This window comes from Levilactobacillus parabrevis (assembly GCF_044051715.1).
Taxonomy (GTDB): domain Bacteria; phylum Bacillota; class Bacilli; order Lactobacillales; family Lactobacillaceae; genus Levilactobacillus; species Levilactobacillus parabrevis.
The window spans coordinates 1670823-1901508 of sequence record NZ_CP168688.1 but is presented as its reverse complement, the minus strand read 5'-3'; the positions used below and the strand labels follow the sequence as shown (position 1 = coordinate 1901508).

Here is a 230686-nt window from a genome sequence, read left to right as displayed (position 1 = left end):
TGATTATTGGCATCCATTTTTGAGACATATCCTTCTACGATACTGGCATTGTTTGCAGCATCGTAACTTACTTTGAAATGTTTTTCTAAAGTATGAATAGATTGCTTTTTGTTAGACTCATCGACCCTTTGAATGCGTTCGTGGAATTTTTCTAAGCGTTTTAGCTGGGCCTTTGTAGGTGTGCCCTTTATACTTTTCTTGAAGTTTTTCAGCTGTGTAGTGAGCTCGGATTTACGAGTGAATTTTCCCACTGTTACAACTATTGATTCGTATTTATTATCTACAATTTGCTGTAGTCCCTGGGTACTGGTCCCGGTATGAATTCTTCCGACAAATAAGACATCAATTAAGCTGGTAATGATGCCCACTACACTACTAAAAATATAGTCTGATTTTTGTAGATGTGAAAGATTAAATGAATTTTCTAATGTCGTAATTTGTTGTGAAAATTCATACTGGGACATCATTGTAAAATAAGGATTGGAAAGGTCAAGGTGGTGTCGATTTCCATAGTTTTCTGTTTGTTGAACGAGTGAATGCCAGTCGGTTAGTGCGTGTAGATTATCTAGTTTATTAAATTGCTGCGTCGAAGAAGATTTTACGGATGTCGTCAAAATATCCCCTAAGTCATCAACCAATTTATCCACCTTATTTAGCTGATTGGAATCAGCAAGAGATAAGTCGAGTTCGTTTAAAAGGTTCTGAAGATCCCTTTGTGTTTGTGATTGTGCTGATAGACTAGCATCAATAGTCGGTATAGTATATTTTAAATCATCAACTCTTTGATTAGACTTTATTGTCTCGTCTTGATGAACAGAGAGTATTTTCGCCACGTCATTTAGTAAATCATCGTCCATGAAGTATCATCCTTTATGTTTTATCCCAAGTTATTTAAGAAATTGAGGCCCTTTTTCCCAATATTTTTAGCATTAGCAACAGAAGAAACCTTATAATAACCAATTTCTTCGAGTACTTCATTTGTGGCACTCAAATATTGTGTTGTTACAGATTCGTCAAGCTGATTGTTACCATCGTTTTTAAAATGATAGCAATGTTCTAGGAGAGCACTAAATTTTGATACAGATAGGGACTGATTAAGTAGGTCTTCAACTTTTTCAACCTCGAGAAATTTAGGAAGGGCGGAAAGTGCTAACTCATGCTGATTTCTTTCCTGAGTATCTCTAGCAACGGTATTGGCGCTATTGGCCAATCGTAATTGTTCAATAAGGGATTTTAATTCAGCTAATTTAGATATACTTTGTGCTACTTGCATGTCTGCAGTATTCTTAGCATTAACCAATTCAGAAATACGCTCAGAGATATAATTAATATCACTCATTAAAAGTGCCATTGCAGAATTTTGTTGAACAATTTTAGCTTGTAGAAGTGAATTACGAGTTGCCTCTTTTACTGTTTGATTTCCACTAAGGCGCTTCATACCTTCATAGCCTGCAATGCTGGCGACTCCAATACCAGTCACTGCTAGGGCGAGCCCTCCGGTTGAAATAGTCGCGAATGCTAATGTTCCTAATCCTAGTTCTCCAAACGCTCCAAACGCAAATCCAGTTACACCAAATGCAGCAACTGATGCACCGACGCCACTTCCTAAGGACATTAGATTGTTTGTTAGTTTAGAGGCATCGTCATCATTGAGTTTTTCTTTAATAATTTTTTGATCCAATTGTTGTTTACGTAGATAGAAATTGACCTGGTCATTTGAAACGGATAATGATTGTTGAATGGAAGTGAACTCAGGAATGTTTTGCCAATCATTTTTACTCTCCTCTGACATCATAGAAAGCATGTTATTGACTAATGATTGAAAGATTGTGATCTGACTGCCAGTGGGAACTTCATTCCGCAGAAAATTAACAAGCTCATCATTCGTTCGAAAACTATTCTTTTCCAATCGATATTTCATCAGTTTTGTTTTTGTATCAGTTTGAATATCAATAGTTCCAATTAAACCAGCAAGATTTGCATATTCATCCTGATCCAGCATACCATCCCGTTTCAAGAAGTTAACGATTAGTTCTAAGTATCCAAGAATTACTTCGGGAGACAAATCTGATAATTTTAAGTGTTGGTTTGTGGCGCTGATATCATCAACCTGATCATTCATTGCGTTTAGCAAGTTTGAAATTGGTTTTAACGGGAATACATTAGACTCATACTCAATAGGTGTGTCTTCGTCTTTCAGGTTAATTGTCAGATTTTTTGAAGGATGTATTTTGCCTTTATCGTCCATATTCTTTCTTTTTTCAAATTTAGCAGAAATGACTTGATCGTACGCAATCTTCTGGGTGACATTTAGACCCAAGGCACCTTCATGAATGTAGAGACTGTCACCTGTAAAAACAATACCTTCTTTGGCGTTTTTAAAGACACCAGTGTCGAAAATACCTAGTATGTATTCAGGATCGATGTCGTTTGCAATTTTGTGTGACGCGGTAATTAATTTCTTTTCAGGTATATCTGGGCTGATTAAAAGGCCGTCCATAAAGTAGTCATCAAGGTGTTCTTTTAAAAAAGTTTCTGATTTCATAGCTGTTACATCTCCTAATGTAAGCGTTAACTTTAATTATATGTCTTGCTTGTTGCATTTACTACTGAGGTGCTTCACAATTTAATTCCTTTTTTGAAGCAGATGCTTACATTAATACCAATGTAAAAAACAGTAGATTTGTCGCATGCGTTCACAGGACTTAATAAAAAGTTAAAACGATAGCGTGGACGGACACACGACGCTTTACAATGTAAGTCGATTGTTCATTATTTGAAAACGGTTGCTCCGCTGGTAAGTAAAGGATGTTATGATTTAGGAAACGGTTGACTACGAATAGGAGGAATCAATGATGGGACAATCAATTGTGCTTTACTTCTCCGGTACGGGGCATACGAAAGCGGTTGCCCAAAAAGTTGCGACTGCAACGGGGGCCCAACTCGTCGCGATTACGCCTCAGCAAGCCTACACGACGGCTGATTTAGACTGGAATGACCACACGAGTCGCAGTTATCGTGAAATGCACGCTGGGCGGGTGCGACCGGCAATTCAGCCAGTCGATGCAGCCGTGGTTGCGCAGGCAACGACGATTTATCTGGGATTCCCACTGTGGTGGGCTACGGCACCGCGGCCGGTTGATACGTTGCTGGATAGTCTGGACTTCACGGGCAAGGCCGTTTGGCCATTCTGTACGTCGGGGTCGTCGCCAATTGATGAGGCCACGGCACAACTGCGTCGGGATTATCCGGCGGTTGCGTGGCATGCTGGCCGGCGGTTTACGACCCAGATGACGGGTGACGATGTGCGGGCTTGGTCGCAGCGTTAAGTAGTTTTAAAGTTAATTGAAATCTAAAAGAGTTCCGTCAAAGCTATCAATAAAATAGCTTTGATGGAACTCTTTTTGTGGCTGATTTGGATTTGCTTAGGGCTTCCTCTAATTATCTCTAGCCGAAACGTGCGCCAGGAGGCAGCTGGTTGCGCTTAACCCCATAAGAAGAATAATCCAAGCCCGGGATTTTTCTCCTTATGACGTTAATGCTCGCCAGCTAACCGCCTCCTTCTGCACTCTGCACTCTTTTACTCTACCCCGTTCTTAATCTCATTAATCCGGTTGAACAGGATACCGTCCCGTAATCCGGCGTTGGAGAACGTGATCTGCTGGGAATCCAGTAACCGCATGAGTAGGGTTACTGGAATGAGACCGCCGATGATGATGTCCGCCCGGTCCTTGGATAAGCCGGGGACCTTCTTACGGCCTGCTAGGTCCAGACCCAACAGTTGAATTAGGGTGGCGTAGACGTCTTCGGCCGATAGTTTGTAGCCGTGGACGTCTTCGAAATTCAGGAAGTTCTTCTTGCGTCGGTTGATCTTGGCCAGTGTCCGGTTGGCACCGCCTAATCCAATGATGGGCAGGTTCGTTGCTTCACGGAGCCACCAGACGTCGTTGAAGACGCTGTTGACGAAGGTCATCGCTGCGAAGAGGGAGTCGGCTTTAATCACGTCACTCTCCAGATAGCTCTGTGACAGGGTCACGGAACCCAGGGGAATCGAGACGACCTGCTTCATCTGTTGGTTCTGAACCAGAATCAATTCGGAAGAGGCCCCTCCGGTATCGACCAGTAAGCCATTGACCACGGGGAGGGTATTGACGACTCCCAGGTAATCGTAGCGGGCTTCCGTGGCGCCAGAGATGACGTTGAAGGATAAACCAATCTTATCTTTGACTAACTTGAGAAATTGTTTCTGATTGCTGGCTTGACGGACAGCCGCGGTTGCCACGGCTTGAATGTCCGGCTTGTCGAGTTGACTGTAAATCTTTTTAAATTCGCCCAGTGCGGTGAGGGTCCGCGCGATTGATTCGGGCTGTAGGACCCGTTCCTCGCCCATGTTTTCCGATAGACGGACGTAGCGCTTGACCTGTTCGATGGTCTTATGGTTACCAGCACCATCAATTTCGCTGATGGTCATACGAACTGAGTTTGAACCTAAGTCGATAACGACTAAGTTTTCCATTACTGAGGACTCCGATCAATGGGGGATTTTGGTTGATTTTTGGGACTAAGCATTGGTTTGAATTGCCGAGGAGCGTTGACAGCCTCCGGGGAATGGTCGTCACTGATTTTACGCTTATTCGTGGCTTCTTGCATGAAAGTCGCTTGCGCATCCAGGGGATCGAGGCCGCGTCGGTCGACTCGGGTGAAGGTCCGGTCGGCGAGGAGTACCCGTGTCTGAACGTTATCGTGCCAGAGAGTGGCAAAGATATCGAAGACCCGTTGCCGCAGATCGGATTGCAAAATAGGGAAGAGTAGCTCTACCCGGCGGTTCAGGTTCCGCGTCATCAGGTCGGCACTGGACAGGTAAATCAAGGGGTCACCGTTGTTAGCGAAACCATAGATTCGACTGTGTTCCAAGAAGCGGCCGACAATCGAATGAACCTCGATATTCTCACTGATTCCGGGGATGCCAACGTTTAAGCAGCAGATTCCCCGAACAATTAGCTTGATGTGGACGCCGGCGTGAGAAGCTTCGTAAAGCTTGGCAATCATGTCGGAATCGGACAGTGAATTCATCTTCATTTCAATCCAAGCGGGTTGCCCAGCCTTGGCATTACTGATTTCCTGGTCAATTTTGGAGACGATGAATTCCCGAATGCCATCGGGGGACATATGGAGTTGGTGGAAGTAAGGTGGTTCGGAGTAGCCAGACAACATGTTAAAGATGTTGGAGGCGTCGATCCCCATGTCGGTGTTGGTCGTCATCAGTCCGAGGTCGGTGTAGAAGTGGGCGGTGACATCGTTGTAGTTCCCGGTACCCATGTGCATGTAGCGGCGAATCCCATCGGGTTCTCGCCGGACGACGAGAGCCAACTTACAGTGGGTCTTCAGGCCAATCAAGCCATAGATCACGTGACAGCCCATCTTTTCCAGTTGTTGGGCCCAGTGGACGTTGTTTTCTTCATCGAAACGGGCCTTAACTTCGACCAGCACGGTGACCTGCTTGCCATTCTGTGCGGCGGAGCCCAGGTACTTGATGATTGGTGAGTTGGCGGATACCCGGTACAGGGTCATCTTGATAGCCAGCACCTCGTCGTCGTAGGCCGCCTGGCGAATGAACTCGGTGACGGCAGAGAAGGAGTCAAAGGGGTGGTGCACCAGGACGTCACGGTGGCGAATCGTCTTGAAGATGTCATCGTCGGCGGTGACCCCCGGCGTCTGAGCGGCGGTAAAGGCCGGATAGAGCTGGTCGTCGTGATTGCTGATCTGCTTGGTCCATTTGCTCAGGAAGGTTAGATCAATCGGCCCACCAATGCTGTAGACGGCGTAATCGGCAACTTTAATGGCGGTTGCCAAGCGTTTCTCCAGAGAGTCAGAAATGCCGGCTTCCACTTCCATCCGCACGGCACTCCCGTGTTCCCGGCGCTTCAGCTGTTGTTCGACCTCCTTCAGTAAATCGGAGGTGTCTTCTTCAGCCACATCCAAGTCCATGTCCCGAATGACCCGGTAGTTCGCGGCTTCTTTGACCTCGTAACCGATGAATAGGTTGCCAATGAAGGCCTTGATGATGTCTTCTAGCAGAATGAAATCATTGTCGGCACCCGGCAGGCGCACGGTTCGAGGGAAGATGTCGGGGACTTGAACGGTGGCAAAACGTTTATCCTTCTTGTTACCGTCCTTAAAGAGTCGCAGGGCGATATTCAGCGTGTTGTTCCCAATGAATGGGAAGGGCCGCGAGCTGTCGACAGCCATGGGCGTTAGGGCCGGAGAAATCTCGTCGTTGAAGTATTTCTGAATGAAACGAAACTGTTGCGAGGAGAGTTCCTTAACGATCTTAAGGTGAATATTTAAGTTAGCCAGAAGGGGCAACAGCATCCGATTCAGCGTGGAGTACTGCTTGACCACTTGGTCGTGGGCCTTGGCGTTGACTGCCAGCAGTTGAGCTTCGGCCGTCATCCCTGATGCGTCGGGCTTGGCATAGTTGACCGCTGCCAGTTTCGAGAGCGAAGCCACCCGGACCATGAAGAACTCGTCCACGTTACTCTGGGTGATGCCGAGAAACCGCACACGTTCCAACAAAGGATTGGCCTTGTCGCGGGCTTCTTCCAGGACGCGGTCGTTGAAGTCTAGCCAGCTGAGTTCCCGGTTGGTATAGTACTTGACGTCTTTATAATCCATTGTCATTTGTGTAATCTCCTTTGTTTAAACACGGGTTGCAGGCCGAATACGTCGGTGAAGAACTGGGCCTTGTAGTTGAACGCCCAGCGGATCAGGGAGAGGTCGTCGTCGCTGAATGCGGTGATGATGACCTTGTTGGTCCGAACGGAGACTGAGATGCGTTGAATGGTCTGTTGGTGCGCATCATCGAGGGCATCAGCCAAGCGGAGAATCGCCGCCAGCTTGGCCACAGTTAAGCGTTTGTTGGGCGTGAGTTGGCGGAAATGGGTGATGTCTTCCGCGGGGGTTCGGGTGCTGTGATAGCGCGAGACGGCCGCAATAATCTGAATTTCTTCCGCGGACAGTCCCAGCATCTCGGATTGTTTGAGTACGTAATCCGAGTGCAGATAGTGTTCGTGGGTGTCGATGAAGCCGCCAATATCGTGAACGATGGCGGCAACCTGCAGGAGTAAACGGTCGCGGGCAGTCAGGTGGTGAAGTGTCTTGAGCTGATCGAAGAGGTGGAGGGCAAAGTGCCGGACCAACTCCATGTGATGTGGTTCTACACGATACCGTTGCGCGAGATCGTTGGCAGCCGCTAGAATCTGATTCTCGAAGTGATACTTCTGATTACCGGCTAGGATCTCTTGGTTAGTGGTTAACCCGTCCAAAACGTTGAGGTTGACCAAATGAAGCTTGTCAGCGTGAACCACGGCGAGCAACTTCTGAATCAGGAGAACCTCGGGTAAGACGAGCTCGACATTTTCTTCCGTGAGGTGTAGGCGTTCCATCAGGTATTGATCGGACGCACCGATGACCTCGCGGCTAAACTCGTTGAATTGCTTGAGGGGCAGGGTGAAACTGACTTCATCTTTGGGGATGAAGTAGTTGTTCAGTGGTGCTGCCCCGATTAAAATAACCTGATTGTTCGCCGTCTGAAGGCGCTCTGGCAAGAAACGGTAAAAATCATCGACCTTGCTGTTGATGTAGTCGTCAAGGACGTCGACCGGGTTGGGGGCGGTGGCCCGCAAACTTTGCAGCACTTCCTTGATACGGACGGGGCCGAGCTTCATGTTGTGCGAAGCCACCAGATTGTCGTGAGCGAAGAAGGACAGGGTCGCACTCCCGGAGTTCAGGCCGATGATGGCCGCGTGCTTCTTGACTAGGTGGTGATAGCCATCGAACTTCAAAGCGATGGCTTCGTTACGGACGAACGACTCTTCCCCCAAGGAGAGCCACTTGATACTGAGACCGGTCCGCACGAAGATCTGATCGCGAATGAACTCGGCGTTGGGCGCGGTGGAGAGGGCTTGTGAGCCCCAGAGTTGGTAGTTGGTGACACCATAGTCCTTAATGACTTGGAGAAATCCCCGCAACGCCTCAGCTGCCTCAGCAACCGTTTCAAAATCAATTTCTTCATGGTTGTAAATATTTTCCCCAATGGCGACGGTCGACTTGACCCGCTCGGTCTGGGCACCGGTTTTCAGGTTCACGATTGACAGTTCCATACTGGAAACATTTACGAGCATTGCGCCAAAATAATTATCAGCCATAAACTTCATCTACTTTCTATTTCTATTCAACATATGGGTGGAACAGGATGCACTGACTTTTCTTAGTCTTAAGATCTGCGAATAATGGGTAAAGTGTTGTAATTCATAACTTTAGAAATAATGTTGGCGTGTGAACAATCTTAGCCGGAGGCGAATGGGATGCTCACGAGAACGGTTATTCCGTGAAGACCTGGTTATCCATGATGACTTTCTCCAGATGCTTCTCAGTTCGCTGACTTTCCGGTGGCAGTGCCATGTAATCGCCATACATCCTCGTTAAAATGCTAGCATACATTTTAGGCACCTGGACCGTGAGATGCTCGAATGGCATCGCCGTTAGGTCGGTTACTTCCGCAACGGTGAAAACTTCCTTGTTGTAGCTATATTGTGACGCGAGATTCTTGACTTGTAAGAGTGTTTCGTCGCCCTGGTACTGCGTCATGAGAGCCTGACGTTCGGCCTTCAACGCCCTGACATCTGCTAGTTGTTCCGCTGACAGGGGACTCTGTAGTTTGCGCAGGGGATTGTCCACCAAGTGGTAGCGTAACTGGAAGAGAATCCGGGTGTTCAACACCTGAAACTTCGTGAGTTGTTCACGCTGTAGCCCGGTATCCAGAGGAATCCGGTCCAAGGGGAAAATGTCGATGAAGATGCCCTTACGTGCGGCATTGACATTGTTCTTCTCCTCAATGTAGGTGTTTCGATCGAGTAGTTTGGCATAGCTCAGACCGTAATTTTCATCACTAGCAGGGGTCTGCAAGAAGTAGTGGGTGTCAGCCAGCAGTGCAGGTGCCGCGGCTAGTAGCCGGTCGTAATCCGCTCTGAGGAGACCAACGTCCATGTCATCGTCCCAGGGGATGAAGCCCTGGTGGCGAATCGTACCTAGTAGCGAGCCGCCCATCATAAAGTAGGGCAGTTGGAGCTGGTCACACAAGCTGATCAGTTGCGCCAGATTGCCGAGCTCAACTTGGTGAATTCGGTCGATTAATCGCGTCATAAAAGGTCCTTTCCAATTACACAAATTTTAAAAATATTTAGGAATCTAATCGTTTAGTTTCCACTAGTTTAAGTTATACTGACTCGTATGAACGACTTGACCGTGGGTGTCGCTGAAGGTGACACTAACGGGGTCCGTGTTCTTGGGTTCAAACATTGCCAGCCCCTTCGCCGTTTTTCCGGGTTTAACCGGCATGACGGTGTTGTTTAACAGGTCGTTGTCCTTGGTCTGGCTGGTGGTGAATGCCAGGTTACCAGTTCCTAACTTCTTACCATCCTGTTTGGCAGTGACCGAACTTTCCCACAGGTCGCTAGGCACGATGGCCTTACTTTGTTGGTTAGTTACGGTATAATAGATAACGAATAAATTCCGGTTTGCCGTGGCACTGGCTGTGACGTCGGTTCCCGTCAGATCATAGGTCACGTGGTCAATGGTGAACTGTGAGTTGGCGAACGTGGCGGTCTTGGCTTGCGACGACTGACTGGTACTGCTGGAACTGTGCGTGCGTTGACTGTGACTGGACTGAGCCGTTTGACTAGTCCGATGACTGCTACTTGACTGGGCGTTTTTGGTCCCAGTAGCCCCGCAACCAGCAAGTAACAGCAACAGGCTTAAAGCGGTTCCAATTTTTAATGATCGATACATGTTTTCCCCTCCAAATGCTACCCCTTTATTTTAGCATAGGTTGGTCCAGACCACCTGCTAATTTGGGTGAAAAAAGCTGGTATTTGCTGGGCGTAAATGCTAATATAAAAATCGTATTTTGAGAAATGTAGGTGGGTAATCATGGCTGAGCAAGAGCAGTCGCTATTGGACGCGTTTATTGACGTCTACATGAGTTCACTCAAGTATTTGGATGAATTTGTTTCAGAACCGGCAAAGGAGTTTCATCTCTCCTTCGAACAATACTTGATCCTACGAGAGATCACGCGAAATCATGACGTGACGCTAATGGATATTGCCAGCAAACGGCAGGTCACGCGGAGCGCTATTTCTCGGCAGATCAAGGTGTTGCTAAAGCAGGGGTACTTACGCCAACAGCCGGATGAAAACGATCGCCGACGGTTGTATTTGATTGCGACCGATGCGGGCAAGCGCGCTGAACGCGTGATACGTCAGCGGATCAACCAGCGTTTTCAAGGCTGGGTCGATGTTTACGGCAACGAGCGGGCCCACGATATTCTGACATTCATCCAGGACTTTAGTCAGGTTACCCGCATGAAAAAGTAGTCAACGGCTACGGAGAGTTCCCATAACTCAAGGATGGGAATAAAAGGAGATTGAAGTCAATGAGCAAAAAGCGCATGAGTGACGAAGAGGCCAAGCGCTGGCGCAAGATTGTCTTCATGGATGATGACCACGATGACAAGCGGTCGCCCCGATCTACCAGATCTTACGTGTACAGTGAACCATCTACGCATAAGTCATGGTGGCACCGGTTAAAAGGGCGGTTGACCCGTCGCTAAAATTGAAAGTGGACCACACGACCCTAACGCAGTGTCAGGGAGTGTGGCCCATTTTTTGGTTTAACTCTCGACTGGTGTCGCGGCAGAAAATTCGGTGACGAGCTTGACGACAACGTTATCGCTATTTCCGATTAGCTTGGCAACGGGACACCGCCGTTCAGCCAGATCAACCATGGCAACGGCGGTCTCGTGATCAACGCCGGGAAGCTTAACTTCGGCGGTCAGATAGAATTGGAAACCACGTGTATCGCGAGCCATTTCGACGATGGTGTGAACCTGTGAGCTGTGTGGCAGGTCACGTCGTTCTTCAATGGCTTCCAGTGTGGCGTTCAAACAAGTGCTGAGCGCCAAACCAATGAATTGTTCTGGATTAGCGCCAGGCGCATCGTTGAGCGGGTGGCTAGTCAAGACATCCAGACCACCCGGGACGTATGAGTGACTTTCGAGACCGGCATCGTTAGCGGCAACGGTTCGGTAGAGTGGTGGAAATTTTTCGCGGTCAATGGCCACGATGGCACCTTCTTTCTAAGGATTAATTACCTTAAGATTACGCTGTTTTTAGCTAAAAAACAAACGAAATGCAATGGTTTGGAAGGGCTTTCTTAAGAGGTAAACCACTGACCGTTGATATAATGAATTGTTGCAAAGAGATAAGAACTGGCTTGATGACAATCGGTTGCACACAACACCTATACCAATTTGAAGATTAACAATCAATACGTCACCGTTCAGGACCTTAGAGTCAGGTTGAAGCCTTAGTTTGCAAGGAAAACTAACCGATTTTTCTCTGTAAAGTTTTTGTAATAATTGCGATTACCCCCTAGACCGCTTAGCCAAAAATGCTATAATGGAGTCAACAGGAATCAGAACACTGGCGCAATGTTTGGGGGGAGCCATATGTTAACAGAAGAACTGTTGAATGAACGGAAGAAGTTTCAAATGGTGACGTGGCGAGCGCAGAAACATGGGGCTCAAGTCATCGAGCGCGATATGATGCAACAATTTACGGCGACAATTGCACAGCAAGAGGCAATTGTGGCAGCCGCTAATCGGCGGGAGCCTGCTCCGGTTGGTTAGTCTACCGCGGATATTTAAGCCGTGATGTGGTAAACGTTTTCGATACGTTTTGTTTTATGGTAAGCTGTGCGCAATAGATGGGGGGCACCATCATGAAGCATCCTGGCATGTATTACGTTTATTACACATTGGGCTGGTTATTCGTTGGAACAATGGCCTTTGTGATCTATCACATGGCGTTGCTGTGGATTATTACCAGTCATTTTTAAGTAAAAAAGGCGACGTGTCTTCTGAATAGAAGGCGCGTCGCTTTTGTTTTCAGTACGGACTCAAATATGTAAATAATAAAAAAGCTAGTTACGATTTACGCAACCAGCAGAATAGAAGTATGTGTACGGCTTCAACGGTGTTAATAATGGCTAAATGTCTAATTAACTCCTCCAACGATTGAAGACCCGCAGCAGGCTCTCACCTGAATATGTGAACTCATTATAACCTGCCAGCCGACTTCTGTAAACCACATATTTAAAGATTCGCTTAAACTATTAAGATTAGTAAAACGAGTAACGTCACGAGGGCCGGCATTCCTTGCAGCCAAAAAATTTCTTTCTTAGCGGTAAAACTACCGTATAGGGCGACAAGGACGATGAAGATCAAGAGGACGGCGGTGGCCAGTAGACTGGCGCGATCGGTGATGACCCATTGAAGGGCGATAAGGCTGAGGCCCAACATGCCGTTATAGATCCCTTGATTGCCAAGGGCGACCTGGGCTTCCGGACGTTTGACGAATTCTAATGGCATACCGAATGACTTCGCCTGAGTCTCGGGTTTACCAAACATTTCCAGGCCCATAATCCCCAGGTGTTCGATGGCGACGATGTAGATAAGTATATTTAGAATGATTTGCATTAGTTATTCCTTCTTTCAAAGTCGATTAGGTGTTAAAATTAAAGGTGTTCAGTGGTCACCGATTAATAAAAAAATTGTTGCGGCTTTAAGCTAATCTTTAGTTTGGCGTGTAGAATAATAATTAGGTAATATGTGCCAGGGGAGTTCAAGCGCTTTGGAGAAACATGAATCGCGTCACACCAACCTTTATGGCAAATTTGAATGGAGGAATTATTTATGAGACTCCTAGACTTGAGTGGACAACAATTCGGCAGACTGACGGTTATCCGGCGGGACGGAACCGCAAAGAACGGGAACGCAACGTGGCTGTGTAAATGTAGCTGTGGCAATCTGGTTACAGTTGACAGTTACCGCCTGCGTCACGGAATTACCGTCAGCTGCGGTTGTTACCGGCGAGACATCAGTAAGGCCCGGCTCACGAAGGATCCCCGGACACGTAAACAAATTGGAAATGCCACTAATTTACCATTGGTTAATGGCTCCAACGTTGCCGCACTCACAAAGATCAGTTCCCGGAATATTTCTGGGGTGATCGGCGTGAGCTTCGACAAACGTTCCGGCAAGTGGGCAGCACGTCTATTTTACCACGGTCGCTACGTTTTGAATCAAACTTTTAGCGACTTTAACGATGCGGTTGCTGCAAGACGGCAAGCCGAGAAACAATTGAATCAAAAAGAAGATTTAAAAACGGTTGAGGAATCCGCCGAAGGCTAAACGGCGAATCCACCAGTCAGTATAGAAGCCAAGCAGTCGGTCTGAGAAGGCCGGCTTTTTTGGTGAGCAGGACCGGATTGATTGACGGTGAGCTACCTAATTAGGTATGCTGGAACCGACTGAAAACGCGAGAGGAAGGTTAACATGGAATATCGTGAAGAAGCAGATACGTTGGGGACGGTGCGGGTACCAGCAACGGCTTTGTGGGGGGCACAGACTGAACGGAGCCGGCATAACTTTACCACGGGTCCCTTGATGCCACTGCCGGTGATTCGGGCACTGCTACAGATCAAGCTGGCTGCTGCGACAGCGAACCGAGACCTTGGTGAGATTCAAGAGGAAAAGGCCCAACTGATTATTCGTGCGGCAACCGATCTGCTGGCGCTACCCGATGACGAGCTACGGCGTGATTTTCCCCTCCACGTCTACCAGACGGGGTCCGGGACACAGACCAATATGAATGTTAACGAAGTAATTGCCCACCAGACGATTAAATACGACCCAACCAGTGGGGTGTTGCCTAACGATGACGTCAATCATGGACAGAGCTCCAATGATACCTTTCCCACGGCAATGGCGATTACAGCACGGGTGGCCGTGCGTGAACTGGAGGGGGCCGTCCAACACCTGATCGATGAGTTAGCGGTTAAGGAAGCGGCTTATGAAAATATCGTTAAGATTGGCCGTACCCACCTGCAGGACGCTACGCCGCTGACCTTTGGCCAAGAGGTCAGTGGGTGGGTCAGTATGCTGGAACACGACTGGGACTTTCTCAAGTCACTGGATGATTCGTTGCTTGAATTGCCGATTGGGGGTACGGCCGTGGGAACGGGACTGAACGCGGCACCGGGGTTTGCCACGGCGGTCGCTGCACAGCTAAGCAAGGCTTACGACCAACCCTTCACTGCGAAATCCAATAAGTTCTTTGGGTTAGCGGCCCATTCCGGCATCAACGTGGTCCACGGTGGCCTAAAGACGTTGGCGAGTGATCTCCTAAAGATTGCCAACGACGTGCGTTTTCTGGCAAGTGGCCCTCGGGCGGGGTATAACGAATTGAATATTCCCGCCAACGAACCCGGTTCCTCCATTATGCCGGGGAAGGTCAATCCCACCCAGGCGGAGGCTTTGACTATGGCGACTACTCGGGTCATGGGCAACGACGTTACAATCACGGTGGCGGCTTCCCAGGGAAACTTTGAGATGAACGTTTATAAACCCGTGATTATTGAAACCTTCCTAGAATCGGCGGACCTGCTGACGGGAACGGTCTTGGGTTTCGCGGATAAATTGATTCACGGCATGACGGTCAATGCCGACCGCATGGCGGAATTGGTGGCTAACTCACTGATGACCGTTACGGCGTTGTCGCCCTATATTGGTTATCATGCCAGTGCAGAAATTGCTCAGGCAGCCGAACGCGAGGGGACGACGTTACGTGAGGCGGCGGTGAAGTCGGGCCAGGTGACGGCGGCGCAGTTCGATCAGTGGGTCAACCCATTAGCCATGACCAACCGTGACCGGTCAATGGACTAAATTTTATTGGCTTGGTTGAGGTGTATCGCCTGCGGCTGTCAGAGATTCTGCCGCTGTGGGGATCGCCTGCAGCCAAAGAGCGGGCTTCCGGCTCGGTTTGAAACCTCGCCAAAATCCGGCGAGTTTCCAAATGCGTCCCACGGTGTAAGGCCGGGAAGAATCAAGTGCCCGGTCTAACACCGCTGTCACGGCAGGCACCGTCTCTGCCATCCTCCGGCTGAGCACAGGTGGTCATCGTAAAATCTAGACGATTGACCTGGCAAGTGGCAGTCCTAAAATGTAAAATAGTGATTTTGAAATAAACAGTGACCGCAGTTATCACAATTCAACGTGATGACTGCGGTTTTTGCGTTTGCTAGGCAATCAGCTCGTCTTCAGTAAGCGTGTTCCGTATACTTCAGCTATCTGACGGCTTTTTTGAAAATAGATGTTACCTTTTGGGGGAGTTATTCGTTGTTTAAGTGTAGGGGGAGGCGAACAGCATGCAGTTACGGCAATACGAGGACCTATTGGCTCAGTTAGCCGTTGAGTTACAGCGTTATTTGATTGGGCGTGGGGCCCAACGGGAGGTGGCCGAAGATATTTGCCAGGACGTGTTCGTCAAGGTCTTGGAGATGGAACTGGTCCTGCCGCCCGGTGAGCTGCGACCCTACCTTTACCGGGTAGCGTGGTCGATCTACCTGGATGATTATCGGCGGAAGCGGCGGTATCGGGAGCTGGTGACGCAATACTTACGACCCGGGCGAAAACAAGCAGATTTTGAAGTTGATGAAGATCTGCTGAGCGCCTTGGATAAGTTGTCGGCGCGCGAACGTGAGCTGTTACTATTACGATACGATCAAGACTTACCGATTCGGGAGGTTGCTGTGCGCCTGAAAGTTACGCCGGCCGCAATCAAAATGCGATTGCATCGTGTACATCAAAAGTTAAAAAAGATTTTACGGAGGGATGGTCATGAACGAAAGTAAAAAATTTCGTCGCTTAGCACTTTGGGTGAAGATTCGACGGTGGGGGATTACCGTGGTGATTGCTATTCTAGTGGTCTTGGCGGCAATACCGGTAACGTACAAGTTGACGCAGATGCGGGCGGCGAAGGTATCAAACGAGATTGTGCTAAACATGGAAATGGATAACGACCTGATGGCGCCTAATATCGAAGTTAGCGATCAGTATCTAGGAAATACTTCTGTGATGGGGGGGCAGGTCATCAGTCACCGCTACAAAGACATTGAGGGATATCGTATTCCTTGGTCACCGGTCATTCAGAATTACTCTTGGTTAACCAGTGGTGGTGGGGATGCTCTGAGTAATGCGACGGACCAGAGCGCGACCGCCCTATACGATCGCGTAACGGAACAGAAGATTCCCATGTTTTTCAATGCGCGAGCATCCAGACCCAACTTGAAGGCGACGCATGATCTGCGGAAGGTGGCTGCGACTAAGGGGGCAGTAGCCGAGATGGCCTTAACGTTCAAACAACCGCTGACGTATCAGCAGGTCCGAGCCAAGTTACCAGCAAAAGTTCATCCACAGTGGTACTGGATTGGGGTGAGCGGTACCGCCGATCCGACCTCGATGGATAATAATTTACTCGGCTATAACACTAAAAACTTAGCGCATCCGGAACGGCTGAGTCAGGACAACTATCGCGGATTTTATCTGGGGTTAGTGAAGGCTGGCAAGACGACTTCGGGGATGTCATATGATGGTTTCAATATTTACAAGTATGCCGGCCAATATGCCAAACGATACCCTAAAGGGAGTCAGGCCAAGTTTGCCGGTGTCATCGTGACCGGCAACAGTGAAGACTTTCAGTCGCTGACTAAGGCGAACTGGATCTATGCCAGTTCTGCTGGGTTCTTTAGACAACGCTCAGTCATTAAATGATAATTAAATGAGAATAATCTTGACATTTTTCTCATCAAAGTTTAATGTTAAAAGCAATCGAGCAACGATGTTCAGCACTGGTTCCCGCCAAGTGAGTTGCTCGTGAAAATTTAAGGAGCGAATGTCTATGTCAGAGAAAACTACCGACGCATTGCAAACCGCCATCGATCAGGCTTTAAAAGCCGATCGTCCCCGGTTAGCCAAGTATTTAAGTATTGAAACGGTCGCTGCCAAGCACCTCGGAATTGAGGAAACGGTCAGTGTAATTGAACAATCCCTTCAAGAATTAGGTGCCGAGGTAGAGGTCTGGCGGGACATTTCGGGCAGTAATCCTTTCGTATTTGGGACGTTACCAGCGGGGCCGAACGGCAATTCCGATAAAACGCTGTTGTTCTACAACCACTACGATGTCCAACCAGCTGAACCGCTGGATGAATGGGACAGTGAACCTTTCCAGTTAACGGAAAAGAACGGTCAGTACGTGGCCCGTGGTGTTTCCGATGACAAAGGGGAGTTCATGCTCCGCTTGTCCGCGGTCAAAGCGTTACAAGCGACTGGTGGGCTGCCTTGCAACTTAAAATTCATTCTCGAAGGGGAAGAAGAAGTGGGGAGCCCTCACATCGAACCCATGACGAAGAAACATGGAGCCGCTTTGGCTGCCGACGCGATTATTTGGGAAACGGGTGGCAAGGATGCCGATGAAAACTTCCAAGTCACCTGTGGGGTCAAAGGTACGGCCAGCTTCAACGTGACTGCAAAGTCAGCGGAGAGTGATCTGCATTCTTCACTGGCGGCCTTCGTGGACAATGCGGTATGGCGATTAGTTCAAGGTCTGTCAACATTGCGCGGGCCCAAGGGTGAAGTCTTGGTAGATGGTTTTACCGATGGTGTGAAACCCTTGACGCCGACCGAACAGGCGGCTGTCGATCAATTACCCTTTAACGAAGAAGCGACGCGCAAAAACTTTGGCTTGAAGTTGCCACTGCTGTCGGATAAGCCAGCTGAAGCCTTAATTAACCGACCAACCATTACGATCAATGGAATTTCTGGTGGATACGAGGGTAACGGCTTGAAGACGGTCTTGCCGAAGGAAGCACGAGCCCAGTTGGATTGTCGATTGGTGCCTGGCCAAGATCCACGGCACATTTCGGAACTCGTCCAACAGCAATTGGATAAGAATGGGTTTAGTGATCTACACGTTTCCTATAATCAAGGGGAGCCGGCTTTCCGGTCGGATCTGACGGATAGTTTCGTGCAGACGGCGGTCGCCACCGCCCATGAAGTTTATGGGGATGCGGTCAAATTGGTGCCCAATGCCGGTGGGAGTGGCCCACAAGCACCGTTCTTTGAAGCGGTGGGTGTGCCGATCATTGACGTCGGCTCAACTTGGGCCGGTTCAGGGGCCCATGCGCCTAACGAAAATGTTCGGGTGAGCGATTATGTACAGGCTGCCCGGTACACGGCACGGGTCTTACAGAATTTTGGTGAAAAGTAACTTTCAATAAATCGGTTGCAGAGAGAATCGGTTGATTTCAAAAAAACTAGCCTTATCGGGGCCATCGCTGAATGAAGCGGTGACTGCTGATAAGGCTAGTTTTAGTTCTGATTGAAGAATGTAGCTAATTAATTGTGAAAATGTTTGGGGAAATCTGGAATGAAGATGGCGTACGTGATATTTTCTCAATGAGGCTAAATGAATTGATCGATTGTCGAGAGAACCCGAGCCCAGGTAACGGGATCACACTGCTCGACAAATTCTAGTTTGCGTTTCTCAAAGTCCATTGAACGAATTTGGTGGGTAACAATCTCACCTTTAACTTTTCCTGGATGGTCGATTGTTACATATGTTCCAAATGAACGTTGTGTGCTTGTAATCGGGCAAATTAGACAAAAGCCAGTTAGTTTATAATAAATTGCGGGGCGATATCAGTCAAATGACAGATTAAGACGATTTGGTGACGGTAGATGTCAAGCAGGTTGAATAGTTTTGTTGGCAATTGAGTGAGCGGGACACTCTATTAATATAGAAGAAATTCAGGCGGTTATGGTTAAAAAAATGATGCGATTAGCCTGTAAGCTAGTGGTGAATTATCTATGTGAAGTCCACTAAATAGGCTAATCGTGCTATACTCAAGATATCCTATAAAAGTTTCAGGGGAGAAAACAAGTTAACTTTAGTAACTATTATAACTGGCTACTAGCAGGTAATTGTAAGCGTTTGCCACGAGGTGCTCTTGTTTGTTGCAAGCGTTGGTTAATAATCTGTAGATAGTCACAGTTGGAGGAAAGCAGTTATGGGAAAGCAGGACAGTATTGTAAAGGCTTTGTTGGTAACGAGTTTGGTTTTAAGCGGTGCCTGGGGACTCAACGTGACAGCGAATGCCGCGACAATCCCAGCTACGGTGACATCGGGAGTTATTCCTGATACTAATACAACAACGCTGGATGAGGCACTTCCTGATAGTGATGCTAATGCAAAAATTGTCAAGGCAGCAATTATTTCTAGCGATAGCTCGCTCAACGGTAGTAGTACATTGAAACAGGTAGCTGACGCTAATTCAATCGTCAAAATTCAGAAAAATTTAACTGATTATTCGCCATTATTGAAAGTTGCTAATTATTTTGATGGATTAATTGTGAATAACCAGACGAATTTAAATCAGCAAGATATGGTGGAGATTACAACAGCCCTGTTAACAAATCGAAGCAGTGCAGGGGAACTACTGCAAGCCCTCGGGTTTTCAAATGATAATGTGAACACAGACGGGCTATCGACTGTTTTAGATACAATTAGTAGTTTTGATTCGGCACCAAAGATTCAGTACTTAATCCTTAATCGTAATCCATTGCCTGACCTAACGGCATGGACGAATTTTAAGAAATCGACTAATAAGCAGAAAATCGGAAACTTAAATGCGAGTGTTTTGAAGAATAAAGATGGCAGTAGGATTACTGAAGGAAAGACGACTGCGCCACAAACTTTGAAGGGAACGACACTTAAAGTACCATACTCATTGTTTTCCGAGTATACTCAAGCGAATGACCCTCAGTCATAAAATTCGTATGCAGCAATTCGGGCTTATAAGAATGATCCGGATTGGAATGATGATGAGATTTTACTTAAATACTATCCGGATGATGGTCCGCTAAGTGGGGAGATAGTTCCTGATGCTTCGTCAGACTCTGTCACAACGACTATCAATTCTATGGGTGAGGACGACAATACGTGGGACGTAAGTCAAGTAAATGCAGTGGATGCCAATTATAGCCAGACGGATGACTACCCTAGGTATCTAATGCAGGTCAGTCCAGCTGATATTAAAGACATTATCAGTTCTGATACGTATAAAAAATACACATATTTAATGCCAAATGGGAAAATATCCACTAGCGTTCCTGAAAATGTGACTGACGCCGATATGTTGAATATTGTTAATGTACCAACAAATGCCAAAGAAGTTAAAATTCGCGTTGTAGTAGTATGCCATTCTCCGTCCTCGTCAACTTACACCCAAATCTACACGATTCCAATCAAGCAAAAGGCAGTTACACCAACTACATCTACCGCGGATTCCAGTAGCAATAGTTCTAGCAGTGAGTCTAGTACGGCAGATACTGGTCAGCCAAAAGCTAAAAAGCAATCCGTCATTTATGCCACTAAGAAGATTGGGTTGTACAATACGCCTAATTTTTCTGCGAAGACTCGTCAGGCCTGGTATCCTAAGCAACCTAGAATTTATCGGCCAATGTTTAAAGTTACAGGGTATGCCAAATCAACCAATGGGACCCCTAGATATCTGGTCAAGGATGTCAATCGAGAGTCTAAAACCTTTGGTCGGACGGGGTATGTAACCACCAGGTCGGCATATGTATCACCTGCATACTATCAACAGAAATCTGGCAAAGTCACCGTGATTGCGCCACATGGTATCAACGCCTACCAGAAGCAGAATTTTACACAGAAGGTAAATCACTACCGGCAGGGGCAAGTTTTGACGGTCAAAAAGATTGTTCGTCATAATTTAACGACCCGCTATGTTTTGGAAGACGGAAGCTATATCACTGCGAATAAGAAGAATGCCCAAAGTGGACGAGTAGCCATGGCAACGAAGGTTAGGACGAAGACAACGGTTAACCTTTACCGGGATGTTAACTCGAAGCACCACTTAAAGAGTTATCGTAAGAATACCGTGATTGTAATTAAGGGCTGGGATTACAGTATGAATGGGGCTAAGCGCTATCGGGTAGCCAGTGGGTACATTACAGCCAACACAAAATTGGTTAAAGTTATCAAGTAGCTTGTAAAGACAGATCAGCTTAAAAGCGGGTCTGCCTTTTTGTCCAGATTTTTAAGCAAAATAAAAACCCGTTAGTCGCGCAACTAACGGGTTAATCGATGGAGGCGGCGGGGATCGAACCCGCGTCCTAGCATATTGCCAACTTAACGTCTACACGCATAGGCAGACTACTTAAAGTTTCGCTGAACAACTTGCCGCCTGTCAGGGCCAACATGAACAGCTAACCTGATTTTTCTCTTCTAACGTACTTCAGGTGGGAGTCGTTAACGTAAGTCCGTTAAATTTAGGACCCAGATCTAGACCACGGACAAGCCTAGGAGGATCTACGTTAAGCGCCTATTAAGCAGCTAAAGCGTAAGAATTGTTATTATTTTTTGCAGTTATAATAAACTGGACCTTTTAACGTAGATGCCGCTACGGCGCGCAGTCAAGCTTCAACCTATACCAGTCGAATCCAGAACGCCCCCATAAACAATACTCATCTAGTTTAACATACCCCTAGCCGTGTGCAAACAATTTTGCCCAGTGGGACCGAATTAAAGGAAAAAAACTTGTATTCAGTATAGTATAATAGGCAGGTAAGGAACCAGGCGGCTCAGGCTCGCTGGCAAAAGTTACAGAAACTTCATGATTCCATCATGGAAGCTTCTGGTTAACCGAGTAGTTTTAGGGCACTATGACTCACAACCTTTTTGCCGGCTCCGAATATAGTAGCCCGACCTTTGGAGGTAGCAATGAAGTTATTAATGATTGAAGACAACCATTCAGTATCACAAATGATGTCCATGTTCTTTAAGAAGGAACAGTGGGATGCTGAGTTTGCTTATGATGGTAATGAAGCTGTTGAAATGTTTAAGGCCACACCTAACGATTGGGACATGGTCACGCTTGACCTGAACCTGCCCGGACTGGATGGGATGCAGGTGAGTGCGGAGATTCGAAAATTATCGCCGACCGTGCCCATCATTATGTTGACGGCCCGGGATTCCGAGAGTGATCAGGTCTTGGGACTGGAAATGGGAGCGGACGATTACGTCACCAAGCCATTTAGTCCCATCACCTTAATTGCGCGGATCAAGGCGCTTCATCGACGAGCCGGATTGGGTCCCATTAGCAAGGGCGCTGAGACGGCACCGTTGGACGACACGGAATCCTTTGATGTGGTTACGGAGAATTTTAAACTCAACACTAAGACGCGGGAAGCTTACCTAAATGGTCAGCAGATTCATGATTTAACGCCGAAGGAATTTGACTTGTTAAAGACCTTAGCACAGAAGCCCCGTCAAGTCTTCTCCCGTGAGCAGCTCTTGCAGCTGGTCTGGGACTATGAATACTACGGTGATGAACGGACCGTGGACGCGCACATCAAGAAATTACGACAAAAGATTGAGAAGGTTGGCCCCCAGATTATTCAAACCGTTTGGGGGGTGGGTTATAAATTTGATGATAGTGGAGCAGATCAGCAATGAAGTTAATGTATCAACAAATGCTGGGGTTCTTTGCAGCAATCATGATTATCCTGATCATCATGGGTGTGTCCTACTCACAAATGACCCGGCACATGGTCTACAGTAACACCTGGAATTCACTCGAAAAGTATTCAAACAGTTTGATTGAACAGTCTTTACGGATTAGTTCACAAGACGGCAACGCGGTTAACTTTGATACCACGGCTCTAGAGAACAGCGAACAGTTGCTGCAAAACCAGGCGGTCAGTACGACGATCTACAGTGCTAGCAACAGAGTGGTTTTTCCAGCCAGCGTGTATCAGCAGTCAATCAAGCAGACTGATTGGAAAAAACTGAAGAATAACCAGATCATTCACAAAGTGGTTGACCGGCGCGTGCGGAACAAGGACGGTCGCGTGAGTCCGGCTATGACTGAGGTGATGAAACCTTACTTCTACAATCACAAGCTTGTGGCGGTCGTGGTGATGGGGGCGTTTGTCTCCGACATCAATACTAGTGTCAATCAGATCAACCGTAATCTGATTCGTGCGTTACTGGTTTCCATTGTGGTCGCTATTGTTGCCAGCTACATCCTGGCGCGGTACTATACGTCACGGATCAACCGGCTACGAAAGGCTACCAATCAGGTTGCACGAGGAAATTACGATGTTGAGATGACCAGTAAGAACCGCGATGAAATTGATGATCTGATCAACGATTTCAATGGTATGGCCCACTCGCTAAAGGATTCACAAGAAGAGATTCAACGCCAGGAACAACGACGCCGCAAATTTATGGCCAATGCATCGCACGAAATGCGAACGCCACTGACGACCATCAACGGATTGTTGGAGGGACTGGCTTACGACGCCATTCCGGAGGAAAGTAAGGAAGAAAGTATCGACCTGATGCGGAGTGAAACGAGCCGGTTGATTCGATTGGTCAATGAGAATTTAGACTACGAAAAGATTCGTTCCAACCAGATCTCGCTCAACCTTCACGAGTTCAATGCGGTAGATGCGCTCCATAATATAGTAGAACAATTAAAACAAAAGGCCGATGACAGTGGGGATGTGCTTGAGTTACAGTCACCCAAGGAAATTCCCGTGTACGCTGATTATGACCGTTTTGTTCAAATTATGTTTAACATTACACAAAATGCCATCCAGTTTACCCGCGATGGGACGGTTACCATTTCCGCTCAGCGGGGTTACGAGGAGACCATCGTCAAGGTTGCCGATACTGGGATGGGGATGAGTGACGAGCAGTTGCAGAATATCTGGGAACGGTACTACAAGGCTGACCCTTCACGGAAGAACACCAAGTACGGTGAATCCGGCCTAGGCCTGTCAATCGTCCACCAATTGGTACAGCTCCACCATGGTAAGATCAGCGTCACCAGTAAGGAAAATGTCGGTACAACCTTCACCGTTATTTTCCCAGATCAGCACCAGACAAATTCAGAACGCGTCAAGACGGATTAGTGCGGTGTGTTAATTGGTGCACAACCACCCAAATTTCAAGGGATTAATTCTAGGTGTCGATGCCGTTAAATGCAAGAGACACGATAACAGACAGTGTTTATTATCAGGTTGTGCGATGAACGTTGATTAACTCGGAAGTCTATCGTTGGTGTGAGTCTGTGTCAGCCGTGAGGGGGTGTAAATCAACTCGGCCGTGGGAATTGTCTTAGTGGCGTTTCTTGCCGCTTAGACAATTGGTGTCTTTGAGACTCGGTCCTCAGAGGCTCAAAGCAAGCTCAGAGACCGCTTCCTGGCTCTGGGCGTCCGCCCACCGCGTCCCGGTTGATTTGCATCCCCGGCAAGGCGAAAATTTGCTCAATGTAATTCATACCAAACCGTTGCTGTGTTTATCGCGTTCTCGTGATACAATGAGGGGAACCATTAAGGAGGAAACTTTTGAAACGAGTACAAATTACCGGGAAGTCCGTCCGTAAGTTCGAGGACGGCTATCCCATCGTATCTTTAACTGATTTAGAAAATGCCAAGGACTTCGACAACGGTGCTTGGGTCCAATTAGAAAATCACGGCCATTTTGTGGCCACAGCCTACTTTGCCAAGCAACATCGCGGCATCGGCTTTGTCATGAGTTTGCGCGAAAACGAAGATATTGATGAACGCTTCTTTACCAGCAAGTTCCGGGCCGCAGTTGCTAAACGGTCGGCTTTTGCAGAAACGCCAGCTTACCGGTTATTCAACGGGACTGGTGACGGGTTAGGTGGCTTGATTGTGGATGTGTTCAACGGCAAGTATGTTTTCCGTTGGTTAAACACGGCCATCAAGCAACAGTCCAAGCTGATCTATGCAGCCTTTGAACGGATTATGGGTAAGGGCCAAACAATTTTGGCTGACCTGCCTGGCCAAGAACACTTACAACTGGTGAGTGGCGACTTTGGCGACCAACCTGCCGAAATCTTGGAAAACGGGGTAACTTATCCCGTTGACTTAACCGTCGGCCGGCAACAATTAGCTTTAGAATTCCGAGACATTCGGGCCTGGGCCAAGGCAACTAGCCAACAACGTCGGATCTTGAACCTGTACAGTGCCGAAACTGGCTTGGTAACGGCTGCGATGATCGGTGGCGCTATCGAAGCCATCACGGTTGACCCAACGAACCGGGCAACCACGGCGATTCAAGCCCAATTGGCAGCCAACAACTTTGACCAAGCGGCTGTTGAAATGCGGACGATGGATGTTGCCAACTATTTGGACTACGCCATCAAGCATGACTTGAAGTTTGACACCATTTTCATTAATCCACCTGCTTTCATCCGGGGAAAGAAGAAATCCTTCACCTTGGAACAAGACTTGCAAGAATTGATCGAACAAGCCTTGAAGCTGACACAACCGGGGTCACAAGTGGTCGTTACCACGACGACACTGATGTATTCCATGAAGCGTCTGCGGGATACGATCAGTGACGCAATGCAAAATTATACCGGTCATGTAACTGTTTCCAATACGTATCTTTCACCAAATGATTTCTTGACTAACCATGCCGACCGTCATAGCGAGGCTTTAAAGGGTGTTCAGCTCACCGTTGAATAATTGAAAACAGATTGAAAATAATTGCAATTAATCCCAACCGGTAAGATAGACCACTTACCGATTGGGGTTTTTCTTAAGTATTTATAGTTTACATTTAGAATCGAAAACAGTAGACTTACTAATGCTAAATAAAAAACGCTTACAAGAAAAAGAACTAGAATTGAAACGAGAGTTGAGGTTTACAAATGGGTATTTTACTAGCTTTGATCCCCACGGTCTGTTGGGGAAGTATTGGATTAATCAGTGGGAAACTTGGCGGGACATCGTATCAACAAGCATTGGGAATGACCGCCGGGGCCGTTTTATTCGGTTTGTTTTCAGTCTTTTATTTTCACACGGCAATCTCAGGCATGGCGATGATCGTTGGGGTCGCTTCCGGTCTCTGCTGGTCCGTTGGTCAGTTTGAACAATTCCAATCCATGAAGTTCATCGGTATTTCACGGACGGTGCCAATCTCAACTGGTCTGCAGTTAGTCGGGACGGCGCTCGCAGGGGTACTGCTGTTCCACGAATGGAAGACCACCCGGATGGTGACGATGGGGACTATCGCCGTTATCGTCTTGATTGCTGGGGCTGCACTGACATCTCTGCGTGATTCCAAGGCTAAGGCCTCGGCTGCAGGGCAACCCATGCAAGCTGGTAAAGGTGCTACTGCTATTATTATTTCAACGATTGGTTACGTGTTATACACGGTTATCGTTAACGCATCTGGGTTACCTTCCCAGACGGTCATCTTCCCTCAATCACTGGGAATGATCTTGGGCGCTACGATTTTCGTCCTGTTCTCCCATCAAAAGGTGATGCACAAGGCAACCGCCAAGAACATTATGACCGGGATTGTCTGGGGTGTCGGGAACTTCTTCATGTTCATGGCTATTCCATCGATTGGACTGGCAATTAGCTACTCCTTAGCACAGTGTGGGATCGTTATTTCCACCTTCGGGAGCATCTGGTTATTGGGCGAAAAGAAGACTGGCCGCGAAATGGTCTACATCACGATTGGTTCACTCCTCGTTGTTGCTGGTGGGGTAACCCTTGGTTTAATGAAATAGTTTACATGAGGTTAGTAACGATGGTTGCTGACCTTTTTATTTTTGAAAAAATGTGGACTAGACCATTTACTTTCCGGGTGGTTGCGTTATAATGGACTAGTCAATAACAATAAAAGTGAGGTTTTCTTAATATGGCACATATCGCCTTTGATCTTTCGAAACTTGAACCATTTGTTCATGACAACGAATTAGGAGAAATGCAAGCAATGGTGACGGCGGCTGACGCCGAATTACGCCAAGGTACCGGTGCTGGTAGCGATTTCCGCGACTGGTTAACGTTACCTAAGGACTACGACAAGGAAGAATTTAGCCGCATCAAGGCTGCAGCAAAGAAGATTCAATCAGACTCTGCTGTATTGGTCGTTATCGGTATCGGGGGTTCTTACCTGGGTGCTAAGATGGCCGTTGATTTCTTGAACGACACGTTCTTCAACTACTTGCCAGCCGACAAGCGGAACGCCCCACAAGTCTTCTTTGCAGGGAACTCCGTCAGTGCTGACTACGTTCACGATCTGATCAACTTGATCGGCGACCGTGACTTCTCCGTTAACGTGATTTCCAAGTCCGGGACCACGACGGAACCTTCTATCGCCTTCCGGATCTTCAAGGACATGTTGGTCAAGAAGTACGGTGAAGACGGTGCGAAGAGCCGGATTTACGCTACGACTGACAAAGCGCGTGGTGCCCTCAAGACTGAAGCCGACGCTGCTGGTTACGAAACCTTCATCATCCCTGATGGTGTCGGTGGTCGTTACTCCGTGTTAAGTGCTGTTGGGTTATTACCTATCGCTGCTTCTGGTGCCAACATCGATGAACTGATGCAAGGTGCTGCTGACGCTCAAGACGCCTACACGAACCCTGATTTAACTAAGAACGAAGCTTACCAATATGCCGCATTGCGGAACATCTTGTACCGTAAGGGCTACACGACAGAATTACTGGAAAACTACGAACCACGTCTGCAGTACCTGGCAGAATGGTGGAAGCAGTTAACCGGTGAATCCGAAGGTAAGGATCAAAAGGGGATTTACCCATCTTCTGCTAACTTCAGTACTGACTTGCACTCCTTGGGTCAATACATCCAAGAAGGTCAACGGACGTTGATGGAAACGGTCGTTATGATCGACAAGCCACGGACCGACGTTGACGTGCCAACGGCTGAAGATGACCTCGATGGCTTAGGTTACCTCCAAGGTAAGAACATGGGCTTTGTGAACCAAAAGGCCTTTGAAGGGGTTGTATTGGCCCATACCGATGGTGGTGTACCTAACATGAGTGTTCATATTCCAGATACGACGCCATACACGTTGGGCTACCTGATCTACTTCTTTGAAGTTGCTATCGGTGTTTCTGGTTACTTGAACGGGATCAACCCATTCAACCAACCTGGTGTTGAAGCTTACAAGACCAACATGTTTGCCCTGTTGGGTAAGCCTGGTTTTGAAAAGTTAGGCAAAGAATTAAACGCTCGACTTTAATTTAACTTAAACTTAATGGAGACTCTTAGCTCGCTTGGGCTGGGAGTCTTTTTGTTTTCAGCGACGGTCCGAGCCGGTTAGTTCGGTGAATGAACGGTTGGGTCAATGGCGTGCTTATGCTAGAATTAGTTCTATTGCGCGTGACGCGGGGAACACATCTCACGACTACCGTCTTTAGCGGTGGTCAAGTGGATACTGAGTTAGTGGTTAAAATATTACGAGACGTGAAGTTTTGATTACAGATTCGTGGTATCCCTTGAGATGTTGGCAACGTCCCAGTAATATTAGTAAGGGGAATATTAACAGTTTAATTATTGTGTCAAACGGAGAACTAGGGATTATTAATTTAAGGGAGAGAATATGTTGAAGGTTTCAAAGAAAAACTATTGGATTTATACGCTGATCTTTATTGTGCTAGTCGTCTGTCTCTACGGTATCTTCATTCTGACAGGCAAGTCGTTCATCTGGGAAGGGGACGGCCTGGCACAACATTATCCTGTATTGGAAAAGTTCTACACCTGGCTTCATGAGGGAAGTCTATCAGGGTGGTCTTGGAATCTGGGCTTAGGCGCAGACAAAATGACGACCTTCTCTTATTATGTCCTTGGAGATCCATTCAGTTATCTAATTTGGTTCTTCCCCAAGCATAGCATTGAGCTGGGCTATAACCTGCTGATTCTCTTGCGGCTATATGTGAGTGGCTTGGCGTTCATGTTGTTTGCGCGGCAACGAGGCTTCAAACCGGGGAGTCAATTACTGGGGACATTGACTTACACGTTTACGGGGTACTCTCTGTACGTTAGCATCCGGCACCCATTCTTCTTACTGCCGATGATTCTATTTCCATTGTTAGCTTATGGTATTGACCACGTCTATCAGGGGAAGACGTGGGTGCCATTGGCGATCTTTACGGGATTGGCACTTGTCAGCAACTTTTATTTTGCCTACATATTGGCGATTGGGAGCTTGGTTTACGCGGTGCTGCGCTATCTGACGGTCCGCGAAACGATTGCGCAGAAGGGCTGGCCGCTGATCTTCAAATTAGTCGGCGCTGGCTTGCTCGGTTTCTTATTGGCCGGCATCATCTTTATTCCGTCACTGATTGGGGTCTTCACTTCAACCCGGGCGACGGGGAACTTTGCCAATGGTTACTTCGTTTATCCGTTGAATTACTATCTGCGGTTGCCTAATGCGCTGGTGACAACTGGAAATGCGATGCGTTTCTGGGCTAACTTAGGTTTAGCTGGGCTGACCTTCCTGAGCTTGATGTACGTTGTGCGGCATGCGCGGCGCTATCTGTGGTTCGACGTGGGTCTACTGATCTTAGTGATTGGGTCACTACTGCCAGAAGTCGCAGCCGTAATGAACGGGGGAACGACGCCATCACAGCGGTGGTTGTTACTGGGGTGTTTAGCCTTCAGTCTGTCAGTGATGTACTTCATTGACGCTTTGCCGCGGATCGACCGCAGTGATCTCTCAGCCATGATTGTGGGGACACTGTTCCTCCTAGGATTAGTCTGGGCTGCTAACGGCTTTATTTTCAGCAATCAGCCCCATGACTTTGTGATCTACGGGTTGCTTCTACTAACGTTGGGGGCTATCGTGGTCGGCCACTTCTATCAGTGGTCGCGTCATCAGGTCATCTGGACGTTGCTAGCCTTGCTCAGTCTGAATATCATCGCTAACGGCTACGGTTACTTTAGTCCCAATTCTGGCGGTGCCAGCAACCAATTGCTGCATCGAGGCGTGGCGACGAAATTCCAGAAGAACTTCTATGATGGGGCTGAGAGTTACGTGAAGGCCCAACCTGGCTTTAAGCGGAGTTCTATTAGCAAGTACTATTACTTTAGTAATGAGGCCAAGACCAACATGGGGATGAATCTGGGCGCTCACGATATCATGTCTTACTTCTCCATTCAAGATGGGTCCGTGGGGAACTTTAGTGAAGAACTGGCGAACTCACAATTTAAGATGAACAAACCGATTAACCAAGCGGATAGTCGGACCACCATGAATAATCTGTTGGGGGTCAACTACATTTTTGCGCGGAGTAATCAACTGAAAACACAAGGATTCCCTTACGGCTACCAGCCGGTCAAAAAGAACGGGACGATTCTCAAGTATCAGGATGAACCCGTCCATGATTTGGGGAACAACTATGATACGGTTATTTTGAAGTCTAAGAATGCCTTGCCGTTGGCTTACCTGCAGACCAAGCAGTTAAGTGCTAAGCAGTTCAAGCAGCTTAATGGGAGCGATAAGGAGCAGGCGTTGACGTATGGTGCCCTCGTTGATAAAAAGGCGAAGGGGGTGCCAACAACGACATACCATAGCCAGAATCGTGAGCTGGGCTACGCGACTAAGGCGGATAACAGTACCGTAATTGATAGTCTGCAACAGGTCATGAAGTTCCGGCAACAAGGGAACCAAATGGATCCTGATCTGATCACAACGACCAAGTCTTCGTTGATGCAGACCAATCAGGACCGGTCGGTGAACATTACTGATGATAAGGGCCGTTTGGAACAATTGACGGGACAGAACCGCACAGCACTGAAACAAAACGCGTTGGCTAACCAGAAGTCGCTGCATAAGATGGTTAGTGATAATCAGAATTTACCAGTCAATTACAAGCTACATCTCAAGCATCCTAAGCAGAATAAGGGGACTGAGTTGTACTTGGAGCTTGACGGGATTCAGGCTGAACGACTGAGTGTAAAGGATAAGTACCAAGCAAAGAAGAACACGAAGGTCTTCAGTAACCAGGCGTTTTCTGGGATTGAACGAATCAATCAGTTGCGGTCCGGTCTGTGGAATATGAGCGATGGTGCCTATTCAGTCACGGCAACAACGGCCAACAACGTCTCAAGCTTCAGTCAGTTTGGGCAGTCGAACTTGTCGGACTATCAAGAAAAGCACCACGTTCTGTTGAACTTGGGCTATTCTGCTAAAGCACGGAAGAATATCAAGTTGACGTTCCAAGGCGTTAAGAGCTTGTCTTTCAAGTCGGCTAAGCTCATTGCGGTGCCATTTGGTAGCCGATACGACCAGCGGATGTCACAGCTCAAGCACCAAGGCTTACAGGGCTTAAACGTGAAGAATGACCGGGTTACGGGGACCTCACGTGCACAGCAGGCTAGTGTGCTGACAACTTCGATTCCGTACAATACGGGTTGGCAGTTGACGGTGGATGGTAAGAAGCAAGCTATCACCAAGGTCAATGTGGGTTTTGTAGGCGCACGTGTGGCCGCTGGTGAGCATAAGATCGAGTTGACTTATCACACACCAGGACAACGTATCGGGATCGTCATGACGGTCGTTGGGGCGCTGACTCTTGCGGTGACTGGCGGCTATAGCTACTGGTGCTGGCGGAAACGACGTTAAATTAGGGTAAATTAAAAGCACCTCTCGTTTGAGACGGGGGATGCTGACATGAGGTCACGTTGCGTAAATGGCAACGTGACTTTTTTAGTTGGGGAGATTGTAAAATATAACCGAACACTTGTAGACAAAAAAGCCCATAGAGGCCTTTAATAGAATTACCACAACACTATCAAAGGAGAACCTCTATGAGTAAGTCTACTTTATCATTTCAAGAACGAGCTGTCATCCAAGATTGGCATGATTCCGCAAAATCACTGCGATCAATTGCGCGACACCTTAATCGGAGCGTCTCGACCATCTCTTATGAACTACATCGTTTACGGGACCAGCCATACTCTGCTACGGCGGCTCAGAATCAAACAACTTCGCGTCGCACTCAGCGGGGAAGAAAAACCAACTTGACCGCAAATCTCAATGATTTTATTACTGAGGGGATTCGTGTACGGCATCTCTCTTTTGCACAAATTGCACAATTAACCGGTGAGGCTAAGCGAAACTTCTATAATTGGTTAGCTCAGGGCCGCTTAGAAATCACCTCTGAGGAGTTGCCTGATAGAGCTATTCGTTACCAGCGTAGCCATGAAACTCGCGGTAAGGCTGCTTGTGGTCGATCAATTGAAGAGCGAACTAACAACGGTCGCAAGACGATTGGTCAGTTCGAGGCGGACACTGTTCTATCCGGGAAAAAGAAAGGTCAAGCTTTGGCCACAGTGGTTGACCGCGCCTCACGTTTAACCATCACTCGCCGTTTATCTGGACGCGATAGTGGTGCGATGAAAGCTGTATTAGTGGATATTGCTAGCTTGTTGGGAGATAACTTTAAAACCGTTACGGTCGATCATGGTAAGGAATTCGCCAAATATCAAGAATTCGAAGACGAAACGGGCAAGCTTATGTACTTTGCGCATGCCTATTCTCCTCATGAACGTGGAACTAATGAGCAACGAAACAAAATATTACGGCGTTTTGTTCCTAAAGGGCGGCCCATCGAAGATATTACTGATGAAGAACTGGTCGATATCAATTGGAAAATGAACACCATGCCATTAGAATGCTTGAATTGGCGTACACCATTAGAGGTCTTCTGGGAACAGATGAGGTTCTAATAAGTGTTCGGATAATTCTTGCAATCTCCCGTTGTAATTGAAAAAATCCCAGGCCAATACGGTAAACAGAATAATTAGAAATACGAGTTCTGCGAATAGGTAGTGGTGGGGTGGTGTCTGGCGACGGCCCATCATGACTGTAACCTTGGACGAGCTGACAAAGTGGAATGGCGATGAGAAATTCGTAAAGATACTGGGCGAGCATGCGGTAACTTTTTCAAATTAATTTCCCTCCAGACTAGGTTGATAACTTGACCCAAGTTTACCGAAGTCAGGGGAGATTGGCAAGAAGTTTATCTATTTAATTGTTAATAATATATAATTAAATTTATACTCACAAGATTGTTGATTTTTGGCAAAAATAAAAGCCTCAAAACGCTGATAAATCAACGTTTTAAGGCTATCGTGTGAACTACTGATCACCCGCACGGGGCTCGAACCCGTAACTCCGCCTTGAGAGGGCGACGTCTTAAACCAGTTTGACCAGCGGGCAATGTCATTAACTAGGCAATTACTAATGTACGCTATTCCTGGAAAATTGTCAATAATTCTCTGCATAAAATTACATTGAAATGGGAATTCATACAGTTTGCCGAACTTTTTCAGGAAAACTGGTTGACACTAATATCCAAACAAGTTAATATTAAATAGTTGTTTCGACAACGAGCCTTATTGGGTATTCGCCAAATTGGTAAGGCAGCGGACTCTGAATCCGTAAGTTACTGGTTCGAGCCCAGTATACCCAATCGATAACATTCGTAGTCGTCAGTCAATGTGAAAACGTTGATATGACGGCTTTTTTGTTTTTCTCAAAAGCACAATTTACCGTAAACCGGAGCCAAATCCGGAGCCAGTATAGCCAAAAGGACAGCCAAAGACATTCAAAAGGACATTCACTTCTGCAGATTAACTAAATAGTCTACTGGCAGGCAAAAACTAAGCCTGAGGTATAAGCAATGACGCCTATACCTCAGGCTTAGTTTTTAAATTAGTGGCGTTTCTGATGGAACCAGAGACCACTAGCCGTGATTAACAGAGCGATTCCAGCAATGGTTAGAATCCAACTGCTAGTCTTGCGTTCCCCAGTTTGTGGCAACTTGCCACCCACGTAGGTCTTGCCCGCGGCTACACTTGGCTTAACGTTTCCAGCAGCTTGAGTCCCAGTCCCTGAACCATAGCTATTGGTTGCGGCGCCATTGCTTGATCCGGAGATGTTACTACCAGCACCGCCAATCGTGACGTTGCCACTGCCTTGGTTAGAACCAGGGTGGTGGGTGATTGGCTTAGTCGGAATCATTGGCTTGTTTGGCTTTACAGGTTTTACGGGCTTCACAGGCTTTACTGGTTTCGTTGGCTTTGGCGGCTTGACGGAAGGGGTTGGCTCTGGCGTTGGTTCCGTTGTCCCAGGATTTTCTGGGTTGGTTGGCGTCGTGATTGGTGGCGTTGTCGTCCCAGGATTCCCAGGATTCCCAGGATTCTCAGGGTTCTCAGGATTTTCTGGATTCGTCGGTGGTGTGGTTGTCCCGGGTTCTTCGGGGCCTGCAATGCCGGGTGATTTGATATCCACAGCGGCAACACTGACTTCAGCAGCAGAACCTGCTTTGATCTCAAACGGAATTGGCGTCTGATCCAGCTCATAGCCCTCGGGTGCTTTAATCTCAATGAATTGATAGTTACCAGCGGCTAGTCCACCGTAAGTGATGGTGCCCTCGGCGTCTGTCGTCTTAGTCGCAATGACGTTGCCAGTAGCGGCATCCCGGATTTCGTAGACGGCGCCAGCCAAGGCATTACCGGTGGCTTTGTCGGTCTTCGTTAGCTTGACGACACCAGAGTCGCCTTCTTCGGAGCCACCATCGCTGCCATTATCACCGTTACCGGTACCACTACCGCCCCAAACGATTTGCGAGCCAACGGTTTGACCGTTTAAAGTGGCGTTGTTCTTCCAAGCACCACCGGTTCCCGAGATATCTGGCTTGGTGTGGTAAGTCATGTTAACCGCAGTCGTTACGTCATCAAAGGTGAAGATGACGGTGCTGTTGCTGGCTTCGACACTAGGCGTGATGGAGCCGCCGTCACCGGCGAAGCTACCCGTATTGTCGAACTTCCCAGTTTGCGCGTGGACGCTCCCGGGAACGTAGGTCTGACCAGGACCCAGGTTATCGGTGATCACGGTTTGCCCTAAATGGGTACTGTTAGGGTTGAACGCAATATTCCAGGTGAGCAATGCTGGCGATCCATCCGAATTACGTTCAGCAACCCAACCGATCTTGTTGATTCCCCAATCGAGGCCGACGTTGGCATTTTCTTCCGTCCCTTTGACGTAGAAATGCAGTTCACCATTGCGGTTAGTCGCGGTACTGGACAGCGTATCGTTGAAGGTGATGGTCCCAGTGTTTTCACCTTCCTTGATTGAAAATGTCCCGATCTTACGGCCACTATCATCGTAGAGTGGGAAGGTGACATCCCGCCGACCCACAGCAGTATGAGGGAAAGTAACGGTTGCCGTATCGCCATCTTGGATGGTTACGCCATCAGGAATGCCCCACTTGTAGTCAAGCGAGTAGGTATCCCACTTACTGAGGTCACTACCGTTGGGAATGACCTTACCATTGACGTCCGTAATAACCGCATCGTTTTCACCTAAACCGGAGACGTCGATATTCTTGGCGTGAGCAGTGACTGAGCTAACACCGATACCCCCGATAAAGAAAATGAAAATGGCTATCAGGATGCCAATGATTATATTGGCTTTCTTTCTTTGCATCGTAATCCTCCTCCAATCCACTAGTGTTTGCAGTCCACTGGTTGATCAAATATCAATCAGAATAACTGCTAGTGTTGGAAATACTTTATTTAAGACATTTCATCCACTGCTCTGTATTTACTATAGTGACAATCTGAGAGAGTAGGGCATCTGTGAGAAAAAAAGAGTGGGGTTGAAGTAAGATTGCAGCGTAACCGCCATTTAATGTTGTTATTCAGTTGAATTTATCAAAATAATCGTGCCACTAACGTTGATGCTAAGCGATTTGATGGACATTTTAATTAACGGATTAAAGGTTGCAAACGGAAAAGGTTCTGGTAGAATTTAGGCAATAAAAAACGCCATTCCGTGGAATGACGTGGTGAGGCTGAATTAAAATGTGTCACCGTCTAGCTTGAACAGGTGGGGCTTGCCGTAGAACCAACCCTGACGCAGATCGAGTTCCAGATCGTCGGCCATGTCGCCTTCTGCCTGGTTCTCGACACCTTCAAGAATCAACCGTAACTTGTATTGCTTGGCAATCTTCTTCCAGAACTTTAAGTTTTCTGGAATTTCATCTTCGCGGCCTTCTTGCCGGAAGTTTTGCATGGCAAATTTAATTTCGCTCGCGTAGGACAAGATGGGTTCCAAATGGTCGTACGTATTGACACCGGTACCAATATCGTCCAAGCTTAATTGAATGCCGTGCTCGTCAAAGTAGCGGACTTGGTCAATGATTTGCTTGTTCGTGACCTTCTTATCCGTCACTTCTTCAGTAACCTCGAGTACCAAATTAACGGGATAAATTTGAACCTGTGCCTTGATGATGGCTTGAGCAATGGTTGGATCGATGAATTGCCGTTGATTAACGTTAAATGATACGGAGCCAATCTTTAACATTAGTTTTTGGGCGGTCCGTGCGATCAGGTCGGCCTGGATGTCGATCGGAATCGATTCGAAGTTGTGCGGGAGGACCCATTTGCCGTCAACTTGCTGCCGAATCAGCAATTCATAGCCGATGAGCGAGTTGTTTAAAACGTCTAATTGGGGCTGTAAAAAATAGCGATACATAATCTCGTGATCCTCCTTTTTTAGTCTGTCTGCTTCCATCATACTTTATTTGAAGGAAATAGAATAGGGGTTTTACAAAAAGAAGGGAAACGGTGCCTGAAATTTTGGTGTTACAGGTTAACTTATTGGAGTGACAAAGAGCTATGGCATTATCAAGCAGTTTGGATTATAGTAAGACTAGTATATTATTTCATATTATTGGCAATGTTATTTAGTGATTACTGACGTGACATGAATAACGCTTCCCATCGTGGGAAATTACCGAATAGCAAGGAGATTGATCAGATGACTTGGTCAGTTTGGTTAGTACCACCAATGATCACTAGTATCTTTTTCGTTTTAGGTGTGATCACCCTGTACTGGTCAATTTTAAATTGGGTGACGGCTAAGGCGGAGTCACAGAACAAACCAGTTAACATTAAAAATATTCGGGTCGCCGTGGGGACAACATGTGCGGTCGTTTCAGTCTTTGCGCTTCAACTCATCGTGCGCGATAGTCAGTTGTCGTGGACGTTTACCAACTTTCAATTAATTTTATTGATTTTTGTCGCATACTTCTTGCAGGTGCGCATTCCCTATTGGTTAATTGTATTAGCTGGGATTGCGTTCATGCTCCTCAATGGTAATATTAGCCAACCCCTGTCATGGGTCTATACGGGCTTATTTGTAGTCTTCTACGTTTTTTCTTACGTACAGAGTACCCACTTGTGGCGTTGGCCGTTTACGCGTTACGCGACCGTCGCTTTAGGTTTTGCATTACCGCTGTGGTATTTGGTCAAAGTGCGGTTTAACCTCTCTTGGAGCACGTATGCCGAAGAGATGATTAACTATATGATCCTGGTGTCGCTGATGTACGGCTACTTTAAGATTCAGGATAAGGATCGCCGGATCAAGGATCGGCTGTTCCAATCGGCCAACTGGGATGCATTGACTAAAGTCCAGAACTTCGCCGCCTATGATCGGGCAATCGGCTATGAATTTCGGCGGAGTGCGGGTCACGATACGGATCTGTCGATGGTGATGTTTGATATCGACCACTTCAAGTGCGTTAACGATACGTATGGTCATCTTGCGGGGGATGAAGTGCTCAAGCGGGTTGCCAGTACCGTGGCTAGCACATTGAAAGCCATTGACCCTAAAGTTGTCCTGTATCGAACCGGTGGGGAAGAGTTCAACATTATTTTTCGGGAGATTGTAAAATATAACCGAACACTTGTAGACAAAAAAGCCCATAGAGGCCTTTAATAGAATTACCACAACACTATCAAAGGAGAACCTCTATGAGTAAGTCTACTTTATCATTTCAAGAACGAGCTGTCATCCAAGATTGGCATGATTCCGCAAAATCACTGCGATCAATTGCGCGACACCTTAATCGGAGCGTCTCGACCATCTCTTATGAACTACATCGTTTACGGGACCAGCCATACTCTGCTACGGCGGCTCAGAATCAAACAACTTCGCGTCGCACTCAGCGGGGAAGAAAAACCAACTTGACCGCAAATCTCAATGATTTTATTACTGAGGGGATTCGTGTACGGCATCTCTCTTTTGCACAAATTGCACAATTAACCGGTGAGGCTAAGCGAAACTTCTATAATTGGTTAGCTCAGGGCCGCTTAGAAATCACCTCTGAGGAGTTGCCTGATAGAGCTATTCGTTACCAGCGTAGCCATGAAACTCGCGGTAAGGCTGCTTGTGGTCGATCAATTGAAGAGCGAACTAACAACGGTCGCAAGACGATTGGTCAGTTCGAGGCGGACACTGTTCTATCCGGGAAAAAGAAAGGTCAAGCTTTGGCCACAGTGGTTGACCGCGCCTCACGTTTAACCATCACTCGCCGTTTATCTGGACGCGATAGTGGTGCGATGAAAGCTGTATTAGTGGATATTGCTAGCTTGTTGGGAGATAACTTTAAAACCGTTACGGTCGATCATGGTAAGGAATTCGCCAAATATCAAGAATTCGAAGACGAAACGGGCAAGCTTATGTACTTTGCGCATGCCTATTCTCCTCATGAACGTGGAACTAATGAGCAACGAAACAAAATATTACGGCGTTTTGTTCCTAAAGGGCGGCCCATCGAAGATATTACTGATGAAGAACTGGTCGATATCAATTGGAAAATGAACACCATGCCATTAGAATGCTTGAATTGGCGTACACCATTAGAGGTCTTCTGGGAACAGATGAGGTTCTAATAAGTGTTCGGATAATTCTTGCAATCTCCCTTTCCCAATTATGATGTAGACCAGACCAGGGAAGTTGCCCAGCAAGTCTTCGATGCCGTGAAGAATCTGACCATTTCCTACAATGATGTGGATATCAACGTGACCATCTCCGTAGGGGTCTCCGCGTTGAGCGTGAAGGACAGCAACCCCTTGGACTTTTACAAGCGTGTCGATGCTAACTTATACCATTCGAAACAAAACGGCCGGCAGCAGATTACGGTTGGCTAATTTTTGGTTAAACTGAGCGCGAATTCGTGAAAACTAGGCGGCTATCGTGTAAAATGGTCTTCTAGTCATGGCAGGTTCATGACGGATTGGAGCGATCACCGTGATTTTATTATTACTTTTGTTATTACTGCTATTCCCGCTGTTGCGACTGATGTTCGGCTTGGCAGGCTGGCTATTAGGTATCGTGGGAACGCTCATTATCGGGGCCATCGTCTTCGTTGCGTTTGCGGCATTCTTCCGCTTCTTCATCGTTGCTGCGTTGGTCATCGGTGGTGGCGTCTGGGCCTCACACGCCTTGTTCAGTTAGGCTAAGCCCCCAGCATCATCTAAATTTTATAAATTGAAAAGCGCTCAGAACACAATCGTTCTGGGCGTTTTGTCTATCTAAATGGGGTGCTGAGGGTATTAAAAAAAGCCGCGACGCTGGTCGGGGCTTTCTAGACGGTTCGCTATTCAAATGACATTTCTACGAGGTAGGTGTGTTCACTCGTGACGTAACCGGTGGTAATCCAGACTTGTTGGTAGTCGAGCTTTGAACTGTTTGTCCGTTCAAAGAAATCGTCCAGCAGGTCGCCGTTCTTGGCTAGGAAATCTGCACCCATGCGGTTGACCAGGAGGTTGTTCTCCGGGAAATAAATATCGGCGTTAGCCACTGGGACCGTATCGGGAACCCCGACGCTGACAACATTGCTGTTGGGTTGGGGGATAAAGTTAACCTTGTCTTGGTGTCGGTGAATGTATGATAAAACGTTATAGATCGAATCTGAGTTGCTCGCCACAGTTCTTTTCTCCCTTCGATGTCTATATTGTAACAAATATTTTCAGGTTTACCAGTGCTTCGCCAAGAGATAATCAGTTATTGCAAACGAATTTCAGGCGAGTATAATTATCGCATATGTAGTTTATACAGTTTCCAGAGAGCAAATAGAGAAAGAAGGCCAAAATTCAATGATGCGACTTGCCCGTAAACACTTGGACTGGTGGGCAGTGGTCCTTGCTGTGGGCTTTATGATCATTCAAGTTATCTGTGATCTTTCGTTGCCGACGTTAACCTCCGATATTATTGATAAAGGGATTGCGCAAAACGACATTGGTTACATCTGGCAGACCGGTGGTAAAATGCTCTTGCTGAGCTTTATCGGGGTGCTCGGGTCCGCAGGTAACGTTTACTATGCAGCGACCCAATCACAGAAGATGGGCCAACGAATTCGATCATCACTGTTTAAGAAAGTAACGTTTTCCTCGACCGAAGAGTTTGAAACGGTGGGGAATGCCTCACTGATTACGCGGACGACCAACGATGTGGTTCAGATTCAAAACGTCATGGTCCAAATGCTGCGGATGATGTTGATGGCACCAATCATGTTGATCGGAGCCGGGGTACTGGCCTACGTCAAGAGTCCTAAATTAACGCTGGTCTTCTTGGTGGCGTTACCGGTATTGGCTATCTTTACCGGTGCCATCATGTACTTTGCCGTGCCGTTATTTAAGAGCTTACAGAAGAAGATTGATCGGATTAACCTGACGTTCCGTGAAGGTCTGACTGGGGTCCGGGTCATCCGGGCCTTCAATCAAGATCAGTTTGAACAAGACCGGTTTGAAGGGGCTAACCAAGATTACACGCAGACCGGGATTAAAGTTTTCATGATTGTTTCCTTAATGTTCCCAATTATCACACTGATTATCAGTGGCACCAACATTGGTATCGTATGGTATGGGGGGCAATTGATTGCGAGTCAATCGATGGCCGTCGGGAACATGGTGGCGTTCATGACTTATGCCACGCAGATTCTGATTAGTTTTATGATGGTTTCCATGATCTTCGTCTTCGTTCCGCGGGCCCAGGCGTCCGCTGCACGGATCAACGAAGTCATGGACCTAAAGTCAAAGATCACCGATGCCGACCAACCCGCTAATTTAACGGATGAAGCCGCTAGTTTGACCTTTGATCACGTGAACTTCCGTTATACCGGTGCCGAGGAATTGGCATTGACTGACGTGAACTTTAGCGCAACGGCTGGCCAGACGGTGGCGATTATTGGGGGGACTGGTTCTGGGAAATCCACGCTGGTTAACCTGATTCCACGGTTGTTCGATCCCGAAAGCGGGCAAATTCGTCTGAACGGGACCGCACTGACCGCCGTGAGCCAACACGACATCCACGGGGCCATTTCGATTACCCAACAGAAGGCTGTGCTGTTCTCCGGAACAATTCGGAGCAACATGGTCTATGGGATGCCGGACGCGACTGACGAGCAAATTTGGCACGCCTTAGACGTGGCTCAGGCCAGCGACTTCGTTAAAGAAGAGGGTGGCCTGGACGCGACCGTTGAACAGGACGGGGATAACTTCTCCGGTGGGCAACGACAACGACTGGTCATTGCGCGGACCATTTTGAAGCCTGCCAGCGTCTACATCTTTGATGACTCGTTCTCAGCCTTGGACTTCAAGACTGATTCCTTACTGCGACAGGATCTGCGGAAGGATGAACAGGTTCAAAACGGGGTCACCGTCATTGTCGCGCAACGGGTTTCCACCGTTGCCGATGCTGACCTGATCTTAGTCATCGATGGTGGGAAGATCGTGGGTCAAGGCACGCACGATGAACTTAAGGCTACCAACAAAACGTACCAAGAAATTCTGGACTCACAACTCCGAAAGGGGGAAGTCGTCGATGCGTAATGGACGCGGATCCGCAACTAAACAGCGGCCACAAAGTTTCTGGGGCACGACGATTCGGCTCTTCCGTTATATGGGCCGCTGGATTCCAGGAATTGTGATTGTGTTGATTTTTGCCGCAATTGCCGTTATTTTACAAATTAAGACGCCTAAGATTTTAGGGAAAGCCACCACGGAACTCTTTAAAGGCGTGATGAAGGGCCAAGCTGAGTTGAAGGCGGGGTTGCCGATTCACAGCTTACCCGTGAACTTTGACAAAATTGGTCAAATTTTGCTGGTCGTGGGAATCATGTACGCCGCTGCCGCAGTCTTCAACGTGATCCAACAGGTTATCATGAACTGGATCGCGCAGAAGGTTGTGTACCAACTTCGGCGTGACTTGAAGCAGAAGATGCAACACCTGCCAATCGGTTACTACGATACTCATAGTAACGGGGACTTAATGTCCCGGATGGCTAACGATATGGATAACATCGGGGGCACACTGCAACAGACACTGTCGCAAATGGTGACGAGTGTTCTGACGTTCTTCGGGGTCCTTTACATGATGCTGACCATTAGTGGTTGGTTGACGTTAGTGGCCTTGATTTCAGTGCCACTGAGTCTGGTCGTTGTGATGATCGTCGCTCCCAAGTCCCAACGGTTCTTCGCCAGTCAACAGAAGAACTTGGGATTACTGAACGATACGGTTGAAGAGACTTACGCGGGTCATACCGTTGTGAAGACGTTCAATCGGGAACACGCCACACAGGAACAATTCGAAGAGCACAACCGGAAGTATTATCAATCTGCCTGGAAGGCGCAATTTGTTTCCAGTCTGATCTTCCCACTGATGAACTTCGTGAAGAACTTGGACTACCTGGCCGTTGCCGTTATTGGTGGGATTCAGGTTGCTAATGGGCAAGTTAGCTTGGGGAACGTGCAGGCTTTCCTGCAATATACCAACCAATTCTCCCAACCGATCACCCAGATGGCCAACCTGACCAACACGATTCAGGCGACGATTGCGTCTGCCGAACGGGTCTTTGCGGTCTTGGATGAAACCGATATGGATGAATCTGCCGATGCTGCCTTACCAGAGCACACGGCTGATGCGGGCAACGTCATTGAATTTGATAACGTGGCCTTCCAATACGATCCTAAGAACCCGCTGATTGAAGACTTCAATCTGAAGGTCAAACCGGGCGAAATGGTCGCGATTGTTGGGCCAACCGGTGCCGGGAAGACGACCATCATTAATTTGCTGGAACGTTTCTACGACGTGGGTTCTGGGCAGATCAAGTACCGTGGTGAAAATACCAATAGTGTTGCGCGGGCCGAATTGCGGAAACATTTCGCGATGGTGCTACAAGATACCTGGCTCTTCACCGGATCGATCTTCGATAACATTCGGTACGGTCGTGAGAACGCCACCGAGGAAGAAGTTTACGCGGCTGCTAAGGCAGCACACGCGGACACCTTCATCCGCCAGTTACCAGAGGGTTACGACACGGTGCTGAATGAAGCCGCAACGAACATTTCTCAAGGGCAACGGCAATTATTGACGATTGCGCGGGCCTTCGTAGCTGACCCAGATGTCTTAATTCTGGATGAAGCCACGAGTTCGGTTGATACCCGGACAGAAATGCTGATTCAACACGCGATGGAACGCTTATTGGCGGGCCGGACTAGTTTCGTGGTTGCGCACCGTTTGTCCACGATTCAAAACGCGGAGAACATTGTGGTCATGAATCACGGGCACATTGTTGAAACGGGGAACCACGACAGCTTGCTGGCGGCCGATGGTTTCTACGCCGACCTCTACAACAGCCAATTCGCCGGCAACAACTTGGCTTAACACCTAAGTTGTACGCCTGCGGCTGTCAGAGATTCTGCCTGCTGTGGGGACCGGTCCAAGCCAAGGCGCGGTCTTGGACCTCGACTTGAAACCGCAAAGTTCATGCGTTTTCAAGCTCGTCCCAGGGCCTAACCTGACTGAGAAACGTCAGCTAAGGCCCTCGTCACGGCTGGCGACATCTCTGACCTCCTCCGGCTAACATAGGTGTTTAGCGAGTGTTAGCCAGTTCAGGTGATGCCGAATATTTCGACCGGTGAATTAAATTTAAATTGAGAGGCCGTGGACAGCGATGTCTGCGGCCTCTTTTTTCGCTTGTTGTCAGACGAGTAGGGAAGCCAACCGTTAAGTTTTTATAATCCAGTGGCCGTGGTGGTCGGTTCCGGGGTAGAATGAATGCAGAGAGAAAGTTGAGGCGGTAGGAATGACGTATCCACAAACAAAAGCGGCGTTGCAGCGGTTGCTCACTGACGGGATCGTTCCCGGAGTTAGCTATGCCTTTATCGATGGCGATCGGGTCGAGACCGGTGAAATGGGGCAGGCGGCATTGGTGCCGCATCGTGAGGCTTTGCGGCCCGGAATGGTTTACGACGTGGCGTCGTTGACCAAGGTCGTGGGGACGCTGAGTGTGACGCTCCAACTCCTGGCGCAAGGGCGCTTGCGACTCACCGACCGGGTCAGTGACTGGTTACCGGCGTGGCAGGATCGGCGGGTGACAATTCGTCATCTGTTGACGCACACCTCCGGAATCATCGGCTATATCCCCAATCGTAATCAGTTGTCAGCGCCCGATTTGACGGCAGCACTCCTGCAACTGCACGTGGGGCCGACCTTCGACCGCAAGATGGTTTACGCCGACGTGAATTATATTTTCATGGGCTGGATCGTCGAACGGATACTTGGCGAGCCAATCCAGGTTGCCGCCCAACACCGTGTGTTGACGCCGTTGGGCATGGTGCACAGCACATTTACCCCGCAAGACGTTAGCCAATGCGTACCAACAGCAGTGACGCGTGAGCGCGGATTGATTCGCGGCACCGTTCACGATCCTAAAGGGTACGTGTTGCAGCGGCGTTGTGGGTCAGCCGGCTTATTTAGTACAGCCCAGGATTTGGCTACGTTCTGTCAGGCTTACCTGTATCCGGAAAAAGTGGCGGGGGTGTTGCCACCAACGTGGATTCATCGGTTGACGGCTGACTGGACGCCAAACGGTCAGGCCAACCGTTCACTAGGCTGGGCGTTGACCGCCTCACAGTGGCCGACTGCGCACCGAATCATTTGGCACTCAGGGTTTACGGGAACGTATCTGGTTATCGACCAGCAAGCCAAGCAGGCGATGGTCTTCCTGACCAATCGGGTCCATCCGGTGGCCCCAAATCTACCATACCTGGATCAGCGGAATGCCGTGATTGGTACTTATTTGGCTGAGAAGTAGGCAAAAGATTTGTCGCCTGCGGCTTCACTAGTTTTTAATTTACACAAAAGCTAAAGCAGAAGTTCCAATCAGACTAAGGTTAATCTCGAACTCTACAGGAGTTTCGTGGAAATAGATAGCTATTTGCTCATAGGAATCAAAAATTGCGTTGAACCAACGATGAACGTTGATGCAACGCAATTTTTATGTGTTATAGAATGAGTTGAAATACGATGACTCAATGCTACAAGTTAGTTGATGCGGCGGCTAAAACTAGTCTAGCCGGAGGAGGTCAGGGATGGCGCCAGCCGTGAAAACGGTGTTAGATCGGGTGCTTGATTCTTCCCGGTCTTACAGCGTGGGACGCGTTTGGAAACTCGCATGAACTTCGCGAGGTTCCAAACCGAGCTGGAAGCCCGTTTTTTGGCTGCAGGCGGTCCCCACAGCGGCAGAATCCCTGACAGCCGCAGGCGACATTTAACCGCGCTAGAAACTAGAAGGTTGCTGGAATTGGTAAAGCTTCCTGTTGGCTGAAATCAGCTTTGGGGAACTTGCGCTTGAGCGCAGCAATCAGCAAATGCTTAGCGATATCGCCGTTCCGCGTCAGAATTGGGCCGTGGAAGTAAGAACAGTAGACGTTCTTGTAAATCGCACCTTCCGTGCCATCTTCACCGTTATTGCCCTTACCACTGACGACGTTACCCAGTGGCCGTTCACCGGCCCCCAAGTAAGTCAGGCCTTGGTGATTCTCAAAACCGTGGTAGGTCTCACCAGTTTCCTGGTTCTTGATAACGATATCGCCGATAAAGCGATTGTGGTCCTGGGCTAACGTGTAGTGATCAAGGGCACCGATTCCCGGTAACTTTTCACCGTTGGCGCCGATGTAGTAGTGACCGAGCAGTTGAAAGCCACCACAGATGGCCAGAACGGGACCACCAGATTCGATGAACTTAGTGAGTTCGGCTTTCTTCGTTTGAATGTCTTGCGAGACGATGGTCTGCTCAAAGTCTTGGCCACCGCCGAAGAAGGCGAGGTCGTAGTCGGTGGATTGAAAATCCTCTTCCAGGCTGACGACCCTAACGTTTAAGTGAACGTCCATTTGTTTAGCGTAGTAGTTCAAAGCTAAAATATTTCCCACGTCACCATAGGTGTTCATGAGATTGCCGTACAGATGGGCCACGTTTAATTCGTAAGTCATACGCCCAATCCCTCCTTGATGTAGCCTTTTGTGGCTAGGATTTTTCGCATTTGTAGCATAGCCGTGTAGGTGGCGAGCACGTAGACTCGCTCCGTTGGGACCTGCTTGATCTCGTCGACGACCTTTTCCAAATTGGGTTCCACGATGTGTTTGTCATCGGGAATCCCAGCAACTTTCAGTCGGAAGGTGATGTCCTTGTAGCGTTCACCACCAGTGATCACAGCGGGAATGTCACGCTGTGTCAGCTGCTCGAAGTCGCCGTCCCAGATCCAACTGGTGTCGATTCCGTCGGCGTAGTTCGCGTTGAGCAGGCCAACTAGGGAGAACTTCTCCTTGTCGGTGCCAATCATGTGGAGCACTTGATCCAGTCCCACGGGGTTCTTGACCAGGATGATTGTAACCTGTTTACCATCGACATCGATGACTTCCTGGCGACCGAAGACTTGTTGGTTACCATTGAATGCTCGTGCAATCTGTGCTGGTGCAACCCCCATGAAACGGCCGACCGCGTATGCAGCCAGCGCGTTGTAGATGTTGTAGGTGCCCCCAACACCAATCTTGAAGGCGTGACCGTCGACTTCAAATTCGGAAGACGTTGGCGTTTGCTCGCCGAGCTTGGTCAAACGGTAGGTGAGTTCTGGTCGTTCAAAGCCACAGTTGGGGCAGAAGTACTTCCCTTGGTTACTGTAGGTCAATGAATGGTAGTGTAAGATGTGCTCACAGACCGGGCACAGTACGCCATCCGTGTTGGGCTTGGCTTTCATATCCTGGTCGGGTTGATCATCGAAGCCGTAGTATTCAATTGGGTTCGGTAATTCCTTAGAGTGGAAGATGGGGGAGTCACCGTTCGCGATGATCGTGGCATTGGGTGCCAGGGCAACCCCATCCAGAATCTTCTGATAGGTCGTGTAGATTTCCCCGTAACGATCCATTTGGTCCCGGAAGATATTGGTGAAGACGAACGCCTTGGGTTCGATGTACTGCGTGACCTTGATGACGTTGGCTTCATCGACTTCCAGTACAGCTAGGGGCCGACCAGTCTTGGGATGTTTAGCGTTCAAGAATGTCGTAACGATCCCTTGTTCCATGTTGGAACCGGTTGGGTTGGTCAGAATAGCTGGGTATTTTTGGTTGAGGACGGAGACCGTCAGCGCCGTCGTCAAGGTCTTTCCGTTGGTACCGGTGATGACGATGACGTCGTACTTAGCGCCCAGTGTCCGTAAAATGTTGGGGTCCAGCTTCAGCGTAATCTTACCGGGCAGAGAACTGCCCCCGTGAAGAAACGTGTGGAGAAACCAGTAAGAGGATTTCCCTGCGAAGGTGGCAAAGCCGCTTCTTAATGACATGGATATTTCGCTCCTTAATCGCGACAAGAATTTTTTAATGTCGGGTTCCTTAATATTCAAGCCTTAATTTTAGCATTCTTTTAGTGTTTAGGGGAGGACTATGCCTGAACTTTGACAAAATCCCAAGAACTTTGGCCGGCTCACGGTCGAATTTTCCAGCCTAATCAGCTATAATAGATGGAAACTGTCAAAAAGGTGGGAATAACGTGGCGCAGCTATTTTTTCGGTACGGTGCAATGAATAGTGGGAAGACCATTGAAATCTTGAAGGTCGCCCATAACTATGAGGAACAACATAAGCGGGTCATTATTATGACGAGTGGCTTGGACACCCGCGATGAGGTCGGCTACATCGCCAGTCGCATTGGACTCAAGCGAGAAGCTCATCCAATCTTCGAGACGACCAACCTGTACGACGAAATCAAGCGAATTGACGCTCACGCCAACTGTGTCCTGATTGACGAGGCCCAGTTTTTAAAGAAGGCCCATGTACTGCAACTGGCCAAGGTCGTGGACGAGTTAAAGATTCCGGTCATGACGTTTGGTCTGAAGAATGATTTTAGAAACGAACTGTTCGAGGGTTCTAAGTACCTCATGCTTTACGCGGACAAGATCGAAGAAATGAAGACCATTTGCTGGTTCTGCACCAAGAAGGCCATCATGAATCTCCGCTTCCATGACGGTAAACCAGTCTACGAGGGCGAACAGGTCCAAATCGGCGGTAACGAAGCCTACTATCCCGTTTGCCGGCGACACTACTTCAATCCGCCATTGAATCAGATTGGTAAGTAGTGAGGCACCAGTCGTGACTTATTCTGGGCGGGTAATCGTGAAAAAACATTGCGTGTCCCGTCAGATGTGGTAAGCTGGCTTAGCTAGAACCACGGGGTGTCGGTCGTGAGAGCGGTGGCACTTCTAATGAGTCTATAAATAAGCATCATCAAAATCGAAACGAGGTTAATCGAATGGACGAAATGTTTGACAAGCTCCAAGCCGTGGCCGATCGCTACGACGAGCTGAATGAATTGATCAGCGACCCCGAAGTCATTGCGGATACGCAACGCTTCATGGCCCTCTCTAAGGAAGAAGGGGAGCTGCGGGAAACTGTCGACAAGTATCACCAGTATCAGGAAGTCACCCAACAGATCAAGGATGACGATGAGATGCTTCGCGAAAAGCTGGACGATGACATGGATGCCATGGTCAAAGAAGAGTTGAAGGATCTCAACGAACAGAAAGAAAAGCTCGAAGAAGACATCAAGGTCTTGCTGTTGCCTAAGGACCCCAACGATGACAAGAACATCATCATGGAAATCCATGGGGCCGCCGGTGGGGATGAAGCCAGCTTATTTGCTGCTGACCTCTTTAGCATGTACTCCAAGTACGCTGAACGCCAAGGCTGGAAGATTGAAATTGTTGACGAGAACGCTACCGAAGTCGGTGGGTTCAAGGAAATCGTCATGATGATTTCCGGCGACAAGGTTTACTCTAAGCTGAAGTATGAAAACGGGGCACACCGGGTACAACGGGTTCCTGTTACGGAATCCGCTGGTCGGGTGCATACCAGTACGGCCACGGTCGGTGTCATGCCCGAAGAAGAGGATGTCGACATCGATATCGATCCTAAGGATATTCGAACCGACGTTTACCGTTCCTCCGGTGCCGGTGGTCAGCATATTAACAAGACGTCTTCAGCCGTACGAATGACCCACTTGCCAACCGGTATCGTGGTGGCTATGCAAGACGAACGGTCACAACAACAAAACCGGGCTAAAGCCATGACAATTCTGCGGGCGCGGGTCTACGACTACTACAAGCAACAAGAAGAAAGTGCCTACAACGCTGAGCGGAAGTCTGCCGTTGGGACGGGTGACCGTTCCGAACGGATTCGGACCTACAACTACCCTCAAAATCGGGTGACCGATCACCGGATTGGGCTGACTCTGAACAAGTTGGACCGGGTCATGAACGGGGAACTCGATGACATTATCGATGCCCTGATTCTTTCCGATCAAGCCGCTAAGCTTGAAGATTTAAAGAATAATGGCTAATCAACTAACTTATCTACAAGCACTTCGTCAGGGTCAAGCACAGTTGACTGCGGCGGGACAAGATTCGAGTGCCGCGCAGTATCTACTGACGGAGGCTCACGAGTGGACGTTCACCCAGCTGGTGCAAAATTACCGAACGGTGATGCCAGTGGCGGAGAGCCAATCGTTTCAGCAACAACTGAACCGGGTCGCAAACGGTGAGCCGGCACAGTACGTTTTAGGTCGCGCAAATTTCTACGGCCGGGATTTTCGGGTAACCGCTGCGACTTTGATCCCGCGTCAGGAGACGGAGGAGTTGGTGGCCTGGATTTTGGCTATCACCACGCCAGCGCCAATTCGGGTACTGGATGTGGGCACCGGGAGCGGTGCGATTGCTGTGTCACTCAAGGCGGAACGGCCTGCTTGGACGGTGACGGCTAGCGACATCTCTGCGGCAGCCGTTGCGGTTGCCCAGACTAATTCCCAGACACTGGCGGCTCCCGTTGACTTCGTGACGGGTGATCTATTCGCACCGGTTGCAGACCAGCGTTTCAACGTGATCGTGTCGAATCCGCCGTACATCGACCGCACCGAAGTCAACGTGATGGATGAGTCGGTCAAACGCTACGAGCCAGAGGGGGCGCTGTTTGCGGCGAACCATGGCTTGGCATTTTACCAACGCTTCGCAGCGGAACTGGCAACCTATTTGTTACCGGGTGGTCAGTTTTTTGCTGAAATTGGCTATCATCAGGGAGCTGCGGTCAAGACCATCTTCGAGACGGCCTTGCCAGCAGCCACGGTGACCGTGCGAACGGATATCAACGGCCATGATCGCATGGTTCGCGTGCAACTTTAGTTTTTGCGATGGGAGAGAAGAGAGAGTTTATGGAAACCAAGATTTTTCAACCAAATCAAATCGATGAAGCGGCCGCTGCCATTCAGGCCGGTGAATTGGTTGCGTTCCCCACGGAGACCGTCTACGGTCTGGGAGCGGACGCGACTAATGAAGCCGCGGTCAAACAGGTCTACCTGGCGAAGGGGCGACCAAGCGATAATCCACTGATCGTCCACGTGACCGGTGAAGACACGGTTAAGCAGTATGCCCAACCGTTGTCGGCCAAGGCCGAGGCATTGATCAAGACGTTCTGGCCCGGACCACTGACGCTGATTTTTGAGTTGCAGCCAGGGAAGTTGTCAAAGGCCGTCACAGGTGGTCTGACGACGGCTGCCTTTCGTAATCCTGACAATCAGGTTACGTTGGATCTGATTAAGGCGGCTGGAGTGCCGTTGGTGGGACCATCAGCTAATACGTCTGGTAAGCCGAGCCCAACGTTGGCTAAGCACGTCTACCATGATTTGAATGGCAAGATTGCCGGCATCTTGGATGATGGGCCAACCAAGGTTGGGGTGGAGTCAACGGTGCTCGACATGTCGACGGAAATCCCAACAATCTTGCGTCCGGGTGGTGTGACCGAAGAACAGCTCGAAGCCGTTATCGGTACGGTACGATCCAACCACCACAAGGTCGGCAAGGGTGAGATTCCGAAGGCGCCGGGGATGAAGTACAAGCACTATGCACCGAACGCCCAGGTCACTATCGTAGACGATGAAGCCGACTGGCCTGCCGCATTGGCTTGGGCAGCCCAACAGGACGGCACGATTGGCGTGATGGCCTTAGACCGGACACTGGCTAGTGAAGATCTGCCTGCCAATACAGAACCCTTCTCTTTGGGGGCTGATATGGATAGTGCGAGTCACCTGCTGTTTGCTGGGCTCCGGCACTATGACCTGGAGTCGCCAGTGACGGGCATCTTGGCACAAGGGTTTGCGGCTGAGGGCTTAGGAGCGGCGTACATGAACCGCTTGAACAAGTCCGCTGGTCAACAGCACTTTACGAAGTAGAGGACTTGGCTGTTCGATTACGTCGTTGCCTGTTTAATCTAAAATATAAGCATGATGGCGTCCAATCAATTCAGGTTGGACGCCATTTTTGAGTCATTGCGGGAAATCAACGTGACTGGTAATTTGACCGGGTCAGCTTATAAATAAAAGGTCAAGACATTGACGTCTTGACCTTACGATTTGACACCGAAAATTATTAGTAGAGACTAAAATTATTTGAGCTTTTTGACAAGATTGGCATTTGCGGTGATGTAGCCACCGGCGACTTTGTATCGCAGGGTGTCACCTTTGCGGAAATTTTTGGTGTTGGAGTAGGCCCAACCCTTAACGGTGAAGGTGGTCTTCTTAGCGAAATGTTTGTTCTTCTTCGTCAGGTTAACCGTATTGTATCGGTTAACCGCCGTCTTGGCTTGGATGCGTTTAGGCATCGAATGCTTGCCAGCGATGACCAGCTTCTTGTTGGCGGAAATGTATTTCCCGTTAGCGAGGGCGAAGCGGGTCGTCAGGTTGTGACTGACAATCTTCTTCACTTTGAGAACTTGGCCTTGCTTGTAGTGGGTCTTTTTACCAGTCAGGGGATTTTTAGTATAGGCGTTGAGGCCACTTGGGTTAATCACCGTAACTTCGGTTTGATTCTTGGCATAGTAGAGTGGCGCAACAAAATTGGTATTCGCAGTGATGTATCCGGTCATTCCTTTACCATTGAGGTCTTTAACCTTGTAGCGCTTGACGCCGTTCTTGGATGTTGCGGTGCCAATGACCTTGAACATTGGTCGGTTCATCCGCGATTTCTTGGCATAAGCCTGCTTGGGAGCTTGCTTACTGAAAGTTGGGGACCCATAGAGGCTGATTTTCTTGGTGGCGTAGACCACGCTGTCCTTCACGACAACGTCGGCCGCAGCCTTGCGATAGATGTAGGTGACGGATTGATCGGAACTGGTAAATTTACCGGATTCATCGCCGGTCGTCTTCACGAGCTTGTAGCCACTGATGCTGAGTGGTTCCGTCTTGTAATCATCGCCAAGCGAACCCGTTAAGGTTTTATTTGGTTTTAAGGTGTTGCCTTGGTCATCAACGTAGTGGACAGTGACGGGCTTGCTGGTCGCACTGGGCGCTGTTGTTGGCGCCGCCTTAAAGACGAAACAGTTCGGTGACGTTACTACGCTTAATTGGCCATCGGCGATGTCAATAGTCTTATTGGGAGCGCTACTATCTTTTTGTTGAATAATAAAGTTTTTGACGGGTTGCTTGAGTAAATCACTTTCCTTGTCCGCAGAGGCTTGAGGATCTAAGTGAGCCAGTCGTTCGGTTGGATCGGTTAGGTGGACGAAGGATATGTTGTTAAGAAACATTTGGGCATCAAAGTCGGCAGCAGTTTTACCAAAGTATTTGGTCACAGTATCAGCCATTTTAATATTTGGATAGATACTATCCATTTCCCTTAAATAGAACATGACGTTGTCATTTAAGTCTCTCTTGATGTCGCTATAGCTGCGTGTACTAAGTTTTGTTTGTGCCGCGACCTTATAGATCCAGGCATAGGCATAAGCATAATCGGTATAGTAGGTCGCCAAATCTTTCGGAGTAAAGGAGCTATTATCAAAATTGCGTGGTGCCAGGTAGTCCGCCAAGGTTTCATCCGGATCAACACTTACCCCAACCTTGGCGAGTTGAGTCATTTGACTTGCGGTAAAGTAGTTTGGACTGCCTTCAATAACATCAGTCGTGACGAACGGAAATGACTTGACGGTATTTATTTCCGCGGAAGAATAGCTCTGGGGAAGAGGATCCGCTGATGTTCCTGGATACCAGGGAACCTTGGTCGTCTGACCTTGTTCATCGGTGATCCAATTGTAAGGCGATTGAACCGATTCAAATTGATAGTTGACAGAGCCTTGAAGATCCGTTGCTTCGCTGGAGTCCGGATCAGTTGTTGCCGCTTGAGCCAGTGTCGGAGTGACGACACCACCCAGTAAACTTAATGTGAGGCCAGCTAGGACTAGCTGGCGAACTAATTTTAACATCTTATCACCTCATAATTTTCAACTGAATATACGATCAGTCTAGCACAATTTGAGGCTAAAGAAGCAGGCATGTTAATAAGTCAATTGCCCTGAATGAATTTAGAGACTTGTCGCTCACGTGTCTGGCAACACAGTCGTCCAACATGCCTGTTAGGCACGTTTATTCATAGTGGCAACATCATCGGGGTAATTGGGGGTTCACTTCAAAACGGAATCGCTTGGGGCCTTATTTAAGTAGGTGACGGTAATTATAAAAAGATAAATAGGCCAAACTTACCCCAGAGACTCAGAAAGTTTGGTAGAATTAACTTAATTACAGTTCAGGAGGGATCGCCATTGAATTTTAAAGAACAAGATCCAGCGTTATGGCAGGCCATTGCTAATGAAGAACACCGGCAAGAGGATACCATTGAGTTGATTGCCTCAGAAAACATTGTCAGCCACGCCGTTCGAACGGCTCAAGGCTCCGTGTTGACCAACAAGTACGCCGAGGGTTACCCTGGTAAACGCTATTACGGAGGGACCCAGTACATTGATGTTGTTGAACAATTAGCCATTGACCGTGCTAAGAAGCTGTTTAACGCCGAGTACGCCAACGTCCAACCCCATTCTGGGTCACAGGCTAATCAGGCCGTCTACGCGGCATTTTTGAAGCCTGGTGACACCATCTTGGGGATGGGTCTGGACGCCGGGGGCCATTTGACCCACGGTGCCAAGGTCAACTTCTCCGGGAAGCTCTATGAGGCCTACAGTTATGGCTTGAATCCCGAGACGGAACTCCTGGACTACGACATGATTCGTGATTTAGCCTTGAAAGTGAAGCCACAGCTGATTGTTGCTGGAGCTTCGGCATACTCTCGGATCATTGACTGGAATGCTTTCCGGTCAATCGCTGACGAAGTAGGGGCCTATCTGATGGTCGACATGGCGCACATTGCCGGGCTGGTAGCGACTGGATTGCATCCTAGTCCCGTTGGTATCGCTGATGTGGTCACGACCACGACGCACAAGACCTTACGGGGGCCTCGTGGGGGTCTGATCTTATCGCAGGCTGAGAATGCCAAGCGCATCAACTCCGCCGTCTTCCCAGGGACGCAGGGGGGACCACTAGAACATGTCATTGCCGGGAAAGCCGCAGCCTTCTTCGAAGACCTCCAGCCAGACTTTAAGGATTATGCCCAACAAATTATCACGAATGCTGCAGCAATGGCTGATGAATTCAACCAATTGCCAACAGTTCGTGTGGTCTCTGGCGGGACGGACAACCACTTGATGACATTGGATCTGTCTGCCACGGAGCTTAACGGGAAGCAGGCACAGGAGCTACTAGATAGCGTCCTGATTACGACGAACAAGGAAGCCATTCCAAATGAAAAACTCAGTCCATTCAAGACATCCGGTATTCGACTGGGAACGCCGGCAATCACGACGCGTGGATTCAATGCTGACGAGTGCCGCGAGGTGGCCCGCTTGATTGTGAAGACGGTCCTGAATCCTAATGATGACGCGGTATTAGCCGAGGTGAAGGCGCAGGTTCACGAGTTGACCCAAGCCCATCCTTTAACCGCATTGCCATAAAATTAATGAAAAAACGTTTTCATTAAAAATTAATCCGTTCTGGTAGCGTAGATAATGGTACAATTGTAAGAAATCATAAAGGAGCGTTTATTCATGGGGAAGTTTCAAGTACTCGACCACCCGTTGATTCAACACAAATTAACTATTATTCGGAATAAAAACTGTGGCACCCGCAGTTTCCGCGAGGTAGTTAATGAAATCTCGACCTTAATGGCTTACGATGTCTCACGCGACATGCCGTTACAGGATAAGGTTATTGAGACGCCAGTGGCTAAGATGACCGCCAAGGAACTTGCTGGTAAGAAAGTGGCAATCGTGCCAATCTTACGTGCTGGTATCGGTATGGTCGATGGGATCTTAGAGTTGATCCCCGCTGCTAAGGTTGGCCACATCGGGATGTATCGCGATGAAGAAACCCTGCAGCCCCATGAATATTTTGTTAAGTTGCCGTCAGACATTGATCAACGACAAATCTTTATTGTGGATCCAATGTTGGCTACCGGTGGGTCAGCAATCATGGCCATTGATGCCTTAAAGAAGCGCGGCGCTAGCGAAAAGAACATGAAGTTCGTGTGCTTAGTATCTGCACCAGAAGGGGTTAAAGCTCTGCAAGAAGCCCATCCAGACGTTGATATTTATGCGGCTGCCTTGGACGACCACTTGAACGAAGATGGCTACATCGTACCAGGTTTGGGCGATGCTGGTGATCGTTTGTTTGGGACGAAGTAAACTTTAAAGAGATTCGGCTTAGGGCCGAGTCTCTTATTTGTTTGTAGAATTTGTTCGGCACCGCGAAAGGGTTTTCGGCTTGACCGGACGCATTTGTCAGAAATGGCTTGACAACCCGAATTTGTTATGGAGCTGATTGCGCACGCAAGTAGACTGTGAAACCGGTTACTATCCTTTTCAGTACTAAGCTTTATCCAAGTCCCGAATAATGTTTAAACCGTGAAAAATTGTTTTGTTTTTTAGCTGAATTGGTGGTATCATTTCCAGTGTATTTGAATGGAGCGCTCGCTTCGTTCACTATTCCGCATTTCTCGAAAGAAAACTTAATGAAAATGTTGGGTGAAACCTTCGAGAAACCGCGTCCATATAGTGTTGAAAAGAGGTGATATTCGGTGAATGATGGTCCAGTTTCGACCTTCCAATTTCTGGGATTGACGTTTAGCACGGCCAACATTGTGTCAGCTTCGGTTGTCTTTTTACTTGTTGTTGCCCTGGTTTATTTTACTTCCAGACATTTGGCCATGAAGCCTACCAAGGGGCAAAACTTCTTGGAGTGGCTGATTGATTTTACCAACGGAATTTTGAAGGGGTCCATTCCTACCAAGGAAATTGGTGGTTTTGGATTGTACGGTTTCACTTTATTTATCTTCCTGTTCTTGTCAAACGAATTGGGATTGTTTATCAATCTCTCGTTGCCGAACGGTGCCACCATCGTCCGGAGTCCTACGTCGGATCCAATTACGACGCTGACTTTCTCATTAATGACGTTGATGCTTGCGCAATTTGCAGGGGTAAGTAAATTGGGTTACAAGACCCACTTCGGAAATTACATGAAGCCTTTTAAGGTCTGGATAGTTATCAGTATCTTTGAAGAATTCACGAACTTCTTAACGTTGGGTTTACGTATCTTCGGGGTTATCTTCTCTGGCGAAATGCTTTTGGGGATAATTTGGAAGCTTGCGGTTTCACATGGCATCGCAACGATGATAGTCGCTGTACCACTTGAAATGGCTTGGCAAGGGTTCTCAGCTTTCTTGGGAGCAATCCAGGCCTTCGTGTTCGTTACGTTGTCTTCAGTTTACATTTCTCAAAAGCTTGAAGTTGAGGAATAAAGTACTTATCTAATTTTAAGGAGGAAACAATTATTATGGGAGCTATTGCAGCTGGTATCGCTATGGCCGGAGCCGCTATTGGTGGTGGTGTTGGTGACGGTATTCTTATTTCCAAAATGCTAGAAGGTATGGCCCGTCAACCTGAACTATCAGGTCAATTACGGACTAACATGTTCATCGGGGTTGGGCTTATCGAAGCCATGCCTATCATTGCCTTCGTTGTTGCTTTGATGGTTATGAACAAGTAGTTAGTCGCAATGATGTTTATATCTGATAGTAGAAGGAGGTGTCAATAGATGCTCTCACATTTAGTGGTTGGCGCAGGGCTTTACTTTGGTGATTCAATTTTCTACGTCGTTTGTTTCTTACTATTAATGTGGATCGTTAAGGTCTTGGCTTGGAAGCCAGTGACCAAGATGATGCAAGATCGGGCTGACAAGATCAGTAATGATATTGACTCAGCTGAAAGCTCTCGGAATGAAGCCGCTGACTTAGTTCAGAAGCGTCAAACCGCATTAGCTAGTTCTCGGTCTGAAGCACAGACGATTGTGAACGATGCCAAGACCAATGGTCAACAACAGCGTGAACAAATCGTTACACAAGCTCAAACAGACGCACAGACGTTGAAGCAAAATGCCCAAAAGGACATCGAGCAAGAACGCCAAGATGCCCTGGTCAATGCCCGCAATGACGTGGCGGACCTATCTATTGAGATTGCTTCCAAGATCATTCAACGAGAATTGAAAGCTGACGATCAAAAGGCACTCATTGATTCTTATATCGAAGGGTTGGGGAAGCAACATGAGTCTTAATAGGGCAACTGTAGCTAAGCGCTACGCAAAAGCATTATATGAACTGTTGTCCGAAAAAGACCAACTGGAGTCAGGCTTTACAGAGCTTAAAGAACTTCGAAGTATCTTCCAGGACAACCCGCAATTGAGCACTTTGCTCTCAGACGCTAGCCTGCAGGTTGCTGAACGTGAGGCTTTAGTACAACCGTTACTGAAAGACGCATCGCCATATATCAAGAACTTTGTTCAAATGGTATATGACTATGGTCGCATGGAAAACGTGGTCGACATCGTCGATCAATTCCAGGCCATGTATGATGAGGCTAACCACACGGTTTACGCTGAAGTCACAACGGCAGTACCTTTAACTGATGATCAAAAGACGAAGATCGAGAAAACCTACGCAGAACGTGTAGGGGCCGATAAGGTTATCTTGAGTAGTCAGGTCGATCCTTCTGTGATCGCTGGGGTCATCGTTAAGGCTGCTGACACGGTTCTTGATGGTAGTTTACGAACAAAAATCAATCGTTTACGGCAGCAACTGCTTGCATAACGAATTCGGTAATAAAGAGGTGAAACTTTCATGAGCATTAAAGCTGAGGAAATCAGTGCTCTAATTAAACAACAATTAGAAAGCTACAAGGATGAAATCTCAGTTGAAGAAACTGGTACGGTTACTTACGTTGGTGATGGTGTTGCCCGGGCCCACGGTCTGAACAACGCTTTGCAAGGTGAGCTGCTGTTGTTTGATAACGGGGTTTATGGGATGGTCCAAAACCTCGAATCCAGTGACGTTGGTATCGTTGTCTTGGGTGATTTTACTGGAATCACTGAAGGCGACTCCGTTAAGCGGACTGGACGAATCATGGAAGTTCCCGTTGGCGATCAATTAATCGGTCGGGTTGTAAACCCACTGGGCCGGCCAATTGACGGTAAAGGGGACATTTCCACGGACAAGACGCGGCCAATCGAACACAAAGCACCTGGTGTTATGGAACGGCAAGGGGTTAGTGAACCTCTGCAAACCGGGATTAAAGCCATCGATGCTTTGGTTCCAATTGGACGTGGACAACGTGAATTGATCATCGGTGACCGGAAGACTGGGAAGTCCTCTATCGCCATCGATACGATCATTAACCAAAAGGGTCAAAACATGATCTGTATCTACGTTGCTATTGGTCAGAAGGCTTCTACGGTGCGTGCACAAGTTTCTACGCTGGAAAAATTCGGCGCTATGGACTACACGATTGTCGTTACTGCTAGTCCTTCCGAACCAGCACCAATGTTGTACGTTGCACCATATGCCGGTGCTGCCATGGGTGAAGAATTCATGCACAACGGCAAGCATGTTCTGATCGTCTACGATGATTTAACTAAGCAAGCCGATGCTTACCGTGAACTCTCCTTGATTTTACGGCGGGCACCAGGTCGTGAAGCATATCCTGGTGATATCTTCTACACCCACTCCCGTTTGCTGGAACGGGCTGCTAAGTTAAGTGACGAACTAGGTGGCGGTTCAATGACGGCTTTGCCTGTCATCGAAACCAAGGCCGGGGACGTTTCTGCTTACATCCCAACCAACGTTATTTCCATCACCGATGGTCAAATCTTCCTGAACAGTGATTCATTCTATTCTGGGATTCGGCCAGCTATGGATGCCGGGACTTCTGTTTCCCGGGTTGGTGGTGACGCTCAGATCAAGGCCATGAAGAAGGTTGCTGGGACGTTGCGGTTGGACTTATCTGCCTACCGTGAACTTGAATCCTTCGCCCAATTCGGTTCTGATTTGGATGCCGCAACCAAGGCTCGACTAGACCGTGGTGCACGGACCGTGGAAGTCTTAAAGCAAGGCTTGCATGAATCTGTTCCGGTTGCCAAGGAAGTTATTATTTTGTTTGCGTTGACTCATGGTCACTTGGACAAGCTCGAAATTGAAGACGTTCTGCGTTACCAAAACGAGCTGTTCGACTACATGGATGCCAGCCATCAAGATCTCGAAGACACGATTACCAAGACAGGGAACTTGCCAGAAGGCGACTCTCTCGAAACGGCCATTGCTGAATTCGATGCAACTTTCCAACCAACTGCTAAAGCCGATAATACGGCGGCAGACACGGCTGATTAAGATTACTTGAAGGAAGGATGGTGAGAAATAATGGCTGAATCAATTCATGACGTCCAACGTCGAATTACATCCACGAAAGCAACCCGTCAGATTACGGCGGCGATGCACATGGTTTCGACCGCGAAGTTAAATAAGATTCAGAAACACGCAGTCGGCTACCAAGACTATGTTTCGAAGGTTAAGGCTGTCGTTATGCATCTTTCACAGTCTCATCTGTTAGATAATTCCTCAAGTAGCCTACAGTCGAACCGTCCAGTAAAGAAAACCGCATATTTAGTGATCACCTCCGATCGTGGAATGGTGGGTAGCTATAATAGTAGCGTGCTCCGGGAAGCCAATACGTTCATTAAAGAACGGACGCCTAATCCTGACGACTACATGGTGTTAGCCGTTGGGGGAACAGGTGCCGACTTCTACCGGAACCGTGGCATCAACGTGGCTTACGAATACCGTGGGGTCAGCGATGTGCCTGAATTTAACGAAGTTCGGGAAATCGTTAAGACCGTAACCACGATGTTTGACAATGAGGTGTTTGATCAACTCTTTGTGTGCTACAACCACTTTGTAAACCGGATTTCATCCCGTTTTCGGGCTGAAAAAATGTTACCAGTTGACAAGGAAACCTTGTCGACTGATGCGGCAAACGATACGCAAGCTGCACCTTTAACTGCTGAATACGATACCGAACCTTCTGAAGAAGAAGTGCTGCAGGTCGTTCTGCCACAATACGCAGAAAGCTTAGTTTACGGTGCAATCTTGGACGCGAAGACTTCCGAACACGCATCAAGTTCAAATGCGATGCAATCAGCCACTGATAATGCCGATGATTTGATTGGAACGTTGCAACTGCACTATAATCGTGCACGACAAGCAGCAATCACCACTGAAATCACCGAAATTACTGGTGGTCAGGAAGCCTTAAATAATTAATGACGGGAGGAATTAACGAATAATGAGTGCTGGTAAAATTGTTCAAGTTATCGGACCTGTTGTTGACGTTGAATTCCCACTGAATGATGAATTACCTGACATCAACACCGCCCTTAACATCAAAAAAGATGATGGTAGTATCCTTGTAACCGAAGTTGCCTTGGAATTAGGTGACGGGGTTATGCGGACGATTGCCATGGACGGTACCGATGGTCTTCGCCGGGGTATGGAAGTAGAAAACACTAAGGCTTCTATTTCTGTTCCTGTTGGTGACGACACTCTCGGTCGGGTGTTCAACGTTCTGGGGAATCCTATTGACGGCGGTGCCGAATTTGGACCAGACGCAGAACGGATGCCAATTCACCGTGATGCACCTAAATATGACGAATTAAACCCTACGACTGAAATCCTGGAAACGGGTATCAAGGTTATTGACTTACTCGAACCTTACGTTCGTGGTGGGAAGATTGGTTTGTTCGGTGGTGCCGGTGTTGGTAAGACCGTTTTAATTCAAGAATTAATCCATAACATTGCTCAAGGCCATAACGGGATTTCCGTCTTCACCGGTGTTGGTGAACGGACTCGTGAAGGTAACGATATGTACTGGGAAATGAAAGGTTCAGGGGTTCTGAAGCAAACGGCCATGGTTTATGGTCAAATGAACGAACCTCCTGGTGCCCGGATGCGGGTTGCCCTGACTGGTTTGACCATTGCGGAATACTTCCGTGATGTTAAGGGCCAAGATGTGCTGCTCTTCATCGATAACATCTTCCGGTTCACGCAAGCCGGTTCTGAAGTTTCTGCCCTCTTGGGTCGGATTCCTTCAGCCGTTGGTTACCAACCAACGTTGGCTACTGAAATGGGTCAGTTACAGGAACGGATCACGTCGACGAAGAAGGGGTCTATCACCTCGATCCAAGCCGTTTACGTGCCTGCCGATGACTACACCGACCCTGCTCCTGCCACGACTTTCGCCCATTTGGATGCCACGACTAACTTGGAACGTGCTTTGACGCAACAAGGGATTTACCCAGCCGTGGACCCACTGGCTTCAACGTCTACTGCCTTGGCCCCTGAAATCATCGGTCAAGAACACTACGATGTTGCTACGGAAGTTCAACACGTCTTGCAACGGTACCATGAATTGCAAGATATCATCTCTATCTTAGGGATGGATGAACTTTCCGAAGAAGAACAAACGATTGTTAACCGTGCTCGGCGGATTCAATTCTTCCTGTCACAACCATTCTCCGTTGCTTCACAATTTACGGGTATGGACGGGAAGTATGTTAAGTTGGAAGATACTGTCCGGAGTTTCAAGGAAATCTTAGATGGTAAGTATGATGACCTACCAGAAGATGCTTTCCGGAACTGTGGTGCTATCGAAGACGCTGTCGAAAAGGCTAAGCAAATGAACGCTGCCGTTGCCAACAACTAGGGAGGGATTCTAATTGGCTGATAATCAATCAGTATTATCCGTTAGTATCGTAACCCCAGATGGCCGGGTCTATGAAAACGATGGTGAACTCTTGGTCATCAAGACTAAGTTGGGTCAACTCGGGATCATGCCCAATCACGTGCCCGTCATTTCTTCTCTGGAAGTTGACGAAGTACGGGTTAAACATGATGGTGAAGAGGATGAAATTGCCGTTAACGGTGGTTTCCTAGAATTCTCCGACAATGTTGCCACCATTGTTGCTGACAGTGCGGAACGTCAAGACGATATTGACGTCGGTCGGGCCGAAAGTGCTCGTGATCGGGCGCAAGCTGCCATTAAAAAGGCGCAAGAAGCTCATGACGATGACACTTTGGCACGGGCTGAGGTCGCTTTGCGGCGGGCCATCAACCGAATTAACGTCGCCAACCATTAAGCACACTAATGCAAGTCAAAAAAGGCAATTCTCACTAACGGGAATTGCCTTTTTGTTTGCTTAAAATTCAAATTGGTCCTTGACGGTGTGTGGCCGTGAACAAGTGTCTGGACCAGATAATTGTGGATTGGTCTAGGTGATGAAAAAATTAAAGTTCGGAATTTACCGATGCCCAATCCAGCGATTTGAAGTCAATGGTTAGCAACCAAAGCCGTTTACTCTATGATTTTAAATAAAAGGCCCCCTGGAAACGTCATTCACTGAAATTACTTATAGTTTGTTCAGTCACAGCTATTAATAAAAGTAAATGTAATATTACAAACGCCGATTTTGCTGGAATTTCAAGGACAAGCACGAAAAATTATGCTATAGTTGGTGAGAATGTTTAGAAAGGATTGAGTTAATGAAACTTCTAGGGTTGCAAGCGATTCTAACGATTGTTAGTCATTTGACGTTCATTGCCCTCGCATTTTGGGCAATCTCGGCGTTACACATTGAACGACTAATGTCGGTGTACCCCCGTCAGGCACGGGTCGTTATCGTGATGTTGTCGGTAGCGATAGGGTACGGCTGCAGCTCGTTCTTTCTGGACTTCATCAATAATGTTCGTAATCTGGGCTATTTACTATAGGCAAGCCCGAAAATTCTTTGGAGGTATCCCATGGAAAAAATTATTGTTCATGGTGGGAACCGCTTAACTGGTGAGGTAAATATCGAAGGCGCAAAGAATGCGGTTCTGCCAATCCTGGCAGCCTCGATCCTTGGTCAAGATGGACTCACCCACTTAGCAAATGTTCCAGTTTTATCTGATGTTTATACGATGAATAAGGTCCTTCGTTTCCTGAACCTGCGCGTTGATTTTAACGAAGAGCGGCGGGAAGTTACTATCGATGCGACCCACCAAGTGTCAAGTGAAGCACCATTTGAATACGTTTCCAAGATGCGGGCATCCATCGTTGTGATGGGGCCACTTCTGGCACGGTTAGGTCATGCCCGGGTGGCATTACCCGGTGGTTGTGCCATTGGAACGCGTCCGATTGATTTACATTTGAAGGGGCTTGAAGCATTGGGTGCCCGGATCGAACAGCACGATGGCTACATTGAAGCTTTCGCTGATCAATTAAAGGGAACGCACATTTACTTAGATTTTCCTAGCGTCGGCGCAACACAAAATGTCATGATGGCTGCCTGCCTTGCGCAGGGGACGACTGTGATTGATAATGTTGCCCGTGAACCAGAAATTGTGGACTTAGCTAACGTCTTGAACAAGATGGGGGCTCATGTTCGCGGTGCCGGGACGGAAACGTTGCGGATCGATGGTGTTGAGAAGATGCACGGGACGGAACACAACGTGGTTCAGGACCGAATCGAAGCAGGGACCTTCATGGTTGCTGCCGCATTGACTCAGGGTAATGTGCTGATCAAGGACGGTATTGTTGAACATAACAAGCCTTTAATTTCTAAATTACAAGAAATGGGTGTACAAGTGACGGAAGAAGCCGCTGGTATCCGGGTCGTTGGCCCAGAAAAGTTAATGCCGACGGACGTCAAGACCTTGCCATACCCTGGTTTCCCAACTGATATGCAGCCACAGATGACCATTTTACAGTTGGCTGCTGAGGGGACTAGCACGATGACCGAAACCGTCTTTGAAAACCGGTTCATGCATCTGGAAGAATTACGCCGGATGAATGCCCAGTTCCAAATCAACGGGCGGACGGTCGTGATGCACGGGCCAACCGACTTTAACGGGGCTGAAGTCGCAGCTACCGATTTACGGGCAGCCGCAGCGTTAGTTCTGGCTGGTTTGGTTGCTGACGGCTACACGCAAGTGACGAACTTGAAGTACCTTGACCGCGGCTACTACGACTTCCACAAGAAGTTGACGGCCCTGGGTGCACAGGTCAAACGGGTCGACTTCCCAGAAGACGATACGGTGGTCTTAAAGAACACGCACGTCAAAAATTAGAACTTATTTAGGGTGGCACTTGTGGCCGCCTTTTTATTATCGCAAGGGTGCTGGCGCGCGTCAGCACCTGTTTGACCTAGAAGGATTTTGCGATAATTCAGGTGCAACGGTTGGAGGACGAATCGTTAACAATTCGTTTAGTTCCCGCTTGAGCGCGAGAAAGCATTTAGAGTTGTTGGAGATTATGGTATAATGAAATGTTGAAAATTGGCATTAAAAATCAGGAGGACGCATAAGTATGGCGAAAGACATTGGAATTGATTTGGGGACTGCGAATGTTTTAATCTACGTGGTCGGCAAAGGTATCGTATTAAATGAACCATCAGTCGTTGCAATCGATACGAAGACTGACAAGGTATTAGCGGTGGGCTCCGAAGCTTATCGAATGGTTGGCCGGACCCCCGGTAACATTCGGGCTATTCGTCCCTTGAAGGATGGAGTCATTTCTGATTTCGATATCACTGAAGCCATGCTCTCCTATTTCATTAATAAATTAAGCGTGAAGGGCTTCCTATCCAAGCCTAACATCATGATCTGTGCCCCAACGAACATTACCGAGATCGAACGGAAGGCCATCATTCAGGCTGCTGAAAAGTCTGGTGGCGCCAAAGTCTATCTGGAATACGAACCAAAGGTGGCTGCATTGGGTGCCGGAATGGATATCTTCAAGCCAAGCGGTAACATGGTGATCGACATGGGTGGGGGCACGAGTGACATCGCGATCCTTTCTCTGGGTGACATCGTGGCTAGCCGTTCAATTCGGGTCGCTGGTGACCGGATGAACACTGAAATCGTGAACTACCTGAAGCATCACCACAACCTGATTATCGGGGAACGGACCGCTGAAACCATCAAGATTAAGATTGGGACGGCCTACCCAGAACCCGGTAATGAAGAAAAGACGATGGACGTTCGTGGCCGGGATTCCGTTAGTGGGATGCCTACTGAAACGACGATTACCGCCGCTGAAGTTGAATTGGCCATCCACGATTCCGTTGACCAGATTGTGTCAGCTGCCATGGCCGTGTTGGAAACGACACCACCAGAATTGGCTGCGGATATTATCGATCGTGGCATCATGTTGACTGGTGGGGGGGCCTTGCTCGATGGTATCGACAAGCTCTTCTCTGAAAAGCTGACGGTTCCGGTCATCATCTCCGAAGATCCACTGGATAACGTGGCCAAGGGTGCTGGTGTGCTTCTGGAGCACATGGACACCAAGACCGCTAAGGAAAACAACTAACAGTCTGTGGTTAACACAGAAGGGAGCATCGCGATGAAATGGTTACTGACGAAGCTGGTTCGTGGTTATCAACGGTTCATTTCACCGCTGTTTCCACCGACCTGTCGGTATTATCCGACGTGTTCGAATTACATGCTACAGGCATTAGCCAAGCATGGTGCAGTTAAAGGGGGCCTGATGGGGCTGGCACGCATCCTGCGTTGTCATCCCTTCGTCCGCGGTGGCGTTGATCCCGTACCGGATCATTTCACTTTACGCCGGAACTTCGCGGCTGAGCAGGCTTACCGCAAGGAAATGGGCCTTGATAAAAATTCCCCCACTAAATAAAGGAGAGTTGGCATGAGTAAACGAGAAAAAGCAGTGCAAGTCACAGTTGATGAACAAAAATTACCAGAAGGCGCAACGATGTCTATCTTAAAGATCGGCGACGAGACAATTGGGACGGTTAAGCCTGACGGCGACCGTTTCGAAGCGCAGCTCAATGACGGTGACGTCTATCGCGCTAAGACGGTCGACGAAGGTGTCGAACTGCTCTTGCGGGACTATCACCTGCATCGCGGTTAATAATTTTTAGTAAAGTTGGCCGCAGTGAATCGTTAAAGTTCACTGCGGCCTTTATACTTAGGAGTATCTTAGTTTGAAATAAGGAGCAATCATTGTGGCAAAGAATGCGACAGAACAACGGACCGAGACCGATTCCCGAATCGACTGGGGAATCATCTTCTGTGTCCTGATGTTGGCCCTGATTGGGTTAGCATCCATCTATGTAGCGGCGACCCACGATAGTAGTGCCACGAGCATTACATCCGCTGTGGTCTCACAGTTAGTCTGGTACGTTATTGGGACGGTTGCCATCATTATCATCATGCAATTCGACTCCGAACAGCTGTGGAAGGTGGCCCCGGTGCTGTATGGGCTGGGAATCTTCCTGCTGGCGGCCGTGTTGATCTTCTATAGTCGGGCGTACTATGCCAACACCGGTGCCCGGAGTTGGTTTGCCATCGGGTCATTGACCTTCCAGCCGTCCGAAGTCATGAAGCCCGCCTTTATCCTGATGTTGGCGCGGGTCGTGACGGAACACAACAACCAGAATCCACTGCACACGGTGCGGACGGACTGGGTGTTGATCGGGAAGCTGATTCTCTGGACCTTGCCGGTAGCCGTCTTGTTGAAATTACAAAATGACTTTGGGACCATGCTGGTGTTCTTCGCTATCGTGGGTGGGGTGATACTGGTCTCCGGGATTACCTGGAAGATCATTGCCCCCGCGTTTGCGATTGTCGGGGGTGTCGGGGGAACCGCGTTGGCGTTGGTCACGACCGATGCTGGACGAAAGATTCTGGAAAAAGTTGGCTTTCAAGCCTATCAGTTCTCCCGGGTCGATACCTGGCTGCATCCCTCACAGGATACCTCGAATAGTGGGTATCAGCTGTGGCAAAGTATGAAGGCGGTGGGGTCCGGTGGCATCTTTGGGACCGGGTTCAACGTTTCTCACGTTTACGTCCCTGTCCGGGAATCCGATATGATTTTCTCCGTAATCGGTGAAAACTTTGGGTTCATCGGGGGCTGTGTCTTGATCTTCCTGTACTTCTTGTTGATCTATCAAATGATCCGGGTAACGTTCGATACCAAGAACGTCTTCTACGCCTACATTTCCACTGGGGTTATCATGATGATTCTCTTCCACGTGTTTGAAAACATTGGGATGAGCATTGGACTCTTGCCACTGACCGGTATTCCATTACCGTTTGTTAGTCAAGGGGGGTCAGCTCTGATTGGGAACCTCATCGGAATTGGTTTAATCATGTCGATGCGGTATCATTATAAGAGTTACATGTTTAGCCGTAATGACGCATTTAAATAAAAAGGAGATCAGATAATATGGCTGAAATGGTAAAGTATTTTTGGACAAAATCAGTTGCTGATGGCACCCGAATTGGATTGACCACTGAAGGACAAGACGAGTTAGGTACTATCAAATTCGCCAAGTTACCTGCAGTTGGCGACACGGTCAAGAAGGGTGAAAACCTGTTGAGCGTGGAAGCTGACAAGGCTGTATCCGACATCCAAAGCCCAGTTTCTGGTAAAGTTGCCGCCGTTAACCCAGCGTTAGCGAACGACTTCGATGCCTTAAACGGCAGTGATACTGACGCCGCTTGGTTTGTGGACGTTCAGGAAGCTTAATTAGAGTGATCGAACCGGTTCGGCTCCACGCGGAGTTGAACCGGTTTTTGCGTCCCTGTGGAAAGGCAGAGTGTAGCGTTCGCCTTCGGCTGCCAGGGGTTCTGGTTGCTATGGGGACCGCCTGCAGCCGAAGGGCGGGCTTCCGGCTCGGTTGGGAACCTCGCAAAGTTCATGCGAGTTTCCCAACACGTCCCACGCTGTAAGTCCGGGGAGAAACAAGCGCCCGGGCTAACACCGTCGTCACAGCAACCGCCACCCCTGACCTCCTGCGGCTGGGCAACAATGATGACTTTGCCTAGGCCGGTAAAAATGGTTCAACTGGCGTGGCTAGCCGATTTTCATGACGACCATTCTCTGATGGATCAAACCGGTCGTGTTTAATCTCACCAAGCCTCCCTGAAACCGGTTCCTTATGCCTTTGTCTGCGAGTCGGGTATAATGGAAGTAGCTATTATAGAAATGGAGTGAGTAACATGGCAGAAAAGAATGTGTTTCATATCAACGGCTACTTGGGCTTGTTGATTGTTCTGGCTTTGTTCATCGGTGGGGGTTGGATGATTTTTGAAAACATTATGGTTCCCCTGGCGATTATTATTTTAGTCTTGGCCGTCTTGGCTGCTAGCAGTTTGACCATTATTAGTCCTAATCAATCTAAGGTTTTGACGTTCTTTGGTCGTTACATCGGGACGATTCGGGAAGCTGGCCTGTATTTGACGGTGCCACTGACCAATAAGTCCACGGTCTCACTGCGGGTTCGAAACTTTAACAGTGCCATTCTGAAGGTCAATGATCTTCAAGGGAACCCGGTTGAAATTGCGGCGGTGATCGTCTTCAAAGTTGTCGATACCAGTAAGGCCCTGTTCTCCGTAGAAGACTACGAGCAATTCGTGGAGATTCAAAGTGAATCGGCCATTCGTCACGTAGCGTCTGAATATGCCTATGATAATTTTGGCGACGGCGAGGCCCTGACGTTACGGAGCAACCCGACCGAGGTTTCTAACCATTTGACGGAAGAACTGCAGGAGCGGCTGAACGTGGCCGGGGTCAAGATTATTGAAACCCGATTGACCCATTTGGCCTATGCCACCGAAATTGCGTCCGCAATGTTACAGCGGCAACAATCACAGGCTATCTTGTCCGCGCGGAAAATCATCGTGGAAGGGGCCGTGTCCATCACCGAAGGCGCCATCAGCCGGTTGGCCAACGAAACCGACTTGGAACTCAGCGACAACCAAAAATTACAACTGATTAACAACATGATGGTGTCAATCATCAATGAACGGGGATCCCAACCGGTCATTAATACTGGTAAAATAGAGTCATGATGAATTGATTGAAATTTAGACGCAGTGGCTCATGTGTTGTTGACTTTAAAACGCATGGGTCATTGCGTTCATTGATACAGAGACTGGCGACCCCAACACGCTAGTAATTTTTTGAGGTTAGTATTTTTTTATAATTGATAACACAAACTTTAGCCGGAGGAGGTCAGGATGTAGCCAGCTGTGACGATGGCGTTAACACGGGTGAATTTCCCGTGTTTACGGCATGGGACGAGCTTTAAGCTACGCCTGAACTTGGTGTAGCTTAAAGTCGAGGTGTGAGACCGTTTCTCAGGCTCACACTGGTTCCCACAGCAGGCGGCAGTTAACATGGAAAGGCATCAGAAAAGAAAAATCACTGGAGGGTAACAAGATGGATGAACAGATAGGGGAGTTGCAGCAGCAGCTCGCGACCCTGAATGCAGAGTTAAAAAAAGGGACGGTTTTTCAGTCTCTGGGGCCGCGGCTGGGGCAATTGATGGATGGAATCCACCGGCGGCGACGCACCCCCGTCACGTTACCCGATGACCAGGATGGCATCGAGGAGCTACTGAATACGCTACGTGGTCGGCTCGAAAAGAATCAGCCATTGGCGCTTTCCTTAAAGGACTTGGATCGCCTGCTCCATCACTTGGCGTCCCCCAATCCGGCTATTCGGTACAATGGGATCAACTTTACCGTGTACGATGCCTTGCAGCAAAATGCGTTGGGCGTCAACGATATGGTGACTTTGGTTAACTTCCTGAGTCGTGACGAGGCGTTGTTTAGCCACATCCTCGAACCCACCAACGCGGCAATCTTTGGTCGGGCAGGGTCGGCTTCCTTGCTGGCGGTCGCTCTTCACTTTGTTGCGGAGAATGATGCCCAGGGGATGTTGGCCTACAACCACCTAGTCAATCAAGTGGCCACCTATATCTGTTTGGAGACCGACACCCGGGGGTTCATCAATCAACAGGGTTGGGCTCACGCGTACGCCGCAATCATTGACCTGCTGACGGTGTTGGCGGAGACGGACATTTTACCGCGAGCCGACAAGCTCTTCCTCCTGATGACCTTGATTGAGCGTCTGAAACGGCTGACCACGCCGCTGATCTATGGGGAAAATGACCGAATGGCAACCTACTTTGTGACGTTGACCAATCGGCACCCCTTGTATGAAACGGCGCTGATAAGCGCGTTGAAGCAGTGGCGGTTGGCCGTAGCTCGCCGTCGACGGCCGGATAACCTGGCGGGGTGGAATCAGTTCTTTAATCGCAAGCGGCTGTCCGATGCCCTCCGACTGAGAAATGATGCTAGTCCGAAACTTAAAAAATATCTCAACTCAACTATCGATTTTTTAGGCTGAAATTTACCGAAAAATATATTCAATTTTTTGGAGAAATGGTATACTGTAGGCTAACCGAAATATATACGATAGGATGAGTGACAAAATGGATACAAAAACAAAGTTACATGTAGGTCTATTATTCGGTGGTAATTCTTCGGAACATGACGTTTCTAAGCGTTCAGCCCACAACATCTATGACGCGATGGACAAGTCACGTTACAACGTTAGTTTATTCTTACTGACACGTGACGGTTTCGTCTTAAGCGACGCTGCTTCCCGGCGCGTCTTTGATGGTGAAGATGAAGCAACGGTCGCTGCTGAAGAACAAGCCCAAGTAGACGCTACGAACCCATTGGCACCCATTTGGAATTTATCTCAAGCAAAGGATATTGATGTTTTCTTCCCAATTATTCATGGTAACTTGGGTGAAGACGGTACGATCCAAGGCCTTTTCCGCTTACTGAAAAAGCCTTTCGTGGGGAGTGGCGTCTTGGCATCAGCGACGGCCTTTGATAAGGATATGACGAAGCAAGTTCTGACGACCCACGGCATTCGGAACACGAAGTACGTGGTCATCACGCCTGAAAATCGCGACGAATACGATTACGCCACGGTTTCAGAGAAGTTGGGGACGAACGTCTTCATCAAGCCTGCCAACCAAGGTTCCTCAGTCGGTATTCACAAAGCCGGAAACGCAGAAGAATTTAACGCGGGTGTCGCTGATGCCTTCCGTTATGACTTCAAAGTGATGGTAGAAGAAACGATTGCAGGTCCTGAGGAAGTCGAAATTTCCATTTTGGGTAACGAACATCCCCAAGCATCCAAGTTGGGTGCAATCCGGGTGCCAGAATCCGATGTGTTCTACGACTACAACAACAAGTTCGTTGATGCCAGTGGTGTGACCTTCGAAGTGCCAGTTGAATTACCAGCTGAACTCACGACGGAAATCACAACGATGGGTCTGCGGGCATATGCAGCCTTGGGCTTAAAGGGTATGGCACGAATTGACTACTTGGTTTCCAAGGATGGCGTCCCTTACGTTGGTGAGGTCAACACCTTACCTGGGTTCACCAACATCAGCTTGTACCCACAGTTGTGGCAAGCTTCCGGGATCAGTTATGCGGACTTAATTGACCGCTTGATTGAACTGGCCTTAGAAGAATTCAAGTATCAAGATGAATTGGCTTACGATTTCATTCCGTTAGATAACAACTCGGCGGCATCAACTTACAAGCCGAAAAAGTAGATTTTACTGATAACCGGTATGAAGCGGAGACGTTTCGTACCGGTTTTTTTGTTGGTTCATGAGTGTTGAAAGGGGAGGCTGTTGTTTTGCGAGAGTTTGGACGCCGTCTGGTGAAAAGCTGGCGCGTGGGAATATTGACGCCGGGGATGTTGATCGGCTGGGAACTGGTCGCCGGATTGTTTGCGCTGGTTCGCTGGTCTGGTCAGCGCCCGGGATGGTCGGCGAGTTTAATTTTCGCCACGCTAGCCTTAGGGGTGACGATTGCCGGTCAGTTCACGCAATTAACGCGACTGTTCACCGGGACACCGATTCCGGACTGGCAAACGAGTTGGCGGCTAGCTTGGCGATATAAGTGGCGTTGGTTAGTGGTGGAGCTTTGGGTGGCCATCCTTGCCCTGCCACTGGGGTCGTGGGGGCTGAGTAGCCGGATTCTTGTTCGGCTACCGGTAGCGGCGAGCTGGGTCAACTTCGTGTCGCTTCATCGGCGGCCGGTCGTACTGGTGGCCGCCGTTATCTATCTACTTCTGGTTGGCTATCTGTTGTTGTGGGGCCCCCGACATTTCCGCCGGTTGACACCGCAACTGAAGCGACCGGGAACGGTGGGCCAAATGGCTGGCGGACTCTTCGTCTGTGGCCTGTTAACGTTTGGCTGGTGGCTAGTCAGCGAAGGCCTAGTGCGGGTCAATGCGCAGGCCGGTCGCTATGCTTCGACGCAGGTGGCCGTTAGTGGGCTTACAGTCTCGTTGGCTTGCGTCCTTCTGTTGTTTGCCGTGACCAGCATCTTAGGGGCGCTTACGGTTGTGTGGAGTTGGTGTGGTCAACCCAACTTGTCGGCGATAATCGACTCTAGCAGAGGCCATCGTCGTTGGTGGTCCATTATCGGCGGTGTGGCCTGTTTGGGGCTGGGAGGGGTCATTGTTCAACAGACACTGACCCAGCAGCCGCAGTTTGCGCCTACAGCCTTGATTAGCCACCGAGGGGTCGACCATGCTTGGGGCGTTCAGAACACCATTGTGGCCCTGCGGCATGTGAGCCGGGAACATCCGACCTACGTGGAGATGGATCTCCACGAGACGAAGGACCATCAGTGGGTCGTGCTCCACGATGAAAATTTGCGGGTTCTCGCGGCGCGAAACGTCACGCCACACCAGTTGACGCTTCGCCAACTAGAACGGCTGACAGTCCACGAGAATGGGCAATCTACGTCGTTGGCCGGATGGCCTGCTTATTTGCGAGCGGCAGAACGGTTGCATCAGCCACTGATGGTAGAACTCAAGACGACGCCACGGGACTCGGCGGGGATGACTCGCCGCTTTGCTCGGCAGTACGGGCAGCGACTGATCCGCGACCATGACGTTGTCCACTCCCTGGACTATCGGGTAGTGGCGCAGCTTCGGCAGCGGGTGCCTCGGCTGCAAGTTGGCTATATCTTGCCTTTCAACTGGATAGCCCCCCAGTCGGTGCCGGCGGATTTCTACTCCTTCCAGCAAATCTCAGCTAGCCAACAATTTATCTTGGCGGCTCATCAGATGGGGGTGCCCGCCTACATTTGGACGCCGGATTCGCGAGCAAAGATGACGCGGATGTGGGCGTTGGGAGCGGACGGCCAGATTACGAATGAGCTGCGGCGATTGCGGGCAGTTACGCGACAGTCACCACAGCGTCAGGGGTGGGCCGTGCTCCAGAACTTTATTTATAGCTATTAACCAATTGCTAATCAAGTAAATGCTTACTAAAAGTACGAATAATATTAACGATTAAAGAATTAATATACGACTGATTGTGGCCGTTTATTAATTCTTTTATTTTTAAATGATAAAATGGTATAGACAGATTAAAGTTCCTTAATAAATTAGCATTATGCTTGTAATTCCCCCTGAATCACTTATCATGGTAATTAAGATAAAGAGGCCAAGTTTGGCCAGTCATTACCAGGGGATGAATATTAACGCCTATTATGATTTATGGTCGGGGAACCGGCGTTGATGACGTTTGCGTAATGTTCGGATTTATCGGTTGACAGCTACCTAACGTTACGAATCGTAGGGAGAGATAAGATGCGTTTATTAGGGAATAAGGTTAAACAATACCGGAAACAGAAGAATTTGTCGCAACAGGAATTGGCCGAAGGAATCTGCACCCAAGCGACCGTCAGTTTGATGGAAAAGAAAGATAAGTTACCTAGCATTAAGATCATTTTACAGATCTGCCGGCGACTGAACATTTCATTAAATGATGTTTTATCGGGACTGGGTAGCGGGTTGGACGAACAGTTTAGTTGTATTTCGCAAGCAGTTCGGCGCGAGGATTATTCGCTGGCAGCCGAGATGCTGGCCAAGATGAATATGACTAATGTCCAAAATGGATTTGACCGCGAACGCTATCATTATTATCGTGGGTTTATTGAAATGGGGGCCCGGCAACGACCGGACGAAGCTATCTTCCACTTTAATTTATTACTGCACCGTTCCCATCGGATGCCGTGGGACTTGTACGCAATCGTGGGTAATGTCGGGATGGCAGATGCCTACATGGCGCGGCAGGAGTTGGATAAGACGCGTTACTACCTGAATGCGGCCAGCAACTATCTGGATGACTTCGAATGGCATGACGAAGAGAACTTCCAACGGATGATCTGGGCACGCTACCGTATTGCCAAGATGTACCTCGACTTAGATCAGCCACAAATGGTGATTGAAAACGTTGAGGCGGCGTTGCGGGCGGTTAAGCACCAGGCTTCACTATACTTAATTGATGTCTTGTATGAGCTGAAGGGGCAGGCGGAACAAGCCTTGTTGGCGACCGCCGCTGCGAAGCGCAGTTTGGTGATTGCTCGCACCCTTGCTTTGGTCACGCATAATGTGGCCCTGCAAGAACGATTGACGCCGCAGATTGGCGCAATGCTAACTGAATAACTTAGAGCCGACAGGTCATGGTGCCTGCCGGCTTTTTAGGTAGGCCCCATGATTTAGACGAAAAAAAGTACCGCCACCCTAGGGATGACGGTACCTGGTTTTAAGAATGTTCGTAATTATCTTTCAGACTTCGTGTTCTTAGCTGGCCGGTTGTTCTGGTCGGTCCGAACCACGATAACGTCGCAGACAGCGGTCCGAGTGACGTATTCGGTCACGGAACCAATGAGTAACCGTTCCACCGCGTTTAACCCGGTAGCACCGATCATGATAAGGTCAGTGTCGTTGTCTCGTGGAACGTCACGGGCAATAATGGTCTTTGGTGCACCGTATTCAATGGCGTAGTCGATGCTTTCTAAGCCATCGGCTTTGGCATCGGCCACGTATTTATCCAGTGTCTTCTTCGCTGTTTCCGTAACTTGTTCAACCATGCTGGTATCGAAGCTGGAAATATTTTGGAAAGCCCGCGTATCAACAACGTGAACGAGATGTAAATCAGCATCGTTACGCTTAGCAACAGCGACCGCTTTCTTGAAGGCTAACTCGGCCTCGTATGAACCGTCAACTGGAACTAAAATGTGCTTGTATTGTTGTAACATATTGTTCACCTCTCATTACTTTATACTCTTATCATACGTTATTTAACGCCAAATAAAAAGCAATATGGTGAAAAAAGGTGGAAAACTTGGAAACGGTTACCGCTTTGGAAACCAGTGCAAAAGCATCAGCTGGAAAGTCATGATTGCGATGACCCCAGCTAGTAAAGTTAGTGAAATAAAGATGGTATTGTTCATGATGGTGGCGATGGCTGCCAGCACACCGATGATCATGAGAATCGACCCACAGATAACGAGGACGCGACTTAAGTTGGGAAATTCCTCCGGGTGAAAGACCAGGAAGGGCCGTTGGCGATGGCTAAAAGCAAAGTAGCCGATACCAAACGAGAGTAGGGTGTAGCAAATCATAAGAATCGTGATGACCATGAGGGACCTCCTTGAGTTTTTTGAAAAAATTAGTTTTTTGATTAATGGGCCGTTGTTGGTGCCGCGTTAGAGTGGCGGACCTGCGCTGGACAACGAGCCAGTCACCGTCAATCTATTTAGGATAGCACACTGACACCAAAAGAAAAGGGCCATTCAATGGAATGGCCCTCAAAGCACGAATGCTTTTGATGATCTAAGTGGTGCCGTTAATTGTCTAGTCATGTTGACCCGCGATGACAAATGCAGGGGGGAGAGCGTGGCAGAGCGTCTGACTTCCAAGTGAAAAGGCATGTCATCTTCTCTGCCCTTAGGCAATCCCGTTTTATAATTACTTGTTCGGCAACTTGTAGTGAGACAACGCGTACACCTTAGAACCACTTGTATAGTAGCATATTTTTATAAAAAATTCAATTCGTTACGTTCGATTGGCCCGGCGCAGACGCTCGTATTGTTCGGCCAATTGGCTTTCAAAACGGCCGTTTGTCTTAGGATGATAGTACTGCGCGTCACGGAGAGTATCCGGCAAGTATTGCTGCTTGACCCAGTCATTCGGGAAGTCATGAGGAAACTGGTAGGCAGTACCGTGACCTAACTTTTTGGCCCCCGCGTAATGGGCGTCCTTCAATCGGTCGGGGACCGCCCCGTTGTGCCCGTTCATCACGTCTTCCAGGGCCTCATCCATGGCAGTGATTCCGGAGTTGGATTTGGGCGACAGGCAGAGTTCAATGACCGCATCGGCGAGGGGAATCCGCCCCTCGGGTAAGCCCAGTTGCTGAGCCGCCGTGACCGCTTGAACGGTTCGAGCCGCGGCTGGTAGGTTGGCCATGCCAATGTCTTCGTAGGCGATCACCATGAGCCGGCGGCAGATCGACGGCAGGTCACCCGCAGCGACCAATTGCCCCAGGTAGTGGAGAGCGGCATCGGTGTCGCTCCCTCGAATTGATTTTTGAAAAGCCGAAATCACATCATAGTGGGCATCGCCGTTTTTGTCGCCAACCAACGCCCGGCGTTGAAAGCAGGCCTCGGCAACTTCTAGCGTAATGTGAATGTGGTCGTCATCGCCAGGTGGTGTTGACTGTGCGGCAAGTTCCAGGCCATTCAGGGCACTTCGTAAGTCACCATTAGTTGCCCCCGCCATGAAGTGAAAGGCGTCATCGTCAATATCTAACGGGAGGTCACCCAGGCCGCGTTCCTTATCGGTAATAGCGCGGCGTAGAGCCGTTTCGATGTCGTCTAAGGACAACGGATGAACCTCGAAAATTTGCGTTCGACTCCGAATGGCTGGGTTGATGTTGATGTAGGGATTTTCGGTGGTCGCACCGATCAGAATGATTCGGCCGCTCTCCAAGTGAGGGAGCAGGAAGTCTTGTTTGGTCTTGTCCAGCCGGTGAATTTCATCCAAGAGAAGAATGACGGTGCCACTCATCTTGGCTTCGGCCGCTACGACTTGGAGATCCTTCTTGGAATCGGTCGCCGCGTTTAGCTTGCGGAAGGCATACTTGGTCGATCCAGCAATCGCGCTGGCGATGCTGGTCTTCCCGGTGCCCGGCGGTCCGTAGAGAATCATAGATGAGAGTAATTTTGCCGCAACCATCCGGGCAATGATTTTGCCCGGGCCGACCAAGTCTTGTTGGCCGACCACGTCTTCTAAACGCTGTGGTCGCATGCGGTAAGCAAGTGGTTGTGCCAAAAAGTGAAGCTCCTTTCGTTACTTGCCCAGGAGTTTATCCAGTAGGGACTTCTTCTGAGTATCGGTATCTGTGTGGGCCTGGTCAGGATACTTTTTTGCCAGTGTGATGGGGTTGTCGTTGATGGCGTGGTCACTGGCGATGATCAAGCCATAGTCGTCGGCAGCCATCCCATAGAAAATATCGTTACGAATCGTAAACTTTAGATTGTGTTGCGCAGCCAATTTCATATAAGGCGCGAGATCAGCCTGCGCAATGTGACCGTTTAGGATGATTTGATAATCGGGATGAGCCGTGATCTCAGTGACGAAGGCGTCCAAATTACTTCGGTCGTTGACTTCGGCGATGGTCATGGCCAACGACACCCGTTCCCGGAAAGTTCCCAGGTAGCGGCGTTGCTCGTCCGGATTGACTTTCGGTGCACCAAAGGTAGAATTCTGTAAATGTTTGTCCATCTGACTCTTTTCAGCCATGTCTAATCCCTCTTTTCAAGTTAGTGTTGTTAGTATACCATGGAATCAAAGGGACTTTCAGTGAGGGGGACTCGTCATGTATCAAGACCAGGATTTTCACGTGTTTGATGACCAGACGTTGCCGGGACGACTAGGTAAGATTCAGGCGTATATTGATCCCAAGTTTACGGCAACCGTGGCTGATTTGGCACCGGTTTTCGCGAAGCTAAGTATGCCAATCTATGACCACATTTCCCAGCACCGGCGCCGGACGAAGAATCCACCGACCGATACCTGGGTGGCTTTCAGCACGTCTAAGCGGGGCTATAAAATGTTGCCACACATTGAGATTGGCTTCTGGGACGACCGGTTCTTTATTTGGTTGGCGGTGTTGCAGGAAGCCAAAGAGCGGCAGGCATTGCTGAGTAGTCTGAAGGAAGATCTGGTGCTGCAGTTGCCAGCTGGATTTGAATGCGGTGGTGATCATACCGATAAGAATGCCGGCGTTCCATTGACGCGGGAGGCTTATCAGGAACTGATGGCCACGCAAACACAGCGTCATGCCGAATGGCAGGTGGGGCGGAACTATCTGCGCGGGGATGCCTTCTTCACGTTAACACCGGCCGCGCAGGCGCAAGCGATTCGGGACGATGTGACGGCCTTGTTGCCAATCTTTGACCAGCTGATTCGACTTTAATCGTTATAGAAAAATGGTGGGGACTGGTTGCAATCCCCACGGGGGACGGGTAGTCTTAAAACTAGCTTGCATAATCGGGGAGGATTTTTGTGATAAATATACTCAAAAAATGGTGGCAGAGTCCACTGACAGCCTACTATGGCGCACTACTCTTACTGATCATCATCGCGTGGTGTGCTCGAGGTTTTCTGTCGTTAGCGTTGTTCACCATCATTTTCATTTACTTAGGCAATGCGGCCATTGTGGGGATTGAACGGCACTTGCGCCTACATCATTTACTGTCGACGTTGCTGGTCTACCTGTTGTTTTTAGGTGTGTTGGTCGCAGCATTTGGCCAGATCATTCCACCGCTGGTATCCGAGGCTTCCGGTCTGCCACATACCTTGAATGAGCTGGTTCGGACCTATCCACAGTTGGAGTCGTCACTGACCAAGTTAGTCAAGAACCTGACCCAGAATGCGACGGTCATCAGCAATGGTAAGGCAATGCTGTCTAGCGGGATGGTAAAGCTGTCACGCTTCAGTTCTGGCGTTGAAACGGTGATTCTAGCGTTCTTCTTCAGCTTCATCTTTAATCTGACTAAGGCACAATTACAGCGGTTCGTGCACGCCTTTACCAAGAGCCGATTTTCGGGGCTCTTTGTACCGATGGGAAACTTAGTTTTGAAGTTTGTCCACATTTTCGGAACCGTTATCGAAACGCAATTGATTATTTGCACGATCAATACCATTTTGATGGTGCTGGGTCTCTGGTTGATTGGGATGCCAAGCTTGTTAATCCTAGGAATCATGGTCTTCTTCCTGGGCTTGATTCCAGTGGCTGGGGTCTTAATTTCGATGATTCCATTGGTCATCATTGCCTTTGTCACGGGTGGTCTGATCCGCGTTATCGAGGTGTTGGTGCTGGTCGTGGTGATTCACATGTTCGAGTCGTACTTCCTCCATCCACGGTTAATGGCTAACGCCACCAACCTGCCAATCTTCGTGACCTTCATTACGTTAATTGTGAGTGAACAGATTTTTGGTGCGTGGGGACTGATCGTTGGGGTGCCACTGGTAGCATTCTTCCTGGACGTGTTCGACGTGCAGTTGAAAGTGAAACCAGAGACGTTACCGATGCCGACTGATCACGCTTAAAGTTGAGTAGAAAATAAGCTGTGCATCCCGAGTAAGTAGGGGATGCACAGCTTATTTGTCGTCATTAGTGCATGACTAATTTTGCTATTAAGAAAATCACGAGCAGGCCAGCGTAGTAGGCGAGCGTTTTGTTAGTAACCTTCGGCGTCTTACTGTGACGGTCGCGGAGCCACAGGAAGAAGACGACTAGCAAGGCAATGACGGCCAAGCCAAGCAGAATGTTTAAGACTAATGACAGGCTCATGACGAGATTCAAAATGGGCATGGTGAAGCCTCCAATATGTAGGTTCTGCAGCTTTTAACGCCGGTCTGCATGGTTGGGCGCAATGATGCTCTTGTTGAATAAATACGTGCAAATGCTGTTCATATGGGGAATAATATTTTAGCTGTTTATCAAATACTTAACTTGCTAATAACATCTTAATCAAATAAACTAAAATTGTGAGGAGGAATCATGTATGCAAAATTTCAATTCGTTTCGTGTTTCCACCCTAACTAAAGTAACGAACTTGGCCACGTTAAAAGTGATAAGATCAATTGCCAAAGGCTTTTCAATATCTACCAATCGTACCATAAGTGCGCAAAAGAGTCAGACATCTCAGCAAGCAATTGCCAGTGATTGGAAAAAGATTGGTAAAGACATGAAATTTGGGGTAGTCAAGTATGACAGAAAGCTTACCAGGCAAGCAGTCAAAGATAAGCGATAAAAACAATGTTGGTAGTAGAACTGATATTCTTGATAAGTTGGAGAACTTACCTTCTGAGGATCAGGAAAAAATCATTGCCACAATGGAAATGTATTCTGGTCCGATACCTCATCCAGCAATCCTTGAAGGATATGAAAAACTTTATCCAGGGGCAGCAAAAGAGATTATTGAGAATGGTGTGCAAGAGTCTCAGCATCGTCGCAAGCTGGAAACAAAACGGCAGGCACGCCGGGGGCGTCTGGCATGGTTTACATTGGGTAGTTTAGTTCTTGTAACAATTTTACTGCTAGTTGGGTCATTTGTCTTGATCATGAACAATCACAGAATTATCGGGACAGTATTTGGCGCAGGAGGTTTCTTAGTATTTTTAGGAAGCCTCGTCGATCAGGTTAATGCTTTGTCAGGTAAAGATGATATTTCAACTGATAAAAATGATGAAGATAATTAAATAAGTTTGTATGCATCGCGCCCTCTTGGCTGTCGTAATTAGCTGGAAGGGTGCGATGCATATTTTTATGGTGTCATACATTCGGATGATAGAGGAGTCTTACCAACCAGTTACACGTGATTGATGGATAAGCTTGACCGTGATCTTTATTTTTTGAATAAGTAAAACGCCCCTCCCATGGAAAGGGCGTATCTCCATAGTCTTTGACGCTGTCCTATAAATCTCCCACAGAATGGGGGGAATCAGTTGTAGCTAGTGGTTGGTTGAAAGTTTTGGTACTTGAATTGTCAAATTAAGTGCAACACTACATTAAAGAATATTTCATAAGGCGTTTTCCATCCGAGACATTTACGGGGACGATTATTCATTTGTTCTGCATATGCTTGTATCCGGCGGTCAGTAATTGAATCAAGGTCAGTTCCTTTTGGCAAATATTCGCGAAGCAAGCCGTTAGTATTTTCGTTAGTTCCTCGTTGCCAAGGAGAGTGAGGATCGGGAAAGTAGAAGGGCGTACCAAACTTATCAGTTAAACATTGAACTTTGGCAAACTCTTTACCCCTATCCGGGGTAATCGTTAACGATCTACCAGGCCATAGCTTCATTAAGTCGCTCAAAGTATTCGTGACTGCTTCTGAAGTTCTTTTAGCAGCTTTACCAATAAGCAGGTAACGAGATTTTCGGTCAACCAATGTAACGACACAAGCCTTTCCGCTTTTGCCTAACACGGTATCACCTTCCCAGTGACCAATTTCTACACGGTTGTCAGCTTCTCGCGGACGATCATGAATCTTGTTGGGGATTGGAATCTTGCCTCGCTTTTCTTGATAAGCTTTATTGTGGCGAGACTTGCCGTGATGCCTTAGATGGCGCACGGCACTAGAGCTGCCAGATTTAAATAAATTAGGGAGATTGCAAGAATTATCCGAACACTTATTAGAACCTCATCTGTTCCCAGAAGACCTCTAATGGTGTACGCCAATTCAAGCATTCTAATGGCATGGTGTTCATTTTCCAATTGATATCGACCAGTTCTTCATCAGTAATATCTTCGATGGGCCGCCCTTTAGGAACAAAACGCCGTAATATTTTGTTTCGTTGCTCATTAGTTCCACGTTCATGAGGAGAATAGGCATGCGCAAAGTACATAAGCTTGCCCGTTTCGTCTTCGAATTCTTGATATTTGGCGAATTCCTTACCATGATCGACCGTAACGGTTTTAAAGTTATCTCCCAACAAGCTAGCAATATCCACTAATACAGCTTTCATCGCACCACTATCGCGTCCAGATAAACGGCGAGTGATGGTTAAACGTGAGGCGCGGTCAACCACTGTGGCCAAAGCTTGACCTTTCTTTTTCCCGGATAGAACAGTGTCCGCCTCGAACTGACCAATCGTCTTGCGACCGTTGTTAGTTCGCTCTTCAATTGATCGACCACAAGCAGCCTTACCGCGAGTTTCATGGCTACGCTGGTAACGAATAGCTCTATCAGGCAACTCCTCAGAGGTGATTTCTAAGCGGCCCTGAGCTAACCAATTATAGAAGTTTCGCTTAGCCTCACCGGTTAATTGTGCAATTTGTGCAAAAGAGAGATGCCGTACACGAATCCCCTCAGTAATAAAATCATTGAGATTTGCGGTCAAGTTGGTTTTTCTTCCCCGCTGAGTGCGACGCGAAGTTGTTTGATTCTGAGCCGCCGTAGCAGAGTATGGCTGGTCCCGTAAACGATGTAGTTCATAAGAGATGGTCGAGACGCTCCGATTAAGGTGTCGCGCAATTGATCGCAGTGATTTTGCGGAATCATGCCAATCTTGGATGACAGCTCGTTCTTGAAATGATAAAGTAGACTTACTCATAGAGGTTCTCCTTTGATAGTGTTGTGGTAATTCTATTAAAGGCCTCTATGGGCTTTTTTGTCTACAAGTGTTCGGTTATATTTTACAATCTCCCATTATCAAATAAGCCATTGAAAATCCCACGATAAATAGTCGTGGTACTGATCTGCACCGGATACTTTTCGACTGCCAAGCGATTCGATATTTCTTCCGGAGACCAAAGGTCTTCGCAGAAGTGTTCTCTCACCACTTCAAACACCTGAGGATTACTCAAAAGAGAGACTCTGCCACAATTGCCTTTGCGCTGTTTGTACTTCTCCTGAGCCTTCGAAGGTGAATAGGATTTACCAGTAGAATTACGGCTTAATTCTCGAGAAATGGTTGAGTAACTTTTCTTGATATGGCTGGCAATCTCACGAAGTGAGTTTCCATGATTCCTCATTAAAAAGATAGTTTCCCGTTCATCTATGGTAATATGCTTGTAGTGGTCCATGGCTAAATTCCTTTCATGATTGTTTTCGCAAACATCATTTTACAGGAATTTGGCCATGGGCCATTCTTTATTTAATTAGTGTTGCACTTAAAGTGTAAATTCAAGTAATAAAAAAAAGCCCCGCCAACCGGCGAGACTTCTTCAAACCAATCAAGAAGTTAATCTTAACGGTTGTAGTATTCAACGATAAGTGAATCGTCGAGTTCTGCATCTAATTCTTCACGTTGAGGGAAGCGGGTAAGGGAACCTTCCAGCTTGTCAGCGTCGAATTGGACGTATTGTGGACGACCAACAACGGCTTCAACAGCGCCCTTGATGATTGCCATGTCCTTAGACTTTTCACGAACGGAGATAACTTGGCCAACTTCGACTTCGTATGAAGGGATGTCAACGCGCTTGCCATCAACCGTGATGTGACCATGGTTAACCAATTGACGAGCTTGACGACGAGTCGTTGCCAAACCTAAACGGTAAACCATGTTGTCAAGACGACGTTCGAGTAAGATCATGAAGTTAGTACCATGGGTACCTTCAGAGATCTTGCCGGCACGCTTGAACAAGTTGTAGAATTGACGTTCAGTCATGCCGTAAGTGAACCGGAGCTTTTGCTTTTCACGCAATTGCGTACCGTATTCAGATAACTTTTGACGACGACCTTGACCATGATCACCAGGTGCGTAAGGACGACGGTTTAATTCTTTACCAGTGCCGGAAAGGGATACCCCTAAACGACGGGAAATACGCCAGCTTGGGCCAGTGTAACGAGACATAGATAGTTCCTCCAATAAAATATTATTTGGAGTAAAATAAGCTGTATATAAGTTTAGTATTCGTGCAGGTTGCTTTGCAGGTTTCACCGTATGCAGCCGCAGGTTACTTCCTGAACCAATTGAACGGCAACAATCTGTTGACGAGCTTACCACTTATCGCTGCATTATTTTACACAAGCACCAGTATAACCAGAAACACTAGGCTTTGTCAATGTGTTTTAGCAAAACGCGCGCGAATTCTTCCAATACTTCTTGGTCTTCAGTAGTGAATCGGCCCTTGCTAGGGGAGTCGATATCCATGACGCCCAGCTTAGTACCATCGCTCAGCGTGAGGGGGACCACGACTTCGGCGTTGCTGGCGGAGTCACAGGCGATGTGGCCAGCGAATTCGTGGACGTCGGCGACCAGTTGGGTTTCTTGCGTGGCTAAGCCAGTACCACAGACCCCGTGACCATTTTCGATGTGCACACAGGCAACGTTACCCTGGAAGGGTCCCAGAATCAGATCGTCCGTTTCAGGCTGATACAGATAAAAGCCCGCCCAGTTAACATCCGTCAGGGTTTGCTTGAGTAGGGCAGATGCATTGGCAAGGTTCGCCACGAGATTCGTTTCCTCATATAGGAGGGCGTCAAGTTGTTCGGTAATTAAAGGATTGATACGATCACTCATGAAAAGGCCTCCATTGTTTTAGCATTAATTGTTTGATTATAGCCAGAAAGGTTAAGAGAATCATGAAAACGTAGTGAAGCCAGTGCGTCACTTATGCTATAATCAAGATTAGATTAAATTATAAAGTGAACCGAGTTATTTTACAACTCGTTTAAACGTTGAAATGTTGATGAAGGATGGGGTCAAAATGATTGTACTAATAGGAATCGTCATACTTGCGATTGCCGCGTACGTTGGCTTGTTGGTGTACCAGCTACGGATTCGGCGCCAAGTCGCGACGCTAACTACGAAAAAGGAAGCGATGGAAGCCATTCCGTTAAAGGATGAGCTGCAATTGGTTGGGCAATTGAGCCTAACTGGGCAATCGTTAGAGGACTACGAAAACTTGCAGTCCGATTTCTCTGAAATCACCGAGAACCGCTTTACCCGAATCGATGATCAGTTGGCCCAACTCCTAAGTGACTCGCGAGGAGTCAACTTGATTCAGTTGCGGCAAAATCTCACCAAGGTTACGACTTTAGTCGATCAGACCGATGAACTGATTAAGTCCGTTCAGGAACAGTTGACCCACCTCCAAGAAGTCGATAAGCAACACCGAGCCGCCGTGAAGGAATTGGAACAGAAGTATCAGGGCCTGCGGAAGACACTGTTGGCCAAAAACTTTGCCTTTGGTCCCAGCATCGATGGCTTAGAGGAACAGTTGAGTCAATTAGAAGATAACTTTGACACCTTCTCACGGTTAACGCAAGAAGGCGACCATCAACGGGCTGCCGATGTGTTGAATCAGTTACACGATGATACGGCTGTGTTGGAAGACTTGATTAAAGCCATCCCACCACTGTATAAGGATCTGACGGTCGTCTTCCCCGACCAAGTCAAGGAACTTCGGGGTGGGTACCAACAGTTGAGTGCCGATAATTATCACTTTGGCGATCAAAACGTTCCCGAGATGATCAGTACCATCGAGGACCACATTAGCGCCAACCTTGATACGCTAGGCGACTTACGACCTGACGATGCCAAGGTCGTCAATGACCGGATCGCCACGCAAATCGATAGTATTTATGACCTGATGCAAACGGAAATTGATGCCAAGTCGCCAGTTGAAGCTAATCTGGATGGTGTCGCAAAGTTTATTGCCCACGCGCAAAACCAAAGCCACGCGCTGATGGCTGAGCTCGATCGGTTGAGTCAAAACTACACGTTGGATCATCAAGAGATCGAAACGGCGCGTGAACTTAACGAACAGTTGCGAGGCATCGACGGTATTTATCAACGAGACATGCAGGACCTGACCGGTAAGACGGCCACGTACTCACAAGTATTGGCTCACCAAGAACAGCAACAAAAGGACCTGGAACAGATTGAACAGCAACAGGCTGACATCTTGAAGAGCGTTGCCGGTCTCGCCGATGAAGAGAAGCAGGCCAGAGACACCTTACAGCAATTCGATTTTGATTTACATAGTTTGCGGCGGCAAGTTGAGAACTTAAATCTTCCGGGCATTCCTCAAACTTATCTGGACTACTTCTTCGTTGTGCGTGACGAGGTGGCCCAACTAGCAACGGATATGGATCAACCCCAGATCGACATGGAACGGATCACCAAGCAATTGCTGATCATTCAGACTGATTTGGACACGTTACAGGAGAAAACCGATGATCTGATCGACAGTTCTGAGTTGGCAGAACAGCTGTTACAGTACGCTAACCGTTACCAGACCAGTCACGAGAACGTTGCCACTGCCAGCAAGGAAGCGGCCGACTTGTTCGAGAACAAGCATCAATACGCCAAGGCGTTGGAAACCATTGCCACCGTGCTGGACGAAGTGGAACCCGGGTCTTACAAACGCTTAGAAGATGCCTATTACCAAAGTAAAGGTAAGGAAAAGCCTAAGCGCGACACGGACGACACTAAGTAATCTGAATAATACTGAGAAAGCCATTGTGACGGAATGAGTCCGTTATGATGGCTTTTTGCTTGCTTGCAGATCAGGATGGGGGAGGCGTGGCAGGTGAATGCTAGCTTAGTCGGAGGTAGCTGTAGGCGGCGGGTTTCACCATTAGTTTGGCCAAGTGTTCACTAGTTTTGCGAGCAGGGGGCTTGTGGGAAAGAACGATTGTGTTTATAATGAGAAAGAATTTCTATCGGAGTCGAACCAATAGAAAACGGATAAGAGGGTTCAGGATGATTTATTTTGATAACAGTGCGACCACCAAGGCAGCGCCCGAAGTGGTCGATACTTATGCAAAGGTAAGCGCAAATTACTGGGGGAATCCCTCAAGTTTGCACAAGTTTGGTGAACAGGCATTTAACCTGTTGGAACAGTCTCGGCAACAGATTGCCGACCTGGTCGGCGCTAAGCTGAGTGAGATTCTTTTCACCAGTGGTGGTACCGAGGGGGATAACTGGGCCATCAAGGGGACGGCCATGGCCAAACGTGAATTTGGGAACCACTTGATCACGACCGAAGTGGAACATCCTGCCGTTCACAACTCTATGGAACAATTGAAACAGGATGGTTTTGAAGTGACTTATTTGCCCGTTGATGAAAACGGACGGGTCTCCGCGGCCGACCTGCGTGCTGCGATTAAACCCAGCACGATTCTGGTGTCCACGATGGCCGTTAACAATGAAATCGGTGCGGTTCAACCGCTCGACGAAATTGCTGACGTCTTACGGGACTTTCCTCGGATTCACTGGCATATCGATGCCGTTCAGGGGATCGGTAAGGGTTTAGCCGACAAAATCTTTAATGATCGGGTGGACTTCGTAACCTTCTCAGGTCACAAGTTCCACGCACCACGGGGCATTGGTTTCATGTACAAACGCCAAGGCCGGACCATCGCACCACTGATGGCCGGTGGGGGTCAGGAACGTAACCTGCGTTCCGGGACTGAAAACCTGCCCGCAATCGCCGCTATGGCTAAAGCTTTACGGTTGTTGCTTGATGGTGAAGCCGACAAAGTGAAGCGCCAGCGCGATATTCGGTTAGCCATTTTGCATCACGTGGAAACCTTCCCGAACGTCACGATCTTCTCTAAGGACTTACCCGTCTTCGCACCCCACATTCTGTGCTTTGCGATTGCCGGTGTTCGTGGGGAAACCATCGTCCATGCCTTTGAGGAACACAATATTTACATTTCCACGACTAGTGCCTGCTCCTCGAAGAAGCACGTTGAATCCAGTACGTTACAGGCCATGAAGGTCGACGACGGCATTGCAACCAGCGCCGTCCGGATTTCCTTGGATGAACACAATACGATGGCGGAAGCCGAAGAATTCAACCGCGTTTTTGATCAACTCTACACACAATTTGCAAAATTAAATTAATTTACGAAAGGGGTCGCGCAATGGAATACAGCGAAATCATGGTCCGTTACGGCGAGCTGTCGACGAAGGGTAAGAACAAGAAAGACTTCATCAAGCAACTTGGCCAAAACGTGCGTAAGGCGCTCGGTACCTTTGAAGGTATCGAAGTCAAAGCACAACACGACCGTTTACACGTCACCCTAAATGGGGCAGACTCAGACGCCGTTATGAAGCGGCTGAAGGGCGTTTTCGGAATCGAAAACTTCTCGCCTTCGGTCAAAGTCGCTAAGGACATCGACGAAATCAAGCAAACGGCCATTGCCATGGTCAAGGAAGTCTTCAAGCCAGGGATGACCTTTAAGATCAACACCCGGCGGCAAGACAAGGAATTTCAGTACGACACTTACCAGATGAACGAGATCATGGGGAGTACGTTGCTGGAGGCTATCCCTGAACTGACCGTTAAAATGAAGCACCCCGACCTGGAACTGCGGGTCGAAGTACGGATGAACGGGGTCTTCCTGTCTGGCGAAACCATTCAAGGGGCCGGCGGGTTACCCGTTGGTACCGGTGGTAAGGCCGTCATGATGCTGTCTGGGGGGATTGACTCTCCAGTGGCTTCCTACTACGCTTTACGGCGTGGGGTGAAGATCGATATGATTCACTTCTACAGTCCGCCATACACGTCGGAACAAGCCTTAGCAAAGGCCAAGGAACTGACGGCACGGTTGGCTGGGTACTCTGGTGGTATTCAGTTCATCCAGGTGCCGTTTGCTAAGATTCAGGAAACCATCAAGGAAAAAGTTCCCGAAGGTTACCTGATGACCGTTCAACGGCGCTTGATGTTGCGGTTGACCGCAGCAATTGCTGAAAAGCGGCACGCCAAGGGAATTTTCAACGGAGAATCTCTGGGCCAAGTGGCTTCACAGACATTGGAAAGCATGGCGGCCATCAACGATGTGACCTCCATGCCAATCCTGCGGCCATTGCTTTCTATGGACAAGACGGAAATCATCAAGGTTGCCGAAGATATTGACACCTACGATCTTTCCATCCTGCCATACGAAGACTGCTGTACCATCTTCACGCCACCGGCACCCAAGACGCACCCCGACTTGGAAAAGTCCCGGAAGTACGAAGGGTACATCGACGTTGAAGGCCTGATGAAGGAAGCCCTCGATGGCATTGTCATCTCCGAGATTCGTCCTGGTGATAATTACCTGAATCAAAACGAAGACGTCTTCGCAGAATTACTTTAATCATAAACAAGACTTAACGCTCTGAGCAGTCGCTTGGGGCGTTTTTTTAGTTAAGAATCTGCTAGTGGTCTGCTTGAGTCAACCTTGGTGATGTCGGAATCAGAATGCGAGTATGGCTGTTAGTTAGAGATCGATATTGCTTTTATAAGGCATCGTCAGAGCGAATTTCGACCAGTCGAGGGACCAAACGTGAGTTTTTCATGATTTTATAGCAAAATGCTTGTCAGGACCCCCTATGTTGCGGGATAATTGAACCAGTAATCGGTATAGTACCGATGTATATTTTGAAGGGGTTGATCTGCGTGGATGTAACACGGCTCGGCAGTACAATGACTCTCTCTGGCACACCGCCAGAGGTTGGAGATCAGTTACCAAAGTTTAAAGTGTTTGATCAGAACAATGTCAAAGTTAAAACGGCAAATTTGATTGGAAAAGTAACTTTGATCAGTGTTGTCCCGGATCTTGAAACGCCCGTTTGCACGTTGCAAACTCGGAAGTTCACCCAACAGGCGGACCACTATCCAGCAGCTAAGTTCTGCACGATCTCAAACAATTCCATTGCTGAACAGACCGGCTGGTGTGCCGCTCAGGGTGTGGAAAACGTTGACTTGTTATCCGATGAAGAATTATCATTCGGTTACGAAATGGGTCTGTACGTTCCTAACCTGGGCAACTTGGCTCGGTCTATCTGGATTATTGATGATGCGGGTAAGATCGTTTACCGGCAAATCGTCACTGAACAATCCGACGAACCGAATTACTTGGAAGCCATCGAGGCTTTGGAAAAATTAGTCCCACGTGTTGACCTTTAGGCCAAAATTGCGTAGACTATGTAAAAGTAGCGTTGAACAAGTCAGTAGTGTCGAGGGGATTGCTCAGAGAGCCGGGAATGCTGAAAACCGGTGAATCACCTGACGTGAACGTAGCTTGCGAGCTGCTGGGCTGAACCAACAGTAAGCCCAGACCGGAGCACTCTCCGTTAACAAAGAAGTTAAGTGGGGCATAAACGCCCAATTTAGGTGGTACCGCGAAGACTCTTCGTCCTAATTTTTAGGATGGGGAGTCTTTTTGTATTCACCGACAGTTAACTTGATTCGTTGTAGGTGTTGCAAAAGACGAAGCTAAACGTTAAGTGATCGACAGTTAGCCAGTAAGAGAAAAGAAAGGAATTGATTCATATGGCAGACAAGCAAACCGACATGCCTACCAAGTATGACCCGACCGCCATTGAAGCCGGCCGGTACCAAACTTGGTTAGACGAAGATGTTTTTAAACCTAGTGGTGACAAGAAAGCCACCCCTTATTCCATCGTTTTACCCCCACCAAATGTTACCGGGAAGCTGCATTTAGGCCACGCCTGGGACACGACCTTGCAAGACATGATCATCCGGCAAAAGCGGATGCAAGGCTTTGACACACTCTGGCTTCCAGGGATGGACCACGCCGGAATCGCCACGCAAGCTAAGGTTGAAGCCCGGTTGCGTGAACAAGGCATTACCCGTTACGACCTTGGTCGTGAAAAATTCATCGACAAGGTTTGGGAATGGAAGGACGAATACGCCGCAACCATTCACAAGCAATGGGCCAAGATGGGGTTGTCCATGGATTACTCCCGTGAACGCTTTACCTTAGATGATGGCTTGTCCGATGCTGTTAAGAAGGTCTTCGTTGCTCTGTACAAGAAGGGCCTGATTTACCGGGGCGAGTACATCATCAACTGGGATCCCCAAGCCCGGACTGCACTTTCTGACATTGAAGTTATTCACAAGGACGACAAGGGTGCTTTCTACCATGTGAAGTACCCATTTGCCAATCCAGATGACACGTTCAACGGCAAGCACTACATCGAAATCGCCACAACGCGTCCCGAAACCATGATGGGGGATACCGCCGTTGCCGTTAACCCAGATGATGACCGGTACAAGGACTTAGTTGGCAAGAAGGTTATCTTGCCACTAGCTAACCGCGAAATTCCAATTATTGCCGACCAATACGTCGACATCAACTTTGGGACGGGGATGGTGAAGATTACGCCAGCCCACGACCCTAACGACTTCTTAGTTGGGAATCGGCACAACCTCGAACGGATCAATACCATGAACGAAGACGCCTCCATGAATGATCGTGCCGGCAAGTACGCTGGCATGGACCGTTTCGACGCCCGTAAGGCCATGGTTGCCGACCTGGACGACCAGGGGTTATTGATCAAGGTTGACCCAATCGTCCATTCCGTTGGGCATTCCGAACGGACTGGGGTTCAAGTCGAAGCCCGGCTGTCCACGCAATGGTTCGTGAAGATGAAGCCACTCGCCGAAGAAGCCATCAAGAACCAAGAGGGCGACAACGCGGTTGATTTCGTGCCAGAACGTTTCGAAAATACCTTCACGCAATGGATGGAAAACGTCCATGACTGGGTTATTTCTCGTCAACTCTGGTGGGGTCACCGGATTCCAGCCTGGTACAACAAGAAGACCGGCGAAGTTTACGTTAACGAAGAAGCCCCTAAGGACATCGAAAACTGGGAACAAGATCCCGATGTGTTGGACACCTGGTTCTCCAGTGCCCTCTGGCCATTCTCAACGATGGGCTGGCCTAACGAAGACAGTGCCGACCTCAAGCGCTACTTCCCAACCGACACCTTGGTTACCGGTTACGACATCATCTTCTTCTGGGTTTCCCGGATGATCTTCCAAAGTCTTGAATTTACTGGTAAGCGGCCGTTCAAACACGTGCTCTTACACGGGTTGATTCGGGCCGAAGACGGTCGCAAGATGAGCAAGTCTCTTGGCAACGGGATCGACCCAATGGACGTCATCGACAAGTACGGGGCCGATGCCTTGCGTTGGTTCCTGTCTACCGGTTCAACGGCGGGCCAAGATGTGCGGTTCAGTTACGACAAGATGGATTCCGCTTGGAACTTCATCAACAAGATCTGGAACGCCAGCCGGTTCGTCATCATGAACTTGGGCGAAAATACCAAGCCAGTGGTTCCCGCAGCCGATAAGTGGGACCTGACCGACAAGTGGATTCTGAGCCGCTTGAACGACACGGTCAACCACGTTACCGAAATGTTCGACAAGTTTGAATTCGGTGAAGCTGGCCGTTCCCTGTACAACTTTATCTGGAACGACTTCTGTGACTGGTATATTGAAATGAGTAAGGAAGTCTTGACCGGCGATGATGAAGCTGCCAAGGCAACTAAGCAAGACTTATTGGCCTACGTCTTAGACCAAACCCTGCGCCTACTCCAACCAATCATGCCATTCGTGACCGAAGCCATCTGGCAAGCCATGCCACATGACGGCAAGTCCTTAGTGACCGCCGCTTACCCAGTGGATCACCCCGAATTTGTCAATGCCGAAGCTGAAAGCGACATGACAAGCCTGATCGACCTGATCAAGGCTGTCCGGAACATCCGGGCCGAAGCCAACGCACCAATGTCTACGCCAATCGACCTGCAGATCAAGACTAGCGATGCCAAGTTACAGAGCGTCTTTGAAAATAACCGTGACTTTATCGACCGGTTCGTTCATCCAAAGGACTTTGCAATTGGCGCTGACTTGACCGCACCTAAGCTGGCCATGACGTCGGTTATCACTGGTGCCGAAGTTTCCGTACCATTAGCTGAATTGGTCGACCTGAACGATGAAGCCGCCCGTTTGGACAAGGAAGTTGCCAAGTTCACAGCTGAAGTGCAACGCGCTACCAAGAAGTTAGGTAACGAACGCTTCGTTGCTAACGCCCCAGAAGACGTGGTTAACGCCGAACGCGACAAGCAAACGGATAACCAAAAGAAGCTGGAAGCAACGCAACAACGTTTGGCTGATATTAAGGCTCAACTGTAAGACAATCATATGAGTTTACTGAAGTCATCATTCCTGTAGGGGAGTGGTGACTTTTTTGAGCGGTGTCACAAGCTTGGCCCACACTTAATACTAATGTAAAAAGACTGGAATTGGTGTCAGTGTTTGCAAGATGTTTAACCTTTCTCAATGAAGAGCACACCTAATTTTATGAATTCTGGAAATTTCTCAATAGAAATTGTAGATATAGTTGATGAATGTTTACGGGAAATATATACGTGAAATAATTAGTTCAGCAATTATAGTACTGAGCTTTCTCCTAATAATCTTTAATTTGTTCTTCAATTGAATACAATGGATATTGTTAACGTTAGTCAAAGCGCTTTGATAATCCGTATTTATAGAGGTAATCAAATTGAATGTTAAAAAAGCTATGTTGGCTTCTTGACAATTTTAGCTGTGCTTGGAACCGGTATACCAGCAATATCTGATATTACTGTCCACGCTGCAGATGTTTCAAATCAGACAGGGACCACCGTGCCTAATAATGCTATTGATTCTCTTACACCTGAAAGAATTGCTGATACGCCTTCCTATATGCAATTGTTAAGAACTAATTCTTCGACGGTATACGACGCTTCATCAGATACAACGACAATCTCCATTACGGACTTTCAAATGAGAAATATCTTAAGTGGATTGGGATTTGACCAAATAGATCTAGGTATGCTAGGGCTTCAACGAATTTCAGGGGTTACGAAGGTGAAGTTTTACGGTAGAAAGAGAAGCGGAAATGCTAATGTTTATTTATCAGCTAGTATGTTAAACCGCGTAAAGAAGTCTGCTACTAGTGCAGCAGTTTCTGCTATCTTTGCTTTATTTGCATTTCCATTGGGACCTGTTGGAGGACTTGCTTGGGGCACCATCAACTTTGCTAGTAAACAATTAGTAACTGCCGCAATTCATGCAAATGTAAACAAGTTCAAGGCAGGACGGATTTTTAAGGTTCGCAGTTGGAAATATAAAGGTTGGAGTTATCAATAAAATTAGGTGATCGTATGGGATGGTATAGAAGAATTTCCAATCGCTACAGTCACGCATATACGCCGAAAGCTGTTAATCGTGTCATGCCAATTACAGGATTTTCTTTACTTGTTGCCAGTATTGCTCTATTGAGCCTTACCAAGTTACATGACTGGGGGTTCGGATTGTATGGTGTTTCGATACTTGCATGGAGCGATTATATCTCAGTTAAGCTTGCACAACATAAAGTGGGGATTATAGGCAGTCTCTTCGTTGCTTATGGTTTATTTGCAGTTGTGCTGGGTGGGGCTGTCTTGATTCTTCTCGCAATTATTTTTGGTGAATAATATGCTAGCTCGATGAGAATGACGTTGCTTTTTGTTCTATAGTTGATGACAACCAGTCTCAGTTTTAATATTTGAAAAATCAGTCAAACCTCATCGTTTGGCTGATTTTTTGTACATGGTGTTAAAAATGGGTCGACACTTAATACTAATGTAAAAAGGCTGGAATTGGTGTCAGTGTTTGCAAGATGTTTACCCCTTCTTAACGTTTTGGTAAGGTTATCTAAGTGTATGAGTGGACTAGACTAATGGTTGGAAATTTGAGGATAATTGTTAGTTTTCTTGTGACGTTATCGTAGGCGCAGATAATGTGCAGCAATGATGTCGATTATCGGCAACATAGCCGAAACGCGTTTCAGCAGGCAGCCGGTTGTGCTTAACGTCATCAAGTATAAAATCCAGACCCGGGATTTTTCACTTGATGACGTTAATGCTCGCTGGCTAGACGCCTGCTTCCACACGCTTCCAAAATCTGCTACACTAAGAAACAGTGACGCAAGCGGGAGGTTTTCATTTTGGTAAAAACGTACGCTGAAGCCCTGCAGTTCATTCACGGTCGGGACCGCTTCAAGAAGAAGCCGACCCTGGACCGGATGCGGCAATTCATGCACATCCTGGGTGACCCACAGGAAAAGTTAAATATGATTCACGTCGCCGGAACCAACGGTAAGGGATCCACGGTGGCTTTTTTACGGGATATGTTCATGGCCGAGGGCCAGACGGTGGGGACCTTTACCTCGCCGTTCATTACCCGTTTCAATGAACGCATCAGCACGGATGGTCAGCCCATCAGTGACACGGATCTGGTAGCTATGGTTAATCGGATTCAACCAGTGGTGGCTCGGTTGGACAAGGAGCTCGCTGAAGAAGGGCCGACTGAATTTGAGATTGATACGGCCCTGATGTTTTGCTACTTCGCGAGCCATCCGGTAGACATTGTCGTGGTCGAGGTTGGCCTCGGTGGCCTGTACGATTCGACCAACATTATCACGCCGGCCGTCTCGGTCATCACGACGATTGGCATGGATCACATGAAAATTTTAGGAGATACGATTCCTAAGATTGCTACGCAGAAGGCCGGGATCATGAAGCCGGGTGTACCGGTAGTTTGTGGACGCTTGACGCCGGACGCGCTGGCGGTCATGGATCAGACCGCTAGTGAAAATCAGACCGACGTTCGCGCATTAGGTCGCGATTTTACGGTGAAAAATCAACCTGAGTCGGGTTGGGGCGAACGCTTCGCCTACACCTGGGCAGACCATCGCTGGCAACATTTGGAGATTGACCTGTTGGGACAGTATCAAATCGACAATGCGGCCACCGCGCTCACGGCCTTCATCACGTATCATCAGGCTCGACATTTGCCACTCGAGATTGCCGACATTCGTGAGGGCCTGAAGCATACAGCATGGCCGGGACGCTTTGAACGGCTGAACGATGAACCCCTGATTGCCATTGATGGGGCCCACAACGAGCCCGCCATGGTGGAAATGGCCCAGTTGTTGCGGCAGCACTTTGCTCAGCAGGATATTACGATTATTCTGGCGGTGTTGGCAGATAAACAATATGACCAAATGGTAAAGACACTGTTGCAAGTGCGTAACGTCCACATTATCGTGACCCAATTTCAGGGGCCGGGTAAGCGGGCGGCCGCGACGCCCCAAGCGCTGGAAGGCGCCGTTGCCGCTAGCAAGCGTGTGACGATGGCAGATAACTGGCCGAGCGCTCTCAAGACGGCGCTGAATAACATTTCCGGGGACAGTTTAATTCTGTTGACCGGGTCGCTTTACTTTATTTCGGAAGTACGGCAATATTTTACGGATTCAGAAAAATAAATCAGCTTTTTTTACGGAGTTAGTCTGTAAGGGAGCTGAGAAGATGCGACGAGAGAGAATTAACAGTAATAATGAACGGCAGTTGGTCAGCCGGGTTCTCCGCGGGTTGGGACTACCAGCCACGGATGAGTGCGACCGGTTCTTCCAGTACTTTCACAGCGTGGCCAATCTGCGCTATGCCAGTCAACAGCAGTGTGACCGGTACGTGCGGGGTAGGCGAGAACGGCGGGCGTTGCTCACGGCAATCGACCTAGGCCGGTGGGCGCAACGGGCACCGCGACAGATCTACGGCGAGGTGGTGGCGAGTAGTCAGATCGGTGAGAGCCTGATGGATGATCTGCGGTATGCCCCCCAGGAACGCTTGGAGGTCTTAGCGCTGGATGCCAAACATCAGGTGATTGATCGACAGACCGTGTTCGTGGGAACACTAGACAGTTGTCCGGTCCATCCCCGAGAGATCTTTCGGCTAGCCGTTCTGACTGGAGCGGCCGCCATTGTTGTGGCGCATAACCATCCCAGTGGTCTAGCTGCCCCATCACCGAATGATTTGAAATTCATGCGCCGGTTGGCCGAGTGCGGCCAGTTGATGGGAATCCCCGTGCTCGATGGCTTTGTAATTGGGCTGCGGACCTACTTTAGTCTGCGTGAGGCTGGGATTTTACCGCTAATTCAGAAGACAAATAAGTCAGAAGGTTTAAAATCTGATTAAAATCGGTTTTACCTATTTCTTTCTCGTTAAAAGTTCGGTATTCTTGACATTGACGACGTGTTCTCACGTAGATAGGTATGTTATAATACGTCTATCAATGAATAAGACAAAAAACTATAAATATTTTGTTGACAATGAAGGGATGAAACACAGTGTTCGGATTAGGAACGAAAAATATTGGGATCGATCTTGGTACCGCCAATACGATTGTGTATGTTGACGGTAAAGGAATCGTTCTACGCGAACCTTCTGTTGTCGCCAAGAACACAAAGAGTGGGGAAATTGTGTCCGTTGGTGAAGACGCTCGTGCAATGATTGGTCGTACGCCGGCTAGCATCGTTGCCATTCGGCCCATGAAAGACGGGGTTATTGCAGATTACGATACGACGGTTGCCATGATGAAGTACTTCATCGAAAAGACGGTCGGTAAGTCTAGCGGTAAGCCATACGTGATGGTTTGTGTGCCAAGCGGTGTAACGGAAGTTGAAAAGCGGGCGGTCATTGACGCGACCCGTGTTGCAGGTGCTCGTGACGCTTACGTCATTGAAGAACCATTTGCTGCGGCCATTGGTGCCGGGTTACCCGTCATGGATCCAACCGGTAGTATGGTTGTTGACATGGGTGGTGGGACAACCGACGTGGCAACGATCTCCCTCGGGGGTATCGTTTCCAGTCGTTCCATCCGAGTAGCTGGTGACAAGTTGGATGATGCGATTGCGACTTACGTGCGGTCAAACTTCAACCTGTTGATTGGTGAACGAACTGCTGAAAAGTTGAAGATGGACATTGGTTCAGCTTCAGTCGAAGACGCTGATAAGATCGAAGGCGCCACGATTCGTGGACGTGACTTGGTATCTGGACTACCTAAGGCAGTGGAAGTCTCCGCTGTTGACGTGGCCAAGGCTATCCAAGAGCCCGTTCAAGACGTGATCACCGCGATCAAGGAAACCTTAGAAGAAACTTCACCAGAAATCGCTGCTGATGTGATTGATCACGGTATCGTGTTGACTGGTGGGGGTGCCTTACTGAAGAACCTGTCAGAAGTCATCGCCGATGCAACCAAAGTTCCAGTGTCTATCGCCAACGATCCTCTGGATTGTGTGGCAGCTGGTACCGGTGAATCATTAAAGAGTATCGATGTCATGAAGAAAAAATAGGGACTAGCGGGAAGGCAGCTTCCCGCTTCTTTATTGTGACGCTAGTGGCGAGTCTGTAACTGGCGAACAAGATGGAGGTCAAACATGCAGAAATTTTCTTTCAATCGGCGACTAGTGATCATCATTGTCTGCTTGATTGTTAGCTTTGCTTTGATGACGGTGTCCGTAGCTATTCGTAACAAGAAGTCCACGCCGCCGCTGATTCAGCAATTCGGGAACGACATTGTCGGGTTAACTGACCGGGTCGTGGCGTTACCAGCGAATGGATTGAGCGGTTCGGTGAGTGCCATTTCGGAACTATTGAACACGTATCAGGAAAACCAGCAGTTGAAGAAGCAGGTTAGTGAGCTCGCCCAGACCAAGGTCCGCGACCAAACCTTAGCTAAGGAAAACAAGCAATTAAAGCAACAGATTAAGTTAAACGATTCATTGACGGATTACACGGCAATCAGTGCCGCGGTCATCACCCGGACGCCATCATCATGGCAGAACCAAGTGGTGATCAACAAGGGGGCATCGGCCGGCGTGGTTAAAAACATGCCCGTCATGTCCGGCTCTGGCTTGGTTGGCCGAGTTGCCGAAGTCAACAAGACCAATTCAAAGGTTGAGTTGATCACCGACAACAACGATGCTGCGAACCGTTTCGCCGTGTCAATCACGACGAAGGCTGGCAAGACCGTCAATGGTGTTCTCAGTGGCTATAAGTCTGCCACGGGTCAAATCGTGATGGATAACCTGACGACCAAGTCTAAGATCAGTAAGGGTGACAAGGTCGTTACGAGTGGGCTTGGTGGCGTGACGCCGAAGGGCTTATTCGTTGGGACCGTAGCCCAGTCGGTCGGTTCCGATTATGGCCTGTCAACGAAGCTGTATATTACGCCAGCGACTGATTTGAGCGACCTGAACATTGTGACGGTTGCGGTTACGAAACAGTAAGGGGGCTAAGGCGTGTATCGATTATCTAAAATGCGTTTTGGCTTCCCAATCGGGCTATTTCTGCTATTATTTATTGATGGCAGTATCAGTCAGGTTTTCAGTCGCCAAATGTTTAATACGCCCTCGGTCATGGTGAGCCATCTAGTGGTGCTGTGGCTGGTTTGTGGTGTGTTGTTTGAGGAAAATATGGCGATGCCACTGGTAAAGTGGGCTGCTGTGATTGGGGCCGTCTTCGACCTCTATTACACGGGAATCTTCGGGGTGTACATCTTCGTCTTTCCGTTAGTGGTCTACCTGACCCGCCAACTCGTGAGTTATATCAGTCCGAACTTTTTGAGCGGACTGCTGATCTACTTTATTGATATTACCATTGTCGAGGCTTTGAGCTTCGTGGCCAGTCGCGCCGTCCACATGACGTCGATGTCTGGTAGCTCATTCTTGGTGAATACTTTGGGACCAACGTTGGCCTTTAACTTGGCCATGTTTGTCATCTTATATTTCCCCATTCGATGGGTGTATAATTGGTTAAAATAGGTGAAGGGAACGAACGCTATGCAAGCTGCCGTATTACGGGGAACGCAAAACGGCTATGATTTGGTGCTCAAACAATCGGCGAGCTTGGACCAAATCCTAGCCGATCTACGGTCATTATTGGAGAACTTAAACGTGGATCCAACCGCCATGGAGACGCCCAAGGTTTCACTGGATGTCTTGACGGAGGATCGGATCTTAACCGCCGATGAAAAATCACAGATCGAACAACTGGTAGGCAACTACCCGCGTTTTGAAATCCATAAGATTGCGGCCAACGTCATGACCATTGACGATGCCATTCAGTTGCGTGAACGGGAAAACGTCCATCTGCTGAGTAAGGTGATTCGTAACGGTCAAGAGGTTGCCATGCAAGGGGATGTCCTGTTTCTGGGGACCATTCACGAGGGTGGTAAGCTCCGGACGACCGGGAACATCTTCTGCATGGGGGACGTGAGCGGTATCTTGCAGGCGGGCTATCCCGACGATGAATCCAAACTGATTATGGGGAATCTTGCGACCGCACAACAGGTCAGAATTGCCGAACAGTTTGACATTATCGAACCAGACCAAGTGGCCGATTCTAGCCAAACCATTGCTTACGTCAACGACCTCCACGTGTTGTCGTACGGAAAGCTCAGCGCATTAAAGAAGATCAACCCGAAATTGTACAACCGGATTGGAGGAATTTAGAATGGGAAAAGCAATTGTGATCACCTCTGGTAAGGGTGGTGTGGGTAAAACCACGACCAGTGCCAACATTGGGACGGCGTTAGCCTTAATGGGCAAGCGAGTGTGCCTGATGGATCTGGACATTGGACTACGGAACTTGGATGTGGTCCTGGGACTGGATAACCGAATCATCTACGATATCGTAGACGTTGCCGAAGGGCGGGCAAAGCTGCCCCAAGCGTTAGTCAAAGACAAGCGTTTCGATGACAAGCTTTACCTGTTACCAGCCGCCCAGAACACGGATAAGACGGCTTTACAACCCGACCAAGTTAAGGAAATTGTGGACGAGTTAAAGCCGGAATACGATTACGTTCTGATCGACTGCCCAGCCGGGATCGAACAAGGTTTCATGAACGCCATCGCCGGTGCTGACGCCGCCATTGTGGTTACCACGCCGGAAATTTCTGCGGTGCGGGATGCCGATCGGGTCGTTGGGTTATTGGAACAACATCCATTGACCGAAGCCCCACGTCTACTGATCAACCGGATTCGGTTGAACATGATGCAAGATGGTTCCATGATGGATATCGATGAGATCACCCATCACTTGGGAATCGAATTGCTGGGGATCATTGTGGATGACGACGCGGTTATCTCCACGTCTAACCAGGGTGAACCCATCGTCATGCAGACGGAAAACCAAGCATCGCAAGGCTACCGTAACGTGGCTCGGCGTCTAGAGGGCCAAACGGTGCCCCTGATGAAGCTTGAACCACAGGAGGAAGACGGTTTCTGGCACAAGGTCAGCAGCTGGTTCCATCGCGGTTAAGCACCATCTGAATTGAAATCATGAAATGAATGGGGAGCCTTTGGCGACAGCGGTCGTTGAGGGCTTCCTTTTTGGTTATATAGTTAATAGCTTGCACGGAATGGTCGCCGCAGACAACAGTTTTCACCAACTTAAGCCATTCGATTTTCAAGGAATTTCAAAATAAGGCTTGACGTTCATGAAAATAAAAAGTAGTATATCGGTAATGAAACGAAAAACGTCGAACAGAAGAGTAAGACCAGCAAGTGCCTACAGAAAGCCCAGCCGATGAAAATGGGTGACCTTGTCCGTCCGAAACACATCTGTGAGTTGGTCGTCTGAATCTAGTAGGATGATCCGGGATAGCCCGTTACAGCTGGAGTTGCTTGCAACTCACCGAGGTTAAGTCAGCGATGGCTTAGCAAACTAGAGGTGGAACCACGATGTGATCGTCCTCTTAGGCCCAATTAGGGTCTAAGAGGACGTTTTTATTTTCACGGGATTATTGCGAGGAACTCCGTAAGTCGGCGTGGCGTGAGCCCGTCGAGTACATGAGGTGGCACCGCGTGATCAACGCCCTCTTGAGAGAAATCTCAGGAGGGCGTTTTTGCGTTGAAGAAGGAGGAGAATTGTTATGCACTATGTTAGCCAGATTTTACCATCACTGATTTCCGGTACCGGAATGACGTTGTCCATATTCTTTTGGACCTTAATTATTTCTGTCCCACTTGGAATCTTAGTCGGGTTGGGCATGATTACCCGCTTCAAGCCGTTGACGTGGGTGATCAACATCTACGTTTGGTTGATGCGAGGGACCCCACTATTATTGCAATTAATTTTCGTCTTTTATGGGTTACCCATCGCCGGCATCGTGTTCGATCGGTATGACGCGGCGCTCTTCGCCTTCATCCTGAACTACACTGCCTACTTCGCTGAAATTTTCCGCGGCGGCCTGCAAGCCATTCCCGTAGGACAATACGAAAGTGCTCGGGTGTTGCGGTTGACTAACTGGCAAACGTTGCGGAAGATTGTGATTCCGCAGGTGGTCAAGATTGTTTTACCGTCAATCGGAAACGAAGTCATCAACCTGGTCAAGGATTCCTCATTGGTTTACGTCATCGGGTTAGGTGATCTGTTACGTGCTGGAAACGTCGCCATGGCGCGAGACGTCACGTTGGTGCCAATGTTGCTGGTCGGTGTAATTTACTTACTGTTGACGGCCGTTTGCACATTGGTCCTGAAGCGGATGGAAAAGCACTACAGTTACTGGCGTTAGAGAAAGGGTGGTTTAATCATGTTAGAACTTAAAGGGATTACCAAAAAATTTGATGGCAAAACCATCTTGGATCAAGTCGATTTAACGGTGAACGATGGCCAAATATTAACCATCGTCGGACCTTCCGGGGCTGGTAAGACGACGCTACTCCGTTGTATCAGTGGCTTGGAAATGGTCGACAGCGGGCAGTTCTTACTGGATGGCCAACCCTTCGATCCCGCAACGAACCGGGACAACGATGCCGTTATTGGGGTCGTCTTCCAGGACTTCCAGTTGTTCCCCAACCTCACTGTTTTACAGAACGTGGTCTTGGCACCAACGATGGTCTTGAAGAAGTCCGCTGCGGATGCTGAAAAGGAAGCCCGGGCCTTACTGGAACGGCTGAACCTTGGTGGCAAGGCTGACTTGTACCCCTACGAACTTTCCGGGGGCCAGAAGCAGCGGGTCGCCATTGTGCGGGCCCTGGCGATGCACCCCAAGTTGCTCTGTTACGACGAACCAACGTCGGCGCTGGACCCAGACTTACGTCGCGAAGTTGAAGAAATTATTTTGAAGTTAAAACGAGAGGGCATGACCCAAATCGTTGTGACTCATGATATTCCGTTTGCGGAATCGATTGCCGATCAAATGTTACGGGTTGAACCAAAAGAGTAGAGGGAGGCGCCACGCAATGAAATTTAAAAAAATCCGATTTTTCGCGCTGGCCTTTCTACTGATTGGGCTGACGGCCACGCTAGCTGGTTGTGGAACCAACGTTACGAAGCGGGCCAACACCCAGGATACTTGGTCGAGCGTTCAGAAAAAAAAGAAGGTCGTCATTGGACTGGACGATAGCTTCGTCCCCATGGGTTTCCGTCAGAAGAGTGGGAAGCTGGTCGGCTACGACATCGACTTGGCCCGCGCCGTCTTCAAGCAGTACGGAATCAAAGTAGACTTCCAATCCATCGACTGGAACATGAACGTCACGGAGCTACACAACGGAACGATCGACCTGATTTGGAATGGTTTTTCCATCACGCCACAACGGTCTAAGCAGGTCGCCTTCTCCGATACGTACCTGAACAATGACCAGGTGCTGGTTTCACTTAAGAAGAATCACATTACTTCTTATAAGGATATGACGGGTAAGGTACTAGGAGCCCAGACCGGATCATCTGGCGCTAACGATATTGACACGTATCCCAAGCTCTTGAAGAACCGCATCAAGAATCACGACGCGGTTACCTACGATTCATTTACCAACGCGTTTATTGACCTGAACGTTGGCCGAATCAAGGGGTTACTGATCGATAGCACCTATGCCAATTACTACATCAAACACCAAGCTCGCCCCGAAGATTACCGAGTAACGGTCGGGAGCTTCCCCAAGGAAAAATTCGCAGTCGGGATGCGTAAGGGCGATGTCACGATGCGTAAAAAGATCAATGCCGGCTTGAAGAAATTGGCTGCCAACGGGCAACTGGAACAAATCAACCAGAAGTGGTTCGGCAGCAACGTCGATACGCCACTGTTGAAGGCTAAGTAGGCTGTGTTCGCCTGCGGTAGTCACCCTTGACTACCTTCGGCTAGGTCAACATTATTAGCATTAACGTGACTAGTCGGACAGTTTATTCTGAATACTAGTGTAAATAGATGTTTGGGCTCGCAGCTGTTCTGGCTGCGAGCTTTTTTATTGATAAGATCTGACGATTGAAAGGGGATGGGTAGCGTGAGAAGTAAGCGGTCATGCTTGCACGACTATTTGGGGGGATAAAATCTAGCTTAGCCGGAGGAGGCCAGAGATGGCGTCAGCCGTGACAGTGCTGTTAGACCGGGCGATTGTTTCTTCCCGGCCTTACAGCACGAGACGTGTTTGGAAACTCGTCTGATTCTAGACGAGGTTTCAAACCGAGCCGGAAGCCCGTACTTTGGCTGCAGGCGGTCTCCACAGCGACAGAATCTCTGGCAGCCACAGGCGACAAATTTCATCTCCAACCTAGGAATTCGTTGCAGTCGTCGCTTGTATTTAGGCCGCGGTTCCTTTAGAATTAAACACCGATTAGTATTTTGCTAGAGGAGGCAATAGCGCGTGCATTTTCGCATAAAAGATGGGGTAACCTTGGACTTGTTACCCACAAAACAATTTAAAACTATTGGGATCAAGGTGGACTTCGTGGCGCCGCTTCAAGCCACGGCCATCACGGCCCGCGCACTGTTGGCTCAGGTATTAGAGACCAGTACGGCGGCTTATCCCACGCAGACGGCGCTTGCTCGGGAGCTCTCTCGGCTCTACGGGGCCAGCTTCGGTATCAGCGTCATTAAGTTAGGAACGAAACATGTGATTCGCTTAACATGCTCGCTCGTCGACGAACAATATTTGGATAACTTTAACGACCAACAACCGCTGTTCGAGCAGGGGATGGCCTTATTAAAAGAAGTGTTGTTCGCGCCCTTACTGCCTAACGGGACCTTTGATCCCATGACCTTTACCCAACAACGGCAAAATCTATTAACGGCAATTAAATCATTAGATGATGACAAACAATATTTGGCTAATCGGCGGCTCCAAGAGCTGTTGTTTACCGGTCAGCCGACGCAGGCCATGAGCGCGCTGGGGGATGTTCACGTGTTGAACGATCTCTCCGCAACGGACGTGCTCAGCACTTATCATGACATGTTGGCCAATGACGCTGTCCACGTGGCGGTTGTCGGCGATGTCGATGAAGACCGTGCTCAGGCTGCGATGGCAGATTGGCCGTTGGCTGATCGCACTATTACGGACGCAACGCCTTACTATCGCTGGTCGTTGCGCGATCACGTTCAGAACGGGGATGACGAAGCGCCCGTGGTTCAAGCGAAGTTAAACTTGGCTTACCACCTACCAATTTATCGTGACGATACTGACTTTATGGCGGCCGTTGTCTTTAATGCGGCCTTCGGGGGCACGCCACTTTCCCTGCTGTTCACTAACGTGCGTGAGAAGGCCAGTCTGGCCTATTACGCCAGCAGTGGGTACAATCCGTTTACCGGGACGCTCAGTGTGCAGACCGGGATTCAGGCGGAGAACCAGCAGCGGGTTGAGGCGATTATCGCCGAGCAGCTCACGGCAGTCCAACAGGGGAGTCTTTCTGAAGATCTGTTGGCCGAGGTGAAAGCTAGTCTTTTAAACGCGCGCTTAGCGGCACTGGATAGTCCGCAACGTCGGTTGACCGGGCTGTTGAACACGCAACTGACGCATTTACATGAGCCCCTGGCAGACTGGCAAAAGAAGTTGGATGCCATCACCGTGGCTGACGTCACGCGGGTGGCCCAGCAGGTAACCTTACAGGCAACGTATTGTTTACATGGAGGTGTGCAGGGTGCTAAGTAAGAAGACATATGACCGGTTAGGCGAAACGGTTTACCAAACTACTTTAACGAACGGACTGAAGGTCTTGATGGTACCCAAGGCGGGCTTCCACAAGACGTTTGCCATTATGACGACCGATTACGGGGCTATGGACAATGAGTTTGTGCCACGGGGACAGACGGAACCCGTCCGTTTCCCCGATGGGATTGCCCATTTCTTGGAACACAAACTCTTTGAAAAAAAGGACCACGATGCCTTTGACTTATTCGGCAAGTATGGAGCCAGTGCGAACGCCTTTACCGGCTTTACACAGACCAGCTACCTCTTTGCCACGACCAGTCACCTCAAAGAAAACTTGGAGATTCTGCTCGATTTTGTGCAGGACCCCTACTTTACGGCGGCCACGGTCAACAAGGAAAAGGGCATCATTGGCCAGGAAATTCAAATGTATGATGACGATCCCGGTTGGCAGAGTTACTTTGGCATGATTGGCCACCTTTACCCTAAGGAACCGTTGCACATTGACATTGCGGGGACGGTCGATTCTATCGATAAGATTACGGCCGATGACTTATACGCGGCCTACAATACTTTCTATCACCCGAGCAACATGAATCTGATCGTCGTGGGTCAGTTGGACCCCGAGGAAACGTTGGCGTGGATCACGGCTAACCAGGACGCGAAGACCTTTGCGCCTAACGAACCGATTACGCGGATTCCATCGCCACAGGCAGAGCCAGCTGATATTGTGCCAGCAACAACGCGGCATTTGACGTTGACGCGGCCCAAGGTCAACATTGGCCTGCGTGGCTTCGATGAGGTGCCCGCCGGTCGGGCTGGTTTAACCTATAGTGTGGCCGTTTCACTGATGTTTGACCTGCTATTTAATGATACCGGGGATAATTATCTGCGACTGTACGATGCTAACGTGATCGATGATAGCTTTGGTTATGACTTTCAGGTTCAGCGGGGGGCACACTTTGCCCAGTTGGCAGGGGACACCGACCAACCAGAGCAGTTTGCCAGTGAACTGACGGCCATTCTCAAGGATGCGCCCGCACAACTCACTGCTGCCAAGCCACAGTTTGATTTGGTCAAGCGTGAGGCTATTGGCCGGATTGTGGGGGCTATTAACTCCGTGGAAGGCATCGCCAACCAGTATGATGGGCCACTTTTTGATGGTGCCACCATCTTTGACGAACTGGCTATCTTGGAACAGTTGACCTTTGACGAGCTGTTGACGGCGGCTAAGGCCTTCTTGGACCAGAGCCAGGCAACGGTTTATACGATTTTGCCCTAACTGGAGTTTAAGAAACAGTTAAATCATGAATTCTGGGGCCTGTCGCTGAAAATGACAGGGTGCCTATGCTATACTGCTAGTAGAGAAATTTTGAACAGGTGGAGAATTAAAAATGAGTGAAAACAAAATAACATTGGGGAAAACCCTGCGCGACGCCCGGATTGCTAAGGGCTTCACGTTGGATGACCTGCAACAGACGACTAAAATCCAAAAGCGGTACCTCATTGCGATTGAGGACCAAAACTTCGATGAACTTCCCGGCGACTTTTACGTGCGGGCATTCATCAAGCAATACGCGGATATGGTCGACTTGGACGGCGCAGAACTCTTAAAGCAATTTGACAGTGCGTTGCCTAGCACGCAAACGCAGGAGTACGTGGACAAGGTCAACGAAAACAATCCAGAGACCCGTTCACAACAACGGAAGGTCGATGACCGTTACGTCAAGTTACGGCGGACAATTCCAGTGATTGGAATCGTTATCGTCGTGCTCGTCGTATTGGTCGGTATCTGGGTCGCTGCTTCCCATAATGGGAGTAACACCAAGAAGGATAACGTCGATAGTAGTTCTGTCAGCGTCTCCGGCAGTTCTAACAAGTCTTCTAGCAGTTCGAAGTCTAGCAGTACGTCGTCTAAGTCTTCTTCGAAGAAGGCTAAGACGCCTAGCTTCAAGCAACTGAGCACGACAACTTCCGGCTCAACTTGGGAAATGAAGAACGCTTCATCCAAGCCAAAAGTTGCTCTGTCTGCTTCTAGCAGCGCATGGGTTGCCGTTAGTGTTGGTGGCGCAACGACTTGGCAAGGTACCTTGTCTTCAGCTACGTCTCACACGATGAACATCCCAAGTTCTGCAACGAGTGTAACCTTTAAGTTTGGGAATGCTCCCGCAACGAAGGTTAAGGTTGATGGCAAGACGTTTGACTTTACGTCAGCTACCGCAACCAGTTCAGCTACTAGCAGTTCAACCTCTGATACAACAACGACTACGACGAGCTCCAGCACGAGCGCAACAACGACGAGTCAGGTTCAGACGGTTACTTTGGAATTCAAATAATGGAGAAGCGGGTCGGTCCGTGGCGACCGCCTCGCTTTTTTCGTGAGAGATGTTTAAGGAGGAAAAGTTCGTGAACGTACCAAATCGCTTAACCATTGTGCGGATCATTTTGATTCCCGTATTTCTGTTGTTACTGGTTCTCCCGCTCGACTGGGGAAATGTTGTGTGGCTCGGAACCTCGATTCCGGTTACCCAAGTCTGGGGAGCCATCGTCTTTGCCGTGGCCTCAATCACCGACTTCCTGGATGGTCAGATTGCTCGGCGGCAGCACTTGGTCACTAACTTCGGGAAATTCGCCGATCCTTTGGCGGACAAGATGATTGTCATGACTGCCTTCATCTTGCTGGTCGACATGGGTGCCATTCCTGCTTGGGGTGCCGCAATCATTGTCTGCCGGGAATTGGCTGTGACGGGATTACGCCTGATTGTTGTGGAAACGGGTGGCCGCGTGTTGGCCGCTGCTTGGCCAGGAAAGATCAAGACCACCACGCAGATGGTCGGGATCATTCTCCTATTGCTAAACAACATTGGCTTCGCGACGATTCACATTCCAATGGCGTTGATCTTCTTCTACATTTGCCTGTTCTTCACGATTTACTCTGGGATTGACTACTTCGTGCAAAACCGGCAAGTCTTCGCCGACTCTTCCGCAGAATAACGGTTTTAATCTCTGCGATTGCCTCCGAGCTGGTGAAAATGGGCCGGGTCGCTGAGGGCGGGCGTCGGAAGCCAGAGAGCGGTCTTCCAACTGAACTTTGAGCCTCTGAGGAACGCGTCTCAAAGTTCCCAATTCTCTAACCGGCCTAAAGCGCCGCTAAGAGAATTTCCACAGCTGAGCCCATTTTCACCAGCTCTGCGGCTTACATGGGCTTAAAACGTTATTGGTTCATCTCTGCCGGAAAGTTAGTTTGCGGTAAACATGTGGATTCGTCACGTGTGTTTTTACGATAATATTCAACTCATTATGTAGCTAGATCTGATAACCTCCGCCGATTCATTTGGCGGGGGTTATCTTGGTTTTAACGTCAATCTGGAGAGTGGTTCTTTACATGTGGTATCTTGTAAGTCTTTCAAAAAATGCCATATTTTGAATGTAATTGGCGGTGATTTTTGGCCGCCGGTGTTATGCTGGAGACTGTAATTGGAAAATTAAATGAGAGACCCGGCACGCGGTTTTACAACACGACGGGTGGTCAAAGCCTTATCCGATAGGCCGTTGTTCTAGTTGTGGTGGGCTTGGCTAAATGAGAAGAAAAAAATTTTTAAAAAATTTTGGGTGTTTGACGTGTAATTTCGGATTTTTTACGGAGTTAAGTTAAGTAACCTGCAGGAGGGGTAACATGCAAGCGGAAATTATTGCGGTCGGGACGGAAATCTTGCTGGGGCAAGTCGTGGATACGAACTCGGCCTACATTGCGCAGGGATTGGCGGATGCCGGGATCGAAGTCTACTACCATTCTCTCGTTGGGGACAACGCCGATCGGCTAACGACAGTGGTCAATCAGGCACGGTCGCGTAGTGATCTGGTGGTCATCAGTGGGGGCCTCGGACCGACCAAAGATGATTTGACGAAACAGACGGTGGCTCAACTATTAGGGGTTAAATTAGTTGAAGACGCACCAGCCATGGCCAAGATTCAACGGCACTTTGCGACGACTGGACAGAAATTGACCCCTAACAATCGCTTGCAGGCACTTTACTTAGCTGGCAGCACACTACTCAAGAACAGCACGGGGATGGCTGTAGGGTCCTTCTACCGCGATCCTCATGGGGCAGACTTGATGCTGCTACCCGGACCACCCAGCGAATTGGAACCCATGTTTGAAAATGAGGCGTTACCGCGGCTGGAACAGGCTTATCGGCGCCAAGAATTCTTAGTATCACGCGTCCTGCGGTTCTTCGGTATCGGTGAAGCCGAGTTGGTGACGCAACTGGCCGATTTGATCGACGAACAGACTAATCCAACGATTGCGCCGTACGCTAAGGTCAATGAGGTTACGTTGCGTTTGACGGCCGCAGCATCGTCCACGGCGGCTGGTAATCAGCTGTTGGATGACATGACGGCAACGATTCAGAATCGCGTGGGGGACTTCCTTTATGGTTATGGCGATGACAATAGTCTGGCACAGGTCGTGGTGAACACCTTGATTGATCGACACCTGACGATTACGGCGGCGGAGAGTTTGACCGCTGGTAAGTTTCAGAGCACCTTGGGGGATGTCCCCGGGGTCTCGGCCGTCTTTCCAGGTGGTTTTGTAACCTACGCCAATGATGCTAAACGTGACTTGCTAGGTATTCCGCAGCAGGTTATCGACACAGACGGTGTGGTTAGCGAACACACGGCCCAGGAGATGGCGGAACGCTCTCGTGAGAAGTTGAATACGGACTTTGCGCTTAGCTTTACCGGTGTCGCGGGTCCGGATGCTCTTGAAGGTCAGCCCGCCGGGACGGTGTGGTTGGGGTTGGCGCAACGCAACCAGGCCCCACAAGCCAAGCTGGTGCACCTGACCGGTAATCGTGCGAAGGTTCGGGAGCGAGCTGTGATGCAAGCACTGGATTGGTTACGACGGATTCTACGGGATCAAAAATAATGGGAACAATTGTTCTCTTTTTACTTGCTTTTTGACGAACATATCGGTATAGTATTACTTGAAATGTAACGCACCTAAGGAGGATTTTGATGGCTGACGAACGACAAGCGGCGCTGGACAAAGCGCTGAAGAAAATTGAAAAAGACTTTGGTAAGGGCTCCATTATGCGGTTAGGTGACAACACCAATATGCAGGTGGAGACTGTGCCTTCTGGCTCGTTAGCCCTTGATGTGGCTTTGGGAGTCGGTGGCTATCCTCGTGGACGAATCGTAGAAATCTACGGACCAGAATCTTCAGGGAAGACCACGGTAGCTTTGCACGCGGTCGCTGAAGTTCAGAAGCGGGGCGGAACAGCAGCTTATATTGATGCTGAAAACGCCTTGGATCCAGCCTACGCAACAGCGTTGGGTGTCGACATCGATAGCCTCTTGCTGTCACAACCAGATACTGGTGAACAAGGGCTGGAAATTGCGGATGCTCTGATTTCTAGTGGTGCCGTTGACATTGTGGTCGTGGATTCCGTGGCCGCATTGGTTCCTCGAGCTGAAATCGAAGGTGAAATGGGGGACGCCCACGTGGGGTTACAAGCACGGATGATGTCCCAAGCTTTACGGAAGCTCTCTGGTTCAATCAACAAAACAAAGACGATTGCCCTGTTTATTAACCAAATTCGGGAAAAAGTTGGAGTTATGTTTGGTAACCCTGAAACCACGCCTGGTGGTCGGGCACTGAAGTTCTACGCAACGGTTCGGTTGGAAGTTCGCCGGGCGGAACAGATCAAGGACGGAACCGATGTTATCGGGAACCGGACACGGATCAAAGTCGTTAAGAACAAGGTGGCTTCACCATTCAAACGGGCTGAAGTCGACATCATGTATGGTCAAGGGATTTCCCAGACCGGTGAACTCTTAGACATGGCGGTTGAAAAAGACATCGTTGATAAGAGTGGGTCTTGGTACTCTTATGGTGAAGACCGGATTGGTCAAGGACGTGAAAATGCCAAGAAGTATCTGGCTGATCACCCTGACATGATGGCTGAAGTTAATACGCGGGTTCGAACAGCGTATGGAGTTAACGTCGATGGTGACGAGGCGCCAGCTCCTAAGAAGGATGACGCCACAAAGACTGATGCCACCAAGGACGCGTCAAAGTCCAAGAAGGATGGCAAGAAGCCAGCAACGCAACAAAGTGAATTGATTCCCAACAAGCCACAAGGCAAGTAGGGCATAAGGTTCGGGACTCAGGTTCCGAACCTTTTTCATACCTTGATGGCGTAGCAGGGAACCTCGGCAACGCATGAATGGCGAAATTGGCAGCACTTTCCGAGGAGTTTAGTTGACAGCGTTGATGGCAACCATTAAAATTGAAGTTGCGTCAGTTATCATATCAACATCTTGAAAAGTCTGATTTTTAAATTAGTCATTTTTGATGATGCGGAGGTGGAATCATGAGTGTTCCAATTATAATCCTCGCAATCATCGCTATCGTTGTTGGTGTCGTGGGCGGGTATTATTATCGTAAATCTGTCTACGAACGTAAGCTAGATGCTGCCAAGTTCACTGCACAAGGTGTCCTTGCCGAAGCCAAAAAACAAGCTGAGACTGCTACTAAAGAGGCGCTTTTAGAGGCCAAAGAGGACAGTCACAAGTATCGCGCGGAAGTCGAACAAGAGCTGAAAGAACGTCGTGCCGAAGTTCAGAAGCAAGAAGACCGTTTGATTCAACGGGAAGAAACGTTAGACCGGAAAGACAACTCTCTGGAAAAACGCGAGAATTCGTTGAACCGCCGAGACAAAAAGCTTAGTGGTGAAGAACAGAATTTAGCCAAGAAGCAACAACAAGCAGACTCACTGATTGAAAAACGGCAGGAAGCAGTGGAAGCTGTTGCCGCCTTATCCCAGGACGATGCACGGGACCTGATTATTTCAGAGGCCAAGACGGCTCTGGCAGGCGAACGCGCAAAAATGATCAAGGAAAGCGAAGAGTCAGCTCGCAAGACGGCCGAGGCCAACGCCAAGGACCTGATTGTGTCAGCGATTCAACGCAGCGCTGCCGACATGGTTACCGAAACCACAATTTCTGTGGTGACGTTGCCTAATGATGACATGAAGGGCCGAATCATCGGTCGTGAAGGTCGGAATATTCGGACGCTGGAAACGTTGACCGGTATTGATTTGATTATCGATGATACGCCGGAAGCTGTCGTCTTAAGTGGCTTCGACCCATTACGGCGAGAAGTTGCGAAGATTGCCTTAGAGAAGTTGATTCAAGACGGTCGGATTCATCCGGCACGGATTGAGGAAATGGTGGCTAAAGCCAAGAAAGAACTGGACGAACGTGTCCGGGAGCTTGGCGAGCAAACGACCTTTGATCTCGGGATTCACTCGATGCATCCCGAATTGGTTAAGCTGGTCGGCCGCTTGAATTTCCGAATTTCTCATGGGCAGAACGCTTTAACCCATTCAATTGAGGTTGCCAAGATCACTGGGGTCTTAGCCGCTGAACTCGGTGAGGATGTTACGTTAGCAAAACGTGCAGGATTATTACATGATATTGGCCGCGCCGCTGAACATGAAGACGACAGCTCTTACATTACGACTGGGGTCGATCTCGCGAAGAAATATCGTGAGAGTCCCGTCGTCGTGAACGCTATCGCCGCTCAAGCGGATGAAACGGCTTCGCAGTCTGTGATTGCGGAACTGGTTGGGACCGCCGATGTCATTTCGGCAACCCGCCCAGGCGCACGCTCTGATTCTCTTGAAAGCTACATTCACCGTTTAGACAAGTTAGAAACGATTGCCGATGCCTTTGATGGTGTCGACCACAGTTTCGCCATCCAAGCGGGACGTGAAGTGAGAGTCATCGTACGGCCAGAGAAGATTTCCGATACGGATGCCGTTGTCTTGGCACGAGACATTAAGAAGCAGATTGAGGGCGACTTGGATTATCCAGGTCACGTCAAAGTTTCCGTCATTCGGGAAGTCCGGTCAGTTGAATATGCGAAATAAGTCAGAGAAGCTAGGCCAATTATGGTCCTAGCTTTTTTACGTCATTAGCGGTTAATCCATGGTAAAATAGACCGTATGCAATTGACGGAGTTATGTTGAACAGATCCAGATTATTCAATATGAGCGATAGTCATCAAACCATTGCGGTAACTATGGATTGATCAAATGTGGTTAATAACTATTTCTGGCAGCCGCAGTCGCACTTTTAGATGTTTGGTTAAATAATAAAAATGATCGGGCAGACCGGTCAATGAGGGCCCACGTGGGGTCACAGATAGGGGAACGAAGATGCGTATTCTTTTTGTTGGTGACGTTGTTGGAAATATCGGTGTGGACATGATTCATGAGTACCTGCCGCAATTAAAACGGGACTTGAAGCCCCAAGTCACCATCGTCAACGGGGAAAATTCAACCCCAGTTGGGCGTGGGATCAGTCAAAGTATCTACAAACAACTGTTAAAGGACGGGGCCGACGTGGTCACCATGGGGAACCATACTTGGGATAACGCCGAACTCTATGATTTTATTGGCGGTGCCAATCGCCTGGTTCGGCCCGCTAATTTTCCTGGTGATAACACGCCGGGCCAAGGGTGGACCAAGGTTAAGGTCAACCAACAGGTGCTGGCAGTGGTGAACATGCAGGGCCGGGTTTTCATGAACCCCATGGATGATCCCTTTGCAACGATGAAGAATCTCTTACCCGAATTGGATACTGACTTTGTCTTCGTCGATTTCCACGCTGAGACGACTAGTGAAAAGCGCGCCTTCGCCATGCGTTATGACGGGCGATTATCCGCTGTTGTTGGGACGCATACCCACGTCCAAACCAGCGACGCCCAGGTACTGAAGCACGGAACGGGCTTCTTGACGGAAGTTGGGATGACTGGTCCCGCCGACAGCGTCCTGGGGATGCAGGCTGACAGCGTGATCGAACGTTTCGAAAACCAGCGGCCAACCCGCTACACTGTCCAAGAGAAGGGCGCGGGACTCTTATCCGGCTGTGTCATTGATTTAAACGACAAGACCGGCCACGCCTCACGGATTCGACCGATTTTAATCAGTCCGCAACACCCGTACCAAAGCTAAGTTTTAGTGAAGTGAAAGGATGAACCAATTTCCATGACGAAAACGACGCCCATGATGGAGCAATATCAAAAAATTAAGGACCAGTATCCCGATGCCTTCCTGTTTTACCGGCTCGGGGACTTCTATGAAATGTTTAACGAGGACGCCGTAAAGGGGTCTCAACTGCTTGAGTTGACCCTGACCACGCGGAGTCACAGTGCTAAAAATCCTATCCCCATGTGTGGGGTGCCGCACAAGGCCGTGCAGAGCTACATCGACATCTTAGTCGATCAAGGCTACAAGGTCGCCATTTGTGAGCAGATGGAAGATCCTAAACTGGCTAAAGGGATGGTTAAGCGCGAGGTTATTCAGCTGGTCACGCCTGGGACCCAGACGGATACTGGTGCAGCGGGGGCCAAACGTAACAACTACTTAACGGCACTCACCATGACCGATGCCACGCACTATGGGCTGGCGTATACCGACCTGTCGACCGGTGAATTGAAGGCGGCCGAACTGAACACGGTCGATACCGTCATCAACGAACTGATGAGTCTACAGACTAAGGAAGTCGTTATTGATACCACGGTCAGCCAAGCGGTGCAGGACCGGTGTAAGCAGTTAGGCCTGATGATTTCGTCACAGAACGACATCCAGGGCAGCTCTGAGCTGAGTTACGTGGAACAGGACCTGACCAGTGACCTTTTGAAGCAGGTCATCGGCGTCTTAGTGACTTACGTGACGGTTACGCAGAAACGCAGCCTAGCGCATTTACAGCGGGCTGTGGCCTACCAACCGGCGGCCTTTTTGAAGATGGATCATTCCTCACAGTCAAACCTGGAAATTACCCAGAATTTACGGACCAAGAAGAAATCGGGGACCTTACTCTGGCTGCTTGATGAAACCAAGACGGCCATGGGTGGGCGCCTGCTGAAGCAGTGGCTAGATCGGCCGTTGATTGATCGCGGTCAAATCGAAGATCGCCAGGAAAAAGTCGGCGTCTTACTCGATCACTATTTCGAACGCAGTAACCTGCAAGCTGAATTGGTCAAGGTCTATGACTTGGAACGCCTTGCTGGCCGAGTTGCCTTTGGGAGTGTCAATGGGCGTGACCTGATTCAGTTACAGACCTCGCTCGAACAAGTTCCCCAGATCGCCCATACGATTGGCGATTTGGGCGAAAAAGTCTTTGAACCCATGCTCAACGGGCTCGACCCGGTAGAAGACGTGGCCGAGGCCATTCGAGATGCCATCATGCCCGAGCCGCCGTTGTCCGTGACGGACGGTGGCGTGATTCGTGACGGCTACAGTGACCAGCTCGACGAGTACCGCGACGCCATGCGTAACGGTAAGCAGTGGCTGGCCGAAATGGAGGCTCACGAGCGTGAAGTGACCGGGATCAACAACTTAAAGATCGGGTACAATCACGTCTTCGGCTACTACATCGAAGTGACCAAGGTCAACCTCGACAAGTTGCCCGCTGACCGGTACGAACGCAAGCAGACGCTGGCTAATGCCGAACGGTTCTCCACACCAGAACTGAAGGAAAAGGAACGCTTGATTTTGGAAGCCGAGGAGAAGTCCACGGCGCTCGAATACAAGCTATTCGTTGACCTGCGTGAACAGGTCAAGAAGGCCATTACGCGGTTACAGAAGCTAGCAGCCACCATTGCCAGCCTGGACGTCCTTCAGAGCTTTGCCGTGGTCAGTGAAGACTACCACTTTGTGAAGCCTACGTTGATTGCGGGTCATGATTTGGAAATCACCCAGGGCCGGCATCCGGTCGTGGAAAAGGTATTGGGCCGACAGTCCTACGTGCCGAACGATGTTTCCATGGATGATCAGACCAACGTTCTCCTGATCACCGGGCCCAACATGTCCGGGAAGAGTACCTACATGCGTCAACTGGCCCTGACCGTGATCATGGCACAGATGGGGTGTTTCGTGCCGGCTGAAGCCGCGCAGATGCCCGTCTTTGACCAGATCTTCACGCGCATTGGGGCGGCCGATGACCTGATTTCCGGCCAAAGTACCTTCATGGTCGAAATGCAGGAAGCTAACCGTGCGCTGAGCCACGCCACCGCCAACAGTCTGATCCTATTCGACGAAATTGGCCGAGGGACTGCGACCTACGATGGGATGGCCTTAGCGCAAGCAATCATTGAATTCGTCCACGACAAGGTGCATGCCAAAACCCTGTTCTCGACCCACTATCACGAACTGACCGCACTGGAAGACTCCTTAAAGCAGTTGCGCAACGTCCACGTGGGCGCCGTTGAACGTGACGGGGACTTGGTCTTCTTGCACCAAATGCAGCCGGGTCCTGCCGACAAGTCCTACGGGATTCACGTTGCTAAATTGGCGGGGATGCCAACACCGTTATTGCAACGGGCAGAAGTAATCCTGACTGATTTGGAAGAGGAAGCCGCTGAGAAGCCAGTCGTGGCGGTGCCTAGTGAGCAAGTCTCAGAGACGGAAAAGACTAGCACACCAACTGAGCCCGTGACGACTAGTGCGTCAGTCGACACACCGACTGAGGTGTCCGCGGAAGCAACGCCGACGTCAGATGAGCCGGTCGCTCCCGCTGAAGGAACATCTGCAACGGCGGCTACGGATCAACAATTATCGCTATTTAGTGATGAACCGGAAATGAATCCGGCCCAAGCTAAGGTTATCGAACAACTGAGTCACCTGAACCTGATGGGGATGACGCCGATGGACGTGATGAGTCAGGTCTACAAGTGGCAACAAAAATTATCTAAGTAAGTCTGAGAGGAAGGGTCGTACATGCCTAAAATTCATGAGTTAGCGTCGGTACTGGCCGACCAAATCGCAGCGGGTGAAGTGGTTGAACGGCCCGCATCCGTCGTCAAAGAATTGGTGGAAAATGCCGTTGATGCGCACAGCAAGCAGATCGACATCACGGTGGAAGAAGCCGGCTTGAAACGAATCGCCGTGGTCGATGATGGTGACGGGATCGCTGACGAAGACGCCGAAATGGCCTTCAAGCGGCACGCTACCAGTAAGATCACGGATCGCAAGGACCTCTTTCGCATCAAGTCGCTCGGGTTCCGTGGTGAAGCGCTGCCCAGTATCGCTTCCGTGGCCGATGTGACCCTGACAACCTCGACCGGGGGCGTTGGCACGTTGATTCATAACGTGGGCGGCATCATCAAGGAACACACCGCTGCGGCCGCACGCAAGGGCACTTCGGTGACGGTCAAGGACCTCTTTGGCAACGTTCCGGCACGGTTGAAATATCTGAAGTCACCAGCGACAGAGTTGGCGCGAATCACGGATATCGTGAACCGACTGGCTCTGAGCTATCCCGATGTGGCCTTTTCGCTGGTGCACAATGGGCGTGAACTGACTCGGACGACCGGGCGGGGCGACCTGCAGCAGGTGATTGCCGGGATCTACGGTGTACAGAGCGCCCGGAAAATGGTCGCCATTAACGGGGCCAACCCGGACTTCAAGGTGACGGGTTACGTGAGCCTGCCCGAATTGACGCGCGCCAGTCGGCAGTATATTTCACTGCTGCTCAACGGACGATACATTCACAACTTTCAGCTGAGCAAGGCGCTGATCGCCGGTTATGGCTCCAAGTTGATGGTTGGTCGGTACCCATTGGCCGTGCTCGATATTAAGATGGACCCACTGCTAGTCGACGTTAACGTGCACCCAACCAAGCAGGAAGTTCGCATCAGTCAGGAACCGGAGCTGACCCAGTTGATTCAGGAGACTGTGTTCAAACGGCTCTCTACGGAAAATCTGATTCCCGATGTCTTCAGCGAGTTACCAAAGCAAAAGAAGACGCCGGAACCGGCTACCGATCAGCTGACGATGGCGTTAAACGACGCCTCAACGAAGTATGAATTCTCCAGTGCGTCGCAGCCACAGCCAGCGGCGGCCCAGCCAACGTCTGTGGCGAGTCAACCCAGTGCGGGGACTGGTCCATCATCGACTGCGCCTGTCAAACGGGGACCGCAACCGCTGGAGACGCCGGAAGAGGTTCCGGTTGAACCCGTCGTGATCCATGCGCGGGGGGACTTTAAGCTACCCGCCGTGCAGGCATTTGATGAGAAATATCGGACCGAGCAGCCCGCCGCGCCACTGGGGATGAGTAAAGCAACTGAATCGGCGGCTGAACAGCCAGAAATGGCCAACCAACCCATTGAGACAGTCCCAGAAGCCACGCAACTAACCCAGGCACAACCACAACAGCGGTTCCCTGAACTGCGTTACTTGGGGCAGGTTCACGGGACGTATCTGTTGGCAGAGGCCGATGATGGCTTGTATCTGATCGACCAACACGCCGCTCAGGAACGGGTCAACTATGAGTTCTACCGCCAAGCCATCGGTGAAGTTAGCGATGACGAGCAGAAGTTGTTGGTGCCAATTGTTTTGGATTACCCGACGACTGATGTTCTGGAACTGAGCAACCACGTGGAGACGCTGAGTAGTGTTGGTATCCACTTGGAATCCTTTGGCCCGAATAGCTTCATTGTTCACGAGCATCCGACCTGGTTTAAGGCTGGGCAGGAGACCGATACGATTAAGGAAATGATCGATTGGGTTTTGAAGGATGGTAAGATTTCCGTGGCGGCCTTCCGTGAGAAGACGGCCATCATGATGAGTTGTAAACGTGCCATCAAGGCCAATCATCACTTGGACGACCAACAGGCACGGGCATTGCTGAAGAAATTAGCGACGGCCGAGAATCCGTTTAATTGTCCTCACGGCCGGCCGGTGCTAGTGCACTTTACGGATCAGGATTTGGAGAAGCTGTTCAAGCGTATCCAAGATCCCCACCACAGCGGCGACGACTGGGGCGAATAACCGTGAACATTGCGACTAGATAGTGGGTAACTTCGCCTTGCCGGGCGGTACAAATAAACCGGAGCGCGGTGGGCGGATCGCCCGGAGCCAAAGAGCGGTCTCCGGGCTTGCTTTGAACCTCTGAGAACCGAGTTTCAAAGGCACCAATTCCCTAAGTGGTAAAAGCACCACTAAGGGAATTCCCACGGCTGAGTTTATTTGCACCGCCCTCACGGCTGGAGATGTGCGCGCTCACGTCGCGTGTGTTTCAGTTATTCGCTACTCTTGTCGTCTTTTCGCCAGTCCTACTAAATCTGTGGAATTCACTGCAGGTTTGATGGGAATATGGTACAATTTAAAAAGCAAACATACGTTTTCTTAAAGGAGATTAGACTGGTCATGTATGAATACCTCCATGGCACCATTGCGGCGGTTTACCCCGACCACGTGGTTATTGATGTAAATGGGGTGGGGTATCTGGTCAACACGGCCAATCCCTACCGCTACCAAGTCAGCACCGACGGCCAAGCCGTGACGATTTATGTGTATCAAGCGGTTAGTGACAGTGCTCAGACGCTCTATGGGTTCCAGGATTTTGCGGAAAAACAGCTTTTCTTGAAGTTGATCAACGTGAATGGAATTGGACCGAAGAGTGCCTTGGCAATTCTGGCTAATCCGGATCATCAAGGCTTGATGCAGGCCATTCGGACCAACGACGTTAGCTTCTTGACGAAGTTCCCGGGTGTTGGTAAGAAAACGGCTGGGCAAATCGTCTTGGATCTCCAGAATAAGCTGGATGATCTGGAACCCGTCGATGATGGTGACTTGTTCACACCAGAAGTTGCCGCGACCGATGGCACCAATCCTGAATTGGACGACGCCATCGCGGCCTTGACCGCTTTAGGTTACCGCGAGACGGCGGTCAAGAAGATTACGCCGAAGTTAAAGCAATTTGCTGGCAAGTCAACGAACGACTATCTGAGTGAAGGACTGCGGTTGTTGACGAACTAGCTGATACGTTCAAATTAATCTGAAACAAACGAAAGGAGGCGGAACGATGGCTGATGAAGATCGCTTAGTATCGCCCGAACCTGCGGACGATAACGAAGACTCAATTGAAAAATCATTGCGACCACAAACGTTGGCCCAATATATTGGCCAAGATCCCATCAAACATGAGCTGAGCGTCTACATTCAGGCGGCAAAACAGCGTGAAGAATCGCTCGATCACGTTCTCCTCTACGGACCACCTGGCTTGGGGAAGACGACGTTGGCGATGGTAATTGCTAACGAAATGGCCGTCCACATTCGGACGACCAGTGGGCCAGCCATCGAGAAGCCTGGAGACTTAGTGGCATTACTCAACGAGCTTCAGCCCGGCGATATTCTCTTCATTGATGAAATTCACCGGTTACCAAAGATTGTTGAGGAAATGTTGTACTCGGCAATGGAAGATTTTTACATCGATATTGTCGTTGGGCAGGGGCCAACCGCCCATCCCGTGCATTTCCCATTGCCGCCGTTCACACTGATTGGAGCGACCACTCGGGCCGGTTTGTTGTCGGCACCGTTGCGAGATCGTTTCGGCATTGTGGAACACATGGCCTATTATGAAACGCGTGATCTGCAGGACATCGTGGAACGTTCCGCCGATATTTTCAACACGACGATTGCGACCGATGGGGCCCACGAAGTTGCCTTACGGTCGCGGGGGACGCCTCGGATTGCAAACCGGTTGTTGAAGCGGATTCGGGACTTCGCCGAAGTGTCGCCGGATCACTCCACTATCGACCGAGCCATCGTCGACCACGCGTTGACGTTGTTACGGGTTGATTCGGCGGGGCTTGATCCAACCGATGTGAAGCTGTTGACGACGATGATCGACTACTACGATGGTGGGCCAGTTGGGTTAAACACCCTGGCGGCCAACATTGGTGAGGAAACGGAAACGGTGGCAGCGATGTACGAACCTTACCTGCTTCAGCGCGGTTATTTGAAGCGTACGGCGCGGGGACGAGTAGTGACGGCCGCCGGTTACGCCCATTTGGGACTGCCGATGCCCAATCAGGATCACGACTAGACCAATTGTTTGTGAAAACGACAAATTAATTTTTGAAAATGTCGTTATAATACCGAACATCCCAAGAACTTCTAGAAATAATTGGACGGAATCCCTTGGTTCTGGTAAAGTGGTTCAATAGAGACGATATGAAGGAGTGAACGAAAGTGTTAGGAAACTTTGTAATTGCAGCTGGCGGCGCTAGCCAGTATTCAACGATCATTATCTTAGTGATCTTTTTAGCCTTGATGTATTTCTTAATGTTGCGGCCACAACAAAAGCAACAAAAGAAGCACAAGGACATGATGAGTGAATTAAAGAAGGGTGACCACGTTGTTACCATCGGTCGCCTGCATGGTGTTATTGATGAAATCAACGATGCTGACAAGACCGTTACTTTGGATTGCGATGGCATCTACTTGGTCTTCGACTTACGGGCTATCTCAACGGTTACGGCGCAAGCTCCAGCCGCTGTTACGGCACCCGTTGCCGCAGCAACGAGTGAAGCAGCTAGCGACGACCAACCTGCTGAAAGTGCTGCTGATTCAGCTGACACGGCCGACAGTGCAGCCGCTGACGACGGTTCTGACAAGGACGACGCAGCTAAATAAGTTTAGAGTGACTCACTGGCAACGAGTTTGACGGTGAGTTAGGAGACTGACGCAATCTGTGTCAGTCTTTTTTGTTCCGCTAAACTGGATGTCACCTCACCTCCAGGATGGTGAAAATGGGCCGGTTCGCGGCGGGCAGACGTTAATGAGCGTAGGCCTGCGGCTGTCAGAGACTTCACCTGCTGTGGGGTCGGTTCCAGCCAAGAAGCGGGCTTCCACCTCGCTTTGGAACCACGAAGTTCACGCGTTTCCAAGGACGACCAGTGGTGTAAAATCGGGGAGAAGCAACCGCCCGATTCAACACCACACTCACGGCTGGTTCCGTCTCTGACCTCCTCCGGCCGTGGCCACATTGATGATTTTGTTTGATGATAGATAAAAGTTCTATTTTGGTCACTCGACGTAGTGTCGCCCTTTACTTATTACTAATGTAATTTTTGCCAATTCAGTCGCATCTTTTTTATAAGATATTAGAAATGATTAGGTTAGTCATAAATTGGTTATTGGTATGAAGTGCTGTGAATGGCGGATATTCGGGTGTAGTTACTGCTTGAAGTATGGCTTGTCGGTTTGAATGATAACTTTACTAAGTGGTAACTCGTAGTCGAAATTGCTGGATTATGTCATTGGAAAATTTAGAGCGCGCGGGGTTAACAACCAGTATTAGCCGGAGGAGACCAGGGATGGCGCCAGCTGTGTCGGCGGTGTTAGGGCGGGGGTGTTTCCCGACCTTACAGCGCGGGACGTGTTTGGAAACTCGCGTGATTCTTGCGAGGTTTCAAACCGAGCCGGAAGCCCGATTCTGGGCTGTAGGCGGTCCCCATAGCAGGCAGAATCCCTGGCAGCCGCAGGCGAACTATGTTGTCGACCCAGCGATAATTTTAGTTGTGGACAAACGCGTGTTCGATTATAATTTAGGAAAGCCTATGCCATACTGGGAGGTGGCCACGATGCAACCGGCAGCTAAATTTACGCAACGTAAAATCATTCACGTCGACATGGACGCCTTCTACGCATCCATTGAGGAGCGCGATCATCCGGAATTCAAGGGTCATCCCCTAATTGTGGCCCAAGATCCACGTAAGACGGGGGGGCGGGGCGTCGTGACTACCGCCAATTATATTGCTCGGCAGACCGGTGTGCACTCGGCGATGAACGCCAACGAGGCGCTGAAACTATGCCCCAAGGCGATCTTCAAGACGCCAGACTTTCCCCGTTACCGCGAAGTTTCTGACCAGATTCACGCCATCTTTCACGAGTATACGGACAAGATTGAAACGGTGGCCTTCGATGAAGCCTACTTGGACGTGACCGAAAACAAACACCACCTACACTCAGCGGTGCAGGTGGCTCATGCGATTCAGGCTGAAATTTTTGATCAGACGCATCTGACCTGTTCGACCGGAATTTCCTACAGTAAGTTTTTGGCGAAGGAAGCCTCCGACTTTCGAAAGCCGGTGGGGGTCTGTGTGATTCTCCCCGAGGACGCTCACGATTTCCTGATGGCATTACCAATCGAACGGTTTCGGGGGGTCGGGAAGAAGACTGTACCTAAGATGCATGAGCTGGGAATCTTAAATGGGGCGGACTTATACGAACGTAGTCAGCTGGCGTTGATTCACGACTTTGGTAAGTTCGGCTACATTCTCTATCAACGGGTCCGGGGCATCGATGAGCGGCCGGTCGAGTACCAGCGTGAACGCAAGTCAATCGGTAAGGAACGGACATATGGGCCGCCCCTGACCACGACCGGTGAAGTGGAGAATCAGCTCCAGCGACTGGCCGAGATGGTGGCCGCAACTGTGAAGCAGAAGCAACGTCACGGGAAGACGCTGGTTCTAAAATTGCGGGACAGCGAGTTCAATACGATTACCAAGCGGGTGACCCAGCCGGACTTCATCGCTAACGATGCGGCGACCTACTACGAAATGGCCTTAGAAATTTATCAAAGTGTAGCCGGCAACGATGAGCAGGTGCGGCTGCTAGGGATTACTCTGACGGGATTGGCACCGCAAACATTCGAAGAGCTAAAGCTGCCCTTGTTTGACCCGGACCGCTAAGGCTAAAAGACTTCCTTTGAAATTACCCCGTAAAACTTGTATACTGAAACGCGGTAACGACGCAATTGCGTTGGTAAATCGGATAGAAAATAGGTGAACAACCATGGCTATAGAAATTGCCATTTTAGAAGAAATCAAAAAATATGAAACAATCATCATTCACCGTCATCAGCGGCCAGATCCCGACTGTATCGGGGCCCAGCTTGCACTGCGGGCCATCCTGCGGGAAAGCTTCCCTGACAAGACCGTGTATGCAGTTGGTAAGCACTATCCCGGTTTTGACTGGATGGGACAGGCTGATCAGGAAGTGCCTGATGAAGCCTACAAGGACGCCTTAGTGATTGTTGTGGACACGGCCAATCAGCCACGAGTCGACGACGAACGCTGGTCGACGGGGAAAGCCGTCGTTAAGATTGACCATCATCCTAACGAGGACGCCTTTGGTGACTTGCAATGGGTCCTGGACCAAGCTTCCAGCACGTCCGAGATGTTATACGACTGGTTCGCAGCGAACGAAGCTGCATTAACCATGCCCGACGACGCTGCGCGCTTACTCTACGCCGGTATCGTGGGTGATACTGGCCGCTTCATGTACCCCGCAACCACGGGGAATACGATGGCGGTCGCTGGCAAATTAATGGGCTACAACTTCTCAGCGACCGAGGTCAACCAGGCCGAAGATGAAATTTCACCGGCCGTGGCGAAGTTGTCCGCTTATGTTTATCAAAATTTGGAAATCTTACCTAGTGGGGCCGCTTATCTCAAGTTGAGTGATGAGGTCGTGGAACCCTTTGGCTTGGGCAAGGGGGATTCAACCTCTGCCATCGTGCCATTGCCCGGTAAGATTACGTCAGTAGTGGCTTGGGCCATTTTCGTTGAATCTAAGGACCACACGTATCGCATTCGTTTGCGGTCGAAGGGGCCTTCCATCAACGGCTTGGCGAAGAATCACGGTGGGGGCGGTCACGCCTTAGCCAGTGGTGCCGGCGCCAAGGACCAAGCTGAGATCGATCAAGTGATCCACGAGCTCGATGAGTTAGTGGCGAACGCTAAAGGAGAAAATGAATGACCGAAAACTTTAAAGCTTTCAACTTGCAACCGTATTTAATGACGGCTTTGCAAAAGATTGGGTTCACGAAACCCACTGCCGTTCAGGCAAAATTAATTCCCGTCATTGCATCAGGTAAAGACGTGGTCGGCCAATCCCAAACTGGGAGTGGGAAGACCCATACTTTTCTGTTGCCAATTTTTAACCAATTAACTTCCGAAAATCAGGTGCAGGCCGTTATTACGACGCCTAGCCGGGAATTGGCTTACCAGATTCACACGGCCGCTGAACAGTTGGCTGCCGAAGCCCCATTTGAAATCCGTATCGGAAATTACGTTGGGGGAACCGACAAGCAGCGCCAGGTCAACAAGTTGCGGCACTACCAACCCCAACTGATTATTGGGACACCAGGCCGGGTCTTGGATTTAATCCAATCCCAAGCCTTGGATGTGCACACCACGCGGCAATTCGTTGTCGATGAAGCGGATATGACGTTAGACCTTGGATTCTTGGACCAAGTCGACAAGATTGCCGGCCGGATGCCCAAAGAGTTACAGATGATGGTTTTCTCCGCCACAATTCCACAGCGGCTGGACCCATTCTTGCGTAAGTACATGAACCATCCCGTTGTTGAAGAAATTCCAACGAGCACGATCATTTCGCCAACCATCGATAACTGGTTGATCTCCACCAAGGGGCAAAACCGGAACCAACTGATCTTACAGTTGATCACGATGGGGGAACCGTACTTGGTCCTGATCTTTGCTAACACGAAGACGCGGGTCGAACAGATCAACGACTTCTTGAAGGCGCAAGGCTTAAAGGTCGCCATGATTCATGGGGGCATCAAGCCACGGGAACGGAAACGGGTCATGCGTGAAGTCAAGAACCTCCAGTATCAATTCGTGGTGGCCACTGATTTGGCTGCCCGCGGGATCGATATCGAAGGGGTCTCACACGTTATCAATGACGATATTCCAGAAGATCTCGACTTCTTTGTCCACCGGGTTGGTCGGACGGGACGTCAGGGGATGCCTGGAACGGCCATCACGTTGTACTCACCAGATGAAGAAGCTAAGATTTCTGAAATCGAAGCCATGGGCATCAAGTTCCAACCTAAGCGTATTAGCAACGGTGAAATTGTGGATTCCTACGACCGGAACCGGCGGACGAAGCGGAACAAGAGTACGGAAAAGCTTGACCCATCGCTGATTGGTTACGTCATGAAGAAGAAAAAGAAGATCAAGCCGGGTTACAAGCACCAAATTAAGCAAGAGATTCACCGGCGGAAGGATCAGGAGAAGCGGGTGGCAGCACGTCAAAGTGCCCGTAACGAACGCAAGCGCCGCAAGCGCGAATCAGACCGTTACCAATAAACTTATCCTTCCGCCTGCGACAACCAGGGATTCCGCCGCTGTGGGGACCGCTTGCAGCCCAAGAGCGGGCTTCCAGCTCGATTTGAAACCTTGCCAAAGTCAGGCAAGTTTCCAAATACGTCCCATGCTGTAAGGCCGAGGAAAGTCACCCCGGTCTAACAGCGTTGTCACGGCAGGCTACATCCCTGATTGTCTCCGGCTAGGTTAATTTTAGTGGTAGGCATCTGTTTCATTGAATTTAGTAAGTCAGATGAAAAGTAGGGAACGGGTTTAACACTGTGTGAAGCCGCAGGGCTGGTGAAAATGGGCTCAGCTGTGGGAATTTTCTTAGCGGTTTACCGCTTAGAGAATTGGTGCCCTTGAGACGCGGTTTTGGCGGCTCAAGGACAAGTCCAGAGACCGTACTTTGACTCTGGACGTCCGCCCTCAGCGACCCAGCCCATTTTCACTAGTCCGGAGGCAATGGCTATCACTACATGTTAACCACGAGTTAATCGTAAACCTTGATTGACAAGGCGGCGGTTGCCACCTATAATTTCTAATGGACAATTAAATATCATTCGAGGACATACCGTAACTCACCGATTTTCAGAAACGTTTTGGTCGCTGTGAAAAACGATTCGGTTGGTTACTGGCGCTCCCTCAGCTACATCGCGACTCAGCGTTATGAGTTTAAGAGGTAAACGATTAAAACATCGTTGCAAGTAAAGTGGTACCGCGCTTCGGCGTCTTTACGGGCAACGGTGTTTTTTATACTTTTTTGGAGGTATTAAGAGATGAAAGACCTAAGTAGTAGTCAGATTCGCCAGATGTACCTGGACTTTTTCCAGTCTAAGGGCCACACGATCGAACCCAGTGCATCGTTAGTTCCCAAGGATGATCCGTCGTTGCTATGGATCAACTCCGGGGTTGCCACGATGAAGAAGTATTTCTCTGGCCAAGTGGTTCCTGAGAATCCACGGTTGACCAGTTCACAGAAGAGTATCCGGACTAACGATATTGAAAACGTTGGGAAGACTGCTCGGCACCACACGTTATTTGAAATGCTCGGGAACTTCTCCGTTGGGGATTACTTCAAGACGGAAGCCATCAACTGGGCGTGGGAATTACTCACGTCGCCAGACTGGTTCGGCTGGGATCCAGACAAATTGTTCATGACGGTTTACCCTAAGGATACTGACGCCAAGGAAGCCTGGGAAGCCGCAGGGGTTGCCCCAGACCACATCATTGCTGTGGAAGATAACTTCTGGGACATTGGTGAAGGGCCTTCTGGTCCCGACTCCGAAATTTTCTACGACCGTGGCGAAGCCTTTAACAATTTGGCCGACGACGATCCTGAAAACTATCCTGGTGGCGAAAATGAACGCTACCTTGAAGTTTGGAACATCGTGTTCTCCCAGTTCAACCACGAACCGGATGGCACTTACAAGCCACTGCCTCGGAAGAACATTGATACGGGGATGGGGCTCGAACGGGTTGTTTCCATTTTCCAAAATGCCAAAACTAACTTTGAAACCGACTTATTCCTGCCAATCATCGAAAAGACGGCGGAACTCAGTGCTGGTAAGAAGTACGGTGCCAACCATGAAGACGACGTGTCCTTCAAAGTGATTGCCGACCACGCGCGGGCCATTACGTTTGCGATTGGTGACGGGGCCTTGCCTGGAAACGAAGGTCGCGGCTACGTTATCCGTCGGTTGATTCGTCGGGCCATTGTTAACGGCCAAAAGCTGGGAATCGAAGGGGCCTTTTTGGACCAATTAGTCCCAGTTGTGGGTAAGATCATGGAATCCTACTACCCAGACGTGCTCAAGCAAAGTGACTACATCGCCAAGGTTGTTCGTTCTGAAGAAGACCGATTCGGTGAAACACTGGACGGTGGGTTGAACCTGCTGAACAGTTTGATTGCTGACTTGAAGAAGCAGGGTGGTAGCCAAATCGCTGGTGCCGACGCTTTCAAGCTCTACGATACGTACGGTTTCCCAGTTGAATTGACGGAAGAATACGCCGATGATCAAAATATCACGGTCGATGAAGACGGCTTCAAGGCAGAAATGCAGAAGCAAAAGGACCGTGCTCGTAACGCCCGGGGTAAGCAAAAGGCCATGGGCTTACAACATGATCTCTTGATCAACGTCACGACGCCTAGCCAATACGTGGGTTACACGCAGCTCGAAACCAAGAGCCAATTGACTGAACTGGTCGTTGATGACCAGTTAGCCGATGAAGCAACAACGGGAACGGCCGAAGCCATGTTTGATACGACGCCATTCTACGCTGAAATGGGTGGCCAAGTGGCCGACAAGGGGGATGTTTACGACCTTGACGGTAACGTGGTTGCACACGTGGCCGACGTTCAACATGCGCCAAACGGGCAAAACCTGCATACCTTGACCGTTGTTGCACCTTTGAAGAAGGGTACGACTTACGAATTAAAGGTTGATGCGAAGTTCCACAGCAAGGTCGAAAAGAACCATACCGCGACCCACCTGTTGGACAAGGCTTTACGTGAAGTCTTTGGCGAACATACCCAACAAGCCGGTTCCTTAGTGGAAGGTGACTACTTGCGGTTTGACTTTACCCACTTTGGGCAAGTTGATCCCGCTGACTTAGCCAAGGCTGAAGCCATCGTTAACGAAAAGATCTTCGCAGAATTACCCGTTACGACGGTGGAAACGGATATCGAATCCGCTAAGAAGATGGGTGCCATCGCACTGTTTAGCGAAAAGTACGGTAAGGTTGTCCGGGTCGTCAGTGCTGGCGACTTTGTCACTGAATTCTGTGGGGGGAATCACGTCAAGAACACCAATGAAATTGGTCTGTTCAAGATTACCTCTGAATCCGGTGTCGGTGCCGGGGTACGGCGGATCGAAGCCGTTACCTCAGCCGCAGCCTACAAGTACCTGCAAGGTCGGAGTGAGATCTTAGACGCCGTTGCTGGCGATTTAAAGGTCACTCAGGACGCCGAAGTGGAACAAAAGGTGACGAGCCTACAAGCACAGGTAAAGAGCTTAGAACAGAAGCAAGCAGCCTTAGAAGGCAAATTAGCTAGTCAGGAAGCCAGTGCGGTCTTTGACCAAGTTACTGAAGCGGGCGACTACAAGCTGATCAGTGGGACGGTCCAAGTCTCCAAGATGGACCAACTACGGGCCTTAGCCGATACGTGGCGTGAAAAGGCGCTCTCCGATGTCTTGGTACTGGGTGCCGAAGTCAACGGCAAGGCCAACCTGATCGTTGCGGTCAGCGCTGACAAGCAAAAGCAAGTCAAGGCTGGCGACCTGATCAAGGCGATTTCACCAAAGATCAATGGTGGTGGTGGCGGTCGGCCAAATCTGGCCCAAGCCGGTGGGAAGAACCCAGCGGGCTTACCAGATGCCATGACTGCAGCTGTTGAGTGGTTGGAAAAACAGTAGAGTGCGGAACAAGGCGGTTAGACTCTGAGCATTAACGTCAATAAGGATAAAAGCCCGGGTCTGGCTTTTTCCTTATTGGGGTTAAGCGCAGGGACCTGCCTTGTGGAGCACGTTTCGGTTATGTGAAATGGAAGAGCGGGTTTCGAACCGGGCAATGATGGCCTAACGGCTGTCTTAAACAGATGTCAGCGTGGAAACTAATTTCATAAATGACGTAGCCGCAGCAACCATAACGAATCAGATCACATTCTCAATCACACTGAGATCTGTCATTAGGGCGACTCAGTGAGACTTGACGAGGCTTCAGACCGAGCCGGACACCAGTTTGTTGGCTGCAGGCGTTCCCCACAGCAGGCAGAATCCCTGACAGCTACGGGCGAATGGATTAAGATAATCGTGTTTCATCAAGGGAGCGGTCCGTGATGGGCGGCTCCCTTGATAACGGCAGTATTACGAATAGATTACATTGGGTGTCGGTCGTTGTAGTTTGCCGAATTATCGAGTAAAATTGAGGCTAAGTGAGGAAGTGCGGGGGTGTTTTATAGTGAGTTCATTAGACAAAACGATGTATTTCGACTTTGGCGCTAACCAGCCAAAGGACGTCCATGATACACTGGTAACGGTTTATCAAGCACTAGAAGAAAAGGGTTATAACCCAATTAATCAGATTGTCGGGTACCTACTATCGGGCGATCCTGCGTACATTCCGCGTATCAATGATGCACGGAACCTGATTCGCAAGCATGAGCGTGACGAGATTATTGAAGAATTGGTTCGCGTTTATCTCAACCAGAATGGACCGGTGAAGCCTTCATGAAGTTAATGGGGTTGGATGTTGGTTCGCGCACGGTTGGTATTGCCATTAGTGATGCCCTAGGTTGGACGGCTCAGGGTGTCGAGATTATTCGAATTGACGAAGAGTCAGAGGTTTTTGGGTTGGATCGGGTGGCTGAGTTGGTCGCCGAACACGACGTTGATGGTTTTGTCGTAGGTCTGCCTAAGAATATGAACAATTCGTTGGGCCCACGGGCCGCGGCTTCTAAGCGGTACGGGGAGATGTTGACGGAGCGGTTCCATTTGCCCGTTGACTTCGAAGACGAACGGTTGACAACCGTAGAGGCGGAGCGTATGTTAGTGGAACAGGCTGACACATCACGCCGTAAGCGGAAAAAAGTAATTGATAAATTAGCAGCCGGGTTAATCCTGCAGAACTATTTAGATCGGCACGGAAAATTAACCCGAGAAAAGTGAGGTTTCCCATGAACGAAGACCAAGAACAAATCACATTAGTTGATGAAAACGGTGACGAAGAGTTATACGATGTCCTGTTTACCTTTGAATCTGACGACTTTGGTAAGTCATACATTTTGATTTACCCAGCCGGTAAGAGCGAAGACGAGGAAGTTGATATCCAAGCCTACGCTTTACCAGCTGACGATGATCCAGCTAACCCATCCGGTGGCGACCTGCAATTGATCGAATCCGATGATGAATGGGATATGGTTGAATCCGTATTAAACACCTTCTTAGCAGATGGGACGATTGATCCTAACGCTGGTAAGCAAGGCTAGTCAAATTGATAAGTGAAAGGGCGGAGGAATTCCGCTCTTTTTTGTTTACCATGAATCTGGTGACACTTACCGGAAAGATTCCAAGGAAGCGGGCCACAAAGCGTGCAACGAAGTGGTTAGTAATGGTAAAATAAAGTATTGTGCATTGTGGGCTTAGGTTCGCCGTCAAGCAATCGACTGATTCGATGAGTTGGTGCCGACGAATCGATGGATCATGAGCACACAAAACAGCAGGGGGAATGAGAAATGACGGAACAGACGCACCGCTTCAAAGCCGTCATCGCCGGGAAAACCTACACGATTGTGGGCCAGACCTCCGATGAACATATGCGAGCGGTTACTGAAGTTTTGAATCAACAATTCACGCAATTAAAACAATTATCACCAAATCTATCCAAGGAAGACGCCGCCATTTTAATGGCCTTCAACGCCGTCTCCGACCAGCTGAAGATGGCTTCGACGGCAGACGTTGCGGCGAGCCAAGCGGCAGAGACGCCAGACACAGCGGCTAGTTCAGCGAGCGCTCCGGAAACGGAGGAATAGTTTGGTTTTAAGTCTAATTATTCTGGTTGTATTGATCTTCGGTTATCGCCGAGGTTATCGTCGGGGCTTGGTTCTGCAAGTGCTCAATACGATTGGGTACATCGTCGTTTGGTTGGCCGCGCGTTTTTTTGCCAAGCCGCTAGCAACGGGGATCGGGCAGTTCATTGGCAACCTGTCGTTGGACAGTTCGGCCAGTGCGGTCACGGCGGCCCAGAGCAGCAGTTTCTTCTTAAATGGAATTGCTTTCTCCGCCATCCTGACAGTGGGCTTTTTCATCGTCCACCGGGTGGCGTATGGCCTCAATAAGGTAACCTGGCTACCAGTGATTCATCAAGTGAATTCGCTAGCCGGGGGTCTAATCAACCTGGTCATCCGTTATGTGGTGATCTTTCTAATTTTAAATCTGATGATCCTGTTACCAGTTAAGGGATTCCAAAACAGTTATCAAGCGTCACCAGTTGCTCAGTGGATCGTGAAGCAAACGCCGGTCCTTTCGAAGCAAGTCTACAACTGGTGGCTGACAGAACATTAATTCTGACGACTCGTTAGAGAGGAGCGTCCTATGAATCAAAAAACATTAAAGATTATGGAGTACGACCGCATCAAGCAGGCGCTTCGCGGTTATTTAGTCTCCGCCGCTGGGCAACACGAGCTCAATCAGCTCCAACCCACGGCCGATGTGAAGCAACTCCAGATTTGGCTCGATGAAACAAGAGATGGCGCGGATATTTACCGCTTGGAGAGTGGCATTCCGCTGCCCAAATTAGACGACATTCGGCCTCATTTACACCGGTTAGCCATGGAAGCCGCTCTGAACGGCCTCGAACTGGCACAGATCAGTCGCGTCCTCTGGACGACCAGTTCCGTGGTAAAGTTCTTCCGTGATTTGGAAGAAAAGGAAATTGATCTACGACGGTTAAACCGGGTGGTCAAGGAACTCGTGACCTTACCCGACGTGACCCGGCGCTTACGGACCTCGCTGGAAGGCGACGGTCATATCACGGACGAAGCCTCACCTGCATTAAAGCAGATCCGCCAACACATCACTCAGACTGAGGCGGCCATCCGCACCACGATGGATCAGTACACGCGGGGGAAAGATGCCAAGTACCTGAGTGAAACCATCGTGACGATCCGTGACGACCGCTACGTGATTCCAGTCCGGGCCGAATACAAGCAACGTTTCGGCGGCATCGTGCATGACCAAAGTGCCAGCGGTCAGACGCTGTTCATTGAACCGCAAGCTGTCGTGGGTTTAAACAACCGTTTGCGGCAGAATCAAATGGATGAACGTCACGAAGAGCAACGAATCCTGGCTGAGCTGACGGCTCTACTGTCGCCTTATCAGGATGAGATTCTCCGCAACGCCGAGTTACTCGGTCACTTTGACTTTATCAATGCGAAGGCCCGTTACGCCCACCAACTGAAGGCGAGTGAACCGAAGCTGTCGCTGGATAATCAAGTGAACTTGCGGCAAGCCCGCCACCCGTTGATCGACCAGAAGAAGGTCGTTGCCAATGACATTACGATTGGTCGTGACTACAAGGCGATTATCGTGACGGGGCCGAATACCGGTGGGAAAACCATTACGCTGAAGACACTGGCGCTGGTTCAGCTGATGGGGCAGTCGGGGTTATTTATTCCGGCCAACGAAAACAGTGTGATCGGCGTCTTTGATGATATTTTTGCCGATATCGGGGATGAACAATCCATCGAGCAGAGCTTGAGTACGTTCTCTGGGCACATGGAAAACATCGTTGCCATTTTGCGTCAAGCCGATGAACGTAGCTTGATCGTCGTCGATGAATTGGGTGCCGGGACCGATCCCCAAGAAGGGGCCGCCTTGGCCATTGCCATTCTGGACGAGATTGGGACGTTGGGCAGTTATGTAATGGCCTCGACCCACTACCCCGAGCTGAAGGCTTACGGGTACAACCGGCCGGATACAATCAACGCTAGTATGGAGTTTAACGGAGAAACGTTACGGCCGACCTATCACCTGTTGATTGGGATTCCTGGCCGGAGTAACGCACTGGATATTGCTTCTCGTTTGGGCATGCCAGCCCAGGTCATCGACGCTGCTCGCGGCTTGACCGATCAAGATAGTCAGGACTTGAATGCCATGATCAGCGACCTGACTGAGCAGAAACGCCACGCAGATCGTGACGCTGCCGAGCTACAGACGCAGTTGGAGGAAGCCAATGCGCTTCACGATCAACTGCAGAAGCAATTCGAGCAGTATCAGCACCAGAAGGACCAGCTCATGCTGGATGCCAAACGTGATGCGAACCGCTTGGTCGACGAGTCTCGGAAACGAGCTAACCAGATCATTGCGGACATTCGCAAGAAGCAATTGGCTGCCGGTCAGAGTGTGGTTAAGGAAGATGAATTGATTGCTGCGCAGGGGGCCTTGAATGCCCTGCAACAGGACACCAAGCTCAAGAAGAACCGGGTTCTACGGCGTGAAAAGGCCAAGCTCGACTTCCACAAGGGCGACAGTGTTCTCGTGAAGTCTTACGGTCAAGTTGGGGTCTTGATGCAGCAGTTGGACGATAGTCACTGGGAAGTTCAGCTGGGCATCCTGAAGATGAAGATTGCCAATAATGACTTGGAGAAGGCCAAGGACTCCGCCAAGAGTAAGAAGCAACCGCGGGCCACGGTTCGACGGTCCGGATCATCCGGAATGTCACCAACCCTGGACTTGCGGGGCCACCGCTACGAAGAGGCCATGGCTGAAGTGGATCGGTATATCGATTCCGCACTGCTGGCAGGTTATCCGTCCGTGACGATCATTCACGGGAAGGGGACCGGTGCTCTGCGTAAGGGTGTAACGGACTATTTGAAGCGCAACAACCGTATCAAGAGCTTTGGCTTCTCACCCGCCAATGCCGGGGGCGATGGGTCTACGGTCGTGCGGTTTAAATAATTCGGCAATTAAGTTGTAAGCAATTTAGTTGTGATTTTATCAAAGTCTGGTAGACTAATTATGAAGCAACCTGAAATGCTGCTGGTAGTTAAGTTATGAATTTGATAGGGAGGCAATACAATGGTTACGGAAACAACGGACAAAACCTTTGAACAAGATACTGCTACGGGCGTTACCTTGACTGACTTTTGGGCAACGTGGTGTGGTCCTTGTCGGATGCAATCACCAGTAGTCGAACAATTGGCTGGGGAAATGGACAACGTTACCTTTAACAAGATGGACGTTGACGCCAACCCTAACACGCCACAATCCTTTGGTATCATGAGCATCCCAACTTTACTGGTCAAGAAGGACGGTAAAGTGGTGGATTCCATCGTGGGCTATCACTCCAAGGATCAATTAAAGAAGATTTTAGACCAATACGTCGAAGCTTAAAGACGCTGGTCAAAAAACGACTGCCGCGGACAATTCCGTAGCAGTCGTTTTGTATAAATGGGTAAAATATTGTTAAATGGAAAAGACAGCTTGTCGATTCATGGGGCGTACTTAAATGATTGGCTAAAATTCAGTTTTTGGAATAGAAAAAATTAATCGTTGTCCGTCCGCGTGTGTTGTTATATTCAGATATACGTAATCGCCTTTTAATTGAATTCCTTCGGTTTCCACGTCATGTTTTGAAGGATTTGATAGGACACCACCTCTAATTGTAGTTGCGTGTGCTGCAAAGTTTTTTGTTTTCCAAGCACCTTTTTGGATTGTTGACGAAACGCCTGATGCACCACTAGAAATATAAATACTTTGATTATCATTGAATTCGATTCCCTGAATAGAAGAGTTAGCAACCATCGAATAAAATTTATCTACTGGGTATGAGTCAACACATGCGTTAATGATCTGACTATCACCTGCAGAAATATATTTTGAGTTTTGAGTCTCCTTGTTGTCTAAAATTTTGTTTAAGCTGGTAGCTCTGTAGTAAGCAAATTGAACATTTCCAGAGCTGTTCATTCCCCAGATTAGAAAATATTTTCTCGAACTATCTAGGGCAGCTTCACAGCGCTTGAGTGTTCCAAATGAGGAGCCCTTTTTATTGGCTCGATTAATACTAGAGATACGTGCGATATCTGTATAGTCAATCGTAGTGTTGGGCTGATATTGAAAGCGACCAATTTGTGTTCCCCAATCAAGGCCAGACAGATTAGGGTTGTCCACTTTAGTTGCTTTGCAAACGACCCAAAAATAGGAACTTTTTTGGGAATTGTCAAACCACTGCAAGGTTTGTCCATGGCCAAAGCGATTTAAGGTCATTTCATCTTTACGATGTAAGGTTGTGCTACCATTAAGTGGGAAACGACTAATAACTTGTTTTGCACCTGCAGCATTATTTACTTGTTGCGTCGTGTACAGGTATGAAGACCCGATATAGCAATTTTGAACAACATTACCATAAGTTAGTCCTTGTAACGTATACTTAAGCTTTCCTTGTGCTGTTGCGCGGCGGATGACATGTTGTGCAGTTTCGAGATTGTTATTTTGTGTTTTTCGATAAAAATCGTAGGCATCTCGCGGCGCTTCAGGATGATTTTCAAAGTAAATGTCCATTGCTTCATCCGATTCGAAGTCTCCGCGGTCCAGAACAAGTTTTTCAATTGCTACTGGTTGACCAGAATCGAATCTTTCATCAATTATATTGTTATCTTTCTCATTCATAATGTTTTCCTCCTGATATTTCTATTTGTTTCAACAGTAATGTAAGCTGCGAGAGTAAGAAGCAAAAGATTATAGTCTTAAAAAAAGAATGAAAATTTTATAAATTTTCCAATATGTAAACTTAATACAATTGAAACAAAAAGTCTTAAATTTATTAGGTATAATGTGGCAAAAGGGGAGGAATGTAAAATGAAATTCATTTTTAAATTATTAGCAGTATCGGGGGCAATGGTACTTAGCACTATTGCATTGGCTACCAATGTAAGGGCTGCTTCAATAAAAATCGGTTTCACAGTGGTTCCCGGTAAGGGCTATACTGTTGCAACGACTGGGAAAAACGCATTGTATTCTAAGCCAGGGACAATTCGGGGAGCTAAACAGATTTTGTCAAAAGCGAAGATGAAAAGAATTGGTTCTTATAGTAAGGCAGATGCATCGGCCTATGTGTTTCACGGTGTGAATAATAGGGACAAAGGATCAACCTATTATTTTCACGCTTATGGTTATCAGGTGACTAATACTGGAAGTGTCTATTACAAAGTGGTTAGTCAAAATGGAAAATTCCGTGGTTATGTCTATGGTGGCAAAAAAGTCGGTATTATTACTGGCGGAATTAAGAAGGTTCAGACAATACGGAAAGTCAGTATTCCTTCTTACCTTTCAGGCGATGTAGGTATAGCAACTCCGGGGAAAATATGGAATGTGGTTCCATATACGCAATATAAAACAAAAATAGTGGGAAAAATGACAGCTGGTGTTACAACAACAATTCCCCACTTAGCCAAGTTCAAGATTGATTCAGCTGCAATGCGGACTCGGGAAAGAGATACGTATTATCATGTGGTGCCACAAGATAATAGCAAACTTACTGGGTGGGTAAACGCAAAATATATGCGCAAGTATTCAGAAATTCAAAGTGATTGGGATGTTAAGTAGTCATTAAGCTAATATTCGACTAACTTCGTCGCTTGAAGCATAATACAATATTTATGGTGTTTGCGATTGATGATTTGCATCTGAAATAAACTAAGAAGGATTAGTCTGTAGACACTCTTCTTTATAGAAGGGTTTATAAGATTACCTGATCTTTAATGATTAGGTAATTTTTTGAAGGTACTGGTAGATATTTTGTTATGCAGATAGATTAATATTGAACAAAAAAGGTGAAATCTCAATTGAGCTTCACCTTAATATCAGTTGTTAGTAATTGGTAGCGTCTAGTCTTCACTATCATCACTCTTACCAGTTGGTTTAACCAAGCTGAGCGGTTGTGGCGCATCGTATTCTGGAATTACGTCATCTGGGTCTGTGTAGACGTCGAAGGTGACGGCTTGATTCTTTAACTTGCGGCCAGTTTCCACCAATTCCGCTTCGGTGATGATACCCAGTTGTTGGGCCATCATTTCGGCAAGAAAGCCAGCTTCGAGGGTGAAGTCGGTGTCGCCGACGACTTGGAGCCGGAGGCGAACAGGATCACCACTGAGTTGCCAGCGGGTCATGTGTGAGGTTTGCTTCACAAGTGAGAGGGTACCAAAGCCAACTTGTTCAAAGAAGATGGCGGCGTCCTTAGGATTGCCAATCGGGAATTTCCGCGCGAGTGATTTACCGGCCCAGTACCCGATAGCTCCCTTGTCCTCACCGAGCAATTCTGGAATGAGGGCGTCACGAAGAATCATCTGAGGAAGATACTGAGCACCCGCAGCATCGTTCATGACGGTCTGGTATAAGTTTTTCAAAATAGTTGGCTCCTTTGTCCGAATTATATTCTGAACTCATTATACCTTAAAGGTTGAAGGTTGTCGCCTGCGGTTGCCAGGGATTCCGCCTGCTGTGGGGACCGGCGAAAGCCTGAGAAACGGTCTTTCACCTTGACTTGAAACCTCTGTGTGAGATGAATGACTGAGATTGGCCTGCCACTCTGCAAGAATGCAAGCAATTGTCATCAGCTGATAGTTAGCAGTTTGAAGCAATCAAGGTAATAATTTAAGAAACAGGAAAAGTTTGGTAAATGTGGAATCAAGCTGATTTTTTGAAGGCTAGCAGATATTTTCACGGCAAGAAACTTGAATCCGCTTCATAAAAAGGCGATAATATAGTTTCAAGTAATTGAGAGGAGCGTTGATTCATGCAAAACAGTCCAATTGGGTTAATGGATTCTGGAGTCGGCGGCTTAACGGTATTAAAAGAAGTTCAACGGTTGTTGCCTACCGAAAAGACAGTCTTTTTAGGGGATCAGGCACGGTTGCCATATGGTCCTCGCGATGCGGCGGAGGTTACGACCTTCACGCGTCAAATTGCCGGGTTCTTACAACGCCAGGCAGACATTAAAATGTTGATTATCGCCTGCAACACGGCAACGGCGGCAGCCCTCACGACCATGCAAAAGGAACTGACTATTCCCGTTGTGGGCGTCATCGCACCCGGTGCTCGTGCAGCAGTGCAGGCCACGCGGAATCATCGCATTGGCGTGATTGCGACCACGGGAACGGTCAAGAGCGACCAATACCAGCAAACGATTTTGGCAAAGGACCCGCATAACACGGTCTTTAGTTTAGCCGTTCAAAACTTTGTGGATTTGGTGGAAGCTAACGATTTAACGTCGGCTCACGCGCAGTCGGTGGTCAAGACTGGTTTGGCGCCATTATTGGATAAGAATATTGACACTTTAGTCATGGGTTGCACGCATTTTCCACTGTTGCGGCCACTGATTCAGGAAGTGGTTGGCCCCAACGTGACCTTAGTTGATCCCGGGACTGCCACGGCTAACATGGCGACATCGTTGCTGGATTACTGGAACTTAGCTAATCCGAGCGGTGTTCAGCATCCGGCGGGCGATTATTTCACTACGGGGGACGTTGACCGATTCAATGAATTAGCCGATAATTGGTTAGTAGAGACACCTGTCCGGGCACATCATTTGCCCGTAGCGGAGTTGACCCAAACAACGGAGGTTGAATAACGAATGGAAAACACGATTGTCATTGCCACGAACAACGCCGGTAAGGCACGCGAATTCCGCGCTATCTTTGAGCCCAAGGGCTTGACGGTGAAGACGCTGGCGGATTTTCCCAATCTCAAGCAGGTTGTGGAGACCGGGACGACCTTTACCGAGAATGCCACGTTAAAGGCAACGGCGGTCGCTCACGAGACGCAACTGCCCGTGTTGGCCGATGACTCAGGACTGATGGTCGATGCGTTGAATGGTGAACCGGGAATCTACTCGGCCCGTTATGCGGGCGACCATGACGACGCCAAGAATAATGAAAAATTACTGGCGAATTTAGAAGGGGTTCCCGCCGCAAAACGGGGAGCAGCCTTTCACACGTCACTGGTCCTCATCAAGCCCGATGGCAAGAAGTTAGTTGCCACCGGTGAAGTCCGGGGTGAGATCGTAACGGCACCCCGAGGCCACGATGGCTTCGGGTACGACCCGTTATTCTATGTGCCTGAGGAACGGTTGACCTTTGCCGAGATGGGCTTGGCGATTAAGAATCAGCACAGTCACAGGGCTAAGGCTGTGGCGGCGATGTTGCCGCAGTTTGACGCCTGGTGGGAGGCTTAACGATGAGTCGATGGTTAGTGATCAGTGATAATCATGGTGACCGGGACATTTTGGTCACGCTAAAACAACAGTTACAGCCGGACGCTGTGTTTCACTGTGGTGATTCGGAAATGACGGCTGATGATCCGTGGTTTCAGGATGCTTACGTGGTTCAAGGCAACATGGATTTTGATGCCAATCTACCGTTGGTCGTCACGCCTAAAGTTGATGGGCGACAAGTCTTACTGACGCATGGGCATCACGATGGCGTGAACTGGGATCTGACCCAGTTGAAGCTACGGGCGGATGCTGCTCAGGCCGAGGCCGTCTTTTACGGGCACACGCACAAGTTGGCAGCCGAAGTGGTCGGTGGTCATCTGTTTGTGAATCCTGGGAGTATCAGTCAGCCGCGCGGTGAGTTCCGGTATTTAGGCGGGACCTGTGCGCTGATCACGGTAACGGCGACCCAGTGGATCGTGCAGTACGTGACGCGGGACGGGCAGCCTGTGCCGGATTTGAAATTCACGTTTGCCCGGACGGAGACGCAGAAAGGATGAATTAAGGCATGATTGACCCAGCCGTTGAACAAATGCTCCTTAAAGATCCGAAAAGTTACGTGATCTCTGCGGATGTGGTTGCGAACGTTACGGCAACCAATACTTTAGAACACGCCTTTATGGTGTTGTCGAAGGTTGGTTACAGCCGGATTCCAGTGTTGACGCCCGATGATCGGCTGCAGGGGATGATTTCGCTGGCAGCGATTTCGGAATATCTCCTGCATGTGCCGGGGGCGGCAGTGGAACAGCTCAGTCGTTACACGGTGGCCGATGCGATGCTGCCGGTCAACCGGTGGGTGAGTGATCCAACTAAACTCGAAACAATTTTAAACTACTTAGTGGATGAGCCGTTTATTCCCCTTGTTGATGACGATAAGGTCTTTCAGGGAATTATCACACGGCGTGAGCTATTGAAACGGATCAATTTCCTGGCGCACAATCTCCACAAATATTATGACGTGACCGCGAAAGAAAAGGTGGCAGACCAGGCTGATAAATAACTGGTCGCCACCACAATTGCGTAAAATAAAATGCCCGAATCTTCTAATTTAACAGAAGATTCGGGCGTTTTGTTACTTAATTGCATCAGAGGCTTGGTGGTATTGTAAAACTAAAATAGTTTGATGATGTGTGCATGTTTAAGCTAACAGACAGTTTAGCCGCAGGCGATATTTTTGGCTTACTTACTAGCAGGCATCGACGCGTGGGTCGGCAATTGAATGCCTGCTTGGCGGATGGCCTTCAGGTAAGCCGTCAGGAAGCTGGCCTGAAGCGTAAATTGACTGCCGCTTTTACAAGTCAGTGCAACTTGAAAGACCAATTCGTTTGGTGGCAGCGTAACCACACCAGTGATGGCCGGCTCACCAATGACACTGGGGTGCTGGGGCACCAGCGTTTCGTTAACCGCTTTGATGATATCTGGAAGCTTTTCCACCGGTGTCGTTGGAGCGATAGGGATGTTGACCAACGCGTGCATGTTATTTCGCGACCGGTTAGAGACAATGGTGATGTTGCGGTTGGGAATGAAATTCAACGTCCCATCGGCGCTGGTGACCTGCGTGGTTCGCAGTCCAATCGATGTGACTGTGCCTTCAATCGTGCCAATCTGAACGACGTCACCGACATCGAGTTGCTGTTCCATAAGAATGGAGATCCCGGTAACCAGGTCGCTCACAAAACCTTGGGCACCTAGGCCTAATGCCAAACTGAAGATTCCAGCACCGGCGATTAATGTGCCGACGGGAACCCCCAGCGTGGACAGTAGGGCATAGATCCAGAAGAAAAGAATCGTGTAGTGAAACAGATTCATCGTCAGCATACTGATAGTTTGTAGGCGATTGCTTGGCCCAGACTTGGGGACCAAGTAACGCTTGAAGCTTCGCCGTAGAATAAATTTTCCGACAAAGTTGATGACAAAAAATAAAAGTGTTAAAAAAAGTAAAGACAGAAAGCGACTGGTAATGAGGTGCATGAACTTCTCCCAGTCAAAAGAAGTGATGTAGTGTTGGAACCACTTAGAAGAAGTGGCCGTGGTCGTTACGAGGTCCGTCAAGAAACGCGTCTCCTTTGAAGCCTGCGCCACGCAATCAATGGCGTAGGGAGTTTATTCTCTAGTTTAGCAGATTTTATAGGTGGCGCCCAGAGTTGGGTGAGAAAAGGCGGTCGGATTTGGGGTTTTAATTGCACCCGCCCCCTGAGAATGCTATTCTATTGGTAAGTAACTGAGTACAAGGAGGGGTTGTCATGACCGGTGGACAAGTAGCGGGCCTGATCGCAGCGATTGCGTTTTTGATTCTGGTCCTCTTCATTGGCATGTTCTTAGTCAAAATGAATAAAACGTTAGGTGAGGTAAACAAGTCGGTGAAAACGATGACATCGGATATTGATGTCATCAGTCACCAGGCCGAAAATATCATGGCTAACGCGAATGAATTATTGGAAGACGTCAACCAGAAAGTTGCCACCATCGATCCAGTCTTCCAGGCCGCAGCGGATTTGGGCGAGAGTGTTTCTGATTTGAACACGGCGACCCGGAACCTGACCGACCGCGTATCGGATACGGCTAAACAGACGGCCAAAACGTCATTAGCTGCTAAAGTTGGCAAGACGGCGTTTGACCTCTACAGAAATCACAAAAATAAGGAATAATCACGGAAAGGGAGTCATTAATATGGCAAAACACAAGTTATTAGCAGGATTATTAGTCGGTGGGGCAGCCTACGCGGCCTATCACGCCTTGGACCTGGAACAACGCGAAGCCTTGAAGGACGCCGCACGTGACCGCTACAATGCTTTCAAAGACCGTGCCGTGGATTACGCCTTCTATGCCGCAGACGCAGCAGATGATTTCAAAGAAGCTTTGAACGACAAGTTTGAAGCCAAGGATGATGCCCCAGCTTGGAAGACGGTGCCGGACGATGTTGCTGATGAACCAGCCGATGATATTGTCTTGAGTAGCGATGAAGTCGCTGACTTACCAGACGAGCAACCTGCTAGTGATGAAGACACTAGTGACACTGCCGCTGACGATGAAGCGAAGAGCGACAACGCTGAATAATTTTTAAACGAAATAGCGGACGCGTTGACCACTACCAATTTCGGTAGGGCCAACGCGTCCGTTTTGTGTTGTCTAGATAAAGTCGTTGTCTTGCTGTATTTTAAATAATTCCGATTGAATCTTGACCGCAAGTTTCTTGGATTCTGGTGCGTTAATTCGTTGCGGCCGGCTCACAGCGATTAGCGGCAGCAGCGGCGGCTTTTCCATTAGATGGAGAATGCGCAGCGATTGCCCGTGCTTGATAAAGAAGCGCGCCATGGATTCTGGAATCAGTGCCCAGTTGCGGTCGTTGACCAGGTACTGCGGCACAGCGAGACTGGTGTCGAGTCGCACGAACGGGGGAATCTTGTCCTCCCAGCACAGCATGTGCCACTTGCGATAATTGTCGCTGTAAGGAATCATGAGCTCGTCGTAGCGCGACAACATGGCTGTCCCCACGAAGTCCGGATAATTACTGGTTGGCTTGGTCACGAGAACTAACCGCTCTTGACCGATCTTGCGCGTTTCGATCTTGTGCCGGGTGGATTCGATAAAGGAAAAGCCAATGTCTACAAGATCGTTATCAATCAGGTTGTATATATTCAAGTCGTCAGTGGTTTGGATGTTGAGACGCAGTAGGGAATCGTCCTGTAACGCCAGCGGCGCTATTTCGGAAAGAATCGCCGTGTTGATATCAAGGGAGGTTGCCACCGTCAAAACGTGGTAGTCCCCAATCTCCTTGAGGCTATCAACTTGATTGCTAAGTTGAATCCATTGGCGGGCAATTGGTACAAGACGTGTACCATACGACGTCAAAGAGATCGTATTATTCCCTTTGACGCGGTTAATCAACTTGACTCCCAAGAGGCTCTCCATTCGATGTAACCGGTTACTTACAGCGGCTTGCGTAATATACAGAGAATCTGCAGCCTGGGAGATCTGCCGGTATTCAACAATTTTTAAAAAGGTCTGCAAAAGCTCTGAATTCATGAGTCTATCTCCAATTTTATTCTAAATGCTTTGATTGTGATATCTATGACGGACAATGTTTTATAGCAGTCGGTAATAGATGAGAAGGGTGTGCTTTATAAGGTGGAACCTTGGGTGGTGCTAATAATCGGGACAGATAGAGACTGTGTAAGCCGCAAGGGTGGTGAAAATGGATTTAGCTGTGGGAATTCTCTTATCGGCGAACCATGCCGGTTAGAGAATTGGGAGGTTTGAGACTCGGTTTATAGAGGCTTAAACCTCAGCCGGAAGACCGCACTGTGGCTTCCGGCGTCCGCCCTCAGCGTTCCGGTCCATTTTCACCGCCCTGGAGGCGAGATTAACACTACTTAATATCTGTAGTCTGATTATAGCTCACGAGTTTTATACTGTCATCGGTTTCCCTCACAATAGACACGCTGCCGTTCAATGGGAAGTTCCCCAAAATATTGATCCCATGATGATCAGCCAGGGTTCGAATGAACGTCCCGTGGGTAATCAACAGGACGGTTGCCTTGTCGGGGCAGGCTTCATGAATGACATCAAAGCCGTGTTGCCAGCGAGCAATCACCTGATCGTAGGTCTCTGCTTGATGAGCAGGGTCCGCATCGTGCATGAGCTGACGCGTCTTGGGAAAACCGAAGTGACTGATCAGCTCTTCCTGACCGGCGTAGCCCGTGGCCTGGGAGACTTCCTGCCAGGCAGCTGGGGCGTTGAGACCTTCATAATAGCCGAAAAAGACTTCGCGGAAGGTTGCATTGGGCGCGATGATCTTGGGCTGATGGGCCAGTTGCGAGAGAATCAGGTCACGCGTGTCGATCGCGCGGTTGAGATCCGACGAGCAAACATAATCAAATGGAATGTTTGCTAATTGTTTACCGGTGGTCAGGGCCTGTTGGCGGCCCTTAGCCGTGAGGTCAGAATCCACCCAGCCCTGCATCCGATCAAAGGAATTCAGTAAGGTTTCGCCATGGCGGACAACGTAAATTGTGATTTCAGTCATGCTATTTTACCCCCATTATGGTTTGATTCCATTCTATTCGAAAAAAAGATTATATTCAAGGTTGTAATGAAACCGATTTCATTTATAATAGAGACAGATGTTTTTACCAGACAGGTAAGAATGATTATCTTGTGTAGCCATTATATATTTTACTTTAGGGAGGCATTTATCATGCATGTGACGTTATCTATCTGGCAAGCGTTACTGATTGCACTTTGGGTCGCTTTGGTTGAATCACGAATTTTAGGTTTTTCAACCCTGACAATGCGGTTTAGTCCGTTGATGACAGGGATGATGGTTGGGTTCATCATGGGGGACATCAAACAAGCTATGATTGTAACCGCTGCCATTCAGTTAGTCTACATGGGGTTTGTTGCGCCAGGGGGAGCCTTACCCGCCGAACCATGTATTGCTACGGCGATTGCAGTGCCAGTTGCGCTGCTGGGCCACATGAGTCCTCAAGGGGCCATCGCGATTGCGGTGCCAGTTGGGTTACTCGGAAGTTACCTCTATCAATTCAGATTCTTCCTCAACACCTTCGCGTTGAAGCCAATGGACAAATATGCCAAGGAAGGGAATGCACGGGGCTTAGGATTTGCGATCATGGGAATTCCAACATTGATTTCCTTCGCGCTGTTCATTCCACTGATGTTCATCGCCCTTTACTTCGGGGCACCCGTTATCTCTGGTTTAGTTGCTAACATCGAACACGGGACGTTGATTCACGTCTTGAACAGTGTCGGTGGTGGGTTGGCTGCCTTAGGGATCGCCGTAATCATGCAAGTTATCGGGAAGAAACAACTCTTACCATTCTTCTTCCTGGCTTACTTCATGAGTGTGGCCTTTGCCAAGTTGGACATCAGCATGACGATCTACGCCATCTTCGGTGCCATCTTCGCCATCCTCTACGTGACATTTACTTCAAAGAAATCGACGAATTAAGGAGGTAGAAATCAATGAGTGAAGAAGTAGCTGCAAACAACGTTGACGTTGCTGAAAACGAAGATGTTCAAGCTGAAGAACATCGGATTCCGCAACCTGATAAGATTACGAATAAAGATTTAATGAAATCCTGGTTCGGTTGGTGGTGGGCCAACGAAGTCCCACATACCTTTGACCGGATGTTGGCACCAGCCTTCTGTTTCGGGTTGATTCCAACCTTAAAGAAGTTGTATAAAGATAAAACGGAATTGGCGAAAGCCTTTCAACGCCACCTGTTATTCTTTAACACCCAGGCTACTTGGGGTGGGGGAACGTTAACTGGTGTGACCATCTCACTGGAAGAAGCACGGGCCAAGGCCTTAGCCAACGGTGAGGAACCAATTTCCGAAGACATGATCAACAACACCAAAGTTGGGCTGATGGGTCCACTGGCTGGTATTGGGGATTCCATTGACTCCGGGACTGTGCAGTACATTTTCATCGCCATCTTCTTGCCTTTCGCCCAGAAGGGGAACTTCATGGGAGCTTTACTTCCATTCCTCTGCTTCGCCATCGCAACCTTTACTTATGGTTATTACTTCACTAAGATGGGTTACTCACTGGGGCGGGCTGCCGCTAAGGAAATCATGACCGGTGGCCGAATGGCCGGAATTATTGATGGTTTAGGGGTCCTCGGGCTTTACATGATGGGGATCTTGGCCGGGCAATACATTAAGATTCAAAGTTACCTGAAGTTCACCATCAGTAAGAAGGTCTTCGACGTTCAGGATATCTTGAACACGATTCTCCCAGGAATCCTGCCACTGTTCGCCGTACTGATGCTGTACTGGTACTTCCAGAAGAAGGGTCTCAAGATCACGCGTGGTCTGGTTTACTTAACCATTGCGTTAGTTGTATTGAGTATCTTCTACGTCATCTAACAGGAGGAATTAGCGATTATGAAGCGAGCATTCTTAGTGATTACCCACGGTGATATGGGTGTTGAAACTGTCAAGAGCATGGAATTATTGATGGGACCACAGGAAAATGTGAAAGCATTGGGCCTGCATCCCGGCGAATCGGTTGATGATTTGCGGACAAAAGTTTATGATATTTTACAAGCCAACGAAGCCGATTATGACGAAACTGTTCTGTTAGTCGACTTATTAGGTGGGAGTCCATCTAACGTGTCCCTGTCAACTCTGGCCAAGTATCACGACATGAAGATCGTGACGGGCCTGAGTTTACCGCTCCTCGTCAACATTCTGAACTTCTCGGAAGCGGAAGATAATACTGAAAAATTGATCACGGATTCTATCGGTGTTGCCACCGAAGGGATGAAGTTGATCGACAAGAATTTCTTACACCAATCATAGAAAATTAAGCACGTTAAAATTGGAGGATAACTATTATGGGACAAATTAATTTAGCACGGGTCGATGATCGTTTGATTCACGGCCAAGTTATGACGAAGTGGACCAAGGGCTTTGGCACGAATTCTGTTTACGTGGTGGACAACGCTACGGCTGCTGACGACTTTATGAAGGACATCTACGTCAGCACCAACTCTACCGGTGGTCTGAGCATCAAAGTTTACAGTGCCACTGAAGTTGCTGAGGAATGGAAGAAGAACCAATTCGGCGATGACAAGGTCGTTGTGGTCTTCAAGTACATCAAGGAAGTTAAGGAAGCCATGGATGCTGGGCTGGAATTAAAAGAACTCAACGTTGGTGGGGTCTCCAAGAAAGCTAACACCAAGTTCGTGATTCCAACGGTTGCTATTGGTGATGACGAAAAGGCACTCTTGAAGGAATTCCACGACAACGGTTTGGAAATCTACTTCCAAACTGTGCCAGACTCCAAGCGAGTAGAATACGACTCAGCTATCAAGTAACGGTTGACGGCGGGTTAGTTCACAAATGATTTGAGGAATTGATAATGAAAGAAGCGTACGAAGTTTATCCCAGCCGATTACGAATTTATATGACAACGATTGTCTTCATTCTGTTTGGCCTGGCCATCTGTGGGGTGGTCTTCACCTCGACCTGGTTAATCATGAAGATCTTGGCGGTGGCTTTTGGCTTACTGTTCTTCTATGCGGCCTTTGAGACTGTGGTGAAGGGCCATGCTAAACGACCGGACTATATTTTCGACGATCAGGGTATTACGGATAATACGCAGGAACCAGCAGTCGTGGTGCCGTGGGCGGATATCTTGAAGATTGAAATGACGCCAAACAATGCCGTCATGCAGATTGGTATTCTGGCGCGGAAGACCGTGATCAGTCAGGACGAGAAGAACGTGGTCCTCACGCGCAATCTCGTTAGTAACGGGAACATGGCCTTCTATTCCATCATGATCGATGGGTTCAAGTTCCGGCAAAAGCAATTTCTCAATATCTTTGAGGAGCTACAACGTCAAGGAGTGAAACACAACCCCAGCATTCTGGTCAATAAGGTGCTGGAGAAGAAGCGCTGATGACGGACTGAATTACTCGAGGAGAAATGACGTATGTCGACGAAAATTACAGGAATCGCGGCCAGCGATGGGATTGGCATCGCTAAGGCCTACACGTTAGTTGACCCAGATTTAAGTTTCGAAAAAACCACGGTTACCGATCCGCAAGCTGAAATCGATCGGTTGGCCGCTGCTCGGAAGGTTACCGTAACCGAGTTGGAAGAGATCAAAGCTAAAGCACTCGAAAACCTTGGCCCTAAAGAGGCAGAGGTCTTCGACGCTCATCTGGCAATGGTCAATGACCCGGATTTTATCAAACAAGTAGAGGACGAAATCACCCAGAAGTCTTGCAACGCCGAGACGGCGCAACAGGACGTGGCTGACCAGTTCTCAGCGATGCTTGAGGCCATGACTGATAACGCTTACATGCAGGAACGGGCAGCCGATGTCCGCGATGTGACGAAGCGGGTACTCAGTCACTTGCTGAACCGGCCACTGCCCAACTTGGCACTGGTTGATTCACCAGTTGTGGTTGTTTCCCATGATCTGACGCCTTCCGACACGGCCCAACTGGACCGGCAGTTCGTGAAGGGGATTCTAGTGGATTTGGGTGGTCGGACGAGTCACTCGGCCATCATGTCTCGAACGTTGGAAATTCCGGCGGTTGTCGGAACTGAGAACGCCACGACTAGCATTCAGGATGGGCAAACGGTCATTCTGGATGGCTTGCACGGGGTAGCCCTAGCTGCACCCGACGACACCGAGTTGGCAGATTACCAGCAACAAGCTAGTGATTTTGCCGAACAGAAGGCGTTGTGGGAGAAGCTGAAGGACGAACCGACTGTCTCTAAGGACGGGCAATCCTTCATGTTGGCTGCCAACATTGGGACGCCAGCCGATCTGCCGGCTGTTCTGAAGTCTGGTGCCGAAGGAATTGGTCTGTTCCGGTCCGAATTCCTTTATATGGATAGTGATCAGTTGCCTTCCGAAGAGACTCAGTTTGCTGCCTACAAGGCGGCCGTTGAACAAATGGACGGCAAGCCGGTAGTCATCCGGACGATGGATATCGGGGGCGACAAGGACCTGCCATACATGCAACTGCCAAAGGAAATGAATCCGTTCTTGGGCTACCGGGCTATCCGGATTTCCTTGAAGCGGCAGGATATTTTCCGGACACAACTGCGGGCATTGATTCGGGCCTCGGCGTTTGGCGACTTGGGGATCATGTTCCCAATGATTGCCACGTTGGAAGAGTTGCGGCAGGCCAAGACCATCTTCAACGAAGAAAAGGCGAAGTTGGTTGCGGCTGGCGTCAAGGTGGGCGAGACCATCAAGTTAGGCATGATGATTGAAATTCCTAACGCGGCGATCTTTGCTGATCACTTTGCTAAGGAAGTTGACTTCTTTAGTATTGGAACCAACGACCTGATCCAGTATACCTTTGCGGCCGATCGGGGGAACGAACGTGTTTCCTACCTCTACCAGCCGTACCATCCAAGCCTCTTAGGTCTGATTAACCACGTCATTAAGGCGGCTCACCGTCACGGAACGAGCGTGGCGATGTGTGGTGAAATGGCCGGTGACCAGACGGCGGTACCGCTGTTGATGGGGATGGGCCTCGATGAATTCTCGATGAGTGCCACCTCGGTCCTGAAGACCCGGAACTTGATGAAGCACCTCGATGCTTCAACCCTGAGTGATCTTGCGGAAGCGGCCATTAACGACTGTGAAACGAGTGATCAGGTCAAGGCGTTAGTTGAGAAGTTGAAGACGAGTCAAGGGTAATTATTTCGACGATTTTATAAGATTAAAAGTTTCAGTTTACGAAAGTACGCGCTGACCTGCAACCAGGTTAGCGCGTACTTTTTTGAAAACTACTTTTTAGGTTTTGGTAGGGGAACTTCCGGTGTCTTCAAACCACTCCGCAGGGCGGCACCAATCGCTGGAATCTGTCCTAGATCAGCGATGTGGTCGGTAGGAACTACGACCACGTTAGCCGGCGAGTTAGCCAGATCACTGAAAGCAGAGATTGATTGGTTTTCGAAGAACTCTGGCGTGGCATTTTCCAGACTGGAGTTGACCGTGTCAATCCGGTACTTTTCGGCGTCCGCTCTGGTCTTCGTGGCCATGGCTTGGGCGGTGGCCGTTGCCATGAGGGCATCGTTCTTGGCCTTCGTCGTCAGCTCGATAGACTTCGCTTCCCCTTCAGCCTTGGCGATAGCGGCGACCCGCTCTCTGTCGGCTGTCAGTTGCTTGTCCATAGCGGATTGAATGGCAGCGGAAGGGGTCAGTTCGTCGATGTTGGTCCGGTTGACGTTGATCCCGTAAGTGTCGGTCAGATCGCCAATAGCGGTGGCCAGTTCCTGGTTGATTTTGGCGGTGGAACCCAGTGCCTGGTTTAAATCCATCCGACCGATAATGTCTCGCAAGTGGCCTCGGACCAGTTGGGCCATGGATTCCACGGAATCCGTGTTTTCATACTGGAATTTCACGGAGTTGGTCACGTGGTAGTTCAACGTCAGACTGGCGGAAACGTCGGCGTTATCCTTAGTGATAACGGAATAGTTGGGTAGGGCGAGTGGCGTCATGGCCAGTTCAACCGTCCGAATTTTTTGCAGCCCAGGCAAGTAGAAATGAACGCCGGGCGCGACACTGCGCTTGTATTTTCCTAAAGTTTCAACTAATCCCTCGTTGTTTTGATGCACAATTCTAATCCCAAACATAGTGACTCCTCCTCAAATTTTCTTGAACGTCAAGATATTCCCGTTACTTTCGATGATGGTATACTCCGCGGTGAAGTCTAGAGCTTCTCGCGGCTCCAATAAGTAACGATAGTAAATGCCGGCGACTAACACCAGACCAGTCTTAGCATCTAAAGCCGTACCCGGTACGGTGCGACCAATCAACTGCCGAGATTCCCAATTTCCTGGTGTGGCCGTCTTCGATAAAATGTTGACGATGTAGGCGTTAATGCTTCGGCCGTCAGCGGTGGCGGCTTGCGAAAGCTTTTCGAAAAGGCTCTCGTCCATGCGAAGTAGGAAACGCTTCTGTTTTTCTTTTGCCATAATGTGGCCTCCTCATGCTCCTCCCAAGATGATAGCTTAATAATATCACGATGATATCACCTTAGCAACTTTCCAACATGTTCTTGGATTTCGAGGAAATCTGTCGCTTCCGGCTGTCAGGGATTCCGCCTGCTGTGGGGAACGCTTACAGCCCAAGAGCGGGCTTCCAGCTCGGCTTGAAGCTACGAAGACCGCGTATCTCCAACCGCGTCCCACGATGTAAGGCCGGGAAGAGTCAATCGCCCGGTCTAACATCGTCGTCACGGCTGGCTCCATCCCTGACCTCCTCCAGCTACAATTGTGGCTTGAATTGACATCAAATGGTTTGGGAAAGTGATACCAAGATGGACTCGTCAGAATTCATAAGGAATCAACGAACAGTCCAGGTAAAATGTTTTATATGCTAATGTCTCCAGAGAAATGTGGATGTAAAAACCCGTGAGCAGCTGCCATTTTCGACAAGTGCTCACGGGTTTTTGAGATATATTTTAAGCGAGACTAGCCCACGTAAGTTAATTCCTTAGAAGTGTGGGTGAATGGGAGGCTGCCATCAGCCGTGACGTGGACACAGTCTTCGATCCGGACGCCGGCGACCCCTGGGATGTAAATTCCGGGTTCGATGGAGAAGCACATGCCGGGTTCCAAGACCAGGTCGTTGCCTTCCATGATGGATGGGAATTCGTGGTCGCTCATGCCCATCCCGTGACCGAGACGGTGAATGAAGTATTCACCGTAGCCAGCCTTGGTGATGATGTCACGGGCAATCTTGTCCAGTTCAGCGGCTGTCAGTCCGGGCTTAACTGCGGCTTGAGCCGTCAATTGAGCTTCCAGGCAGACGTCGTAGATTTCCCTTTGCTTGGCGGTAGGGGTGCCTAGAGCCACCGTCCGGGAAGCGTCGGAGATGTAGCCGTCATAGACCGTACCGAGGTCGAAGAGGACCAGTTCGTTGTTAGCAAACTTGGTGTCATTGGTAGCGCCATGTGGTTCAGCGGCGTGTGCACCGGCTTGAACCAGGCTTCCGAAGGACATTTCCATAATGCCTTCCTTCATTAAAGCGTATTGCAATTCGGCAACGGCAGATTGTTCCGTCTTACCAGCTTTAACGGCTGCGAAGCCGTGCTCAAAGGCGAAGTCGTCCCATTTGCCGGCGATTTCCAATTTCTTGATTTCTTCTTCAGACTTGATCAAGCGCATCCGTTCGATAAATGTGGTGATGTCTAAGTCGAAGCGGGGACTGGTGAATTGGGCAGCTAAGGCTTCCATCCGGGCAACTTGGAGTTGGCCCTTCTCTAAAGCGATGTGTTCCGGATTCACGTGGCGTTGCTTAACTTGGTCGGCAATCATTGCCCATGGATTCTCATGGTCCAGGTAGCCGACGACAGGGAACTTCCAGCCGGTCTCCTTGATCACTTCTACTTCCAAGGCGGGTGCGAAGATGAATGGGTCTTGGTCCGGGAAGATCACTAAGGCCAGGACCCGTTCGATTGGGTCGCTGCCAAAGCCAGTCAGGTACTGAATGGTCTTGGGATTGCTTAAGTAGGTCATGCTGGCGTGGTGCTCCGCCGTCCATTGCTGAATTTGTTCGAGTTTCGTCATGAAATCACCCCTTCAATTAATGTCATTAGTATACCATCAAAAGGGGGTTAATTTAAGAATATGAAGCGTTCTGCCTTGAAAATTCTGTGAAAATAAGGTATTCTTTGATGTGAAAGCGTTTTCACTCTTGCGTCCATGAAAACAATTCTGTATACTGGTCAAGTTGCTTGAAAACGAATGAAAACAAATCAAAACAAGAAAGAAAGGGCTCTCGCTATGGAAAAACAGACAGTTACGATTTATGATGTGGCACGTGAAGCGGCGGTTTCAATGGCCACCGTTTCGCGGGTTGTTAACGGCAATCCCAATGTTAAACCAGCTACGCGCAAAAAGGTTTTGGAGGTTATTGACCGACTCGACTACCGGCCAAATGCCGTTGCACGTGGCTTAGCAAGTAAGAAGACGACGACCATCGGGGTGATTATTCCCGACGTGACCAACGCCTACTTCTCTTCATTAGCACGGGGAATCGATGACATTGCCATGATGTACAAGTACAATATCATCCTGACCAACTCCGATGAAAACGGCGGCAAAGAAGTTCAAGTGTTGAACACTTTGATGGCCAAGCAAGTTGATGGGATTATTTTCATGGGGAACCAAGTGACCGACGAACTCCGCGAAGAATTCCGACGTTCAAAGGCACCAGTCGTCTTAGCCGGTTCAGTTGATGCTGAAAAGATGCAACCTAGCGTTAACATCGACTACGTGGCAGCCGTTGCGGAAGCTGTGAAGAACCTGATCGACCACGGCAACCAAAAGATTGCCTTCGTGTCAGGCTCCATGAAGCAAGCAATCAACCATGATTACCGGTTGAAAGGTTACAAGAAAGCCTTGAAAGACGCTGGCATTGCTTACGATGACAAGTTGGTCTTTGAAACGGATTACACGTACAAAGCTGGTCAATCTTTGGAACCAGCCTTGAGTGCTGCCGGTGCTACCGCTGCCTTTGTGGGTGACGATGAACTGGCTGCCGGTGTGATGAACGGCTTGACCGATGCCGGTGTCGATGTTCCCGGTGAATTCGAAGTCATTACCAGTAATGATACGAAGTTAACGGAGCTGGTACGGCCTAAGATGAGTTCTATCACCCAACCACTCTATGATATTGGTGCCGTAGCAATGCGGTTGTTAACTAAGTTAATGAACAACGAAAGTGTTGATGAAAACACGGTCATCTTACCTTATGGCTTGATGAAACGCAGCTCAACGAAGTAGTTGATTGCGACAGAGGGCGCGAAAGGAGACTTTCGGGTCCTTTTGTTTGGCACAAAAATAGAATTTTAGCCACGCGGACTGTGGAACCTGCACGGTTTGGTCGGAACCAAGGGTGAACTCAGCTAGTTATGGCGGTATGGGTTAATCCAGGGAGCTTAAGTGCAGGATTCGCCTAAAATTAAGCCCAGCTTAACGTTTATCCCATATGGATGTGCTACAATAATAAGCAACTATGCACGGTGTCAATCGGTGTTTTAGCAGGGATCGTCATTACCAAGCCACAGGTGAGGGAGAGGGCTAAACTGTGATTGACTGCCGTGTGAGATTGGACGAATTGGAGGTGGTGTTGGTGAGTGAAAATAGTCGGATGGCTCGCTATCATTCAGATGAGTCAGAAAACTCGCAGCAACAACCACAAGAACCACAACAAACATATCAGCGCCGACCTGCATTGGCACGGTGGGTAGCTGTCCTGGTGGTGCTCTTTACCCTGTCGATTGGGTTGAAAGTGACGGTCTTTAACGCCAACTACACGGCTGGCGTCGTTTCCAGATCCAACGTCGGGCAAAAGGTAACCAATCAGCTCAATAATGAATTGGAGAGTCTAGGCGTCAGCGGAAGTCCGGTCACGGCAGGAATTGTGCAACCGTATTTGGCACAGGGCGTTGCGCAACTCTATGGACAGGCCGCTACCACTACAATTGACAGCTCGGAATTAACGACGGCGATCAGTACGCAAGCCCAGACGATGGGCGTCACCGCAACGTCCGGAATGACCACTGCACTGGTGAAGGAAGCACAGAAGACTGTGAAAGCAGCCTTCAGTACGCCAGCGATGATTCAGGCATCCGCGAAGATTCAGAGAGCCAAGACGCTTGATTTCTGGCTGATGATTGCTACGGTGCTGTTGGCAATTGTGACCGTCATGTACGCTTTCAGCGTGCGTCACGTCATGGCCAGCCTGGGACCGGGCCTAGCACTTGGTGGCTTGTTAACGGGGCTTATCGGTGGCGTGGGGTATTACCTGTTGCCAGCGCTAATTTCTGCGTCAACGGCAACCGTCACGAGCATGATCACTACGGTTGGCCGAAGCGGAATCGGTGTGATTATCTTTGCTGGCGTTGCTGAGATCGTCCTGGGTTTGTTAGTTATGCTGGGGCATCGAACATTCCGAAAAGACTAACAATCTGAACCAATATGTAAGCTCGAGGTGAATAGCCTCGGGCTTTTTTAGCGCAATTTATTAACCGATAAAACCCAACACCCCCTGTCGAATTGATTAGGGGGTAATATCGTTAAAATAATTAACCTTTTTTGAGAAAATTGATTGACCCCAACTAGGCAATCGTTATAAAATAAGATAAATTATTTTAAACTATAAATGAAATACTGATTTTGACGATTGGCTATTTAATAAGGTTGAGGGACTAACTTGGTTGCATAAACAAGGATTAGTTGCACAAATAAAGCCAGTCGCTAAAATATTGAGTTGAGAGTAAGGGTTCGTTACCTGAAGTTGCGAGGTGACGGCTGGGTTGGCTAGCCTGGTCTTTTTGAGAGGAGCAATTACCATGGCGGTAAAAGAACACTACAAGATGTACAAGGATGGGAAACACTGGGTTTTCGCTGCGATTACAGTCGCTGCAATTGGTTTGGGGACTGCAGTTGGCCAAGATACGTTGGCACACGCGGATAGTATCACAGCGGGGACCGAGACGACACAAGCAAGTGGGGACAGTGCTGATCCAAGCAGCACGGTCACGTTACCGAAGACACCCACGGATACCACGGTATCAGGTGAACAGGGCAATACAGGTGACACAACACCTGATGTGACCGGAAATAGGGACGCTGGAAACGGCAGCTCTGAAGGGGCTGTTAATGCAGACGTGACCCCAGATGGGTCAACCAGTGATAATCAGACCAGCCAAAATAAAGGCGATACCACCAATAACGGTGGCGGGGCAACCAGTGGGGATGCTGGAACGCCTACAAATTCCAGCACTGCTGCTGGGAACGATAACGTCACTGGCAATAACGCTGGTGCGACATCTGCTGGCGACCAGGAATCTGGTGAAGTTAGCGGAAATGGTAGCGGTAACACGGGGACACCGGTAAAGTCAGGGGATGCGACGACTGGTGATGGGTCGACTGCTCTCAATGTGCCAGACGTACCAGATGCCAAGGTAGACATCAGTTCGGGGACCACCCTGAATATGGCTAACTTTAATGTGGCTGGGCTGGGCGATGGTAACTTAGTCTTGCCGCTAACTGCCGCCAAACTTGCTGTAAACAGTCCGTTGCTCGGTAGCGAAGCTTTCAGTAGCGATATGCCTAGCGACGTCAGCAGTTTACTTCGGGGGTTAAGCGCTACAACGACGCCCGTCGCAGATTCCAGCAATTTATCGTATACCGTTAATACTGACGGAACCGCCACCATTACTGGTGCGTATCACGATGTGGGGGATACGCTGGTTATCCCATCGACGATAACTGGTAACGATGGTAAGACCCTGAATGTGACGGGGATCGGTGCTGGCTTTAGTTCCATTTACGGCAATACTAATAATCTGAAAACTTTAATTATTGAGAATGGCATCACGTCAATCGCGGACAATGCCTTCTCCTACCTGAGAAACCTGTCCACCATTGATTTAAGCCAAAACCAAACGTTGCAAACCATCGGGAACCAAGCGTTCTTTGCTGATGGGTTGACCACGCTGGTTTTGCCGGATAGTGTGACGACACTTGGCGATCAGGCCTTTGGTGGCAATCCGCTGGAGAACGTCACTTTTTCTAAGAACTTACAAAGTATCGGTAACGGGACCTTTGAATACGATCCGCTGACGACGGTTGATTTGAGCAATAGTACTGTGTTGACGTCAATCGGTGACAATGCCTTCTTCAGTACGAAGATCGGGTCACTAACGCTCCCAGCTAGTCTGCAAACAATCGGGACCAAGGCTTTTGCTTCCATTGGTGAGCTGACAAGCATCACGATTCCTGCAGGGGTGACGACTATTGGGAACAGTGCTTTTATTCAGGATGGTAACTTGGCATCCTTGACCTTTGCGGCTGGCAGTCAGCTGCAAACGATTGGCGAGAATGCGTTCACCTACGATGGTTTGACCAGTTTGGATCTACCAGAGAGCCTGGTCACCATTCAGGATGGCGCCTTTTCCGCGAATACTCAGCTGACCACGTTAAACTTTGCGGCCAACGGAAATTTGGCGACGATTGGGGCGCACGCGTTTGAAAATGATAATGGTTTGACGACGGTAACGTTGCCGGCCAGTCTGACGACGCTGGGGGACTTTGCCTTCAGTACCAACCATAACCTAAGCACGGTGATCTTTACCGATGGGGCGCAACCAGTGACCATCGGGAACAGCGCCTTTATCTATGATACGGCGCTGACCAGTGTGACGTTGCCGACTAATCTGACAGCAATCGGCAATCAGGCCTTTCTGTCTGCCACGAGTCTGCCGAGCATCGTTTTCCCAGCTGATCTAGTCAGCATTGGAACTAACGCATTCACCTATGATCAAGCCCTGCAGACTATTGATATGACCGGAGCTACGAGCCTGCAAACTATCGGTAACGGAGCCTTTGAATACGCGGGCTTGACTGGGAAATTGACGTTGCCCACGAATCTAACGAAAATTGGTAATTTAGCCTTTGCCGCTAACAACTTGACCGGTGTGGTTTTGAATGAAAGCCTACAAACGGTCGGGGATAGTGCCTTCATTTACAATAACTTGACGGGTTCGGTCCTCTTCCCGGCAACCTTGACGTCGATCGGCCAGATGGCCTTCTACGGCAACCAGTTGACGGGGGTCAGTCTGCCAGCGACTGTTAATCAAGTCGGGGCGAACGCCTTTAGCTACAATCAAATTACCAATTTGAGCGCTGGTGCGGGGACTTCCAGCCTGGCATTAAATCAGAATGCTTATTACTTTGTTGGTAAGCAGCCGGATGTTTCGCTGGCTGACCTCTTCAACGTAGCGCTCGGTGACAAAGCCATCACGGGGAGTAATATTAGTCATCTGACGGCAGGCGTCACCCTCAACAGTGACGGGACGTTTGATGTGCCAGCTGGTGTCAATCAGTTTACGTTTAACTGGTCCGTGAGCGATAACGGCATCACTTATACCGGGCAGTATCAAGTCGTGATGGATAATCCAGATATTAAGGTGCATAACGCCACCGTCTTTTACGGCGATAGCTGGAAGCCGGGTGACAACCTGGTGAGTGCAACTACGCCGAGTGGCGGGATATTGACGATTGATGACCTGACCGTTAAGATCAATGAGTTGGATGCAAATGGCAAAGTGGTCGTTGATGCAGATGGCAATCCGGTGGTCGTTGCGGCTGGGGATGTGACGAACAAACCCGGAACTTACCAAGTCACGTACAGCTATGGGAGCAATTCGGCCGTGGCACTGGTGACCGTAGAGAAGCGGACGGCGACTTACACGGTTAGTGGGAATCAGACGGTGACCTATAATGGGGAAACGCCAACGCTGAACATGGCTAATTTCGGCGCCGAACTGAGTAATGACCTGCCTTACACACTTAAGGATGGGGATCTCACGCTGGCGTACACGGATGCTAATGGCAAGCAAGTTCTCCTGACCGATGACAATGCCGCCGACTTTGTCAATGCCGGGACCTACGATGTGGTGGTTAATCCAGCGGCGTGGGACCGGTTGGTTGCGGAGACACCGGCTGTTTCCAACTATGATTGGACCGGTTCTAAGTCGATTGCAACGTTGACGATTGCACCAGCTGTGTTGACCGTTACCGTGGGCAATCAGTCGATGGTCTATGGTGAAAAAGAACCAGCAGCTGCGGTGACCATTAAAGACGCTGCGGGTAATGATATCACCGATTCTGGTGTAACGGTGACGCGAGATGCTGGCAGTAATGCGGGAACTTACAACTATAAGTTGGATACCTCAAAGCTGAGCGAGAACTATACGATTGCCACCAACCCAGTGCTGGGGGCGTTGACCATTGAAAAGGCGCCATTGACGGTCACAGTTGCTGATCAAACCATGGCTGCCGGAACAAAAGAACCAGCGGCTGTGGTGACTATTGTTGATGGTAATGGCAATCCGATCACTGATTCTGGATTGACGGTGACGCGGGCGCCGGGAGACGTTGCTGGTGAGTATGCTTATGTTCTGAATACGAATGACCTCAATGCCAACTACCAAATTGGCAGTGCAACGTTGGGGTCACTGACGATTAAGGCAGTTCCTGCGACCGTGACTGGAAGCAACTACACCATGACTGTGGGGGATGCGGCGCCGACCGTCAGTGATTTCAAGGCGGCGGCCACGGATACTAACGGTCAAGCTGTTGACAGCAGCGAGATCACTTTGGATTTGGGGACGGCTGATTTGGCCACTCCTGGCACCTATCAGGTCACCTTACGCTACGGAAATGACGCGACGACCACGGTTCTGCTGACGGTCGTGGCAAAGACGACCGGTGGCGGAAATGGCGACGGTGGCAACCCTGGTGGTGGCACGGACCCAGTCGATCCGACCGATCCGGTTGACCCAACAGATCCAACAGACCCGACCAATCCAACTGATCCGAATACGCCGAAGGATCCCGATGATATCGACCACGAAGTCATCAGCGATGGCGGCAGTGGTGCGACAATCAAACCGGGAATTGATATCAGCATTAAGAATCCGGCAAATATTTCTGGACAGTACGTGACCAGCGGGGCCGGTGCTCATATCAAGGATTCTCAGCTAGGGCAGCAGGTTACGCCAATCAAGGCGGCTACAGTGAACTTGCAGGCTAAGCGGGATGTTCGTCAGGACGACAGAACGCAAACAACGTTGCCCCAGACCAATGAGGCGACAACCCCATGGTGGGCCACTCTAGGCCTTCTAGTGGGTGGTTTGAGCCTATTTGGGTATCGGAAGAAGCGCCACAACTAAACACGATGAGAAGAAGCCTCAGCCGGTATGTTTACGGCTGGGGCTTCTTGCGTTCTGACTGTTTTCAGGCGGGATAAGTATTCTCTCATACCAAAGAAAGTTATCGCAGCATTGACCTGAAGACTTAATTAAGATCGGTCGAATCGTGCGACAGAATCCCCGAGAATGACATTAGTAAAGAGTAGGGGGACTAAAAGGAGGTCAGCTCATGACTGAGCTGACCTCCCGAGAGACGTGTGTGTTGAATTTTAAAGTAACTGGTCTACATCAAGATCTTGGAGAGGAAGTCTTGCGCCCGTTCAGTTTGTGGGTTGCTGAAGAATTCTTCCGGCGTGTTATTTTCTTGAATGTAGCCATCGGCCATGAACCAGACGCGGTCGGCCACGGACTTGGCAAAGCCCATTTCGTGGGTGACCACGACCATCGTCATCCCTTGTTGGGCCAGGTCCTGCATAACGTTCAGGACTTCACCGACCATCTCGGGGTCCAAAGCAGATGTTGGTTCATCGAACAGCATGACCTTGGGGTCCATCGCGAGGGCCCGCGCAATGGCGACCCGTTGTGCTTGCCCACCGGATAGGCTGGTAGGGAAGGCATCGGCATGGTCATCCAAGTTAACTTGTTGGAGAAGTTCGTGTGCGCGCTTGGTGGCGTCGGCATCACTGATGTTCTTGACCTTCATGGGGGCTAACTTGATGTTTTCTAAGACGGTCATGTTGGGGAAGAGGTTGAAGTTTTGGAAAACCATCCCCATTTGTTCCCGTAACGTGTTGACCTTCTTCGTGTCCAAGGTCGTTAGGTTTTGACCATCGAAGTCAACTTCACCACTCGTTGGGGTTTCCAACAAGTTGAGGCACCGCAGGAAGGTACTCTTCCCACCACCGGAAGGACCGATGACGACGATCACTTGACCGGGATTGACTTGTTCTGAAATATTCTTTAAGACTTGGTTGTCGCCGAAGTTCTTGGCGAGGTCCTTGACCTCAATAATTGGTTTAGTCATGTTGCATCTTCCTTTCGAAGTGGTTTAAGATCCGTGAGGCGGTAAAGGTCATGATGAAGTAGAGAACCATGATGACGGCGATTGGCGCTACCCCTCTGTAGGTGTCGGACCGCACAATGTTGCTTTGGAAGATCAGTTCGGAGACCCCGATGATGGAGACGATGGAACTATCCTTGATCAGCGTGATAAATTCGTTACCCAATGATGGCCAGATGTTCTTCAGGGCTTGTGGTAAGACAACGTAACGCAGGGTGTAACCCTTGGTCATCCCCAGGCTCCGAGCAGCTTCTGTTTGGCCCTTGTCCACGGAGTTGATTCCCCCACGAATGTATTCGGCGATGTAAGCACCAGAGTTCAGTGAAATGGCGATAATCCCAGAAGTTAACGCAGGGAGGTTAACGATGAGTCCTAGGCCGAAGTAAACGAACATAACTTGGACCATCATAGGCGTGCCCCGAATGAATTCGACGTAGGCTGTTGCTAACCACCGTAAGGCAGTGGCGAAGACGCCACCCTGTGCCATCCGTGCGAGGGATAAGAGTACCCCGAGGATGAACCCGAAGAAGACGGAACATACGGTGATGATCAACGTGTATTCGATCCCTTTGAGGAAGGCTTTCCAGTAGTGGAGCATGCTAGTGTTGACGGTGTTGGTCTTTAAGTATTTCCCAGCAGCGGGGAGGTAAGTCTTGTTGACCAGGTTTTGCTTTCTGATCTGATCGACGGACTTGTTGGCTGCGGCGACCAGTGAAGTGGAGCCTTTGGCAAACGCAACGGAAGCGCTGGTGTCAGATGCACTCAAATCAAAGTTACTTGGAATCATAGCTAATTCTTTGTTGTTGGCCACGTAAGCTTGGGCGGATGGCTTTTCCATCGCAACCCCTTGCAGCTTGTGACTCTGTAAACCTAAAATCAAGTCGGAAACGGAGGTCATTCCTTTGACGGTCGTCCCACTGGTCTGCTTCTTGGATTCGGTGTACATGGTAGAACCGGTTTGGGCCCCAATGGTTTTGCCCACGAAGGAATCCTTATCTTTATAGATGCCTTTGTCACTCTTGTTGATGACGATGCTGTATCCACCTTGGTAGTAGGTGTGGGTGAAGTTGACGTTCTTCCGCCGAGCGGGCGTTGGGTTCATCCCGGAGATGACCATGTTGACCTTACCCGTTTGTAAGGCAACTAATAGGGAATCAAAGGACATGGACTTAACGACTAACTTGACGCCTAAGTCCTTGGCAATCTTCTTCCCAACCGCAACGTCCATCCCGACAACTTGGCTTTTGCCGTGAACGGTTGCTTGGAATTCATAGGGTGGGTAGTCGGGGGAAGTTCCCATGACTAATTTTCCACTTTTTTGAACCTGGGCCAGCGAATCATCGGTGGCGGCTTGTGCCGTTGTCGTGGTGGCGGTCCATCCGGCAACGAGCGCCATCACCAATGCGATGGCCATAATTAATTTATTTTTCATAATGGCTTGCTCCTCTATATGTGATGATGTATTTGAGTATAGCCGGTTTCGTTTATTTATACAAGTTTTATTTTGATAAATTTATCTTTATACATGTTTTATCCAAATAAAATTCGCTTAAATCCCTGATCTAAAGGGAAACACCAAAAAAAATATACATTTTCGTTGAATAAGCGAATTTTATAAGCTTAGTAATTGAACGAATGGGAAGTAAGTGCTAACATGTATAGTGTCTGTTTTATACGGATATCTATAAAATTTAAGAAAAGAGGAGTTACGATGTCAGGACATTCTAAATGGCATAACATCCAGGGCCGGAAAAATGCTCAGGATGCAAAGCGTGGAAAAATCTTCCAAAAAATCTCACGTGATTTGTACCAAGCTGCAAAAGCAGGTGGTCCTGATCCCGACGGTAACCCTCAACTTCGTTTGGAAATGGACAAGGCGCGGGCAGCTAACATGCCTAAAGACAACATCAAGCGGGCTTTAGATAAAGCTTCTGGTCTTGGTGGCGCTAAGTTCGAAGAAATTACCTACGAAGGTTACGGTCCAGCTGGGACGGCGATCATGGTTGCTGCTTTAACGGACAATAAGAACCGGACGGCTGCGGCTGTTCGTTCTGCCTTCACGCACCATGGCGGCTCACTTGGTGCAGCGGGTTCCGTTTCATACATGTTTGATCGGAAAGGTTACATTGTAATCTTGCGCGACGGTCTGGACACGGATGAAGATACGATGTTGATGGATGCACTTGATGCCGGGGCGGACGACATGGAAACCACGGATGAAGAATTCAAGATTTACACGGATCCTTCGAGTGAAATTGCAGCACGTAATGCTTTACAAGACAAAGGCTACAAGTTGGACACTGCCGAAGTTCGGATGTTCCCTCAAAACACGACTGAAGTACCAGAAGCCAAGGCTTCTCAATACCAAGGTCTGATTGAAGAACTGGAAGACAACGACGATGTTTCCGATATTTACGAAGCCGCAGTCTTACCTGAAAGCGTTGAATAAGCGTTTTTAGCCAAATAAATTGAGTCGATGAACCCGTTATCAGGCCTAGCCTGGTGGCGGGTTTTTGTGTGTCACGATAAAAAATAATCTTGCATTCTGAATGGGGGACGGGTAAACTCCATAAATGTGGCTGAAAGGTGAGCCATATTTTTTTAAAGCATATGCAACATGCCATATACTAATTTAGCCAGTGGCTAATTAGCAATATAGTATCATTGCACTACAATACAACATGTCATATACATTTTACGGCATGCAGAGGAGTGTTGAGGATGAAACGCATCAAACATAAGTATCTGATGGGTGGCGTGCTCGCTGCGGGACTGGTTCTGCCGGTCGTTTGCGCGGGACTTGTGATCCATTCGTTCTGGGATCCTTTTGGCCAGACGGCAAAGTTACCGGTTGCCGTGGTCAATGAGGATCAACCCGTCACGTATCAGGGGAAACGCATGGCGGTTGGCGAACAGGTCGTCAGTCAACTTAAAAATAATCATAAATTGGGCTGGCGTTTTCTTTCGGCGAAGGAAGCTGCGGACGGGATGAAGCATAACCGCTACTATACGGTCGTGACGATTCCCAAGAACTTTTCGCAGCGCGCAACTACGGTGACGGATCACCACCCACAACAGATGAAACTGAGTTATGCGACCAACGATTCGCTTAATTATATCGGGGAAATCATCAGCGAGACGGGGGCGACCCAATTGAATTCTGCTGTGAAGCGTGCCGTGACCAAGGCCTATGCATTGAGCATGTTCCAGCAGATCAAAGCGAGTGGTCAAGGTTTCCAGACGGCGGCCAAGGGGGCGACTCAGCTGAAAGATGGAACGGTGACACTAGCTGATGGGATGAATACGTATACGACCGGTGTAACGAAAGTCAAGGATGGCCTCTTACAACTGTCGACCAAAGTTCAGCAATTGCCGACTGGTGTTAATCAGCTGGCAACCGGCGCCAATAAATTAGCGACGGGCCTGCAGACATTACAGGCCAAGACGCGGCCGCTTGCGAGTGGCGTGGCACAATTAGATAGTGGTGCCGATAGATTGGCAAGTGGGTCTAAACGGGTCACAACAGGGCTCCAACAGCTCTCAGCCAAGACCGGACCACTGGCGGCAGGTGTGCAGCGTTTGACGACGGGGTCCGGTCAAGTGACGGATGGCCTGCAGCAGGTGTCCGCTAAAACGCAGCCACTTGTTGACGGCGTCACGAAACTAGATGACGGATCAGCACAGGTTACAGCCGGCTTGGAAAAGCTAAATAGCAAGACCGGTGCCTTAGCCTCCGGGGTCGTTCAGTTGGCGGATGGTAGCCAAGCCTTGGCAGTTAGCACGACCCAGTACGTGAACGGCGTCTATCAGGTGCACACGGGGTTACAGGCGTTGGATACGAATGGTAAGACACTGGCTGCGTCGGTACAGGCTTTGGCCGATGGGGCTTCTGGGTTATCGGCGCAAGTCTCTGCGGGTCAGTCGGGTATTAATGAATTGAGTGGTTCAGTTAAGCAATTGGTGACTGCGTCTACGACTGGCGCGGCTGGTCTTCAAGCAAAGGGGCAGCGGCTTCAAGACCAATTGAAGTCGGATTTGACGACATTAGGGACTGCCATTGTCGGTTCGTCAGTGGCAGCGACGAAGGTTGCGACAGTCCAGTCTGAGTTAAAACAATTGGATGACACGTCGACCACGACTTTTGACGATGCCACGACTCAAGCCGCCAATAAATTAAAAACGGCGGTTGCCCAGATTGATTCTGATAGTCAGTCTAGCGACCAGTCAGCGGGGATGACCCAATCGCAAATTGATGCCAAGGTGGCGTCTGTTGCTAGTGCGACGAAAATGACGGCCGATCAGAAGGCGGCGATGACTTCGGCACTCGCAGGGGCGGGGCAAACGAAGACAACAACGCCGACTTCATCTGCTAAAACTGCGGTTACCACGGCGGCTAATGAACTCGTCAAAGCAAGCGAAGCACCTGCTACAACGGAAACAGCAACTGCTTCTCCGCAAACGGTAACGCGCCTGAAGCGGGCGGTAGCGGATTTGGCGGACGCGACATCGAGCAGTCAAGGTACCACCGCTGCAGCAGCGTTGCAGAAGGTTTTGGGGGATGCCACCGCGTTACAAACCTACTTTGAGCAGGTAACTGCAGCGATGGGGCAACAAAGTGCGGCCCTTAGTCAACTCAATGGTGCGGTTACAGGCAATGATGATTCGTTGGTCAAAAAGTATGCTAATTTAGTCGATGGTAGCCAAAAGCTCTCGGCTAAATTAGTAGAGGCGAATGGTAAGGTTCCAGCATTCACCACGGGCATCGGTAAACTTCTTGCAGGAAGTGACCAGTTGGCCAGCAACGGGCCCGCTCTCGTCGCGGGAACCGCGCAATTGGCGGCTGGTACGCGGCAATTGAACGATCAAGTACCTATGCTGGTCGCCGGTGTGAGTGACTTGACGACCGGTTCTAAGCAGGTCTCCGGGGGCTTGCATCAATTGACCGGACAGTTACCTACCCTGGCTGGTGGTGTGACGCGCCTCGTCAATGGTTCGCTTCAAGTCACAAACGGGCTGGGGCTACTCAACGGACAACTCCCAGCCTTAACCGGTGGAGTCAGTCAACTCGTCGCTGGTTCCGGCCAGGTGACGACCGGGTCCCAGCAGTTAGCTGGAGGCTTATCGCAATTAAATGGAAGAGTACCCGTTTTGGTGGCAGGTGTTTCTCAGCTTGCTAATGGGAGTAATCGACTCTCAAACGGCTTACACACGCTGAATCAACAAGCGCCACAGTTGGTAGCGGGAGTTGGCCAGTTAACGACCGGTGCCCAACAGTTAGCTGCTAATTCACCGAAGCTAACTGCTGGCGCACGACAGCTCAAAGACGGTAATGGTAAGTTAGCCACCGCGCTTCAGGGTGGAGCGGATAAGGTTCAGGCAACGCCACTAACCAGTCGGACGGCGGCAATGTTTGCCTCACCATCAGAGTTGAACCACCAACGTTTCAGTTACGTGCCTAACTTTGGGCACGCCATTGCACCATTCGTGGTGGCAATGCTGACGTTCCTGGGGCTGACGGCGTTGGTTGCTTGGTTTGACTACCGTCGGCAACTGCAAACACCCCGTCAGCTGGCTAACTTGACAGGGTGGGTCCTCTTACAATCACTGATTACCAGTGCGGGGATGGCTGTGATGCTTCACGCCGCGCAACCGTGGACGTTTATGGGGCTGACCGGGTTATTTGCGCTCGCCGTTCTGGTAGTAGAACTAGTCCTTCGACTCTTCATGGGGCGGCTGGCTGTTCTGGTCGTGGGTGCGCTGTTCTTCCTGCAACTCTGTGTGGCAAACGGCATCTTCCCAGTTCAAACGGTGAAGACCCTATATGCACCATTGGCAAAGTTCCTGCCGATGACTTACGCTAACTTGGGCTTGACTCAAGCCCTGAGCGGGACCGGGATTAGTCCCGCGGTTCTGACGATGGGTATTAGCGCAGCCGTGGTGATCATCGCCTTAGGAATTGGGTTGATTGGTTTAAAATTAATGAACCCGAAAAATTCCATGGCAGGTGAACGCCAGGAATAATAGGAAGATTTACTGAAATCTACGTTATCTTAGCGGATGCGTAGATTTTTTTTGCAAATAAAAATATATTTCGGCATTTTTTACGTAGTTAGTTAGAAAGGGCAGGAGATGAAATGTATGATTCAAAAGGTAATAACGGCGCTCTTGGCGGCGGCACGGACACAGCGGGCCAGTGATATTTACGTCCTGCCACGGCAGACAGGCTATCAGATTAGGTTGCGACAATTGGGAGCGGTGACGACTTGGCGACAAGTGAGTGCCCAGTTGGGCCGTCAGTTAATTACTTATTTTAAATTTCAGGCGAATATGGCCGTCAGCGAGAACCGGCGACCTCAGGTGGGGGCAATGACTTGGCCGGGACCACCAGAGCCGCTAGAGCTACGATTCTCGACAGTCGGGGATTATGTGGGCCGTGAATCGCTAGTAATTCGGGTGATTTATCCCTACCACACTGGGCAGATGGCCTATTTGGATGCGGCCCAGCCGATGCAACTCCGGCAGTTGGCGCAGCGCCGGGGACTCGTCCTCTTTGCGGGGCCAACCGGCTCAGGGAAGACGACAACGATGTATACGATTGCTCGTGAACTAGCGGCCACGGTCCTCACGATTGAGGACCCCGTCGAGATCAAGGAGGCGGACTTCATCCAACTGCAGGTCAATGAGGCTGCGGGGATGGACTACGAGGCTTTGGTCAAGGTGGGGTTACGACACCGGCCAGATGTCTTCATTATTGGGGAGATCAGGGATACGGTAACGGCTCAGGCGGCCGTGCGCGCAGCATTGAGTGGTCATTTGGTCTTAACCACCGTTCACGCGCAGAGTGCCGGGGGTGCTATTCCAAGGCTGACGGAATTGGGCGTACCGTTGGCGCAGTTACGGCAGGTGTTGACGGGGAGCTGTTACCAGCGCCTGATTCCGCGGCTTCAGGATGGTCCGGCCGTGCTCCTCGACATTTTAACCGGTGACCACCTTTGGCAAGCAACGAAGACAACCACGGAAAGGTGGCGACGTACACTTGAAGAAGCAGGTAACGAACACACGATTTCGGTGGCAACGGCTCAGAAATTTCGGGAAGGGTAGGTGGTCCTTGGCGCAACAGCAGCAGTTCTGTCAACTCTTGGCGGATCAGCTGGCAAGTGGTTTTTCTCTGCGAGAGGCGGTGAGTTTCAGTCAGACGGCGAATAGTGGTTTACCACGTGATGTTACGCAGATTGAGACGCAGTTGTTGGCGGGAACGGACTTTGTGACTTGCCTCGCGCCGTATTTGCAAGCTAATGTGTATTTCCAACTACAATTGACGGCAACCTATGGCGAGCTTGCCACAGCGCTTCAACGGGTGGCGACACTATTGGGCCTGATGGCGACGCAACGCAAGCGACTCCATCAACTTTTACTGTACCCAGTGGGGTTAATGATGGGGATGGCGGTGCTTTTCGTTACCTTAAAGGTCGGAATTTTACCACAGCTGCAGCAGGAGATTGCCGCGCAGCCAGCTCCAGTTCTGTCCTGGCGGCACTATGTAGAAATCGGTGGTGGATTGGTCGCGATTGGAGGGTGTGTCTTGATGTGGCGTTGGTGGCGACAACAGACGACCCTGCATCTGGCCGCTTGGTATCTGCGTATACCGGTAATTGGCCGGATCTTTCGCGCCTATTACGCCTACTACCTCACGGCCAATCTTAGCCAGCTCGTGGCGAGTGGGTTGAGTGTTAAACAAATGGTGGTAGTCTTACGGCAGTTGCCCCAGACAGCCTTGCTGGCACAATTGGCGATTGTGCTCGAACAGCAACTCCAATCCGGACGCTCACCGGTGGGCTGGTTGCGTCAACAGGCCTACATCCCACCGCAGCTAGTCGTTCTATTGCAGAAGGGGAGCACGCAACCGCAACTGGCTCGTGAATTAGAGGCTTACAGTCATCTGCGGTATCAGGAATTGGTTCGTCTGACAGAGCGGGGATTGGCCATGGTGCAACCGATCTTGTTGACAGTGGTTGCTCTTCTAATTGTCGGGGCTTATCTGAGCCTCCTTTTACCCATGTATGCTAATTTACAGGGGGTCACGCAATGAGTAAGCGACATGGGTTTACTTTGGTCGAAATGACGATTGTCCTCTTTATCATTTCACTATTGGTGCTGATTATTCTCCCAAACCTAAACGGCCAGCGACACCACGCTCAGGGCATTCATCAGCATGCGATGGAGACAGTGGTTCAGGGGCAGGTGACGGCGTATCTGGATGATCATCAGACGGCAACCCATGTGACCTATGCCGCGCTGGAAGCCGGACGGTACCTGACACCACAACAGGTTAAGCAAGCCCAGCGTGAGGGCATTAAGATTCACGATGAGCATTCAGAAGATGCATCGTAATCGGCGAGGATTTACCCTCTACGAGACACTGGTGGTCTTACTGATTGTGGCGAGTTTGACCGTATTAGTAGGATTTCAGGCGGTTGCGCAACGGCGAGCCGCTGCGGAACAAGCTTTTTGGCCCGCATGGCAACAATTATGGACGGTGGGACGCCAGGTGGCGGTTGCCCGCAAAGAAACGGTGGGAATCTTTGTCGATCGAAAGACAGGGGAGGTCACGTTGACGCGGGGCCAAGCGCATCACGTCTTTCGACGATTGATGCCACCGCCCGGTCTCCACTGGGTCGATGGACGGACCGGTTGGGGGATCACGCCACAGGGGCATGCGGATGCCTTTACCATGGAGTGGTATAGCACGACGCATCACGTCTGGTGGTATCAGACATTTCAGTTAGGAGGTGCATTGATCTATGTTGAAGCAACTAAGACGCGGCGACCACAACGGGTGGCTGCTTCCTGACGCCTTATTGGCATTGGGGATTGTGGCGCTAACGATTGGCCTGGCCCAGCAGACACTAACGGTGACCCAGCACGGCGAACGTGTCCGGACAGCCCAACTTCAGCGGGCTCGTGAGCAGCATGACCAGGCCTTACTCTCTTGGGCGGCTAGCCAATGAGACAACGTGCGGGTTTCACTTTAATTGAAGCGCTACTGGCGTTAGGAATTGCAGCGGGGATGTTTGTACTGGCCAGCGGGGTGGACCGTGTTCTGTTGCGACCACTTCGACAGGACCCAGTGGCGTGGTATCAGATGGTGCAGGTCCTTGAGCAGCCCGGTCGCTACCGCGTTACTGGCGTTGACGGTCAGCAGCTAAATTTACAGGATCAGCAAAAACGGGTTACCCGTGTCGTCTGGGTTGACCGCAAGCACGTACTCCGACTAACCAATCAGAACCATCAGGGCTACTACCCCTTGCTACGGCGGGTAGAGGCCGTTCACTGGCACCTCACAAAATATCCGGGCTTGGTGCGCCTGAATCTAAAGCAGGAGCGATTGCCTTGGCAGACGACGATTCTCGATTTACGCGGCGAGGGTTCCTGACGCTGTGGGCCCTCTTTTTCCTAGCAAGTGTCAGCCTAGTCTTGATTCTAGTCATGGCTGGTCAATCGGCACGCGAACAATCGACTCATCAACTCATTAAAGACTATAATCGTTCGACTTCACAACTGAATCGAGGGTTTAGATCACCCCAACAAGCGTCAAAACCACGTCTCAGAACGGTAAAACCCGCAGATTCGCGACAAAGATTGCTTGAATAACAGCCGAAAAATCGGTAGTATAGATAACGGATATGTTGTGTCATGCAAATTTCACAAGGAGGCGAAGCGTACTGTCACAAGAACAGACTGAAGCGCTCTTCAAGGTCATGGATGAATCAACCACGATCCTGCAAGAAGCACTAAGCACATCTTATTTGGATGCGTTCGTTGAGACAGGGGATAACCTGCTCAATGGCCAAGTTCAGGTAGAAGACGGTCAGCCAGATACAGAGACTGCAGCGAAGTTAACCAAGTTGTATGTCCAGGTCGACTGGCAAAGTGACGATGCCGAAACGGTTCGCCGGGCGGTTCAATTAGCCATGCTCAAAGCGATTCGGGTAGATGAGATTCAAGCTAACCATCAGCTGACGCCGGACACGATTGCCTACATCATGGGTTACCTCGTGACTCGGTTGGAGAAGGACAAGCCAGAGTTGACGGTCACTGACCTGACGGTTGGGACGGCCAACCTGTTAACGGCGGTACTTTCACAACTCAAGGCTGTCGTTAAGGGTGACATTAAGGCGTATGGCGTGGACAATGATGATACCATGTTGGCTATTGCCCAGACGTCGAGTGACCTACAACGATTACCAATCGAGCTGATTCATCAGGATGCGCTCGAACAGTTGCTGGTGCCAGCAAGTGACCTGATTGTTGCCGACTTACCGATTGGGTATTACCCAATTGATGAGAACGCGGCGAACTATCAGACCCATGCGGCCACTGGCCATTCGTTCGTGCATCACCTGATGTTGGAGCAAGCGTTGAATCAATTAAAGCCGGGTGGTGTCGGCGTGTTCCTGGTACCTTCACAACTTTTCCAAACGGAAGAAGCGAAGGGCCTATTAAAGTGGTTAGCGGGAAACGCCTATCTGCAAGGGTTATTGAACCTACCAAGTGAGCTCTTTATGAATGTTAACGCCCAGAAGGCTATTCTGATTTTACAGAAGCCGGGCGCTGGCGCGAAGCAGGTTGAACAAGTAATGTTGGGCGAGTTCCCATCATTTAAAGAACAATCAGCATTTCAAAAGTTTGTTGCGGAAATCGTCCAATGGGAAGAACAAAACCTGCTGACGGACCGCTCATAAAAGGAGAAAATTACCAAATGGGAAAATCATTAGCAATTAACGCCGGAAGTTCTACGTTAAAGTTCAAATTATTCCAAATGCCAGAAGAATCAGTGATCGCTGAAGGGGCCATTGACCGGATCGGTCTGGGTAACTCTTTGGTTGAAATCAAGTATGGTGATGGTGAAAAGTACAAGACGACCCAAGATGTTAACGATCACAAGGAAGCTATCCAATTAATGTTGGATCAACTGACTAAGTTGGAAATTATCACTGACTTCAACGAAATCACGGGGATTGGTCACCGGGTCGTTGCCGGTGGTGAAGAGTTCAAGGACTCCGCCGTTATTGATGACGATGTTTTACAAAAAATCAAGGACTTGGCTGAATATGCACCACTGCATAACCCAGCCGCTGCCATGGGGATCGAAGCATTCAAGAAGATCTTGCCTAACGTGTTGAGTGTGGCTGTCTTCGATACGTCCTTCCATACGTCCATGCCAGAAGTGAACTACATGTACTCTATTCCTTACGAATACTACGAAAAGTTCGGTGCTCGTAAGTACGGTGCCCACGGAACAAGTCACCGTTACGTGGCCAACCGTGCCGCTGCTATGCTGGGCAAGCCCCTCAAAGACCTGAAGTTGATCACGATGCACATTGGTGCCGGTGGGTCAATCACGGCTATCAAGGACGGCAAGTCATACGATACTTCCATGGGCTTCACGCCACTGGCTGGTATCGAAATGGCTACCCGTTCTGGGGATATCGATGCTTCGTTAGTCGCTTACCTGATGGAAAAGCTGAACATCGACAAGCCTAGCGACATGATCAACATCTTAAACAAGAAGTCTGGTCTGGTTGGGGTTTCCGGTGTTTCCGCTGATATGCGTGAACTAGAAGCCGTTCAAGACAAGAACCATCGTGCCAAGTTGGCTCGGGACATGTTCATCAACCGGATCGTGCGCTACGTGGGGGCTTACCTCGCTGAATTGGGTGGCGCAGACGCCATTGTCTTCACTGCCGGTGTGGGTGAAAATGATATCATGATCCGTCAAGAAGTTGCTGACAAGTTGACTTACTTCGGTATTGGTGTTGATCCAGAAAAGAACAACATTCGTGGGGTTGAACGTGACCTGAGTGTTGCCGGTTCTAAGATCAAGACGCTCTTGATTCCTACTGATGAAGAATTAATGATCGTTCGGGATATCGAACGTTTACGTAAATAAATTGATAAGACATCCTCTCGGAATTTCCGGGAGGATGTTTTCTTTCACCTAAAGTTGAACAATTATCACTTAAATTAATTTAAGTTGAATGAAATTCGTTTATACCAGTCGTTAGCGCTGTTTAGTTAGTCGAACTAACCAGCATTGGAACTGGCATTGGCCGGTCAGATGTGTATAATATATTTCAACAAAGGGGAGATTAAGATGAAAAAAAATCAAGCGAATACTAATCAGGAATTTTCCCGGGGACTTCAGAGTCGGCACGTCCAATTGATTGCTCTTGGGGGAACAATCGGGACGGGGCTGTTCTTAGGTGCCGGTCAATCCATTCATTTAGCTGGGCCCTCCATTATTCTGGCTTACCTCGCCACAGGAATCATGTGTTTCTTACTGATGCGTGCGCTGGGGGAATTGCTCCTGTCCGACCTGGAAGTTCACTCTTACATTGACTTTATCAAGCGGTACCTCGGTGACAACATGAGCTTCGTTGCCGGGTGGACCTACTGGATCTGTTGGATCACGATTGCCATGGCTGAAGTTACCGCCGCCGGGCAATACATGCAGTTCTGGTTCCCACATCTACCTTCGTGGGTAACGGCGTTGACGTTACTGGCTATCTTGTTAGCCTTGAACTCCGTCACGGTCAGTGCGTTTGGTGAAACGGAATTCTGGTTTGCTATTATTAAGATTGTCGCCATCGTGGCGTTGATTCTGGCGGGAGCCTACATGGTTGCGGTTCACTTCCCAACCCCCGTTGGCCATGCCAGCGTGACGAACTTAGCCAGCGGCGGATTCTTTGCCAACGGCGCCAAGGGTTTCTTCCTGTCCTTCCAGATGGTTCTGTTTAGTTTTGTGGGGATCGAAATGGTGGGGATGACCGCTTCCGAAACGGCCAATCCTAAGAAGGTTTTGCCAAAAGCCATTAACGAAATTCCACTGCGAATCATTCTGTTCTATCTCGGGTCACTATTAGCATTGATGGCCATCTACCCATGGCAATCCATCTCGCCAACTAGCAGTCCCTTCGTCCAAGTCTTCAAGAACGTTGGGATTCAGTCGGCCGCTGCTGTCATTAACTTCGTTGTGTTGACGGCCGCCGCCTCAGCTTGCAACAGCTCGCTGTTCACGACCGGGCGGATGCTCTTCTCCCTGACTTACGGTGGGGAAGGCCGCTTCTCCAAGCGAATGGGGACGTTATCCCGGGCACAGGTGCCAACGCATGCACTGCGATTCTCCACGCTGATCATTGCCGTTTCAGTCTTTCTGAACTTTATCATTCCGGGCCACGTTTTCGCCTTCGTGTCCAGTATCGCAACGACCTGCTTCCTCTTTATCTGGGGAGCCATCGTGGTCGCTCACATTAAGTACAAGAGGCAACAGACGCCACTGGAACGCAGCAACAGCAGCTTCAAGATGCCATTCTTCCCACTGAGTGACTACTTCATCCTGGCCTTTCTTGGGATGGTCGCCGTTGTCTTGCTGTTCCGGGTCGACACGTTAGTTGCTCTGATTGGCTCCATCCTCTGGTTGGTAGGCCTGAGCCTGGGCAAGCGATTTCGCGACCAACGCGTAGCCGCCAGCGCTATGGATTCTGATAAATAAACGGATAGGAAGCACCGCCAGAATGCTGGTTGGTGCTTCTTTTTTTCGTAGGGGATGAGACCAGCGAAAATGAGCGTGAAGTGCTACGATGAAAGTGGTGTTTGCGCGTTAAAACGCGGATAATAGAAATGTGAATGTAGCGACTGGTGGCTGGCTCGAGTAGTAGACCCCAGTCACGAAATAACGGAACAACCTAAATGAGGTGTGAACATGAAAACTGTTAAAATTGCGGGACAAACGGTACCTGCTATTGGAATTGGAACCTGGCACATGGGGGATGACCCAGCGCAACGGGCGACGGAGATCGCGGCTATTCGAGCCGGCATCACGGCTGGCGCACGAGTGATCGATACTGCCGAGATGTATGGCTCAGGCCGGGCTGAGAGCTTGGTTGGGGAAGCCCTACAGCCGCTGGACCGCAATCAGCTCTTTCTGATTTCCAAAGTCTTGCCAGAAAACGCGTCTAAGCGTCGCATGGAAGCGAGCCTGGATGCCAGCCTGCAGCGGCTGCGGACGGATTACGTTGACTTGTACCTCTATCACTGGCGGGGGAGTGTGCCGCTGGCTGAAACGGTAGCCGAGCTACAACGACTCCAACGGACCGGTAAGATCCGGTCGTGGGGCGTCTCCAATTTTGATATTGCCGATTTACAAGAACTTTGGGCGCTTCCTGGTGGTGATCAGGCTGTGGCCAATGAGGACTTATACCATTTGGGGAGCCGCGGGTTAGATTACGCGGTACTGCCGTGGCAAGCTGACCACAACCTGCCACTGATTGCTTATTCTCCGGTTGCGCAGGGCGATTCGTGGGGCCAACACCTGGCGACTAATGCTACAGTCAAACAAATTGCGGTGGCACATGATGTGACCGTCTACCAGGTGCTCTTAGCCTGGGCGATTCGCAATCCCCAGACGCTGGCGATTCCCCAGACCAGTTCGGTGGCGCACATGACGCAAAACATTGCGGCCGGTGAGTTGACCCTGACGCCGACTGAATTGGCTGCGCTGGATCAGCAGTTTCCGCGACCAACGAAGAAGGAAGCACTCGATATTATTTAAGACGAGGAGTTATGATATGCAATACTTTACTTCAGATACACACTTTTTCCATAAAGATTTACTAGGCATGAATGATTTCGCACCGCGGCCATTTGCTAACGTGGACGAAATGAATCAGACCATCATTGATAATTGGAATGCGCGCGTTGCCCCAACCGATACGGTTTATCACCTGGGAGACATTGCGTTATACTTCACCCGGCCAGCCATCAAATCCGATGAGGCTGTGGAGGATGTTCTGTCCCAACTGAATGGCCACTTGGAATTGATCAAGGGAAACCACGACAGTCGGGCACTATTCAAGTACCTGGCGGCCCACAATCCCGTCGATCACGGGCAAGAAAAATACACCTTCCATGATGTGGGGGCGCTGATCAAGTACGACCACCGGCAATACTATATGACGCACTACCCCATGATGCTGGGTATTGTGAAACAGATCATCAATCTTCACGGCCATATTCACCACTACGCGGTCCCTGTTAAGGAGAATATCAACGTCGGCGTAGACACGCCAGAAACGCGTTACCTCAAGGAACAAGTCCCATTCGGTACGCCATTCTCCACAAGTGAGATTGAAGAAATGGTTACGGGGAAGGCTAAGGAGTTTCAGGATAAGCAGTAAATGGGCACTGACTGTTATAAGGAATGCGTCATTCTTTAAGGTGGTTTTCTCTTACGTGGAGGAAAAATGTGTGGATTTTTCGGCGTTCGTTCTGTCAATTGAGACAATGCAGTTCGCGGCTAACTTTGGCTGGTTAAAACTAGCTTAGCCGAAGGAGGTCAGGGATGGCGCCGGCTGTGACGGCGGTGTTAGGCCGGGCGGTTGAGCTTACCCGGCCTTACAGCGCGGGACGTGTTTGAAGACGCACCTGACTTTGGTGCGGCTTCAAACCGAGCCGGAAGCCTGCCCTTTGGCTGTAGGCGGTCCCCATAGCGGCAGAATCCCTGACAGCCGCAGGCGACACTTTTTAATCAGCCTCAAGGTAGCATTGCGCTTGACCGGGGCCCCTTGATGCCGTAGGATTAAACACAGTGTTAAGAGGAGCTAAGAGAGCATGGAACAGATTACCATCCTGCATACGAATGACTTACATTCCCACTTTGAAAATTGGCCACGGATTCGGCGCTACCTGGCAGCGGCTAAGGCCAGTGCCCAGGCGGCCGGGCACACCGTGTATACCTTTGATCTTGGGGACAACCTGGATCGCGTCCATCCCGTGACGGAGGCCACCAACGGTCAAAAGAACGTGGAACTGATGAATCAGATCGGCTATGATGCCGTGACCATCGGGAACAACGAGGGCCTGAGCTACATGCGCCCGCAGTTGGACCACCTCTATGACTATGCCAATTTTCCAGTGGTGCTGGGTAATCTGCTAACGAAGGATACCCACGAGCAACCGAAATGGGCGATCGACCATCGGCTACTGACCACGGCCGCTGGCACGCGGGTCATGGTGCTGGGCTTAACGGCCCCGTACCAGTTGACCTATCCGCTGGCGGGGTGGTTGCCAATTCAGGTCGATGATGCCTTAACCCACCTGTTGACGACTTACGCTGACGATTTTGATGTCTGCGTGCTGCTGTCTCATTTGGGTGTGGACGTCGACCGGCAGATTGCTAAGCGCTATCCGCAAGTCAACGTGATTATTGGCAGTCACACACATCATTTATTTGTGAATGGGGAACAGGACCACCACAGTCTTTTGGCCGCGGCCGGTAAATTTGGCCGGTACGTGGGTAAGATCGAGCTGACGGTGGATGCCAAACATGTGGTTAAGGCCGCAACGGCTAGCGTGGTGGAAACGGCCACCTTGCCGGAAGATCCGGCTGATGCTGCGGAGATCCAGGGGCTTCATGATCTGGGAACGGATATCTTATCCGAGCAGCGGGTCGCGGACCTGCCTGTCACGATGGAATCCGATCTGACGGGCCAGCCGCGGCTTGTTCGTGAGGGGCTTCACGCCATTGCGGAGTACGCTGGGACCCAGGCAGCTATTTTAAATGCGGGCCTGTTTCTGGAGGACCTGCCGCGAGGTGTGGTCAACCAGAATCAGTTGCACCAGATCTTACCGCATAATATGCACGTCATGACGGTTACCCTGAATGGGTACGACCTCTGGCGGCTGATTCAAGAATTCGAGATGGCACGGTTATTTCTGCGGCACTTTCACCAGAAGGGGATGGGCTTTCGCGGTAAAATTTTCGGGGAGATCAACTACCTGGGAATTGCCTACGATCAACAGACCCATCAGGTGACGTGGCGCGGAGAACCCCTGTCACCCAACCGGCAGTATAAGATTGCCGTTTTGGATCACTATTTATTTATTCCATTCTTCCCAACAATCTCCATCGTGGGCAAGAACGAGATATTATATCAAGACCTGTTACGGGAAGTGTTTGCCAAGTATCTGAGCACGCACTACCCTTTAGATAAAGACTAGAGAGGATGACGACGGTGGATCGCAAAGATTTAGAGGCACTCGTTGCCGAACAACGAGAAAGCCGGGAGCCTGCGGCAGAGGTCGTACGCGAAGATGATACGCACCTGACGATCAACGGCCACCCCTATGAAGTCGTGGCAAACGTCAGAGACGGTTTTGACTTCGCTGAGTTTGCCCGCCGCTTCAGTACGATTTTAAGCAAATTTGACTATATTGTCGGCGACTGGGGCTTTGAACAGCTGCGGTTGAAGGGGTTCTACGCCGAGGACCGAGCCGGTGCCAAGCAGAATCAGATTGATGCTGTTCAGGATTATCTCTATGAATCCTGCAACTTCGGCTGTGCGTACTTCATTCTGCATAATTTAGACGTTAAAGCGGCACCGAAGCCACGGCGTAGTCGTTCGCGGCGGCGAAGTGGCAGTGGTAATAAGGCGGCCCAACAGAATCAGGGACAGAATCGATCACAGAACAAGCAGAACCAACCCCAGCATCAGTCTGCCGAAAAGGCTACGGCCAAGGCGACTAATGGTAATCGTAGTGGCAATGGTCACAATCGCAATACGACTAATCCGGTCAATAGTAAAACAACGACACATAACAATACGACTAGTAATAGCAGTCATACGGGCAACAGTAATGGCACGGCCCCTAATGGGAGTCATCGGCGGCGTTCACGGCATTCACGTCACCGGAACAATACGAATCATCCGTATACTGAAGAACGGCGCACCACGACGCAACCTAAGCCCGACGCTGGCAAGACAGTGACGGTCGCAACGGGTGGTCAGGGACGCCGGCATTTCACCATTCGGCAGAAAAAAGAGAATTAGGGAGAATTTGCAATGAAAAATTATCAAGCCTATCTAATCGACTTGGACGGTACCGTTTATGCGGGGAGCAAGCGCTATCCCAAGGCCAAAGCCTTCGTGGAACGTTTGCAGGCGGCCAAGGTGTCCTTTAAGTTTGTCACGAATAACACGACGAAATTGCCCGTGGACGTTGTGGCAAACTTAGCAGATAACCACGACATTCACGTCAGTACGGACAACGTCTATACGGCGGGCCTCGCAACCGCAGACTTCTTGGACGAACGGGCTGGTGAGACCGGTAAGCGGACCGTCTATGTGGTCGGCGAAATTGGATTGAACCAGGCACTCGCGGCTAAAGGATTCACGGTGGATGAGGAACATCCCGAGTACGTGGTCGTGGGGCTTGATAGTGATGTGACTTACGAAAAATTTGCCAAGGCTATTCTGGCGATTCGCAGTGGGTCAACGTTCATTGGGACGAACTCGGATTCCAATATTCCTAAGGCCCGGGGGCTGATGCCCGGAGCGGGTGCACTGGTCGATCTCGTGCGCTATGCCACGCAGACGGAACCCATCTTCGTGGGGAAGCCGGAGCCGATTATTCTGCAAAACTCACTGGAGTTAATGGGTATCGCGCCTGAAGATGCCTTGATGGTGGGCGATAACTACCAGACGGATATTCTCGCCGGAATTCACGCTGGGGTGGATACACTCCTGGTCTACACGGGAGTCTCCACGCCAGAACAGGTGGCGCAACAGGCGATTCAACCGACCTATACCATCCCGAACCTGGATCACTGGGACATCGAGGTGGGGCCAGTTGACTAAGTGGCAACGCGGCGTTGGGTTAACAGCGCTGATTTTATTGTTGCTGACGTTGAGTATCTTTTTGACGATCAACGCGGTCTGGCTGTATCGGTTGGACATTCATTGGCTTAAAATTTCTCAAACGGTCCAAATGACGCCGCAAAAGATTATGCATAACTATTATCAGATGCTGGGTTATCTGGAGTTGCCGTGGGTGACGGATCTCAAGATGAGTGACTTTCCCACGTCATTTACGGGGATGGTTCACTTTCATGATGTGAAGCAACTGTTCTTGGTGAATAACGTCGTGCTCCTGGTGAGTATTTATCCAGCCGTGTGGTATTTCCGACGGTTAAAACGCTACGGGGAGCGGTGGCGGTTGATTCGGCCTATGCAGGTAGCAACGGTCATTCCCATCGTGTTGGCGGCAGTGATGGCGGTGGACTTCAACGACTTCTTTATTGACTTCCACAAGATTCTCTTCCGCAACAATGACTGGCTGTTCGATCCGAGTCTGGACCCGATTATTACGGCGCTACCGGACACGTTCTTTCTCCACTGCTTTGTTATGGCGTTTGCCTTGTTCGAGGCGGGGCTGATTTGGCTGTATTGGCTGGGACGGCAGTCGTTCAAGCATGTTGGAGAATAAAACTTATAAAAAATAACAAAAAAAGTTGGAACCGACATCGCTGTCGACTCCAACTTTTTAAATGCAATTATTTCAATTTAATCGTCTTCGGGAATTCGCTGGGGATTGGGACGGGACGTGTGACGACCCTTGAGCCAACCCACAACGGCAGGAATCAAAGAAATAACGATGATTCCCAAAACGACTGCTGAGAAGTGTTCCTTGACGAAGGGGATGTTACCGAAGAAGTAACCTCCGCCACAGCAGATAAAGACCCAGGTCAGAGCGGCACTAACGTTGTACTTCAGGAACCGGCGGTAAGGAAATTGTGATCCCGCAGCGGTGAATGGTACGAACGTCCGGATGATCGGCATGAACCGACCCAGGAAGATGGCCAATGGACCATGCTTTCTAAAGAACTGTTCAGATTGTGCTAATTTATCCTTGTTGATCAGTTGACCAAACCACGAGTGGTTAGACAGTGCGGCTCCGGCACGACCGCCGAGGTAAAAGTTCAGCGAGTCCCCGCCAATCGCAGCGACTAGGAAAATAGCCACGAACAGCCAGATGTTCAAACCGTATGCCGGGTTAGCGGCCAGGGCAGCCGCTGCGAAGAGCAGTGAATCCCCCGGTAAGAAGGGCAGAATCACAGCACCAGTTTCCACAAAGACGATGGCAAACAAGATGAGGTAGGTTGAGCCACCAAAGGTATTGACGATGTTGACCAAGTGGTCGTCAATGTGGAGAACGAAATCAATTAAATAGGCCATTAAGGTGCTCCTTAGTTGTTATTTGATAATACTCACATTGTAGGAGTTTTTGACGCCAATGTCAGCAGGTCGGGTGAAGCTTAACAAAATTGTCATAATTATTTGAAGGGGGTGTCCTGTTCGCCAGCATCATCGTGGGCCAACCGAGCCGCCCCCGCTGCGGCGATTGCGCCGACTAGGTCGTCCAAGAAAGTATGAATGATTCCGGGTTCATGTGCGTTGAGTTTGGCGAGAATTCCTGGCTTCGTCCGGTCAATGTAGCCGTAATTGGTAAAACCGATGGAGCCGTAGAGGTCGACAATTGAGAGTGCCATGGTTTCGTCGACACCGTAGAGACCTTCGTCACGTTCAACGATCGTTTGAAGAGGTTCCATGAGCGTGTGGTGTTCGGCAGCGATATCGAGTTGAATTCCGGTAATCACAGCGTTTTGGACTTCACGTTTGTTTAAGACGGTTTGAACGCTATGTAAGGCCATCTCCGGGGAGAGATCTTTAATGTAGTCCTTTTGCAGGTAAATCACGAGGTCGGCGATATCTTTCAGATCAACGCCTCGTTCGTTAAGGAGATCAATTGTCCGTTGGCCGTAAGCTGTGGTTGGTTTAATCATTGTGTAACTTCCTTTCTTCTTACTATTAGGTATATCTAGTATAGCACCAGTGACATCAGTTGCATTTTTTCCGTTAGGCGGTGATAATAGATGACTAGGTAATGTTTGAAAAGATATGGAGGATAATTATGACAAAGTTTCCACAAATTGATTTGGCTAACGCCAGGGGTCCACAAGTAACGATTGAAACGTCCATGGGGACCATTCAGCTGCAACTCTTCCCCGAACAAGCACCAAAGACGGTTGAAAACTTTGTAACGCACGCCAAGGCTGGTTACTACGATGGGATGACCTTCCACCGTGTGATTCCAAACTTTATGATTCAAGGTGGGGATCCGACTGGTACGGGAATGGGTGGCGAAAGTATCTGGGGCCAACCATTCGAAGACGAGTTCTCACCAGAGTTGTATAACTTACGTGGGGCTTTATCCATGGCCAATGCGGGTCCTAATACGAATGGTAGTCAATTCTTTATTGTTCAGGATAAAGATATGACGCCACAAATTCAGGGTCAGATGAAGGATGCTGGCTTCCCTGAAGAGATCGTTAAAGCTTACGAAAAAGGTGGGACACCATGGCTGGACTTCCGGCACACGGTGTTCGGCCAAGTGATTACGGGGATGGATGTGGTTGACGCGATTGCTGCAGTCAAGACTGATGCTAGCGATCAACCTGCAACCCCAGTTACGATGGACAAGGTTACGGTCAGCGAAGACTAACTGACTGGTCGCAAAGATAGGAGGCGTGGCGATGACGTTTAAAATTGGTCAGAGGGTAACGGGACGGATTACAGGGATCCAACCGTATGGCGCCTTCGTTAGTCTCGGCGGTCACCGTCAAGGCTTGATTCACATCTCGGAGTGTCATTGTGGTTACGTCAAAGACATTCACGATTATTTGAAGGTTAATCAGGAAGTGAACGTGGTCGTTCTTGATATTGATGAGTTCACAGGTAAGATTAGTCTATCGTTGCGGTGCCTTGAGCACGTCGACTTTGGGCCGGAACCGGATGAACATCAGCATCGGCACTATTGGACGAACCACCGGATCAACATTGGATTTAAGCCAATTGACGACCGTTTAGCGGGCTGGAAAGCCGAAGCGTTGCGGCATTTGGATCAAGAGAAAGCATCCTCATAAGGAGGGTGCTTTTATTTTTTGAAAAAATGCTTGACCAATCGTTGGATGATTGATAAGATATTACCTGTTGCTGTTTGAGACAGCCAATGCATAAATAACAAATTATTGAATAGTCATACAAATTTGAAATTAATGCTTGACGAGTTAAACAGCAACTGATAGAATGATTTATGTTGTCAAGGCGTGCTTTATCCGTCATTCATTACTTCTTGGATGTTGAATAAATATTCAGAAAGTTGAAAAAAGATGTTGACACGAATTTCACAACATGATATACTTTAAAAGTTGTCACGGAGCGATTGCTTCTCTGATAACTTGGTAGACCTTTGAAAACTGAACATTGTTTCGACAAACCAAATATGTGTAGGGCGGTTTGATACTAGGTATCAAACCCAAACAATATTTGCGAAGTCAATTCGCTTTTATGAAAATAAAGTAACAACAATCGATGAGCTATTCAAGCATCATCTTTAAGATGAGAGTTTGATCCTGGCTCAGGACGAACGCTGGCGGCATGCCTAATACATGCAAGTCGAACGAGCTTCCGTTGAATGACGTGCTTGCGCTGATTTCAACAATGAAGCGAGTGGCGAACTGGTGAGTAACACGTGGGTAACTTGCCCAGAAGCAGGGGATAACACTTGGAAACAGGTGCTAATACCGTATAACAACAGAAACCGCATGGTTTCTGTTTGAAAGGTGGTTTCGGCTATCACTTCTGGATGGACCCGCGGCGTATTAGTTAGTTGGTGAGGTAAAGGCCCACCAAGACAATGATACGTAGCCGACCTGAGAGGGTAATCGGCCACATTGGGACTGAGACACGGCCCAAACTCCTACGGGAGGCAGCAGTAGGGAATCTTCCACAATGGACGAAAGTCTGATGGAGCAATGCCGCGTGAGTGAAGAAGGGTTTCGGCTCGTAAAACTCTGTTGTTAAAGAAGAACACTCTTGAGAGTAACTGTTCAGGAGTTGACGGTATTTAACCAGAAAGCCACGGCTAACTACGTGCCAGCAGCCGCGGTAATACGTAGGTGGCAAGCGTTGTCCGGATTTATTGGGCGTAAAGCGAGCGCAGGCGGTTTCTTAAGTCTGATGTGAAAGCCTTCGGCTTAACCGGAGAAGTGCATCGGAAACTGGGAGACTTGAGTGCAGAAGAGGACAGTGGAACTCCATGTGTAGCGGTGGAATGCGTAGATATATGGAAGAACACCAGTGGCGAAGGCGGCTGTCTAGTCTGTAACTGACGCTGAGGCTCGAAAGCATGGGTAGCAAACAGGATTAGATACCCTGGTAGTCCATGCCGTAAACGATGAGTGCTAGGTGTTGGAGGGTTTCCGCCCTTCAGTGCCGCAGCTAACGCATTAAGCACTCCGCCTGGGGAGTACGACCGCAAGGTTGAAACTCAAAGGAATTGACGGGGGCCCGCACAAGCGGTGGAGCATGTGGTTTAATTCGAAGCTACGCGAAGAACCTTACCAGGTCTTGACATACTATGCAAATCCTAGAGATAGGACGTTCCCTTCGGGGACATGGATACAGGTGGTGCATGGTTGTCGTCAGCTCGTGTCGTGAGATGTTGGGTTAAGTCCCGCAACGAGCGCAACCCTTATTATCAGTTGCCAGCATTAAGTTGGGCACTCTGGTGAGACTGCCGGTGACAAACCGGAGGAAGGTGGGGATGACGTCAAATCATCATGCCCCTTATGACCTGGGCTACACACGTGCTACAATGGACGGTACAACGAGTCGCGAAGTCGTGAGGCTAAGCTAATCTCTTAAAGCCGTTCTCAGTTCGGATTGTAGGCTGCAACTCGCCTACATGAAGTTGGAATCGCTAGTAATCGCGGATCAGCATGCCGCGGTGAATACGTTCCCGGGCCTTGTACACACCGCCCGTCACACCATGAGAGTTTGTAACACCCAAAGCCGGTGAGATAACCTTCGGGAGTCAGCCGTCTAAGGTGGGACAGATGATTAGGGTGAAGTCGTAACAAGGTAGCCGTAGGAGAACCTGCGGCTGGATCACCTCCTTTCTAAGGAATATACGGAGGCTACACATACTTTGTCGAAACAATGGTCAGTTTTGAGGGGTCTACCCTCAAACTTGTTCTTTGAAAACTAGATATTATCAATTATTTTCCTTTAATTATTAAGATAATTAAAACCGAGAAACAACTGCGTATTTTTGAGTTTTTTAATTAGTTTATATCGCTAATACTCAATTAATCAGCGATTACGAAGTAATCGTTAGGTTAAGTTATGAAGGGCGCATGGTGGATGCCTTGGTACTAGGAGCCGATGAAGGACGGGACTAACACCGATATGCTTCGGGGAGCTGTACGTAAGCTTTGATCCGGAGATTTCCGAATGGGGAAACCCAATTACTTTAATCAGTAATTACAACTCAGGGAATACATACTTGAGTTGAGGCAGACGCGGGGAACTGAAACATCTAAGTACCCGCAGGAATAGAAAGAAAAATCGATTCCCTAAGTAGCGGCGAGCGAACGGGGAATAGCCCAAACCAAAGAGCTTGCTCTTTGGGGTTGTAGGACTGAACATTTGAGTTACCAAAGTCAATGATAATCGAAGAGTCTGGGAAGACTCGGCATAGAGGGTGATACCCCCGTAGATGAAATTGTTGACCCTCAGTTCAGTATCCTGAGTACGGCCACACACGTGAAACGTGGTCGGAATCCGGGAGGACCATCTCCCAAGGCTAAATACTCCCTAGTGACCGATAGTGAACCAGTACCGTGAGGGAAAGGTGAAAAGCACCGCGGAAGCGGAGTGAAATAGTTCCTGAAACCATGTGCCTACAATTAGTTAGAGCCCGTTAATGGGTGATAGCGTGCCTTTTGTAGAATGAACCGGCGAGTTACGTTAATTTGCAAGGTTAAGGTGTAAAGACCGGAGCCGTAGCGAAAGCGAGTCTGAAACGGGCGTTTCAGTAAGTTGATGTAGACCCGAAACCAGGTGACCTATCCATGTCCAGGTTGAAGGTGCGGTAAAACGCACTGGAGGACCGAACCCGTGTATGTTGAAAAATGCTGGGATGAGGTGTGGATAGCGGTGAAATTCCAAACGAACTTGGAGATAGCTGGTTCTCTCCGAAATAGCTTTAGGGTTAGCCTCGGAGTTAAGAATCGTGGAGGTAGAGCCACTGTTTGGACTAGGGGCCCGTCATGGGTTACTGAATTCAGATAAACTCCGAATGCCACTGATTTATATCCGGGAGTCAGACGATGAGTGATAAGATCCACCGTCGAAAGGGGAACAGCCCAGACCATCAATTAAGGTCCCTAAATACATGCTGAGTGGAAAAGGATGTGGAGTTGCACAGACAGCTAGGATGTTGGCTCAGAAGCAGCCACCATTTAAAGAGTGCGTAATAGCTCACTAGCCGAGTGATCCCGCGCCGAAAATTTACCGGGGCTAAGCATGTTACCGAAATTATGGATGCGACCAATAGGTCGCGTGATAGGAGAGCGTTCTAAGGGCAACGAAGCTAGACCGCAAGGACTAGTGGAGCGCTTAGAAGTGAGAATGCCGGTATGAGTAGCGAAAGATCAGTGAGAATCTGATCCACCGAATGACTAAGGTTTCCTGGGGAAGGCTCGTCCTCCCAGGGTTAGTCGGGACCTAAGCCGAGGCTGAGAAGCGTAGGCGATGGATAACAGGTTGATATTCCTGTACTAGTTAATCATGTTTGAACGATGGAGGGACGCAGTAGGCTATGGTGTGCACACGATTGGAAATGTGTGTTCAAGCGTCAAGTCTGGTGATGAGTTAAATGCTTATCGCTAAGGACAAGGCGTGACGAGGACCGAATTTTAGTAGGGAAGCGCCAGATGTCACACTGCCGAGAAAAGCTTCTAGTTAGTGATTAATTACCCGTACCGCAAACCGACACAGGTAGTCGAGGAGAGTATCCTAAGGTGAGCGAGTGAACTCTCGTTAAGGAACTCGGCAAAATGACCCCGTAACTTCGGGAGAAGGGGTGCTACACGCAAGTGTAGCCGCAGTGAAAAGGCCCAGGCGACTGTTTATCAAAAACACAGGTTTCTGCAAAATCGCAAGATGACGTATAGGGGCTGACGCCTGCCCGGTGCTGGAAGGTTAAGTGGATGAGTTAGCTTCGGCGAAGCCCAGAAATGAAGCCCCAGTAAACGGCGGCCGTAACTATAACGGTCCTAAGGTAGCGAAATTCCTTGTCGGGTAAGTTCCGACCCGCACGAAAGGCGTAACGATCTGGGCACTGTCTCAACGAGAGACTCGGTGAAATTATATTACCTGTGAAGATGCAGGTTACCCGCGACAGGACGGAAAGACCCCATGGAGCTTTACTGTAGCTTGATATTGGGTGTTGACACAGCTTGTACAGGATAGGTCGGAGCCGTAGAACTCGGAACGCTAGTTTCGAGTGAGGCGCTGGTGGGATACGACCCTCGCTGTGTGAACACTCTAACCCGCACCACTAATCGTGGTGGGAGACAGTGTCAGGTAGGCAGTTTGACTGGGGCGGTCGCCTCCTAAAAAGTAACGGAGGCGCCCAAAGGTTCTCTCAGAATGGTTGGAAATCATTCGTCGAGTGTAAAGGCAGAAGAGAGCTTGACTGCGAGACAGACAGGTCGAGCAGGGACGAAAGTCGGGCTTAGTGATCCGGTGGTACCGTATGGAAGGGCCATCGCTCAACGGATAAAAGCTACCCTGGGGATAACAGGCTTATCTCCCCCAAGAGTCCACATCGACGGGGAGGTTTGGCACCTCGATGTCGGCTCATCGCATCCTGGGGCTGTAGTCGGTCCCAAGGGTTGGGCTGTTCGCCCATTAAAGCGGTACGCGAGCTGGGTTCAGAACGTCGTGAGACAGTTCGGTCCCTATCCGTCGCGGGCGTAGGAAATTTGAGAGGAGCTGTCCTTAGTACGAGAGGACCGGGATGGACATACCGCTGGTGTACCAGTTGTGCCGCCAGGCGCATCGCTGGGTAGCTATGTATGGATGAGATAAACGCTGAAAGCATCTAAGTGTGAAACTCGCCTCGAGATGAGATTTCCCATTCCTATATGGAAGTAAGACCCCTGAAAGATGATCAGGTAGATAGGCTGGAAGTAGCAGCGCCGTGAGGCGTGGAGCGGACCAGTACTAATCGGTCGAGGACTTAACCAAGTTGAAAACGTGGTTGTTTCCGAATGGAAGATAATTGAATAATATCTAGTTTTGAGGGAAGAAGTTCTCTTATAGTGTGGTGGCGATAGCCTAAAGGATACACCTGTTCCCATGCCGAACACAGAAGTTAAGCTTTAGCACGCCGATAGTAGTTGGGGGATCGCCCCCTGCGAGGATAGGACGTTGCCACGCGATTTTTGGAGGATTAGCTCAGTTGGGAGAGCGTCTGCCTTACAAGCAGAGGGTCACAGGTTCGAGCCCTGTATCCTCCATATGAGCCGTTAGCTCAGTTGGTAGAGCATCTGACTTTTAATCAGAGGGTTGACAGTTCGAGCCTGTCACGGCTCATTCGTCTTCGGACGATGAGTAATTTGATACACATGATACTGACTATGCCGACTTAGCTCAGTTGGTAGAGCACCTGTCTTGTAAACAGGGGGTCGGAAGTTCGAATCTTCTAGTCGGCATTTAATTTTGCGGAAGTAGTTCAGTGGTAGAACATCACCTTGCCATGGTGGGGGTCGCGAGTTCGAATCTCGTCTTCCGCTTAGTACCGAAAGGTATTAAGCATCATCAGTAAGTAACGTTTTTTGCACCCATAGCGCAACTGGATAGAGTGTCTGACTACGAATCAGAAGGTTGTAGGTTCGACTCCTACTGGGTGCATTTTAACGGGAAGTAGCTCAGCTTGGTAGAGCACCTGGTTTGGGACCAGGGGGTCGCAGGTTCGAATCCTGTCTTCCCGATTAAATAAGAATATTTTATTTAACATTTCGCGGTGTAGCTCAGCTGGCTAGAGCGTTCGGTTCATACCCGAGAGGTCGAGGGTTCGATCCCCCCCGCCGCGATTTGGACTTGGACTGGACCTTTAGCTCAGTTGGTTAGAGCAAACGGCTCATAACCGTTCGGTCGTAGGTTCGAGTCCTACAAGGTCCATTACCAGAAGGACTATTGTATTGTTTTATGGAGGATTACCCAAGTCTGGCTGAAGGGAACGGTCTTGAAAACCGTCAGGTGAGTAAAATCACGCGAGAGTTCGAATCTCTCATCCTCCTTTGTTACTTTAATATTATCGCGGGATGGAGCAGTCTGGTAGCTCGTCGGGCTCATAACCCGAAGGTCGCAGGTTCAAACCCTGCTCCCGCAATTGGTCTGTTGGTCTAGTTGGTTAGGACGCCTCCCTGTCACGGAGGAGATCACGAGTTCGAGTCTCGTACAGACCGTTGTTATGCTCGTCAGCAGAGGATAGCAACCATAATTATCTAAATGGCAAATGGCTCGGTAGCTCAGTCGGTAGAGCAATGGATTGAAGCTCCATGTGTCGGCGGTTCGATTCCGTCCCGCGCCATTAAATATATCTCATTATATTGCGGGTATAGTTTAGTGGTAAAACCACAGCCTTCCAAGCTGTTGTCGCGAGTTCGATTCTCGTTACCCGCTTTATATGGGCCTATAGCTCAGCTGGTTTAGAGCGCACGCCTGATAAGCGTGAGGTCGATGGTTCGAGTCCATTTAGGCCCATTATGGAGAAGTACTCAAGTGGCTGAAGAGGTGCCCCTGCTAAGGGTATAGGTCGCGGAAGCGGCGCGAGAGTTCGAATCTCTCCTTCTCCGTTTAGTTATGACCCGTTGGTCAAGTGGTTTAAGACACCGCCCTTTCACGGCGGTAACATGGGTTCGAATCCCGTACGGGTCATTGTTACAAAATTTAATATTATCGCGGGATGGAGCAGTCTGGTAGCTCGTCGGGCTCATAACCCGAAGGTCGCAGGTTCAAACCCTGCTCCCGCAATATTTGGTCCGTTGGTCTAGTTGGTTAGGACGCCTCCCTGTCACGGAGGAGATCACGAGTTCGAGTCTCGTACGGACCGTGAACAAAGTCTTCCTTGTTGGGGAAGGCTTTTTTGCTACTTAAATAGAGCCATGAAGAAGGTGTCGTCATCCGTTGGGGGTGGCGACACCTTTTGCGATACTAAGCTGTGGATGCGTGGAGGTAGTGGCGTAGACGTGAATCATGAGCATAGAGGTAGAGCCCTTTAACGCCACGTTTCATCAGGACGTTGATGGAGTTTAAGATCAGCTGTTGCTTAATTCGAGTGATTTCGGTTGGATCGGTTAGGTCGTCACGTTTCTTAAAGGCTTCGACATCAGTGTAACGATCGAGGTTAATCTGTAAACGGTCGTCCGTGTCTAGACTCACTGGGGGACCAAGAATGATTCCCACGTAGTTCAAGTCAAAGCCCTGACAGGTGTAAATGGAGCCAACTTCATTGATCGTTTGAGGCAATTCGGCCCAAGGGGTACTCGTATAGTTATATTGATCCCACGGTAAGCTGAACTTGCCCTCCGTGACGTAGTGCTTACCACCGTCCAGTGTCGAGGGGTAGCCTGAAGTGGCGACGATGCGCGAAAGACCAACCTCATTATTTCGTTGAACCACAGCCTGACGCATCTGCTCGGCGTCATCGAAGACACGTAGGTCATAGCCCGTCCCAACGTCTGTGGGTAACGGCCCAATACGTCGATGCGTGAAGTCGTTGATCCAGCGGACCAGGTCATCACTGGCCTGCATTCGAAATTGGTGGGTCAGGCGATACGTCGCGTGTGGGAAGGGGGCAACGAGTTGCGCTAAGCGTTGTTCCGTCCAAAAGCTCTTCATTCGTAACACCTGAGTCTCATCGAAGACGACAATGATCACCTTCGCTGTCGCTAGGAGTGAGCTGAGTTGATTGTTCCCATAGAAATTATTATAGTGATCGGCCTGTGATAGAAGCAGGTGGGCTTCGTCAATGACTAACACGTCAGGTTGTACCTGACCCTTGGCTATCTGATTGATCAGGGAGGTTGGCCGTTGGAAGTCCTTCTTTAGTAAGTGTGGGTGATTGCCCGCAATCTCACGGTATACTTTGAGAATTTCTGGGTGGTTGACCAGAAAGTAGTTCTTGGTGCCAGCGAGAGGAGAGGTTGTCTGTGTGCGCGCCGCAACTTGAAGCCGATTGAAGAGGTGAGACAGCACGACACTCTTGCCGGTTCCGGCATCTCCGTAAATGGTGAAAACGGCTGGTCCTGCCGTATTCAGGTGACTGGTCGTGAAGGTCAGAATCTGTTGAACAAGTTGCCCTTGCTCCGGTGTGAGTGGGAGGTCGGGTGAAATTTTAGCTGTTGCTGCATTGGTTGGCTGATTACGCAAACCATCGCCTACTTTCTAAAAAGGATGAATACGCCTATTGTAACGCGAAGTTTGGCCAAATGAAAAGCCCTCCATCAACTGAAGGGCTTACGTTAAGCGTGATGTGAATCGTGTTTTTCTGGTGGTGCCATCTGGTAGGTGGCGGCGTGAAAGTTATTCAACGTCGTCGCGTACTTGGTGAATGGCGAGAATTTTGCGGATCGCCGCCAGATCATGAAGGCATCGCTGCTATCCCAGATGGTCAGCAGGACGTATTCACCGCTATTTTTAAATTTTGACAGGACCAGCATGGCTGTCATCCCATTAGGCAGAGGTTCGGCAGCGAGTTTGTTGACCTCGCCTTCGAAAACCTTGCCACTTTCAACATCCAGGGTGAAGTAGTTGAAACTGAAGAAGCCGTGCCAATTTGGCTGACCGTGTTCGCTCTTGACCTCGTAGTCCAGATGGCTGGTGAAGACACTCGACTGGTCCGAAATATCCAGTAATTGTAGATCTTTGGCCCCACCGGTAGCTGCTAACAGAACAAACTGGCGGTCCGGGTTGCGTTTCACAATTCTATCCAGCAGATCTCTACTCCCAAACGTTAAAGATAATTGATGAAGCATGCTCATCCCTCCTGACTTGGTTTCACTTCTATTATAAGGGTCTCACTGGCAAATGCGAAACGTTTACACTCTACGGCTGGCGCGCTACACTAGGAACAGAACAAAACGAGAGGATGATTCGATGCAATTGACTGTATTAGGCTGTTACGGGGGCTACCCGCACAACGGTATCGGCACGAGTAGCTACTTGATCACGAGTGGAGATTACCATCTGCTGTTGGACTGTGGGAGTGGGGCGTTATTGGCCTTGGAAAAGCAACTGAGTCCACTACAATTAAATGCGGTGCTACTGACGCACTACCACCACGATCATACGGCCGATCTGGGGGTCCTGCAGTATGAATGGCAGCTGGCCCAAGGGGATAAGGCGGAACCACGCTTACCTATCTATGGGCACACGGCCGATCCGTTGAATTTTGGTAGCCTGACTTGGCCCGATTCAACGGTGGGTAAAGCGTATAACCCAGCGCAAACGCTCAAATTAGGTCCGTTAACGGTCGACTTTCTGCCAACCCATCATCCAGTCCCAGCATATGCGCCACGCATCACTGAGACGGCGACAGGGGCCACGTTGGCCTTTACTGCGGATACAGCGGCATTCGATGGCCTCACGGATTGGGCAAAATCGGCGGATGTTTTGCTGGCCGATACCAACTTCTATGCCAACCATCAGGGGACGGCCTGGCACCTGACGTCAACCCAAGCGGGTGAATTGGCCAAACATGCTGGTGTCAAGCGGCTTCTGTTGACCCATTTACCACAAACTGGGGATCTGCAGCAGTTAGCAGCAGAGGCCCAGGAAGCGGCTGGTGAGGCAATTCCAGTCGAAGTCGTTAAGCCTCAATCCATTTATAAAATCTAATAAGAATTATTCGCTATAAATTAATTGTACGTCAACTAGTCATTGACACATGTGTTAATTACAGTCATTATTTCCGGGATTAATATACAAATGGATAGATACTGTTAATTAGATTATTGTTGAAAAAGTCTTTCAATCCTTCTGAAATGCTGTATAATGAGTTTATTAAATCATTTATACAAGGCAAGGGAGGAAAAAGATTATGACAGTCACGCTCTACACATCACCCAGTTGTACATCTTGCCGCAAGGCTCGGATTTGGTTTGAAGAACATGGTATCGCGTATCGTGAACAGAATATCTTCTCCGAACCCTTAACCGTAGATCAGATTAAATCAATTCTGCGGCTGACCGAGGATGGTACCGAAGAGATTGTTTCTAAGCGTTCACGGGTGTATCAGAATTTAACGGTCGACTTAGACGACTTGCCGTTGCGGCAACTCTACGATTTAATTCGCAAGAATCCAGGAATTCTACGCCGACCGATCATGGTGGACGACAAGCGACTCCAAGTTGGCTTCAACGAAGAGGAAATTCGTCGTTTCCTGCCCCGTGAAGTTCGGGAATTAGAGCTCGCTCGGGCCCAACGATTAGTTAATGGTAACGAATAAGCTTAATTAGTTGCATCTAACTGGATTTGTGAGAGAATATTACTTGCAGTCCAGTTTTTTTGTTATCATTACTTTACAAGTAAAATAAAATGGCTAGAATGAGTAACAAGGACAATACCCAAACCCACGAGAAAGGGGTGTTATTCAATGGAAATGGAACGAATCAATGAAAACACGATTCGGGTGGTCATTGGCAACGATGATTTGAGCGAACGCGGTATTACCGTCTTGGATCTGTTGGGCAACCACAAACAAATCGAAGGCTTCTTCTATAGTATTCTGGAAGAGGTCGATGTTGACCACCAATTTCAAGATAACGATGCGGTTACCTTCCAGGTACTACCAAATCGCAATGGTCTTGAATTGTTTATCAGTAAAAATGCGGATGAGGACGATGCTACGGATGTGAACGTCACGGACGCTAGTGTCGACAGCAATCACCCCGATCAAGTGTCGGACCAGATTAAGGCCCACTTGTTGGAAAAAGATGGGCAAAAGGATTTCTTCTCAAATTATAAGTCAACGACGACCAGCGGTGACTCGAACGACATCGAAGATTATTTGAACGATGACGGGCAACCTACGACAACGCGGGTGGTCCGGTTACACACGTTCGAGGACATGATTAGTCTGGCACGGGTACTGCATTTAGAAAATGCGGCGTCGAATCTGTATCAGTACAAAGGCGTCTACTATTTGGAATTGATTTTCTTCGTCAACGAGTCATCTCGCGAATCCATTAAGGATGAACTCTCGGTTGCGTACGAATATGGTGACAGCACCAAGGTTGCCCCGGACGTTTTGGCCGAACACGGGAAAATGATCATGGAACACAGTGCACTTGAACTGACGCGGTTCCACTTTTTAAGTGATTAGTCTGTATTGGGAACGCTAGACCTTCTGTAAGTCAGGAGGTTTAGCGTTTTTTTATTTGTTAGAAATCTCAGTGTACTTGACGTTACGGTTCTTTAAAAGTGGCCAATAGCGGACTGGTGAGACTGAAATGAAAAAACATTGAGATAACTTGAATAGCCTATAAACACCGATACATTAGGGACACCCACTTATCACTCTATAATTAATTTTATGTTAGTACTGGAACTTTTTCGTTTCGATGCTATACTATATTTAACAATACAAGTTAACACTTGGTGGAATGATGATTACTGGATAGCCTAGTAAGTTAACCGGTAATACTAGCCATAATCATTTGGGGACTGTGGCAGATTAGCAAATCCATCACCCACCAAAATAATAAGAAATAAAAATGTTGAATGAGTCGCAAGTGGCGCATGGGTTGACTAGGGTTGCGCCGAGAGTTTTGCCTGATGAGGGTCGGGTGAAGGGAGTCTTGATGATGAAGTTGATAAGCAAAATGTTAACGGTTGCAGGAGCCGTGCTGGCTGGAATTGGGCTGGGCGTTTTCGGGAATACGGTTGTAGGGGAAGCTTATTATACGGACCCTGGAACTGTCTTGAGCCATGCGCCGCAAGGATTAAAGGTTAAAGATCAGAATTATTTTACGGTTCCTGGAGATTTGAAAGATACAGCAGGAAAAACGGTGATCAACTCTGGGGATGTTATAAAGGGTACAAATGCCGACGGGGTCAGATTGACGACCTATGGTGTAGTAGATGCACATGGTGCTGTATGGTCTAGTGAACCTAATTTTGATTTATCACGTAACCAACGGGCATCGATGTGGGTCTACGCTAATGGTGGCATGACGGATAGCGATCTTCCGGGGGCAGGGTTCGCGTTTGTACTTCAAAAATCTGGATCCAATGTGATCTCGGGAAGTGGCGAGTCACTTGGCGTCTGGGGAGTCGACCCACAGTCGACGAGTTCAAAAACACCTATTGCAAGTACGGCCATCCCTAATAGTTGGGCACTTGAGTTTGATACGCATGCTAACCAAACGATACCGAGCTTGGGCTGGAACTTATCCGATAGTGGTCCCGATGCTTTTGATATTGGTGAGGTTGGAACTTCTAATGGTGAGACGACCTTTAATGGTTGGGGATTTGATTCAACTAATGAAAAGCAGGTTACACAACAGATTAAGGGCCAGCACATTGCAATGGGATATCCAAATGATAATGATACGTATTACACTAAGGGGCCAGTTTCTGGATACAATGGTTACTTCTCATCCCTGAAAGTGATGCCTAGGAATCCTGGTAATTATTATTACTATGGTCAGAAACATGAGGGCTTGCTCAGAGATGGAGCTGATAATAGCTTCATTTCGGATGGTGCTTGGCATCATATCACTATTGATTACACGGCGCCAACCGGTGATTCTACGGAAGGAACGATGATGTATAGTTTTGATGATCAGAATCCTTCTACTGGGGCGAAGAAGAATACGCAGTGGTTTGCTAAGGAAAAAATTGATCTAACAAAAATGGGCCTAACTACAAAGAATAGTAAAGTATACTGGGGCTTTACTGGATCGACGGGAGCTCCAACTAATAGTAATCAGGCGGCTGGGTATGGAACAGAGACTAGTATGGTTGTTTTCGAACAGGTACCTAATCAAGCGGAGGTTAATGCGACTACGGACTTAAAAGATGAAAAAACGGGAGATTCCGCTGATTCAACTCATCCGATTGGCGGTAATGATCGTGTAAAATTAACTTATAAATTGAATTATGAAAATGGCGAAAATCCTTGGTCTGAGATTAAGAGTTCTTTGAACCTTCCGGCAAATATTGATTGGGATCAAGGACAAATCACCTACTCCGATGGTTCTGAGGGCTCAACTCTCAATACGAGCAGTATTAGCAATAATAAGTTGGACGTTAGTGTGAATGCTTTGAGTGATGCCCGAAAACAAGCGGTGATTACGCTTGAGGGGAAAGCTAAGAATGTATCGGCACAAGATGTGGCGAATACGACTTACTTTAGTGGGAAAAATGCTATTGCAACTGCTACGAGTAATACGTTTGAAATTAATCCGAGATCCTTTAGTATGAGTATCGACAAAGATTCTAGAAACATTAATGTTAATGCAAACACGCCAGCTAAGATTACGGGGACGTTTTCTGCTAACGATACCAAAGTGACAGCCGAGAATACCAAAGTTGCGGCTCGGCTGACCTCTAAAGACGGAACAGTAACTGATATTGACTCTGATAAAATTCCTATTGTGAAGAATGGCGATGGGAGCTATAGCTTTACTATTCCTGTAGATAAAGTTCCGGCAGGTGATACGGCAGTCGATGTAGTTGCTACTAGCTCGGTGTCTAGTGGGTACACGGATGAAGATACCGCCAAGCTCCATGGTGGGACCGTTACCTTTGGTGCCACCAGTGGTAAAATCATCTTTAAAAAGACCGTTCTAACTGGGAAGGGCACAACAATTTCTCGGGATGATTCTAACGGCCCTTGGAGTTTGAATGTCGATAGTTCCCTGGCATCTGGGGCGTGGACACTTTCCGCTCGGACTACGGGGATGCATAGTGTCAACGTGCCTAGTCAGGCACTGGATGGTAATTTGATTTACAAAAATGGTGATGACGTGACGACTCTGAATACAGTTGATTCACCAATCATGACGAGTCCGCAGAGCACTGGTACGCCAACTGAGACCAATATCGCTAGTGATTGGACTAATGATTCTGGCATTCTTCTCGATGTCAATGGGGGAGCCGTCAGCGACGACTATATTGGTGAGATCACATGGACACTAGGGTCAGTGCCAAAAGTAAATTGATAAATTGTGTTGTAAATCCAACTTCAGCCGAGGTTGGATTTTTTTGTGTAATCGTTATCGCTGAGCTTAACCAAAAGTTAACGTGGAAAACCACTGGTGTTTTAAGCTTAACCTGCTATAATTATTTGGCGGACTAATTAGATAGCTAGTAAATTATATTCTGCAAATCATTTTAAGAATGACGGATGGCTTGTTAAAATAGAATCTGGAGGTGTGCGCGCGTGAGCTTAGAACAATTGGAGAGTTACTTGTTGTGGGCAACAGCCGCTATGGCGGTGATTGTCGTGCTCACCATTATCATTTACTATTGGTATTCGCGGAAAAATTCAAACAATTATCTGGAAAACGATGAGATCGAGTTGCGTTACTTCATTCAAAAGCAGGTCGATTTTCGGGGTCAGACTACCGGATATGAGTGCCTTCTCCGTCAACATGAGTGGGACGATTCGTGGTCGTTGCCACAGAACCTAGATTCGTTGCCACTACAACGGGTTATTTTTCTACTGACGGACACCTTCAAAGCTTTGCCTGAGGAACCGATTATGTTATCAATTAATCTGGAGTATGACCAGATCATCAGTCCAGACTTCCGATATTTCGTTCGCTGGGCACTGTCTCGGATTGCACCAATGAAGTTGGCGGTGGAGTTCACCGCTACGGCCAATCAGCCAAAGTATAAGCGCTGGGTGTTTCGGCAGCGTATTCGTGAGGCCCGGCAGTACGGCATGCGCTTTGGGATTGATAACGTGGGATCATCCCTGAATAACTTGAAGAGTATCGAATGGATCTTGCCCGAAGTTGATTCACTGAAGTGTTCCATGCGGAGCTTCCGCAAGACTGATCCCAACGAATGGTTGGATCTTAACTTGCAGTTCTGGAATCAGCTATCACAGAAAAACCACATTGAGTTAATCTTGATGGGGGTTGAAGACGAGCAGGACCAGCAGCTCGCAGATCAGTTAAAAATTAAGACGCGGCAGGGCTATCTTTTTGCCCGGCCCAGTAATCCTGGAATGAGGCGTTAGTGTGCGTGATAAAAAGCAAGGTCGGCAACAACTTTATTCGGATGCGTACTTTGAGAAGGGCCACTGGGGATTAAAGATTCGGCAGACCCTAATTGGCCTCTTGGGTTGGGTCTGCGTGTTTGTCCCCGTTATCATTACCGTGTTGTCCTTTTGGGCATCTTATAATCCAAAAATTATTCACCTCTGGTCGTATAATGAGGGGATTTTTGAAATTAAATTCATTGGAGTTCTGCTCCTGTTTGCCTTTGTGCTCGTATCCCTGTTTGCGGTGGGGATGACGATCATCCAGAACCGTAAACGTGATCGGGTCGTTGAACAGTGGCCGACATTTAATCCCATTAATCAGCGCAAGCGTGAGACGCAACTCGGTAAGTTCATGGACGAACGATTCGGTGACCAGGAATTTCGAGAGAATGTCCGGCACTACCAGGTTAAGCCAGAACAGAATCTAGATACGGATCAGATTCATCAATTGTATGAGCAACACGATTTAAATGATTTAGACGAGTAGGAGGTGTCATCGGCGTGTCCAATATCTTTATTGACAGTATTCTACGGGCGACTGTGGGAAAAACAATTTTTAATGTTTTTCTGTTAATCTTGTGTCTATATCCCGTGGTCGGTTCCTTCTTTTGGTTCGCCGGTGCACTCTCTTACCGTTTCCTGAAGACTAATAAGCGGGACACGGCAGCTGCTGCCAGATACATTCCAGTAGAATATCAGCCAATGGTCACGATTATGATCCCTGCGCACAATGAGGAAGTTATGATTGAGGAAACGGTTACCTACTTATTTGAAGAACTGAATTACGAGAATTTTGAAGTTTTAGTGATGAACGATGGGTTGACCGATAAGACCGGAGCGATTATCACGCGATTGCAGGAGAAGTATCCGCGGTTACGGACGGTAGAGATTCTGAAGAATAAGGGAAAGGCCCACGCCTTTAACATTGGTATGTACTTTGCCAAGGGGGAGTATATCCTTAGCAATGATGCCGATACGATTCCAGAACCGGACGCGCTGATGAAATATATGAATTTCTTCATGCGGGATCGTGATATGAACACGTCAGCCGTGACCGCCAACATGGATGTTCAGAATCGAACGACCTTGCTGGGCAAGTCTCAGACCGTGGAGTTCACCAGTATCGTGGGCGTTATTAAACGTAGTCAGACCGCCGTCAACGACTCGATGTACGCTTACAGCGGGGCCAACACGTTGTACAAGAAAGATTTCTTGATCGACGTCGGCGGCTTTCGGCAGAACCGCGCTACGGAAGACATCAGTATTGCCTGGGACCACCAGATGTTGGGCGCCGTGCCACGCTTTGCCCCAAATATCATCTTTCATATGAATGTGCCGGAAACGATTCGTGACCTCTACCACCAGCGTAAACGGTGGGCACAGGGGGGAACTGAGGTCTGGTTGACTAATATTAAAAAGTTTCTGCGACATCCCGTTGAACACCGGTACCAATGGTCGATGTTTGTGGATTCCACGCTATCAATCATTTGGTCGTTTTTCTTCACGATTACGTCGGTTGCTTTCGTTGGGTTGATGTTGTATTTCCTGCTGACAGGGAACTACGAGCGGTTGATGCATGGTATCGTGATTTCGTTCATTTTCGTGACGTTTGAAATGTTCGCCGGTTTCATGCAGTTACTGGCGGCGTTACTGTTGGATCACCACGGCGCCAAGATGAAGTATCTCTTCTTTGCGCCGCTGTACATGCTCTTTTATTGGATGGTCAACCCCATCACGGTGGTTATGACCTTTATTCCGGCATTGAAGACCATTCTAGGATTTGGTTCGGGAACTTGGGTCAGTCCCAAGCGGCAGTCGATGAAGAAATAAGATGCAAACATTGCGGCAAGTGGTAGTAAGCCAATCATTTTTAGTCGTTGCAATTTGGTATATACCGATAGCATACCATGTTTGCCGATGCCCGTGTGTAAAGTGTTTGTAAAGGTTGTGGGGGCATGGTACAAAAGTATTTTGACTACAAATAGACATCTGGTTAATGGTGGCTAGCTAAAGGGTAATATTAAAAGAGCCGGTGTATCCCCAATTTTAATGGGACACACCGGCTTTATTAGTATCATAAAAAATTTGAGAGAATCGTTTACCGCCGTTCAATCGCAAGTAAGAACGGGGGATTATGCACCTGGTTAATGAAGCCATACTGTAGCACCTGATAGACCTTTTGCGGCAACTGCTGGCAGAAGTCCACCACGGCATTCCGCTCCGCTCTGCCGCCGGGATGACCGTAGTAGACAACCAGAATGATCCGACCACCACGCGGCAGATGCTTCAGCAATTCGGTCACAGCTGCCAGGGTCGTGGTTGGCTGGGTGATCAGTGACTTGTCGCCGCCTGGTAGGTAGCCCAAGTTGAAGATGGCTCCGTTCACTGGCGTTTCAGCCGTGAGGTAATCCCCAACGTGTTCGTGGCCGGTCGCATGAAGCTCGACCTGAGATGCCAGTCCCGTCAACGTCAACTGCGTCTGTGTTTCCTTGAGTGCCGCCTCCTGAATGTCGAAGCCAATCACATGGCCCGTTTTGCCGACCAGACTCGCTAGAAAAATCGTATCATGGCCGTTCCCCACGGTGGCGTCGACGACCGTATCGCCGGGGCCGACACATTCACTGAGCAGGGCGTGACTGTAAGTTAAAGCATTAGGTAAGTTCATTATAAATCATCTCCGTAACGCGTTAGATACCATTGGGTAACCGTCAACAGGACGAAGCCCGCTGACCAACCGGCGACCACATCGCTAGGGTAGTGGACCCCCACGTAGACCCGTGACAGGCCGATGATGACGATCCACAGGCTTAGCACACCAATGAGTAGCCACCGCCAGCCGGTATGCCGGCGCAGTGACCAGCCAATCAGGACAATCACGGTACCCCACAGCAACATGGCCGTAATGGAATGGCCGCTGGGAAAGCTGTAGGAGCTGGCCGCAACGAGTCGGTCAACAGTGGGCCGGTCGCGCCGGACCACGTGCTTAATGATACTGTTGCCGATTCCCGCCCAGAACAGTACGTTCCAGCCAAGGAAGAGGGCGCCACGATACCGCCGGGCAATCACCAGGCCAGCGATGATCAGTAGGGTTACCCAGGTCACTGGCTGTGGATTGCCACTCTTAGTAATAGTGATGATTGTCTGCGTCAAGCCATGTGGCAACGGCTGGCGAACCCAGCTGATAATGGTGCGGTCAAACGTAGCTAGCCAGCTTTGTTGATAAACGACACCAATGAGATCGAGTAAAAAAACAATTCCAGCGGCCATGGTGAACCGCCAGCGAAGCTTAGAAATGGGTGGCACGAGGGTCGCCTCCTTTATAAGGCCAAAATTGTCGCGAGTCATAAATGATTCATGGCCATCACTTTTGAGTAAATGAGCATCGATATTACTTTTTCGATAATCAATCCTATTCAGTATAGCACATCGCTCAGGAGAAACCGCTAGCGGACAGCACCCGACGATTTAATTAACGGCGTCGAAAACGCGGTCGTTCCGTCCCAGCCAGAAAACTGATAAGAATCCCGTGAAGCCCTTGCTTTTCCGGGGGTGGTTTGCTAAGATGAAAATAATTTGATTATTCAAAGACGTTGACGAGAAGTAGTAGTTCTGGTGGGTATTTAGAAAGCGGATGGTCGCTGCAAATCCGTTACTCCAGGGACGAACTTATCTCCGAGTCACTTCTGCCGCAAGGTGGGCGTTTGGCGACGTTATCAGCCGGAATGAGCCTCGAAGTTGTTTCGAGGAAATGTAGGTGGTACCGCGCTTAGACGCCCTGCAGGAGCCCATTTTGGGCTGCTGGGGGCTTTTTTTGTGGCACGACGTTAATTGAGAAAGGGAGCGAAATTTTTGGCTTACAAACACCAAATTATTGAGCACAAGTGGCAACATTACTGGCGGGTCAACGAGACGTTCAAGACCGCTGACACCCAAACAAAACCAAAGTATTACGTCTTAGACATGTTCCCTTATCCTTCTGGGCAAGGGCTGCACGTTGGGCATCCTGAAGGGTACACGGCAACCGATATTATGGCGCGTTTGAAGCGGATGCAAGGCTTCAACGTCCTGCACCCAATGGGGTGGGACGCCTTCGGTTTACCAGCCGAACAATACGCCTTGAAGACGGGGCACAACCCTAAGGACTTTACCGCGCATAACATCAAGAACTTCAAACGGCAGATTCGGTCCCTGGGCTTTTCTTATGACTGGAGTCGTGAGGTCAACACGACCGACGAATCTTTCTACAAGTGGACCCAATGGATCTTCGAACAGCTCTACAAGAAGGGCTTAGCCTACGAAGACAAGATCATGGTCAACTGGGCGCCTGACTTCATGGGCGGGACCGTTGTGGCCAACGAAGAAGTCATTGACGGTAAGACGGAACGTGGGGGTTACCCCGTTTACCGCGTGCCAATGCGCCAATGGGTTCTGAAGATCACGGCCTACGCAGACCGTTTGATCGATGATCTGGACGACCTCGACTGGCCCGACAGCATCAAGGAAATGCAACGGAACTGGATCGGTCGTTCTGAAGGTGCCAGCGTCTTCTTCCCAGTCGATGGGCAAGAAGACACCAAGGTTGAGGTCTACACGACCCGTCCCGACACGTTATTTGGGGCAACCTACATGGTCTTAGCGCCAGAGCATGCTTTGGTCGACCAGATTACGACGCCGGAACAAGCAGACGCCGTAAAGGCGTACAAGGCTGCTATTGAAAGCAAGTCTGACCTCGAACGGACCGACTTGAACAAGGATAAGACCGGGGTATTTACCGGTGCTTACGGCATCAACCCACTGAGTGGTAAGAAGTTGCCAATCTGGATTGGTGATTACGTGCTGGCATCCTACGGGACTGGGGCCATCATGGCCGTACCCGCTCACGATGACCGGGATAACGAATTTGCTCAGAAATTCAATCTGCCAATTACCCAAGTTATCGCGGGTGATGACGATACCGATGTCCAAAAGGCGGCTTACACCGGCGATGGTGAACACATCAATTCCGACTTTCTGAATGGCATGGACAAGAAGACCGCCATCAAGGCCGCTATCGACTGGCTCGAAGAACATGACGCTGGGCACAAGCAAGTTAATTTCCGCCTGCGCGACTGGATCTTCTCCCGGCAACGCTACTGGGGTGAACCAATTCCCGTTATTCACTGGGAAGATGGCGAAACCACGTTGGTTCCTGAAGACGAATTGCCTTTGAAGCTGCCAGCAGCTAAGCAACTCGAACCTTCTGGTACCGGTGAGAGCCCACTGGCTAACCTGGACGACTGGGTGAACGTTGTCGACGAGAACGGGCGTAAGGGGAAGCGTGAAACCAACACCATGCCACAGTGGGCTGGGAGTTCATGGTACTTCTTGCGTTACATCGATCCACACAACGATCAAGCCATTGCCGATCCCGACAAGCTGAAGTACTGGATGCCAGTTGACCTTTACATCGGTGGGGCTGAACATGCCGTCTTGCATTTGCTCTACGCACGGTTCTGGCACAAGTTCCTGTACGACCTCGGTGTCGTTCCTACCAAGGAACCTTTCCAGAAGTTAGTTAACCAGGGGATGATTCTGGGGACTAACCACGAAAAGATGTCCAAGTCCAAGGGGAACGTCATCAATCCTGACGAAATCGTCGAGAAGGATGGGGCCGATACTCTGCGTCTGTACGAAATGTTTATGGGGCCATTGGAAGCTTCTAAGCCTTGGAGCACGGAAGGTATCAACGGTTCTCGTCGTTGGCTGGACCGGGTATGGCGGTTATTGATCGATGATAACAACCGTCTGCGCGACCGGGTCACGATGATCAACGATGGTAAGCTGGACAAGATCTACAACCAGACTGTTAAGACGGTGAGTGAAGACCTCGAAGCCATGCACTTCAACGTGGCCATTTCACAATTGATGGTCTTCGTTAACGAAGCCTACAAGGCTGACAGTCTCCCATTGATCTACATGGAAGGCTTCGTCAAGATGATCGCGCCAATCGTGCCGCATATTGCCGAAGAACTCTGGTCACTGATGGGTCACGACGAGACGATTTCTTACGAGAAGTGGCCAACCTACGACCCTAAGCAATTGGTCGAAGACGTGGTTGAAATGGTTGTCCAAGTCAACGGTAAGGTCCGCGCCCACTTGAAGGTCGCTAAGGACGCCGCCAAGGATGACATTGAAGCCGCAGCATTGGCTGACGACACGGTCAAGATGCATACGGATGGCAAGACCATTCGTAAGGTGATCGTAGTGCCAGGCAAGCTGGTTAACATTGTTGCCAACTAGTCGTTTAAATGGATGAAAAGCAGCATCAGCCACCTCCCGTTAGGAAGATGGCTGATGCTGCTTTTCCTGTAAAGAGAAATGGCAGGACACTAGAATTTTGCAGTTAACCAGTTCTGTGTGAAATGTCAAAGTTTTGGTGCTCGCGGGAAAGCAGATTGCGTTCAGTGGAACACCAAATGAATTGATGGAGCAGACGGGGACGAGTAGTTTTGAAGAGGCCTATTTGAAGACGGACACTTAGGAAACCAAAAAAATCAACTGCCACATTTGGAAGTTGATTTTTTAATAGCATTATTTGATTGGGAATAAGTGGTCAACAATTTCTCCTGACTACCGCCGACGGTGCCGCACAAACGTAAAGAAATGTAAGATACTGGCCAGCAGCACGTAAAAGATAATGACAAAGCTGGCATACGTTAGCCAGAATTTGCCGGCCGCAAAGACGCCGAACCACCAAGCCTGCAGGCCCATGGTAATCAACGCCATGATAGCAATCATGAAGAAGAGCAGTATGTAACGTTTCAAGGTATTATCATCCTTTCGTGGCCGGTCAGCAATTTTTTGAGAGAGGCGGCGACACTCCGCGAGCTTGTTCTCCCGCGGGGCGTGCGTCCCCCAAGTGCCGGTACCGACAAATTCACCGACTTTGATCAGACCAGCGCCAGTCAAAACGCGGTCAATCGTGACAAAGGTTTGGTCGGTGATACCGGTAAAGAAGTTATCGGCCGAGCTGATGAAGCAGGTCGTCATACTCAGGTAATGTTTATCCTTATATTTGCCGGGTAGAGTATCGGCCTTCGAGGTCATCCGAACTAGCCGGAATCGCATGCAGTCAAAGAACTGCTTCATGACGCCGGGCATCCCACCCCAGTAGGTTGGGGCACAGATAATCCAGAAGTCGCTGGCAGCCATCTTAGCCTCAATCTCGTCGAGGGCTGGGCAAACCTTCTCTTTGGTATCCGGATAAATATCGTAATCACGCAGGAAAACCGTCTCGACCTCGGCTGAATCCGGTAAGCCGTCCAAGACCGCTTGGAGGTAGCCGGCCGTGATGCCGTGGCGCTCGTGGCTTCCTAATAGTGCTAAGTAACGCAAAGCAATCGCCTCACTTTTTAAAATCTATGATGGTGCGTTGGGACTATTAAACTAGTTGGTAACGCTATCAGTGACTATGTAACTAGTATACCGCATTGGTGGAAAAATCTTTAGAATTTGGGCTTTTTTGGGCGTTGGTACGGTTGGTTGGGTTTGGAGTGGAGGCTGCGTGTTTAGTTGAGAAGTCTGGTGGATTTTCTACTGGGTTGAAGGATTAGTATTGAATAATAGGTCGGAAGATGTTGGTTTTAGATCTATGCTGGCTTAGGGGCTTGATGTTAAATTGGCTTGGAGATTGCTCTCTAATTTTATGTGGCTGAAACGTACTCCAGCAGGCAGTCAGCTCCGCTTAACCCCAATAAGGAAAAAGCCAGGCCCGGGCTTTTATCCTTATTGACGTTAATGCTCAGAGTCTAAGCGCCTTGCTCCGCACTCTTTTACAACAACAAAAAGCCCTCGCGGACCAACCGGCCGGCGGGGGTACTGGATTAATTATTGCAGTAATTCCGTTAAGATGGCGAAGAAGCGGTGCTTCACAACTTCATCTTCGCCAGCCTTTGAGAATTGGTAATTGAGTAAGTGACGGTCAAATTCGTGGAAGAAGACGTCAGCCATCGTTTGATAATCACTATCATTGGTCTGGTCGATCCGCTTAAAGCTACGCCATGTGGAATAAATCAATTGCGCGTCTTGAACCTGTGCTAACTCTGGAAAATGTTGACGGATACTTTTAGTCATCCGCACAACTTGCTTGGCTCTTTCCGGCGACATTTGCATTTCTGGAGCTGCGGTAGCCCCAGCTGCTACTTCTGTCATAATGGCATTCCTCCTTGAATAATCTGTTTCTTGACTATCTCCAGCATACCACTGTTCTCTGAATCCGGTAAAGCAAACTGCAATTGTGACGGCCTAGATTCCCAAATCTTTACCGAAAACTGATATTTGCGACCCGGAAGCTATGGTATAATGTTTGTTTGATTAGCTTGGCAGTTTGCTAAGCTGGGATTACATTGAATTTTTAAATTGAAAGTAGGGTGTCAAATGTCGGCAAGGTCTGATCAAACAGGAAATCAAACCGCGAGCGCGCAAGACCAAATGGTTGCTGGCTCGGCGTGGATGACTGCGGGAAGTATCTTTTCCCGGATTCTCGGCGCAATCTATATTATTCCGTGGAACATCTGGTTTGGGACATTCTTCCTGCAAGCCAACGCGCTGTATGGGAAGGGTTATAATATCTATAGTTTCTTCCTGATTGCGGCCATTGCCGGGGTGCCTTCCGCCATTGCCAAACAGGTGGCGCACTACAATGCCTTGAATGAATATGGTATCAGTGTGCGGTTGTACAAACGGGGGCTGGTAATCGCCATCCTAACCGGGGTGATCATTGCTTTACTGTTATTCCTGGGGGCACCGCTATTTACCGGTGGCGATAAGAACCTGATTCCCGTGTTGCACTCGCTGGCCTGGGCCATTTTGATTATCCCCACGATGAGTCTGACGCGGGGCTACTTCCAAGGCTTCCAGCAGATGGCACCGTCCGCGATTTCCCAATTCGTTGAACAACTGGCGCGGGTTGCCTACATGTTGATCACGGCCTTTATTATCATGTACGTTTTGAAGGGCGACTGGGTTTCCGCCGTGTCGCAATCCACGTTGGCCGCCGCCATTGGGGCCTTGTGCGGGCTGATTGTCTTGGGTGTCTACTATTGGAAACGGCGCGATTACTTCCGCGGCCTGGTTGCCGGCAGTAACGAGGAATTAGTCGTTCCCGCCAAACAACTCTACAAGGAAATCATTGCCCAGGCTGTCCCATTCATCATTTTGGGGGCCGGCATCACGATCTTCCAATTGATTGACCAATACACGTTCGCGCCAATCATGCATTTAGCGGGCAACTACTCGGATGCCTACCTGAACGACCTGTTCGCGCTGTTCGGGGTAAATGCCAATAAATTAATTATGATTACCATTTCATTGTCCTCGGCTCTGGCCGTGACGGTCGTGCCATTGCTGTCCGAAGCCTACACGCGGGGCAATAAGCATGAAATTTCTGGTCAACTGACCAACGCCTTCTTGATGTTTGAATTCGTCATGATTCCCGCCGCCTTGGGGATGTCAGCCGTTGCGCGCCCACTAAACATCGTGTTTTACGGGCAAACGCAGGAAGCCTTGGGTTCGTCAATTCTGGCGTTCTCATCGTACCTGTCGATTCTCTTGGGCCTTTACACGGTGGTTTCCGCGCTGATGCAGGGGATCTCACAGAACCGGCGTGCCGTGCACTATTTTGCGGTCGGTACTGTGGTTAAATTCATTGTTCAGTGGCCATTAGTCTACTTCTTGGGAGCCTTCGGGCCACTGGTTGCGACCGGGATTGGCTTGTTCGTGACCTGTTACCTAATTATTCATTCATTGGATATGCAGTTCGGCATCAATTACGCTACGATTGCCAAGAAGACTAACGGTATTCTGTTGGCCTCCCTTGGAACCTTTGCGATTGCACGGGTCGTTGTCATGTTGGGCAGTCTGCTTGGTAGCAATGGTCGGGTCATCAGCTTCACGGTGACGGCGATTGCGGCCGTTCTCGGCGGGTATTTCTACGTCTACATGATGTTAAAGAGTCGGTTAGCCGATGCAATCATCGGTGATCGTGTGGCTGGTCTTCGTCGGCGGTTGCACATTCGTTAGGAGGGTGCGAGATGAATATTGAACGTTATTTAACGGAGCATCGGCAGGGCACACCGCGGCAGATTTTGCGTCTGCTGCACCAACAGCGGGTGACGGTCAATGACGACGTGGTCGATTCACCACTGTTGACGGTGGCCAAATCCGATCAGGTTCGCGTTGATGGCATGGCCGTTACCGGTCGCCAGCCGCAATACATGGTCTTCAACAAGCCGATTGGATTTCAGCTCAGTATGGACCCGACCAGTGCGCATAGCCTGGGAAGTTTGTTAAACACCTTGGATCAGATACGGCCACTCAAAGCACTGACAGACCTGCCTAAGGAAGCCAGTGGCTTGGTATTGGCTAGCGATGACGACCACTTTCTAACCGATGTTGATCTGCAGGAGTGGGTCAGTACCTTACGCGTTCAGCTCACGGGTGAGGTTGCCCAGTTGCCAAGACTGGAAGGCGACATCACCTTCGAAGACATCCAAGTTGTGCCCGACACTCTTCACCAGCTGACGACGGTTACCGTCCGGACGCGTGACTTGACCGTAGCAGTGCCCACGTTGATGGCGCTGAAGGGCGTCAATGGCCCTGTGAGCCGTGTGGCGTATGGTCCGTTACCATTACCGGTCGATCTGTCCAGTGCGTCCTACCGTGGCTTATTCCCGGCAGAAATCGATGCGTTGAATGGTCCGCTGGCTAGCGATCTTTCGACTTTAACTGAGTTGTAAAACGGTGTAGCTGGGTTTTCTAAACCAGTCGCCTGCGGGTGTCAGGGATTCCACCTGCTGTGGGGACCGGTCCAAGCCTGTGGGGTGGTCTTGAACCTCGACTTGAAGCCGTCAAAGTCGGACGTCTCCAAGCTCGTCCCATGACCTAACCTGACAGAAATCGTCAGCTAAGGTCATCGTCACGGCCGGCTCCATCCCTGACCTCCTCCGGCTAAGCGTGGTTTTTCAACCATCAAATTGTATTGCAATATTGGTGTTAAGCAGAAATCAGCACCGCTTCTAACGTGTAATCGAATTGTTTTCTTTTAATTTAACCTTACTTAAACTAATCGGCGGCAAGCTCCTAATCGAGTTTGTCGCCGATTTTTTGAATTTTGTTAGAAACGTTAAATCTATAATTGGTTCATTGAAACAGAATTTCAGATCTAGTACCGATGTTTTCAAGATGACATCTAGTCACGAATACTTGCTAGAACCAGGCCTATCTGGACTAAACGTTAACGTAGCCGGAATCCTACCTGCCGCAGGCGACACACACGCTTTAGTCCGGTAAGATTTCCACGCGAGCCAGCAAGTCGTCCTTGATCGTCATTCGGAAGGGGCTGGTACCGTTGAAGCCGTTGCCCGTCACGCTAAGCTGAACCGTCCAAGTTGTGGTATTATCCTGCGTGAAGTCTTCCAGCTCGAAGTGCGATTGTTTGCCGATGTTGTCGGTTTGATTCCACTTGGCAATCTCAGCTGGACCGTTGTAGGTGGTACCCCAGTCGTCGAGGACGGCATCGGGCGTGAACTGGGCGACAAATTGGTCGCTGTCAGCGGCATTGGTTGCAGTGATAAAGGCAGCAATTGCAGCCGGTAAGGTTAAGTCATCCATAGTAGGTGCTCCTTTTGGTAGGGGGCAGTGATAGGGTTGCCCCAGAATTGTCTTTAGTATGCGTGACTAGACGTGGGCTGACAAGCAAAAACAACTGTTAATTATTTGCGGCATGGGTCGTTGGCTTGCTGGCGGCTCAATTGAATGGGGACCATTAACTGTAGTGGCTTAGACCAGCGCCTCGTGAGCCTTCATAAACTGTGGCAGGACATCGATAATCTGGTGAGGTAAGACCACGTACTGCTTTTCCGCCAGTTCTTCGGCGATGGCACTATGGCTATACACAGCGGCCAGTACGGCATCGGTGTGATCCGCAAATTGAGCAACGAAGCCGCCGACCATACCGGCTAGCGTATCGCCCATGCCACCAGTCGCCTGAGCGGGGGTACCGAGCGGGTTTTCGTAGACCGCAGTCGGCGTGTAAATCTGGGTGCGATGAGACTTGACGATGACCGTTGCGTTGAGCTTAGCCACAGCTGGTTGGTTGTTTGCGACGGTTTGATCGGCGATTGGGATGCCGCTGAGCCGCTGCCACTCCATTTGGTGGGGCGTAAAGATCAAGTGGGCGTTCGGTAAGGCCAGGTTATGTTGGGCAATTAGGGTAATGGCTGAGCCATCGATGACCACCGTTTGGGTTGGTTTGAGTGCACCAAAGGTTGTGTTCAACGCCATTAGTCCAGCTTCGTCGGTTCCCAAGCCGGGACCAATCACGACAACATCGGCCGGGCTGACCAAACTTTTCATTTGCTCATGATTGGTCATGTCGGCAAACATGGCTTCCGGCAACCGTGCGTGCAGACTGGTCTGATTGCTGGCATCGGTAATGGTCGTGACCAACCCGGCGCCGGCGTATACAGACGCTGCACTGGCCATTAAAATGGCGCCACCAAAGTTGCGGTTACCACCGACCAGGGTGACCCGCCCGTAAGTGCCCTTATAGCTGTCGGCAGGGCGTTGCCGAATCGTTTTGGACAAGATGGATTGCGAGAGCGTTTCCATGTGAATTCCTCCTCAAAATTGTTTTCGCTTTCAGTATAGCATTTTAGTACCGGAAAACGGCTTACAATTCGGCGCGGTTATGCTAGAATTAAGTTTAAGTATACTTTGGACATTGTTGTGGTCCGAAAAAATTAAAGGAGGTCCAATCATGGCAATTGATTGGCAACAGTTATCTGAACAGTACCGCGAGGATTACGTCGCTGACCTGACGACTTTAGTCGGCATCGACAGTGCACGAGATGATTCTAAGGCTACCGCAGACTACCCACTCGGGCCCGGTCCAGCGAAAGCTCTGATCGCATTTTTAGGATTAGCTGAACGTGACGGCTTTACCGTCAAGAACCTCGATAATTTAGTTGGTTACGTTGAATTTGGTGAAGGTGACGAGACGTTGGCCATTCTGGGACACGCCGACACCATGCCCGGTGGTAAGGGCTGGCACACCGATCCGTTTACGTTGACCAAGAAGGACGGCAACTTGTACGGCCGGGGAACCTCTGATGATAAGGGACCTGCACTGGCTGCATACTATGGTTTAAAAATGATGAAGGACCAAGGAATCAAGCCTACCAAGAAGATTCGGTTCATCATTGGGACCGATGAAGAGAGTGACTGGACGGGGATGCACCACTACCTCGACTTGGAACCCGCACCAACGTTGGGCTTCTCCCCCGATGCCGAATTTCCACTGATTAACGGTGAAAAGGGGAACGTCACGTTTGAAAGCCACTTTGCTGGGGCTAATGGCGGGAGCGTGACCTTACGTGACTTCCAAGCTGGCCTGCGAGAAAACATGGTTCCACGGGACGCCGAAGCTACGGTTGAAACATCCGATGCCGACCAAATGATGGCCGACTTCAAGACATTTTTGGCCGATGCACCGGTTACGGGAACGGTTGAACAGGATGCTGCTGGTTTGCATTTCGAAGTTATCGGGAAGGCCGCTCACGGGATGGAACCCAAGAATGGGATCAATGCCGGGACCTACCTGGCTCATTTCCTGACGACCTACGACTTTGGCGGCGATGCTGAGGACTTCTTGAGCCTGTTAGCGCATGATCTCCACGATGATTCTCGGGCCCACAAACTGGGCTTGGCCTTCACCGATGAAGTGATGGGTGACCTGACCATGAACGTTGGGATTATGACGTTTACGGCTGATAAGGGTGGTCTCATCAACACCAACTTCCGTTATCCAACCGGAATTGGCGCTGCAGAAATCTTAGTTGGGCTGCAAAAAGCAACGGCTATGATGAACGTTGAAATCAAGCAAGGCCGCGAAATGGTCCCACATTACGTTGATCCAAGTGACCCAATCGTCACCACGTTGATGGACGTTTACCGGCAACAGACCGGCGATACTGACGCACAGCCAGAAGTCGTCGGTGGTGGGACTTACGGTCGCCTGATGAAGCGTGGCGTGGCCTTTGGGGCGTTATTCCCCGGCACACAAGACACGATGCATCAAGCTGACGAGTTCCAACCAGAAGATGATTTAATCAAGGCGATGTCCATTTACGGGCAGGCGACCTATGAATTGACGAAATAGGGTGTGAGGAGCACCCACAAGGGAGTGGTAAAGATGTCCGAACGCTACGAGCGAATTCTAGTTGGGGTGGACGGTTCCCGGCAAGCCAAACGCGCGGTTGAAAAAGCCATCGCGGTTGCTGTCAGAAACGAAGCAGATTTAATTATCGTTACTATCATGACGGGTGGCGATTACGTTGGAATCGGCAACAATACCAAAGTCGGTTTCGGCTTTGTGGATCAGGAAGTCATGGATGAGGCCCGCCAGCGTTCGGAACAGACCGTCGACGCGTACCGCAAGCAAGCAGAGGAGGCTGGGGTCAAACATGTTGAAACGTCCGTATTCTATGGACACCCCAACATTGACCTGGCCAAGACCTTGCCGCAGGAATACAATGCCGATTTGATCATGATTGGGGCTATTGGCTCCAACGTGGTCGAACGGATGTTGATGGGCTCCACTGCCAGTGCCGTCGTGACGAATGCCGTTACCGACGTGCTGATCGTCCGCACCGATATGCAGAATCATTCCAGCAAGTTCAAGCGTGTCTAGGATTTACGGCTAAGATAGTTGGAAGTCAAAGACATGAACTTGCAGCGGGTGTTCTTAATTGTTTGAATTTTAAAATGGTTAATTTTTATGGAAAGGCTGACTCGGTTGAGTTGGCCTTCTTTTTTTGCCGTCTACTTACTACTAATGTAATTTCCCCTGATTTTGTCGCATCATTTTACCGGGCTTATGTATTTCTTTACTTTGACAGCGTAAATCTAATTCTAGAGATAGCTAGACGTGATTGCTGAGAGAACTTTAAGATCTACGGTTGGGTGATACTTATTGACAGGCTCACAACATACAGTTAGACTATATATAGTTGAACTGTATAAAGCTTGACTTTACATATTGCAAACCAGATCAGGAGAAGGAAAATGGCACGAAATAAAAATTTACCGCTGACTGAAACGACATATTACATTCTGTTGGCGCTCACCCAGCCGCTCCATGGCTATGGGGCCATTCAGGAGATTGAACGGCTTAGTCAGGGGACCGTCAAGATTGCGGCGGGTACGATGTACGGAGCAACGGAGAACTTGTTGAAGCTAAAGTGGATCAAAGAGGTACCGAGCAGTGATAAGCGGCGCCGCGTGTACCGGATCACCGCGACCGGACAAACAATCTTACAATTAGAAACGCAACGATTACGGGGCTTGGGGAAGCTTGCCGAGAAGTTTGGCTATTAGGAAGGAGCAGGACATGAAAAAGTTTCACGTGTTTTTAGATCTTAATGACGAGGAGAACTGGATTAATGCCATTCAGGAGGGTGGGTACCGCTTGGATTGGGTGAATCCATATCTCCACTGTTATACATTTCAGAAGCTGGCGGACGCTGATCAGTTCAGTCCGTACACCCGATTAGACTTTCGGGATAGGGGGATGCAACGGCGTGCCTACCAGGACTATCGCCAACTCTTTAGCGATAGTGGGTGGCGGCTCATTGCCGGGAGTCGTCACGGCGGTATCCAATACTTCCAACAGAAGACGGCAGCATCGGATCGTGATATCTTTTCGGATGAGCGGTCCAGGGCCAGAAGTCGCCGACGGTTCACCCGCCTCAGTTTGTATTATGCCGTCTTTCTGTTGAGTTACGTTTTCTTCTATTGGCAGACCACGGATGACCTTAATTTCTTTGATGTTAAGAGTTGGTATCTCACGCCGGGACTGTGGCAGATGCAGGGCGAATGGTTCTGGAAGGCCGTTATCTTCGAGACACCGTTTGCTTTGATGCGCGTGGGGGTGTTTTACGTCTTCCTGATTGTCGGTCTTTATAACCTGTGTCGGGTGATTCGCAATTATCGCCGATTAGGGTGAATTGGGATACATATTTCAACCAAAATAAGGATTACTCAAAAAGCGGCACGTTGAAATCTCAACGTGCCGCTTGTGTTTAAGCTCATAGTCAATTACAGACGGTGGATATCCAGGACACTACCAGTGTTGGCATCTGCGACAAATTGGTATTGCACTAATTTGTTGTCTTCGTAACGCGTGATACCACCATAATAAACGCGTGATTTAACCGCGAACTTCTGGAAAGGTACCGCATGTTTCTCAATCCAGGCCCCTTCAATGGGGGATTCTTGGCGGAACTGGTGCTTGACCTGCTCCAAAATGTTATCAGGGTTCAAGCGCGAGCCGCCACCAAAGAAGCGCGTGATGAAAATGCCCATTAAGCCTCCGACTACCCCGGTAAGGCTGAGTTGATACAGTTGTCCGTTTCTAGCAGTCATCCTACCGCCTCCTTAGCAGTTTATTTATGGGACGTGTAAACGTTCTATCTGCCCCTAGTATAGCAATGTTTAGGGGGAAGTTCCCGTAAAAAGGTAGAAAAGTTTGGAAAATAATGTTATCGCCAGTATACGCAGAGTTTGGCGAGGTGTAAAGCTTGAAGTTTTTGACAAAGGATCATTGGAATCGGAGAAATATTTTCGAATGATTGGGTCATAATGTATCGTCAATATTTAGATTGATTTTGTTAGCAGTTAAGAATAACTTATAAGAGTCAAGTCGTTGGTTTGGAAAAATCACATCTTACCCAGTCAATTTTAAAAGCTTAGACGTGCCTACCTGCAAATAACCAGCTTTTAAGTAACAAAAAGTAAGTAGATTAAGCTAAAATTTTGTAATCCCTCGGCCACATTGCTATAATGATGTTTGTGTATTTTTTAAAACTTAAATAAAGGAGTGCTTACTCATGGAACAATTACCCAAAATGTCAGCCGCTGATCTGAAAGACGTCGTTAAAGACGGCAAGACCATGTTATTCTTCTCTGCTACTTGGTGCCCGGATTGCGCCTTCATTAAGCCAGCAATGCCCGACATTGAAGCAGAATATCCCGATTTTAAGTTTATCGCGGTTGACCGCGACGAAAACATCGACTTGGCTGCCGAATTAAATGTCTTCGGTATCCCTAGTTTTATCGCCTTCTCAAATGGTGATGAAATTGGTCGATTAGTCAACAAGGACCGCAAGACCAAGGCTGAGGTTGAAGAATTTATTAATTCATTAGCAGCCAACGCCGATTAAACCGTTGGAAAGGATCCCACATGTTAATTGCTAGTTATAATCCCCAAGAATTAGGGGACACTTTGATTGTTATCGTTGCTCAAGACACGCCCCAACAGGCACACACCGTTCGTGACGGCATCGCGCGAATTTACGACGCCGAAACGGAAAAGACCTTAGGTTACAACTTCTTGGAAATTTCCAAGATCTTGCCTAACATTGGTGGCAACGGCCAAGTGATGTTGACCGTTGATGAGGTTGCTGCTTTGAACGCCGCATTGGAAGATGCCGGCTTCAATGGTGAATTGGTCGCTGACACGGAATCGAAGTTCATTGTCGGTTACGTTAAGACGGCAACGCCACACCCAGATTCTGACCACTTGTTGGTGACGGAAACGGTCGTGGACAATGACCAGTCCGTTCAAATCGTCAGTGGCTCGCCTAACATGCAAGCCGACATCAAAGTTGTCGTTGCCAAGGTTGGCGCGATGATGCCCAACGGCCTGATCATTTGGCCAGGGGCGTTACGAGGCGTCGAAAGTGACGGGATGATCTGTTCCGGTCGTGAGTTGCGCTTAGCCAATGCGCCACAACGGCCAGGTGCCTTGATTCTTCCTGATGACTATGAAGTTGGGGAACCGTTCGACTTTGAACGGGGACAAACAATCTTCATGGCGCAAGAAAATGCTTAAGAAACATTACGAAAGCGGGTTTGCCCTTGTCGGCAACCCGCTTTTTTGTGTACAATAGGAGAGATTGCCTTTAGCCAATTTGGGCTGGGTGGTCAGAAAGAATTTTAATGTGCGGTTTAAACGCGCTCACCGCTTCACGTTATCTCATGAAGCGGCTAAAATGAGACTTAGTGACAAACACAATTAAATGAATTATAAAACTAGCTTCTTGCTAGACAAAAAATCAGGGAATGAGTTAACCAACCGCCAATCCAGGCGGCGTCTCCTCCCAAAGTCTTGAAATTCGGCAGGTGCGGTGTGCACCCGTCAAGGAGGAAGAAACATGGAGCACTATGATGGACCAGCTTTTTACCGAAAATTTGCGGTTAAGCCAAATCCCGAACAATTAGAAGACACCACGAATGAACGCGCCCAGCGCTCCGTTAAGCAACGACAGGAACGTAATGATCGATTGCGGCTTCGCAAGGAACGGGCAGCAAAGCGCGAGCAAGCATCGAAACAGGCTGCACCAGCTAAGCCACGGGAAACGCCCGTTGCCAAATCAACACCTGTCTCACAGGCCACAACACCAACGCCAAAATCCAGTGATGATGAGAACTATCGGCCATTTCAGATGACGCCGATTCCCAAGCAATTGCACTGGTCGCACCCGACTTCCGAGTCGCGGCGGCGTTACCAGCGCCTAGTTGCGGAATTGCACAAGGACGATAGCAGTTTTCTATTGTTTGGGTCGGCTGCGGATATAACTGAACGCGAAGGTGCATCCACATCTGACACCAAGCCAACGCCTGATCAGACAGCCATGTCGATGGCGTCAAACACGCCAACTGCTGAGACTTCAGCTCCAGAAACGACTGCTGAACCTAATACCGCTGAAACGCCAACGGATACCGGGGATGTCGAGGCAGCTGTTGCTGAGACATCAGCTGAACAGGCCGAAAATGATGATGAACCCACGAACAGCGATAGTGAAGTTGTTGATGATGAGTCAGACAATATGGTCTCAGATAGCGAAGGCGTTGACGAATCAGCATCTGATAAGTCATCAGTTTCTGATACCGAATCCGATAATCAGTTTACTACTGACCCCGAAACAACGGCAGATACCGCGACCGCGGCTACTGACGAAGTATCAGATGAATCTTCTAGTTCTGATACCACGGATGATTCTGAATCAGAAGTGACGGCTGCCAGTGAAGCAGCGCCGACCGAAATCTTCTATCCAACGGCACCAATTGCCGATGCCAAAGTAGCTGCGCCAACTGAACCTGCCAGCCAGGCAACCAGTACCGCCGTCAATGGGGTAGGGGACTACTTGCCTGTGGGAACGGTCAAAACGACGGCCACCTCGGCAACCGCTACAGTAGTTTCTGACGCGGCACCGGTCAATGAATCATCGACCAGTGAAGCCTCAGTCACTGAAGCCGCTTCAGACGAAACAACGACAGCTGAAACAGCTAAGACTCATTCAGAAACCAACCAACCGGAAAGTGCCGCCAGCCATGCCGCAATCGTGCGGTCCACGGCTCATTTAGTCGTGAGCTCAGCGGGGGGTGTTCCGGCCAGTGTCGCGGCCAATAGCGCCCACCCAGCGGTAGTTCCTGACACTACGGTGGCCACGACGCCGGACAAAGCAACGATTAAGCCGGCTGTCCAGCCGTCAACCAATGTTGCACCCACGGATAAGACGGATAAGCAGACAACGACTGATGCCGACAAACGTCCCGCCGAGGTCGATCAACTTCTCGACCGGGCCAATGCTCGTGCTACCACACCAACCAGCTCGGCACAACGTCCAGCTAAGCCAAAGGCCAAGCCATCGCGCGGTCTCGGTCATTCGCTCGGCGATATCATGCAAGAAGAAGGGAACGACCAGCGCAATCTGGCCCTATTTGATCGGCCAGAGACACCGGAGACAACAGCGAATACCGAAGATGCTGAACAATCCGAACGTGGTTATCACTTCCCCGGGGTAGACCTGCTACCAAAGCCAGTCGTTCCCGATGAGGAAGCCCTCGACGAGTGGATCGAACATCAAGCTGAAGTCCTCGACGAGACGTTGAGCGCCTTTCATGTCGACGCCCACGTCAGTGACTGGACGGTTGGGCCGACCGTTACCCAGTTCCAGATCAGTCTGGCACTTGGGGTCAAGGTCAATAAGATTACGAACTTAAACGATGACTTGAAGCTGGCCTTAGCCGCCAAGGATATCCGAATCGAAGCGCCAATTCCCGGGAAGAGTACGGTCGGAATCGAAATTCCGAACCTGAAGTCGCGACCCGTCATGTTGTCTGAAATTCTGAATTCACCGGCTTTCCAGAAGAGTGAGTCACCATTAACAGTGGCCCTCGGGGTCGATTTATTTGGGCAACCACAGGTCACCGATCTGCGGAAGATGCCCCACGGCTTGATTGCTGGGGCTACTGGGTCCGGGAAGAGTGTGTTCATCAACTCCCTACTGCTCTCGATTCTCTACAAGGCCACACCGGCACAGGTCAAGCTTCTGTTGATCGATCCGAAGGCCGTGGAAATGGCACCGTACGATGCCTTGCCACACTTGCTGTCACCCGTTATTTCCGATCCGAAGGCCGCTGCGGCAGCCCTCAAGTGGGTCGTTACCGAAATGGATCAACGTTACGAGAAGTTGGCTGCTGCGGGGGTCCGCAACATCGAGCAGTTTAACGACCGTGCCGATGCCAATGACGAACCATCCCTGAAGATGCCCTACATCGTGATTATTATCGATGAATTGGCTGACTTGATGATGATGGCCGCCAGCGAGGTTCAGGATTATATCGTCCGGATCACGCAAAAGGCCCGGGCTGCTGGGATTCATCTCCTGGTTGCCACCCAACGGCCGAGTGTCGACATTGTCACCGGGACCATCAAGAACAACATTCCAACGCGGATTGCCTTCATGGTTTCCAGTCAGATCGACTCGCGAACGATTCTAGATGCCGCTGGTGCCGAGAACTTACTGGGTCGTGGGGACATGCTGTACTTGGGCAACGGGGCCAGTCAACCAATGCGGTTGCAGGGGGCCTTCGTTGAATCCGAGGTCGATGCCATCACTGATTTTGTTCGGACTCAGGGTAAGCCGCACTATGCCTTTGAACCGAAGGGCTTACTGCAACGCGAAACGGCCGAAGAAAATCAAGACGACTTGTTGCCAAAGGTCTTAGAGTATATTGCTCAGGAGAAGACCGTGTCGACTTCGAAACTGCAACGGGTCTTCTCGATTGGCTATAATCGCGCGGCCAATTTGATTGATGATCTGGAACAGCACCACTACGTCTCACCACAGCACGGGTCGAAGCCGCGTGAGGTCTACCTCACGCCGGACGACTTAGGGAAAGATTTACCTGAGCCACACGACTAAGGTGCCATATCTTCATTGTAAGGTGAATAGTCCTCACTGCCCTTTAATCGGTCTCCGTCTTTTAAGGGGTGGGGGGATATGCTAGAATGGAAAGAGAGTCACTCGCACGGTTTATTGAGTCAAGTGGCCTTTACCGCACAGAGTAGAAAAGAGGATCATTTAATGGATAACGCAACGGTTTATCATTTTGTCGGAATTAAAGGATCAGGGATGAGTGCCCTTGCCCTGATTTTACATGATAAGGGATTCAAGGTTCAGGGGTCAGATATCACCCAGTACACGTTCACGCAACGTGGTTTGGAAAAGGCTGGTATCGATGTCATGGGCTTTGACGAAGCCAACATTCACGAAGGATTAACGGTGATTGCCGGGAACTCCTTCACGGATGACCATCCAGAAATCAAGAAGGCTCGCGCTATGGGCTTACCCGTTTACCGTTACCATGAATTCTTGGGTCACTTGATCGAAGGTTACACCAGTATCGGGGTTGCCGGTGCCCACGGTAAGACCAGTACGACTGGCCTGCTGTCACACGTCCTCAGCGGCGTGGCACCAACTTCATACCTGATCGGTGATGGGACTGGGAAGGGGACGCCTAACGCGCGTTTCTTCGTTTACGAAGCCGACGAATACCGGCGTCACTTCCTGGCCACTAAGCCAGATTACGCGATTATGACCAACATCGACTTCGATCACCCCGACTATTACACGGGCATCGACGATGTTTACAGTGCTTTCGAGACGTGGGCTAACCAGGTCAAGAAGGGAATCTTCGCCTGGGGTGATGATCCTGAATTACGTAAATTAAAGACGGACGTACCGGTCTATTACTATGGGACCAGCGACCGTGACGACTTCCAAGCCAAGAACATCAAGCGTTCAACGACTGGGTCAACCTTTGACGTTTACCATGATGGCGAGAACTTAGGGAACTTTGAAATCCATCTGTATGGTGAACATAACGTGCTGAATAGTCTGGCCGTAATCGCCGTTTCCTACTTTGAAAAGGTCAACATGGATGAAATCAAACGTGAATTGGCTGATTTCAAGGGTGTTAAGCGTCGGTTCACGGAACGGAAGCTCGCTGACATGACCATCATTGATGACTACGCGCACCATCCATCCGAAATCAAGGCCACGTTGGACGCCGCACGGCAAAAGTATCCGGACAAGGAGATCATTGCGGTCTTCCAGCCCCACACTTTCAGTCGGACGATTGCCCTGATGGACGACTTTGCCAAGAGCCTGAACTTGGCCGACAAGGTCTTCTTGACCAATATCTTCAGCTCTGCGCGTGAAACGCAAGGCGCTGTCTCCAGCAAGGACTTAGCTGCTAAGATTGCCAAGGGTGGCGAAATCCTGACGGTGGACAACATGTCGCCATTACTGGACTTCCACGATGCTGTCGTTGTCTTCATGGGTGCCGGTGACGTGCAGAAGTACGAACGGTCTTACGAAGAATTACTGAGTCATTTATCTTTAAAGAACAACTAAATTAAATGATTTATCGTTGAGGTATCCGCCGGTCTGGCGGGTGCCTCTTTTTGTCTGATGGTGATGGTAGTTATGGTGGCGCTGGCGTATCGCCTGCGGCTGCCAGGATTCTGCCTGCTGTGGGGACCGGTCAAAGCCGAGGTCCAACCAATTTGCAGTTAACGTCTAGCTAATATCTATGATTAGCTTTCAAATTGTATCCGTTCATGGTACTATTAGAGACGTAGATGTGTACCCATGGTCGGGTACATTCGAAAATCCCGGCAATTCGCGTTGTTGGGTAATGGCTCTCGGATTGCAAAATCCGGGAGCTTTTTTTCGTCAAAAATTTTGTCTGGTAGATGGCACGTTTAAAATTTAGAATGTGTGGGGGAGCTGTTGGAGTTATCGTAACTATTTCAAAACTAGCCCTATACTAGTACTAATGTAATTTCTAGGGATTTAGTCGCATCTTTTGGCAAAATAACTTAAAAAATCGTTTTAATATGGAAGTAGTTGTGAGGGTTGAGCAGAATGATTTGTCGTTGGGAATATAACTTTATAAGGCTGGTAGTAATTTATATCGCGATATGCTATTAATATTATTGTGACTTTGACACCTAAATTAGTTGTAAGAAGTCAGCGAATTTAGCTGGCTAGTCGTTAAAATGACAATTATTGAATGCGGTTTCAGAAGCACTTCAGTTTGTCGAGGACATCCGTCCCGGAAAAACCACAAAAATACACAATTTTTATGTGAAAGCGGATACATTTGGAGAACCGCGTCATTGGGCTTTCCGACTTATTTTGCTAATCTTATGTTGTAAGGAGCTGTTTGAGAAATGATGAATGACTTGGCTACGCTGGTGGCCCAGGAGCCCGTACTACAGCAGTTATTGCGGACTTGCCCGTTACATATTATCAATGCTTTTCAAATCGAGCATTACGCGGTGGATGAGTTTCAGTTTGATCAGGGGGCTCAGTATGACAACACGTATATTTTGGCCGCTGGTAAGGTTAAAATTTACCTGATGTCAGCTGGTGGAAAAGCCGTTGCGTTGGATATTTACGAAAAGGGGGCGTTTATTGGCGAGCAGGAAGCCTTGCTGGATAAGCCATACAGCGCCTCCGTCGTGAATCTGACACCGGTGACGGTTCTCAGGATTCCCAATGAGGTGTTCAAAATCTGGTTGAAGGAAGATCAACAATTCTCGCAGAAATTGGTTGTTAATTTGGCTGCGCAGATCTATACCTTAACTAACCGGACGGAACGTTACAGCCTGCATTCGGCGTTGGACCAAGCCATCTCGTATCTCGTTTGGGCGACGCGGCGCAATCAGGTCGTGACGCGAACCAACCTGCTCAACGAGGTCGATACCTCCAGCCGGAATCTTAACCGCATCATCAAACAGCTACGGGACTTGGGCGTCATCGCGGTCGATAAGTCTCAAATCAGCGTCACAGATTTACCACAGTTGATCACAATTCTAAGAAATGAGGGATAGACATGACTGAACCAGAACCACATACGCAATTATTGCCAACCATCAATACGGATAGTGCCATCATTATGGGGGATCCCGCCAGAGTCGAGCGTTCCAAGAAGTTCCTGGACGATGTCGAGGACTGGGCCTTCAACCGTGAGTACAAGTCGATTCTCGGAACCTATCAGGGCAAACGCATTCTAGTGATGTCCACCGGGATCGGAGCACCATCGACCGGAATCGCCATTGAAGAACTCAACAACGTGGGTGTGAAGAAGGTTATCCGTGTGGGGTCTGCTGGGGCCATGCAAGCCGGCATTGACCTCGGGAAGCTGATCATTGGTGAAGGGGTCGTCCGTGATGACGGGCTGACTGGCAAATACGTGCCTAACATTTATCCCGCCGTACCATCATTCCGGCTGATGGCTTTGGCGCACTACTACGCGCCCGAAGCTTTCTACGGCATTATTCGCTCTCACGACGGCTTCTACATGGATGATAATGCACAAAACGAGGCCTTTTGGTCATCTAAGGGTATATTAGGGGCAGATATGGAATCCGGTGCTATGATGGTAATCGGGCGGCAACGGGGGTTGGAGACGTTGTCGATCCTAAATAACGTGGTTCTGTATGAGGGTGATTTAGCTGCGGGGGTCAGTGACTTAACGAACGGGGACGACCTGATGGCCCAAGGCGAGACGGATTCGATCAAGTTGGCGTTAAATATCTTAAGTGACGATTCACTATAAGTAACACGTGTCAAACCACATAGAACAAGTGAAAAGGGGAATGTATGATGGATAATGCCAAACAACACGGCTGGTGGTTTAATCAGCTCTTCACGAATTGGAAAAAGTTCGAAGTCATCTACGTGACAATTTTGATTCTGCTCCAAATGGTCGTTTACGCGATTGTTCCAGATAGCTTCATCGGGATGATTTCCGGGGTCGGCGGGGTTCTGTGTCTGGTCTATGGGATGAAGGGCCGAAAGATTTCGTTTATCTTCGGTCTGATCCAGTGTCTGGCCATGACCTACGTTGCTTGGATTAGCCACGCCTATGGGTCCTTTGCTATGGATATTATTTATGTTATTTCTCAACCCATCGGCTGGTACATGTGGGGTCACGACGAAGCCACGCATTCTTTCAAGAAGAACACGCGGCGTTGGATCTTCATCGGTGCCTTCGTGGCGTGGGCCATTGGCTGGGTCGTTCTGGCCGCTTTGAATGGTCAGCTGCCATACTTTGACTCCGTCAACTTCGTGGTCAGCATCATTGCGCAGTTGCTCTACATTCTGAAATACAAGGAAAACTGGTCACTGTGGATCGTCGTCAACATCGCCAACGTTTTATACTGGGGGATTCTGACGGTTCAGATCCTGATTGGGGCCACGAGCATTGGGAGCCTAGGGGCGAACCTGTCTCAAGTTGCCCTCCAAGCGGCCCTGCTGTTCAACTCGATTTACGCCAACCGCGTTTGGGCGAGAGGTGAGGCCGATAATGAAGGTGGCGCCGGTAAATAATTGTTCGCAATATAAATTTAATAATTAAGAGTCTATGGGGGAACGGCGCGGGTCGTTCCCTTTTTTGCTGGGTTTGTGCGCGACAGATTACTTGTATTTGGGGGTGGATTTGATAAAATGTATTCTAATAAACCTAGAAGTTGTGCCGCAATTGGGTGGCACTCAGCTGGGAAAGTTTTGATAAAAAAGGAGCGTTTCAATGAACAACTATGAACAGCAACCCCGTCAAACGATTAATACCGAGGTCGGACTTAATGGTTTCATGACTAAGATGTTCGGGTGGATGGGCTTGTCTGTGCTGGTATCTGCTGTGACGGCTTTTCTCATGGCAACCCAGTTCAGCGGTGCCTTACAAAACCTCAACGGTGGAATGGTGATCTTGCCAATCATCGTGTGGTTCATCTTACCATTCGTGATTAGCGGACAATCTATGAAACGCCCAACGGTGGCCTTTGTGGGCCTCATGGCCTACGCGGTCGTCACGGGTGCGGTCTTTTCCATCTACACGTTGATGTACAACAATACATCGATTGCTGGTGCGTTTGTCTCCAGTGCCGCCGTCTTTCTGACGATGGCAACGATTGGGGTAACGACCAAGCGTGACTTGACCAAGATTGGAACGCAAGCCTCAGCAGCCTTGATTGGGTTGATTGTGGCCATGCTGATCAACATCTTCTTACGGAGTTCACTGATTGCCATGATCTTCTCTTTCGTCGCAGTGATCATCTTCGCGGCTTTGACCGCCTGGGACACCCAACGGATGAAGAAGATGTACCTCAAGTACGGCGACCAAGTCTCAACGACGGGTCTTGCTGTCAACGGGGCACTGCAACTCTACTTGGATTTCGTCAACTTATTCTTACAACTGTTACAAATCTTCGGCTTATTCGGCGGCAGAGACTAATCGTCAGTAGGCAAAAAGTGAAAAGCGAAGCACTGGATATTGCTGGTGCTTCGCTTTTTGTATCTCGCAATTTGTGATTGAGATGTGACGGTGATTTTTGGGAGATTTGGGGATGGTAGTGTGAAAGCCTTGTTTGGCGGCGCTTAAGGCAGTTTGGGTAGATAGGGTCAGTCTTATTGAAGGATTTTAGACGAATGATCGGCTGAAATTACGATTGATTTAAACACTTATATGACAGCTTAATGTATTATACAAGCAAAAAAACGTGGGTTATTAAACTGAACCAAAGAAGTCAAACTGAGCATTTCTGATTTACAGTGGATTACCGATGATGAGCTGGTATTTAGCGTGGAATTTGAACATGAAAAAACTGCGGACAGACAACATAACTAGTTTTGAATGACGATAGAACACTGGGTGAAAAACCAATGTAAGCCGGAGGAGGCCAGGATGGAGCCGGCCGTGAAAGTCATGTTGGCTGGCGGTTTGTGCCAACCTACAGGACTGGACGTTTCGGAGACGCGTGGTCTTCGTGGCTTCGAGACGAGGTCAAAGACCGTTTTGTGGCTTTGACCGGTCCTCACAGCAGACGGAATCCTGGCAGCCGCAGGCGAGTATACCTTCCTCACCCAATCTTTTAGCATTATTCGGCCATAAAGCAGTTTTTCATTTCGGATTTTAAGCTATCTTTGGTAAAATGTAAGCAGAATACGCGAGTGGTCAACAATAGCGCCACTCGGGAGGAGCGAATTATGGCGGACAAACGATTATTATTGATCGACGGCAACAGTGTGACCTTCAAGGCCTTTTACGCGTTATACACGTCGTTGGGGCGTTTCACCAACAGTGAAGGGCTGCACACCAACGCCATTTACGGGTTCAACACGATGCTGGAAACCATGTTAAAGAATGTGGACCCGACACACGTCTTGGTGGCGTTTGATGCCGGCAAGGTGACATTTCGGACGAAGATGTATGACAACTATAAGGGTGGCCGGGCCAAGACTGCGCCTGAACTTTCCGAACAATTTCCTTACGTTAAGGAACTCTTGGCTGCGCGGGGCATTCAGACTTACGAGCTCCCCAACTACGAAGCCGATGACATTATTGGGACGTTGGCCAAACAGGCCGAAGCAGATGGCTTTACGACGACCATTGTGACTGGTGATCGGGACTTGACGCAGCTGGCCAATGACCACACCACGGTTGCCATTTCCAAGAAAGGGGTCAGCGAGATTGAGCGCTATACCCCGGCCTATGTTAAGGAAAAGATGGGCGTGACTCCCGAACAGATCATTGACATCAAGGGGCTTCAAGGCGATAACTCCGATAACTATCCTGGTGTGACCGGAGTGGGGCCTAAGCGTGCCGTCGACTTAGTCGGTAAGTACGGGAGCGTCGAAGGAATTTACGAAAATATCGATGACATTACGGCTAAGAAGCTTAAGGAACATCTGGTGGCGGATCACGATCAGGCGTTATTGGCGAAAAAATTAGCAACCATCAACCGGGATGCGCCGGTTGAAAAGAAGGTTGACGACTTGGTCTACGATGGGCCGAACCGCGACGATCTGATTGCTTTCTACCAACGGATGAATTTCCGGACATTCTTAAGCAAAATGGACTTTGAAGGCGACACGCCAACTGCAACGCCGGGCCTCAAGGACATTGACTATACGGTACTGACGGCTGAAAATGTCGCAGCCTTGCCAGATTTTTCCGCTGACGGCTGTGAGTTCTATCTGGAAATGCCGGATGAAAATTACCACACGTCCGAGTTCGCCGGGTTTGCCATCGGTGACGATGACCAATGGTGGGTCAGTCGTGATGTCAGCCTCTTACAACAGGCACCGCTGAAAGACATTCTGACGTCCGCTGATGTGGCGAAGCAAGTCTTTGACGCCAAGCGGACCTACGTGGGCTTGAATCGCTTAGGCCTCATGCTAGCCGGTGTCGACTGTGACCTGTTGTTGTGCTCGTACTTACTGAATACTTATGACAACAGTAACGACTTAGGTCGGGTGGCCATGGAACATGGCTATGACCAGGTTGCAACCGATGAAGACGTCTATGGCAAGGGTGCTAAGCGCGCTATTCCTGACGATGACGAAGTGTTCTTCAAGCATTTAGCACGGAAAGCGCGCGCCATTGAACAGCTGCGGCCGAAGTTATTTGAAGGCTTAGATGAAAACGAGCAGACGCAGCTTTATCGTGAGATTGAACTGCCAATGAGTTTCGTCCTTGCCCGGATGGAAATTGCCGGAATTACCGTGGATGCGAGTGAGCTGGAAGCTATGGGCAGTAAATTCACTGAACAATTGGCTGAAATCGAACAGACGATTTATCAGGAAGCTGGCGAAGAGTTTAACATTGGTTCCCCCAAGCAGCTGGGGCACATTCTCTTTGAAAAGATGGGCTTGCCCGTTATCAAAAAGACCAAGACCGGCTATTCCACGGCGGTCGGTGTGCTGGAAAAATTGGCAGCCGACGCGCCGATTGCGGAGAACATTCTGCGCTACCGGAAGATTGCTAAGATTCAATCGACTTACGTGGAAGGTCTCTTAAAGGTCATTCATCCCGAGGATCAGAAGGTTCACACTCGCTACTTGCAGACGTTGACGCAGACGGGGCGGTTGTCTTCGGTTGATCCTAACCTGCAAAACATCCCCGTTCGAAGCGAAGAAGGCCGGGCAATTCGCAAGGCCTTTGTCCCTCGGCATGAGGGGTGGCAGATCTTCTCGTCTGACTACTCACAAATCGAATTGCGGGTGCTCGCCCACATGAGCCACGATGCCAACATGCAGGAAGCCTTCAAGGAAGGGCAAGATATTCACGCGGCTACGGCTCGGCGAATCTTCAAGATGGCACCGGATGCTGAGGTCACGCCAAATATTCGGCGGCAGGCCAAGGCTGTTAACTTCGGAATTGTCTACGGTATCAGTGATTTTGGATTGTCCCAAAATATCGGTATTTCGCGCAAGCAGGCGAAGAACTTTATCGATACCTACTTCGAGGAATATCCCGGTGTTAAGGCCTATACGGAGCGGATGGTTCAACAAGCTCATGAGTTGGGTTACGTTGAAACGATTGCCCACCGTCGCCGGTATTTACCAGATATTAATTCGCGGAACTTTAACCAACGGTCCTTCGCCGAACGGACAGCGATGAACACGCCGATCCAGGGGAGTGCCGCAGATATTATTAAGATTGCAATGATTTGCATGGAAGATGCCGTCAAGGACATGCAGGCCACGATGTTACTGCAGGTTCACGATGAGTTGATCTTTGAGGCTCCTGCCGAAGAGATCGCCACGCTAGCTAAATTAGTACCAAGCGTCATGGATTCCGCCATCGACCTTGAGATTCCATTGAAGGTCGAAAGCCACTACGGCCCAACTTGGTACGACGCCAAGTAGTCGTAAAGGAGAGAGCAGTATGCCTGAATTACCAGAAGTTGAAACGGTCCGACGTGGGCTGACCCGCTTAGTACAAGGGGCCACAATCAATCACGTGGACGTCTATTACGCGAAGATGGTCCGGCCCGACGCCGAGATCTTTACGGCTGATCTGATTGGACGCAAAATTGAAAAGATCGATCGGCGCGGGAAGTACTTACTCTTTCGGTTCAGCGGTAACCTCACGATGGTGTCGCACCTGCGGATGGAAGGTAAGTATGATGTGCAGCCGGAGGGAAGTCCGATTCCCACACACACACACGTTATTTTTCATTTGACCGACAATCGTGAGTTGCGCTACAACGATACCCGTAAATTTGGCCGAATGCGCCTGGTCGAGACGGGGACGGAAGACGTCGAGCTGCCGTCGTTGGGCAAGTTAGGACCAGAGCCTACTGCAGACACCTTGACCTTGGCCTATATGCAACAGGTGTTTGGCAAGTCACATAAGGTGGTCAAACCATTTCTGCTGGATCAATCGCGGATTGCCGGACTTGGTAACATCTATGTAGATGAGGTTCTCTGGCTGTCTAAGATCAATCCGCTGACGCCAGCCGATATGTTGACTAAGGATCAGTTGGCCACGCTACGTCAAAATATTATTGCCGAGATTGCCATGGCCATTAAGGGTCACGGGACCACGGTGCATACGTTTTCGACGGCGTTTGGCGAGACGGGCAACTTCCAAAATCACTTGCACGTTTACGGCCACGAGGGGGAACCCTGCGAGCGCTGTGGTACCGAGATTGTGAAGATCAAGGTTGCCCAGCGAGGCACGCATTTCTGCCCCCACTGCCAGCCTTACCCACCAGAGGCATTAGAGGAAATCAAAGATGACTGAGGTGTGGGGCTTAACTGGCGGCATCGCTACGGGTAAGTCGACGGTCAGCCACTGGCTAGGTCTGGCTGGTCTGAAGATTATCGACGCCGATGTCATTGCCCGCCAAGTGGTGGCGCCAGGAACACTGGGACTCCAGCAGATTTGTGCCACTTTTGGCGAAGATTTTCGTCAAGGTGACGGCAGTCTTGACCGTAAAAAGTTGGGGCAGTTAGTTTTTAGCCGACCAGAAGAGCTACATCGCTTAGAAGCGATTACGACCCCGCTGATTCAGGCGGAAATTCAACGTCAATTGGCGCTGTACCGCACTCAGAACGTGACGGGTATCGTCATTGATGCACCGACCTTCTATGAAGTTGGTTACCTGGTCGATCTGGTCGATCACGTGATGGTGGTGGCGACCTCGGCGACAATCCAACGACAGCGGTTGATGGCTCGCAATGGCCTAAGTGAAGCCGCGGCCCAGGCTAGAATGGACCAGCAGTGGCCCATCGCCAAGAAGGTCGCGTTGGCCGATGTGGTCATCGATAACGCGGGAACGATTGCCCAAACGCGCCAACAAGTGGTAGAATGGCTTGACACCACTAATTTAGGCTCATCGGCAGCAGTCTTGGCTGAAGAGCTAGATTAAGTGGCGGAATGTTGGTTGTGTGGATTTAGGACGGCAAAGTTGTTCGTTAACGTACAAGCGATAAGTCGTTTAGTAACATCGTTTGCGGCCACTGGTCACGGATGGTTTCAGTGATGATCAGGAGAGTCTGAACGATAGTGGTAAAAACTAGCTTAGCCGCAGGAGGCCAGGGATGCAGCCAGCCGTGTCGATGATGTTAGCCCGGGCGTTTGGTTTTTCCCGGGGTTACATCATGGGACGTGCTTGGAAACTCGCCGTTACTTGGCGAGGTTTCAAGACGAGGTAAAAGACCGTTTCTCAGGCTTTTACTGGTCCCCACAGCAGGCGGAATCCCTGGCAGCCGAAGGCGACAATTTAAATCAACGTAAAGCGTTAGATAATCAAGTAACCAATGAAAAAATGAGGTGACCAAAATGCAGTGTCCGCACTGTCATCATAATGGATCGCGGGTCGTCGATAGTCGACCGACCGACGATGGACGTGTCATCCGCCGGCGTCGTGAGTGTGAGAGCTGTGGCTTTCGGTTCACGACGTTTGAGCGG

The 230686-nt window shown here is 49.3% G+C and carries 203 protein-coding genes, 20 tRNA genes, 3 rRNA genes, 1 other RNA gene, 1 pseudogene and 2 other annotated features (2 of these 230 only partly in view); of the genes and pseudogenes, 179 read left to right on the top strand and 49 right to left on the bottom strand.

Annotation, left to right across the window (positions count from 1 at the left end):
• Positions 1 to 857, bottom strand: the 5' portion of a protein-coding gene (locus ACEPSU_RS09025; protein WP_395321181.1) for a hypothetical protein. Its footprint begins 748 nt before the window's first position; the window shows 857 of its 1605 coding nt (coding positions 1-857); it begins with the start codon at positions 855 to 857; the stop codon falls past the left edge of the window.
• A gap of 20 nt (positions 858 to 877) precedes the next feature.
• Positions 878 to 2545: a hypothetical protein gene (locus tag ACEPSU_RS09020; protein WP_395321179.1), complete on the bottom strand. Its 1668-nt coding sequence runs from the start codon at positions 2543 to 2545 to the stop codon at positions 878 to 880.
• Positions 2546 to 2855: 310 nt separating this feature from the next.
• On the opposite strand from ACEPSU_RS09020, the gene ACEPSU_RS09015 reads away from it, so the two are divergent.
• Positions 2856 to 3329 carry a flavodoxin gene (locus ACEPSU_RS09015; protein ID WP_395361510.1) on the top strand — a complete coding sequence of 158 codons (474 nt, stop codon included), beginning with the start codon at positions 2856 to 2858 and terminating at the stop codon, positions 3327 to 3329.
• A 251-nt stretch (positions 3330 to 3580) separates the two neighbouring features.
• On the opposite strand, the gene ACEPSU_RS09010 is transcribed toward ACEPSU_RS09015, so the two are convergent.
• From ACEPSU_RS09010 to ACEPSU_RS08990, 5 genes are all read right to left on the bottom strand, one after another.
• On the bottom strand, positions 3581 to 4516 hold the full coding sequence (locus ACEPSU_RS09010) for a Ppx/GppA family phosphatase (RefSeq protein WP_020088266.1): 936 nt from the start codon (positions 4514 to 4516) through the stop codon (positions 3581 to 3583).
• Entirely contained in the window at positions 4516 to 6675 is a 2160-nt protein-coding gene (locus ACEPSU_RS09005; protein ID WP_395323634.1) for an RNA degradosome polyphosphate kinase, read from the bottom strand. The genes ACEPSU_RS09010 and ACEPSU_RS09005 overlap by 1 nt, the downstream gene beginning before the upstream one ends.
• Positions 6676 to 6677: 2 nt before the next feature.
• Entirely contained in the window at positions 6678 to 8207 is a 1530-nt protein-coding gene (locus tag ACEPSU_RS09000) for an HD domain-containing protein (protein ID WP_027825872.1), read from the bottom strand.
• Between the two features lie 175 nt (positions 8208 to 8382).
• Positions 8383 to 9204, bottom strand: a complete 822-nt coding sequence (locus ACEPSU_RS08995; RefSeq protein ID WP_260339892.1) for a phosphorylcholine transferase LicD — start codon at positions 9202 to 9204, stop codon at positions 8383 to 8385.
• Between the two features lie 63 nt (positions 9205 to 9267).
• Positions 9268 to 9849 carry a DUF5067 domain-containing protein gene (locus ACEPSU_RS08990; RefSeq protein ID WP_395321175.1) on the bottom strand — a complete coding sequence of 194 codons (582 nt, stop codon included), beginning with the start codon at positions 9847 to 9849 and terminating at the stop codon, positions 9268 to 9270.
• A gap of 141 nt (positions 9850 to 9990) precedes the next feature.
• Between ACEPSU_RS08990 and ACEPSU_RS08985 the strand changes: the two genes are divergently transcribed.
• Together ACEPSU_RS08985 and ACEPSU_RS08980 are read left to right on the top strand one after the other, a co-directional pair.
• Positions 9991 to 10434 carry a MarR family winged helix-turn-helix transcriptional regulator gene (locus ACEPSU_RS08985; protein ID WP_020088271.1) on the top strand — a complete coding sequence of 148 codons (444 nt, stop codon included), beginning with the start codon at positions 9991 to 9993 and terminating at the stop codon, positions 10432 to 10434.
• Positions 10435 to 10493: 59 nt separating this feature from the next.
• The gene (locus tag ACEPSU_RS08980) at positions 10494 to 10670 is read left to right on the top strand and encodes a hypothetical protein (protein ID WP_020088272.1); all 177 of its coding nucleotides are present in this window, start codon (positions 10494 to 10496) and stop codon (positions 10668 to 10670) included.
• 60 nt (positions 10671 to 10730) lie between these two features.
• Here ACEPSU_RS08980 and ACEPSU_RS08975 read toward each other — a convergent pair whose 3' ends face one another.
• Positions 10731 to 11180: an OsmC family protein gene (locus ACEPSU_RS08975; protein WP_020088273.1), complete on the bottom strand. Its 450-nt coding sequence runs from the start codon at positions 11178 to 11180 to the stop codon at positions 10731 to 10733.
• 387 nt (positions 11181 to 11567) lie between these two features.
• Here ACEPSU_RS08975 and ACEPSU_RS08970 point away from each other — a divergent pair, with 387 nt between their 5' ends.
• Positions 11568 to 11747 (top strand): hypothetical protein, encoded by a 180-nt coding sequence (locus ACEPSU_RS08970; RefSeq protein WP_020088274.1) that lies wholly within the window; start codon positions 11568 to 11570, stop codon positions 11745 to 11747.
• A gap of 477 nt (positions 11748 to 12224) precedes the next feature.
• Here ACEPSU_RS08970 and ACEPSU_RS08965 read toward each other — a convergent pair whose 3' ends face one another.
• Positions 12225 to 12596, bottom strand: coding sequence for a DUF1304 domain-containing protein (locus ACEPSU_RS08965; protein ID WP_395321173.1), 372 nt, complete (start codon positions 12594 to 12596; stop codon positions 12225 to 12227).
• Positions 12597 to 12812: 216 nt separating this feature from the next.
• Here ACEPSU_RS08965 and ACEPSU_RS08960 point away from each other — a divergent pair, with 216 nt between their 5' ends.
• The 5 genes from ACEPSU_RS08960 (at position 12813) to ACEPSU_RS08940 (ending at position 18225) form a co-directional block, all read left to right on the top strand.
• Positions 12813 to 13310 (top strand): AP2 domain-containing protein, encoded by a 498-nt coding sequence (locus tag ACEPSU_RS08960; RefSeq protein WP_020088277.1) that lies wholly within the window; start codon positions 12813 to 12815, stop codon positions 13308 to 13310.
• Positions 13311 to 13454: 144 nt separating this feature from the next.
• Entirely contained in the window at positions 13455 to 14843 is a 1389-nt protein-coding gene (locus tag ACEPSU_RS08955; protein ID WP_395321170.1) for a class II fumarate hydratase, read from the top strand.
• A 482-nt stretch (positions 14844 to 15325) separates the two neighbouring features.
• Positions 15326 to 15811: an RNA polymerase sigma factor gene (locus ACEPSU_RS08950; RefSeq protein ID WP_395321169.1), complete on the top strand. Its 486-nt coding sequence runs from the start codon at positions 15326 to 15328 to the stop codon at positions 15809 to 15811.
• Positions 15798 to 16730, top strand: coding sequence for an anti sigma factor C-terminal domain-containing protein (locus ACEPSU_RS08945; protein WP_395321167.1), 933 nt, complete (start codon positions 15798 to 15800; stop codon positions 16728 to 16730). The genes ACEPSU_RS08950 and ACEPSU_RS08945 overlap by 14 nt, the downstream gene beginning before the upstream one ends.
• Before the next feature lie 127 nt (positions 16731 to 16857).
• On the top strand, positions 16858 to 18225 hold the full coding sequence (locus tag ACEPSU_RS08940) for a M20/M25/M40 family metallo-hydrolase (RefSeq protein WP_395321166.1): 1368 nt from the start codon (positions 16858 to 16860) through the stop codon (positions 18223 to 18225).
• Between the two features lie 194 nt (positions 18226 to 18419).
• Here ACEPSU_RS08940 and ACEPSU_RS08935 read toward each other — a convergent pair whose 3' ends face one another.
• Entirely contained in the window at positions 18420 to 18644 is a 225-nt protein-coding gene (locus tag ACEPSU_RS08935; protein ID WP_395323168.1) for a type II toxin-antitoxin system PemK/MazF family toxin, read from the bottom strand.
• Positions 18645 to 19024: 380 nt separating this feature from the next.
• Between ACEPSU_RS08935 and ACEPSU_RS08930 the strand changes: the two genes are divergently transcribed.
• Together ACEPSU_RS08930 and ACEPSU_RS08925 are read left to right on the top strand one after the other, a co-directional pair.
• Positions 19025 to 19786 (top strand): hypothetical protein, encoded by a 762-nt coding sequence (locus ACEPSU_RS08930; RefSeq protein WP_395321165.1) that lies wholly within the window; start codon positions 19025 to 19027, stop codon positions 19784 to 19786.
• 363 nt (positions 19787 to 20149) lie between these two features.
• Positions 20150 to 21028 (top strand): DUF5776 domain-containing protein, encoded by an 879-nt coding sequence (locus ACEPSU_RS08925; protein WP_395321164.1) that lies wholly within the window; start codon positions 20150 to 20152, stop codon positions 21026 to 21028.
• Positions 21029 to 21124: 96 nt separating this feature from the next.
• On the opposite strand, the gene ssrA is transcribed toward ACEPSU_RS08925, so the two are convergent.
• Positions 21125 to 21495, bottom strand: a transfer-messenger RNA (tmRNA) gene (gene ssrA, locus ACEPSU_RS08920).
• A gap of 267 nt (positions 21496 to 21762) precedes the next feature.
• On the opposite strand from ssrA, the gene ACEPSU_RS08915 reads away from it, so the two are divergent.
• The 7 genes from ACEPSU_RS08915 to ACEPSU_RS08885 all read left to right on the top strand — a co-directional run bounded on the left by ACEPSU_RS08915 (position 21763) and on the right by ACEPSU_RS08885 (position 32564).
• Positions 21763 to 22497, top strand: a complete 735-nt coding sequence (locus ACEPSU_RS08915) for a response regulator transcription factor (protein ID WP_020090326.1) — start codon at positions 21763 to 21765, stop codon at positions 22495 to 22497.
• A complete protein-coding gene (locus ACEPSU_RS08910; protein ID WP_395361508.1) occupies positions 22494 to 23960 on the top strand; it encodes an ATP-binding protein in 1467 nt (488 codons plus the stop codon). The genes ACEPSU_RS08915 and ACEPSU_RS08910 overlap by 4 nt, the downstream gene beginning before the upstream one ends.
• 435 nt (positions 23961 to 24395) lie before the next feature.
• Positions 24396 to 25544 carry a class I SAM-dependent methyltransferase gene (locus tag ACEPSU_RS08905; RefSeq protein ID WP_395321162.1) on the top strand — a complete coding sequence of 383 codons (1149 nt, stop codon included), beginning with the start codon at positions 24396 to 24398 and terminating at the stop codon, positions 25542 to 25544.
• 185 nt (positions 25545 to 25729) lie between these two features.
• On the top strand, positions 25730 to 26596 hold the full coding sequence (locus ACEPSU_RS08900) for a GRP family sugar transporter (protein WP_395361506.1): 867 nt from the start codon (positions 25730 to 25732) through the stop codon (positions 26594 to 26596).
• 131 nt (positions 26597 to 26727) lie between these two features.
• Complete coding sequence (locus tag ACEPSU_RS08895; protein ID WP_020090322.1) at positions 26728 to 28074, top strand: glucose-6-phosphate isomerase; 1347 nt, start codon at positions 26728 to 26730, stop codon at positions 28072 to 28074.
• A gap of 360 nt (positions 28075 to 28434) precedes the next feature.
• Positions 28435 to 31458 (top strand): YfhO family protein, encoded by a 3024-nt coding sequence (locus ACEPSU_RS08890; RefSeq protein ID WP_395321160.1) that lies wholly within the window; start codon positions 28435 to 28437, stop codon positions 31456 to 31458.
• A gap of 185 nt (positions 31459 to 31643) precedes the next feature.
• Entirely contained in the window at positions 31644 to 32564 is a 921-nt protein-coding gene (locus ACEPSU_RS08885; protein ID WP_056944246.1) for an IS30 family transposase, read from the top strand.
• Between the two features lie 419 nt (positions 32565 to 32983).
• Here the strand turns inward: ACEPSU_RS08885 and ACEPSU_RS08880 are convergent.
• Positions 32984 to 33057: transfer RNA gene (locus ACEPSU_RS08880), tRNA-Glu, on the bottom strand.
• A 180-nt stretch (positions 33058 to 33237) separates the two neighbouring features.
• On the opposite strand from ACEPSU_RS08880, the gene ACEPSU_RS08875 reads away from it, so the two are divergent.
• Positions 33238 to 33310 (top strand) — tRNA-Gln (locus ACEPSU_RS08875).
• A gap of 242 nt (positions 33311 to 33552) precedes the next feature.
• On the opposite strand, the gene ACEPSU_RS08870 is transcribed toward ACEPSU_RS08875, so the two are convergent.
• Positions 33553 to 35328: a SpaA isopeptide-forming pilin-related protein gene (locus ACEPSU_RS08870; RefSeq protein WP_395321159.1), complete on the bottom strand. Its 1776-nt coding sequence runs from the start codon at positions 35326 to 35328 to the stop codon at positions 33553 to 33555.
• A 372-nt stretch (positions 35329 to 35700) separates the two neighbouring features.
• Positions 35701 to 36378, bottom strand: a complete 678-nt coding sequence (locus ACEPSU_RS08865) for an EAL domain-containing protein (RefSeq protein ID WP_395321158.1) — start codon at positions 36376 to 36378, stop codon at positions 35701 to 35703.
• 285 nt (positions 36379 to 36663) lie between these two features.
• Here ACEPSU_RS08865 and ACEPSU_RS08860 point away from each other — a divergent pair, with 285 nt between their 5' ends.
• The 4 genes from ACEPSU_RS08860 (at position 36664) to ACEPSU_RS08845 (ending at position 39144) form a co-directional block, all read left to right on the top strand.
• The gene (locus tag ACEPSU_RS08860; protein WP_395321156.1) at positions 36664 to 37623 is read left to right on the top strand and encodes a GGDEF domain-containing protein; all 960 of its coding nucleotides are present in this window, start codon (positions 36664 to 36666) and stop codon (positions 37621 to 37623) included.
• Positions 37624 to 37658: 35 nt separating this feature from the next.
• Positions 37659 to 38579 carry an IS30 family transposase gene (locus ACEPSU_RS08855; RefSeq protein ID WP_056944246.1) on the top strand — a complete coding sequence of 307 codons (921 nt, stop codon included), beginning with the start codon at positions 37659 to 37661 and terminating at the stop codon, positions 38577 to 38579.
• Between the two features lie 18 nt (positions 38580 to 38597).
• Positions 38598 to 38837, top strand: coding sequence for a GGDEF domain-containing protein (locus ACEPSU_RS08850; protein WP_395321155.1), 240 nt, complete (start codon positions 38598 to 38600; stop codon positions 38835 to 38837).
• Positions 38838 to 38937: 100 nt separating this feature from the next.
• Positions 38938 to 39144 carry a hypothetical protein gene (locus tag ACEPSU_RS08845; RefSeq protein ID WP_020090428.1) on the top strand — a complete coding sequence of 69 codons (207 nt, stop codon included), beginning with the start codon at positions 38938 to 38940 and terminating at the stop codon, positions 39142 to 39144.
• A gap of 142 nt (positions 39145 to 39286) precedes the next feature.
• On the opposite strand, the gene ACEPSU_RS08840 is transcribed toward ACEPSU_RS08845, so the two are convergent.
• Positions 39287 to 39616 (bottom strand): hypothetical protein, encoded by a 330-nt coding sequence (locus ACEPSU_RS08840; protein WP_020090429.1) that lies wholly within the window; start codon positions 39614 to 39616, stop codon positions 39287 to 39289.
• A gap of 169 nt (positions 39617 to 39785) precedes the next feature.
• Between ACEPSU_RS08840 and ACEPSU_RS08835 the strand changes: the two genes are divergently transcribed.
• From ACEPSU_RS08835 to ACEPSU_RS08825, 3 genes are all read left to right on the top strand, one after another.
• Positions 39786 to 41519 (top strand): ABC transporter ATP-binding protein, encoded by a 1734-nt coding sequence (locus ACEPSU_RS08835; protein WP_395323355.1) that lies wholly within the window; start codon positions 39786 to 39788, stop codon positions 41517 to 41519.
• Complete coding sequence (locus ACEPSU_RS08830; RefSeq protein WP_260340239.1) at positions 41512 to 43353, top strand: ABC transporter ATP-binding protein; 1842 nt, start codon at positions 41512 to 41514, stop codon at positions 43351 to 43353. The genes ACEPSU_RS08835 and ACEPSU_RS08830 overlap by 8 nt, the downstream gene beginning before the upstream one ends.
• Before the next feature lie 421 nt (positions 43354 to 43774).
• The gene (locus ACEPSU_RS08825; RefSeq protein WP_395323353.1) at positions 43775 to 44785 is read left to right on the top strand and encodes a serine hydrolase domain-containing protein; all 1011 of its coding nucleotides are present in this window, start codon (positions 43775 to 43777) and stop codon (positions 44783 to 44785) included.
• Between the two features lie 472 nt (positions 44786 to 45257).
• Here ACEPSU_RS08825 and ACEPSU_RS08820 read toward each other — a convergent pair whose 3' ends face one another.
• Positions 45258 to 45962 carry a type 1 glutamine amidotransferase gene (locus ACEPSU_RS08820; protein WP_395321149.1) on the bottom strand — a complete coding sequence of 235 codons (705 nt, stop codon included), beginning with the start codon at positions 45960 to 45962 and terminating at the stop codon, positions 45258 to 45260.
• Complete coding sequence (locus ACEPSU_RS08815) at positions 45959 to 47308, bottom strand: MurT ligase domain-containing protein (RefSeq protein ID WP_395321147.1); 1350 nt, start codon at positions 47306 to 47308, stop codon at positions 45959 to 45961. The genes ACEPSU_RS08820 and ACEPSU_RS08815 overlap by 4 nt, the downstream gene beginning before the upstream one ends.
• A gap of 206 nt (positions 47309 to 47514) precedes the next feature.
• Between ACEPSU_RS08815 and ACEPSU_RS08810 the strand changes: the two genes are divergently transcribed.
• From ACEPSU_RS08810 to ACEPSU_RS08795, 4 genes are all read left to right on the top strand, one after another.
• Positions 47515 to 48099, top strand: coding sequence for a thymidine kinase (locus ACEPSU_RS08810; protein WP_395321145.1), 585 nt, complete (start codon positions 47515 to 47517; stop codon positions 48097 to 48099).
• 173 nt (positions 48100 to 48272) lie between these two features.
• Positions 48273 to 49358, top strand: a complete 1086-nt coding sequence (gene prfA, locus ACEPSU_RS08805) for a peptide chain release factor 1 (RefSeq protein WP_020090414.1) — start codon at positions 48273 to 48275, stop codon at positions 49356 to 49358.
• Positions 49351 to 50193: a peptide chain release factor N(5)-glutamine methyltransferase gene (gene prmC / locus ACEPSU_RS08800; protein ID WP_395321143.1), complete on the top strand. Its 843-nt coding sequence runs from the start codon at positions 49351 to 49353 to the stop codon at positions 50191 to 50193. Before prfA ends, prmC begins: the two co-directional genes overlap by 8 nt.
• Before the next feature lie 29 nt (positions 50194 to 50222).
• On the top strand, positions 50223 to 51239 hold the full coding sequence (locus tag ACEPSU_RS08795; protein ID WP_020090416.1) for an L-threonylcarbamoyladenylate synthase: 1017 nt from the start codon (positions 50223 to 50225) through the stop codon (positions 51237 to 51239).
• A gap of 212 nt (positions 51240 to 51451) precedes the next feature.
• Here the strand turns inward: ACEPSU_RS08795 and ACEPSU_RS08790 are convergent, their stop codons facing one another.
• Positions 51452 to 53263 (bottom strand): DUF5776 domain-containing protein, encoded by a 1812-nt coding sequence (locus tag ACEPSU_RS08790; protein ID WP_395321139.1) that lies wholly within the window; start codon positions 53261 to 53263, stop codon positions 51452 to 51454.
• A gap of 336 nt (positions 53264 to 53599) precedes the next feature.
• Between ACEPSU_RS08790 and glyA the strand changes: the two genes are divergently transcribed.
• The 22 genes from glyA to ACEPSU_RS08680 all read left to right on the top strand — a co-directional run bounded on the left by glyA (position 53600) and on the right by ACEPSU_RS08680 (position 74605).
• Positions 53600 to 54841 (top strand): serine hydroxymethyltransferase, encoded by a 1242-nt coding sequence (glyA, locus tag ACEPSU_RS08785; protein WP_395321138.1) that lies wholly within the window; start codon positions 53600 to 53602, stop codon positions 54839 to 54841.
• A 93-nt stretch (positions 54842 to 54934) separates the two neighbouring features.
• Positions 54935 to 55570 carry a uracil phosphoribosyltransferase gene (gene upp, locus ACEPSU_RS08780; RefSeq protein ID WP_395321136.1) on the top strand — a complete coding sequence of 212 codons (636 nt, stop codon included), beginning with the start codon at positions 54935 to 54937 and terminating at the stop codon, positions 55568 to 55570.
• A 392-nt stretch (positions 55571 to 55962) separates the two neighbouring features.
• Complete coding sequence (gene atpB / locus ACEPSU_RS08775) at positions 55963 to 56682, top strand: F0F1 ATP synthase subunit A (RefSeq protein WP_020088409.1); 720 nt, start codon at positions 55963 to 55965, stop codon at positions 56680 to 56682.
• A 35-nt stretch (positions 56683 to 56717) separates the two neighbouring features.
• Positions 56718 to 56930 carry a F0F1 ATP synthase subunit C gene (gene atpE, locus ACEPSU_RS08770; protein ID WP_020088408.1) on the top strand — a complete coding sequence of 71 codons (213 nt, stop codon included), beginning with the start codon at positions 56718 to 56720 and terminating at the stop codon, positions 56928 to 56930.
• 48 nt (positions 56931 to 56978) lie between these two features.
• Positions 56979 to 57494: a F0F1 ATP synthase subunit B gene (gene atpF / locus ACEPSU_RS08765; protein ID WP_020088407.1), complete on the top strand. Its 516-nt coding sequence runs from the start codon at positions 56979 to 56981 to the stop codon at positions 57492 to 57494.
• Positions 57484 to 58026: an ATP synthase F1 subunit delta gene (atpH, locus tag ACEPSU_RS08760; protein WP_020088406.1), complete on the top strand. Its 543-nt coding sequence runs from the start codon at positions 57484 to 57486 to the stop codon at positions 58024 to 58026. Before atpF ends, atpH begins: the two co-directional genes overlap by 11 nt.
• A 30-nt stretch (positions 58027 to 58056) precedes the next feature.
• On the top strand, positions 58057 to 59598 hold the full coding sequence (atpA, locus tag ACEPSU_RS08755) for a F0F1 ATP synthase subunit alpha (protein WP_020088405.1): 1542 nt from the start codon (positions 58057 to 58059) through the stop codon (positions 59596 to 59598).
• A gap of 30 nt (positions 59599 to 59628) precedes the next feature.
• Positions 59629 to 60528, top strand: a complete 900-nt coding sequence (locus ACEPSU_RS08750; RefSeq protein WP_020088404.1) for a F0F1 ATP synthase subunit gamma — start codon at positions 59629 to 59631, stop codon at positions 60526 to 60528.
• Positions 60529 to 60550: 22 nt separating this feature from the next.
• Complete coding sequence (gene atpD, locus ACEPSU_RS08745; protein ID WP_020088403.1) at positions 60551 to 61966, top strand: F0F1 ATP synthase subunit beta; 1416 nt, start codon at positions 60551 to 60553, stop codon at positions 61964 to 61966.
• A 13-nt stretch (positions 61967 to 61979) separates the two neighbouring features.
• The gene (locus ACEPSU_RS08740) at positions 61980 to 62399 is read left to right on the top strand and encodes a F0F1 ATP synthase subunit epsilon (protein ID WP_020088402.1); all 420 of its coding nucleotides are present in this window, start codon (positions 61980 to 61982) and stop codon (positions 62397 to 62399) included.
• Positions 62400 to 62802: 403 nt separating this feature from the next.
• Positions 62803 to 63030, top strand: a complete 228-nt coding sequence (locus tag ACEPSU_RS08735; protein WP_020088401.1) for a DUF1146 family protein — start codon at positions 62803 to 62805, stop codon at positions 63028 to 63030.
• A 30-nt stretch (positions 63031 to 63060) separates the two neighbouring features.
• On the top strand, positions 63061 to 64368 hold the full coding sequence (gene murA / locus ACEPSU_RS08730; protein ID WP_395361504.1) for a UDP-N-acetylglucosamine 1-carboxyvinyltransferase: 1308 nt from the start codon (positions 63061 to 63063) through the stop codon (positions 64366 to 64368).
• 238 nt (positions 64369 to 64606) lie between these two features.
• Positions 64607 to 65611, top strand: a complete 1005-nt coding sequence (locus tag ACEPSU_RS08725) for a rod shape-determining protein (protein ID WP_020088399.1) — start codon at positions 64607 to 64609, stop codon at positions 65609 to 65611.
• A 33-nt stretch (positions 65612 to 65644) separates the two neighbouring features.
• Entirely contained in the window at positions 65645 to 65938 is a 294-nt protein-coding gene (yidD, locus tag ACEPSU_RS08720; protein ID WP_395321132.1) for a membrane protein insertion efficiency factor YidD, read from the top strand.
• 12 nt (positions 65939 to 65950) lie between these two features.
• Entirely contained in the window at positions 65951 to 66175 is a 225-nt protein-coding gene (locus ACEPSU_RS08715) for a DUF2969 domain-containing protein (protein WP_020088397.1), read from the top strand.
• A 94-nt stretch (positions 66176 to 66269) separates the two neighbouring features.
• Positions 66270 to 67475 (top strand): FtsW/RodA/SpoVE family cell cycle protein, encoded by a 1206-nt coding sequence (locus tag ACEPSU_RS08710; RefSeq protein ID WP_395321131.1) that lies wholly within the window; start codon positions 66270 to 66272, stop codon positions 67473 to 67475.
• Between the two features lie 17 nt (positions 67476 to 67492).
• Positions 67493 to 67795, top strand: coding sequence for a glycine cleavage system protein H (locus ACEPSU_RS08705; RefSeq protein WP_020088395.1), 303 nt, complete (start codon positions 67493 to 67495; stop codon positions 67793 to 67795).
• 473 nt (positions 67796 to 68268) lie between these two features.
• A complete protein-coding gene (locus tag ACEPSU_RS08700; protein ID WP_020088394.1) occupies positions 68269 to 69120 on the top strand; it encodes an SPFH domain-containing protein in 852 nt (283 codons plus the stop codon).
• Positions 69121 to 69490: 370 nt separating this feature from the next.
• Positions 69491 to 70462, top strand: a complete 972-nt coding sequence (locus ACEPSU_RS08695) for a DUF2785 domain-containing protein (RefSeq protein WP_395321129.1) — start codon at positions 69491 to 69493, stop codon at positions 70460 to 70462.
• Between the two features lie 85 nt (positions 70463 to 70547).
• Positions 70548 to 71690: a D-alanine--D-alanine ligase family protein gene (locus tag ACEPSU_RS08690; protein ID WP_020088392.1), complete on the top strand. Its 1143-nt coding sequence runs from the start codon at positions 70548 to 70550 to the stop codon at positions 71688 to 71690.
• A gap of 86 nt (positions 71691 to 71776) precedes the next feature.
• The gene (locus ACEPSU_RS08685; RefSeq protein ID WP_395321128.1) at positions 71777 to 73396 is read left to right on the top strand and encodes a glycerophosphodiester phosphodiesterase; all 1620 of its coding nucleotides are present in this window, start codon (positions 71777 to 71779) and stop codon (positions 73394 to 73396) included.
• Positions 73397 to 73747: 351 nt separating this feature from the next.
• Entirely contained in the window at positions 73748 to 74605 is an 858-nt protein-coding gene (locus ACEPSU_RS08680; RefSeq protein WP_020088390.1) for a helix-turn-helix transcriptional regulator, read from the top strand.
• Between the two features lie 116 nt (positions 74606 to 74721).
• On the opposite strand, the gene ACEPSU_RS08675 is transcribed toward ACEPSU_RS08680, so the two are convergent.
• The 4 genes from ACEPSU_RS08675 to ACEPSU_RS08660 form a co-directional block, all read right to left on the bottom strand.
• The gene (locus ACEPSU_RS08675) at positions 74722 to 75201 is read right to left on the bottom strand and encodes a universal stress protein (RefSeq protein ID WP_125701140.1); all 480 of its coding nucleotides are present in this window, start codon (positions 75199 to 75201) and stop codon (positions 74722 to 74724) included.
• A gap of 96 nt (positions 75202 to 75297) precedes the next feature.
• On the bottom strand, positions 75298 to 75585 hold the full coding sequence (locus ACEPSU_RS08670) for a hypothetical protein (RefSeq protein WP_020088388.1): 288 nt from the start codon (positions 75583 to 75585) through the stop codon (positions 75298 to 75300).
• 415 nt (positions 75586 to 76000) lie between these two features.
• On the bottom strand, positions 76001 to 77275 hold the full coding sequence (locus ACEPSU_RS08665) for a replication-associated recombination protein A (RefSeq protein WP_395321126.1): 1275 nt from the start codon (positions 77273 to 77275) through the stop codon (positions 76001 to 76003).
• Positions 77276 to 77293: 18 nt separating this feature from the next.
• Entirely contained in the window at positions 77294 to 77746 is a 453-nt protein-coding gene (locus ACEPSU_RS08660) for a YueI family protein (RefSeq protein ID WP_020088386.1), read from the bottom strand.
• 76 nt (positions 77747 to 77822) lie between these two features.
• On the opposite strand from ACEPSU_RS08660, the gene ACEPSU_RS08655 reads away from it, so the two are divergent.
• Both ACEPSU_RS08655 and ACEPSU_RS08650 read left to right on the top strand, forming a co-directional pair.
• The gene (locus ACEPSU_RS08655) at positions 77823 to 78422 is read left to right on the top strand and encodes a DUF1054 family protein (protein WP_395321124.1); all 600 of its coding nucleotides are present in this window, start codon (positions 77823 to 77825) and stop codon (positions 78420 to 78422) included.
• A gap of 89 nt (positions 78423 to 78511) precedes the next feature.
• Positions 78512 to 79558 (top strand): AI-2E family transporter, encoded by a 1047-nt coding sequence (locus ACEPSU_RS08650; protein WP_395321123.1) that lies wholly within the window; start codon positions 78512 to 78514, stop codon positions 79556 to 79558.
• Between the two features lie 64 nt (positions 79559 to 79622).
• On the opposite strand, the gene ACEPSU_RS08645 is transcribed toward ACEPSU_RS08650, so the two are convergent.
• Entirely contained in the window at positions 79623 to 79823 is a 201-nt protein-coding gene (locus tag ACEPSU_RS08645; protein ID WP_020088383.1) for a hypothetical protein, read from the bottom strand.
• A gap of 193 nt (positions 79824 to 80016) precedes the next feature.
• Between ACEPSU_RS08645 and ACEPSU_RS08640 the strand changes: the two genes are divergently transcribed.
• Positions 80017 to 80265, top strand: coding sequence for a hypothetical protein (locus tag ACEPSU_RS08640; protein ID WP_260338753.1), 249 nt, complete (start codon positions 80017 to 80019; stop codon positions 80263 to 80265).
• Positions 80222 to 80713 (top strand): DUF2335 domain-containing protein, encoded by a 492-nt coding sequence (locus ACEPSU_RS08635; protein WP_395321121.1) that lies wholly within the window; start codon positions 80222 to 80224, stop codon positions 80711 to 80713. Before ACEPSU_RS08640 ends, ACEPSU_RS08635 begins: the two co-directional genes overlap by 44 nt.
• 287 nt (positions 80714 to 81000) lie before the next feature.
• On the opposite strand, the pseudogene ACEPSU_RS08630 reads toward ACEPSU_RS08635, so the two are convergent.
• From ACEPSU_RS08630 to ACEPSU_RS08610, 5 genes and pseudogenes are all read right to left on the bottom strand, one after another.
• Positions 81001 to 81615: pseudogene (locus tag ACEPSU_RS08630) on the bottom strand (IS30 family transposase); the annotation flags it as partial.
• A 31-nt stretch (positions 81616 to 81646) separates the two neighbouring features.
• Positions 81647 to 82567 carry an IS30 family transposase gene (locus ACEPSU_RS08625; RefSeq protein ID WP_056944246.1) on the bottom strand — a complete coding sequence of 307 codons (921 nt, stop codon included), beginning with the start codon at positions 82565 to 82567 and terminating at the stop codon, positions 81647 to 81649.
• Between the two features lie 82 nt (positions 82568 to 82649).
• Positions 82650 to 83039, bottom strand: coding sequence for a transposase (locus ACEPSU_RS08620; RefSeq protein ID WP_395321120.1), 390 nt, complete (start codon positions 83037 to 83039; stop codon positions 82650 to 82652).
• A 164-nt stretch (positions 83040 to 83203) separates the two neighbouring features.
• Positions 83204 to 83809 carry a 30S ribosomal protein S4 gene (rpsD, locus tag ACEPSU_RS08615; protein ID WP_020088380.1) on the bottom strand — a complete coding sequence of 202 codons (606 nt, stop codon included), beginning with the start codon at positions 83807 to 83809 and terminating at the stop codon, positions 83204 to 83206.
• Positions 83810 to 84007: 198 nt separating this feature from the next.
• The gene (locus ACEPSU_RS08610) at positions 84008 to 84478 is read right to left on the bottom strand and encodes a GAF domain-containing protein (RefSeq protein ID WP_395321119.1); all 471 of its coding nucleotides are present in this window, start codon (positions 84476 to 84478) and stop codon (positions 84008 to 84010) included.
• 187 nt (positions 84479 to 84665) lie between these two features.
• Here ACEPSU_RS08610 and ezrA point away from each other — a divergent pair, with 187 nt between their 5' ends.
• The 41 genes from ezrA (at position 84666) to trxA (ending at position 135348) form a co-directional block, all read left to right on the top strand.
• Positions 84666 to 86399: a septation ring formation regulator EzrA gene (gene ezrA, locus ACEPSU_RS08605; RefSeq protein WP_395321118.1), complete on the top strand. Its 1734-nt coding sequence runs from the start codon at positions 84666 to 84668 to the stop codon at positions 86397 to 86399.
• A gap of 266 nt (positions 86400 to 86665) precedes the next feature.
• A complete protein-coding gene (locus ACEPSU_RS08600; protein WP_395321117.1) occupies positions 86666 to 87811 on the top strand; it encodes a cysteine desulfurase family protein in 1146 nt (381 codons plus the stop codon).
• Positions 87812 to 87831: 20 nt separating this feature from the next.
• Positions 87832 to 89049, top strand: coding sequence for a tRNA uracil 4-sulfurtransferase ThiI (gene thiI / locus ACEPSU_RS08595; RefSeq protein ID WP_020088376.1), 1218 nt, complete (start codon positions 87832 to 87834; stop codon positions 89047 to 89049).
• 302 nt (positions 89050 to 89351) lie between these two features.
• Positions 89352 to 89861: a peroxiredoxin gene (locus ACEPSU_RS08590; protein ID WP_020088375.1), complete on the top strand. Its 510-nt coding sequence runs from the start codon at positions 89352 to 89354 to the stop codon at positions 89859 to 89861.
• Positions 89862 to 89884: 23 nt separating this feature from the next.
• Positions 89885 to 90098, top strand: a binding site (T-box leader).
• Between the two features lie 129 nt (positions 90099 to 90227).
• Entirely contained in the window at positions 90228 to 92894 is a 2667-nt protein-coding gene (locus ACEPSU_RS08585) for a valine--tRNA ligase (protein WP_395321116.1), read from the top strand.
• A gap of 402 nt (positions 92895 to 93296) precedes the next feature.
• Positions 93297 to 93896: a hypothetical protein gene (locus ACEPSU_RS08580; RefSeq protein WP_057161925.1), complete on the top strand. Its 600-nt coding sequence runs from the start codon at positions 93297 to 93299 to the stop codon at positions 93894 to 93896.
• The gene (locus tag ACEPSU_RS08575) at positions 93881 to 94222 is read left to right on the top strand and encodes a hypothetical protein (RefSeq protein WP_027825878.1); all 342 of its coding nucleotides are present in this window, start codon (positions 93881 to 93883) and stop codon (positions 94220 to 94222) included. Before ACEPSU_RS08580 ends, ACEPSU_RS08575 begins: the two co-directional genes overlap by 16 nt.
• Before the next feature lie 512 nt (positions 94223 to 94734).
• Entirely contained in the window at positions 94735 to 96054 is a 1320-nt protein-coding gene (locus ACEPSU_RS08570) for a bifunctional folylpolyglutamate synthase/dihydrofolate synthase (protein WP_395321115.1), read from the top strand.
• 43 nt (positions 96055 to 96097) lie between these two features.
• Complete coding sequence (locus ACEPSU_RS08565; protein ID WP_395321114.1) at positions 96098 to 96763, top strand: RadC family protein; 666 nt, start codon at positions 96098 to 96100, stop codon at positions 96761 to 96763.
• 152 nt (positions 96764 to 96915) lie between these two features.
• Complete coding sequence (locus ACEPSU_RS08560; protein ID WP_020088369.1) at positions 96916 to 97920, top strand: rod shape-determining protein; 1005 nt, start codon at positions 96916 to 96918, stop codon at positions 97918 to 97920.
• An 84-nt stretch (positions 97921 to 98004) separates the two neighbouring features.
• Positions 98005 to 98856, top strand: coding sequence for a rod shape-determining protein MreC (gene mreC, locus ACEPSU_RS08555; RefSeq protein WP_395321113.1), 852 nt, complete (start codon positions 98005 to 98007; stop codon positions 98854 to 98856).
• 12 nt (positions 98857 to 98868) lie between these two features.
• Positions 98869 to 99390, top strand: a complete 522-nt coding sequence (mreD, locus tag ACEPSU_RS08550) for a rod shape-determining protein MreD (RefSeq protein WP_395321112.1) — start codon at positions 98869 to 98871, stop codon at positions 99388 to 99390.
• An 18-nt stretch (positions 99391 to 99408) separates the two neighbouring features.
• Positions 99409 to 100080 carry a septum site-determining protein MinC gene (locus ACEPSU_RS08545; protein ID WP_020088366.1) on the top strand — a complete coding sequence of 224 codons (672 nt, stop codon included), beginning with the start codon at positions 99409 to 99411 and terminating at the stop codon, positions 100078 to 100080.
• 1 nt (position 100081) lies between these two features.
• Positions 100082 to 100888 carry a septum site-determining protein MinD gene (gene minD / locus ACEPSU_RS08540; protein WP_020088365.1) on the top strand — a complete coding sequence of 269 codons (807 nt, stop codon included), beginning with the start codon at positions 100082 to 100084 and terminating at the stop codon, positions 100886 to 100888.
• A gap of 211 nt (positions 100889 to 101099) precedes the next feature.
• Positions 101100 to 101327, top strand: a binding site (T-box leader).
• 174 nt (positions 101328 to 101501) lie between these two features.
• Positions 101502 to 102143 carry an amino acid ABC transporter permease gene (locus tag ACEPSU_RS08535; RefSeq protein ID WP_395321111.1) on the top strand — a complete coding sequence of 214 codons (642 nt, stop codon included), beginning with the start codon at positions 101502 to 101504 and terminating at the stop codon, positions 102141 to 102143.
• An 18-nt stretch (positions 102144 to 102161) separates the two neighbouring features.
• Positions 102162 to 102797 carry an amino acid ABC transporter ATP-binding protein gene (locus ACEPSU_RS08530; protein WP_395321110.1) on the top strand — a complete coding sequence of 212 codons (636 nt, stop codon included), beginning with the start codon at positions 102162 to 102164 and terminating at the stop codon, positions 102795 to 102797.
• 16 nt (positions 102798 to 102813) lie between these two features.
• Positions 102814 to 103668, top strand: a complete 855-nt coding sequence (locus ACEPSU_RS08525; RefSeq protein WP_395321109.1) for an amino acid ABC transporter substrate-binding protein — start codon at positions 102814 to 102816, stop codon at positions 103666 to 103668.
• A 543-nt stretch (positions 103669 to 104211) separates the two neighbouring features.
• On the top strand, positions 104212 to 105492 hold the full coding sequence (gene yfmF, locus ACEPSU_RS08520; RefSeq protein WP_395321108.1) for an EF-P 5-aminopentanol modification-associated protein YfmF: 1281 nt from the start codon (positions 104212 to 104214) through the stop codon (positions 105490 to 105492).
• The gene (yfmH, locus tag ACEPSU_RS08515) at positions 105482 to 106771 is read left to right on the top strand and encodes an EF-P 5-aminopentanol modification-associated protein YfmH (RefSeq protein ID WP_395321107.1); all 1290 of its coding nucleotides are present in this window, start codon (positions 105482 to 105484) and stop codon (positions 106769 to 106771) included. The genes yfmF and yfmH overlap by 11 nt, the downstream gene beginning before the upstream one ends.
• 112 nt (positions 106772 to 106883) lie before the next feature.
• Positions 106884 to 107825 carry a RodZ domain-containing protein gene (locus ACEPSU_RS08510; RefSeq protein WP_395321106.1) on the top strand — a complete coding sequence of 314 codons (942 nt, stop codon included), beginning with the start codon at positions 106884 to 106886 and terminating at the stop codon, positions 107823 to 107825.
• Positions 107826 to 107895: 70 nt separating this feature from the next.
• Complete coding sequence (gene pgsA / locus ACEPSU_RS08505; RefSeq protein WP_020088357.1) at positions 107896 to 108483, top strand: CDP-diacylglycerol--glycerol-3-phosphate 3-phosphatidyltransferase; 588 nt, start codon at positions 107896 to 107898, stop codon at positions 108481 to 108483.
• 682 nt (positions 108484 to 109165) lie between these two features.
• On the top strand, positions 109166 to 110416 hold the full coding sequence (locus tag ACEPSU_RS08500; RefSeq protein ID WP_395321105.1) for a competence/damage-inducible protein A: 1251 nt from the start codon (positions 109166 to 109168) through the stop codon (positions 110414 to 110416).
• Positions 110417 to 110505: 89 nt separating this feature from the next.
• Positions 110506 to 111639: a recombinase RecA gene (recA, locus tag ACEPSU_RS08495; RefSeq protein WP_395321104.1), complete on the top strand. Its 1134-nt coding sequence runs from the start codon at positions 110506 to 110508 to the stop codon at positions 111637 to 111639.
• Positions 111640 to 111863: 224 nt separating this feature from the next.
• Positions 111864 to 113423 (top strand): ribonuclease Y, encoded by a 1560-nt coding sequence (rny, locus tag ACEPSU_RS08490; RefSeq protein WP_125701175.1) that lies wholly within the window; start codon positions 111864 to 111866, stop codon positions 113421 to 113423.
• Between the two features lie 288 nt (positions 113424 to 113711).
• Positions 113712 to 114509: a TIGR00282 family metallophosphoesterase gene (locus ACEPSU_RS08485; RefSeq protein ID WP_395321103.1), complete on the top strand. Its 798-nt coding sequence runs from the start codon at positions 113712 to 113714 to the stop codon at positions 114507 to 114509.
• Between the two features lie 27 nt (positions 114510 to 114536).
• Complete coding sequence (gene mutS, locus ACEPSU_RS08480) at positions 114537 to 117254, top strand: DNA mismatch repair protein MutS (RefSeq protein WP_395323166.1); 2718 nt, start codon at positions 114537 to 114539, stop codon at positions 117252 to 117254.
• Between the two features lie 21 nt (positions 117255 to 117275).
• On the top strand, positions 117276 to 119327 hold the full coding sequence (mutL, locus tag ACEPSU_RS08475; protein ID WP_395345571.1) for a DNA mismatch repair endonuclease MutL: 2052 nt from the start codon (positions 117276 to 117278) through the stop codon (positions 119325 to 119327).
• Positions 119328 to 119705: 378 nt separating this feature from the next.
• Positions 119706 to 120317 (top strand): Holliday junction branch migration protein RuvA, encoded by a 612-nt coding sequence (ruvA, locus tag ACEPSU_RS08470; RefSeq protein ID WP_260338773.1) that lies wholly within the window; start codon positions 119706 to 119708, stop codon positions 120315 to 120317.
• Positions 120318 to 120363: 46 nt separating this feature from the next.
• Positions 120364 to 121386 (top strand): Holliday junction branch migration DNA helicase RuvB, encoded by a 1023-nt coding sequence (gene ruvB / locus ACEPSU_RS08465; protein WP_260338774.1) that lies wholly within the window; start codon positions 120364 to 120366, stop codon positions 121384 to 121386.
• A gap of 146 nt (positions 121387 to 121532) precedes the next feature.
• Positions 121533 to 121976, top strand: a complete 444-nt coding sequence (gene yajC / locus ACEPSU_RS08460) for a preprotein translocase subunit YajC (RefSeq protein ID WP_395321101.1) — start codon at positions 121533 to 121535, stop codon at positions 121974 to 121976.
• A gap of 950 nt (positions 121977 to 122926) precedes the next feature.
• Positions 122927 to 124036, top strand: coding sequence for a DNA polymerase IV (dinB, locus tag ACEPSU_RS08455; RefSeq protein ID WP_395321100.1), 1110 nt, complete (start codon positions 122927 to 122929; stop codon positions 124034 to 124036).
• Positions 124037 to 124139: 103 nt separating this feature from the next.
• Complete coding sequence (locus ACEPSU_RS08450; RefSeq protein ID WP_395321099.1) at positions 124140 to 125105, top strand: bifunctional oligoribonuclease/PAP phosphatase NrnA; 966 nt, start codon at positions 124140 to 124142, stop codon at positions 125103 to 125105.
• Complete coding sequence (locus tag ACEPSU_RS08445) at positions 125102 to 126460, top strand: DEAD/DEAH box helicase (protein WP_395321098.1); 1359 nt, start codon at positions 125102 to 125104, stop codon at positions 126458 to 126460. The genes ACEPSU_RS08450 and ACEPSU_RS08445 overlap by 4 nt, the downstream gene beginning before the upstream one ends.
• A gap of 776 nt (positions 126461 to 127236) precedes the next feature.
• Entirely contained in the window at positions 127237 to 129873 is a 2637-nt protein-coding gene (gene alaS / locus ACEPSU_RS08440; protein WP_395321096.1) for an alanine--tRNA ligase, read from the top strand.
• Positions 129874 to 130417: 544 nt separating this feature from the next.
• Positions 130418 to 130690, top strand: a complete 273-nt coding sequence (locus ACEPSU_RS08435; protein WP_020088343.1) for an IreB family regulatory phosphoprotein — start codon at positions 130418 to 130420, stop codon at positions 130688 to 130690.
• On the top strand, positions 130687 to 131124 hold the full coding sequence (ruvX, locus tag ACEPSU_RS08430) for a Holliday junction resolvase RuvX (RefSeq protein ID WP_020088342.1): 438 nt from the start codon (positions 130687 to 130689) through the stop codon (positions 131122 to 131124). The genes ACEPSU_RS08435 and ruvX overlap by 4 nt, the downstream gene beginning before the upstream one ends.
• A gap of 8 nt (positions 131125 to 131132) precedes the next feature.
• Positions 131133 to 131444 (top strand): DUF1292 domain-containing protein, encoded by a 312-nt coding sequence (locus ACEPSU_RS08425; RefSeq protein ID WP_020088341.1) that lies wholly within the window; start codon positions 131133 to 131135, stop codon positions 131442 to 131444.
• Between the two features lie 246 nt (positions 131445 to 131690).
• The gene (locus tag ACEPSU_RS08420) at positions 131691 to 131987 is read left to right on the top strand and encodes a cell division protein ZapA (RefSeq protein ID WP_020088340.1); all 297 of its coding nucleotides are present in this window, start codon (positions 131691 to 131693) and stop codon (positions 131985 to 131987) included.
• A gap of 1 nt (position 131988) precedes the next feature.
• Positions 131989 to 132519 (top strand): CvpA family protein, encoded by a 531-nt coding sequence (locus tag ACEPSU_RS08415; RefSeq protein WP_020088339.1) that lies wholly within the window; start codon positions 131989 to 131991, stop codon positions 132517 to 132519.
• Positions 132520 to 132549: 30 nt separating this feature from the next.
• Positions 132550 to 134913: an endonuclease MutS2 gene (locus ACEPSU_RS08410; protein WP_260338782.1), complete on the top strand. Its 2364-nt coding sequence runs from the start codon at positions 132550 to 132552 to the stop codon at positions 134911 to 134913.
• 120 nt (positions 134914 to 135033) lie between these two features.
• The gene (gene trxA / locus ACEPSU_RS08405) at positions 135034 to 135348 is read left to right on the top strand and encodes a thioredoxin (protein WP_020088337.1); all 315 of its coding nucleotides are present in this window, start codon (positions 135034 to 135036) and stop codon (positions 135346 to 135348) included.
• A 123-nt stretch (positions 135349 to 135471) separates the two neighbouring features.
• Here trxA and ACEPSU_RS08400 read toward each other — a convergent pair whose 3' ends face one another.
• A complete protein-coding gene (locus ACEPSU_RS08400; protein ID WP_395321092.1) occupies positions 135472 to 136623 on the bottom strand; it encodes a helveticin J family class III bacteriocin in 1152 nt (383 codons plus the stop codon).
• A 189-nt stretch (positions 136624 to 136812) separates the two neighbouring features.
• On the opposite strand from ACEPSU_RS08400, the gene ACEPSU_RS08395 reads away from it, so the two are divergent.
• Entirely contained in the window at positions 136813 to 137559 is a 747-nt protein-coding gene (locus ACEPSU_RS08395; RefSeq protein WP_395321090.1) for a hypothetical protein, read from the top strand.
• A gap of 281 nt (positions 137560 to 137840) precedes the next feature.
• Here the strand turns inward: ACEPSU_RS08395 and ACEPSU_RS08390 are convergent, their stop codons facing one another.
• A complete protein-coding gene (locus ACEPSU_RS08390) occupies positions 137841 to 138359 on the bottom strand; it encodes a YslB family protein (RefSeq protein WP_395321088.1) in 519 nt (172 codons plus the stop codon).
• Between the two features lie 389 nt (positions 138360 to 138748).
• Between ACEPSU_RS08390 and murI the strand changes: the two genes are divergently transcribed.
• The 4 genes from murI to cbpB are packed head-to-tail and all read left to right on the top strand — an operon-like array spanning position 138749 to position 141221.
• Positions 138749 to 139582, top strand: coding sequence for a glutamate racemase (gene murI / locus ACEPSU_RS08385; protein WP_395321086.1), 834 nt, complete (start codon positions 138749 to 138751; stop codon positions 139580 to 139582).
• A gap of 3 nt (positions 139583 to 139585) precedes the next feature.
• On the top strand, positions 139586 to 140185 hold the full coding sequence (locus tag ACEPSU_RS08380; RefSeq protein ID WP_395321084.1) for an XTP/dITP diphosphatase: 600 nt from the start codon (positions 139586 to 139588) through the stop codon (positions 140183 to 140185).
• 2 nt (positions 140186 to 140187) lie between these two features.
• Positions 140188 to 140721 (top strand): YfcE family phosphodiesterase, encoded by a 534-nt coding sequence (locus tag ACEPSU_RS08375; protein ID WP_395321083.1) that lies wholly within the window; start codon positions 140188 to 140190, stop codon positions 140719 to 140721.
• 8 nt (positions 140722 to 140729) lie between these two features.
• Positions 140730 to 141221, top strand: a complete 492-nt coding sequence (gene cbpB / locus ACEPSU_RS08370) for a cyclic-di-AMP-binding protein CbpB (protein ID WP_020088332.1) — start codon at positions 140730 to 140732, stop codon at positions 141219 to 141221.
• 179 nt (positions 141222 to 141400) lie between these two features.
• On the opposite strand, the gene ACEPSU_RS08365 is transcribed toward cbpB, so the two are convergent.
• Positions 141401 to 142273, bottom strand: coding sequence for a mechanosensitive ion channel family protein (locus ACEPSU_RS08365; protein ID WP_020088331.1), 873 nt, complete (start codon positions 142271 to 142273; stop codon positions 141401 to 141403).
• Between the two features lie 191 nt (positions 142274 to 142464).
• Here ACEPSU_RS08365 and ACEPSU_RS08360 point away from each other — a divergent pair, with 191 nt between their 5' ends.
• Together ACEPSU_RS08360 and ACEPSU_RS08355 are read left to right on the top strand one after the other, a co-directional pair.
• Positions 142465 to 142869 carry a DUF948 domain-containing protein gene (locus ACEPSU_RS08360; protein WP_020088330.1) on the top strand — a complete coding sequence of 135 codons (405 nt, stop codon included), beginning with the start codon at positions 142465 to 142467 and terminating at the stop codon, positions 142867 to 142869.
• 22 nt (positions 142870 to 142891) lie between these two features.
• Positions 142892 to 143278 carry a hypothetical protein gene (locus tag ACEPSU_RS08355; RefSeq protein ID WP_395321080.1) on the top strand — a complete coding sequence of 129 codons (387 nt, stop codon included), beginning with the start codon at positions 142892 to 142894 and terminating at the stop codon, positions 143276 to 143278.
• A gap of 72 nt (positions 143279 to 143350) precedes the next feature.
• Here the strand turns inward: ACEPSU_RS08355 and ACEPSU_RS08350 are convergent, their stop codons facing one another.
• Together ACEPSU_RS08350 and ACEPSU_RS08345 are read right to left on the bottom strand one after the other, a co-directional pair.
• Positions 143351 to 144247: a LysR family transcriptional regulator gene (locus ACEPSU_RS08350; RefSeq protein ID WP_395321079.1), complete on the bottom strand. Its 897-nt coding sequence runs from the start codon at positions 144245 to 144247 to the stop codon at positions 143351 to 143353.
• 343 nt (positions 144248 to 144590) lie between these two features.
• Positions 144591 to 145247, bottom strand: coding sequence for a histidine phosphatase family protein (locus ACEPSU_RS08345; RefSeq protein WP_395321078.1), 657 nt, complete (start codon positions 145245 to 145247; stop codon positions 144591 to 144593).
• 171 nt (positions 145248 to 145418) lie between these two features.
• Here ACEPSU_RS08345 and ACEPSU_RS08340 point away from each other — a divergent pair, with 171 nt between their 5' ends.
• Genes ACEPSU_RS08340 through ptsP form a run of 6 tightly spaced genes read left to right on the top strand, consistent with a single transcriptional unit; the run spans position 145419 to position 150410 of the window.
• Positions 145419 to 146189 carry a PTS sugar transporter subunit IIC gene (locus tag ACEPSU_RS08340; protein ID WP_020088326.1) on the top strand — a complete coding sequence of 257 codons (771 nt, stop codon included), beginning with the start codon at positions 145419 to 145421 and terminating at the stop codon, positions 146187 to 146189.
• Positions 146190 to 146203: 14 nt separating this feature from the next.
• Entirely contained in the window at positions 146204 to 147109 is a 906-nt protein-coding gene (locus ACEPSU_RS08335; RefSeq protein WP_020088325.1) for a PTS system mannose/fructose/sorbose family transporter subunit IID, read from the top strand.
• A gap of 18 nt (positions 147110 to 147127) precedes the next feature.
• Entirely contained in the window at positions 147128 to 147544 is a 417-nt protein-coding gene (locus ACEPSU_RS08330; protein ID WP_020088324.1) for a PTS sugar transporter subunit IIA, read from the top strand.
• A gap of 35 nt (positions 147545 to 147579) precedes the next feature.
• Complete coding sequence (locus ACEPSU_RS08325) at positions 147580 to 148062, top strand: PTS sugar transporter subunit IIB (protein ID WP_020088323.1); 483 nt, start codon at positions 147580 to 147582, stop codon at positions 148060 to 148062.
• A 44-nt stretch (positions 148063 to 148106) separates the two neighbouring features.
• The gene (locus ACEPSU_RS08320) at positions 148107 to 148646 is read left to right on the top strand and encodes a hypothetical protein (protein ID WP_395321075.1); all 540 of its coding nucleotides are present in this window, start codon (positions 148107 to 148109) and stop codon (positions 148644 to 148646) included.
• Positions 148647 to 148679: 33 nt separating this feature from the next.
• Positions 148680 to 150410, top strand: coding sequence for a phosphoenolpyruvate--protein phosphotransferase (ptsP, locus tag ACEPSU_RS08315; protein ID WP_395321073.1), 1731 nt, complete (start codon positions 148680 to 148682; stop codon positions 150408 to 150410).
• 89 nt (positions 150411 to 150499) lie between these two features.
• On the opposite strand, the gene ACEPSU_RS08310 is transcribed toward ptsP, so the two are convergent.
• The 3 genes from ACEPSU_RS08310 to ACEPSU_RS08300 all read right to left on the bottom strand — a co-directional run bounded on the left by ACEPSU_RS08310 (position 150500) and on the right by ACEPSU_RS08300 (position 153286).
• Positions 150500 to 151348 (bottom strand): SPFH domain-containing protein, encoded by an 849-nt coding sequence (locus tag ACEPSU_RS08310; RefSeq protein ID WP_395321071.1) that lies wholly within the window; start codon positions 151346 to 151348, stop codon positions 150500 to 150502.
• Positions 151349 to 151360: 12 nt separating this feature from the next.
• The gene (locus ACEPSU_RS08305; protein ID WP_020088319.1) at positions 151361 to 151690 is read right to left on the bottom strand and encodes a toxin-antitoxin system HicB family antitoxin; all 330 of its coding nucleotides are present in this window, start codon (positions 151688 to 151690) and stop codon (positions 151361 to 151363) included.
• Between the two features lie 498 nt (positions 151691 to 152188).
• Complete coding sequence (locus tag ACEPSU_RS08300) at positions 152189 to 153286, bottom strand: M24 family metallopeptidase (RefSeq protein WP_395321068.1); 1098 nt, start codon at positions 153284 to 153286, stop codon at positions 152189 to 152191.
• A gap of 216 nt (positions 153287 to 153502) precedes the next feature.
• On the opposite strand from ACEPSU_RS08300, the gene ccpA reads away from it, so the two are divergent.
• From ccpA to ACEPSU_RS08285, 3 genes are all read left to right on the top strand, one after another.
• Entirely contained in the window at positions 153503 to 154504 is a 1002-nt protein-coding gene (gene ccpA, locus ACEPSU_RS08295) for a catabolite control protein A (protein ID WP_395321066.1), read from the top strand.
• 349 nt (positions 154505 to 154853) lie between these two features.
• Positions 154854 to 155687: a hypothetical protein gene (locus ACEPSU_RS08290; protein ID WP_395321064.1), complete on the top strand. Its 834-nt coding sequence runs from the start codon at positions 154854 to 154856 to the stop codon at positions 155685 to 155687.
• A gap of 388 nt (positions 155688 to 156075) precedes the next feature.
• Positions 156076 to 160464 (top strand): leucine-rich repeat protein, encoded by a 4389-nt coding sequence (locus ACEPSU_RS08285; RefSeq protein WP_395323350.1) that lies wholly within the window; start codon positions 156076 to 156078, stop codon positions 160462 to 160464.
• A gap of 262 nt (positions 160465 to 160726) precedes the next feature.
• Here ACEPSU_RS08285 and ACEPSU_RS08280 read toward each other — a convergent pair whose 3' ends face one another.
• On the bottom strand, positions 160727 to 161467 hold the full coding sequence (locus ACEPSU_RS08280; protein ID WP_020088314.1) for an amino acid ABC transporter ATP-binding protein: 741 nt from the start codon (positions 161465 to 161467) through the stop codon (positions 160727 to 160729).
• The gene (locus ACEPSU_RS08275; protein ID WP_395361643.1) at positions 161460 to 162917 is read right to left on the bottom strand and encodes an ABC transporter substrate-binding protein/permease; all 1458 of its coding nucleotides are present in this window, start codon (positions 162915 to 162917) and stop codon (positions 161460 to 161462) included. The genes ACEPSU_RS08280 and ACEPSU_RS08275 overlap by 8 nt, the downstream gene beginning before the upstream one ends.
• 297 nt (positions 162918 to 163214) lie before the next feature.
• On the opposite strand from ACEPSU_RS08275, the gene ACEPSU_RS08270 reads away from it, so the two are divergent.
• From ACEPSU_RS08270 to ACEPSU_RS08190, 17 genes are all read left to right on the top strand, one after another.
• Positions 163215 to 163952 carry a YebC/PmpR family DNA-binding transcriptional regulator gene (locus ACEPSU_RS08270; protein WP_020088312.1) on the top strand — a complete coding sequence of 246 codons (738 nt, stop codon included), beginning with the start codon at positions 163215 to 163217 and terminating at the stop codon, positions 163950 to 163952.
• A gap of 272 nt (positions 163953 to 164224) precedes the next feature.
• Positions 164225 to 167524 carry a YhgE/Pip family protein gene (locus ACEPSU_RS08265; RefSeq protein ID WP_395323348.1) on the top strand — a complete coding sequence of 1100 codons (3300 nt, stop codon included), beginning with the start codon at positions 164225 to 164227 and terminating at the stop codon, positions 167522 to 167524.
• A 117-nt stretch (positions 167525 to 167641) separates the two neighbouring features.
• Positions 167642 to 168604, top strand: coding sequence for a competence type IV pilus ATPase ComGA (gene comGA / locus ACEPSU_RS08260; protein WP_395321057.1), 963 nt, complete (start codon positions 167642 to 167644; stop codon positions 168602 to 168604).
• Complete coding sequence (locus ACEPSU_RS08255) at positions 168540 to 169592, top strand: type II secretion system F family protein (protein WP_395321055.1); 1053 nt, start codon at positions 168540 to 168542, stop codon at positions 169590 to 169592. Before comGA ends, ACEPSU_RS08255 begins: the two co-directional genes overlap by 65 nt.
• Positions 169589 to 169894: a prepilin-type N-terminal cleavage/methylation domain-containing protein gene (locus tag ACEPSU_RS08250; protein WP_395321053.1), complete on the top strand. Its 306-nt coding sequence runs from the start codon at positions 169589 to 169591 to the stop codon at positions 169892 to 169894. Before ACEPSU_RS08255 ends, ACEPSU_RS08250 begins: the two co-directional genes overlap by 4 nt.
• Complete coding sequence (locus ACEPSU_RS08245; RefSeq protein ID WP_395321051.1) at positions 169884 to 170354, top strand: type II secretion system protein; 471 nt, start codon at positions 169884 to 169886, stop codon at positions 170352 to 170354. The genes ACEPSU_RS08250 and ACEPSU_RS08245 overlap by 11 nt, the downstream gene beginning before the upstream one ends.
• Positions 170305 to 170511 (top strand): hypothetical protein, encoded by a 207-nt coding sequence (locus tag ACEPSU_RS08240; RefSeq protein WP_395321049.1) that lies wholly within the window; start codon positions 170305 to 170307, stop codon positions 170509 to 170511. Before ACEPSU_RS08245 ends, ACEPSU_RS08240 begins: the two co-directional genes overlap by 50 nt.
• Positions 170508 to 170936 carry a prepilin-type N-terminal cleavage/methylation domain-containing protein gene (locus ACEPSU_RS08235; protein ID WP_395321047.1) on the top strand — a complete coding sequence of 143 codons (429 nt, stop codon included), beginning with the start codon at positions 170508 to 170510 and terminating at the stop codon, positions 170934 to 170936. Before ACEPSU_RS08240 ends, ACEPSU_RS08235 begins: the two co-directional genes overlap by 4 nt.
• A 250-nt stretch (positions 170937 to 171186) precedes the next feature.
• Positions 171187 to 172245, top strand: a complete 1059-nt coding sequence (locus ACEPSU_RS08230) for a class I SAM-dependent methyltransferase (RefSeq protein WP_395321045.1) — start codon at positions 171187 to 171189, stop codon at positions 172243 to 172245.
• Between the two features lie 17 nt (positions 172246 to 172262).
• A complete protein-coding gene (locus ACEPSU_RS08225; RefSeq protein ID WP_125701944.1) occupies positions 172263 to 173453 on the top strand; it encodes an acetate/propionate family kinase in 1191 nt (396 codons plus the stop codon).
• 204 nt (positions 173454 to 173657) lie between these two features.
• A complete protein-coding gene (locus ACEPSU_RS08220; protein ID WP_395321044.1) occupies positions 173658 to 175055 on the top strand; it encodes an amino acid permease in 1398 nt (465 codons plus the stop codon).
• Between the two features lie 210 nt (positions 175056 to 175265).
• Positions 175266 to 176114 carry an aldo/keto reductase gene (locus ACEPSU_RS08215; protein ID WP_395321043.1) on the top strand — a complete coding sequence of 283 codons (849 nt, stop codon included), beginning with the start codon at positions 175266 to 175268 and terminating at the stop codon, positions 176112 to 176114.
• Between the two features lie 16 nt (positions 176115 to 176130).
• A complete protein-coding gene (locus ACEPSU_RS08210; RefSeq protein WP_395321042.1) occupies positions 176131 to 176739 on the top strand; it encodes a metallophosphatase in 609 nt (202 codons plus the stop codon).
• A 433-nt stretch (positions 176740 to 177172) separates the two neighbouring features.
• Entirely contained in the window at positions 177173 to 178561 is a 1389-nt protein-coding gene (locus ACEPSU_RS08205) for a bifunctional metallophosphatase/5'-nucleotidase (RefSeq protein WP_395323347.1), read from the top strand.
• A gap of 5 nt (positions 178562 to 178566) precedes the next feature.
• Positions 178567 to 179391: a YutD family protein gene (locus tag ACEPSU_RS08200; RefSeq protein ID WP_395321038.1), complete on the top strand. Its 825-nt coding sequence runs from the start codon at positions 178567 to 178569 to the stop codon at positions 179389 to 179391.
• 12 nt (positions 179392 to 179403) lie between these two features.
• Positions 179404 to 180198 (top strand): TIGR01457 family HAD-type hydrolase, encoded by a 795-nt coding sequence (locus ACEPSU_RS08195; RefSeq protein WP_395321037.1) that lies wholly within the window; start codon positions 179404 to 179406, stop codon positions 180196 to 180198.
• A complete protein-coding gene (locus ACEPSU_RS08190) occupies positions 180191 to 180826 on the top strand; it encodes a TIGR01906 family membrane protein (protein ID WP_395321036.1) in 636 nt (211 codons plus the stop codon). The genes ACEPSU_RS08195 and ACEPSU_RS08190 overlap by 8 nt, the downstream gene beginning before the upstream one ends.
• 77 nt (positions 180827 to 180903) lie before the next feature.
• Here the strand turns inward: ACEPSU_RS08190 and ACEPSU_RS08185 are convergent, their stop codons facing one another.
• Both ACEPSU_RS08185 and ACEPSU_RS08180 read right to left on the bottom strand, forming a co-directional pair.
• Positions 180904 to 181575 (bottom strand): VTT domain-containing protein, encoded by a 672-nt coding sequence (locus tag ACEPSU_RS08185; RefSeq protein ID WP_395321034.1) that lies wholly within the window; start codon positions 181573 to 181575, stop codon positions 180904 to 180906.
• A gap of 98 nt (positions 181576 to 181673) precedes the next feature.
• Complete coding sequence (locus ACEPSU_RS08180; RefSeq protein WP_395321033.1) at positions 181674 to 182183, bottom strand: phosphatidylglycerophosphatase A; 510 nt, start codon at positions 182181 to 182183, stop codon at positions 181674 to 181676.
• 128 nt (positions 182184 to 182311) lie between these two features.
• Between ACEPSU_RS08180 and ACEPSU_RS08175 the strand changes: the two genes are divergently transcribed.
• The 23 genes from ACEPSU_RS08175 to ACEPSU_RS08065 all read left to right on the top strand — a co-directional run bounded on the left by ACEPSU_RS08175 (position 182312) and on the right by ACEPSU_RS08065 (position 190366).
• Entirely contained in the window at positions 182312 to 182902 is a 591-nt protein-coding gene (locus ACEPSU_RS08175) for a peptidylprolyl isomerase (RefSeq protein ID WP_020088290.1), read from the top strand.
• A 31-nt stretch (positions 182903 to 182933) separates the two neighbouring features.
• Positions 182934 to 183323, top strand: a complete 390-nt coding sequence (locus ACEPSU_RS08170) for a CvfD/Ygs/GSP13 family RNA-binding post-transcriptional regulator (RefSeq protein WP_020088289.1) — start codon at positions 182934 to 182936, stop codon at positions 183321 to 183323.
• A 471-nt stretch (positions 183324 to 183794) separates the two neighbouring features.
• A 16S ribosomal RNA gene (locus tag ACEPSU_RS08165) occupies positions 183795 to 185360 on the top strand.
• Between the two features lie 217 nt (positions 185361 to 185577).
• Positions 185578 to 188496, top strand: a 23S ribosomal RNA gene (locus ACEPSU_RS08160).
• Between the two features lie 75 nt (positions 188497 to 188571).
• Positions 188572 to 188688: ribosomal RNA gene (gene rrf, locus ACEPSU_RS08155) — 5S ribosomal RNA — on the top strand.
• The 16S, 23S and 5S rRNA genes sit together here with 18 tRNA genes alongside, the layout of an rRNA operon.
• Positions 188689 to 188695: 7 nt before the next feature.
• Positions 188696 to 188768, top strand: a tRNA-Val gene (locus ACEPSU_RS08150).
• Positions 188769 to 188771: 3 nt separating this feature from the next.
• Positions 188772 to 188844: transfer RNA gene (locus ACEPSU_RS08145), tRNA-Lys, on the top strand.
• A 46-nt stretch (positions 188845 to 188890) separates the two neighbouring features.
• Positions 188891 to 188963 (top strand) — tRNA-Thr (locus ACEPSU_RS08140).
• Between the two features lie 9 nt (positions 188964 to 188972).
• A tRNA-Gly gene (locus tag ACEPSU_RS08135) sits at positions 188973 to 189044 on the top strand.
• Between the two features lie 44 nt (positions 189045 to 189088).
• Positions 189089 to 189162, top strand: a tRNA-Arg gene (locus tag ACEPSU_RS08130).
• 6 nt (positions 189163 to 189168) lie between these two features.
• Positions 189169 to 189242: transfer RNA gene (locus ACEPSU_RS08125), tRNA-Pro, on the top strand.
• Between the two features lie 28 nt (positions 189243 to 189270).
• Positions 189271 to 189344: transfer RNA gene (locus ACEPSU_RS08120), tRNA-Met, on the top strand.
• Positions 189345 to 189358: 14 nt separating this feature from the next.
• Positions 189359 to 189432 (top strand) — tRNA-Ile (locus tag ACEPSU_RS08115).
• Between the two features lie 29 nt (positions 189433 to 189461).
• Positions 189462 to 189551: transfer RNA gene (locus tag ACEPSU_RS08110), tRNA-Ser, on the top strand.
• A gap of 18 nt (positions 189552 to 189569) precedes the next feature.
• Positions 189570 to 189643 (top strand) — tRNA-Met (locus tag ACEPSU_RS08105).
• Between the two features lie 2 nt (positions 189644 to 189645).
• Positions 189646 to 189719 (top strand) — tRNA-Asp (locus ACEPSU_RS08100).
• A 52-nt stretch (positions 189720 to 189771) separates the two neighbouring features.
• Positions 189772 to 189844 (top strand) — tRNA-Phe (locus ACEPSU_RS08095).
• 21 nt (positions 189845 to 189865) lie between these two features.
• A tRNA-Gly gene (locus ACEPSU_RS08090) sits at positions 189866 to 189936 on the top strand.
• A 6-nt stretch (positions 189937 to 189942) separates the two neighbouring features.
• A tRNA-Ile gene (locus tag ACEPSU_RS08085) sits at positions 189943 to 190017 on the top strand.
• A 4-nt stretch (positions 190018 to 190021) separates the two neighbouring features.
• Positions 190022 to 190109 (top strand) — tRNA-Ser (locus ACEPSU_RS08080).
• Positions 190110 to 190118: 9 nt separating this feature from the next.
• A tRNA-Glu gene (locus ACEPSU_RS08075) sits at positions 190119 to 190191 on the top strand.
• 22 nt (positions 190192 to 190213) lie between these two features.
• Positions 190214 to 190287, top strand: a tRNA-Met gene (locus ACEPSU_RS08070).
• Between the two features lie 5 nt (positions 190288 to 190292).
• Positions 190293 to 190366 (top strand) — tRNA-Asp (locus tag ACEPSU_RS08065).
• Between the two features lie 101 nt (positions 190367 to 190467).
• On the opposite strand, the gene ACEPSU_RS08060 is transcribed toward ACEPSU_RS08065, so the two are convergent.
• Together ACEPSU_RS08060 and ACEPSU_RS08055 are read right to left on the bottom strand one after the other, a co-directional pair.
• Entirely contained in the window at positions 190468 to 191685 is a 1218-nt protein-coding gene (locus ACEPSU_RS08060; RefSeq protein WP_395321030.1) for a DUF2075 domain-containing protein, read from the bottom strand.
• A 92-nt stretch (positions 191686 to 191777) separates the two neighbouring features.
• Positions 191778 to 192290, bottom strand: coding sequence for a monooxygenase (locus ACEPSU_RS08055; RefSeq protein WP_395321028.1), 513 nt, complete (start codon positions 192288 to 192290; stop codon positions 191778 to 191780).
• Between the two features lie 121 nt (positions 192291 to 192411).
• Here ACEPSU_RS08055 and ACEPSU_RS08050 point away from each other — a divergent pair, with 121 nt between their 5' ends.
• The 7 genes from ACEPSU_RS08050 (at position 192412) to ACEPSU_RS08020 (ending at position 200359) form a co-directional block, all read left to right on the top strand.
• Positions 192412 to 193152, top strand: coding sequence for an MBL fold metallo-hydrolase (locus ACEPSU_RS08050; RefSeq protein WP_260338857.1), 741 nt, complete (start codon positions 192412 to 192414; stop codon positions 193150 to 193152).
• A 202-nt stretch (positions 193153 to 193354) separates the two neighbouring features.
• A complete protein-coding gene (gene spxA, locus ACEPSU_RS08045) occupies positions 193355 to 193762 on the top strand; it encodes a transcriptional regulator SpxA (protein ID WP_020089744.1) in 408 nt (135 codons plus the stop codon).
• Positions 193763 to 193909: 147 nt separating this feature from the next.
• Positions 193910 to 194638: an adaptor protein MecA gene (locus ACEPSU_RS08040; RefSeq protein ID WP_260338858.1), complete on the top strand. Its 729-nt coding sequence runs from the start codon at positions 193910 to 193912 to the stop codon at positions 194636 to 194638.
• Between the two features lie 475 nt (positions 194639 to 195113).
• A complete protein-coding gene (locus ACEPSU_RS08035; RefSeq protein ID WP_395321025.1) occupies positions 195114 to 197480 on the top strand; it encodes a hypothetical protein in 2367 nt (788 codons plus the stop codon).
• A 221-nt stretch (positions 197481 to 197701) separates the two neighbouring features.
• Complete coding sequence (locus ACEPSU_RS08030; RefSeq protein ID WP_395321023.1) at positions 197702 to 198505, top strand: EAL domain-containing protein; 804 nt, start codon at positions 197702 to 197704, stop codon at positions 198503 to 198505.
• 1 nt (position 198506) lies between these two features.
• Entirely contained in the window at positions 198507 to 199016 is a 510-nt protein-coding gene (locus tag ACEPSU_RS08025) for a hypothetical protein (RefSeq protein ID WP_395321021.1), read from the top strand.
• 14 nt (positions 199017 to 199030) lie between these two features.
• Positions 199031 to 200359, top strand: a complete 1329-nt coding sequence (locus ACEPSU_RS08020; protein WP_395321019.1) for a glycosyltransferase — start codon at positions 199031 to 199033, stop codon at positions 200357 to 200359.
• A gap of 268 nt (positions 200360 to 200627) precedes the next feature.
• On the opposite strand, the gene ACEPSU_RS08015 is transcribed toward ACEPSU_RS08020, so the two are convergent.
• The gene (locus ACEPSU_RS08015) at positions 200628 to 201194 is read right to left on the bottom strand and encodes a class I SAM-dependent methyltransferase (RefSeq protein ID WP_395323345.1); all 567 of its coding nucleotides are present in this window, start codon (positions 201192 to 201194) and stop codon (positions 200628 to 200630) included.
• Positions 201194 to 201832: a phosphatase PAP2 family protein gene (locus ACEPSU_RS08010; protein WP_395321015.1), complete on the bottom strand. Its 639-nt coding sequence runs from the start codon at positions 201830 to 201832 to the stop codon at positions 201194 to 201196. Before ACEPSU_RS08010 ends, ACEPSU_RS08015 begins: the two co-directional genes overlap by 1 nt.
• Positions 201833 to 202378: 546 nt before the next feature.
• Between ACEPSU_RS08010 and leuS the strand changes: the two genes are divergently transcribed.
• A complete protein-coding gene (gene leuS / locus ACEPSU_RS08005; protein ID WP_020089736.1) occupies positions 202379 to 204808 on the top strand; it encodes a leucine--tRNA ligase in 2430 nt (809 codons plus the stop codon).
• Positions 204809 to 205138: 330 nt separating this feature from the next.
• On the opposite strand, the gene ACEPSU_RS08000 is transcribed toward leuS, so the two are convergent.
• Together ACEPSU_RS08000 and ACEPSU_RS07995 are read right to left on the bottom strand one after the other, a co-directional pair.
• A complete protein-coding gene (locus ACEPSU_RS08000) occupies positions 205139 to 205903 on the bottom strand; it encodes a flavodoxin family protein (RefSeq protein ID WP_395321013.1) in 765 nt (254 codons plus the stop codon).
• Positions 205904 to 206395: 492 nt separating this feature from the next.
• Positions 206396 to 206719, bottom strand: a complete 324-nt coding sequence (locus ACEPSU_RS07995; RefSeq protein ID WP_395321011.1) for a hypothetical protein — start codon at positions 206717 to 206719, stop codon at positions 206396 to 206398.
• Between the two features lie 225 nt (positions 206720 to 206944).
• Between ACEPSU_RS07995 and ACEPSU_RS07990 the strand changes: the two genes are divergently transcribed.
• On the top strand, positions 206945 to 208588 hold the full coding sequence (locus tag ACEPSU_RS07990; protein ID WP_260338866.1) for a polysaccharide biosynthesis protein: 1644 nt from the start codon (positions 206945 to 206947) through the stop codon (positions 208586 to 208588).
• An 11-nt stretch (positions 208589 to 208599) separates the two neighbouring features.
• The gene (locus ACEPSU_RS07985; protein ID WP_395321009.1) at positions 208600 to 209304 is read left to right on the top strand and encodes a 16S rRNA pseudouridylate synthase; all 705 of its coding nucleotides are present in this window, start codon (positions 208600 to 208602) and stop codon (positions 209302 to 209304) included.
• Positions 209305 to 209845: 541 nt separating this feature from the next.
• Here the strand turns inward: ACEPSU_RS07985 and ACEPSU_RS07980 are convergent.
• Complete coding sequence (locus ACEPSU_RS07980; protein WP_395321007.1) at positions 209846 to 210178, bottom strand: nuclear transport factor 2 family protein; 333 nt, start codon at positions 210176 to 210178, stop codon at positions 209846 to 209848.
• Between the two features lie 168 nt (positions 210179 to 210346).
• On the bottom strand, positions 210347 to 211177 hold the full coding sequence (locus tag ACEPSU_RS07975; protein WP_395321005.1) for an NAD(P)H-hydrate dehydratase: 831 nt from the start codon (positions 211175 to 211177) through the stop codon (positions 210347 to 210349).
• Between the two features lie 148 nt (positions 211178 to 211325).
• On the opposite strand from ACEPSU_RS07975, the gene pepV reads away from it, so the two are divergent.
• The 4 genes from pepV (at position 211326) to ACEPSU_RS07955 (ending at position 214571) form a co-directional block, all read left to right on the top strand.
• On the top strand, positions 211326 to 212726 hold the full coding sequence (gene pepV, locus ACEPSU_RS07970; RefSeq protein WP_395321003.1) for a dipeptidase PepV: 1401 nt from the start codon (positions 211326 to 211328) through the stop codon (positions 212724 to 212726).
• A gap of 33 nt (positions 212727 to 212759) precedes the next feature.
• On the top strand, positions 212760 to 213257 hold the full coding sequence (locus ACEPSU_RS07965) for a universal stress protein (RefSeq protein ID WP_020089725.1): 498 nt from the start codon (positions 212760 to 212762) through the stop codon (positions 213255 to 213257).
• Between the two features lie 374 nt (positions 213258 to 213631).
• The gene (locus tag ACEPSU_RS07960) at positions 213632 to 213943 is read left to right on the top strand and encodes a PadR family transcriptional regulator (RefSeq protein ID WP_260338871.1); all 312 of its coding nucleotides are present in this window, start codon (positions 213632 to 213634) and stop codon (positions 213941 to 213943) included.
• 13 nt (positions 213944 to 213956) lie between these two features.
• The gene (locus tag ACEPSU_RS07955; RefSeq protein ID WP_395321001.1) at positions 213957 to 214571 is read left to right on the top strand and encodes a DUF2812 domain-containing protein; all 615 of its coding nucleotides are present in this window, start codon (positions 213957 to 213959) and stop codon (positions 214569 to 214571) included.
• Between the two features lie 92 nt (positions 214572 to 214663).
• On the opposite strand, the gene ACEPSU_RS07950 is transcribed toward ACEPSU_RS07955, so the two are convergent.
• The gene (locus tag ACEPSU_RS07950) at positions 214664 to 214990 is read right to left on the bottom strand and encodes a hypothetical protein (RefSeq protein WP_395320999.1); all 327 of its coding nucleotides are present in this window, start codon (positions 214988 to 214990) and stop codon (positions 214664 to 214666) included.
• A gap of 464 nt (positions 214991 to 215454) precedes the next feature.
• Here ACEPSU_RS07950 and ACEPSU_RS07945 point away from each other — a divergent pair, with 464 nt between their 5' ends.
• From ACEPSU_RS07945 to nrdR, 12 genes are all read left to right on the top strand, one after another.
• Positions 215455 to 215787, top strand: a complete 333-nt coding sequence (locus tag ACEPSU_RS07945; RefSeq protein WP_020089720.1) for a thioredoxin family protein — start codon at positions 215455 to 215457, stop codon at positions 215785 to 215787.
• Positions 215788 to 215807: 20 nt separating this feature from the next.
• Complete coding sequence (gene ytpR / locus ACEPSU_RS07940; RefSeq protein ID WP_020089719.1) at positions 215808 to 216458, top strand: YtpR family tRNA-binding protein; 651 nt, start codon at positions 215808 to 215810, stop codon at positions 216456 to 216458.
• A gap of 322 nt (positions 216459 to 216780) precedes the next feature.
• Positions 216781 to 219837, top strand: a complete 3057-nt coding sequence (locus ACEPSU_RS07935; protein WP_395320997.1) for a DNA translocase FtsK — start codon at positions 216781 to 216783, stop codon at positions 219835 to 219837.
• A 162-nt stretch (positions 219838 to 219999) separates the two neighbouring features.
• Positions 220000 to 221331, top strand: coding sequence for a UDP-N-acetylmuramate--L-alanine ligase (murC, locus tag ACEPSU_RS07930; RefSeq protein ID WP_395323164.1), 1332 nt, complete (start codon positions 220000 to 220002; stop codon positions 221329 to 221331).
• 821 nt (positions 221332 to 222152) lie between these two features.
• On the top strand, positions 222153 to 222815 hold the full coding sequence (locus ACEPSU_RS07925) for a Crp/Fnr family transcriptional regulator (protein WP_395323343.1): 663 nt from the start codon (positions 222153 to 222155) through the stop codon (positions 222813 to 222815).
• A gap of 2 nt (positions 222816 to 222817) precedes the next feature.
• On the top strand, positions 222818 to 223543 hold the full coding sequence (locus ACEPSU_RS07920; protein ID WP_020089715.1) for a nucleoside phosphorylase: 726 nt from the start codon (positions 222818 to 222820) through the stop codon (positions 223541 to 223543).
• Between the two features lie 47 nt (positions 223544 to 223590).
• Positions 223591 to 224316, top strand: a complete 726-nt coding sequence (gene pnuC, locus ACEPSU_RS07915) for a nicotinamide riboside transporter PnuC (protein ID WP_020089714.1) — start codon at positions 223591 to 223593, stop codon at positions 224314 to 224316.
• 199 nt (positions 224317 to 224515) lie between these two features.
• Positions 224516 to 225220: a Bax inhibitor-1 family protein gene (locus ACEPSU_RS07910; protein WP_395320993.1), complete on the top strand. Its 705-nt coding sequence runs from the start codon at positions 224516 to 224518 to the stop codon at positions 225218 to 225220.
• Between the two features lie 752 nt (positions 225221 to 225972).
• Positions 225973 to 228636, top strand: a complete 2664-nt coding sequence (gene polA / locus ACEPSU_RS07905) for a DNA polymerase I (protein WP_395361501.1) — start codon at positions 225973 to 225975, stop codon at positions 228634 to 228636.
• A 19-nt stretch (positions 228637 to 228655) separates the two neighbouring features.
• Positions 228656 to 229516: a bifunctional DNA-formamidopyrimidine glycosylase/DNA-(apurinic or apyrimidinic site) lyase gene (gene mutM, locus ACEPSU_RS07900; protein WP_395320991.1), complete on the top strand. Its 861-nt coding sequence runs from the start codon at positions 228656 to 228658 to the stop codon at positions 229514 to 229516.
• A complete protein-coding gene (gene coaE / locus ACEPSU_RS07895) occupies positions 229509 to 230144 on the top strand; it encodes a dephospho-CoA kinase (protein ID WP_395320989.1) in 636 nt (211 codons plus the stop codon). Before mutM ends, coaE begins: the two co-directional genes overlap by 8 nt.
• 413 nt (positions 230145 to 230557) lie before the next feature.
• On the top strand, positions 230558 to 230686 hold the beginning of the coding sequence (gene nrdR / locus ACEPSU_RS07890; RefSeq protein WP_020090109.1) for a transcriptional regulator NrdR. 372 nt of this gene lie beyond the right edge of the window; the window shows 129 of its 501 coding nt (coding positions 1-129); its start codon is at positions 230558 to 230560; the stop codon falls past the right edge of the window.

Bases quoted from the DNA above. Each gene is read 5' to 3' on its own strand.
- ezrA (WP_395321118.1), top strand. From the start codon at position 84,666: ATGATTGTACTAATAGGAATCGTCATACTTGCGATTGCCGCGTACGTT.
- ruvB (WP_260338774.1), top strand. From the start codon at position 120,364: ATGGCTGATGAAGATCGCTTAGTATCGCCCGAACCTGCGGACGATAAC.
- thiI (WP_020088376.1), top strand. From the start codon at position 87,832: ATGGAATACAGCGAAATCATGGTCCGTTACGGCGAGCTGTCGACGAAG.
- ACEPSU_RS08245 (WP_395321051.1), top strand. From the start codon at position 169,884: ATGCATCGTAATCGGCGAGGATTTACCCTCTACGAGACACTGGTGGTC.
- ACEPSU_RS08790 (WP_395321139.1), bottom strand. From the start codon at position 53,263: ATGTTAAAATTAGTTCGCCAGCTAGTCCTAGCTGGCCTCACATTAAGT.
- ACEPSU_RS08425 (WP_020088341.1), top strand. From the start codon at position 131,133: ATGAACGAAGACCAAGAACAAATCACATTAGTTGATGAAAACGGTGAC.
- ytpR (WP_020089719.1), top strand. From the start codon at position 215,808: ATGTTAATTGCTAGTTATAATCCCCAAGAATTAGGGGACACTTTGATT.
- ACEPSU_RS08955 (WP_395321170.1), top strand. From the start codon at position 13,455: ATGGAATATCGTGAAGAAGCAGATACGTTGGGGACGGTGCGGGTACCA.
- ACEPSU_RS08360 (WP_020088330.1), top strand. From the start codon at position 142,465: ATGACCGGTGGACAAGTAGCGGGCCTGATCGCAGCGATTGCGTTTTTG.
- ACEPSU_RS08680 (WP_020088390.1), top strand. From the start codon at position 73,748: ATGCGTTTATTAGGGAATAAGGTTAAACAATACCGGAAACAGAAGAAT.
- ACEPSU_RS08610 (WP_395321119.1), bottom strand. From the start codon at position 84,478: ATGAGTGATCGTATCAATCCTTTAATTACCGAACAACTTGACGCCCTC.
- ACEPSU_RS08015 (WP_395323345.1), bottom strand. From the start codon at position 201,194: ATGAACTTACCTAATGCTTTAACTTACAGTCACGCCCTGCTCAGTGAA.
- ACEPSU_RS08960 (WP_020088277.1), top strand. From the start codon at position 12,813: ATGAGACTCCTAGACTTGAGTGGACAACAATTCGGCAGACTGACGGTT.
- ACEPSU_RS08235 (WP_395321047.1), top strand. From the start codon at position 170,508: ATGAGACAACGTGCGGGTTTCACTTTAATTGAAGCGCTACTGGCGTTA.
- ACEPSU_RS08320 (WP_395321075.1), top strand. From the start codon at position 148,107: ATGAAAGAAGCGTACGAAGTTTATCCCAGCCGATTACGAATTTATATG.
- ACEPSU_RS07965 (WP_020089725.1), top strand. From the start codon at position 212,760: ATGTCCGAACGCTACGAGCGAATTCTAGTTGGGGTGGACGGTTCCCGG.
- ACEPSU_RS09005 (WP_395323634.1), bottom strand. From the start codon at position 6,675: ATGGATTATAAAGACGTCAAGTACTATACCAACCGGGAACTCAGCTGG.
- murA (WP_395361504.1), top strand. From the start codon at position 63,061: ATGGAAAAAATTATTGTTCATGGTGGGAACCGCTTAACTGGTGAGGTA.
- ACEPSU_RS08640 (WP_260338753.1), top strand. From the start codon at position 80,017: ATGCAAAATTTCAATTCGTTTCGTGTTTCCACCCTAACTAAAGTAACG.
- ACEPSU_RS07925 (WP_395323343.1), top strand. From the start codon at position 222,153: ATGATGAATGACTTGGCTACGCTGGTGGCCCAGGAGCCCGTACTACAG.
- ACEPSU_RS08340 (WP_020088326.1), top strand. From the start codon at position 145,419: ATGCATGTGACGTTATCTATCTGGCAAGCGTTACTGATTGCACTTTGG.
- ACEPSU_RS07920 (WP_020089715.1), top strand. From the start codon at position 222,818: ATGACTGAACCAGAACCACATACGCAATTATTGCCAACCATCAATACG.
- ACEPSU_RS08705 (WP_020088395.1), top strand. From the start codon at position 67,493: ATGGCTGAAATGGTAAAGTATTTTTGGACAAAATCAGTTGCTGATGGC.
- ACEPSU_RS08645 (WP_020088383.1), bottom strand. From the start codon at position 79,823: ATGCCCATTTTGAATCTCGTCATGAGCCTGTCATTAGTCTTAAACATT.
- ACEPSU_RS08910 (WP_395361508.1), top strand. From the start codon at position 22,494: ATGAAGTTAATGTATCAACAAATGCTGGGGTTCTTTGCAGCAATCATG.
- mreC (WP_395321113.1), top strand. From the start codon at position 98,005: ATGCAGAAATTTTCTTTCAATCGGCGACTAGTGATCATCATTGTCTGC.
- ACEPSU_RS08330 (WP_020088324.1), top strand. From the start codon at position 147,128: ATGAAGCGAGCATTCTTAGTGATTACCCACGGTGATATGGGTGTTGAA.
- ACEPSU_RS08285 (WP_395323350.1), top strand. From the start codon at position 156,076: ATGGCGGTAAAAGAACACTACAAGATGTACAAGGATGGGAAACACTGG.
- trxA (WP_020088337.1), top strand. From the start codon at position 135,034: ATGGTTACGGAAACAACGGACAAAACCTTTGAACAAGATACTGCTACG.
- atpE (WP_020088408.1), top strand. From the start codon at position 56,718: ATGGGAGCTATTGCAGCTGGTATCGCTATGGCCGGAGCCGCTATTGGT.
- ACEPSU_RS08925 (WP_395321164.1), top strand. From the start codon at position 20,150: ATGTTGAATATTGTTAATGTACCAACAAATGCCAAAGAAGTTAAAATT.
- prmC (WP_395321143.1), top strand. From the start codon at position 49,351: ATGGCTAATCAACTAACTTATCTACAAGCACTTCGTCAGGGTCAAGCA.
- ACEPSU_RS08210 (WP_395321042.1), top strand. From the start codon at position 176,131: ATGCAATACTTTACTTCAGATACACACTTTTTCCATAAAGATTTACTA.
- ccpA (WP_395321066.1), top strand. From the start codon at position 153,503: ATGGAAAAACAGACAGTTACGATTTATGATGTGGCACGTGAAGCGGCG.
- rpsD (WP_020088380.1), bottom strand. From the start codon at position 83,809: ATGTCTCGTTACACTGGCCCAAGCTGGCGTATTTCCCGTCGTTTAGGG.
- ACEPSU_RS08410 (WP_260338782.1), top strand. From the start codon at position 132,550: ATGAATCAAAAAACATTAAAGATTATGGAGTACGACCGCATCAAGCAG.
- pnuC (WP_020089714.1), top strand. From the start codon at position 223,591: ATGGATAATGCCAAACAACACGGCTGGTGGTTTAATCAGCTCTTCACG.
- ptsP (WP_395321073.1), top strand. From the start codon at position 148,680: ATGTCGACGAAAATTACAGGAATCGCGGCCAGCGATGGGATTGGCATC.
- ACEPSU_RS08325 (WP_020088323.1), top strand. From the start codon at position 147,580: ATGGGACAAATTAATTTAGCACGGGTCGATGATCGTTTGATTCACGGC.
- atpF (WP_020088407.1), top strand. From the start codon at position 56,979: ATGCTCTCACATTTAGTGGTTGGCGCAGGGCTTTACTTTGGTGATTCA.
- rny (WP_125701175.1), top strand. From the start codon at position 111,864: ATGAGTGTTCCAATTATAATCCTCGCAATCATCGCTATCGTTGTTGGT.
- ACEPSU_RS08175 (WP_020088290.1), top strand. From the start codon at position 182,312: ATGACAAAGTTTCCACAAATTGATTTGGCTAACGCCAGGGGTCCACAA.
- prfA (WP_020090414.1), top strand. From the start codon at position 48,273: ATGGACGAAATGTTTGACAAGCTCCAAGCCGTGGCCGATCGCTACGAC.
- ACEPSU_RS08625 (WP_056944246.1), bottom strand. From the start codon at position 82,567: ATGAGTAAGTCTACTTTATCATTTCAAGAACGAGCTGTCATCCAAGAT.
- ACEPSU_RS08885 (WP_056944246.1), top strand. From the start codon at position 31,644: ATGAGTAAGTCTACTTTATCATTTCAAGAACGAGCTGTCATCCAAGAT.
- ACEPSU_RS08865 (WP_395321158.1), bottom strand. From the start codon at position 36,378: ATGTATCGCTATTTTTTACAGCCCCAATTAGACGTTTTAAACAACTCG.
- ACEPSU_RS08830 (WP_260340239.1), top strand. From the start codon at position 41,512: ATGCGTAATGGACGCGGATCCGCAACTAAACAGCGGCCACAAAGTTTC.
- ACEPSU_RS08980 (WP_020088272.1), top strand. From the start codon at position 10,494: ATGAGCAAAAAGCGCATGAGTGACGAAGAGGCCAAGCGCTGGCGCAAG.
- ACEPSU_RS08715 (WP_020088397.1), top strand. From the start codon at position 65,951: ATGAGTAAACGAGAAAAAGCAGTGCAAGTCACAGTTGATGAACAAAAA.
- ACEPSU_RS08655 (WP_395321124.1), top strand. From the start codon at position 77,823: ATGTATCAAGACCAGGATTTTCACGTGTTTGATGACCAGACGTTGCCG.
- atpA (WP_020088405.1), top strand. From the start codon at position 58,057: ATGAGCATTAAAGCTGAGGAAATCAGTGCTCTAATTAAACAACAATTA.
- ACEPSU_RS08335 (WP_020088325.1), top strand. From the start codon at position 146,204: ATGAGTGAAGAAGTAGCTGCAAACAACGTTGACGTTGCTGAAAACGAA.
- ACEPSU_RS08500 (WP_395321105.1), top strand. From the start codon at position 109,166: ATGCAAGCGGAAATTATTGCGGTCGGGACGGAAATCTTGCTGGGGCAA.
- ACEPSU_RS08900 (WP_395361506.1), top strand. From the start codon at position 25,730: ATGGGTATTTTACTAGCTTTGATCCCCACGGTCTGTTGGGGAAGTATT.
- ACEPSU_RS08670 (WP_020088388.1), bottom strand. From the start codon at position 75,585: ATGGTCATCACGATTCTTATGATTTGCTACACCCTACTCTCGTTTGGT.
- ACEPSU_RS08180 (WP_395321033.1), bottom strand. From the start codon at position 182,183: ATGATTAAACCAACCACAGCTTACGGCCAACGGACAATTGATCTCCTT.
- ACEPSU_RS08450 (WP_395321099.1), top strand. From the start codon at position 124,140: ATGGCTATAGAAATTGCCATTTTAGAAGAAATCAAAAAATATGAAACA.
- ACEPSU_RS08700 (WP_020088394.1), top strand. From the start codon at position 68,269: ATGGCAGAAAAGAATGTGTTTCATATCAACGGCTACTTGGGCTTGTTG.
- ruvA (WP_260338773.1), top strand. From the start codon at position 119,706: ATGTATGAATACCTCCATGGCACCATTGCGGCGGTTTACCCCGACCAC.
- minD (WP_020088365.1), top strand. From the start codon at position 100,082: ATGGGAAAAGCAATTGTGATCACCTCTGGTAAGGGTGGTGTGGGTAAA.
- ACEPSU_RS08855 (WP_056944246.1), top strand. From the start codon at position 37,659: ATGAGTAAGTCTACTTTATCATTTCAAGAACGAGCTGTCATCCAAGAT.
- ACEPSU_RS08545 (WP_020088366.1), top strand. From the start codon at position 99,409: ATGCAAGCTGCCGTATTACGGGGAACGCAAAACGGCTATGATTTGGTG.
- ACEPSU_RS08270 (WP_020088312.1), top strand. From the start codon at position 163,215: ATGTCAGGACATTCTAAATGGCATAACATCCAGGGCCGGAAAAATGCT.
- ACEPSU_RS08195 (WP_395321037.1), top strand. From the start codon at position 179,404: ATGAAAAATTATCAAGCCTATCTAATCGACTTGGACGGTACCGTTTAT.
- ACEPSU_RS08725 (WP_020088399.1), top strand. From the start codon at position 64,607: ATGGCGAAAGACATTGGAATTGATTTGGGGACTGCGAATGTTTTAATC.
- ACEPSU_RS08400 (WP_395321092.1), bottom strand. From the start codon at position 136,623: ATGAATGAGAAAGATAACAATATAATTGATGAAAGATTCGATTCTGGT.
- ACEPSU_RS08690 (WP_020088392.1), top strand. From the start codon at position 70,548: ATGGATACAAAAACAAAGTTACATGTAGGTCTATTATTCGGTGGTAAT.
- ACEPSU_RS08620 (WP_395321120.1), bottom strand. From the start codon at position 83,039: ATGGACCACTACAAGCATATTACCATAGATGAACGGGAAACTATCTTT.
- ACEPSU_RS08225 (WP_125701944.1), top strand. From the start codon at position 172,263: ATGGGAAAATCATTAGCAATTAACGCCGGAAGTTCTACGTTAAAGTTC.
- ACEPSU_RS08265 (WP_395323348.1), top strand. From the start codon at position 164,225: ATGAAACGCATCAAACATAAGTATCTGATGGGTGGCGTGCTCGCTGCG.
- ACEPSU_RS07990 (WP_260338866.1), top strand. From the start codon at position 206,945: ATGTCGGCAAGGTCTGATCAAACAGGAAATCAAACCGCGAGCGCGCAA.
- ACEPSU_RS08395 (WP_395321090.1), top strand. From the start codon at position 136,813: ATGAAATTCATTTTTAAATTATTAGCAGTATCGGGGGCAATGGTACTT.
- ACEPSU_RS08860 (WP_395321156.1), top strand. From the start codon at position 36,664: ATGACTTGGTCAGTTTGGTTAGTACCACCAATGATCACTAGTATCTTT.
- pepV (WP_395321003.1), top strand. From the start codon at position 211,326: ATGGCAATTGATTGGCAACAGTTATCTGAACAGTACCGCGAGGATTAC.
- ACEPSU_RS08895 (WP_020090322.1), top strand. From the start codon at position 26,728: ATGGCACATATCGCCTTTGATCTTTCGAAACTTGAACCATTTGTTCAT.
- ACEPSU_RS08835 (WP_395323355.1), top strand. From the start codon at position 39,786: ATGATGCGACTTGCCCGTAAACACTTGGACTGGTGGGCAGTGGTCCTT.
- ACEPSU_RS08485 (WP_395321103.1), top strand. From the start codon at position 113,712: ATGCGTATTCTTTTTGTTGGTGACGTTGTTGGAAATATCGGTGTGGAC.
- ruvX (WP_020088342.1), top strand. From the start codon at position 130,687: ATGAAGTTAATGGGGTTGGATGTTGGTTCGCGCACGGTTGGTATTGCC.
- ACEPSU_RS08820 (WP_395321149.1), bottom strand. From the start codon at position 45,962: ATGACTTACGAATTAAACGTGGCCCATCTGTACGGCAATCTCATGAAC.
- ACEPSU_RS08205 (WP_395323347.1), top strand. From the start codon at position 177,173: ATGGAACAGATTACCATCCTGCATACGAATGACTTACATTCCCACTTT.
- ACEPSU_RS08995 (WP_260339892.1), bottom strand. From the start codon at position 9,204: ATGACGCGATTAATCGACCGAATTCACCAAGTTGAGCTCGGCAATCTG.
- ACEPSU_RS07980 (WP_395321007.1), bottom strand. From the start codon at position 210,178: ATGGATGACTTAACCTTACCGGCTGCAATTGCTGCCTTTATCACTGCA.
- ACEPSU_RS08815 (WP_395321147.1), bottom strand. From the start codon at position 47,308: ATGTCATTAAGAAGCGGCTTTGCCACCTTCGCAGGGAAATCCTCTTAC.
- ACEPSU_RS08310 (WP_395321071.1), bottom strand. From the start codon at position 151,348: ATGTTTGGGATTAGAATTGTGCATCAAAACAACGAGGGATTAGTTGAA.
- ACEPSU_RS09010 (WP_020088266.1), bottom strand. From the start codon at position 4,516: ATGGAAAACTTAGTCGTTATCGACTTAGGTTCAAACTCAGTTCGTATG.
- ACEPSU_RS07910 (WP_395320993.1), top strand. From the start codon at position 224,516: ATGAACAACTATGAACAGCAACCCCGTCAAACGATTAATACCGAGGTC.
- ACEPSU_RS08345 (WP_395321078.1), bottom strand. From the start codon at position 145,247: ATGACTGAAATCACAATTTACGTTGTCCGCCATGGCGAAACCTTACTG.
- ACEPSU_RS09020 (WP_395321179.1), bottom strand. From the start codon at position 2,545: ATGAAATCAGAAACTTTTTTAAAAGAACACCTTGATGACTACTTTATG.
- ACEPSU_RS08990 (WP_395321175.1), bottom strand. From the start codon at position 9,849: ATGTATCGATCATTAAAAATTGGAACCGCTTTAAGCCTGTTGCTGTTA.
- ACEPSU_RS07935 (WP_395320997.1), top strand. From the start codon at position 216,781: ATGGAGCACTATGATGGACCAGCTTTTTACCGAAAATTTGCGGTTAAG.
- recA (WP_395321104.1), top strand. From the start codon at position 110,506: ATGGCTGACGAACGACAAGCGGCGCTGGACAAAGCGCTGAAGAAAATT.
- ACEPSU_RS08735 (WP_020088401.1), top strand. From the start codon at position 62,803: ATGAAACTTCTAGGGTTGCAAGCGATTCTAACGATTGTTAGTCATTTG.
- ACEPSU_RS08040 (WP_260338858.1), top strand. From the start codon at position 193,910: ATGGAAATGGAACGAATCAATGAAAACACGATTCGGGTGGTCATTGGC.
- ACEPSU_RS08675 (WP_125701140.1), bottom strand. From the start codon at position 75,201: ATGTTACAACAATACAAGCACATTTTAGTTCCAGTTGACGGTTCATAC.
- ACEPSU_RS08305 (WP_020088319.1), bottom strand. From the start codon at position 151,690: ATGGCAAAAGAAAAACAGAAGCGTTTCCTACTTCGCATGGACGAGAGC.
- ACEPSU_RS08355 (WP_395321080.1), top strand. From the start codon at position 142,892: ATGGCAAAACACAAGTTATTAGCAGGATTATTAGTCGGTGGGGCAGCC.
- yidD (WP_395321132.1), top strand. From the start codon at position 65,645: ATGAAATGGTTACTGACGAAGCTGGTTCGTGGTTATCAACGGTTCATT.
- ACEPSU_RS08200 (WP_395321038.1), top strand. From the start codon at position 178,567: ATGACGACGGTGGATCGCAAAGATTTAGAGGCACTCGTTGCCGAACAA.
- atpD (WP_020088403.1), top strand. From the start codon at position 60,551: ATGAGTGCTGGTAAAATTGTTCAAGTTATCGGACCTGTTGTTGACGTT.
- ACEPSU_RS08280 (WP_020088314.1), bottom strand. From the start codon at position 161,467: ATGACTAAACCAATTATTGAGGTCAAGGACCTCGCCAAGAACTTCGGC.
- ACEPSU_RS08585 (WP_395321116.1), top strand. From the start codon at position 90,228: ATGGCAGACAAGCAAACCGACATGCCTACCAAGTATGACCCGACCGCC.
- ACEPSU_RS08215 (WP_395321043.1), top strand. From the start codon at position 175,266: ATGAAAACTGTTAAAATTGCGGGACAAACGGTACCTGCTATTGGAATT.
- ACEPSU_RS07995 (WP_395321011.1), bottom strand. From the start codon at position 206,719: ATGACAGAAGTAGCAGCTGGGGCTACCGCAGCTCCAGAAATGCAAATG.
- alaS (WP_395321096.1), top strand. From the start codon at position 127,237: ATGAAAGACCTAAGTAGTAGTCAGATTCGCCAGATGTACCTGGACTTT.
- ACEPSU_RS08445 (WP_395321098.1), top strand. From the start codon at position 125,102: ATGACCGAAAACTTTAAAGCTTTCAACTTGCAACCGTATTTAATGACG.
- ACEPSU_RS08250 (WP_395321053.1), top strand. From the start codon at position 169,589: ATGAGTAAGCGACATGGGTTTACTTTGGTCGAAATGACGATTGTCCTC.
- murI (WP_395321086.1), top strand. From the start codon at position 138,749: ATGCAAAACAGTCCAATTGGGTTAATGGATTCTGGAGTCGGCGGCTTA.
- ACEPSU_RS07985 (WP_395321009.1), top strand. From the start codon at position 208,600: ATGAATATTGAACGTTATTTAACGGAGCATCGGCAGGGCACACCGCGG.
- ACEPSU_RS08965 (WP_395321173.1), bottom strand. From the start codon at position 12,596: ATGCAAATCATTCTAAATATACTTATCTACATCGTCGCCATCGAACAC.
- ACEPSU_RS08795 (WP_020090416.1), top strand. From the start codon at position 50,223: ATGGAAACCAAGATTTTTCAACCAAATCAAATCGATGAAGCGGCCGCT.
- mutL (WP_395345571.1), top strand. From the start codon at position 117,276: ATGCCTAAAATTCATGAGTTAGCGTCGGTACTGGCCGACCAAATCGCA.
- mutM (WP_395320991.1), top strand. From the start codon at position 228,656: ATGCCTGAATTACCAGAAGTTGAAACGGTCCGACGTGGGCTGACCCGC.
- ACEPSU_RS08660 (WP_020088386.1), bottom strand. From the start codon at position 77,746: ATGGCTGAAAAGAGTCAGATGGACAAACATTTACAGAATTCTACCTTT.
- ACEPSU_RS07960 (WP_260338871.1), top strand. From the start codon at position 213,632: ATGGCACGAAATAAAAATTTACCGCTGACTGAAACGACATATTACATT.
- ACEPSU_RS08510 (WP_395321106.1), top strand. From the start codon at position 106,884: ATGAGTGAAAACAAAATAACATTGGGGAAAACCCTGCGCGACGCCCGG.
- ACEPSU_RS09000 (WP_027825872.1), bottom strand. From the start codon at position 8,207: ATGGCTGATAATTATTTTGGCGCAATGCTCGTAAATGTTTCCAGTATG.
- ACEPSU_RS08825 (WP_395323353.1), top strand. From the start codon at position 43,775: ATGACGTATCCACAAACAAAAGCGGCGTTGCAGCGGTTGCTCACTGAC.
- ACEPSU_RS08985 (WP_020088271.1), top strand. From the start codon at position 9,991: ATGGCTGAGCAAGAGCAGTCGCTATTGGACGCGTTTATTGACGTCTAC.
- ACEPSU_RS08870 (WP_395321159.1), bottom strand. From the start codon at position 35,328: ATGCAAAGAAAGAAAGCCAATATAATCATTGGCATCCTGATAGCCATT.
- spxA (WP_020089744.1), top strand. From the start codon at position 193,355: ATGACAGTCACGCTCTACACATCACCCAGTTGTACATCTTGCCGCAAG.
- ACEPSU_RS08600 (WP_395321117.1), top strand. From the start codon at position 86,666: ATGATTTATTTTGATAACAGTGCGACCACCAAGGCAGCGCCCGAAGTG.
- ACEPSU_RS08930 (WP_395321165.1), top strand. From the start codon at position 19,025: ATGGGAAAGCAGGACAGTATTGTAAAGGCTTTGTTGGTAACGAGTTTG.
- ACEPSU_RS08940 (WP_395321166.1), top strand. From the start codon at position 16,858: ATGTCAGAGAAAACTACCGACGCATTGCAAACCGCCATCGATCAGGCT.
- ACEPSU_RS08170 (WP_020088289.1), top strand. From the start codon at position 182,934: ATGACGTTTAAAATTGGTCAGAGGGTAACGGGACGGATTACAGGGATC.
- ACEPSU_RS08635 (WP_395321121.1), top strand. From the start codon at position 80,222: ATGACAGAAAGCTTACCAGGCAAGCAGTCAAAGATAAGCGATAAAAAC.
- murC (WP_395323164.1), top strand. From the start codon at position 220,000: ATGGATAACGCAACGGTTTATCATTTTGTCGGAATTAAAGGATCAGGG.
- upp (WP_395321136.1), top strand. From the start codon at position 54,935: ATGGGGAAGTTTCAAGTACTCGACCACCCGTTGATTCAACACAAATTA.
- atpH (WP_020088406.1), top strand. From the start codon at position 57,484: ATGAGTCTTAATAGGGCAACTGTAGCTAAGCGCTACGCAAAAGCATTA.
- dinB (WP_395321100.1), top strand. From the start codon at position 122,927: ATGCAACCGGCAGCTAAATTTACGCAACGTAAAATCATTCACGTCGAC.
- coaE (WP_395320989.1), top strand. From the start codon at position 229,509: ATGACTGAGGTGTGGGGCTTAACTGGCGGCATCGCTACGGGTAAGTCG.
- cbpB (WP_020088332.1), top strand. From the start codon at position 140,730: ATGATTGACCCAGCCGTTGAACAAATGCTCCTTAAAGATCCGAAAAGT.
- ACEPSU_RS08890 (WP_395321160.1), top strand. From the start codon at position 28,435: ATGTTGAAGGTTTCAAAGAAAAACTATTGGATTTATACGCTGATCTTT.
- ACEPSU_RS08230 (WP_395321045.1), top strand. From the start codon at position 171,187: ATGTTGTGTCATGCAAATTTCACAAGGAGGCGAAGCGTACTGTCACAA.
- ACEPSU_RS08695 (WP_395321129.1), top strand. From the start codon at position 69,491: ATGGATGAACAGATAGGGGAGTTGCAGCAGCAGCTCGCGACCCTGAAT.
- ACEPSU_RS08420 (WP_020088340.1), top strand. From the start codon at position 131,691: ATGACGGAACAGACGCACCGCTTCAAAGCCGTCATCGCCGGGAAAACC.
- ACEPSU_RS08275 (WP_395361643.1), bottom strand. From the start codon at position 162,917: ATGGCCATCGCATTGGTGATGGCGCTCGTTGCCGGATGGACCGCCACC.
- ACEPSU_RS08750 (WP_020088404.1), top strand. From the start codon at position 59,629: ATGGCTGAATCAATTCATGACGTCCAACGTCGAATTACATCCACGAAA.
- ACEPSU_RS07950 (WP_395320999.1), bottom strand. From the start codon at position 214,990: ATGACTGCTAGAAACGGACAACTGTATCAACTCAGCCTTACCGGGGTA.
- ACEPSU_RS07955 (WP_395321001.1), top strand. From the start codon at position 213,957: ATGAAAAAGTTTCACGTGTTTTTAGATCTTAATGACGAGGAGAACTGG.
- ACEPSU_RS08945 (WP_395321167.1), top strand. From the start codon at position 15,798: ATGAACGAAAGTAAAAAATTTCGTCGCTTAGCACTTTGGGTGAAGATT.
- ACEPSU_RS07945 (WP_020089720.1), top strand. From the start codon at position 215,455: ATGGAACAATTACCCAAAATGTCAGCCGCTGATCTGAAAGACGTCGTT.
- ACEPSU_RS08525 (WP_395321109.1), top strand. From the start codon at position 102,814: ATGAAATTTAAAAAAATCCGATTTTTCGCGCTGGCCTTTCTACTGATT.
- ACEPSU_RS08300 (WP_395321068.1), bottom strand. From the start codon at position 153,286: ATGACGAAACTCGAACAAATTCAGCAATGGACGGCGGAGCACCACGCC.
- ACEPSU_RS08055 (WP_395321028.1), bottom strand. From the start codon at position 192,290: ATGCTTCATCAATTATCTTTAACGTTTGGGAGTAGAGATCTGCTGGAT.
- ACEPSU_RS08565 (WP_395321114.1), top strand. From the start codon at position 96,098: ATGCGACGAGAGAGAATTAACAGTAATAATGAACGGCAGTTGGTCAGC.
- ACEPSU_RS08950 (WP_395321169.1), top strand. From the start codon at position 15,326: ATGCAGTTACGGCAATACGAGGACCTATTGGCTCAGTTAGCCGTTGAG.
- ACEPSU_RS08220 (WP_395321044.1), top strand. From the start codon at position 173,658: ATGAAAAAAAATCAAGCGAATACTAATCAGGAATTTTCCCGGGGACTT.
- ACEPSU_RS08535 (WP_395321111.1), top strand. From the start codon at position 101,502: ATGCACTATGTTAGCCAGATTTTACCATCACTGATTTCCGGTACCGGA.
- ACEPSU_RS08350 (WP_395321079.1), bottom strand. From the start codon at position 144,247: ATGAATTCAGAGCTTTTGCAGACCTTTTTAAAAATTGTTGAATACCGG.
- ACEPSU_RS09015 (WP_395361510.1), top strand. From the start codon at position 2,856: ATGGGACAATCAATTGTGCTTTACTTCTCCGGTACGGGGCATACGAAA.
- ACEPSU_RS08970 (WP_020088274.1), top strand. From the start codon at position 11,568: ATGTTAACAGAAGAACTGTTGAATGAACGGAAGAAGTTTCAAATGGTG.
- ACEPSU_RS07975 (WP_395321005.1), bottom strand. From the start codon at position 211,177: ATGGAAACGCTCTCGCAATCCATCTTGTCCAAAACGATTCGGCAACGC.
- ACEPSU_RS08240 (WP_395321049.1), top strand. From the start codon at position 170,305: ATGTTGAAGCAACTAAGACGCGGCGACCACAACGGGTGGCTGCTTCCT.
- comGA (WP_395321057.1), top strand. From the start codon at position 167,642: ATGATTCAAAAGGTAATAACGGCGCTCTTGGCGGCGGCACGGACACAG.
- ACEPSU_RS08530 (WP_395321110.1), top strand. From the start codon at position 102,162: ATGTTAGAACTTAAAGGGATTACCAAAAAATTTGATGGCAAAACCATC.
- polA (WP_395361501.1), top strand. From the start codon at position 225,973: ATGGCGGACAAACGATTATTATTGATCGACGGCAACAGTGTGACCTTC.
- ACEPSU_RS08380 (WP_395321084.1), top strand. From the start codon at position 139,586: ATGGAAAACACGATTGTCATTGCCACGAACAACGCCGGTAAGGCACGC.
- ACEPSU_RS08915 (WP_020090326.1), top strand. From the start codon at position 21,763: ATGAAGTTATTAATGATTGAAGACAACCATTCAGTATCACAAATGATG.
- ACEPSU_RS08050 (WP_260338857.1), top strand. From the start codon at position 192,412: ATGCAATTGACTGTATTAGGCTGTTACGGGGGCTACCCGCACAACGGT.
- ACEPSU_RS08185 (WP_395321034.1), bottom strand. From the start codon at position 181,575: ATGGCCTATTTAATTGATTTCGTTCTCCACATTGACGACCACTTGGTC.
- ACEPSU_RS08375 (WP_395321083.1), top strand. From the start codon at position 140,188: ATGAGTCGATGGTTAGTGATCAGTGATAATCATGGTGACCGGGACATT.